The sequence below is a fragment of the Culturomica massiliensis genome (assembly GCF_900091655.1).
GTDB lineage: Bacteria > Bacteroidota > Bacteroidia > Bacteroidales > Marinifilaceae > Culturomica > Culturomica massiliensis.
In genome coordinates this window covers 3,630,639-3,861,324 of the sequence record NZ_LT594621.1, presented here as the reverse complement: position 1 = coordinate 3,861,324, position 230,686 = coordinate 3,630,639, and the positions used below count along the sequence as shown (strand labels likewise).

The following is a 230,686-nucleotide window of genomic DNA, read 5'->3' as shown; positions in this document are numbered from 1 at the left end:
TACCGTTCCCCGCATAGGTCAGGTCTGCAATCGTATTGTAATTACATCCCCAGATCATCCGGATGGCCGAAACAGTCTCGATTGTCATCGCCTTCGTATTGAAATTCACAGTCAGGCGCACGGGAACATCCTGCTTCGTTACTTCTGTCGTCGCATTGCCTTCCGTCAAAACTCCGTCTCCATTGACGTAATATTTTACGTCATCCTCTGTCACTCCTCCGGCAAAATAAATATTCCCGTCGGCTTTCAAGGTCGTATATACAACATAGATACCGTCACTGGCGATACGGAAAGGTTGTCCGGCAGCTCCGTTTTCGGAAGCTGTACCGAAAAGGTATAGTTGTTCGGGCAGCTCAAGTCCTTCCGGACGGGTAAGCGTCACCTCTCCCGTCGCGGCTGCTTCCTTCACGACACCTCCGCGGGAAGCTTTCACCGTCCATTTCAACGTACCGGTCTGACCGGTTTTTATTCCGGACAAACGGGCCAGTTTATTCAACATGACATGAGTCATCGTCAATTGAGGTTCTGCCCCCAGATCACTGGGAGTTTTATAAATCGGAGCCGAAAAATCCCCATCTTCTTTATCGAACAACACCTCATACAATAAAATACCACCGTCTGCTGCACCTCCGCCTTTCCACGAAAATACAACATTCTGAGTCGAAGTTAAATCCAACTGCACCGGTACCGGACTGATCAATGTCTGGGGTACGGTAAATTCAGCCGAATAACTATATTCATCTTCACATCCCGTCAACAGGAAGGAAAATACCGTTAAAAACAAAGCTAAATGTCTCATTTTGTGTTTTTGTTTAATCATTAAGTCCATCGACTTATTTACATTTTCACAATCTTCCTGAATCAAAGACGACCGGAATATTGAAATGTATCATTCATTTATAAAGTACTACTTTTTAGCATCCACCGACACATTCTTACCAACTCGGATTCTGGGTCAGATTCTTATTCAAATCCCTTTCATTCTGGGGGATCGGCCACAAGTAATGCTTAGCCGGATTAAATACCCGGTTTTCGATCCTCACATAACCGTTATCGGCACCGACCACATCACCGGTTTTTAATCCGTGACACCAGCCGTTCAATACATTCTCTGCCGTTTTCCAACGGATGATATCCTTATGGCGCAATCCCTCCAATGCCAATTCACACCGACGTTCCCGCCGAACGATGTTTTTCAAGGCTTCCGCTCCGCCACCGGGGAAATCCAAAGCTGTAGCATCGACAAATCCGGCTCTTTCCCGAATCAAACGAATCGTTTTATTCCAGGCAGAGGCATCCAATTGTCCCAATTCGGCTAAGGCTTCCGCATGCATCAATAAAACATCTGCATACCGCAGAATAATCATATTCAGCCCCGACATATGGGTACTCCGATACGTCTTATCCCAATATTTTTTAATATAATATCCCGTCGGTGAACAGTCGGAAGAGTAACCGAAACCGTCCGGAACACTTTCTCTGTCACAATTTATCACATGTTCGGTACCGTCTGCCAAAGTATAGCTATTACCCGTATAAGCGATGGTTGCAGCCAAACGGGGATCACGGTTTACATAAGGCTGTGATTCACTGTATCCCGAACCGGTTTCATGAATACCTTTACCGTTGAGCATCACATAATCGTCCACCAGTTCCTGAAGCGGAGCCAATTGAGCATATCCCCCCAAAGAAGGCGGTAAAAATTCATACTGTTCGTTTTGTTCCCGGTCTAAAGCAATATATTGCAAGTCCAGAATCACTTCCTGATTATTTTCATTGGCAACTTCGAACAAACCACTGTAACTCGGGAATAAACTGAACGGTCCTTCCTGCATAATCCGGCCGGTTACCTCTTTTAATTCCCCCCAGCGTCCTTCAAACAAAAGAATACGGGCTTTCAGTCCCATAGCCGCCCAACGGGTAATACGTCCTTTATCCGTATCTCCATAGGCTGACGGCAAACATTCCGAATCGATCACCTGACTCAAATCCGTCAACAGTTTTTCAACAATTTCAGCTTTCGGTGTACGGGCAATACTTTGTGACTGGGCAATCGAAATATCATTGGTAAAATAAGGAACATCCCCGAATTTGGATAACAGCTCAAAATAATGAAAATCCCGGATCACACGGGCTTCTCCCCGGTAACGCTCCCTCAATTCGTCGGATAACCCCGGTACTTTATCTATATTTCCCAATAATTTATTACATACCCGTATTCCGGCATAGCGGCTATCCCATACCAATTTCACATAGTTATGCGCCGTTGAATAGCTCCCGTTACCGATTGCCTGGTTCAACGTATTATTCACTTTCGTATAGGCATTATCCGACATGGCATCGGCATACAACAACTCTTCCGCACTGATCATTGTCGGATAACAGGCGTTTACTCCATTTATCGCCGATTCCGGTTTGTCCCAGGCCGTAAGATCAGTTTCTCTGTCGTAAGGAGCCGTATCGAGGTCGATGCAAGACACCGCAGCGACAGACATTATAGCCAAGAGACCTGTTTTTATGATATTTTTTTTCATTTTCAATCCCTTTTAAAATTTAACATTCAAACCGCAGGAGATAACTCTGGATACCGGATAAATACGTCCGCCACCGTCCGTTGTCTCGGGGTCCCAACCGCCTTTGATATGACTGTGGGTAAACAGATTCTGTCCGCTGACATACACTTTCAAATCCTTAATACAGGCCTTACGCAACCATTTGGCGGGGAAAGTATACCCCAATTGCAGGTTTTTCAAACGCAAATACGAACCGTCCTGAATCCAGAAATCCGATTTTGCAGCATTATTAGCCGATTCGGAACCGACAGTAAGGCGAGGATAGGTAGCATTCGGATTCGAAGGAGTCCAACGATCCTGGTGGAAATCCAGTACCGGTCCCTCGTTGTTGTTGTGGAACGCCTCTACAGCCTCCCCGCGCAACCATACACTCCGTTTGCCGACGCCTTGCCAGAACATCGAAAAGTCAAAACCTTTCCAAGAGAAACCGTAGCTGAACCCATAAGTATAGTGGGGATAGTTATTGCCGAGAATAAAACGGTCGTCGTCTTCTTTGATCACACCGTCCCTTTTTCCTCCGGGACCGGATTTATCGATATAACGGATATCTCCGGGTTTCGGCGTAATACCGTCCAGATGGGGACCTTTCGCTACCTCTGCCTCATTCTGGAAAAAGCCGTTCCAACGATATGCATAATAAGAATTGATCGGATAACCTTCTTTAATAATGGTATTGACATCATAGCCATTGATCCATTCCACCCCTTTCGTATCTACAACCTCATTGTAGCTATCGGAAATATTACCGGAAATCGTATGCTCTATACCACCGGTCTTAAACCGATAGCTTGCAGCAATCTCCCAACCGTAGTTTTTCACTTTACCGGCATTTTGTATCGGCGCACCGCCACCGTATATTCCCGGCACCGGCAATGCGATCAAAATGTCACGCGTCATATTATGGAAAAAGTCAGCAGATATATTCAGTGCATTGTCCAGGAATCCCAAATCCACACCGGCATTAGCCATACGGGTCGTCTCCCATTTCATATCCGCATTGGCAGAACCGTATCCGGCCGTATTGACAACATTATTTCCGAAATTATATCCGGGAGCAACACTGATCGTCGACAAATACTGGTAATTATCAATACGGTTATTTCCGACTAATCCCCAGGAACCGCGTAATTTCAGGGAAGGGATATAATCCCGGATACCTTCAAAGAACTTTTCTTCCGAAATTCTCCATCCCAAAGAGAAAGAGGGGAAAAGGGCCGAACGGTTCCCTTTGGCAAACTTCGAAGACATATCGTCTCTTAAATTGGCTTCAAACAAATAGCGTCCTTCGTAATTGTAATTCAAACGGGCAAAAACAGAATAAATCGCCCAGTCACTGGCCCATCCTTCATTACCGGTACCGGTCGTCTGAGCTCCGGCCATAATATCGTAATTCGGAGCATCGCTCAAACGATAGGTCTGAAAACTGTTGTCACGACTTCCTTCATAAGAATATCCGACCATAGCACCTACGGTATGTTTACCGAAAGTCTTATCGTACGTCAGCATCAGATTGGTCGTAATATTCTGCGTACGTCCGAAATTTTCCGTCATCCGGTTTTCCGTATCTCCGGACCCCGGGATATCGATTGCCTTCCGGTTTTCATGCATCCGGTTATTATACAACTGACCTCCGACCATACCTTTCAACTTCAACCCGTCCCATATATGCAATTCAGCTGATAAAGTGGCAGAAAGGTCGTCGTTCATACTCTTCCGGTATCCACCCCGTTCCAAACGGGCCAAAGCATTGGAATTACTTCCGCTCGGGAACGTATAGTTACCGTCTTTATCCTTGATCTCGTAAATAGAAGGCATACGGTTGGCCTGTTCGATCAACCATTCCGTCCAATAAGCATGATCCTTGATTTCATTGCGGGCATAAGCAATCGTCGCATCAATTGTCAGATTTTCATACATTTTATGATGCAAATTCAAACGGGCATTGTAACGTTTCAAACCGTAATTCGGCCCTTTAAACATACTGCCCTGATCCATATAACCCATGGATAACAAGTAAGTCGTCCTGTCATTACCCCCGGTCAAAGACAAGCTGTGAGATTGCTGAGGAGTTGCTTTCTTATATAACTCCTCGATCCATTTCACATTCGGTCCTCCATGCCGGTAATAGTTGATCTGTTCCGGGGTAAAAGCGGTCGGCCGTCCAGAATTCACCAATGCCTCATTCCTCAATTCAGCATAAACCCAGGAATCCACAATCTTCGGCAAGCAAGTCGGGTCCTGCCATCCGTACATAAATTGATAATTGATCTCCGTTTTATTCGCACTTCCCTTCTTTGTGGTAATCAAGATCACTCCGTTAGAAGCCCGTGAACCGTAAATAGCCGTAGAAGATGCATCTTTCAATACGGACATACTTTCAATATCAGAAGGATTTACATTCTGAATATCCCCTATAATCCCGTCGATGATCACCATCGGATCGTTATTATTCAAGGTATTCAATCCCCGGATATTAATACTCGGACGCATACCCGGTTGCGAATTGGATTGTTGGATAACCAATCCGGGCGTAGTTCCCTGCAAAGCCTCGACAACGTTTGCAACCGGCTTGCCGGCAAGTTCTTTAGAAGAAATTGAAGCCACAGCTCCGGTCAAATTCACTTTCTTTTGCGTCCCGTAACCGATAACCACCACATCTTCCAGACTAATCGTCTCCGGTTGCATAACAATATCCAAAGCCGTCCTGCCCTTTACCGCTATCTCCTGCTGCTGAAAACCGATACAAGTAATCACCAGTACAGCATCAGGTGCTGCATCCAAAGTGAATTCCCCGTTAATATCGGCAGCCGTCCCGACTCCGGAACCTTTTATTAATACTGTCGCACCTATCAATGCTTCCCTGTCGGCAGCAGATGTGATTTTTCCTTTGATCGCAATCGTTCCCTGTTGAGCAAACAACGAACCGGCCACAAGCATGTTCAAACAAACAAGCCAGACCATTGCAAACAATCGTTTTGCCACTCGTGATCCCTCCGAGGGCATAATCATGTACTTCTGTACATTCGAATCAGATGATTGTTTCATAATTGATTGAGTTTTGCAAAAATTTTTAACACACAAAATACTAATTGTCAATAAATTATTACCGTCTTAATTAATATATTCCAATTTTTCGTTCTTTAAATAATTTTCTTTTCTGATTTGGATTTTCCGTTTTTTTCCTGGTTTTAAAACGTATGCACTTTTCAGCACGCATAAAAAGGCAAACTTTTTTTTATTTTCTTTTTCTATTGTTTGGTATTAATTTTATTTTCTATATTTGCACATGTCTAATATGTTCAAACATGATGCAAATGTAAGTATATTTTTGAAAAAAAAAATTTTTAAGCATATTTTTTATGCGAAGAATATAAAAAAACAAAATCAGAAGACATGACCCAATACACTGTAGGTATTGATATCGGTGGTAGTCACATAGGTTCGTGCGTGGTAGACCTCTCCTCCGGTTCTATTTTAGACAATACCATAATTAAAAAGGAAGCCGATAATACAGCTTATCCATCTGTCTTGTTAAATGTATGGACAAAATGTATCCAAGCCAGTATTTCAGCTTCCGGCGTGAATCCGCAAGGCCTGGGTTTTGCATTTCCGGGCCCTTTCGATTACAGGAACGGCATTTGTAAGATCGAAGGAGTAGATAAATTCGAACATTTGTTCGGCCTGGACGTAACCCATTCCCTGTTATCGGCATTGCAATCCGCAACAGGCCTGGAAGTTCGGTACATTAACGATGCAGGGGCATTTGCTTTGGGGGAAGCCATCGGCGGTTGTGCCCGGGACGCCAACCGGATCATTGCTCTTACACTGGGAACCGGTATCGGCTCCGGTTTTATCGCCGGCAAGCAATTGATCGAAACCGGTCCTTCCGTACCTGCAAACGGCTGGGTGTACAATCTGCCTTTTGATGGCGGTATTGCCGACAATGCCTTTTCAACCCGTTGGTTCTGCCATCGCTTCTTCGAATTAAGCGGAAAAACGGTCGCTGGAGCCAAAGAAATTGCAGACCAGGTGCCCGCTAATCCGGTTGCAGGACAAATATTCAAAGAATACGGACAACGGCTGGCAGACTTTATTCTGCCGCTAGTCCGTCAATTCCAGGCTGATATTGTTGTTCTGGGAGGCAATATTTCCAGGGCCTATTCCCTATTCGGCCCCAGTTTGGAAAGCCGTCTCAGCCAACAAGGTGAAAACATCGCCATCCGCCTGTCTTCATTACGGGATAACGCCGCAATGCTGGGGGCAGCCTCCTTATTTATTCATCACAAGCATTAAACGATTCGATATGGAAAAATTCAGAAAAACGTCACAATACTTATTACCTTTGGAAAAACCGGACAATACGCCGGGACAATACGATGTGTACCCAACTTTTAACCTGGGTAACGGAAAAATCAAAGCCGGTTTTCACTCTTTAGCCGATGAAATCGCCAGGGAAAAAACGGTCGTTATCGACGGCTATATCGGGGTACTTTTTGATTTGTTCAAACAAGAACTGAACCTTTGCTTACAAGCCAAAGGTATCCAAGCCGTTTGGTGGGACATCCGTGCCGCCCTGAAATCAGAAGAAGAAATCAATACGTTAGCAGCACCCTTCCTCGGCGGCGACGATCCTATTTTCGGGAAAAGAGCCGATTTTAATTTATCGGACTACTTCGACGCCGGGCAACTGAAAAAGATACAACCGGATCCTCAGGCTCCGATGAACATTCTCGTCGGATGCGGAGCTTCGCTGGCAGGCTGGAAAGGCAAGCTTATATATATCGACCTCCCCAAAAACGAAATACAATTCAGAGCCCGTGCCGGTGTTATCCACAACCTCGGGACCTCTCAAACCGCAGCCCCGAAAGTGATGTACAAACGTTTCTATTTTGTAGACTGGGTACTTCTCAACCGGCATAAAAAAGCGATACTTCCCAGTATTGACATCATGGTGGACGGACAACGACCGCAAGATATCAGTTGGATGAAAGGCGAGGAGTTACGTCAGGGGCTTAAAACATTAGCAACAAACGGATTCCGGGTACGTCCCTGGTTTGAACCGGGTGCCTGGGGAGGTCAATGGATCAAAGAACACATCGAAGGACTTCCCAAAGATGTTCCCAACTATGCCTGGTCATTCGAACTGATCGTACCGGAAAACGGTATTTTATTCGAAAGCGACAAAAATATGCTGGAAGTTTCTTTCGACAGCCTGATGTACGAAGCCGGAACAGCCGTTGTCGGCGAAGCCTGTTACAATGAATACGGGGATGAATTTCCCATCCGCATGGATTATCTGGACAATTTCGACGGAGGCAACCTGTCTATCCAATGCCACCCCAGAAGAGAATATGCCCGCCGGAATTTCGGTGAAGTACTTACACAGGAAGAAACGTATTATGTGCTGGACTGCAAAGACGACGCCGTCGTTTACCTGGGCTTCCAGGAAAGTATCCAACCCGCCGAATTCGAAGCGGCTTTAACCGAAAGCTTCCAAAAAAATACGCCCCTGGATGTGAACCGGTACATACTGTCCCACCCTGCCCATAAACACGGCCTGTACCTCATTCCTCCCGGTACGTTACACAGTTCGGGACGCAATAACCTGGTTCTGGAAATCAGCACAACGCCATACATTTTTACATTCAAAATGTACGACTGGCTGGCTCTGGACTTAGACGGGACCCCCAGACCCCTGAATATCAAACGGGCAATGGAAAACCTTTATTTCGACCGGAAAGGGGAAAAGGTAAAACAAGAGCTGATCTCTCACCCGGCCCTTCTGGAAAAAGGGGAAGACTGGGAGCTCTGGCACTTACCTACCCATCGGGACCATTCCTACGATGTACACCGCTACACATTCCATACGGATGTAGAGGTAAAAACCGAAGGAAAATGCCATGTACTGAACCTGGTTGAAGGTGAAAAAATCCTGATCGAAACGGCCGGAGGTGTGCGTCAGCAACTTCATTATGCAGAAACCTATGTCATTTCGGCTGCTGCAGGAAGTTACCGTCTCATCAATCAGTCGGGACGGGAAGTACAGGTTGTCAAAGCGTTTATGAAATAATAAAACCCCAAGTCCGAAAATGCCACAAACATTTTCGGACCTTTTCAACTTCGATTATTCATTCCGGCCAAACAGCCCGATAAATCATAAATTAAAAATCTACACATGAACCGTCATCAAATACAACTGCTGCTTCCCATATTGTTCGGTTTTTTCATTATGGGATTTTGTGACGTAGTCGGAATCTCTTCCAGCTATGTCAAGCAAGACTTCGGATTAACAGAAACCGAAGCCAACTTCCTGCCTTCTATGGTTTTTATCTGGTTTTTCGCATTCTCCGTACCGACAGGTTTATTGATGAATAAAATCGGCAGAAAAAATACCGTGTTGGTCAGTATGTTATTCACATTCCTGGCCATGCTGCTACCGCTTATTCAATACAATTACACCATCTGCCTGACGGCTTTCGCTTTACTCGGAATCGGAAACACCATCTTACAGGTATCCCTGAATCCGCTTTTATCGAATGTCGTCAGTGAAGAAAAGCTAACCAGCAGCCTGACGGCCGGACAATTCGTAAAGGCCATCTCCTCTTTTTGCGGCCCTATTATAGCGGCCTGCGCTACAGCCTGGTTCGGCAATTGGCAATATATGTTCCCCTTATTCGCTGCCATTACCCTGATTTCTACGGTTTGGCTCCTGTTGACAGCCGTTCCTCGCGAACAAGCCGGACAAAATGTCTCGTCCTTTAAAGACTGTTTCGGATTACTCGGTAACAAGACCGTTCTCTGGCTTTTCCTGGGTATCGTATTCGTTGTCGGAGTCGACGTAGGCATGAATACCGTAACCCCTAAAATCCTCATGGAAAGATGTGGCATGGCACTTAGTGAAGCAGGCTACGGCACCAGTCTCTATTTCGCATTCCGGACAGCCGGAGCTTTTATCGGAGCCATTATACTGGCCCGTTACGCATCCGGAAAATTCTTTCTCTACAGTATCTTTACCGCCCTGGCAGCTTTGATCGTACTATTATTTGCACAAGAAAAATGGCTTATTTGGGGGGGAGTCAGTGTTATCGGTTTTGCTTGCGCCAATGTATTTTCAATCCTGTTCTCTTTCGCACTACAAACCGTACCGGAAAAAGCCAACGGTGTTTCCGGATTAATGATTATGGGAGTTGCCGGAGGCGCCATTATCCCTGTTTTTATGGGACTGGCAACCGAAGCCGTCGGTTCACAAACCGGAGCCACCCTGATCATCGGATTGTGTATGGTCTATTTATTATTTTGTGCCCTTGCATTCCGGAAAAAACATTAAAAAACAGCCCTGACAACTTTAACGGCTTTTTGATTTTGTCTTTTTTATTTTCCATATTTTCCTCCTAATTTTGTCAGAAGGGGGAAAATATGGAATACCGTAAAATTATACATATCGATATGGATGCTTTCTATGCTTCCATCGAACAACGGGACAATCCGGAACTCCGGGGAAAGCCGGTTGCTGTCGGTAATCCGTCTAAAAGAGGCATTGTCGCCACGGCCAGCTACGAAGCCCGGAAATTCGGCATCCACTCCGCCATGTCATCCCAAAAAGCGATGCAATTGTGTCCCCAACTGATCTTTATTCCTTCCCGCATGGAAGTATACAAATCCGTTTCCCGGGAAATCCGGGAAATATTCCACCGGTACACCGACCTTATCGAACCCTTGTCCCTGGACGAAGCTTTCCTGGACGTCACTGAAAACAAAATGGGGATGGAGTTGGCGACGGATATTGCCAAAGCCATAAAGAAAAACATCCGCGAAGAATTGGGACTCATTGCTTCTGCCGGGGTTTCCTACAACAAATTTCTGGCCAAAATCGCTTCCGACTATCGTAAACCCGACGGTCTTTACGTCATTCACCCCGACAAAGCCCCTGAATTTATTGCCGGACTTCCGATAGAAGCTTTCTGGGGCATCGGCAAAGTAACCGCCCATAAAATGCACAGCCTCGGCATTCATACCGGAGAAGACCTCCGTAAATGCTCCGAAGAATTCCTGCACCGGAATTTCGGGAAAAACGGGATTGTATACCACGACTTTGCCCATGGCAACGATCCCCGGGATGTCGAAGCCGTCCGGGTCCGGAAATCCGTCGGATGCGAAACGACCTTCGACAAGGATATCGAGACTCCGATGGCGCTTATCATCGAACTATACCACATTACAACGGAACTGACGGGACGTCTGCAAAAAGCTGATTTCAAAGGCCGTACCCTTACTTTAAAAATAAAGTTTGCCGACTTCACCATTAGAAATCACAGTCTTACCGTCGAATACAACCTGACGACATTGCCCCGGATTCTTCCCTTAGCCAAGCAACTGCTCCGGGAAACCGACCTTCAGGGAAAAAGTGTAAGGCTGATGGGACTCAGTGTATCGACACCTTCAAGTCCTCCGCCGGACAAAAAACCGACACAGTTGAGCTTTGATTTTTAAAAGTTTATTCCGGCATAAAAAAACTGTGCCGGATTTGAGTTCCGGCACAGTTTCACGCACTAAAAATCAGTTTTTCTCTTATTCTTTCTTCTTAAAATACTTCAGTTCTGTCAGAAAAGCCACCAACAAACCGATTCCGCCAAATACAAACAGACAAGCTCCGTAAATAATACTGATGACGTCTCCGGCCCTGTAATTCGTATCCCCCATTACATATCCGGGAATGCAATTCGAACAGATGACAAACCCGATCAAGAAGCCCAATCCGATACCGATCATCAAACAGGCTATCTTTAACGCGCTGAATGAAAAACGTCTCCCGCCAAACATGCCGAAATTCAACTTACCTTCTATCATCGAGGGCTCAAACTTATCGCCCAATTTCTCAATAATAGCCATGCGCTCTCTCCTTCTTACAAATAATTCAAACAATCCGTAAATACTTGCAAAAACGATAAATGTAATCAAAGGTGCAGTTATAAAGTCCATAATCTTAAAATTTTATTATATTCAACATTTATATTCCAAATCGCAGCGACTTTTTGTTCTTTGCCTCTTTGACGCCCGAAATCTTCCCCGGTTACAACATTTCCGTAAAAAAAATTTTTATTTTTAATCCCTGAAATATGTAACCGACAGGCAGGAGGTGCGTCAAAAGGACGACATGAACGAATTGGACGATACATACTACATCCGGAAAATACTGGACGGGGACATGGAATTCTTTTCCCGGCTGGTAGATCGGTATAGTCACCGTGTCTATTTACTCATTCTTAAAATCGTCCGTTATAAAGAAGAAGCAGAAGAACTAACACAAGACGTATTCGTAAAAGTATTTCAGGTGTTGCATTCTTTTAAGGGAGATTGCCGGTTTTCCACCTGGCTTTACCGGATAGCTTACAATACGGCTATCTCAGCAACCCGCAAAAAGAAACGTGAATTTTTATACATTGAAGAAAATACCATCGATAATGTCCTGGACGAAAAAGTACAGGAAACTTTAGATGATGAGCAGAACGAAGAGCAATTACAAAAACTGGAAAAAGCAGTAAGCCTGTTACCCCCGGATGAGCGCGGACTGATCAGCCTCTTTTACAACGAAGCTCATTCCATCGAAGAAATTGCTGAAATAACAGGCTTATCGGTCAGCAACATTAAAGTAAAACTGCACCGGGTACGTAAAAAACTATATGTTATCCTGAAGGAGGAAATATCATGAACAGGGAAGAATTAAACGACAAAGCGCTGCAGGAAATATTCAAAAGAATATCGGCAAGCCCGCTACCGGAAAAACTGAACAGGCAGATCATGCAAAAAGTTCAGAAAGCACGGAAAAGACGAGAACTACGAAACATTGCTATCGTTGTATTCACTTCTATTGCAATGCTGGTATCCGCCTGCTATGTATTGATTCATTACCTGGATTTCAATCCGGTTGAAGTTTTCAGCCCGGTACTGAAAAAGCCGGCAAACATTACCCTGTTCCCCGGCTTTACCCTTCTTTTGTGTGTTATGCTGCCGTCAACCTTACTCCTATGGATAGATTACCGGTTTCGAAAACATTTTAAAAATTTACTTTAAAAATTTTATTTTAAACGGGCTGCCAATATCCGGGCTGCCACCTCATGTTCCTTTACAGTCGGATGATCTTTCGTCGGCAAATAAGGAAAAAAACAAGAAGAGATATGCCTTCCCGGATTTTCCTTCCGGAGTATTTTCACACTCTTCTCTACATATCCCGGCCAGGGCGATCCTTTATCCACAATATTCATCGGCCCTAAAGCACATATAATCTGCGCTTTCGGATAAACCGACAGCAGATTCCGGACAAAACCGCAATAGCGTTCCACGATGGTTTTCTCGCCGGGAACAGGATCCAGTTTCGACAAAAGCCAGGAATCGTTCTGCATCACATTGATAACGACTATATCCGGCTGCCAGGATGCAAAATCATGCTTCCGGCTGTAATCATGCGGATTATCCAAATCATAGATATCTCCCAACACCTGATCGTACCAACTCACCATCAAACCGATTCCGCTTTTGGAAATTATGGCATAATCGGCATCTGCCAATTGAGCCGAATAACCGGTAAAAGCCTTCATCGGATTCCAGTAAAAACGATCTACCGGATTCTCCCCTCCTTCCACATCGGCTTCGTCTCCATGCCCTGAGGACACCGAATCGCCGTAATATTCGACTTTCAGGGATTTTGCCGGTGTCACCCGCAGACAAGCCTGTCCGTCCACCCACAAGGTATGGAGAAAACAACCCATTGTCGTCGGATCGGTCCGTCGTCTCAAGGTAAATTTATGCCATGTATCCGGCAAATGTTCAGCTATCCGGTAAAGCTTACGCCCGGGCGTACACCGGATGATCACAGGGGTATCGTATCGATCGTCGATCACCACCTGTACGTAATTATCCGGAGCGTCACTATCCATCTCTACTAGCAAAGTCGTCGTTTTACAGGTTAATTCCACCCCGCAAGCCGCCCAATACAACCCCAGACGATCGCCTTCCTTTACAACCCGGCCCAACTGCCGGAGCGTATCGTTATCGGCCGAAACAGCCTTCATCCCCACCTGCACGGGTAATCTTTCCGCCTTCAACTCTCCGAGCAATGCTATCAATCCGATCAAAATGAGTCCAATAACCTTCATCGCCTGACAAATAAATTTATTTCAGTTTTTCCAAAACCTGCCAACACTGGTATAAACCGCGGGGAACATGAAAACATCCTTTCCATTTACCTCCCTTCAAAGACAACAGAACTTCTCCCCGGCGATTCAAATAACCGAACCATTCCGGACATTCCGGATCCTTAAAATGTGTCCACACATAATCATGCACCCGCTTAAACCACTCCAAACACTCTTCCGAACCTGTCAGTTGATACCCCTTCAACATACTGATCATAGTCTCGATATGCACCCACCACAACTTCTGGTCCCATTCCAACTGCTGCTGAGGATGTCCCAAACGATCCATAAAATAGAAAATCCCGTCGTACTTTTCATCCCAACCGTATTTCACCATTTTCAAAGCAATATCTTTCGCTTTTTCCACCAGTTCCGGACGTTTCAGACGTACCCCCAAATCCATAATAAACCACATCGCTTCGATCGCATGCCCCGGATTGACCGACCGGCCTTCAAAAGTATCCGATAATTCCCCCTCCACCGTTACATTTTCCACCACAATTCCCAACTCCGGCCGGTAAAAAACATCCATTACCTCATGGATACAAACCTCCATGCATTTTTTCAGGTAATCCTCCCCTAATAAATGTTCGATCTCAAGAGCCAGATTACACAAAATCATCGGCAATGCAAAATTTTTCAGATTACGGGTTCCCGGATAAGCCTTGTTCCATTTCCCTTTGGGATTATCCAGCTTTGTCTGGATTTTATCGAACGTCTTCCTGGCAATTTCAGCATACCCGGCATCGCCGGTGGCCAGGCTCAATTGCCCGAAAGCCATCGTTGCAAAAGTATAAGAAAAGATATTATAAGGCTCGACCAACGGACGCCCCTGACGATCCAACGCAAAATACCAATTGTAATCCCCGTCATGACCGTACTTTTTCAGGAACTCTCCACCCTGCACAGCGCAATCAAGCCATTCCTTCCGTTTCTCCACTTTATTATAAAGCATGGCAAACATCCACACCTCACGGCCTTGCAACCAGATAAATTTATCGGTATCAAAGACCCGTCCGTCTCTCTCCAAACAAGTAAAATACCCTCCGTATTCCTTATCCTGTGAAAAATCGAGCCAAAAAGGCAACACATTGTCCAACAACTCACCTTTATATTGTTTGGCCAGTTGTTCAAAATCCATATCCATATCTTCCTATTTATATTGTAATAAAATCACTAATCGTCTGATATAAAACCGTAAATCAGATTAATTATTAAGAGTAATGATATAATAACAAACAAAAATAATCATTATTTAAAATATACCGGCATAATTATTAAATTATTTTAGAATATATCCTGTATATAGGAAATACTTTGATCTAATATCTGTTTTTTCCCTTTATCAGCGTTTGTAATAAAACCGGCTCATTGGTCGTGATATAATCGACACCTTTCTCCATCATCTCTTTCATGACTTCCGGCCGGTCCACCGTCCAGACATTAACCGTCATACCCAGACGATGACATTCTTCCACCCAGGAAGGATGCTGCTGGATAACGGCGTAATTATAGTCTACCCCCGTACATCCCAACTCCTTAATCTGTGCCGGAGTTAAATCACTTGATAAATAAGCGGATCGTACCCGGGGAGAGCACCTTACAATCTCTTTCAAAACATGTTTACTGAATGAAATATATTCGGTTTTCTTTTCCAGCCCGGCCTTTTTTACCATTTGCAACACCAGTTCAACCACGCGCGTCTCTTTCTCCGGTGTCGAATGAGGCTTTATTTCCAATATCAACCGGGTTTTACCGATTTTTTTCCCGGCTTTCAGATATTCTTCCAGCGTAGGAATACCTTCGCCGTTTGCCAGCCGGATATTTTTCACATCTTCGTAAGTACTTTTCTCGATCACGATTCCTTCCACCACCGCATCGTGAACAACGACCGGCACACCATCAGAGGTCAGCTGGACATCAAACTCACTACCGTAACATTTAATTCCACCGGCTTCCTGTAACGCTACAATCGAATTCTGGGCCGAATTTTCTTTGTTCCAATACCCGCGATGGGCAATCACTTTCGGCCCGTTTTCAGCCTGAAGCTGTATACAAAAACCCAGCATAACCAACCAGGCTAACAGAATATTTTTCATAAACAAATCGTTTTAAATTCAATCATATCAACCGGTCAACGAACGGCGACTGCCGTAACAACAGCCCGTTGAACCCCATTACTACTCGGCTTTATCGTTTCTTTCCCATTAATCAACATACAGGATGACCCACCTCCGTCCAAGTTCAGAGCATCCACACAACCCAAATCTTTCAAAATACAGGCCACATCTTCCAAAGTCAAACCAGATACACCCGGGGTAACATTCCGTCCCTCACAAACAAAAAAGATCAGTTTTTGATCCCTGGTTATGCCGATAGCTGAACGGGGATGATTCGCCAATGCACCGATTCCACTGGCATCCCCGAACAACTCCTGGCTGTATGTATTCTGATAAACATCAGCCTTTACCAGTACAGGTCCCCCGCCGATAGCGTGTCTGACGTTCCATACCCGTCCACCTTGAGGAAAATCGGCAGAAGGCTCCTGAAGAGGGGTTTCTTCTTCATTATTTTGCGCCGGAGCGGGATAAGCATACATCTGATCTCCGACAGTATATACCCAATTTACATCATAAACGCCGTCATTTCCGACACCGAAAGCTCCCCGCGTCGGATAGAACGTAAGATCAGACTGCCACACAGGCTGCGCCGGGGCCAATATTCTCCCCTCCTTACACAACATACTTACCGTATTCCCATCCCAGAAATAACCTGCATTCATTATGACTGCCGGCTTCACCGTTTCTGTTTCGTAAAACTGTGCCGGAGTCTTACTGCCGGAAACATCTCCCAAAATCAAAAATTCGGCCTCTTTTTCCGTATCTACAACAGCAATGTATGCCACAGCATTCTTGCCTCTCAACACAGCAGGCGACTTATAAACTTTCAAATAAACAGGTAACTCTCCAAATGCATTTGTCACTTGCCACCCTTGTGCTTCCGGACCGGAATCCCCTTCCCCCGGTTCAGGATTTCCCGAAGGGAACTCATAATCCGGCTTACCTCCACCCTCGCTCCCGCAACTTATCAATACTCCCCAAAATACCCATACGATCAACCCTAAAAAAAGTCCTTTCTTCGTCATAACCCTGTTTTTACAAAAAATCATTCTTTTTTCATCCTTTTTTTAATAACCGGATACAAATATTCAGCATATCTCATAAACCCCAAATCCGTAAAATGTATACCGTCAACAGTTGCCTCAGCATCATCACCTATTATCTTTTCAGAAGGCAACAGCCAAATCGATTTTTCACCCGCTTTCTTCAATCTGTCGAATACGATATGTAAAGCTTTATTTTTCCGCTCGATCTCCTGCTGCATGACCCGATCGTATTTACTATGCGTAAAAGGCGGATCTTCAACAAAAATGACAGGTACATCCGGAGCCTTATCCCGGATAATCCGGAAAAAACGTTCGGCTTTCTCTTCTATCTGCTGCACACTGGCATTGGGTACAAAATCTAAAATATACAGAGCGGCATCCCGGTTTGTCATTATTCCGGCGATCTCATAATCCAACTGCCCGTTTCCGCTAAAACCCAAATTCACAAACTCCCGGTTCAACCGGCGGGAGAGGATATTGGTATGAGCCATTCCCGGACGCGAAGCACAGCCTCCCTGCAAAATACTCGTACCATAACACACCACGGGTTTGTCCCGAACGGGTAAATCCACTTTAGGCTGTCCGATCGAAGCTGTCGAATCTACCCCTATTTCCAGAGAAACAACTCCGTCATACAATGGCAGATAAAGCATATATTCCCGCTCTACAGGCTCCATATTGGAAATGATCACAGCCGTATTCTCTTTACCCTCCGGACGGGCAACATTGACAAAACGCCATTTCTTACCTTCTAACGTATACAAATCCAACCCCTGAATCCCCGTCAATGCCATGTGGCTCATAGTTACCTGAGCCCGTAATGTCCAGCGTACGGCAATAGCTTTGGAATCGGAAACAAAACGTATCGCTAATCCAGCCGTATTTTTTCCCAGTTCCCAAACAGGAGGACGGGTATTTCCGTTCAGCAAAGCCGGTAAACGCTCGTATCTGGTTTCCGTCTTTTCCGATATTTTCCCCAAAAGCGGAAAATCGGAAGCGGGATAATAAACAAACTGGGCCTGTAATGTCATTCCACACAAACACCAAAGCAATATAAAAACGAAAAACTTCATTGAATTCACATTTATTTTACCAAGTCCATGGACTCATTTATTGTATTTGCAATTTATTTAAATATAAGTTTTACAACAGCATATACCGACGTTTTAATTGCAGATTTCAGATTTACAATTTTAGATTATACCCACAGTCCTTCCCTGCAAAAAGAAGAGTCGTAAACCATAAATCAAAAATCGTAAATCGTAAATCGTAAATCAAAAATCGTAAATCAAAAATAAACCGGTCAAAAACAACATCCGGTAACTTTTCTATCCTTCGGCAATACAAAAGACAAAAACTATTTATGGACAGTCACCAGATAATTATCGATACCTTGTTTGACATATTGCCATTGATTTTTTTGTTTCAAATGGATCATATCAAACAGAAAATAACCGTCACAGGCATGAATAGCAGCATCCACCGACTTCGTTATCGCCTGATTGACGACAGCATCTCCGGCCGTTGCCCACTGACCGTTGCCGACATCCGGCCCTCCGATAACGGGCGCAGCTCCTTTAATAAGGTCCATCGCGTTCCGGCAAAAACCCTGAATCGTCCATTCCGTATTCCCGTAAACAGCGGTAGGTGCAGCATAAGCTCCTATCAATATCTGATCCATATGATCTGCGTAACCGTAATTTTTATAATCTGCCGTCGCCCATGAATATTTCAAAGACGTATTGTAATCGGGACTCGCCCAATTTACACCGTTGGCGTAATAAGTTGAATACCATCCACCTACATACACGCCGAATTTAACTTCCGGATTACGGGCCTTTATCCGGGTGCGGGCCTTTACCATAAAATCATGAACAACCTTTACCCTGAATTCGAGCCATTTTTTAAAATAAACCGGCACCTCAGACGGAATATTTCCTTCCGTTATATCTGTCCGCATAACATCTCCCGGAAAATCAGCAATTTCATGTCCTAAAAAAGCTTCAAACTTTTTCCGGGTATAATCCGAAAAATCACTGGCTAATCCCTCAAAACGTCCCCGGTCCAGAATAATACCGTCCAAACCTTCATAAGCAGCCAGATCTTCCAGCAAATCGCAAATATAATTTTGCACATCTTCGTTTACCGGATTAAAAAAACGTTCTCCGCCGGTTTGCTCATCCAAAGCACTGTGTATACCGCTATCGGACAATTTATAGGTTACCCAGGCCGCTTTTTCATCATCCCTGAAGACAACCCCTGCATTTCCCAAAGCCGTCACATTTCCTCCGACAAAAGTATTGAAACCGGCATGCACCCGCAGGCCCAAACGATGTCCTTCGTCGATAAAGGCCTGTAAATAATCCCAGGTTGCCGTACGGTTGACTTTCGTGTACACACCAGACACCCAGGCTCCCAACCATTCGACTTGACTGCCGGCAGTTGTTTTAAACAATACATCTCCGTTTGTAGGCCGGACATCCACAACAATATCGGTAAATCCGGACTCCTTTGCCAACCCGAGATCTCTGGCTATGTTTTCTTTACTATTTGCAAAATCCGGGAAATTGGCTGCCGCATCTATCCAGATATAGCGGGTTTTTTCTGCCTTCGGATCGGTCTCCTCCTCATCGTCGTCCCCGAATTCCCAGGAATGTTTATTCCCGTCATCTCCACACCCCACTCCCAGAAAACCGGACAAAACAACCGCAAAAAACGCATAAAAAACTGACTTCCAAACATTATTCATACAAAATACACGTATATAGAAACTGTGTCAAAACTTTCCCCCTTTATAAAGGAGGCAGAAAGTTCCGACACAGTTTTCAATTTATTACAAATCTATACAATCAAACTGATACCCGGCAATACAACCATTGGTAAACATGAAATAGAGATACAGATAATATCCGTTATCCGAAACCCGGAATGCCACGTCCGCCGTACCGTTTCCATTAGCAGGCTGTCCGATGTATTTCGGACCGAAACCGGTAACTCCGCCGTCATACGGAGAAGCCCATTCCACAACCGGATTACCGGAATCCCATCCCCATTCTGTTGCCACAGCTCCGGTATAATTGGCCAAAGAAGAAACATTGAGCATAAATACCCGGTCGGCATCTCCCCAGGTCCACGGATTTACCCAGGCATAACTCATATATTTGCCTTTGTTGAACTCAACATAGTCAACCGTATTGCAATAGAAATTCGGATTCAACGGATCGAGTTTCTGACGGGTTACGTTCGTTGCACCGTTCACCCAGGCAGCCGTATTGTCGGCATAGGATACCACGAAATAATCACTGTTAACATCCGTAGCCGAAGTATAGATCACATCACAATGCAATCCCCATACGGTCGGACCCGTTACGGTTACGATTTCCGGAGTCTGGGATGTCACCTGCCCCCCTACGATCGTCCAGCGGGCAAATGCCGTTGTATTTACAATCGGAGCCGTAATAATGGCATCTCCGTCCACACTACCTCTGACAGAAAACTTACGTCCAAGTTCATATTGAGGCGTATTCTCATAAGAGATCAACTCCTGAGGCGTACCGGTAACTCCGGCTATCTTCCATATCTTAAAATATTTATTATTGGCACCGTCGTTAGGCGACAAATTACAGATCAAAATATTCCCCGCTTCATCTCCCGTCGTATTGAAGTTGATCAGATTTCCGGTGATAGCCCCCAAATCGATCTCACCGACTTTCTCTCCGGTTTTTGCATCGATATAAATACTCTTTTCAGCACGGGTATTCAGAACAATATACTTACCGATCGCAGCCATACCACCGGTGAGATTAGCCGTCGTTATACCTAAATCCGCATTCAGTTTCTTGATAAACAATTCTTTCACACTACCTTTCCGGATACCGACATTCAGTTTTTCCGGCAACCGTTTCTGCACGGTATAAACACTCTTGGTAACACCGTCATGGGCCGTTACCGTCAATTGCACGTCCTCGTCATAATTCAGGGCCACAGTCCTCGGGTCCGGAGAAATTGTCGCATGATACGAAAGGGTAACATCCGCCAACACTTCGCCGATATTATCGGTAGACACCAGAGACACCGTTTTTTTATCCTGATCGATCACTCCGGAAATGCCCAGGCCCGGCAAATTGAATTCCTCCAGCAAACAAGCCGTACTTTTACGAATCTCTCCTTTTACGATATAGCGGTTGCTTTCTTTCCGCTGATTCTTAACGGTTACGACGTTCTCCTTCGTCAAATCCATGTACAACAAAGCAGGACTAATCGTCACATTATCCGCCAACGATGCACTCATACGCATATTGGTAAACTTATCCATCGTCATCACATTGTCCGTGTTTTCCGGATAGTAATAAGGAATAACAATGATAATCTCATTTTTTCCTTCTTCCACAATACCCTTAAAATTACCGGAACCATCCTCGAAAGTAGCCGTTATACTACTTATACCGACAGCAGCAACATCCGGCACTACTGTTTCCACATCCTGGCATCCGCCTAGTAAAAGACACAACGCCGCGATCAATTGTAAAATCGTATATTTTTTCATAGTCGCAATCATTTTATTTCCATTCGTCATATTGTTCGATACCCGAATTGTTCGACAACTCTGAAGAAGGAATCGGTAACACATAGGTTTTTTCTAAGAACTTTCTGTCCTGGAAATCACAATCCACATATTCATACCGGTTGTCAGCACCTTCAGAAGTGATTTTCATACCGTGGCAACGGTAATTGTTATACTCCTTATGAGCTAATTTCCAACGACGCATATCCCAATACAAATGTCCTTCATAAGCCAATTCAATTTTCCTTTCCTGACGGATAGCAGCCATCAACTCTTCTCCGGTAAGTCCGGATTTAGCAGGTAAGCCAACCCCCGGACGGGTTCTTACAGCATTCATATCAGCCAGTGCCGCGCCCGTATTCCCCAGTCTGAAATTAGCTTCCGCACGATTCAGATATACTTCTGCCAAACGGATTTCCACCCAACTCTGATCGCTATTATAGGTATAATCCGTATGCGTTTCATCCATCAACTTCCGCAGATAATACCCCGTTGTCGTTTTTCCCTGACAATAAGGGTCGTTACCGTACTCCAGGAATCTTCCCTTCGTTCCGCCGACGCTATTTTCCATCGTATTGCCTTTCCATTCGCATCCGTTATAGATAACCGTAGCCTGAAAACGAGGCTCCAGTTCTTCATACGGCGGCCGAACAGTCGTACCGTCTGCAACATGCCAAGGACTCCAGTCTACCTGAGTACCATCCGCTTTCTCATACGACTCCACCATTTCCTGTGTCGGAGTTCCGCTGCCTCCGCCATTTTCAATTTCTCCAAAAGGTGCATATGATTTGTCGAATCCATGAGACGGTCCCGTCCTCAAATATTCGTATTCCAGAATAGCTTCCGAATTGCCGCCTTTCCAGGCATCCCCATAAGCATCGGTCAAACTGTACATCTGCAAATTAAATACCGAGTCGGCACTGGCTTTCACCTTATCCCAGCGTTCTGCATAAAGCATTGCCCTGGATTTAAAAGCGAATGCAGCCCCCTTGGTGATCCGGCCTCTATTTTCTGCCCCCCATTCTTTCGGTAACACAGAGGCAGCATAATCCAGATCTTTCTCAATCAGATCATAGGTTTCCTCTTTCGTACTGCGATTCTTGTTTTTCGACATATTCAAATCCGTATACAAAATCACACCTCCATGCCGTTTTGCCAGTTGGAAATAAAGATATGCCCTGAAAAAACGAGCCTGAGCCTCTAATTTCGCATTTACGTCCGTAGAAAACGTAGAGTATTTCTGCATTGTAGCCAAAAATTCGTTAATCCTCCGGATTCTTTCATAGGTTGCCCCCCAGGTGCCCAACAGATTCTGATCCGGCGATATAAGCGCGGGATTGAATACATAATAGTTGGCATCCCCGGCCAAAGCCCCCATCGATACCGACCCGTACTTAAAGGTATTGGTCAGTCCTTCCGTCAAATTACTGTTAAACTGGGCATTCCCGAACACCCCGTAACGATCGATATATGCATAAAATGTATTCAGGTAAAGATTCGCACTCGCCTCATCCTGCCAAATCATTTTATCGGATACCCGGTCGGTCGGTGTCGTATCCATAAAATCCGTACACCCTGAAAATCCGATCATCCCGACCAGTACAGCTAATTTTAATATTGTATATTTCATAATATTCGACTATTTTAATTAGAACGACAAATTAACGCCTACAGAGAATATCCGTTGTTGCGGATAATATCCGTTGGATACATTCGGTTGTTCCGGATCGATATTGTATTTCTGCAGTTCACTGATTGTAAACAGATTTTCCCCTTCCACATACACTCTTAAATTGGAAATACCCACGGCATTCATCCATTTTTGCGGGAAAGTATAACCGATCTGCATATTTTTCAAACGCAGATAATCCCCGTTTTTATACCAGAATGTAGAAGAATATGCATTATGCGTTGTCGGGGAATCGATTGTCAAGCGAGGTAATTTAGCACCCCGGTTATCTTCCGTCCAGGCATTTTCGACCAAATAGCGGGGAGAATTTGCATCGTGGTAAAAAGACAACGTCATTGAGGAATTATCCATACCGACACCTTCATAAACTCCGGTCAACGCCACATCCCGTCCCAATGCTCCCTGGAACATAAACGACAGGTCGATACCTCTCCAGGATCCGTTAAAGGTAAAGCCACCGACAAACTTCGGATAAGCATTCTTACCGACATAACCACGGTCCTGGTCATAAGTGATCTTACCGTCCCCGTTTCTATCCATGTAAATAATATCTCCCGGACGCAATTTTCCTTCATCACCGGGCAACATAGCCGAATTATCAATTTGCTCCTGGTTTTGATACAAGCCCAAAGCAATAAATCCGATCTGACTACCCACTTCTTTACCCGTTAATTTCAAGTAATCAGGGGTATTGATGTCGTCCGTATACCTCAACCAAATCCGCTTCGTATACGTTCCGTTCAAAGCTACCTTATAAGCGAAATCTCCGATCCGGTTACTATGGCTCAACACAAATTCAAAACCTTTATGTTCCTGTTTGTTCTTGTTTTCATAAGTCTGGTGGTAACCACCCCATGAATCGGGGAACCCACCCGTAACCTTACTCAACATATCGTAAAGGTATTTATAGAATACATCCACTTCCAGACCCAGTTTACCACCCCACATCGATAATTCGATACCACCGTTATATTGTAAACCCTTGGCCCAGGTCAAATTGAAATTAGGAACGACATTGGTCATCAATCCGCTGACAGCCTGTCCTCCGATCACAGCAGCCGGAGCATCCAGCGGCTTCAGGGTTGACAAGTCCATATAAGCATTTATACCTTCCGTCATACCCGTCAATCCCACACTTCCTCTCAACTTCAGGTTATCTACATAAGGCAATGCTTTTTTAAACCATTGTTCTTCCGACATTCTCCAACCCAAAGAAGCAGAAGGGAACGGAGCCCAACGGTTGCCTTTCTTCATACCGCCGAATTTATAGCTGCCGTCATAACGGAAAGCCAGCTCTGCCAGATAACGATTGTCATAATCGTAATTCAAACGGGCTGCAAATCCGACATTCCGCTGATCGTAACTGCTACCGGCTACCGAAGATTTATCGGTGCCTTTATTGACAGATTGCGAAAGTTCATCCATACCGGCAAAATTAAAACCGGTCACATAGCCGCTCATATCGTTTCCTTTTTTCTGAACAGTTTCCATCAATGCCATAAACGCCACTTTGTGCTTACCGAATTGATTATCGTAATTCAAACTGGTATTGGTCGTAATATGCTCATAATGAGTCGTTCCTTCAGACAAGGCATATCCTTCCGACTTCTCTTTTATCGCGTAGTTTCTGGGATCCCAGGCTTCCGTATATTGAATATTGTCATTTACAGAACCCGGACGCGTAGCAATCATCGTTCTGTAAGGCGTAGAAAAAGCTTTTGACAGATTATAAGCCGCATCATAAGCCACCATAAATTTAGCTTTCAATCCTTTTACCCAGGGCACATTGTAATTCAAGGCCAAATTCGTTTCCACAACCATTTTACGGTTTTTATTATAACCGGAGAGCTCTGTTGCAGCCTCGGGACTTACCCACGTACTGGCCGTTCTGGTAGACACCGGCAGACCGTGATACATTTTGGGTGCATAAGGATGAGCACGCATAGCCTGTTGCGGAATGTTATTCCAATCTCCCGGATTGGCCGAAAAACCGGGTTGTCTCCGCTTTTCAATACGACCGGCAATACCTACCGTCAAATCCAGATTATTGGCAATAGTCGCATCGATATTGGAACGCAGATTGATACGGTTGTATTTGAATCCTTTCACATTACCTTCCTGATTGTAGCTTCCGATAGAAGCAAAATACCGTAATTTTTCAGAACCGCCGCTGGCATTCACATTATAAGTATAATTGCGTCCCAGGTCAAATGTTTCCTTATACCAGTTGGTGTTTCCCCAACCGTCGGAATCATCTCCATTCAGCATCATCTTCACATGCTCATCGGAGAAAACCGGAGCATTCCCGTCCATTTGACGAGCTTTATTGTACCAGTAAGCATACTCCGGTCCGTCCAGCATTTCCAACATTACCGCATTCTGGCTGACGCCATAAGAACCTGTAAACGTTATTTTGGAAGGAGCAACCTTTCCTTTCTTTGTCGTTACAATAATCACAGAGCTGGCATCCAAACCGTAAATAGCGGCAGAAGATGCATCTTTCAAAACTGAAATATTCGCGATTTCATTCGGATCTATTTCAGTAAAGTCACGCTGTACACCGTCCACAATATATTTTGCTCCGGCACCGCGAACGATAATACTGGCTCCGTCACTACCCGGCTGCCCGGAAGTCTGGTAGGAAATAACACCCGTAACCAAACCTCCCAAATGGTTAGCAATATTACCTACCGGAGCCCGCAATAATTCTTCCCCTCCGACCTGTGCCACCGATCCCGTCACGCTGGCCCGGCGCTGAGTGCCGTAACCGACAACGACAACCTCGTCCAAATTAGCTACATCATCCTGCAAAACAATGTCTATAACGGTTTGATCCTTCAAGGTTACTTCCTGGGTTTTATACCCCAAAAAGGAATAAGACAATATTTTCGGACCTTTTACATTAGCAGGAATTGTCAAAGAATAAAGACCGTTCACATCGGTTGCCGTTCCGATGGTCGTCCCTTTCACCATTACCGTAGCACCGATAACAATATCTCCTTTACTATCCGTAATTTTACCTTTGACGACAGACTGCGCGAACGCCATCCCCGCCGAAGTAAACACCATTAACAATGACAATATTGCTATTCTCATTATCAGGCAATTTCGAAAAAACAGAATGCCTCTTTTCATAGGAATGTTTTTTAATTAATAATTGAATTTAGGATTTTATTTAGTTGACTCTTGAATTGCTTCTTCCAGCGTATCCCACCAATCCCTGTTGATGATATGAACGATATCGAACAGCATAAGTCCGTCTCCTTTTTGCAAAGCCATTTTTACCGCCCGCTTAAATTGTTCCCGGTTGCCGTTGTACTGATCGACATAAATACTGCCCGTAACAGGCACATCGCCGCATACGATCTCTTTGGCCAATTGAGTACCGCCTTCTACAGAATACCAATAATCACGGCCTTCTCCCATCGCTGCCTCTGTGCGGTTTTTCATATTCGCCTCGTTCAATTGCTTCACCTCCTCAATCGTTACTTCGTTATAATACAGACCGGTCATGTATACATCCAGCAAATGGGCATATCCGGTTTTTTTATAGGAAGGCGTCGCCCAATCGTAATGCCTGGAAGGATCGTATTTCCGGCTTGCCCAATTTACGCCCAACTCATAATACACCGGATACCAGGCTCCCGTATAATCCCCCAGTAAAAGGTGACTATTGATCTTTTTTACTTCTTTCCGTACCTCTTCCATAAAAGAAGTAATCACCCAAGACCGCCATTCTACCCATTTTTTAAAATGTTTTCCCGGCTTCCACACATCCTTACCGTTTTCTTTGGTCCAATAAATCAAATCTTCCGGAAATTTCTCCACTTTTACCCGGGCGTATTTTTCGAATGCTTTTTTGGACAACTCACTGAAATCCGAGGTAATACCGTCATAACGTACCCGATCCAGCACGATTCCGTCCAGGTCCTTGTACTTTTTCACAACCTCTTTGATAATATCCAGCTCGTATTTCCGAACTTCCGGATTCGCGGGATTGAGCATCCCGTTATAATTCCAGGTCATTTCAGAAATAGGCATAATCCGGTCGATCCAATACACCTGCGACTGCCATTCCGGATGCTCTTTATAAATAATGCCTCGCTGATGGAAATTATGACCACCGCTAAAAACATTCATCGACGCATGTACCCTCAGACCGATCTTACGGGCCTCTTTTATAAAAATGCCCAACATATCATAATTTCCGGCACGCGTAATGCCTTTCCATTCACCCATGTAGGGGGCATAATCACTTTTGTAAAGCACTTCACCCATAATGGATTTGATATCCACCACCACATCCGTAAAACCGGTTTTCTTTACCTTATTTAAATAATAAGCAATCGAATCCGGATAACTCAAACGTTTGTAGTTAGCCTCACAATCAAACCACATGTACTTCGGTTTAACCTCTGCTTTTGCCCCAAGAACCAACATAATCAGAAGGGGCAGTAGTAATTTTTTAATCATCAATCCCAATTTTATTACATTAACCAATAATAAGTCTCAAAAAACGTTTATATAAATTGTAAATTTTAGATTGTAAATTTTAGATTATCTGGCAAGCTGATTCGGCATCAAATTCTTTCAGTCCAAAATCGTCAATTTAAAATCTGTAATTAAAACGTTCGTTTTTTTTAGTCGAAAACCGACCGGTCTATAAAATTCATCTTTCTTCTTGTCATTATTCCTTAATTTCCTGGCAAATAAAAGATTACTTGCCATTAGCGCCACACACTATTTATTAAATCACCTTAAAGAAAATCGACCATTATTATGGAACATTTACAATGTGCACCGTTTTATTTCTACAAACAACATAGAATAGCGAACAATTAGTAGACACATTTTAAAAACACGACAAATATAATTAAAAATATTTATTATAAAATGTTTTCAAGAAAATGTTTTTAAAAATATTTAAAAATAAATTTTAACACACTCACATCAACTGAGAATATGGCACAAAATCTTAAAATATAAGTATGGATTATTGAAAAAGAATAATAGATAGATCTATTATCTATCAGATATTTAAAATATCCGATTTTATCATACAATTCAGCGTGGCTTTACCGTTTTAGGATAAAGCCACACTGAAAATTTACACGGGCATCCCGTTTATATCCACACGGATCATATCGAAAGGGGTCAAAAAATGATCGAACAAAACGGCAAACTCCTCCCGGGAAACCGGGCGATTCGGCTTGTAATCCCGGAGTCCCAGATCTCCCCAGGCCTTCCGGATATGTTCAGCCGTAATTCCCTCTTTTTCCAAAAATACCCCCAGAGCCACCAACAAATTCTCCGTCTCTTCTACGGAAAGATATTCCCCGGAAGCTTCCATTTTAAACGTCGGATACAAATCGGCCAATCCCTGGCTCAACTCACTCACCCCGACAGGTTCATCCTTTCTAAACCAAGTTTCATTCGCCCAATTAATACTTCTGCCTTCTCCCTTCAGAATCCCGCAAACTCCGATTCGCTGCAACGCTTTGAAATGCGGATGATCCTTCGGCAAATCGATGTAGGGCATCAGATAACCACCGTTTTCCAACAGCACCTTCTGCACTTCGCGCACAGTCACCTCCCTTAGTTCTCTGTTTTCTTTAACAGCCAAAGCAGCCAATATTCCGGCAGCCTGCCCCAATTGGGTTACCACCGGTTGCAAGCGCGTACATCCGTTTACGATATTGGAAACGGACACCGATTTTTCTGCCACAATCAAATCCGTTACTTCTTTGGGAAGCAATACGCCCATCGGAACATTGTAAGAAGGTACCGGCCCGAATGTCAGGGATTTCAGCTCTTCCTGATTCGGATACGCCTGATGGTGGTGGTCCACCGGGTAATCGCCGACGGCAATCCCCGTACGATACAAGGTATAATCGTAAGGACGAAGTATCTGATTCACATTAAAACGCACCACGCCCTGTATACGACGGGATTCCCGGTGATACGGGATAAAAGGCAGCAAGTCTTCCGTCGGATACTCATCATCCGCCAAGCCCAGATTTTTACTTCCGAGTTCATGTTGCATATAATACAAATAGCACAAAGAACGGTGTTTGGCTTTCTTCAGTTCAGCTTCCCGTCCTTTCTCATCCATTTCGATAATATTCGTATAATAGTCATTGCCCTGCATCGGCCAATTGATCATATACTTGTTATTCGGCAATTTTCCATATCGCATCACCATATCGAAATCCCAGGGTTTCAACACGGAATCGGTACAATTCTGGGATTTACAGGAGCAGTAAAACAGAGAAGGATCATAATTTTCCGGACGTTCGATCGTCATATCCGCTTCCGGTCCATAATCTTTCAAAATCATGGCGTATGTCAGGTCCTGTATGATATCACAGTTTTTATCTCCGGCCCAGGCCTCTCCGCTGATATTCCGGTCCTCAATCCCGATATCGTACTTTACCCCGCAGGCTTTTGCCACATCCCCCAATTCTGTAGCATCGATCAGGATATCAGCTTCAAATACCTCCTGTTTTCCATTATGATCGGCCACGACTTTCCAGCCCGTTGCCGTTTTTTCTGCGGAAATAAACTTTGTCTCATATTGTACCGTCAGATTAGGCTCACGGGCTGCCATATTTTTGTATATCCGGGCACCGACAGAGGGTTCGAACAACACATTGCTCACCCAACCGGTAGCCAGAGCCCCCAGACTCCCGTAGTGAGCCACCAAGCTATCCCTGAATTCACCGAATATCCCGGCCGGCATTCTGTAATTACCGTCTACGGCACTGACGCCTGCCGATGTCAACATACCTCCCAGCCACAAATGTTCTTCCAATATGATCGTCTTTGCTCCCAGACGTGCCGACTGAATACCCGCAGCCACACCGCTGGCACTTCCTCCGATCACCAAAACCTCGGTTTTAGGCCCGGAGCAAGCGCTGCAAAAAAACAAAGCGGCAAATACAACCGATAAAATTATTCTATTTTTCATTAGCCGATACCATTAAAGTTTTATACCGAAATGTTCACAATACCGCTCATACAAACAGGGCGCCTGCAGATAGGCCGAATTAGGACTCATAAAATGAGAAAATTCAAATGTTATGGCATTTTCCATACCGGCCTTCCGGGCTGCTTCCAATTTCAATAACAATTTCTCCCATTTGATCGGGAAAAACCGAATCGGCATATCCCGGTCAAAAGACTCGATGTTGGTCCAGCAATGCATACCGTATTTATCGGCCAGCTTCTTATTGATCTCCAGGTAGCCGGGCAACTCATGATAATCGACCTGACCGTCCTGAAATGCTAAAATATCCACAGCCCCCTTCACATTATCCAAAATCTCATTCCACTCCGCTTCATGCTGCTGCACAGAAATTGCCTGATCTCCGGACATCACCTGATCGGTTTTTACGCCATGAATATAAGGCGAAACCAATGTCGTCAGATTCCCGGATACAGCTTTGGCATGTTTGCCGACTTCAGCGTAAATTTTCGACATATTTTTGGTGCGGCGGCTGATTTCCTGTGACAAATACCATCCCTGGAAAGAGCGATGATGCCCGTATTTTTTCCATACTTCATCAATCAACCGCATATTCAAATCGATCTCCTTCTGAAAAGAACCCTCTATCCAATATTTCCCGGAATCATACATACCGAAAAAATATTTCATATCGTATTTATCAGCCAAAGTCAAAAACAATTCGACCAGATCTACAGGAGGATAATACACATCTTCCGTAGCCAACAGCGAATCGAAAGGAGAAGCGATCCATTTTCCCAGGCCCGAACGAATCATAACGACAGTGTCGATCCCCATTCTCTTCATCGCCCTGAAATCGGCATCCCATTCCTTTATCCCCCAATTCTGATGGGGAATATCCCAACTGACCTCATCCAAAAAAGTCGCTTTAATCGGCATCCCCTTAAATATTCCCGGTGTTTCGAAACGCTTGTTGTCCAATTTTTCCGAAGCCCGGCTTCCACTTTCCATCGCCCCTAATTTTTCCAAATCCACATGCCCCTCTGAGGCTGAAAGCATCGACGGCAGCATAAAAGCAGAAGCTCCACAAGCCATTTTTTTCAAAAAATCCCTTCGGTTATTCGATCCTTTTTCCATAGTAAATTAGTTTTACACAATTATTATATAGCATTCATTCATTTCACCATTCATACGTCATCGGTCAGGTTCTCCAAAACCACCGGATACGCGTAAACAAAACAGCCACCCCAGCAGATAGCATCGTCAAAACGATTCCCTTCAAAAACCCCAGCCATGCGTTATTGTCCAACAGCTCCAGATAAGGAGTCATCCCCAGTAATCCCAGCAAAGGCATAACGACCAGACTCGTCGCAACATAAGCAATCATCGGATTTTGTCCGGCCATAATCAAAAATTTCAAAGCCTTCCGGTACGGATAGTAATCACACATTATATTGAAAAAAAGCAAGGCCATAAAAGCCAGACCGGAAGTCACAAAATAATAACTGTACGTAGAATGATCCTTACGAATTCCCCCTTCGAAAGCTTCGAAAAAAAGTCCCAGCAACAACAGATAACCTCCCGTATAAAATAACTTTTTCCAAAGCCGCTCATAATCACCCGCCCCTTTCCGTAACAATAACAATCCGAAAATCAGCAATAAAACGGTCACACAAAGATTTACCAATAGCCAACGGGCATACAAACCGCATAAGTTACCCACAATCAACCCAAGCGTCAATATGATCAAACAAACGGGCACACATTTTCTTCTGTTATCCTTTGAAGAGCTTGCCTGCCGCATCCACTCCTGTAAATACTCTCCGGCTACAATTCCCGGAATAACAATAAACAGATACTTCAGATAATTAAAATGATACATCCAGGGAACCGGCGTATAATCAAACAAAACCTTCACCCAGGAACCCTCTGTCGTACTTCCGAGAAACACAGCCATCACGAAAGGCAATACGCCAACACATACCCAAGGCTTCCCAAACGTCAGAATATAAATGCATGATCCGAAAACAGCCATGTTCGCCAATACCAGTACAATAATATTGCTGTATCCGAAAGAAAATTCCCTTCCTCCGGCATAAGACAGATTCACCAAAATCAAAGCTCCGACCAAAAAAGCCCCGGCCTTTACCGCACGGTGTCCCCACTCCGGCAACTTAAACGGGAGCCGCATAAACATCGGAAACAGCAAAACAAATCCACCCAGCGATATAAGCCAGGCCCGGCTGTCCTGGGGCGAACTCAACGTCCAGGGGTATAAATGCTGTATGTAAATGGCAAAAAAAGTAAGTTGCCCCCCTCTCAGCAAAGCAGCTTTCAATAAACAAACCCGGGAAACACCTCCAGCAAGTTTTTTACCGATAGAAAAAGGGAAAGCCGCTCCCATAGCAAACAGAAAAAAAGGAAAAACCAAATCCACCCATGTGATTCCATATACCGTCGGATCAAAATGATGATCAGGAGGAGGAACCTGTGCATGATACATCCAACCGGGTAAAATGCCGAAGGCAATCGTTGCCGAAAGTATCATCGTCAAAATAGCATAGCCTCTTAAAGCATCCAAAGAATAAGCTCTCTTATCAGCACACATCAGTAATAAACTATTTTTTAATTGTAGATTTTCAGATTGACGATTTTAGATTGAATCCACAATTCCCCCTGTAACTCCAAAAAACCGTAAATCTAAATGAAAATATCCCAAGCAATTTCAAAATTTCGCTCAAATATACACCACTTTTTTAAATTTACAAGCATTATTATTAAATTATTTTAAAATATAGTTTTTAATACTGCGAATTGAAACTTACCAATTAACCTTCAACGTTTGTCGAACGTTTTAATTACAGATTTTATATTGACGATTTTAGACTGAAAGAATTGATCACGAATCTGGTTGCCGGATAATTTAAAATTTACAATCTAAAATTTACAATTTATATGAACTTTGAAAAACAAAAAACGGAGTCTGAAAATGAATTCAGACTCCGTTTTTCACACGTACTACAATTACAAATTCTTTACCGATAGGTCAGAATTTATACGATACCCCCAAAGAAGCTGTAATAGCACTGGATGTATAATGTCCGCTAAAAGTATCGATCTGGGTCGGTATTACGATATTATTATAGGTATAGGAACCGTCCCGCCCGATACCCTGAATATACAGGAATGCAAAATCGAATTGCAGATTTTTATACGGTTCGAAAGACAATCCGGCAGACATACCGATTTTATTCATACCCGGTGTTTCCGGATTATAATTATTCTTACGAATCGGACTTTGGTCGAAATATACACCGGCACGAACATCCAGGCGGTCCGTTGCCTTATACTCGGCACCGATACGCGCTATAATGGTATTTTTATAATCCTTCTTAGCCTTAATCGGTGAAATTCCCAATTCCGGTTCATTAAAATAAACATTCAGCGAATCGTAAGCATTCCATCCGACATATTGTAAATCCAATGCCAACTCCCAACGGTTTGTCGGCCGGTAACTAACGCCGATAGTCGTATTGGAAGGGAGGGGCAATTCTGCCCGGAACGATCCCTGATCGTATTTAGGCACGGCAAACATCGGCGCCAATTTTCCTAAAGTTCCCATCAAATCCTCCACAGCGCGATTGGCATAGTCCAAAGAAGCATCTCCTTCTTTTACCCGCATTTTTATTTTAGAACGATAGGATATCCCTACTGATACTTTATCGGAAATGTCATACAACACGCCGATATTAAATCCGGCACGCACACCGGCTTTCCCATCCAGTGTTGCCGCTGCAGGCGGGAACTTATTATCCCGGATCGTCTCGACAAAATATTTCTTTTGCTCTTCGGGCAACGGCAACTGCTCGATAATATTACCGATCATCTGAAAATCGGCCGTACTCATAAGAGCCCGGGATAAATTGACATTTCCGATCGCCAACATCAAACCCACACCCACACTCAATTTATCCGTAATCTTATAAGAAAGAGTCGGTTGTAACACATAAGATCTCAACGAAATATCCTGTATTAAATTGACTCCCGCCCAATTTTTCGGCCATTTCAAGCCATTCCCGTAAGGTGTCGTCAAACTGATTCCGGCTGCCAGATTATCGTATATCCGGTAACCGGCATAGGCATATAAAGGCGTACTTAACGGATTATCCGTCTTTGCCGAATAACCGTCATGGGTATACTTAGCCTTAGCTGCGACAGCCGACACGCCGACTGAAATGTCCATATGGTTGTTCAGCCAAACAAGCCCGGCCGGATTAAAATGCATACTCTCAGCCCCCAGTTTCATTCCCGTTCCGACATGTCCCATGCCCGTCTGTTTAGCGCTCAAAACATTTACCTGATATCCTTCTGCAAACACTGAATTTCCCAATATACAGGCCAAAGCCCAAATCATTAATTTTCTCATTCAATTATTATTTCATTTATACCTCAGAAAAACGGAAACCGGACAAAAAAGTTTTCCTTTACCGTCATTCAATTTCACTTAAAGGCGGCAAAATTAACATATAATTCCGGGCTTGTTTCTACTTTACGGTATGTTATCGGGAAGAGCCGAATAAACGCCAGCGCTATATTTATTCCAACACCAAGGACAGGCGTGTCCTTTGATTGGCTTTTACCGGTAAATCGGACAGAAGGATACGACGGTTGCGGACCCGTCCGTTTTGCCTGTAACTGATGATAAGCGTACAATCGAAATTATCCGGGAGAGTCGGGAAATAAACACCTTCGTAATATCCTGTTTCCGGATTATGCCGCAAGGTATGAAAGATGGCATAAGGAGAGGTACTCTCTGTAAATTGGCCGGAACAGCTATAACGACCGTCCGTATGAAAATTATTATACATCCGGTTGACGGAAAAACCGATTGAAATCGTATGTAAGACAATATCCGGGGCCACCTTTTTCATATCAACCTGTACCAACCCCGTAATTCTTCTAAGGACAACAGATTTTACCCCCGGACTACCGGCTGTGAAAGACAGACCGGCAAAAAAATAATCGTGGTATACTGCAGCGCGGGACCTCTGTTCGGCAGCGACCCATATATCTCCCAATGCCGGTTCTGCCTGTACCTCAACAGGCGGATACCCGACAGGCGTATAATTTACAACCCGCCCTTCCCCAAGCACACACATCCGGTATTCACCGGCGGGCAAAGTAACCCGGAAACCGGATTCTATTTCAGTTTCGGTCAGGACCTCCTCCTGTACACGGTCACCGGATTCGTTATAAATGATATACCTTATCTGGCTCACAACATCAGAAACGGCAGCGGTCGTCCTCATCCGGAACGGGTCTTCATATACGTCCATAAATGCAATGACAGAAGTAGGGAGAAAAAACGTCTCGGTTATTGTACTTTCCGGTATAATACACTCCTCAGGCATATCTTCCGAACAAGAAAAACAGAAAAACAGAAAAATAAAAAGATAATATATCGGTATCCGTTTCATGGCTAAAAATTTGGTAATGGATAATCTTCCGGGCATTCCGGTGCCGGCAACACCATATTAATCAGATGATCCCTGGACATGGTAGCATCCGATTTCAGAAAATAATTATAACCCACAAAATCCGAACCGGAAATCCCGTCATTCCAGGTAGCATCTATAGCATAGTATTTCCCATCTACCCGGACAATATTCCAGGCATGGGGCACAGTGGATCCATTCGAAAACAACGCATCACCGCCTACAAAAATAGCTTGAATACCCGTACGCTGCAATAGATATTGTAACGTCCGGGCATACCCCTCGCATACCACTTTCCCAGTCACTAACCCGCCGATAATGTTTCCACCGAAGGAAGAGGTCATTCCTCCGTAACTGACACTTCTCAGAAACAGATCGTGAACCGTTTTTACCTTTTCAAACTCAGACAGGCCCGAAGGAACACGATCCAAAAGTTTACCGGCAGCGGAGATGACCAGCTCCGTTCTCATATCGAAAGTGGGCCGCATGGCAATCAGGTCCATACGATAACTGATGACTTGTCCGGCAGGGTCCAGCCGGTACGATGTGATAATCCCGGTATTGAACATGATAGCCATATCGTTCAGCAAAGAACGGGACACCCTCAGAAATTCCTCCTTAGTGAATCTTCCTCTTAAATCGCCTGTCAGTTCAACGATAAGCCGTTCTCCGGGCCTAAGTGTTTCGGTAAAATTGTTGGCTTTATCAAACATAGACCGGTACAACTTTTTTTCCAACGTATCCCGAAGTTGGTTGTAATAATAAAAAACATCGGCTGCGTTCAATAAGTCAATCCCTTCATCTGGAAGCGGTGAAGGCAATACCCCCTGTCCGGCATCGGGAAGCAGTATATCCGCTTCCCAATCCGAAACCTGAATTGCATATCCGCCGTCTTCCCCCGGAATTTCCGCTATTGTCAATTTATATGCCGTATTCTTCCGGGAACAGAGTAAAACACGTTTTGCCACAACCCGTCCATCGGGATCATTTCGAAGCTTTACAATCAGATGGGTTCCGTCCGGACCTCCGTCGTCCGGATAGAGATAACAAACGGGCTTATGGATATTCATCTGATCGATCGTTTCATTTACAGGAAGAAGCAGGGAAACCGAACGCTCCGGGAAGATTCCTTCCCGGAAAAGATATCCACCGGTCCTTCCGTTTACGATTTCAACCGATACGACGCTTAATTCACGCTGCCGTTCCGGGCTCATCCCATCCGCTGCCGCAATATATACTTTGGCAAAAGTACGGTCGAATTTTATATCTCCACCGGGCATATCCGTTCCCCCGGCCCGAAAAGATACTTTTGCCGACATGACAAAATGCGTACTATCCCCATTCAGAGAATCCCTGGTGAATAATCCGTCAAACCTTGATACGTCGAAAACGGACTCAGGCTCCATATCCAATGGATCGGAAAGGGCCGAAGCATTAACCACGAAATAAGCGCATACGGTTTGCCCGGCATACGCGGCGGGAATGACGGTGTGTACGCGCACTCCTGATCCACCCGGCAAAACAACAGCATCGACTTTTTTAATAAACCGACCGGAAGAAGGCGCAACAAAAAAGACAGTCGCATTCCGGATTACGTCCGCACCGGACACATCCGTTCCTGCCGGAACGTTGGTTACAACAGAAAAACGAGTCTCACCGTCAACGGGCAAAAGCTCATCCTCACCCCGCGTGCAAGCAGCCAGCAACGACAGTGCGACAAGCCCGACCATATGTATTTTTATTCGTAACCTATTCATACGACAATATCTTTAATTACCCCCTCAAACAAGCCATTATCTATAAATTCCGACAACATTTTTGATCCTTCCAAAAGGAAAAATCATCCTTTATTCACCCGACAAGGTCTTCTGTAACCGTATCTCCCGGAATCCAATCGTTTATAATTCCGGACAACTCCACCTCCAGATCATCTGCATGTATCGTAATATCATATGTATACACCGTCCCTTTCTGAAAATGCCGGTCTGCTTTCAACACATAATGATAAATTTTACCGTCATTCGTTACGGTAAACAATCGGTTTGACATTCCCACTGTCTGAGGAATAACAATAGCCTGATATACGTTTTCTCCAACAGAACGCAAAGGAGTAACCGGAGTAATCGTTCCTGTTGCTTCTCCGAGCTCTCCGTCGGCCAGGTTCAATTGAACGGAGGGTTTTGTACCCTCGATTAAGACAATGGGAGAATGGAGCGTAACACCGATTCCGGCTTTCAAGCTGATTCTGATTTTTGACAGTTGATGCTCGAATATCACTTGTGGAGGCCTACGTTGTAACGTTTCAACCTCCAATAATCGTCCCCACAACAAATCCGACTGTTTCAATGCTTCCGGTGTCGATTGCTCCCGTCTTACAGAAAAAGACAACACATTTCCCTCAGCTAAACCTTCAGACACATAAGGTCCATAAGCATAAAGATCGACCCGGTGGATTCCGGCCGGATAAAAAGCAGGATTCAAAGGCTTCATCGTCTCTCCGTCCAGACGAAGCCTCAGGTTATCGAACAGGTTGCCGGCAGGTTTCAATGTTCCGGGAACAGAAGCTTCCGGACGATTTACGACATACAAACCGAGAATATCTTCCGGAGAAAAAGAAGCGTATTCGGATTCAAATGTTCGTGTCATCCCGTTAAAAGCCACTTCTTCAACCTTACTTTTCGTTTCATGTATAAAACAGGATTGAAAAAACAGAATCAGAACGATCAGGAATAGCCCCCTTGTATTTGTATTGACAATCATATGTAAAAAATAATTTTACCGGCAATCGGATACGGCCAGTTGTTTATATTGATAATAACATTTCAAATATAAGCCAAATAATATTAACATGAATTAACATTTCGTTCGAAAGTATTATCATTTCGTCCCGGTTCTCCGAAAATCACCATAAAATAAATATCAAAGCAATTACTTTATCAACAAAACGCCATCGGGACATTTTTATCACCGGATGACAAATTTGGAAGTTTAATTGTATCTTTGTAAAACAATGCGAAAAGATATGATTGAATTTATCCTTACAGAAGAATATATCGAACTCATCCGGCTTTTAAAACTTGTCCGGATTGCAGATTCCGGCGGAATGGCTAAAATGCTGGTCGAAAACGGGGAGGTAAAGCGCAACGGAGAAACGGAATACCGGAAACGGGCAAAAATAAAGGCAGGAGAAACAATCGAAGTCGCAGGAGAAACAATCCGGGTAAAAGCCTGAATCAGTGACTTTGTAATCTTTTCTTTTCAATCTCGAAAGCAATCCGGTGGCTTTCCAACGAAGTTTCTATATTGGTCAGCAAAGCATCCGGATTTTTTTCCCGTATGGAACGGATGAAATCACCAACGATATAGAGATCGGCTCCTCCATGGTAATTACACTCGCCGGAACTATCCGTAAAATCATATACCTCATCAGTCAGTCCGGGCTGAAAATACTTTATTGTCAACGATTTTTCATTTCCCGACAATTCACCACCGCTAAACATGATGTGTGTTTTCCTTGCTCCTTCTCTGGTAAAGGCATCCATAGAAAAATTGACCGTCACATCATTTTCCATCCGCATGGAAACGACCTGATGATCGACAACATCATTGTCGCAACGATATACACAACGCCCGTAAGGCCCTTCCCGCAATTCTTTTAATATAACTTCGTCTGCATCCCCTTCCTCCGGCAAATCGAAATGGCGCAACCAACGTTTCTGGCGGTAATACAAATGAATCGCAGAATAAGGACATGTTTTTTCAACAAGGCAACCATCGGTACAACGGGCTGTACTTCCGGCAGGAGCATTGCTTTCCTTAAACCATTTCAAAGACCCGAAAGAACTGACTTCCCGGCATTTTTTTCCCGTCAGCCAGACCAACAAATCCAAATCGTGACAGGCCTTAGACAAAATCATCGGATTCGTCTCTTCCTCCCGCCTCCAGAGCCCCCGCACAAAAGCATGGGTCATTCGTTCGATTCCGACCTCCTCCTGATGATTTAAAGTAATCATCTCTCCTAATTTGCCGCTATCGATAACTTCCCGGATTTTACGGAAATAAGGATGATAGCGCAACACATGACAAACCCCGACAATACAGTTATTTTCCCGGGCCTTCCGAACGATATCCAAACATTGCTGCCAACTTTGGGCAATCGGTTTTTCCAACAAAATATGATATCCTTTTTCCAGAGCCATCATTGCCGGCCGGTAATGCAAATGATCCGGCGTACATAAAAAAACAGCATCGGCAACTTTAGGACCGGACAAAAAATCCTCCCAGGAAGCAAAACAACGGGCAGGCAATAATTTAAAAGAAGTCGCATAATGCTGACGGCGAGCCTCATTGGGATCGACCACAGCAACCAATTCAACCTCTTCGGGATGCATGCGTATGTATTCAGCATAGGCATTCATCCGGTTACCGGCTCCGATCGCTACAATTGTTACCTTTTGCACGTTTTCAAATTCTGATTTTATCTCAATACATTTCCAACATATCTTTCAGCGAACCGAGGTAATATTTTTTCCATCCTTCCACAATCTCGTCATACACCTCTTCCGGAATATTCGAGTGTTCCAAAACAACCTGCGTATTCCCGCTGCCCTCTTTACGCAATTCAATCCTTACGACAGAAGGATGTTCCGTCTCTCCGAAAAACCACTCCTGTACCAACCGTTTATTCGGGACAATTTCCAGATTCACCCCCGCAATATCTCCTTCCCACAAAGAAAACTCATAACCGGCTTCGGGTTTCATATCAGCCGGATAACCGCTCCACAATTCAATCTGAAACGGATTTGTCAAAGCCGAGAATACCTCTTCGGGCTCGGCAGCAATCTTCAATTTATAGTTAAAATCCATATTATTCATTTCAATGGGATATTGCAAATATAGTACCGTCCGGACAAATTTCAAACATCTTTCTCCCGAAAGGCATCCAATAAAGAAAAAATATCCGCAGGCCGGTTCTCTTCCGGATAAAGTTCTTTCAGCAAACAGGATGCGGCCACTGTAATTTCCTGCTTCTCCCAGTAAACCGGATGAACGTAATTCAAATATTTCAATACCCGGAAAGCATTGAAGTTATCGAAAAAACGCTTCCGGAATTGCTTGTCAGACGCACTGTTCGCCTTTACTTCAGCAATCCGGTTCTCAAAATCATGTTCCGACAAAAACGCTCTTAAACTTTCCGGCTGCTTTCCAATCCAAAGCGTTAATTCCGCCTCCGTCATGCAATACATCGAAGCCACCGAATCGAAAAAAACCTTCAACACCTGAAAAGCCTCCAAATGATAAGTATTAAAATGCCCCCCGGTTTCCATAATCTGGCGGACAGCTTGCCCCGTTCCAAACGGAGTACGTTCCGACAAACGGGCAGCCGGAAACACACAGGTTGCCGGCAAACGGGCAAAACGCCCTGTCGCTATCAATTTCTGAATAAAATAAAAGTCTTCTCCGGCCTGTCGTTTGCTCATTCCGCCTTCAGCCGCATAATCCAAAGCACGGACGGCAAAAGCCGATCCCAGACAGGTATATGCATACGGATGTCCGATATATTCCAGGCACATCCGGTAATAACGCAAATACAGCTCATACCTGCACATAGCCGCCAATTGCTCCTGCTTTATATTTTCCGGCCAGATGTGTTTATAGGCAAGGGCAACGCCGGCACGGTTATTATTCCGGAAAGCTTCTGATACTGCCGTACAATAATTTTTCTCAACCAACGTATCGGCATCCAACGAAGCAATGACCCCATCAGGCAGCCCCCGGTCATAAAAATAACGGGCAGCCGCATCCATCGCTATTTTTCGGGCAACACCGACACCGGATTGCTTCGCCGGCAAATCGAACGCCCGGCAGATCCGGAATTGCATCCCGGTATCCGGTTGAGCGGACACATATTCCAGCAACTTCACATACAGGGCTTCGTTCCTCTTTTTAACATCCGCTCCGCAATCTTCGGCGTAATTTACCAGAACGATCACACCTACCGGCCCGGAGGTCAAAGAACAGGCTGCCAGAGAATCGATCGTAAAAAAAATATCCGGGTCATCATAAACCGGAATGGTAACGATAAGAGAAAGCGTATCCGGGAAGTCCGGAACGATAACGGGAGGATTTTTTGAAAAATAGCGATCAAAAACTTTCATGCACAACCGCTATAAAAAAAGGCTGATTACTCAGCCTTCTTTTGATTATTATACTGTTCGTTCAATCGCTTAACGACATCCTTTGTGATATCAAATCCATCCTGTGCATAAAGGACATTTCCGGCTATAACCGTACTCAAAACGACATTATAGCCTCTCTCTTTATTGTAATCGGTCAGGCAGGCTGTAATCGCTTCAAACAAACGCTTGTTCAATTCACTTTGCTCCTTCATTGACTTTTCAGTCATTTCCTGCTGGAGCATCTGTAATCTCTGGTTTTTATCCAGCAATTCCTGACGGGCCGCTTCAGCTCTTTCCCGGGATATAAAACCGCCATTTTCCAGTTTACGCTGAAAATCATTCGCTTCTTTATCCAATTGCTTTGCCTTCATATTCAACTCCGTTCTTCTCTCTTCCTGCTTTTTCAGAAAAGCCTCATTCAACTCGACGGAAAGCAAATAATTACTCAATAATGTATCGGTATTTATATATACTATTTTAGTTCCTGCACCCGTACCGGCTTCAGTGCTAACCTGACATTCACCAACCTTTTTATCCCCGGTGAAATGCAACACATAAAGTACAGCTACAGCAATTAATAATACAACATTCAATACAATAGAATAATTCTTCATGACATTATGACTTTGTTAATACTATACGCACTGTTCATTTACAGATTTAACGCAACAAAGATAAACTTATCTTCTCTTAATCTCTATGTTTTTCTCTTTTTTCTGTATAAAAAATTTTATTTAACAGGCTTTAAGCTTTTCAAAAGCATCAATTTTCAGGCCTGCTTTTTTCCTTACGGTCCACAGAAAAAATCATTTTTAACAAATCCACTTCTTCCTGTCTCAAAGGTTCCGGCTCGTTCTGAAACTTACGGGCACGACGCAACTGTTGATACACCCTTAAACTTTCCAACCCGACACCCAATTTGACATCGACATGTCCTTTATTGGTACTGGCAGCAAAATCATCCAACACCCTTTTCTGATTCTGTTCAGGAGTCCATTCCAATTGAGGCGAAAAAGCATCCCGCTCCAAACCGGCCATATTATTCTTTGCATTCATCCGGTATTGCCGGGTTTGTTCCCCGTATCTTCTCCTTACAACCACTTCCGGTAAATGAACGGTATCGGAGGTCACGAAAACGGCCAATATATACTCATCCCCCGGTAAAGAATCCGGCACAACGACCTCGTACGGCCTATAACCGATATGTGTAAAGTAAATCGTATCTCCGGCCGCAGTATTCATAGCAAAACGTCCCGTCAGATCCGTCGTCGTCAGCATTCCTCCCCGCCTGCAATTGACATTTGCCAACGGACGGGTCGTTCCACTGTCAAAGACAATTCCGGAAAAACGGACTTCTTCCGCCTGCGGTTGCATTTGTGCATACGAAGCATTCAGAATAAATACAAAAAACAAAAGGGAACTAATTTTTTTCATTCTCTTTAGCAATTTCCGTATGTTGTAAAATATTCAACAACAACTCCCTGGCTCGAAACAATTGAGCTTTTACTGTCCCCAGCGGAATAGCCAGTTCATCAGCAATTTCCTCATAAGAGAATTCATCGAAATAACGTAATTCGATCAAACGACGGTAACGTCCTTTCAGCATCGACACCTTCTCCCGCATAAAATCCGCACGCTGCGAGCGAATAGCCTCTTCATCCGGGGTACGGATATCCGCCGGAATACTATTGATATAACCACGGTCCTCCGGATTTATGTCATCCTTGTCCAAGGACACAGTCAACGTCTTTCGTTTACGAATAAAATCAATCGTATTATTGGAAGCGATTTTAAACAGCCAAGTACTAAAAGCAAACTGAGGCGAATAGTAATTTAAGCTGGAAAATGCTTTCTCAAAAGCTTCAAACATCAGATCTTCGGCATCCGTACGGTTATTTACCATTTTCAAAATCATAAAGTACACGGAATCCTTATATCTTTTGAAAAGTTCTGCGTAAGCTTTCTCATCACCGGCAATCGCATTTTTAACTATTTTATAATCGTAAAGCGCCTTTTCCGATAAATTATTGGTTATCTCCATTTCTTGCTTGTAAAAATTGAGTATATATTATAATACCATCTGTATAAAAAACCTACAGAACTGACAAATAACGAAATTAAGAATAATTTCTTTTGTTTCAGATGCTTCAAATAGATATTTATCGTTATAAAATCTATTAAAAATGTTAACAATATACACGCAATTATATATTCTCTAAATATTTGTTTAAAAAGTAAAAAAAACAGAAAAATATATAATAAAGTACGAATAATTGTATCTATTTCAGCTCTTAACCAAGCCTTTACAGGCCATCTTCTTTTATTAATATAATAATACGAAGAATCCTCCTTCCAGGTTTTCTTTTTATCATCATTTATAATTATAAATGTATTTTCCTTTTTGGCCACTTTCACCTTTCCCAAGCCGGACAAAACATTCACCATCTCATTATCGTATCCGATATAGCTCTGTGAATTCCTCGAGAATCCTCTTTTGGAAATATAGAACTTTTTCCGGTATCCCATATTTCTGCCGTCTCCCGATACGTAACATTTTGCCTTAATCAACAAAAACATCTTCAGGAAGCGCATAAAGCGAATTCCACGACGAATGCCCATCCCTTTCCTTTGATCCGGATAATTGGCATATCCTAATACAACGACGGTATCCGGCGTAAAGTAGGACTGCATGTTTTTAATCCATTCATTGGAAGCCGGCCGGCAATCAATTTCAGAAAAAAGCAGGATATCATGCCGGGCAGCCAGAATACCTATATTAATAGCAATCTTTTTCGTACTTCGAAACTTCGTCTCCGGAAAGATCCGGGTCGTTCGGAGATGGGGATATTTTTGCTGCATCTCTGCCAAGACCTCCTGTGTATTGTCTTCTGAACATTCATCGACGACAATCACTTCAAAATCGGGATAATCCTGTTCCAGAAAAAAACAAAGATTCTCTTTCAATTCCTCAGCCCGGTTATTAGAAGTAATAATGACCGATATTCCTTCCCCTTCTTTTGCCGTACTTCCCTTCTCCCGGGAAGTGATCAATACACTTTTATAAATAACGACAATCAAATGGTATAGAAAGAAGATTCCGCATAAAATAAGGATATATACATTTCCCCCCAAAAGACTCCACAATTCCGTAAAATAACTACTCATGATTCATTCCATAATATTAAACCGCTAATAAATGCATCTCATTCCCGTTAAAACCTTGTTTTAGGATGATCCATAAATGAAAATCCGGATATATGCGATTCAATTTTACAATTCAATTACAATCCATTTGGTTTACATTTTACCCGATTTTAAAAAATCAGACAAATATACTCACTTCTCAAAGATTTTTTTTGCAATTCAGAATATATTTTATCAAATTTAGGTGTTTTTACTAACATATAAATTTTAACGCATATGAGCCAAAAACCTAAAGGAATTATCGGTATATTAACCGGAGGTGGAGATGTACCAGGATTAAATCCGGCTATCCGTGCCGTCACGATCAGAGCTTTAAGAGAAGGATATAAAGTGATTGGTATTCGCCGGGGCTGGCGGGGGTTAATAGATATTGTCCGGGACAAGAAAGTGGATAATTCAAATAACTTTTTTGAGTTAACGGAAGATATCGTCAACAGAGCAGGCCGCACCGGCGGAACTTTTCTACATACTTCCCGCACAAGGGCATCGCATGTTCCCCAGGAATCCGTTCCGGCACATTTAAAAGATAAATATTCGGAAAAAGTAAACGACCTGACTCCGGAAGTCCTCCAGAACCTCGATTTTATGGGCATCGACTACCTCGTTCCCATCGGAGGTGACGACACCTTGAGTTATGGGGTGAGATTAAGCAAAGAAGGAGTAAAAGTGATTGCAATCCCCAAAACCATGGACAATGACGTTCCGGGTACGGACTATTGCATCGGTTTCAGCACCTGTATCACCCGTACAATCGAATTGACCCACAGCTTGCGTACCTGTGCCGGTTCTCATGAACGCCTGTTGGTATTGGAGGTTTTCGGACGCTACGCGGGCTTTTCAGCCATGCTCCCCACCCTGGCCGGAGCCGCTAACCGCTGTGTCATTCCGGAATACCAGTTCAATATCGACCACCTATGTGAACTTTTATGCCAGGATCGTTACACGAACCCCAGTAAATATTCCGTCGTACTGATTTCGGAAGGGGCAACCTATAGCGGTGGCGACATGATGTTCCAAAGCCAGGAAGCCGATATGTTCGGTCACAAAAAGCTGGGAGGTATCGGAGATCACATCGCCAATCAACTGAAAGAGCTGTCTCCGAAATTCAACAACGGGGAAACCATCAATGTCATCAACCAGAAATTAGGTTATCTTGTACGCTGCGGTAATCCGGACGCGATGGATTCCATCGTTCCGATGGCATACGGGAACCTTGCCCTGGATCTGATCTCGAAAGGCATGCACGGACGGTTGGTAATTTTACGTAACGGACGCTACGACAATGCACCGATCGAAATCGTCACCAGCACGAAAAAATTAGTGGATGTGGATAAATTTTATAACACCGAAAGATTACGTCCCAAATACAACAGTTTTGAATTCATGCCGCAAATGATTCTTTAAATATCAAAAAAGTCCCCGGAATCCGGGGACTTTTTCTGGTTACTTCTTCAACGTATCCGGTGCAATACTGTCAATTACAACGATACTTTCCTCCTCTATAATTACAGCCGAATCCTGCGGTTGAGTCTTTTGTTCAACCTTCTTTTTGTTGGAATTTCCACAAGATGCCAGCATCAGAACGATACAGGCGATAATGATATACCCCAATTTTGATTTGATATTCATTCTCATCTCTTCCTTTTTTTAGTTATACAACAACTATATACGCTTATCCCAAAAGGAAGTTTACAAAAATTGAAATTTTAATCCGAGAGACAAACTGAAAATATCGGTTATACTCAAATACTTATTCGTAAAATAACTGATAATATACAAATCATTGGTACCGACTTCGTAGAAAAAAGTAATGTGGTCGGACAAGCCTCTGGGATCCCAATTAAAACGGATACGCTGTCCGAAAGCGATGTTAAAACGTAAATTCGTCGCTACATTATAATACTTTTCGGGATATTTATCAGGCTCTTTCGTCCAAAATTCATTGCCGAAAATCTTATTGATGTAAAGACTGGCTGTAAAAGGCTCAAGAACCCACTTTTTCCTTTCATTCAGATTCACACGCCAAGGGATATAATTCTCCTTCAATGTAAACGTGATATGCCATTCCTTACCCTCAAACTTCGGCAGATAACCGAACAATATATCCGTCTCCCATTGTCTCTTTTTACCGTAATCCCAACCGCATCCCAAAGAAAATAGTCCCATTTCACCGGCAAACTGCACCTTATTGTATCTGGGAACCAATTTAGCCCAATTCGACTGATATTTTTCCTGCAGCCTTTCATGACGGGTCTGAGCATCAGCAAAAACCGTCATAAAAACCAAACAACCACACCCGATACATTTAAAAATGAACCACTTCATAACGATAAGAATCAGAAGTCACAGTGAACAATAAATAACTACGCCCTTTCATAGAACCGCAACCGTAATACAATACCCCGTCATCGAAAAAGTCGTTCACCATAACGGAATGAGCATGAGCATGTAAACAAAACTGCAGATTTTTCAACCGCTTGATATACTCCTGAAAAGGAGAAGCAACATTGTTATTAAAAACAACATCCCCGGGTTGCGCATGCATCGCTACAATGGTTTTATCGTACCCTCCTTCCTGCGCATCGGCGATTTCCCGTTCTAAAAACTTAAAATCGGGTACCGGGACGGCATAGTCGAATTCCAGGGCATTGGTATTCAAACACACGAATTTCACATTGCCATAACGGAAAGAAAAATTCAGATCTCCATACATCACCTTGTATACCTCCCTTCCCGACCCCAAATTATCGTGATTCCCGATAATCAGAACATAGGGAACCTTCAGCTTGCTCAAAATATCATGCATCCAGCAATATTCCTTTTTCATCCCGAAATCCGAGATATCTCCACCGTGTATCACCAGATCGATCTTTTCCAGCTTATTTACATGATTGACAAAATCCTTCGTTTCATCATACCAACGTTGAGAATCTCCCATAAAGACAAACCGGACCGTATCGCTGCCGGTATCCTTCTCCTTTAAGCGGGCGATATTTTTTACATTGATATTCTTATACTTACTTTCCAAACGTAAATCGTAAGGATGATATTCAAATACCCGGTCACATGCACACAATAAAAATACCGGGCATAGGTACAAAAACTTCCGGAACATCTCATTCAAATTTATCTGACTTATGCAAAATATATGCCTATCCGCCATTTAGCGGGAATAAATTTTATTTTTCGTTTCGTTTTTAACTTACTTCTCCCCATCTTTGTATAAAGAAACGGACAGAAAGTCTCCGGTAACATTGCAAATTTCAAGTTATATTCATGAAAATACATTTCATAGCCATAGGAGGCAGTGCTATGCATAACCTGGCACTGGCCCTGCACCAGAAAGGATATACCGTAAGCGGATCCGACGACGAAATATTCGAACCTTCTAAAAGCAGATTGGCGGCAGCCGGTATATTGCCCCAAGCCTGGGGATGGTTCCCGGAAAAGATCACGGCGGACCTGGATGCCGTCATATTGGGTATGCACGCCCGGGAAGACAACCCGGAACTGCAAAAAGCCAAAGAGCTCGGCCTGAAGATTTACAGCTATCCCGAATATCTATACGAACAGACAAAAGACAAAAAAAGAGTAATTGTAGGCGGAAGCCACGGGAAAACAACGACAACCTCCATGATTATGCATGTACTCCGGAATTGCGGAATACAATTCGACTATATGGTAGGCGCTCTACTCGAAGGATTTGAAACAATGGTTCATCTCAGCAAGGAGAGTAAAATAGCTGTATTTGAAGGCGACGAATACCTTTCCTCCCCCATCGATATGCGTCCGAAATTCCATCATTATTATCCGGATATAGCTATATTGACAGGGATTGCCTGGGATCACATGAATGTATTTCCGACATTTGAAAACTACGTCGAACAATTCGCTCTCTTCGTTGAAAAAATCTCTGACTCCGGAAAACTGATTTACTACGAAGGAGATGAAAACATACGTAAAATACTCCCGCGATGCCGGCCGACAGTGCGGACCATCCCTTACAACACTTTTCCGCACAAAACGAAAAATGGAAAAACCTATCTCGAAGGCCCGGAAGAAACCGGACTTCAGATATTCGGAGACCACAACCTCCAGAACATTTCCGCGGCATACCTTGCATGCAAAGAACTGGGTATCGACGATCACTCCTTCTTAAAAGCAATTGCATCCTATAAAGGGGCTGCCAAACGCCTCCAAAAAATCACGGAAAATCCAGGATCTGTAGCCTACCTCGATTTTGCCCATTCTCCGTCCAAATTAAAAGCGACGATCGAAGCCGTCCGCCAACAATATCCGGATAAAAAACTGCTGGCTTGTATGGAACTCCATACCTTCAGTAGCCTGAACGCCGATTTCTTACCCCAGTACAAAGGATGTATGGCAAGTGCTGATCAGGCTGTCGTTTTTTTCAATCCGGAAGTTGTACGTCACAAAAAATTACCGGAAATCACAACAAGCGATGTAAAAAAAGGATTCGCCGGAGAAAAACTGGAAGTGTTCACAGATAACTCAGCCTTACTGAAATATCTTTCCGAACAGGATTATACAAATACGGTCTTATTGATCATGACATCCGGAAATTTCTCCGGTATCGACATAAAAACAACTGCAGAAAAATTACTTCATCCATAAACCCGAAAAGGGCTGCTGACGGAAGATAGCAGCCCTTTTCAAAGACACTTTAACACACAACTATCTATTTTCAAAAATTAAGTTTCGTAATCATAAAAAAAAATTCGCTTTCTGTATTGGTTTTAACCTATTTTTCCTATATTCTATGCAGGAATCAAAAGGAAAGTAAACTATTGTTTTGATTTTTGTAGGTAATTTATTTACATGTATATAAACTTAAAACACACCGCATATGGACATGACTCTAAATCAAAGACTTGACAAATTCCTTTACGAAAAGAATTTCACACAGGAACAGTTAAGAATCAAACTAGGTCTGAAAAACAGACAACAAGTCAGCAATTGGATCAATTGTCACGACCATATTCCGGATAAGCATCTGATTGCAATTATCAAGTTGTTTCCAGAACTAAATGCAAATTGGCTGCTACGAGGTGTAGGCTCAATGATTATCGATCAACAGCAACTCCGTCAAATCAACCGGAATGAATTCGGCTTTTGTGAAAATTGTGTCGATAAAGACAAAGAAATTTCCATGCTCAAAGAATTGCTGGAAAAGAAAGAGAATGAATTACGCCAACTCTACCGGGAATCCGGCAAACTGGAAGAAAGACTTTACCAATACGAAAAAAGAAAAAGTTAAGCTTGAAAATATATCTGCAAAAAAAACGGTAGACCTGATCGTGCGGTCTACCGTTTTTATATCATCCGGTTTATTCTTCTTCCCTGCAGTAGCGCTTGATAATATTATAGGCATCGGTAATTCCCAACTCGCCGGCCTTACTCAAATCTGCATTTGCCTCGGCCTTCCGCCCCACATAAATATAGAGCAATCCCCGGTTAAAATAAGCCTCGGCTAAATCCTTATCCATAGCAATCACCTGGGTATATGCTTCCATAGCCTGATCGATCTTCTCACTCTTTACATAAACATTCGCCATATTGAAAAGAGCGAATACAAAAGAAGGGTCGATCTCCAGACATTTCCGGTAATCTTCCAATACTTCCGAATAATCGACCGATCGCTTAACCTCCGGTGTGCTCCCGACAATCCGATTCGTATTGTCATCGATCGATTCGATATAATCGTACATCAGCATACGTGCATTGCCCCGGTTAAAAATAGCCAGAATATCTTTGGGATCAGCATCTACGACCTTATTAAAATCTTCTATGGCTTTGGGGTATTCCTGATTATTCATATAGAATATGCCCCGCAACAGATAAGCATCTGCATTTCCCTGTTGTATTTCATCCGAATAGCGTTCTATATTCATCCGGATCATCTCTTCCGGATAATTACATTTCCGGTTGGTAACGGAAAGGGAGGACGTATAATTATGCTGTTGGTTATAAGCCATAACATGCTGGTTATAATACTGTACTTTCCCACTCCGCAAAGAATCTATACTCAAATGCCGGATACAAAATATATCCTGTAATGCCACAATCACATTCCGATCCTGTACACGGCCGTTTATCACATCCCTCATCCGGTCATTCCGGGCACTGAAATCGATCAGACGGCGAAAATTCTCAGTCGTATCCACCAGTGCATTGCGATCACCGGCCTTCATCTTCCGGTAACGTTCCATAATCGCCGATGCCTGCGCATAATCCCGGTCTGCCGCAGCATAGTCTTTCATGGCATTCCCCACCGCCGCCCTGGCCATATAAGCCTTCACAAAATCCGGATACAAACGGATACTCTCGGAAAAATCGTTATAAGCACCGGGCAGGTCTTTGATCTCCATTTTTATCAATCCCCGGTTAAAATAAATCAAGATATTATCGGGATTCATTTCTACCACCTTATCCAAATCGGCAATGGCATTGTTGTAATCGCCGACTTCCCCGCGCAACATCGCCCGGTTATAATAAGCGTATATGTAATTACTGTCGATACGTACCACTTCCGAATAATCGTCGAGGGCTTCCTGATATTTCTTCATCTCATACCACACCATAGCCCGGCTCATCAGTATCCGTTTATTCTTCGGATTCGCTTTCAGAGCCCGGTTAAAATCTTCAATCGCATTGTGATAATCTTTCTGTCTGTACCACAAATAACCCCGCAATCCGAAGGCATCATCCGAAAACATATTCAACTTAATAGCGGCATTACAATCCGCCAAAGCCCCGTCTACATCATCCAGTTTTTCCCGCATGATAGCCCGGTTTAAATAAGCGGCCAGCAATTTATTATCAATCAGCAAAGACTTCGAATAATCCTTTTCCGCCCCTTTATAATCCCCCATCTGTGCTTTGGTCATGCCCCGGTTGGCATACACATAAGCATCACTCGGATCCAGAGATATGGCATAATTATAATCTTTCATGGCCTCCTCATATTTCCGGAGGTTATGATAAGCGATTCCCCGGTACATATAAGCATGAAAATAATTCGGACTCAAATCGATTGCCCGGCTATAGTCCTGAATCGCCCCCTCGTAATCGTCCAGGTTCATCTTTGCGACCCCCCGGAAGAAATAGGGCTCCGACAGATAAGGCTTCAACCGTATAATATTATTGAAGTTATCAATAGCACTCACATAATCGTCGAAATAAATGGCATTCTTCCCCATCTGCAACATATTGTAAGTATTCCATTGCCCGTTGACATGTCCCCCGACACCCGTCAATACTCCCAATACCACCCATTTCAAAAAGATACGCTTCATTCGTTTAAAAATTAATCCGACGTAAATATAGAAAAAAGAAATGTGCTATAAAAATAGCCGGGAAAAATCCCGGCTATCCAAAAATTCATATCACTGATTAATCATCATCCTGATCGTCGTCTTTTACTCCGGGCTGGAATAAATAAGTCGTAACGTCTGTCGTTGTATAACCGGACTGAGCTACGGAGAAATTAGAACCTCCGGTTGCTACATATCCTCTATTATCCAATACGAAAGCGACAGCAGCCTGACGATAGTGTCCGCTCGGGAAACTGGTTACTTCGTCCCATCTGCCGGTCTCGCCCCGGTAAGGATTGAATTCCCAGCAATCGCTTAACACACTTCCTCTCGCTCCGGTTGCCAAATAGATACGGGCGGTTTTATCCTCTTCCTTACCTACCACAAAAGCTGTTGCATAGCCTCTTGGAATCTTACCGTAATCTCCGTCGTAATTGTGATAATCGGTATCTTTCAATACGTCCAGTTTAGCAAACTTCACACTCTGATACGGAGTAAACTTGATGACATCGTTCGGATAAGAACTTCCGTCAGCACCGGTAAAAATATAAGCGGTTTCTCCGATAACTGCCACACAGGCTCCGGCTCTCTTATCTCCGAACACTTCATTCATTTCCGTCCAGGTATCGGTGTCCAGATCATATTCCCACCAATCCTTCATCGCACCTACCTTGTCATTTCCGTCACTGTAATATCCGTAAGCAACATAAGCTTTTCCTCTGCCACCGGCTTTCGGTACATAAAAACCCAATGCATACTGACGGGGAGTTCCCGGGAAATCCGTCAATTTTGTCCAGCCTTGTCCCGGTGTATATTTCCAAAAATCTTTGAAATATTCAGATTTACCGCTACCGCCGGCTGCTGCATTCTGCGCATAACCTAATCCGACAAAAGCACTTGTTCCATCCGAAAAAGCAGTAGCACCGTAACGCGGTTTAAAATCATCCGGCAAAGTTTCCGCACGTTGCCATATTAAATCTTGTCCTGTTAGGGTACAAGTCCAGAAATCTTTTAATTCATTTGCATATTGATCGATTCCCAATCCGACATAAGCCACATCACCGATTGTAAAGGTTACCGCTCCCACACGACCGGTTCCTCCGAAACTTTCTACTTTTTTCCAGTTCCCGACCTTATCGTCATCGGAGCTACATGCCGCAAAGAACGATACCAGAACAGCTAAAAATAATAAATTCTTTACCGTTTTCATAAAATACTAGTATTTCAATTTTTATTTGTTTATTCTACCAAAACTCGGGCAAAACTACATAAATTATACACAAATACAATAAAAAATCTATTAAATTACGTTTCCAAACTTTATAATTCCTGTAATAACAAATTAAAATAGCTTTCACTTGTAATATTTTTAGAAAATAATTTTACCTTCGCCCTCTGATTATTGCAATGGATAAAATATGAGAAACATACTTTTCTTTTTCTTAATTTGTTTGTGCGGGGCGTGTAATAACGATGTCACTTCAATCGGGGAAGATTTAATCAACAACGAAAGTTATGTTGAAATCAAAACTTATAAAATCCCCACATCGACTGTAAAGCTGGACTCTTTTCCGACCTCGACCGGATATTCCAGCAGTACTTTAAAAGGTTTATTGGCCGGACGGGCAAACGATCCGATCACGGGAGTAACCATCACGACACCCTATTTTGAAATCGTACCTTCCGGAGGCTCGAGAGTCGAAAACACCTATATCTACGATTCGATCACCTTCAATGCCGTATTCAATAAAACGATTTGGGGAGATACAACCACCTTGCAACAATTCCACCTTTATCAATTAAAGGCAACACCGACTTTAAACCCGGACGACGATCTGATTTACAATAATGCCACGGTTCCTCACGAAGCAGAACCGCTCGGATCATATACGACATGGCCGACCCAGGAAAGGTTGAAAAAGTTTCAGTTCCGCCTGAACGATGAAGTAGGACGGGATTTATTCGATAAATTAAGGCAAAACGATTATGTCGTACAAAACGACCTCGATTTTATTCGTTATTTCAAAGGCCTGACCTTAATGGCCGATCCGTCCAACACCTGTATTTTTGGGCTTAGTCCGGCTGCCGACAGCATCGGTATAAAAATCCACTTTCACAGTTCGACGGGCGACCTGACCTATTCTTTCAATAAAAGTAAGAATTACAACCAATATACGTTTATGAATATCGTCAATAATGCCGCCGGGACACCCTATGCCGCACTGACGAAACAATCCGAAAACCTGCCATTTGCAGCAGCCAAACGCCCCAATGCCGTGGACGGCCAAACGGTTACCCAAGGTTTGAGCGGATATATGATTAAAATGAAATTACCGATTGCTCCGGCAGGTAATAAATACCAGACAATTGTCAAAGCGGAAATCGAATTGCATCCGCAACAATTTGTAACCACCTATTATCCGTTACCTAAAACCATATATTTTTACAAATCGGACGTAAGCAACAAGGCATTGTCCACGGTGACCAATATTGCCGGGAATGCCGTAACGGGTAGCCTTGTCTATAAACCGAACAAACCGGGATACGAAACCTATATCATCAATATTACGGATTTCTATAACTCGCTTTGTCAACGTACGGATGCAGAACAAAACAACGAGGTTCTGGTCAGCATCCCGTTAACTGAAATGCATAGTAGTTTCACCCGGTTGACAGTAGACGAAGTACCGGTATTAAAAGTTTATTATGCCCAATATGAGTAATTCCATATTATCTATGAAAAAAATTATTCTGCTTTTTATATTATCCGGATTTTCGGTGTGCACATTCGCTCAGAACAATACCGGGACTCCTTATTCCATGTATGGTATCGGACTATTACAGGATAATTACGGCCCTTATACCGCAATGGGAGGTGTTTCGGCTGCTATGCGCGATGCCAACAACATCAACTTTCTCAACCCGGCTTCCTATACGGCACTCGACAGTAACCGCTTTTACATTCAATTCGGAATTACCGGTGAATATGTAGGCATAGCCACAAACAAAGAAAGCAGCACCTACCGGGTAGCCCAGAATGCAGCCTTGAATATGGCGCTTCGTCTCTATCCGAACCTATTTGCTTCTTTCGGTTTCAACCAGAGATCGGACATCGGTTATGACCTGCATTACAAAGAAAGAATCAACGGAAGCGTCGACGAATACTACAACCAGCAAATATCGGGCAACGGCGGTTTGAACGATTTCTATTTAGGATTGGCCTATAAAGTTAAAAACCTGTCGGTCGGCTTAAATACCTCGTTGGTTTTCGGTAATATCGAAAAGCGGGTCACGTTGATTCCTGCCGTCACCGACAGCTATTACATCAATGCCCGGAATAAAATATCCGTACACGATGTTATTTTTAACCTCGGCCTTCAATACCTGTTTACCTTATCTCCGAAATCCAAACTGACACTGGGAACATCGTTCAATTTAGGGACTGATCTGGCTGCCAAAAAAGACTTCACATCCTACAAGATCAATTCGAGCACTTCCGACCAGCAAACACTGGAAGATGAAGTATTGAGACGGGGCGGCATAAAATATCCGTTCCGGATCATCAGCGGTTTTGCATACGACTACAAAGACAAATGGATGCTGGCAGGAGATTATACCTTCCAGAAAATGTCTGCCTACGAAGAATTCAAAGTCAATCAGGATTACCACGATTATCACAAAGTCTCTCTGGGCGCGTCTTTAATGCCGGCACGTTACGGACGCTACTGGTGGCAACGCAACAAATACATTTTAGGAACTTATATGGTCCGCTCTCAAATTAAATTGAACAATACCTTTATCAATACCTATGCCATTACTTTCGGTACCCAAATGCCGATATACATTCCGAACCGGGAATTATTGCTCGGTATTGCTTTCGATTTAGGGATAAGAGGAACCAAGGAAAACGGATTGATTCAGGAAAAATTTGCAAAAATCCGACTTAACATCGCCTTTAAAGAAGGTTGGTTTATGAAACGAAAAATCGATTAATAAAATATCTAAAATATTATCTGCAAAGAAGTGCGGCAAGTTTAACGAAAAAATCTTAAATTTGCCGCATTAGTTTTATAATAAAACAAATATCGTCCAAAAGACATTGAAACACATCACTTATTGTATAAATCAAAAAAGAAAACTATGAAAAAAATTCTTATCCCTGCTCTCTGTGTTCTGGCTCTGAGCGCTTGTACATCAACACAGAAATATACCATCAACGGTACTGTGGAAGGAGAAACAGAAGGAACAGTTCATCTGGTAAAATTCCAGAACAGACAAGCTGATACATTAGCCAGTGCCCCCATTCAAGACGGAAAATTCAAACTGGAAGGAAGTGTCCAGGAAGTTTCTGACGCTTATTTGACAGTAGATGGTAAAAGAGGCCGTACACCCCTTATCATTGAAAATACAACCTTTACGGCTACTTTGAATCCGGCAGACAACAGCCAGTCCAAAGTTGAAGGAACGGCAAATCAGAAAGTCATCAATGATTATCTGGTTATTTCAAATGACCTGATGAAAAAACAATCTGAGCTGTATAAAGAATATACGGTTGCTATGCAAAATCAGGATCAGGAAAAAGCCAACGAAATCCGGAATCAATTTGAAGCTTATGAAAAAGAGGCCGAAGCACAGGAAGCTGATCTGATCAAAAACAATGCCGACAGTTTTGTATCCGCCTTTATCATTGCTTCCAAAATGGGTGGCATGGAATTCGACCAATTGAAAGAAATGTACGGAAATTTGGGTGAAAATGCCAAAAACAGCCTGTACGGGAAAAAAATTGCCGAAAGAATCGCCAAATTGGAAGCTGTAGCTATCGGTCAAACAGCTCCGAATTTCACCCTGAATACACCGGAAGGCAATCCGCTTTCTTTGGCTGATATCAAAGGTAAAGTGAAAATTATCGATTTCTGGGCATCCTGGTGTAATCCTTGCCGTCAGGCAAATCCTGAAGTAGTGGAAATCTACAAAGAATACCACCCGAAAGGACTTGAAATTCTCGGCGTTTCTCTAGACAACAATCAGGAAGCATGGGTGAAAGCCATCGAAGACGACGGTCTGACCTGGAACCACGTTTCAGACCTGAAAGGCTGGGAAAATGCAGCCGCTCAATTGTACGGCGTAAACAGTATTCCTCATCTGCTCGTTCTGGATGAAAACAACCAAATCGTTGCCCGTAACCTGCACGGTCAGGAATTGAAAGATAAAATTGCTGAAATGCTGAAATAAACAGCCTTACTCTTCAATTAAATGCCATACCAATCCCCCTGAAATTGAAATTTCAGGGGGATTTTATTTGGATTCTCTTCCAGTATACCAAACGCCGGTATCAACGTATTTCACGAACCTCTTCTCAACAAACTTTTCTTTTTCATCGGAAATAAGACGATTCTTTACTATTTTTGTATACGTAAAAACAAAACGGGAAAAGGGGAAAATGTACAGGATATCGTTGCTATTCTTATTGTTGTGTTATGGCCTTCAGCTTTCTGCCAGCCATCCGGAAAAAGCGAATCATTGGACAGACGAAACCTTGCAATCCATGACACTGAATGAAAAGATCGGCCAGTTGTTTATGATTGCCGCTTACAGCAATAGGGATCAGGAATATGAAGACCGGCTTGAAAAAATCATCCGGGAATACAACATCGGAGGATTGATTTTTTTCCAGGGGGAACCGGTACGTCAGGCCCAATTAACCAACCGTTATCAGAAAGCAGCCAAATATCCTTTACTGATCGGTCTTGATGCCGAACATGGGGTAGGTTGGCGCTTAAGAACCGGGATGGAATTTCCTTTGATGGGAATAGCCGGAGCCATCCGCAACGATTCCCTGATATTCAGGCTTGGAGCCACAATTGCCCGGCATTGTAAGGAATTGGGAGTACACATCAATTTCGCTCCCGTTGCAGATATCAATAACAACGCTCAAAATCCGGTTATCGGTATGCGGTCTTTCGGAGAAAACCGGAATAACGTATGGCATAAAACCGAAATGTATATCCGGGGCTCTCTCTCTGAAAATGTTCTCCCGGTAGCCAAACATTTCCCGGGGCATGGAGATACCGATACCGATTCGCATTATGCCTTACCGCTCATTAGCCAGGACCGCACACGCCTGGATTCGCTGGAACTCTATCCGTTTAAAAAATTAATTGAGGCAGGCCTGTCGGCAATCATGGTAGCCCATCTGAATGTCAAAGCTCTCGATTCATCCGGCATGCCGGCTTCCTTATCCGCAGCCGTCATCGACCGGTATTTAAAAGACAGCCTGAAATTCAACGGCCTGTGCTTCACCGATGCCATGAACATGAAAGGCGTAACCCGGGGACGGGAACGAGGAGAAGCAGAGGTTGCAGCTTTACTGGCAGGTAACGATATTCTGCTCTTTCCCGAAGACATCGGTCAGGCGATTGCCAAAATCAAAAAAGCCATCACTGACAGTGTGCTGACCGAAAGCATGATCGACGAAAAATGCAAAAAAATCCTGATCGCCAAATACACATATGTCCTGCCGCAATTTCACCCGATCAAGACAGAAAAATTGTGGTCCCGTTTGAACACCCCTGAAGATTTTGCTCTCAAGCAGGAATTGTATAAAAGTGCTGTTACATTAATAAAAAACGAACAAAACATACTACCGCTTCAGCGCCTAGACACCTTACGGATTGCAGCCGTAAATTTCGGGGCCGCCAATATCAATCATTTCCAGACCACCTTAAACCGGTATGCAGAAATATACAACCTGACAGCTCCGGACAAAATGAACGCCACGGAATTGAATAATTTCATCCGGCAACTAAGCGGCTACAACTGCATCATCATATACAACAGCAAAGCTTCCAATCGCAGTTCCCGCCATTTTGGCTATACTCCCGGACTTACAGACCTGATCCGCGCTCTGAAAGGAAAAAAGGTCATCCTTTGCCACCCGGGAACGCCTTACGGACTTAAAAACTATATCGATTTACCGTTAGATGCCATTCTGATCAACTTTGAAGATCACTTGTACGCCCGGCAATATGCTGCACAAGCAATCTTCGGCGGCATCCCGGTTGACGGTAAACTTCCGGTAAGCATTTCTCCGGCTTACTCAGCCGGAGACGGGCTATCAACCCCCAAAACCCGCCTGGGGTATGCGCTGCCTGAAATGTGCCGTATGACATCGGAGCGGCTGTCACGTATCGACTCCATGTGTAATGTAGCCATTCAGACAAAAGCCACCCCCGGATGCCAGGTATTGGTAGCCAAAGACGGTTATGTCGTTTACGATAAAGCTTTTGGTTACAACACCTACAAAAATACGGTTCCCAACCACACGGAAAACATATACGACATCGCTTCCATAACGAAAATCGCAGCGACTCTTCCCTGTGTTATGAAGCTTTATGAAGAAGGAAAAATCAAATTGGAGGCTCCTCTTGCCGACTATTACCCGGCCTTGCGCAACACCAATAAAAAAGACATCACGGTAAAAGAAGTTCTCATGCACATGGCCGGTCTGAAATCCTACGTCCCGGCTTTTACCGAGGCTGTCGATAAAGAAGCCCTTCACGGTTCGCTTTTCACTCCCGTCCCGACAAAATATAACACCCTGAAACTCAAAGACCGGTTGTACGCCAATCCGAATTACCGGTTTAAAGACAGTACCTTCTCACGAGAAGCCCTTCCGGGCTACAAAGCCTTTACTCCCGGATTATACATTTTTGACGGTTACCGGGACAGCATTATGCATGCCCTGTTAAACTCCGAACTGCTTCCTAAAAAAGAGTACGTATACAGTGACCTCAGTTTTATTTTTCTGCAACAAGCCATCGAAACCATTACCCGGCAACCCCTGGATCAATATTGCCGGAATACATTTTTCAAAAAGTTAGGGACTTACAACACCGATTTCAATGCCGCCAAACACCTCAATACGAAATACATTATTCCTTCATGTATAGATAACCTTTATCGTAAAAGAGAAGTCAGAGGCTACGTACACGATCCGACAGCAGCCATCCTGGGCGGTGTTGCCGGACATGCAGGACTGTTTTCGACGGCCAACGATCTGGCCAAAATCATGGAAATGTATTTGAATAAAGGATACTACGGCGGAGAGCAATTTTTTACGGAAAGTACAATTTCGACATTTACCCATCGGGCCGATACGCTTTCCCCAAACCGCCGGGGGCTTGGTTTTGACAAACCGGAAACCGATACGACAAAAATCGGACCGACATGCAAAATCATTCCTCCCGATAGTTTCGGGCACACCGGTTTTACAGGCACTATGGCCTGGGCCGATCCGGACAACCACCTGATATACATATTCCTGTCCAACAGGACTTATCCGAGTGAATTCAACACCAAACTTTCGGAAGAAGATATCCGGACAAAAATTCAGGAATTTATATACCAGGCTTTGCAAAATTAAATTTTCAGCTCCCTGATTTCCGTAATATCTGACTGAATGAGAAGGAAATAATTATAGAAACTTTTCCCTAATTATTACTAGTAAAATCAGGAAAAATAGATACTTTTGCATGTGAAGAAAGAATTTAACCAGTTATTAATAAATAATCTTAATTATGAGTAATTTCTTATCATCCTCTATCGGGAAAAAAGTCATTATGAGTTTATCCGGACTTTTCCTGATTGCTTTTTTATGTGTCCATCTGACACTAAATTTATTTTTGATTCTCGATAACAGCGGGGAGTTATTCAATCATGGAGCAAATTTCATGGCTACCAATCCTGTTATCAAGATCGTTGAACCGATTCTGGCTCTCGGATTCATCATCCACATCATTTGGGCCAGTGTACTTACTTTACAAAACCAGAAGGCACGTCCGGTAAAGTATGCACAAAGGAATCAAGGTCAGAATGCAACCTGGGCTTCACGTAACATGTACATCCTGGGAGCTTTGGTACTTGTATTCCTTATCATCCACCTTTACAATTTCTGGTGGAACATCAAAATCACGGGCAATTTAGCTCATGTTGTCATTGACGGAGTGGAAATGGAAGACACCTATTTGTTGGTATCCAGCCTGTTCAAATCCAGTATCGCCTACTGTGCCCTATACATCATTGGTGCTATCTTACTGGGCCTTCACCTGACACACGGATTCTGGTCGGCTTTTCAGTCTATCGGTTTCAGCAATCAGATCTGGAGAAAACGCCTGGAATGCCTGGCCCGGATTCTGGCTGTAATCATAGCTGTCGGCTTCAGCATCATTCCGTTATACTTCCTGGCAGGGCTGGGAAACTAATTCAATTGTAAGTTGTGGATTGTAAATTCATCACACTGCAATTCAAGATCTAAATTCAAAATTTAAAACTATTTATCATGTCAATAATAGATGCTAAAATACCTGCCGGACCGTTAAAAGACAAGTGGTCAAACCATAAAGCCCATATCGGTGTTGTCAGCCCGGCCAACAAAAAGAAACTGGATATTATCGTCGTAGGTACCGGATTGGCAGGAGGTTCTGCTGCTGCCAGCCTCGCAGAATTAGGCTATAATGTAGCTGCTTTTTGCTATCAGGATTCCCCCCGCCGTGCTCACTCCATTGCTGCACAGGGAGGTATCAATGCTGCTAAAAACTATCCGAACGATAACGACTCTGTATTCCGTTTGTTCTATGAAACCATCAAAGGTGGTGACTACCGTGCACGGGAAGCTAATGTTTACCGTTTGGCAGAAGTAAGTAACGCCATCATTGACCAGTGTGTTGCCCAGGGAGTTCCTTTCGCCCGCGATTACGGCGGTTTATTAGCCAACCGTTCTTTCGGAGGTGCATTGGTAAGCCGTACATTCTATGCCCGCGGTCAAACGGGACAGCAATTATTGCTGGGTTGTTACAGTGCCATGAACCGGCAGATTGAAAAAGGCAAAATCAAGGTATACGATCGCCACGAGATACTCGATATCGTAGTTGTTGACGGCAAAGCCCGCGGAGTGATTGCCCGTGATTTAGTAACGGGTAAGATCGAGCGTTTCGGAGCACATGCCGTTGTTTTGGCAACCGGCGGATACGGTAACGTATTCTTCCTTTCAACCAATGCTATGGGATGTAACGGAAGTGCTGCATGGCAAGCTTATAAAAGAGGTGCCATGTTCGGTAATCCCTGTTTCGTACAGATTCACCCGACCTGTATTCCCGTTCACGGAGAACAGCAGAGTAAACTGACACTGATGTCGGAATCTTTACGTAACGACGGCCGCGTATGGGTACCGAAAAAAATAGAAGATGCCCAAAAATTACAAGCCGGGACTTTAAATCCGAACGATATTCCGGATGAAGACCGTGATTTCTACCTGGAACGCCGTTATCCGGCATTCGGAAACCTGGTTCCCCGCGACGTGGCTTCACGTGCAGCCAAAGAAAGATGTGATGCCGGCTTCGGTGTCAACAACACGGGAAAAGCCGTATTCCTGGACTTCAAATACGCCATCGAGCAATTAGGCCGTGACACCATCGAAAAACGGTACGGAAACTTATTCCAGATGTATGAAAAAATTACGGCTGTCGATCCGTACAATAACCCGATGATGATTTATCCGGCTATACACTATTCAATGGGCGGATTATGGGTGGATTACAACCTGATGACGACCATTCCGGGATTATATGCCATCGGAGAATGTAACTTCTCCGACCACGGAGCCAACCGTCTGGGTGCTTCGGCATTGATGCAGGGATTGGCTGACGGATATTTCATTTTGCCGTATACTATCGGTGATTATCTCGCCAAAGAAATCCAAACTCCGAAAATTAAAACCAATACCCCGGAGTTCGACGAAGCCGAGAAACACGTCACAGAACGTTTACGTAAATTATTCGACATTAAAGGGACCAAATCTCCGGATCATTTCCATAAGCTATTGGGACATATCATGTGGGATTATATCGGCATGGCACGTGAAGCCAAAGGTTTGGAAAAAGCAATTCAGCTGATCGCCGAACTGAAAGAAGAATTCTACAAAGATTTACGCGTTGTAGGAGAATTCACAGCCATGAACAACGAATTGGAAAAAGCAGCACGTGTAGCCGATTTTATCGAATTGGCAAATTTGATGGCACACGACGCTCTCGACCGGAACGAATCCTGTGGTGGCCACTGCCGTTTGGAATCAGTAACCGAAGAAGGAGAAGCCAAACGTGACGACGCACACTATACCTACGTTTCTGTATGGGAATACAAAGGAGAAGACAAAGCTCCCGAATTACACAAAGAAAATTTGGTATTCGAGAATGTCGAACTTACACAACGCTCTTATAAATAATGACCATTGCAAATTGTAAACTTTAAATTGTAAACGACACAATTTGAAATCTACAATTTAAAATTTAAAACGAAGTTTAGTTATGGCAGATACTATATTAAAAGAATTGACACTTAAGGTATGGCGGCAGAAAGACGCCAAATCCAAAGGCGGATTTGAAACCTATAAAGTCCATGATATTTCGACCGGTACTTCATTCCTCGAAATGTTGGATATCCTGAATGAACAACTGGTCAGTGAAAACAAAGAACCGGTTGCTTTCGACCACGATTGCCGTGAAGGTATTTGCGGTATGTGCAGCTTGTTTATCGACGGACGTGCTCATGGCCCGGACGACGATGTGACCACCTGCCAATTGCACATGCGTCGCTTTAAAGATGGCGCAACCATCACCATCGAACCCTGGCGGAGCGGAGCATTCCCCGTTATCAAAGACCTGATCGTCGATCGTAATGCTTTCGAAAAGATACAGCAAGCCGGAGGATATGTGTCTGTAAATACCGGTGGTGTACCCGACGCAAATGCAATTCCGATTGCAAATGAAAAAGCCGAGGAAGCGATGGATGCAGCCGCATGTATCGGTTGCGGGGCTTGTGTAGCCACATGTAAAAACTCGTCAGCCATGTTATTCGTAGCTGCAAAAGTTTCACAATTTGCCCTCTTACCGCAGGGTAAAATAGAAGCCGCCCGCCGCGCTAAAGCAATGGTTGCCAAAATGGATGAACTCGGATTCGGAAACTGTACCAATACAGGTGCATGTGAAGCCGAATGCCCGAAAAGCATTTCTATCGAGCATATCGCCCGACTCAACAGAGAATATCTGAAGGCCAAGCTGAAAGATTAATTCACTGAAAGCCGCCTTCGGGCGGCTTTTTTTAACATCTATACCCATGAGACTATATTACCGGGAAGAAGGAGAAGGACAGCCCCTGATTATCTTACACGGACTGTGGGGGGCTTCCGACAACTGGCTACCCATCATGCATCGTTTAAAAGACCGTTTCAGGGTTATCATTCCCGATATGCGCAATCACGGTCAATCCCCGCATCACCCGCAACACAATTATCCGGCCTTATGCGGAGACTTACTGGAATTGATTCAGAAACTCGGATTGACAAAACCTCACCTTATCGGCCACTCCATGGGAGGGAAAACCGCTATGTTTTTTCTATTGCAATACCCTGAATACATTTCTAAAGCCATTATCATAGACATCGCACCGATAGCCTATATGCCCTCGCTCGAACATCTGAATATCCTGACGTATATCACATCCGTCAATCCGGGAACATTTGCCAATCGCAACGCACTACAGGCGGATATACGAAAACATTTCGGCGATACCGCTACCCAACAGATATTGTTCAAAAATATTCGTAAAACAATAAAAGGACTGAAATGGAAAATCAACCCGGAAGCCCTGCAACAGAATATAAATGAAGTATGCCATTGGCCGGCAGACATAACCGACAAAATCTATCCCGGCCCGATATTGTTTATCAAAGGTGAAAAGTCTGCATATATTCCCAACGAAGGAGAATGCCTGAAAAAACAATTTCCGGCAGCCCGTGTAGAAATCATTCCCCAAGCGGGGCATGCCATCCACAACGAACAGCCGGAAATACTGCTAAAAACGATCCATGCATTTTTAGCCTGACTATTCTTCCGTCCATACTAAAGTTCTCTGGACATAAGAAATAGCCTGAATATTTACATTGCTGTATTTATGATTGTAATCGATTCCCGGTTCCAATAAAATAGCCGACAACCGGACGATGTATTTATCACCGTTTTTCAAATCTCCCATCCGGTTTTCCACATCGGTTTCCGTCTTCGTATTCGAATCGACTGACAGTGATTCGATCCCGGCATACAATTGACTGACAAAATAAGGATTAGCGGCATCCGCATTCTCTTTCAGAACTTCCACCCGGTAATAAACAGAGGCCTGATCGTAAGGATTCCATTCCACCCGCAGACTTTTACCTTCATTATAAGCATTCAGTCCGAAATCCCGGAATGAACGCTGCGGTAAATTTTCAGCATATATACGATCCTTAAATTTTAAAGGATGCCCGGAAACTTTAATATAAAAGACAATATCCCGGGTATTTTCCGGTAACTCAAATTCACTGGCTACAATATCGCCCTTATCCGTCCAGCTTTTTACCCGGCTCCGATAAGCCAACTTAAATACCTTATCCGGAGCTGCGATAACAGAAGCCTCACTCATATTTACCGTATTCTTACCCTTTACGGAAACACCGACCCGCGTCGGTTCGACACCCGAACTCTTTATCTCATTTATCAGATAAGCATCCCCTGTCAAATCCTGCAAATAAACCGGTTCTGTCACATACTTACGCTCCCCTTTATTCACCATCACCGTCAGGTAATTACTTCCACTATGCAATACTCCCCATTTCTCGGTAGTACCGTTATCGTATCGCAAGGTTATTTCATTCTCTCCACTGAACCATGTCCCGACTTCCCGGTCGATACGTCCGCTAAAATCCATCGTCCACAGCTTACCGCTGCTTTCCAGCTTCACAGCTTCAACCAAATCTTCCGTCGTATAACTGTTCGGTGTATTTGCCCAATTTATGCAATACCAATACTTCCCGGTCACTTTATCAATATTCAATATTGTATCGTCGCGCTTACCATCATCACTACAAGACATAAATATTCCCGCAAACAAGAAAATCAATAAGCATTTACCACCTTTCATAACCATTCCCATAAATAATTTTCAATTAATATATATCTTTGCATAGAAGAAGCTGTGCCTTTGCATCATTCAAAAAATTTGCTTCTGCTTTCGGCTTGCATTATTTTTGTGCAAGATACAATTTTTATGCCAAAAAAAGAGAAACACAAATAATAATATGCTATATCCTTTAAAATTTAAGCCTATCATCAAACAAACGCTTTGGGGTGGCAAAAAGCTCGCTTATAAAAGCGAAGACAATCAAGTAAAAGATTCCATCGGAGAAAGCTGGGAGCTTTCCGGCGTTCAGGACAACATATCCGTCGTCTCGGAAGGAGCCTTGGCAGATAACAGCCTGGAAGAGTTGATCGAAGTCTATATGGGAGACCTCGTAGGTGATCATATCTATGAAAAATTCGGAGTGGAATTTCCGCTTCTGATCAAATACATCGACGCCTGTGACAAACTTTCCATACAGGTACACCCGGACGACGCCACAGCCAAAGAGCGCCACAATGCCTATGGAAAAACCGAAATGTGGTACCTGGTAGATGCTGATCCGGAAGCCCGTCTGCTGCTCGGCTTTAATAAAGATACAGACAAATCGGAATATCTGACTAAATTACACAACAACACTCTTCCCGAAATCCTGAACGTTGAAAAGGTAAAAAAAGGAGATTGTTTTTTCATTCCGGCAGGTACGGTACATGCCATCGAAAAAGGATGTTTCATTGCAGAAATACAACAAACCTCCGACATTACTTATCGGATATACGATTACGACCGCCGGGACAAAAACGGAAACGCCCGGGAATTACATACGGAATTAGCTACCGATGTCATTCATTTTAATTCCCAGAAAGAACACAGCATTCCCTATCACAGGCACGAAAACCATACGGAAGAACTTGTCGACTGTAATTATTTCACAACCAGTTACCTGAAGTTTGACAAAGAAATCGAAAAAGACTATATCGATATCGACTCATTCGTTATTTATATGTGCCTGGACGGTAATTTTACAATCGTATACGACACCGACCAATCCATCCAAGTAAAAAAAGGAGAAACAATTCTTGTTCCGGCCTGTCTGAAAAATATATTTCTCATCCCGCAACAAGAAGCCGAACTACTGGAAATATTCATCCGATAACGACCTCTATTATAAAAAGAGAGTCCGTTATACAAAATTACACCTAAAAAGACTGATTGGAGACAGGATTGCCAGTCAGTCTTTCATTTATAGTGTCAATAGTTATCAAGTGATCGATATTTAACTAAAACAATTATTGAGAAAAATAAAAAACCTTTTGACACAACAAGCAAAAAACGAGAGAATTAAATTGATACTATTCAAAAAATTATATAAACACAAATTTGAGTCTTTTTGATTCAAGTTATTTTTCATAAATTTGTATTGAATAACTAAATCTATATGCCTATGAATAAATAACAGCATTATTTTTTGAACATTTACAAGTACCGCCCCACTCTAAAAGTGCCGGTACACACACATAAAAGCGTTAACTTTTATTCTTGCTACTGAAACTTCGACAATTTCAAAGCAATCAAGAATAAGGTCAATGTCCATGTTTATCGTGGGCTTACTTATTTATTTGATTGCAAGGTAGTCGAAGACCTCAGTAGAAAATAAGAGTATTGCCCACGTTTTTTTGTGCTATAAACTCAAATTTTTTACGCCAAAAGGGCAAAGGCAGAATAAAATCTCATTAAAATGAAAATTCACTATTTATTATGCATTATGTTTTCTGTTTTTGTATTAACAAGTTGTGGTTCAAGAAAAAAAGCCATGATAAAAGCACAAGATAAAATGATAAATGCTCTTATGCAACAACAGTCGGTAACAACAGCGGCCGTAGCTGCAGTAGCAAAGGATCCTACCATCCGTAAAGGTGAAGCAACAAAAATGGTAAATCGCGATAATCCCGGAGAAACAGCTTTGGAACGTACAATCATCCGTTGGAACTTTGACTCAGAACCAAGAGGCGCTCGGATTTCCTGGCGGGTTATTTCAAGCATACCGGATATTGTAAAAAATACAAATGAAACATACTTAACAACAACACCTTACGAAGAAACCCGTTCATTTAACATTCTCGGTCTAACTTATGAAAATTCCCGGGATGTGACTATCGAAATCAAACTGTCTAAAACCGGATATTATGATCAGGTAAAACGTTATAATGTCCGCCAAGCCATCGACCAACAAGAAATCAGTGGCTTTTTTGATTTGGTTAAAAGAGACGAATAATCCAAACAAGTACTAACTTATATTGATCTATGTTGAAATAACTCCGTTTTTGTCATTCTTACTCAAAAACGGGGTTATCTTATAAAAAATTACCATTAAAAAAGTAAGTCTTTGAATTAGTAAAAACTTACATATAAATACTTAAAATAATAAAGAACCTGCCTTATCGGCAAGTTCTTTATTGTTTAACAAATAACGGATCTTAAATTTCAAACATAGAACTTAATTTTGAATCTCTGATTTTAGATTAAATAGACCTAATAACGATTCAATCAATTTATACCTTACTGATTCATCGTCATGTGTTCCTGATCCGTCAATTTTTCACAATAATGACACTTCAACACAATAGGCGAGTCGTTCACCACCGTAAATTTCGTACGCACATATTCGTGATTTGTAATACATTTGGGATTCATACATTTTACAATACCTTCCACGGTTTCCGGTACATTAACCGTCTTTTTCTCCGCCACATCGTAATCCCGGATAATATTGATCTTGGCAGAAGGAGCTACCAAAGCCAATTTATTCACTTCATCATCTTCCAGAAACTTATCCCAGATTTTAATGATGGCTTTCTTTCCCAATTTACTGCTCCGCAAATTCGTTCCGAAAGTCATTGCATTATCCAAAGCCGTAATACCTAACACATTGATTACATCAAACAACTTCTCGGCCGGTATATGATCGATCACAGTACCATTCTCAATAGCACTAACCTGTAATTCTTTTTTTGCCATAACAATTAAATTTTTGATTTTTGATTGAAGATTTTTGATTCCGTTGCCTAATACAATCGTAAATCATAAATCGTAAATCGTAAATTATTTTAGTCCCAACGCTTTACAAATAATAGCCTGACGGGCAAATACTCCGTTGCGGGCCTGTTCGAAATAATAAGCTTTCGGACTTTCATCCACATCCACATCTATTTCGTTCACCCGGGGCAGCGGATGCAAAATACGCATACTCTCCTTGGCATCCGTCAACATCGAGTTTCTCAAAATATATACATTCTTCACCTTTTCATATTCCAACGGATCGGCAAAACGCTCCCGCTGTACACGGGTCATATATAAAATGTCAGCCTTATTGATCACCTCATCCAATTCAGTATGTTCATAATAAGGTATATGCAAAGCTTTCAAATGAAGCTTATAAGCTTCCGGCATTTGCAATGACTCGGGAGCCACAAAATGGAAAGTAGGATGGAAATGACTCATAGCCTGCAACAAAGAATGTACAGTACGGCCATACTTCAAATCTCCGACCATACAAATCTCCAGATTTTCCAAAGTACCCTGGGTTTTATAAATAGAATATAAGTCCAGCATCGTCTGGGAAGGATGTTGATTGGCTCCGTCTCCTGCATTTACAACCGGATGTACGGCAACTTCACTGGCATAACGGGCCGCTCCCTCTACCGGGTGCCGCATAACGATCAGATCCGCATAATTATCCACCATCTTGATCGTATCTTTTAACGTTTCTCCTTTAGTTACGCTGGAAGAAGACGCATCAGAAAAACCGATGATACGTCCGCCCAAACGATTGATTGCCGTTTCAAAGCTAAGACGGGTACGGGTCGATGGTTCGAAAAATAAAGAAGCGACTACCTTACCTTCCAACAAACGTTGGTTTGGATTCTTTTCAAATTCCGAAGCAGACTCCAGAACCTCCAGAATTTCCTCTTTGGTGTAATCCTCAATAGATACTAAGCTGTGTGTGTTCATATCGTTATATTTAAGTTCTCAAAAATTCTACACTCATAATTCCTCCGGTCCGATTCAGATATAAAAAAAAACCAACACTTGTCAGTTGACAATGTCGGTTTTTTATAAATTCGTCAGTAAATAACATCCGTAACTCAGGCTATACCTGAATTTCCACTGTTTTATATATTTGAATTCTGATACCATATCAGAATTCAAATGTAAACAATATTTTAAAATGTCACAATTTTATTTCGTTTTGTTTTCAAGAAAGTAAATTCTTCACCCGACCGACAATATCACAAGCAACCTCTCTCTTACTCTTCAAGGCATATTCCTGAATATGTTCCCGGCGGTCGATCATCGTTACTTTATTGGTATCTCCGCCAAAACCGGCACCTTCATCCTTCAAGCTGTTCAAGACGATCAAATCCAGATTTTTCTTTTTCAGCTTCTGAAACGCATTGCATTGTTCATCATCCGTTTCCAAAGCAAATCCGACCAATAACTGTCCCTCTTTTTTCCTCTTGCCCAATTCAGCCGCAATATCCTGTGTCGGCTGCAATTTCAAACATAAATTTTTCCCCTCCCTCTTAATCTTGGAAACAGCCTTTTCTTCCGGCGTAAAATCCGCAACGGCAGCACAGGAAACAATGATGTCACAATCTGCCGCTGCCGGAATAACTTCAGCATACATTTCCGCTGCCGATTCGACATCCACCCGCCGGATAGAAGGATGACCGGTTGTAAGAGTTACCGGGCCGGCAACCAAAACCACCTCTGCCCCCCTTCGGGCAAACTCTTCAGCTAAAGCAAACCCCATCTTTCCGGTAGAATAATTTCCGATAAAACGCACCGGGTCGATCTTTTCATAGGTAGGTCCGGCCGTTATCAGTACTTTTTTCCCTGCGAACTCAGCTTGCGCAGTAAAATAACGCTCCAACAGACGAACGATATTTTCAGGTTCTTCCATACGTCCTTTACCGGTCAGACCACTTGCCAATTCGCCATCCTCCGGTTCTATAATGACATTTCCAAAAGAACGCAAAACAGCCAGATTCCGCTGGGTCGCAGAATGCCGGTACATATCCAGATCCATTGCCGGAGCAACCACAACCGGACACTTAGCAGATAAATATGTCGTCAACAACAAATTATCGGCAATACCGGAAGCCATTTTCCCGATCGTATTCGCCGTTGCCGGAGCGATCAGCATCAGATCCGCCCACAAGCCAAGATCAACATGCGAATTCCAGTCTCCGTTTTCCGGATTGTAAAAATCGACTAAAATCGGTTTCTTCGTCAATGTCGCCATAGTCAGGGGGGTAATAAACTCCTTGGCCAATGCCGTCATCACCACCTGCACTTCTGCCCCTTCTTTGACCAGTAAACGAGCCAGTAGCGCCGCTTTATAAGCCGCAATACTCCCTGTTATTCCTAATATAATATGTTTTCCTTTCAACATAGGGCCCTAAACAAAACGTCACATTCCTAAATTAAAAAAGCCACCCGAAAGTGGCTTCAGTTATCAGTCTTCCTTAACGACTTTTTCTCTATCCTTTTCAGTAGAAGGATTCCGGAAATACACTTCATCATCCAAAAATTCCTGGGTAGCGATCAATACCGGTTTCGGAATTCGTTCATAATACTTTGAAATCTCGATCTGCTCGCGGTTTTCGAAGATTTCCTCCAAATTGTCCGTATAAGAAGCAAACTCTTGCAACTTACGGCTCAATTCGTCTTTCATCTCCACAGAGATCTGGTTGGCTCTTTTCGCAATAATAGCAACAGCCTCATAGACATTACCTGCTTTAGCCGAAAATACAGCCGGATTACGAGTAATCGTGTTATTAGGTGCTTTTACTTTTTTAAAATCTACCATAACTGATTTTATATTAATTTATCTATTCGTCGAATTTATAATTATCCAAAAAAGCATTTATCTCATCATATCTTTTCTTGATATCATTTACATACTTGCTATTGGGATATTCATCTGCAAAATAATAATACTCTTCTTTAGCCGCATTATAACGCTCCAGCTTCTTATCGTCTATACTATTCACCGCCATTTCATACTTCGATAAAAACAGCAGATACATAATTTCCTCCCGGTATTTGGAACCGGGGTAATCTTTCAGACAATTCTGCAAACTGATCACAGCAGCTTTATAGTGCTCCCGGAGAAAATAATTCTTCGCACTCAAATAATCCTTGTATGCCAATTTATCCAGCAACTCATCGATATATCCGTTGATCTTATCTTTACGCATACTGTTCGGATAACGATTCAGATACAACTGAAAATCATTGATTGCTTTCAAACTGGCCGTCTGGTCCAGACGAGGCTTAGGCGAAGCCATATAATTACAATATCCGACCATATACAAACACTCCTCTGCAAAAGAACTTTCCGGATAAATCGTGATAAACTGCTTAAACAGCTCGGAAGCATACTGGTACTCCTTTTGATTATAGGTACAAAAAGCACGGTAATAAGCAATACTCTGCGCCTTACTCGTTCCGGTAAAGACCGTCCGGATACCGTCGAACAAATTCATGGCCTTCTGATATTCTCCTTTGTTGTAATACTCGATAGCTTTAGAGTATATCAATTGATAATCATTACTTTTCAACAATTTCTGATACTCTCCGCACGAGTAAAATAACAATACGGCCAGAATAAATCCAATAATTTTCTTCATAAAACGAGTGCTTTTTTTGCAACATGCAAAGATACAGCATAAATCCCAACAAACAACAAAAAGAGGTTAAAAGTTAAAAGGCAAACGTTAAAATCAGCCCTTCTTTCTCCTACTTGCTGTTTTATACATCACCTTTTAGCATTTACTTTTCGCTTTTTACTTTTTTATTGTACCTTTGCTCCGATTATTAAAGATATATCTACAAAATTCCAAAATAGTAAAGACGTGGACATTTTTGAAAGAGTAAAAAAGCAAAGAGGAAACATCGGCCAATATGCCAAACAGGCTCACGGCTATTTTGCTTTCCCGAAATTAGAGGGTGAAATCGGCCCCCGGATGATATTTCGAGGAAGAGAAGTATTAAACTGGAGTTTGAACAACTATATTGGCCTAGCCAATGATCCTGAAGTAAGAAAAATAGATGCAGCTGCTGCTGCAGAATGGGGACTCGCCTACCCGATGGGGGCCCGAATGATGAGTGGACAAACCTCCCGTCACGAATACCTGGAATCACAATTAGCTGATTTCGTAGGCAAACCCGATGCATTCTTACTGAATTTCGGTTATCAGGGAATGGTATCCATTATCGATGCCATGACCAGTCGTTTCGATTGTATCGTTTATGATGCAGAATCACATGCCTGCATTATGGACGGACTGCGTTTATCGCCGGCCAAACGCTACGTTTACTTACACAACGATATCGACAGCCTGCGCAAACAACTCGAAAGAGCAACCAAATGGGTTGCAGAAACCGGCGGAGGCATCCTGGTGATCACCGAAGGTGTTTTCGGTATGGCCGGAGATTTAGGTAAACTGGACGAAATCGCAGCCCTGAAAGAAGAATTCGATTTCCGCTTTTTAGTGGATGATGCCCATGGTTTCGGAACGATGGGACCGACAGGAGCCGGAACCGGAGAACATTTCGGCGTACAGGATAAAATCGACCTGTATTTTGCAACTTTTGCAAAAGCTATGGCCGGATTCGGAGCTTTCATCGCCACAGACGAAGAAATATGTATGTATTTGAGATACAACATGCGCTCACAAACCTTCGCCAAATCCTTAACCATGCCGATGGTAGAAGGAGCTATCAAGCGTTTGGAAATGCTGAAAACCCAACCGGAACGCCGCGAAAAATTGTGGCAGATAGCAAATGCCTTACAATCCGGACTGAAAGAGGACGGACTGAATATCGGTAAAACCAATTCCATGGTAACGCCGGTGTACCTTTCCGGAAGCGTAGCCGAAGGCATGCAGGTGGCAACGGACCTGAGAGAAAATTACAATCTGTTCTGCTCCATTGTCGTGTATCCGGTGATTCCGAAAGGACAATTGCTGTTGCGTCTGATCCCGACAGCCACACACACGCTCGAAGATGTCAAATACACCATTAAGGCATTTAAAAACGTAGCTGAAAAATTAGCCAACGGAGAATACAACAAAGAGACATTGGTAGATGCCAATAATCTTTAATACATATGCAGTATTGAAAAAGGGGAAACCAGTTGACGGTTTCCCCTTTTTATTATAGCTTGTCTAAGGCTTTCCGTGCCTTGGCAACCATATCGGCCGCAGGAATCTCTTTTAACTTATCAACCTCAAAGTCCTGCAATATAGCCTCCAGCTTTTTCAGCTTATAAACGTTTTTCTCCTTGGTAAACTTTTCTTTCAACACCCGTACCTTTTCATAATCCTGAATGCCTTCTACCAGCTTTTCCAAACGAATTGAAGAACGGCCGCCCGGATAGGCTAAATAACAATCACCCCCTCCGAAAGCCCGGAAACGGGAATCTGTCAACGGATCTTTGGTCCAGCTATTGTAAGCCCACCGCAAATATCCGTCGAATCCTTTGGCCGCAGCATACCAACCTAACCAAACAGCCTCTGCCGGCGGCGAAAAAGTAAACGTATTGGGATAAGATTCCGAGCAACAGGTATAATACGTACTGAGTTTACCGGCAGCCTGCCGTTCCTTCAAAATGTTTTCCGGAAAAAACTGCCCCAGCGCAATACAATAATCATCAATATCAGCTTCGATCTCCGGATGGAAATTTCCAGCCAATGCAACTTTATAGGCCGGATCTGCTTCCCGGATCAGACGGATTGCTTTCTGCATCGCTGCCATAGGACGCTCGTCCATTGCAATCGTCGTTATATCGAACCACCCTTTTGTTTTCAGATGACGGGCAAAATCCTGCAAAAAAGGCAGCCAATATTCATTATAAGCCGGCGTTCCGACGTCTGCTTTTACAAACTTCAATTGATTCGATGCCTGGTCAAAAAACTGAAAAGACAAATCCCAGGGAATCATCGTATAGCAGTTGATCTGCCTGTCAATTCCCAACCCCATCATAAACTCAACCCACTTGTCGAAAACAGCATAATCATATTGCCAACTGCCGTCCAAACGCTTGATGCGCATCACCATGGATTCAAAATAATCTTCAGTCTGCCCTCCCCAGGGTTTATGCATAATACTGGCGGTTATCGTCTTTTGTCCGGCATCAGCCAATAGTTTCATCACCGGATACATTGCCTCAAAATGTTCCTTACTCCATAAATCCACCCCATGAAAACGGGCAACAGCAAAAGGGTTCTGCCACAAATCCAAACGAAAAACCCGATTTTCAAGTGACGGTAAAGACTGATTTACGACTCCGATTTCAATCACCAGCGGTTGTATGTCCGGATGTCCAAAACTCAATTTACCGCGATACACTCCGGCCGGAAGGTTTTCCGGCACCCGTATCTTTACCCATACCGGACGCACCGTACGGGCTTCCATATAATCGGCCACCTTCATGTCGAGTACATCCGCCACCAAAGAAGAATCGAACAAAGTCCGGTCAGGCCGGTAACCGCATGTCCCCCGTTTATCTTTATTCAATTCATCCGTCATCACATAACGAACGAGGTGAAGGGAAATATCTTCTTTTCCGATCTTCTGACCACTGGAGACAACCAAATCGGTTATCTCGGGTTTTATCTCTGCCGGCTGCTTTGCCCATACAACAGCCTGTAAATTTACAACCTCCCCTTTCCACACTTTACCTCTCCATAATTTACGTCCTTTATCCAGTCCGGCAACTTTTGTTTTCCCATAACGGATATCCGTCGATCCCCAGCAAGCCCCGACAGCCTGTCCGCATTGCTTCCATTCCTGCTCATCGGCAGTCGTCCCGTCCGAAAGCTCTTTATAATCCCGTACATATAATTTTTCCTGTGCCTTACACCACACCGCAAAACAAAGGCACATCATAACACTTAACACCACATTTCTCATATATTCAATATTTAGTTAACAATACGTTCTATTTCACATAATACTTCATAGCTTCCGGCAACTCTTTTTCCAAATCGGCAATACGATGCTCGTCAGAAGGATGTGTCGACATAAACTCTGCCGGTTTCTGACCGGAAGCCGATGCCATCCGTTTCCAGAAATCGACAGCCTCCTGCGGATTATATCCGGCTATCGCCATAAAAATCAAACCCAAACGATCCGCTTCACTCTCATGTTTACGGGAAAAAGGCAATATCACCCCGTAATTTCCTCCGATACCGATGGCAGTTCCCAACAACACCTGCGTCGTTTCAGACTTATTCTTCATCGCATAAGCAGCAGCCATACTCCCGGCCTGCAGCAGTGCCTGCTGACTCATCCGCTCATTACCGTGACGCGCCACAGCATGAGCAATTTCATGTCCCATAACAACGGCAATACCGGCATCTGTCTTGCATACGGGCAAAATCCCTTCATAAAATACGACCTTCCCCCCGGGCATACACCAGGCATTCATTTCAGGGCTCTGCACTAAATTAAACTCCCATTTAAAATCAGCGATCCGGTCTTCCAGTCCTTTCGACTTCATATATGATTCAACCGCAGCAGCAATCCGTTTTCCCACCTCTTTCACCCGCTGGGTATTCTTTACATCCGTCGACAATTTATTTTCTTTCAAGAAAGCCTGATACGAAGTTAAACTCATCTGCATCACTTCCCCTTCCGGATAGATCAACAACTGCTTTCTCCCGGTAATGGGAACCGTCGCACACTGCATCGTGATAAACAATATCCCGATCACAGTAAAAACTCTGATTATTTTCATTTTGTATTCATTTAATTAATCCAAATACGCAAATTCAGGTAAAACAGATATGACAAATCTACAAAATAATACGAAAAAAGAGAGCCTAAGCTCTCTTTTACATTATTTTCGTTAAAAATCAATACGCGGTCAAATAATCAACATCGCATCTCCATACGTACCGAATTTATATTTTTCCTTTACAGCCACCTCATAGGCATTCATCACATGCTCGTATCCGCCGAAAGCAGCTACCATCATCAACAAAGTCGAATAAGGCAAATGAAAATTAGAAATAAAAGCATCGGGTACACTGAAATCATAAGGCGGAAAAATAAATTTATTCGTCCAGCCTTCAAACTCAGTCAAACGTCCTTTGGTCGTCACACAACTTTCCAGCGTCCGGACAACAGTCGTACCGACGGCACAAATTTTATGTTTCTCATCCTTTGCCTCATTTACGATAGACACGGTTTCCGGATTCACAATAATTTGCTCCGAATCCATCTTATGCTTCGTCAAATCTTCAACATCTACCTCACGGAAATTCCCCAGCCCCACATGCAAAGTAATATAAGCAAAATTAATTCCCTTTATCTCCATCCTTTTCATCAACTCACGGCTAAAGTGCAGGCCGGCAGTCGGCGCAGCGACAGCTCCTTCATGAGAGGCAAAAATAGTCTGGTAATTTTCAGCATCTTCCGGCTCTACTTTACGATCGATAAATTTAGGCAGCGGTGTTTCGCCTAAGCCGTAAAGCAATTTCTTAAACTCCTCATATTCTCCGTCGAAAAGAAAACGCAACGTCCGGCCACGGGAAGTCGTATTATCGATCACTTCGGCCACCAAACTATCGTCTTCCCCGAAATACAATTTATTTCCAATCCGGATTTTACGGGCCGGATCGACCAAAACATCCCAAATACGTAAATCCCGGTTTAGTTCTCTCAACAAAAAGACTTCAATTTCGGCTCCGGTTTTTTCCTTATTTCCATACAATCTGGCCGGAAAAACTTTCGTATCATTGAATACAAATACGTCTTTCTCATCGAAATAATCGATAAGATCTTTAAAGACTTTGTGTTCTATCTCTCCCGTTTTTTTGTTTAAAACCATTAACCTGCATTCATCCCGATTCTGAGCCGGATGCAAAGCAATAAGCTCCTGAGGTAATCTGTATTTAAACTTGGATAATTTCATATTTTATTTTTATTTAATCTGACAAAAATATTCGTTCATATAAATTGTAAATTTTAAATTACCTGGCAACCTGATTCGTTATCAAATTCTTTTAGTCCAAAATCATCAATTTAAAATCTACAATTTAAACGCTTATTCATTTTTTGATCTACACTTTATGATTACCATTCCCTTTTTTGAAGGGGAGGATTGTGGGTATGATCTGAAATCGTAAATCGTAAATCTAAAATTAAAACGTTCATTTCCTATTCCTGAAAATAAAATAATACCGCTTTGCTATCCACACAGCAATATCCGGAACATTTCTTCCCAGTTTTTCAAAGAAACGCCCCAAATTAAAATAAGTTGCGCAAGTTATGATTTTTCTTGTAGAAAAACAATCAATTCATCCATATTATTTGCATCCTTCACCTTAAAGTCTCCTATGGCAGTCCGCCGTAAATCAGCCAAATAAGCCCCGCTTCCACAGGCAGCCCCGATATCATTCGCCAAAGACCGGATATACGTCCCTTTACTACATACGATCCGTAACTCAACCTGCGGCGGCTCGAAACGTAAAATTTCAATCTCTTTCACATATACATCTCTGGGGGGCATAGCCACACCCTTCCCCTTCCTCGCCTTCTCATAAGCCCTCACACCATCAACCCTGACGGCAGAATAGGTCGGAGGTATTTGTTTTATTTCACCGACAAATTGCTGTATCGCCTCTTCAAAAAAAGGACGGTCTATGTGTTGCCAGGGATACTCCCGGTTTACCTGCGTTTCCAGATCGAAAGAAGGTGTCGTCGCTCCCAGCTGAAGTGTTGCGACATATTCTTTTTGCTGCCCCATATATTTGTCGATTTCCTTTGTCCAGCGCCCGATACACACAATCACCAGACCGGTCGCCAAAGGATCCAACGTACCGGCATGCCCCACTTTCAACTTACCGAACTTTTTACGCAAACACCAACGGATTTTATTAACGACATCGAAAGAGGTCCATTTCAGCGGCTTATCCACCAATATCAATGCTCCTTCCTGAAAAACACCTTCTTCTTTAAATACAACCATATCTTAAAAACCAGATTGATAAGATAAATTAACCCACGTTTTAATTGCAAATTGACGATTTTAGATTATACCCGCAATCTTCCCCCGGACATTTGTAATTTCAGATTAACAGCCTTTTCAGTCTGATTCATGCATAGTCCTCTATCCTCGCGGATTAACGAACCTGAGGTTCTGATTCGTTGTTCAATCTAAAGCCTTAATTAAAATAAATCCACGGATAATACAGTCACCCCTACGATAAAACAGTATACGGCAAACCATATCAATTTTCCTTTTTTCACCAGATTGAGCATCCAACTACAAGCAATAAAACCGGAAATAAAAGCCGCCAAAAATCCGACCGCCAAAGATAAGGTGGAAATACCGCTCTCTGCCTGTCCGAAATTACCCTTCATTAAATCCAGAAAAGCTTCTCCTAAAATCGGGACCAAAACCATTAAAAAAGAAAATTTAGCTACATTTTCCTTATTATTACCCAAGAGTATCCCCGTTGCAATCGTAGACCCCGAACGCGAAAGTCCGGGAATAACGGCACATGCCTGTGCCAAGCCGATAATAAAAGCATCCCTGAAAGAAATCACCGAACGCACACGAGGTTTTGCATAATAAGCAAAAGCAAGCAATACGGACGTCAACAGCAATGCACCTCCGACAACCATCAATCCGGAACCGAACAAGGATTCTACATAATCCTTAAAGAAAAAACCCACAATTCCCACAGGTATCATCGACACGACAATTTTGGCAATGTACATCGTTTCTTCATTCCACCGAAACCGGAAAAGGCCGGCTAACAAAACAGCGATTTCTTTTCGTAACACAACAATCGTACTACAGACCGTCGCCGCATGAACCGCAACTGCAAAAGTGAGATTTTCCTCTCCTTCAACCCCCAAAATAGCATTAAAAATCTGCAGATGTCCGGAACTACTTACCGGCAAAAACTCTGTCAGCCCCTGGATAACACCCAGAACCAATGCCTCTAACCAATCCATATTACAAATGAAATTTTAAAATCTGAAAAACCTTTCCCGCAACATGCTCCGCCGATGTACAGCCAAACTTCCCGTAAAATATCTCTCCCGAAAACTGTAATTCCCCGGTAATCACATCCCCAACACCTCAATATACTGTATCACCGTCAATCTTCCTTCTCTTTCTTTTCCTTCGGCTTCCGCATAATAGCCCAAAATACAAAACCGAAACCGAGAAGAACGACAATCGGAGCCAAAGTAATTCTCCTGAAACTGAATATGGCATAATTAAACTCATTCGGATCGTCACTGCCCCCACCCATCATCAGGATGAATCCCAAAACAATAATCCCAAAACCGATCAATATCATTTTATAATTACCCGCCGGGATCGGAAAACCGGCTTTCTTTTCCGGTGTCGTTTTCAAATTACTTTTCACTGCCATATATTTATCACTTAATTTTCAATTATACAGGTCGTTCAAATCTTTATTCAGATATTTTAAAACAGACATCCAGGAAGACACAAACGACAACAAAATACCGGACACAAATACAAATGCAACCATTACAATCAGCAAATCCCGGTTCATGATATTGATAACTCCGCCGACTTCCTTTTGAAGAAAATAAACAGCCAACAGCAAAATCATATTGGCAATCATACTACCGAAAAAACCGAACCAAACACTATTGCGGATAAAAGGCCGGCAAATAAAGAAAGGTTTTGCCCCCACCAATTGCATGGTCTTGATCAGAAAACGCTGGGAATAAACCGATAGATGTATCGTATTCCGGATCAGTGTAAAAGAAATCAACACCAAAGCTGCACCGGCAATCAACAGAATAATACTGATTTTACGAACATTCTCGTTCACATACTGCACCAGTGATTTTTGATAAGAGACCTCCTGTATGATATCGTAAGCCACCAATTTTTTCTCTATAATCTCCAGGGAATCGTTATTGGCATACTGAGGCACCAGCTTAACCTCAATTGAAGGTAAAAGCGGATTATACCCCAATACCTGCTCAAAATCCTCTCCCAGTTCTTCTTTAAAATTACGGGCAGCTTCGGCTTTGCTGACAAAAACAGATGACGCGACAAAAGGTTTCGTATCCAGAAGCTTTTGCATCTTCTTCATTTCAGCCTCGTTGACATTGTCCTTCACAATAATGGAAAAACCGATGTTTTGCTTTACATGATCAGATATCGCCCTTGCATTCAAAAGAATAAATACCAAAATACCTACAACCACCAACACCAAAGCAATACTTAATGTTGAAACAAAATAGGAACCGGCTACTCTTCTTTTTCTACGAGACATATTATTCGTCGTTAAAATCTGACAAATATAATAATAATCTGATCGTCACCCAAAAATTTATTCCAAGGATTATGCAATACATACTCCTCAAAGGCATAAAAAAAAGGAAGCCGAACTATGTTTGACTTCCTGATTTTAGGAGTACTCGAAGCGGGACTTGAACCCGCACAGCCGCAATGGCCACAGGATTTTAAGTCCTGCGTGTCTACCAGTTCCACCATTCGAGCATCTCTGTAGAGAGAGCGAAAAACGGGACTCGAACCCGCGACCCCGACCTTGGCAAGGTCGTGCTCTACCAACTGAGCTATTTTCGCATTTTACAATTTACTCTTTTGAAAAGCCGTCTTGCCAAGGTCGGATTTTATTATTCCGGGGGGGGGCAAGGTCGTGCTCTACCAACTGAGCTATTTTCGCATTTTACGATTCACTCTTTTGAAAAGCCGTCTTGCCAAGGTCGGATTTTATTATTCCGGGGGCAAGGTCGTGCTCTACCAACTGAGCTATTTTCGCATTTTATGATTCACTCTTTTGAAAAGCCGTCTTGCCAAGGTCGGATTTTATTATTCCGGGGGCAAGGTCGTGCTCTACCAACTGAGCTATTTTCACGTTGTGTAAAAGAACATTTTTCTTTAGCGAGTGCAAATATAAAGCGTTTTTTAGTTTATACAAACAAAAACGCAAAAAAATACCACAACCGGCATAAAACTTTCCGCAAAATAATTTATCCGATATGAAACTTTTCAGAATCATTTTCGTTCTATCCGATATAAACTAAAACTAAACTAACCTGACTAATAACACAATTTCACAAAGAATCTTGTGTCCCTCCTTGCCTCCGGCAAGGAGTTTTTTATTATTTTTGGACGAATTATTCAATACACACGGCTTCACATTTTCGGACACTAATTATGGACACCAGAAAAAACGCATCTTTTTCATTTGAGCAAGAAAGAAAAAAAATCCGACGCAGTTTTACAATTATGGTTAAAACCGGAGGTCCGATATGTAATCTGGATTGCGATTATTGTTACTACCTGGAAAAAGAAGCCCTTTATCCCGGAAAACATCCCACGCTCCCTTTTTTCAAAATGCCCGACAATGTTCTGGAAAAACTGATCCGGGAATATATTCTCTCCCAGCCACAGGAACAAATCGAATTCGTATGGCACGGAGGTGAACCGGCATTACTGGGGGTGGAATATTTCCGTAAAATTCTCGACATCCAAAAAAAACAGGCCGATGGGAAGAAAATATTGAATGCATTTCAAACAAACGGAACCCTTATCGACGAAGAATGGGCGAATTTTCTGGCCGAAAATCATTTCCTATGCGGCCTTTCCATCGACGGACCTAAAAAATACCATGACAATCACCGGCGTTACCCCAATGGTAAAGGCTCCTGGGACAAAGCCATGGAATGCGTGAAGCTATTTCAGAAATACGGTGTCGAATTCAACACCATGTCCGTCGTCAACGCCTCCAACAGCAAGCAACCGGCCCTTGTATACAACTTTCTGAAAAGCATCGGTTCCCGCTTTATGCAATTTACCCCGATCGTAGAACGAATAGCCCTGGACGAAACAGAACCTCTTTCTATAGTAGACAACAGGTATTCGAAAGCAACCGCTGTCATGAACGAAAACGTAAACGCAACCGACTGGGGAAATTTTTTATGCCGGATCTTCGATATTTGGGTAAAAAAGGATGTCGGGACGCATTTCATCAATTACTTTGACAATACTTTAGCGGCCTATGCGGGGCAACAGCCTTCTCTTTGCTCTATGGCAGAATACTGCGGTTGTTCCCTGGCAATCGAGCACAATGGAGATACCTATTGTTGTGACCATTTTGTTTTTCCTGAATACAACGTAGGTAACATCATGACGACCCCCATTTCAGAAATGGCTAAAAGCGACAAACAACTTTTCTTTGAACAACATAAAAAAGATACACTCGCCCGCCAATGTCAGGCATGTGAATACTTAGCTGCCTGCGGAGGAGACTGTCCCAAAAACCGCTTTGTCAAAAACGAAGACGGTGAATATATATCCTACTTATGCGAAGGATTCAAAATGTTTTTCCGGCATACCCGGAAACATTTCGAATTCATGGCCGACGAATTACGACATCACAGAGCGCCTGCAAATATTATGAATCAAAAAGGATAAAAACAATGGATACCTACAAAGCCAGCGAAAACCGCTATACACACATGCCCTATCGCCGCTGCGGGAAAAGCGGTTTATTATTACCTGCCATTTCATTGGGTTTGTGGCATAACTTCGGCCATGTCGATACATTCAGCAATTTTACCGAAATCATACACACGGCTTTCGACCGGGGAATTACCCACTTCGATTTGGCCAACAATTACGGTCCGCCTCCCGGAGCCGCCGAAGAAAACTTCGGACATATTCTGAAAAAAAGCTTAAGCCGCTACCGGGACGAACTGATCATTTCGACCAAAGCCGGACACGATATGTGGCCGGGGCCATACGGTAGCTGGGGCAGCCGTAAGCATTTAATGGCGAGCATCGACCAAAGCCTGCGACGGATGGACATTGAATACGTAGATATTTTTTACTCCCACCGACCGGACCCCGCTACCCCTATTGAAGAAACCGCCGAAGCCTTGTCCGATATTGTCAGACGCGGCAAGGCATTATATATCGGCATCTCCAAATACAATAGCGAACAAACAGATAAAATCGTTAAACAGTTAAAACAAGCGGGAACCCCATGCCTGATTCATCAAGACCGCTATTCGCTATTCGACCGCCACATCGAACATGACCTGTCAGACATCATCAGAAAACATGAATTGGGATTGATTGCGTTTTCTCCTCTCGCCCAAGGCCTGCTCACCAATCGCTACTTACACGGTATCCCCGCCGATTCCCGTGCCGCCAAAGCAAGCGGATTTCTGCAAAAAGAACAGGTCACGGAAGAGAAAATTGCACAAGCCCGGCAATTGGATCAAATTGCCCGGCAACGCGGACAAACATTAGCAGAAATGGCCCTATCCTGGCTATTAAAAGACGAAAGAGTAACGAGTGTCATTATCGGAGCGAGTTCTGTCAACCAACTGCTCGACAATTTAAAAGCCACCGGTAATCTCCGATTTTCCGAAGAAGAATTAAAAGCTATCGATACCATCCTAAAATAGAAAACATCCGTAAAGATAGAATGAAAGGTGGAAAGCGAAACGATAAAAAAACAATGCGGTGTTCCGGCACCGCATTTATTTTTTACTTTGATTTCCGTATGATAAACTGATTGGCCAGAATACCGGTAATAATCAATACCAGGCCGAAAACGGTCGAGGTATAAATTTCCTCTCCCAACAAATAGTGAATAAAAATAAGAGATAAAAAAGGAAAAAGATAAATCAACGAACCTATCGTTGCCGTATTACGGGCCAGATTTAAAGCTTTCAGCCAAAAAACAAAAGTAATGCCCATTTCGAAAAGCCCGACATACACTCCGGCCAGCCAACCCTTCAATACCGGCACCTGAAATCCTGTAAAACAAATCAACAAGGTAATGTAAACAGAAGCAAAGAGAAAATTCAGTAAAAGAGAGACTTCTTCCTCCAATTTACTTTTCATATTGAGAATGAAATACAATGCCCACATGACAGAAGTCAGAGCTGCCAAGAACACTCCGAACGGTTCCTTGACAGACAATCCGGAAAAATCTCCCTGAAAAGCAACGACAACTGCACCGGCAAAGCTGATCAACAACGCCAATACACTCATAAAGGGAATCCGCTGTCCCAATATCGGAATCGACAACAATACAAGCAATACCGGCCAGATACAATTCAACGCCTGGGCAATTTGTGCCGGCAATAAAGCATAGGCTTTAAAAAGAATCAGGTAATACAAAAACGGATTCAAAAAACCCATAAAAGCAGCACGCCCCCACTGGCGGGCAGTTACATGTCTCAACCGCCCTATGCCCTTTCCAAAAGAAACGATACCCAAAAGTACAATCAATGCCGAAAAAGTAGAAATAAACAACAAATCTATATTCGACATAGTAGAAAGAGCTATTTTAAAAGCCGTTGCAACCGTTGCCCAGCACAAAATTGCAACACCCGCATAAAGATAGGCCTTACGTTGATTCATAAAATTTTATAACTGAAATTTAAAATGTTCAAAGATAGGATTATTTTAGTACTTAACAGACAAAAAATAAAAAAGCCCTGCATTTTATTGCAGAGCTTTTCTAACTGTCCCGTATATATTACTTATTACTGAAAACGATCTGATTATCTTTTACGTCTACCAAAATATGATTATCCTTAGAAACTTGTTCAGCCAAGATCTGTTTTGACAAATCATTCAACAAAGTACGCTGTATAATCCGCTTTACCGGACGGGCTCCGAACTGCGGATCGTATCCCTCTTCTGCAATCCATTCCACAGCCTTATCCGTAATCTCCAACAGGATACCATTATTCGCCAGCATTTTATTGACACCCTGAATCTGCAAGCGAACAATATCGACGATTTCATTTTTCTGCAAAGGCGTAAACATAATCACCTCATCGATACGATTCAGGAATTCCGGGCGAATGGTCTGTTTCAACAACTCATATACTTCCGCATTTGTTTTTTCCAGTACCTCATCCCGGTTTTTATCATTCAGATCTTTCAATTTTTCCTGAATAATATGAGCTCCGATATTTGAAGTCATAATGATAATCGTGTTTTTAAAATCCACGACCCGCCCTTTATTATCCGTCAGACGACCGTCATCCAATACCTGTAACAAAATATTGAACACATCTGGATGTGCTTTTTCGATCTCATCCAATAAGATAACCGAATAAGGTTTACGTCTGACAGCCTCTGTTAACTGACCGCCTTCATCATAACCGACATATCCGGGAGGCGCTCCTATCAAACGGGAAACGGAATGACGTTCCTGGTACTCCGACATATCGATACGCGTCATCTGAGTTTCATCATCGAACAGAAACTCAGCCAATGCTTTCGCTAACTCCGTTTTACCGACTCCGGTCGTACCTAAAAAGATAAATGAACCGATCGGCCGCTTCGCATCCTGTAAGCCGGCCCGGTTACGCCGCACAGCATCGGCCAGCGCAGCAATCGCCACATCCTGTCCGACAACCCGCTTATGCAGTTCATGTTCCAAAGAAAGCAACTTCTGTCTTTCACTTTGCATCATCCGATTGACAGGAATACCGGTCCATCTGGACACGACAGCAGCAATATCATCAGCCGTCACTTCTTCCCGGATCAAAGATTCTCCGTTCTTCATACCGGCCAACCTGGCTTTCACATCTTCGATATGCTGCTCCGCTTCCTTGATCTTGCCATAACGCAACTCGGCCACTTTCCCATAATCACCATCCCGTTCGGCCCGGTTAGCCTCAAACTTATATTGTTCTATCGCATCCTTGTTTTTTTGAATCTCATCGATCAAAGAACGTTCGGATTCCCACTGTGCCCGCAACTTGGTGCGCTCTTCGTTCAGATCGGCCAATTCCTTTTTAATATCATCCAGCTTCTTGCTTGTACCTTCCCGTTTCAATGCCTCTTTCTCGATCTGCAATTGCTGAATCTTCCGGTCCAGTTCATCGATCTCTTCCGGAACGGAATTCATTTCCAGACGCAAACGGGCAGCCGCCTCATCCACCAGATCGATAGCCTTATCCGGCAAAAAACGATCGGAAATATACCGGTGAGATAATTCAACGGAAGCAATAATAGCATCGTCCGTAATCCTCACTTTATGATGATTTTCATACCTCTCCTTCAATCCCCGCATGATACTGATTGCACTCATCACATCCGGCTCATCTATCATCACCTTCTGAAAACGACGCTCCAAAGCTTTATCCTGCTCGAAATATTTCTGATATTCATTCAAGGTTGTCGCCCCGATAGCCCGCAAATCACCTCTTGCCAAAGCCGGTTTCAGAATATTGGCAGCATCCATGGCCCCATCGGATTTTCCGGCACCGACCAAGGTATGTATTTCATCGATAAACAAAATGATTTCTCCTTCAGATGAGATAACTTCATTGACAACAGCCTTCAACCTTTCTTCAAATTCACCCTTGTATTTGGCTCCTGCAATCAAAGCTCCCATATCCAACGAGTAAATCTGTTTGGACGTCAGATTGGAAGGTACATCCCCGTTCACAATACGCTGTGCCAACCCCTCGGCAATAGCCGTTTTACCAACCCCGGGTTCTCCTATCAATATCGGATTGTTTTTCGTACGGCGCGACAAAATCTGAAGCACCCGGCGGATTTCATCGTCACGTCCGATTACCGGGTCCAACTTCCCATTGCGGGCACGCTCGTTCAGATTTATAGCAAAACGTCCTAAAGAATCATAAGTCGACTCTGCCGATTGCGAGTTTACCTTAGATCCCTTCCGCAATTCGGCAATTGCTGCCTTTGTCTCCTTCTCGTTCATCCCACTGTCTTTCATCAACTGGGCTACCTGATCCTTTCCATTCAACAAAGCCAACAAAATATGCTCCAGGGAAATATACTGATCCCCCATTTCATTAGCATAGCGGGTAGCTTTCTCCAATACTTTATTTGTATCGGAAGAAAGATACACGTTACCGCCGGATACCCGCGGATAAGTATCTATAATACGCTCCAGGGCAGCGAGTAATGAATTACTGTTCACCCCCAATTTATTAAAAATAAAATGAGTGACATTCTCTCCGACATCTATAACCGCTTGCAGCAAATGCCCGGTTTCGATGGCTTGTTGTCCTTTACTCTGTGTAAGCTGCACTGCTTTCTGCAATGCTTCCTGCGATTTAATCGTATAATTGTCTGTATTCATAATCAAATGCTCCTTTCGGTTATGAGAAGATACAAAACTTATACCGATTCTTTCCCTGAAAGGTTGCAGTGAAAATTTTGCAGCACACCTGCCAATTTGACATAATAAACACAAAATTTATGCAAAAATGACACAATTAAATATAGACTTCAAATTGTAGATTTTAGATTAACGCTTTTAGATTAAAAGAATTTGATAACGGAGCAGGTTGCCAGGCAGTTTAAAATCTAAAATTTAGAATCTCTATTTCAAATTATACCCCAATCTTTCCCTGCAAAAAAGAGGAATCGTAAACCAAAAATTACACAAATGAGTCCGTCCCAGTGTGTAATTTTCCCTTCGATGTATCTACCGGTTTAAAATCAGAGAAATCGATGCTTTTTAGCAATATCGTTCTACGCCTATTGGTTTAAAAAAACATACGAAATAATATTCGCTCCCATCTGCAAGGCCTGCAAACGCTTGTCCTCCGGATCTTTATGCACTTCCTGATCCTCCCATCCGTCTCCGAGATCCGTTTCATAAGTATACAAAACAAGTAGTCTTCCGTCTTTTACGATACCGAAAGCCTGAGGACGTTTATTATCGTGTTCATGAACTTTAGGCAAGCCTTCCGGAAATTTATACTTCTGGCTGAAAATCGGATGATCCCACGGCAATTCAATAAAATCATCTTCAGGAAAAACTTTCTTCATTTCCCGCCGGAAAGCCTTATCGAGCCCGTAATTATCATCCGCATGCAAAAAACCTCCGGCCAACAGGTATTCCCGCATATTCTGCACCTCCACAGGCGTAAATACGATATTCCCATGCCCGGTCATATGCACAAAAGGATAATTGAAAATATCACGGCTACCGGGCTCTACCGTCGCCGGTTCTTTGGCCAGATCCGTACCCAGATTCTCATTGCAGAACTTTATCAGATTAGGTAAGGCGGTCGGATTGGCATACCAGTCACCCCCTCCCTTATATTTCAACAAAGCGATCTTTACTTTGGTTTCCTGTCCCCAAATCCAGCGTGGAATCAAAATAAACAAAGCGACAATCAACACTATTTTCACAAGATGTTCCATGATATTATTTTTATTCAAAGACCCGGAAATTTTAAAATATATCCGGTCAATCTCTATATTTTCAAACCTTATTCATAAATCCGATACTATGACACGCAACAATTCCGGCAGTCTCTGTCCGTAAACGGCTATTTCCCAATGTTATGGGAACAAATCCCGCAGAGACCGCCCAACCGACCTCTTCGTCCGAAAAATCACCTTCCGGGCCGATCAGAATAACAGCATCTTCTCCCGGGATATATACCTCATCCAGCCTTCTCTTCTCCCCTTCATTGCAATGAGCGATAAAGCGCTGTCCCTCCTTACAGGAAGCGATAAAATGCTTAAAATCGGTCATCGGATTCAAACCCGGCACATAGGCTTTCAACGATTGTTTCACGGCTGAGACAATCACCTTCTCCAAACGCTCTGCCTTCACCTCTTTACGTTCGGAACGAGCCGTCCGTAGCATCGTAAACTCTTCCGTTCCGATTTCCGTGCATTTCTCAAGCATCCACTCAATCCGATCGATATTTTTCGTCGGGGCAATTGCTATATGCAAACGAAAAGAACGTTTCCCATACGCCTCAATCTTATGAACAATTTCGATCTTACACCCTTTTATAGCAGCAGCAGTAATAATGCCGCTATAATATCCTCCCCGGCCATCGACCAAAGCTACTTCATCTCCTTTCTCCAACCGCAGCACACGTACACAATGCTTCGATTCTTCCGGGTTTAACGTATAAACATCCCCTTCTATATCCGGGGTATAAAACAAATGCATTCCGGCCTCCTCCAATTAATGAATATTCTTCCTTTTAGCACGACAATCACCGAAAACAGCAACTCCTGTAATAATAATCACAGGTAACAAAGCCTTTGTACTATTCCACACCCCAGCCAAAGCATCTCCGAAAGAATTGGTTTTTCCCAATTGATAACAAAAAACCGTCACCAACATAAAATACACCAATCCTAAAAATACAACCAGGAAAATAGATGTCTGTTTCATACAATCAAGATTAAATTCCGGGACAAATATAGCAAAAGAAGACCGAACCGATAAAAAATCAGACAGATAATAAAACAGGCAACTGGAATTGTTGTTGTATAACCCATCTCTTCTAATCCATTCCCGATATCAAGCTTTATAACTTATTTAGATTAAATGGATCTGATAACGAATCAGTTCGTCAAATAACTCGTTCAGACTGTTTTACAGGCAACTAAATTTCCGGAAAATCGTAAATAATAAGTTGGAAAATAATCTGGCATAAATAAGTACCAACTCCATCAAAAACACCTATATTTGAACTCAAATACAAGCATATGAAAAAGGTTATATTTATAGCAATGGCTATTTTAGTCGCCATTGCCTGTACTCACGACAAAAACATTTATACGGAACCTCAGGAACGCATTGCGTATTGTGAGGCATTCGAAAATTATGAGGTACCGGTTAAAGCCGGCTACACGACGATTGTAACCGAAGGAGACGATACGCTGGCCGTAGTCAATGAACCGACAACAATCAAAATCCCCAAAGGCAGTATTCTACCTTCCAGGGGAGAATCCGGTATTAAAGTCGATTTTGCCATTCTGAACAACGTAGATACCTATAGTCAGTATTGGCAAGCCGTTATGTTCGAGGATACGGAATACGGTGATTACGACTACAACGATTTAGTCATACATGTAAAGAATGTCCTCGGCAACGGCGGTAAGGAATGGGATTTACACAATATATATATACAGCCGATTGCCCTCGGCGGCGGAAAAACCATCAAACTGGGCTGTATATTACCGGACAATTCCGAACACATTATTACGGAAGATGTCAGAACCGATTTGTTCCATGGGGCCAAAGGATTTATCAATACGGTAAATGATAACACACCGATACGTTATAAACTGATGCCTCAAATCACAAACTATAAATTAGCTAAAGGAACAAAAAAAAGTATCGCCTGGTTTATCGAGGTGGATGGGAAAAGATATTATGCCGTAACATCCGACTACGACTATCAGAGATATGATATGCTTAATCATGAAGGGATGCCTTACGGCCTGGTTGTAGGTAAAGACAATGGAACATTTAAATATCCACAGGAAAAAATCTCCATTTTTAAGGCATATCCGGATTTTAGTGACTGGGTCAACGGCAGGGCTAGCTGGATCGGCACCCCCCAAACAAATATGACGAGCAAATTTTGTAACAACACCATTCCCGGCAAAGACGGACGTCTTTATAAAATCTGGGACTATCAGGATTTGGAATAAAATACGCTCTTATTTAATAACCTTTTCAGAAAAACCGGACGATAGTTCGTCCGGTTTTTTTATACCTCTTTTTCTTTCCGTTTCATTCACGGCAAGCAGCTGCTCATCCCGGTGACAAAAAACGGCAAAATCTCAAAAAAAAGAGCTGTGTCTGTGACACAGCTCCCAAGTTTATAAGATTTATCATTCATCATCTTCAGCCTCGTCATAAGACTTCAACAATTCCTCCTGAATTTCACCCGGCACTTTTTCGTATCCGGCAAATTTCATACTGAATGTCGCACGGCCTCCGGTAATCGAACTCAAGGCAGTTGAATAGCGTTGCATCTCCTTCAAAGGTACCTTTGCGATAATCTTCTGGAAACCGCTGTCTGAATCCATTCCCATAATAACGGCCCTGCGGGTCTGCAAATCACTCATCACGTCTCCCATGTCTTCTTCAGGCACCAGTACTTCTACGTCATAGATCGGTTCCAACACCTTCGGCATGGCATTTTTAAACGCTTCGCTGAAAGCGTGACGTCCGGCCAAACGGAATGAAATTTCATTTGAGTCTACCGGGTGCATCTTACCGTCGTAAATACACACACGTATGTCACGGGCATAAGACCCCGTCAACGGTCCCTCTTCCATCTTCTCCATAATACCTTTCAGGATCGCCGGCATAAAACGGGCTTCGATCACACCCCCGACAATACAGTTGTAAAATACCAGTTTTCCTCCCCACGGCAGGTTATATTCCTCTTTCCCTTTCACAGACATTTTGCTGTCGATGCCTCCGATTTTATAAGAAGTCGGTTCCGGCATACCTTCCACATAAGGTTCGATAACCATATGTACTTCACCGAACTGTCCCGCACCGCCGGATTGCTTTTTATGCCGGTAGTCTGCCTGGGCGAACTTGGTTATCGTTTCCCGGTAGGGAATTTTAGGTACGATAAATTCAATCGGCAGTTTATCATTGTGCTCAATACGCCATTTCATCGTATTCAGATGGAACTCACCCTGACCGGAAAGAATCAATTGTTTCAGTTCCTTAGAATACTCTACTAATAACGACGGATCCTCCTCATGCATACGGTTAAGTACTTCAGCTACCTTTTCGTCGTCGTTCTTGTTTACAGCCTTCACGGCTGTACGGAAACGGGGTTCCGGATACTTAAAGCCCGGGAAGCGATATTCACAATCCTTTTCATTCAGGGTGTCCCCGTTCTTCGTTCCTTTCAGCTTTACGGTTGCCCCGATATCTCCGGCCTTCAGCTCCGTTACTTTCGTACGGTTTTTCCCGGCCGCAGCAAACAACTGAGAAAAACGTTCTTTCGTACTATTCGTCATATTGGTAAGGTCATCCCCTTCTTTCAAACTCCCCGACATGACTTTAAAATAGTTGATCTCACCCAAATGCGGTTCGATAGAAGTCGCAAAAACAAATACAGAGGTCGGCCCCTCGGCATTGTACGGCACAAGTTCTCCGTCGACAGTCTTTGTACCCGGCATAGCTGCTGCACTCGGTGCTACATTCACCAAAAACTCCATAAACCGACGTACGCACATGTCTTTTTCTGCCGATACGCAGAATACGGGAAACATATCCCGCTTGATCAATCCTGCCCGTATTCCGGCACGCATCTCATCTTCTGTCAGGCTACCTTTTTCAAAATAAAGCTCCATCAGCTTCTCGTCATTCTCGGCTGCAGCTTCCACCAATATATTATGCAATTCTTCCGCTTTTTCCTTCTCCTCGTCAGGGATCGGCAAAACCTCCGGCTTACCGCCTTCCGGCCCCCACTTATACATCTCCATCTTCAACACATCTACGACCCTATTAAAGCCGTTACCCGGATTTACCGGATATTGCACCAATACAATTTTCTTACCGAAAGAAGCCTTTGCATGCTCAATCGTCTGTTCGAAATTAGCCTTCTCGTGATCCAATTGGTTGACAACAAAAATCACCGGTCTATTCATCCGTTTAGCATGACGGCTGATAATTTCAGTACCGACTTCCACACCTTTTACTGCATTCACAACCATGACTGCAGCATCCGCCACTTCCAGCGCAGAGATAACGCCTCCGACAAAATCATCGGCTCCCGGAGTATCGATAAAATTAAGCTTTTGGTTTTTCCACTCAGCATACAATACTGCCGGAAATACAGAAGAACCGTATTCCTGTTCAACGGGCCGGTAATCAGAGGAGGTATTTTTAGCACTTACGCTACCTCTGCGCGGGATGACCCCGCCCTCGTACATCATCGCTTCAGCCAGTGTGGTCTTACCAGAACCTGCACTGCCCACGAGTGCGATATTTTTAATCTCGTTAGGACTATAGGTTTTCATGGTTAATAAGTTTTAGGTTATTATTGTTGTCTGAAAAGAAAAAGACGCAGAAAAAGAAGAAAATTTTCCATTCCGACCGCCCTCTGCGATTTCAAACGTTTTAAATCGGTTCACAAATTATATACAATTTTTGAAAAAAACAAGTGATTTTCCGTCTGCCTTTCAATTTAAATCGCTAATTACTGTATCTCAACCCTAAAATTATGTTGTAACAGAAATGTAACTTTTCCGTCATTTTTACGAAACTATTCTGACCTAATTTTGTAACACAATTCTGGATAATCACTAAACCATTCTTATGAAAAGACTTAGCTTTTTTGTACTCTTTACATTATCGATTTTAATTCTTCGTGCGCAGGAACAGAAAATTACCATCACAGGTAAACCCATTGTAACCTTGTTTGCCAACTATCACACAGGACTCGGACATGCCAACTCAAACTCCGGATTTGAACTGGACAGAGCCTATCTGGGCTACCAATTCAAACTGACGGAGAATTTCGGTGGCAAGGTGATATTCGACATTGGGGAAACCAAGCTAAAAGGTGCCGATCTGGAACGGGTCGCTTACGTAAAAAATGCTATGCTCAGTTGGACTCCGGGCAATCTCACGTTGGATTTCGGACTCGTAAAAACAGAACAGTTCAGTTTACAGGAATCTTTCTGGGGCTACCGGTATATCCTCAAATCCTTTGATGACGACTACAAATTCGGGCCCAGTGCCGACATGGGAATTATCGGCAAATACCGTTTTAACGATTACATAAGTGCTGATCTCTCTTTTACAAACGGAGAAGGCTACAAAAAGATCAATAAAGACAACAATTACCGCTATGGAGCCGGAGTAACCCTTACCCCCGTCACCGATCTCACATTCCGGATATACGGAGATATTTATACAGGAAACAGCGATTCCACGGAAAACCAGTCGAACCTTTCCCTCTTTGCCGGTTACCGGCACAAACTGTTCCGTATCGGAGCAGAATACAACAAATTATGGAATGCCACTTTTACAGAAGGAAACAATAAAGACGGCTATTCGGTCTACACTTCCGTCAACGCAGGAAAAAAATTCACGGTTTTCGGCCGTTACGACTACCTACATTCCCAGGAAGAACAATTCCGGGAAACAGACGGACAACGCATACTTGCCGGAGTACAGTATACACCGATCCGTTTTTTGAAACTCTCTCCCAATTTCAGAAACTGGAATCCTCAAAACGGCAAAGCCGAATCTTTTATATACCTCAATCTCGAATTCAAGCTTTAAAAACAAAGAAACCGGGTTTTATCCTGTTCTGACAGGGCAGGATAAAACTTCTCAACGCCCTATTTCAAAAGGAGCCCTCACCGAAACCCCGTGACGCATTAAATTCATTAAATTCGGATACAAACGTTCCCGGAAAGAATCCCATTTCCGGAACTCCATCCGGGTCCAACCTGCTTCCGCCAATGCCAATGCCCGGGGATAAGTCATATAAGTCACCCGGTTGATATCCTTGATAGCCTCTCCCCACAAGGTCCCCATTATTCCCAATATATGATTTTGCTCCGTTGCCGGGCGGCCATATCCGGGGTCAAAGCGATAACACGTCTCTAAAGAAGTAACCGGCATTCCCCAATTATTAAATTCAGGCAGATCTCCCGGCCATTGGGGATAATCCAAATAAGCATACTCTCCGGGCGCCATAATCAATTGATGCCCGTGTTGCAGAGTCAAATCCATACAAAAAGGGGTCAGGCCATAACGCCAGGTCACTAACGTCACATCCTGCGGATAAGGGAAAAGATACCCGGAGACAGGCATCCGGATATTATCCAGTTCACACCACAAAATCGCTTCTTTTCCGTTATCCCGGACATAAGGCAGTATTCTTCCGAAAAAATATCCCATTAACTCGCTGACTTTCGCATAGCCCTTTTCCTTCATCAAGGCACGGCATCGCTCACACCGCATCCAGTTTTCTTCAATAATCGCTTCATCGCCTCCCAAATGTATTCGCTTCGAAGGGAAAATTGCCGCCACCTCTTGAATAATATCCTCATAAAGTTTATAAACTTTATCGTTCCCCGCACATAACATCAAATTCACCGTCTCTCCCATCACTTTCTGAACCGATTCCGTATGGGGACACCCCAGTTCCGGAAAAGCAGCCAATACGGCAACGGTATGACCGGGGATATCCAGCTCCGGCACAATTTCTACATTTCTCTCCGCAGCATAACGCACCAACTCTTTCAATTCCTCCTGGGTATAAAATCCGTTGTCCGGCCCTTCATTCCCTCCTTGCGGATTCCGGTTTGCCCCGACAGCCGTCAGAGCAGGATATTTCCGGATCTCTACACGCCAACCCTGATCATCAGTCAGATGCAATTGCAATACATTGTATTTGTAGCGGACCATCTGATCGATAAAAAATTTCACATCCTTTACCGGTAAAAAATGACGGGCAGGATCGAGCATCAATGCCCGGTAAGCAAAACGGGGCGCATCGTCAATATATACAGGAGCAATTCTGGCTCCGGCAGAACGGCACACATCCCCCAATAACAATTGATCCAATGTCATGATTCCCCAATATACGGCTCCCGGTGTAGCTCCTTTAATCACCATCCGGTCACGCTCAACCGACAATATATAATGCTCTTTCCCTTCCATTGCCGGATCTACTTGCAGACTTATCACCGATCCTTCACCGGCCGTTCCGGTTACTGAAAGCCCGGTACGCTCCTGTAAAATACGCCGTAACTCTGAAGCAGCAAAAGCCAGAGAATCCGAATCAACGGTTACCACGGTTTTCGGTGTCACTATAAAATCCTCACCCCAACCCGGTTCTACCCGGTTAGGCATGGGCAACAAAGCAGACAAATAATCCTGCGCCGACAATGTCATACTCACCAACAAAAAGAAAAATAAACATCTTATCTTCATATATCCTATATTTGATTTTTTTATTCTAAAATTTTATTTCCCACCCCACCTTACAATTTGTCTTTACGGACATTTTGCATTTTAAACGAATGTTTCACAACTGACAAACCGATTCTGACAATCGCTTGCGATCACGGCTCCACATCAAAGAGTCGCCGTCCCACAACATCCCAAGACCGATAAATATTGCAAACTTTAATTTACAACTTTAGATTATACCCGCACCTCTCCCCCGTAAATAGAGGAATTATTAATCGTAACCCAAAATCCACAACCAGACACGGTAACCTGACAAAGATAATAAGAAAGCTGAATTTTGTCAGCATTTGTTAAATATATCCAAAACAAACTGCAATAACGGCATTCCTCGTATCTTTGAATAAAATGGTATATTTTTTGTACCTTTTCCAAGTATAATATTAATTTAAACAGCAATGGAACACACAGCATTATTTGCAGGTAATTTATGGATTTGGGTTATTTTTATCGGATTTACCCTGATCAGCTGGCTCATCAGCAACCAATTGAAAAGTCGTTTTACAAAATATTCCAAAATACCGACAGCCAATGGCATGACAGGACGGGACGTCGCCGAAAAGATGTTGCGGGACAATGGAATTACAGGTGTTAAAATCGGAAGTGTGGAAGGACAACTCACCGACCATTACAATCCGGTCAATAAAACAATCAACTTGAGCAAGGAAGTCTACTTCGGCAACAGTATCGCAGCGGCAGCGGTTGCCGCCCACGAATGCGGACATGCCGTACAACATGCTAAAGCGTACAGTATGCTGAAAATGCGCTCCGCACTCGTTCCGGTTGTGAGCTTTGCCTCTCATTGGGTACAATGGATATTGTTGGCGGGAATCTTAATGGTGAACACCTTTCCTCAACTTTTACTCGCCGGTATTATCCTGTTTGCGATAATGACGTTATTCAGCTTCATTACACTGCCCGTTGAAATCAACGCCAGTCACCGGGCTCTGGTATGGTTGCGAAATTCCGGCATAACCGACTATCAAACCCAGAGCTATGCCTTCGATGCATTAAAGTGGGCAGCTTATACGTATGTCATTGCAGCACTTTCATCCCTGGCGACCTTGTTATACTATGTCATGATCTATCTGGGAAGAAGGAATTAAAATTCCCAAAAAACTTATACAAAACTATAAGTGATCGGAGGATTGTATCCTCCGATCGTTTTTTGTTACTTATTTTCAGTTATACAACATCCGAAAGGGGAAATGCCATTTGAACAGGACAGCCAAAGCACAAATAATCCCTAAACAGCCTTCATTCATAAAACATAAAAAATCCGACGATCGGCCCTGGGCGTTTTCGTCGGATTTTTTCATTTTTATTTTAAACCGGATTATTTGAATGCCTTTTTAATTTCATCCACATAATCGAGTTTCTCCCAGGTAAAAAGTTCGACCTCTTTTTCCAATGCCGGCCAATAATTAGAAGTAAAGACTTTCTTCACCACCTGCGGAGTGCGTCCCATGTGTCCATAAGCCGCCGTTTCCCGGTAAATCGGATTACGCAACTTCAATCGCTCCTCAATGGCTTTCGGACGCAAATCGAAGATTTCACTTACCTTCCCGGCAATTTCAATATCCGACAACCCGACTTTAGCCGTACCGTAGGTGTTGACATATACACCCACCGGACGAGCTATTCCGATTGCATAAGAGATTTGAATCAGTATCTCGTCTGCAATACCGGCTGCTACCATATTCTTAGCGATGTGCCGGGCGGCATAAGCAGCCGAACGGTCTACTTTTGAAGGATCTTTACCGGAAAAAGCCCCGCCACCGTGAGCACCCTTACCTCCGTATGTGTCTACAATAATTTTCCGGCCGGTCAACCCGGTATCTCCATGAGGACCGCCGATTACAAATTTACCGGTCGGATTGACAAACAAAATCAAATCCTTATCGAAGAAAGACTGCACCCTTTTCGGTAATTTCGCCTTTACCCGGGGTAGCAAAATATCCATAATGTCTTTCCGTATCCATTCAACCATTGCCTCATCGGCCTTTAACTGCGCTTCCGGAGTTTCGTTGGCCGGCTTGATAAAATCATCATGCTGCGTGGAAATAACAATGGTATGAATGCGTTTCGGTTTTCCGTTATCTCCGTATTCGATCGTTACCTGAGACTTGGAATCGGGACGTAAATAATTCATCAATTGTCCTTCTTTTCTTACCAGAGCCAGTTCACTCAATAATAAATGAGCCAGTTCCAATGACAAAGGCATATAATTATCCGTCTCATTACAAGCATAACCAAACATCATTCCCTGATCTCCGGCCCCTTGCTCCATCGGATCTTCCCGCACAACTCCCCGGTTGATATCCGGCGATTGTTCATGGATAGCACTGAATACACCACAACTGTTTCCATCGAACATATACTCACTCTTCGTATATCCGATCTCATTAATCACCTCACGGGCAATCTGCTGTACATCTACATAGGTTTGAGTTTTAATCTCTCCTGCAATCACGGTCTGCCCTGTCGTGACCAAAGTTTCACAAGCCACCTTGGCATCCGGATCAAAAGCAATAATCTTATCGAGAACGGCATCGGAAATCTGATCCGCCACCTTATCCGGGTGTCCTTCTGACACCGATTCTGAAGTAAATAAATATCCCATAATCTAATTTTAATTTTTGAATGCAGACTTTAGATCACCGTGCAAAAGCAATCCGAACCCGGCATCGGGAATAAATAAATATATGGAAAAGGCTATGGATGGTTGAAGACACAATCTCATGCATTTTAGCAGTTTTTTACCGTGGTTGCAATCAGCCAAATCCTTCCACAAATGACGATACAAAGATACGACAATAAAAACAAAAACAATATATTAAATCGAAAAAAACAATAAACAAAAAAAGATATTCCCATTCTCCCATTTTCGGGCAAGAAAAGATTGTTGTTCCCGTCTAATATATAAATTTTAGATTGACGATTTTAGATTTAAAAAGTCTGATAAAAATCAGGTTGCCAAACAATTTAAAATTTACAATTCGTATGAACTTCTTAATTGCAGATTTTAGATTAAATCTGCGGGATCAGCGAAATCTGGGGGGGCAATAAAATCTAAAATCGTCATCCATAGTCACATTTCACACCGCCTACAGCTGTAATTTACACTGTTCATCCCGGAATACTAAACTCTTTATCGGCAAACAAAGCAGCTAATCCAGATATTTGCTTGAGCCGCAACAACTCATCCTGATCCATTCCGATGTGATCCATGATCCATTTATCAGACATCCCCGCCCGCTTAAGCTCGGCAACAATATTGGTCATCAATTCTATGCTATGTGTCCCCCGTGCCCGGTTATGACGTATGGTTGAAGCCATACGGTTAGACAAATCCTTTTCGATAACCACAACGGGCAATCTTCCTTTTTCCCGCTCATAAATGCGTTTAGAGGTCTGCATAACCTTGTAACGGTGATACCCGTCCACCAGTTCGTAACGGTCTTCCTGAGGCAGATAATAACAAACACAAGGCATTGTGTAACCGTCTTCCCAGATCGACAGTTCCAGCAGCTCCATTTCAGGCGGTGCCACAATATTGGGATTATAAGCATTGGCTTGTATCTTTTCCAACGGCACCGATATTACGCGATATACGGGACTTGTGTAATCTTTCATATTTATTTATATATTCTACGGTAAAAATCCATAATACGCTGTTTATTCTCATGCTCCTTCTTTGTCAGGGCAAACCCCATGTATTTACATTGGTGATCGTTTTTAAGAATACAGATACACATCCGTTTAAATGTCGGCAAATTCCTGAATTCCGGCGCATCGAGATCGTCCTGATACTCCATCCTCACCGGCCGCTTAGCCGTGCGGTAATTACTATGTTCCTGGACATCGATCTTAATCCCGCAAGCCTGGAGTTGCTTAATCGTTTCTTCATTCAGACATCCCCCTTTCTCACGCCAGAAATTAATGCTTACCGAAAGTTTCCGCAAATAATTCAAACGTACCTTTTCAGGCAGCGTAGACAATAAAAAGTGCATATAACTCTCCCACGTATGTCCCGGAGGCAACTTAACCTTATGTCTCGCCACAACACTCGTATGACCGTATATAGCCGTAAAATTGACTCCGTTGACCCGGCAAATCATTTTACCCCACATATCGGGATCGATAGCCCGGTAAAGTTGCAGACTTTCTTGGGCAGCCGATATAAAGGGGCTGGCTACCCGTTGTTTTTCAAGCGGAACGCCTGCCTGATAATAGAGATCATACAGCCGGTTGTAATCCCACCCGAAACGACCGTTAGCCGTCCAGACATCCGTCGTTTGCCAGTCGTAAATCACATAGGCATTGAAAACATCTTTAGTTATACGTTGCGTCCATTTCAGGTGATAAAACATATAACTTCTCTTATTACCGTAAATCGTCTGCCAGCGATGATAACTCTCCTGGGTACGTATTCCCACCAAGCAGCAAGTCCTGGCAGCTTCTTTCATCCGATGATACCACTGCGCAAAAAGCACCTGGAAATCATAATCCCACATCGTACTATCATAAAACGGGAAGTCCTCTTCCGTATAACTTCCCTGCGGAATTTTCCGGACCCAAAGCTCTTTACAGGCTTTGTCCCAGGGGCGCCAATACGACTGATACATAGAGGTACAGGTACAGACTTTGAAGGGCACACACACCCGGTATACCTCGATAATATCGGGGTTAGACCGGAACACCCGGTCAATGTATCGGGTTGTTTCATCATATTGTACTTCATAATCCATATGAAAAACCCCGATCTTTCTTTTCAGGCCCGATGCCCGTAAATAACGTATACATAAATTGAGCATCACCCCACTATCCTTACCGCCTGAAAAAGATATATAGACGTTATCGAATTCCGAAAACACAGTTTCAATCCGACGCATCGCCAACTCATATACATTCTTCTTCATCTTTACTTACCTTCATTTTCACATATCTTTTCCAATAATGAACAACAGAAAACCCGTTTTGCTCGAAAAAACGGATATGCCGCATCTGCGAAACCGATTCGACCTCGAAATTACAGTCAAACGTCCGGATAACCGTCTGAAGCAAAGTTGAGAAAACAGTCTTATCGTCATCCGCGATATAATAATTGTTTATTAAGGCTTTTCTACTCGTCACTTTTACCGGGATAAACCCAAGGGTCGTATCCTTTTCCATAGCAACAAACCAACGGTATTCCGGCGATGTACGAAATGGGTAATTCAGATTATAGGTCAATACCTCACTGTTCATCACCAGATGCCCTACTATATGATAAAGGCGCTGATCCTCTCCGCTTAATTCGATGATATCCATTATGATCCGTTTTATAATTTAAAATTAGGATCTACAAAAGATTGATACAATTTATGTTGAAAGATTGAAAATGATTGGTGAATAACCGAAATACAAATGACATTATTCAATCCTGGAATAGCCATAAACCACACCTATTTGTAGGCTACAACAAAACAATTCAAAATACGGGCGTCTTTTACCGGGTCACACACAACCGAAGATGCCACATCATTAAAAACTTATACCTCCCCGAAGGAACTGCCGCTGTCGGGTGGAAATACCCCGAAGCACAACACACGCTAAAAATATATAGCCGGGAAACCGGCCGTCTTTAGACGGTTACTACATATATTTTCTAAGAAACCTGTCTTATCGATAATGCAATATACCGCTATGAAGAATACCGGAATCAGGTAAGGACATTCCGGCTAGTCCAGAGCCGATCATTGGACAACTCATAGCGGGAATTGTCATTATCGACATAAAAAATATCGTTTGAAGTTATTGTCAAAACCTGTCCCGCCTTTTAAGACGAGACAGGTAATTGCCAATATAAGTGCCGAGTCAGCAATTCAAAGTTATCAAACTTTATCCATACCTGATTCAAGCACGTATTTTATTTCGCAACAAAAATCGATCAGACCTGAGCATTCTTTACGCCGGCCCAACCGATCAAAATCATAATGAAAGCAACCAAATTCAAGATCGGAGCAACAACAGCTAAAATCACGGTTAACATCAAACCATAACCGATCAGGTTCAACAAATAAGCGACATACAATTTAGATACGCCACTCAATGCTGTTGCCGGAAATGTCGTTGATTTCTTCAACTGGGCAAATGCCATCACGCAAAGGATACATCCCACAATGTTCAAGATACCGCTGATAATGCTGCCGACAATGGTTCCGAGCAAAGGAACGATCGAGAAAAGAACGGAAACACAAGCTCCGATAATCAAAAGAATAGCAGCTAATTTTACCTTACCAATAGCAGATGCGTCTTCTCCCTGTAATATTCCCTGCAATTCACCCAATCCCATAAGATAAAGCACATATCCTAAAATTGTAGCTATACCGGTCAGCACACCGATCCATAAAGCAGCTCCAAGACTTCCGGATAAAGCAAGAATGACAGCAAACAAGCCTCCGACAATTCCTGACAACGAAAACAATAACACACCGCTGAAAATTTTTGAAGTGGATGTTTTCCACACAGCACCATTTAATTCCATAGTAATAAATTTTTGTTAAACATTAGTAATTATCTCATTTCTAAAACATAAATAAGCTGCACCTCGCTATAAAAACGGACACAATATTCCATATGCCTACAAATATAAAAATATTTCACTTATTAAGCAATTTATTACTCTTTTTTACACTTTTCTTTTAATATTAGCACAGACAAAGCGGAATGCCATATTTATTCGTTACCTTTGTTCCAACAAAACAACAACTATGGCTTTTTTTTACAATATAGGCATCAGAGCTTATAGCACAGCAATCCGGCTGGCAGCTCCATTCAATGAAAAAGCAGCATTATGGCTAAAAGGTAGAAAAAACATACGCAAACAGATTGCGGCAATCCCCCGGGGTTCCAAACGCCTGATATGGTTTCATGCTGCTTCTCTCGGAGAATTCGAACAAGGACGTCCGGTGATGGAAGCCCTGAAAAAAGAGCAACCGGATACACAAATACTACTTACCTTTTTCTCCCCCTCCGGTTATGAAATCCGTAAAAATTATAACGGAGCCGATCATATTCTTTACCTTCCGGCAGATACTCCGGGCAATGCCCGCTTTTTTATCAACCGGTTAAAGCCTGATGCAGCCGTATTTATCAAATATGAATTCTGGTACAATTATTTGCATGAGTTGTCGGAACATAATATTCCCGTATACCTGATATCGGCTATTTTCCGTAAAGAACAGCCATTTTTCAAAAATTGGGGCGGATTACATCGGAAAATGCTGCATTTTTTTACCCGGCTTTTCGTTCAGGACAACGAATCCGTACAATTATTAGCCTCCATCGGTATAAAAAATACAGAACTTACCGGAGATACCCGATTCGACCGGGTAAAACAAATCGCTGCGCAAGCTAAAAACATCGGAAAAGTTGAACTATTCCTGAACAGAACACCTGCGGTCGTCTGTGGCAGCACATGGCCTCCCGACGAAGAGATACTGATCGATTACATAAACCAATACCAAGGCGCTTATAAATGGATTTTAACCCCTCACGAAATCGGTGAAAATCATATCAAGTCGATCATGGAAAAATGCCAAAAGAGCATCGTGCGCTATACCGACGAATCAGCCGATTACAGTTCGGCCGAGGTGCTGATTATCGATTGTATCGGCTTGCTGTCAGCCATTTACCGCTACGGCAAAATAGCTTATATCGGCGGAGGTTTCGGAGTCGGCATCCACAATACTTTAGAGGCTGCCGTCTATGGTATTCCGGTCATATTCGGCCCCAAATACCGGAAGTTCAAAGAAGCTGTAAGCCTGATCCAGGAAGGAGGTGCATTTACAATCCAAAACGGGAACGAATTGAACGCTATACTGGACAGTCTGATGGAAAATCCGGAAATAGCCGGAACAGCGGGTAAAAAAGCCGTGGCCTACGTCAACAGCCAATTGGGAGCCACCGAATGTATCATGAAATATTTGAAACCGTAAATCTGCAATTAAAACCTCATTTCTAAATTGACGATTTCAGATTCCGGTTCCTTTCTACAAACAAAGGTTCGTCCCACAATGCCCGATCATTACAACCGGGAACAGACCGGAAAATCAGAAATACAATAAGCGACACCCGGTAAAAGGGAAGCAAAATCAAGAACCGCATGCAATTAAAGTGTTCAATGTCTCTCTAAAAGGCGGCCGGGCAATCCCTTTTTCCGTAATTATTGCCGTAATTAAGCTGTGATCCGTTACATCAAAAGCCGGATTATATACTTGTACTCCCTCCGGGGCCATTCGCTGCACATACCATTTTTCAGTCACCTCTTCCGGAGCTCTCTCCTCAACCGTAATCGCGTCTCCGGTCGGACTTTGAAAATCAATTGTAGAGGTCGGACCGAGCACATAAAAAGGAATACCGTAATATTTAGCCATCACAGCGACACCGGAAGTTCCGATTTTATTGGCAACATCTCCGTTGGCAGCGATCCTGTCGCAACCGACCAATACGGCCTGTATTTTCCCCTGCTTCATAACTACAGATGCCATATTGTCACATATCAATGTAACCTCTATACCGGAACGCTGCAATTCAAAGGCGGTAAGTCGCGCCCCCTGTAACAGAGGACGGGTTTCATCCGCAAAAACATGAAAATGATACCCTTTTTCCTGACCTGCATAAATCGGAGCCAAGGCGGTACCACAACCCGATACAGCAAGCTTTCCGGCATTACAATGCGTTAAAATCCCCATTCCCGGTTTCAGCAACTTCAATCCCCATTCCCCGATACGACGACAAGCTTCCTGATCCTCCGCATGAATCTGCTCTGCCTCCCGTATCAATGCAGCCTTTATTTCTTCCACCTCTTTTGTGCGGTAACGCTTCACACACGCCTCCATCCGGTCAAGAGCCGTAAACAAATTCACGGCTGTCGGCCGGGAAGAACCCAAATATGTCTTTAACCTACAAAATTCATTTTCGAAACCGGCAACGTCATTGCCCTTAATATTCCGGGCACACACCGCGATTCCATAAGCGGCAGCAACACCGATGGCAGGAGCACCCCGAACTTTCAACTGATAAATGGCCTCCCGGATCTCTTCTGCTGTTCCCAAAGAAAGGTAAGACTCTTTCCCGGGCAACTTTGTCTGATCCAGTATCCGCAATACATTATTCTGCCAATCGACTTCCAGTGTTATAATATTTGCAGCAACATTCATGACTCAAACTTTTTACGTAATGTTTTCAATGCTTCCCGCTCCTTTTCCGTAAACGGTTGTATACATTCCCCCCGACATGCCACCAAATGGGTAACCTGGCAATAGGCTTCCAGATTCTCCATTTTCCAATACGCTTCCTCAACTGTTTTACCCCAGGTTATCGCACCGTGTCCCTGCATAATCACAGCGCTGCGTCCGGGAGCTAACCCGCACATACAAGCTTCTATTTCCGGGGAACCGGGTGTTGCATAAGGGGCCAACCCTATCTCACCTAAAAAAATTTCAGCCTCGGCTATTACACCTGCGGGAGGCAACTGTCCGCAAAGGGCATAAGAGGTCGCATAGGGAGGATGAGCATGTACACAAGCCCGCGCCAGCGGATTATTCCGCATGATCGCCAAATGGGTCTTTATCTCACTTGTACTACGCCGCTTCCCCGCCAACAAATCTCCCGCCATATTCACCAGGCAGAGATCTTCGGAACTCATAAATCCCTTGGACATATATGTAGGCGTACACAAAACGGTATCTTCGTCCAGACGGACACTGATATTGCCCCCGTTACCATCTACGTACCCCCGCTGCCACATTCTTCTGCCCAAATCACAAATCAAAAGCTTTAGTTGCTCTGTCGTTTCCGAATAAAAAATATCGGTATATGTTCCCATAATTCATTGCGTCAAAAGTCCGGCCAATCGCCCTATTTCAAAAAAAGCTGCCCGAAAGCAGCCTTTCTATATCTTCATATAAACTGTAAATTTTAAATTGCCTGACAACCTGATCTGTTATCAAATTCTTTTAATCTAAAATCGTAAATCTACAATCTAAAATTAAAACCTTCTATTTCAACCAAGATTTCAATGTCTCGATTATATCCTGCCGGGTGATTTCTTCAAAATGTTTAATCCGACAGCCGTGGTGCATATCTCCCTTTACGTATTTTTTACACTTCGAGTTATTTTTCAAATCAACAGATGTAGCTCCCCACGGATCCAAGCCTCCGTAAATAAAAAGCATCTTCTCCGCATCCGTCTGCAACCAGTGATTGATAGCCTTCATCTGTTTATCATTAAACGGAGGTAATTCCAAACCTTCTGGCATCGTAAAAGTAAACGTAATATCCTCCTTATCGGACAGGTATTTTTTAAACGGTTTCACCTTATAATCGTACATCCCGATTTCTGTCAAAGCAGCATAAAAGAAAGGCTGTTGCTGAACAATATGCTTATCTTCAAAAAAAGAAGGATCGGATACCTCCATCAAATTGTTATAGATAACATCAATGTCGTCATCATCTTCGGGAATATTACTGCAATGGTGTCCCCACTGCCAAAAGGCAAACGGATACTCCAGAATCATCAATTGCACAACCCGTTTCAAACCGCCTGCCATCTCAAAAGTATATCCTTTGTCTTCGGCATATTCGGCAACCTTCGGAACCAATGCATCGATATTTGCAAAACAAAGTTCCTGAAATTTGTGAATACTCCAATTGCAATCGTTACCCTCACTACTTCCGAAAAAGTAACGTCCCAGCCCACCTTTAGGCGAACCGACCCTATCCAGGAATTTTTGTATCCTGGGATCCACATATTCCAGATTCAACGGGGCTACATAAGGCACACTGATATCCACATCCTCCGGATAAAAATAACGATGGAAAATCGTTGTTTGTCCTCCCTTGCTGATACCCGTAGTAATCCATTTTGAGTCCGGGTAAATGGCTTTCTTTATCGCCTGAATCACCTCATGCTGGTCTGTCGCAGCCTGTTTGATCGTCAGATATTTCCAGGGTACACCGCCTGCAGGTACGCTATTATTAAAAAAACGATGCTCGATCGTCAATTGATTTCCATCCAACAAATTAGCCAATTCTCCTGCTTCCGGAGTCCAGATATTGTATCCTTGAATCTCAACAATCACCGGTGCCTGCTGCTTTTTTTTATGCCCCAACAAAACCCGTTGCTTAAAACTGCCTAAAGCAGGATTTTCATGATCAACCGGCTGCTCATACCAAAACTCATAATACTCATCAAAAGAATCAATTTTCATTTCTTTAATGTCGCTGACTCCCTTGATTTGCTGCAACTTTTCACGTATGCCACTTTCTGCCCATACCGCTCCTGTCAAAATAAACAGGAAACACAAAAAGAAAAATAGTCTCTTCATCTGTACACATTTTTATAGGCGCAAGATATAAATTTAAATTTTAAATTTTACTGACTTTATCCAGTTTATATCCGAAGCGTTATCCATCGGCGATTCGCCACCAATTAATCACTTTATTCAGAACAGTTTAAACCATCAAACGACATCTATATAAATTGTAAATTTCAGATTGTAAATTTTAAATTACCTGACAACCTGATCCGTTATCAAATTCTTTTAATCTACAATCGTCAATCTAAAATTCTCTTTAGTGTTGGTTTGTGAGTATAATCTAAAATCGTAAATCTAAAATCTAAAATTCTCTTTAGCGCTGGCTTGTGTGTTTAATCTAAAATCTACAATCGTAAATCTAAAATTCTCTTTAGTGTTGGCTTGTGCGCTCAATCTAAAATCGTCAATCGTAAATCTAAAATCTACAATCAAAACGTTCTATTTTTTACAGCGTATTAATTTCCGAATTTTCAGACTATATTTGTCGACCCGTAAATAACGGGACCTGTTTTTATTGAAACAATATATCCGTGTCTTCAATAAGACACATTTAAATATGAGCTATTTTACCACTTTTAAAGAAGATTATAAAGCCATCCTACGTTTGGGGCTTCCGATTGTCATCGGACAGTTGGGAATCGTCATCGTCGGACTGGCAGACAACATGATGGTAGGCCAATACGCTACACTGGATTTAGCAGCGGCCTCTTTTGTCAATAGTGTTTTCAACATCCCCATACTTTTCGGGCTCGGATTTTCGTACGGTCTGACTCCTTTAGTCGGACAGTTTTTCGGAAAACGTGACAAATTCAAAATCGGACAATTATTACGTAACAGTCTCCTCGTCAACGGGTGTATAGGACTGCTCATGACCGTACTCATGTTTATCATGTACCTGAACATAGACAGGATGGGACAGCCGGAAGAGCTTTTACCCTTAATACGGCCTTACTTTTTATTACATCTGGCCTCTTTGCTTTTCGTCATGCTTTTCAACTCATTCAAACAATTTGCCGACGGGATAACCGATACACGGACCCCCATGTATATTATGCTCTCTGCAAACGTACTGAACATCATAGGCAATTACATATTCATATACGGTAAATTCGGCTGTCCGGCAATGGGAGTCGTAGGCGCGGGAATTTCAACATTGATCGCCCGCATTGTCATGTTTGTGGCTTTTTTCATTCTATTTTACCGCAAAATCTATTATCGCCGTTATCTGGTCGGATACAAACGCAGTCATTACAATAAACCGGACATATTGGCTCTGAACAAAATGGGCTGGATGGTCGGCCTGCAAATGGGCCTTGAAAACGGACTTTTCAGCGTCACCGGCATTATGGTCGGCTGGCTGGACAAAGGGAGCATTGCTTTGGCCGCACACCAGGTCGTCATTGCAATTTCAACCCTGGGATTTATGATTTACTATGGAGTGGGTGCCGCTATATCCGTACGTGTCAGTAACTTTGTCGGCAGCGGCAACATCGCAGCCGTACGTAAAACGACCGTAGCCGGTTATCACCTCATCCTTTGCCTGGCATTGACCGTCTCTTTTATTTTTCTGATTTTCCGGAATCACGTCGGAATTCTCTTTACCGATGCTCCGGAAGTTCTGTCTATCGTCTCCGTACTGATATATTTCTTACTGGCATTCCAGTTCGGCGATTCTTTACAAATAACGTTTGCCAATGCTTTACGGGGGATGGGAGATGTCGTATCGATGGCCATCGTTTCTTTTATCGGATATTTTCTGATCGCGTTGCCTATCTGCTACATTTTCGGGTTTATCCTGAACTGGGGATTATACGGAATATGGCTGGGTTACCCTATCGGCCTCACACTAACCGGTATCATGCTGTGCGCCCGTTTTTATTATATCACCCGAAATTGGCATAAACGAACTTAAAAATGTATATTTACCTATGTTTTAATTTTAGATTTACGATTTACGATTTTAGATTATACCCACAAACCAACGCTAAAGAAAATTGTAGATTTTAGATTGATGATTTTAGATTAAACACACAAACCAACGCTAAAGAGAATTTTAGATTGTAGATTGTAGATTGTAGATTAAAAGAATTTGATAACGGATCAGTTGCCAGGTAATTTATAATTTACAACCTGAAACTTATAATTTAATAAAGAAAATGCTCAATCACAAAAGAATACTCATTACCGGAGGAACCGGCTTTTTCGGAAAAAAATTTACAGAAACGGTCTTACAACTATATCCGGAAATCCGGGAAATCGTCATCCTTTCCAAAGATTCGGAAAAACAGAGCCTGATGAAACAACAATTCTCTAAGGCTCCGGTTTCCTTCGTATGCGGCGACATAGCCGATCCGTCAATAGTAGACCGGGCTTGCCGGGACATCGACCTCATCATCCATACCGCAGCCGTACGTCTCGTTCCCGAAGCAGAAGCCGAGCCATGGCAAGCCATCACGACAAATATACAAGGGGCAAAAAACCTGATTAATTCAGCCATCCGGCATAAAACAGCCCGGTTGTTGGCTTTATCCACTGATATGGCTTCCCTGGCAAATAATGTGTACGGAGCGACAAAAATGTTATCCGACCGGCTTTTTATAGCCGCTCACAAACAACATCCCGATTTTAAACCGACAATCGTCCGGCTGGGAAATATTTTAGGATCAACAGGTACCGTTATACCTTTTTTCCTGCGGAAAGCCCGGGAAGAAAAGCGTTTTCCCGTTACCGACCCTCAAATGACCCGTTTTATGGCTACGGGAGAAGAATGCATAAAAACAGTCCTTCGAATACTGTCTGAAAGTAAAGGCGGGGAGATCATCTCTCCAAAATTCAAATCCTATAATATACTGACGATCACTCAGGCTATCGACCCGGAAGCCCGGGTAGATATTATCGGTCTCCGTCCGGGAGAAAAACTATATGAAGAAATGGTCACCCGTTATGAATCCTTCTACACCATCGAAAACAAAGACAGCTATATCATTGTTCCTCCCTATGCCGATAAAGAGGAATATTGTATGCACTATTCGGCCGTACCTGTTCCCGTGGGTTTTGAGTTCAACTCCCAGAACAACCCCGATAAAATCAATGTAGAAGAAATGAAAAGCTTAATCAAGATTTATTAAATACAGATTTCAGACTGACGATTATAAATTATATCCACCATCCTGTCAAGAGAGAAACCCTAAATCATATAAACCTTATTTACCCGTCCGGATAAATTCCCGGATTCCGGCATACCCTTTTTCCCGATCGGCAAAATGTACGACATGAAATCCCATGGATTGCGCCACATCAACATTTTTCTCCAGATCATCGACGAATAATGTCTCCGAAGGATGAAGTCCGAATCGGGTCGTCAGCAACCGGTAAATCGCCATATCCGGTTTTACCAGCTTTTCAATACCCGAAATAATCTGTCCTTTAAAATAATGAAAAAACTCCCGGGGTTTTAAATATTCATAAAACTCGACAGACATATTTGAAAGACAATACAAACTATATCCTTCTTCTGCCAATTGACGGATCAAACGAACCGTCTCCGGAATATCCGTCAAGGAGAATTTGACAAATTCCACCAACTCCCGGCATTCTTCTACCGGGAATCCGGACAAAGAAGACATCAGATCGATAATTTCCTTTTCCGTATACGTTCCCCGATCAAATTCAGTCCAGTATTGCTGAAAAAAATCATGATCGAGCAAATACCGGAGCAAAGCGCGGTTGCCTTGAAAATTCGCCTCTACTTTCCGGGGATTCCAGTCCAATACAACCCCTCCCAAATCAAATACAATATTCTTCATATATAAACTTATAAAATCAAAAATCAATAATAATACCTACCGACGGCAGAACCGTTCCTCCCAGTTCATTTTTAATTGTACGCATCAGATAATATCCCTCTCTGTCAGGATCTTTCTGATAACTGCCGTCCGGATTCTCCACCGGTACCGGAATAGCGGGTCCCAAAGCTTTATAATTATAAATATTCTGTATATCGGCATACAAAATCAAAGCCCATTTCCGAAAATAAAAACTACGGTCTACCCGAATATCCAATTGATGAAAAGCCGGCAAACGTCCCGTATTGAAACGGGAATAATCGTAATAAGGTTGATGTTTGGCATCCCAGGCTTCTATCCGCGAAGAAGTTTCCCTGTCGTAAGAAGTATAGGGACCTCCCGCAACATATCTCCATTTCAGACCAAAATCCCAATTCTTACCGACCTTACGGGTAGCCGTCAAAGAGAAAATATGACGGTTATCCCAGCTACTCGGAATATAATGTCCGGTCGGATGCAACTGATGATCCAAGGCCTTGAACTCCGAATAATACCACGTATAGGCCAAAGAAGCCACTATTCCGTAAAATTCCTGGGTCCTCAGCATCAATTCCAGACCATAAGCACGTCCTTCCCCTACCGGCCTAACCGGCTCATCGCCGACGGCAACATAATCGGTTCCTTTATTGGCCAACGCTACCGAATCGATCAGGGATACCGGATAACGGTCGTAAGTCTTATAAAAACCTTCCAACGTAATCTTTGTCAGGGCTCCCGGGCGGTACTCCAAGCCCGCCACATAATGACCGGAACCGATATAACCGGTTTTAGTAGCCTTATTCAACAATACCCCCCTGGAGTCAGCATATCCTAAAGTCGTATAAGCCGGCAATTGATAATACCGGCCGATATTTCCGTTCAACGACCACTGTTCACTCAAGGCATAAGAGAAGGAAAAACGGGGAGAAAATTGACGGAACAAATCACCGGTTTCACTTGTATAACTACAACCGTCAAACCGGGCTCCGAACGACAACAACAACCGTTCCTGAAAAAAAGCCTTGGATACCTGTCCGAATACAGCCCATTTCCACATGTTCAACTCCCGCGAATAATCCTGAACAGCCGCTTCTCCGCCGACAAACATTCTCCGGAATGTGGTATTGTTGTACTGCGCATATTCCAGGGCAGCTCCTACATTCAGTTTATATCCTGCAGAAGTCAGCCGGCGATGCTCAAACCGGAATTTATTTTCGGTTTCCCCCGAGCGGAAATCCACGGTTTTAGGTTTATGTTCATCGTTATCCGTATACTTTTCAATCTTATTATGCAATCCGCTCCGGCTCAATACAAACAAATGATGCCAATTGTTTCCGTAATGTTTGAATGTCGCCCCGACAGTATAGCTCCACTGCCGGCTTTCCGGCAACCAATTCAACAAATATTTCTGACCGTCGTCCGGATCTTTCATATCGGTATTCAGATGATTCACATCATAAGCACCGATCCCCAGTATGGTCAGCTCGTTTTTCGGATTAAAACGAGTGACGGTCTTAAACTGGAAATCATTATACACCGGCAAAAAAGGAAGTCCGATAATTCCAAACAACATTTTCAGATAACTCCGCCGGGCAGATACCAAAAAAGTCGTTTTAGGCAGTAAAGGTCCGTCTAAAGACAACCCATAGTCTGTCGCCCCCACGGTAGCCCTTACCTTGATCCGGTCGGGATTGCCTTCTATCTGATGAAAATCGAGCATAGAGCTAAGCATATTTCCACAGGCAGCAGGAAAAGCTCCGGAATAAAAATTTACTTCACGCACAAAATCGATATTCACAATACTAACTACCCCACCGGAAGCTCCTTGTGTCGCAAAATGATTCAAGTTGGGCAATTCCACCTCGTCCAGATAAAAACGATTTTCCGCAGGTCCTCCGCCCCTTACCACAAAATCATTCCGAAAGGCAGGAGAGGAGAGCACCCCGGGCATAGACTGCACAACTTTTGAAATATCACGGTTTCCTCCCGGATTTTTTTCTATTTCAGCAATTCCGATTCGTTGCAAGGAAACAGGACTGTCGGCCGTCTTACGGTAAGGGCTGGCTTTCACAGTAACCTGTTCCAATGCCGTCGCCTCTATTTCCAAACCCACATTTTCAGTCCGCTCTGCTGCCGTATTGACCATAAATTCACCAGTCACATGGGTTTTATACCCAATGCTACTGACTTCCAGGCGAACAAAACCAGGTGTGACATTTTCAAGCCGGAACTGTCCGTTTTCATCTGCGGCAACACCTATAGTCGTTCCATAAAGGAGGACATTGGCAAAAGGGATACCTTCCTGACTGACGGCATCAAAAACACGTCCTTTAACGACACAGCGATTTTGAGCCTTCAATGTCTGACCGAAAATCAGCAAACCTATCAACCCCAAAAGAATACGATACTTCATTCATGTATTTTTTAGTATATGACAATTTCATCTGCAAACATAAACCCTTTTTGCTTTAGAGCAAACAACCGGATATAACGGGCATGTTCCTTAAAATGTAACGTAAAATCCTTGAAACAAAGTTCCGGCCGGTCATCCGGAATATCATTTACGACTTTCCCGACTTCCCGGAAATGATTTCCATCCTCCGAAACACTGACTTTCACATAACGGGGCATATATACTCCCGGACCGGTGAGTTGCATAAATTTCACCGATACATACCCTAAATCCATATTTTCTCCCATATCTATCGTCACATCTATATGCTTCAAAAAACCTTGCCAGCAGCCGTCATGATAAGTCAGACCTCCCCGGTAACCGTCCGTCAGTGTCCCTGCTCCGGCTGCAGGATAAGCCCCGCTGTAATTCGTATGGTATACGACCGGCTTCCCGATTGCCCGGTGATAGTCGAACCGGGCCGAAGAAATATAACCGGAACGTTTACCCCCTTCAAACAAAGCGGCCTTTATCCGTCCGGAATCCCGGATAACAACAGGTGTCGTATAAAGGGCCGAATTTTGATCCGGTAACGTTCCGTCCACGGTATACCGAATCTCCGGTCTGTATTTTTCATTGCCGAAAGTCACGTTGATCTGTTTGCGGACAGTGTCTACCTCCGCCTGCATATCAATCCGGTCGCTCAACTCAAAAACACAAACACCCCTCTTCTTCAACCATTGAATGTGTGTAGCCACACGCCTTTTAAAATCCGCCGAATCTTTTTTCCCGCGCGGCGTCCACAAAACCTCCGACAGAGCAAGCATACGCGGGAACACCATATATTCCACATGTTCGGGTGTCGCTATATACTCCGTCCACACATTCGCCTGGGCCCCTAAAATATGACGGGCTTCCTGCACGTTCAATTCCGGAGGCACCGGATTATATGAATATACTTTCAGGTACGGAGTAAAACCACCGATGGCATAAGGTTGTGTAACAGGGTCCGCCTGATAGGCATCGAAATAACAATATTCACCGGGCGTCATGATCACGTCATGACCGGACTTCGCCGCTGTAATTCCACCTTTCTCCCCCCGCCATGACATAACAATTGCATCTTCTGCCAAACCGCCTTCCAATATCTCGTCCCAACCAATTAGTTTACGTCCTTTGGAATGGATAAACTTCCCGACACGTTGTATAAAATAACTTTGTAATTCCGCCTCGTCCTTCAGATGTTCCTTTTTTATCCGTTCCTGACAATACCGACACTTCCGCCAATGTTTTTTAGAGGCTTCATCGCCTCCGATATGAATATATTCCGAAGGAAACAATTCCATAACAGTCGTCAATACCTTTTCGATAAAAGCAAACGTCTCTTCCTTACCGGCACAAAACTCACCGCTATCGCCGATATCACCGCTGCACCCCAATTCCGGGTAAGCATGCAATACTTCTTCCGAATGTCCCGGCATTTCAATCTCCGGAATAACGGTAATATGTCTTTCTGCCGCATAAGCGACAATATTGCGTATCTCCTTCTCCGTATAGTAACCGCCATAGGCCCCCGGATCATCTTTCAAAGCGTATTTGCGATCTCCGCCTACCCACCATTTGCGCCAATCTTCCTGTGTACGCCAGGCACCCTTTTCCACCAATCCGGGATATTGCCGGATTTCCAGCCGCCAGCCGCCGGCATCTGTCAAATGCCAATGAAAAGTATTGAACTTATAGTAACTCATCAAATCCAGATATTTATATATAAATTCAACCGGATAAAAATGCCGGGACACATCCAAATGCATTCCCCGGTAAGCAAAAGCCGGTTCGTCTTCTATTCGCAAAACCGGCAAACGCCAAAGCTGTTCCTTCGTATCGTAAAGAGAGGTGTCCGCCAGCAATTGCAGAAAGGTCTGCAATCCGTAAAACAATCCGGCAGAAGTTTTGGCCTTAAACTCAACCTTTTCCGGAGTAATCGCCAAGCGATAGCCCTCCGCAGGAATATCACTTAATGAATCCAATGCGAAACAAATTACATTCTGCCGGGCTGCGTCAGCGGAACGGATGGTCCACAATGTCTTTTCCTCAATCGCTTTCGTCAAATTATCTGCAATTCTGATTTCCTCCGAAAAAGAATTATACCGGAGGCAGGTCTTTTCATTCAGTTCAAAATATCCTTTTCCCAAAGCAATCTGTTTCGGCCGGGGTACGATTTGCAAATCGGTTATTTGCCAATCCGTCTTCTGAACCTCTTGTTTACAACCCACGAAAAAAAGAATCACGATACCGAACCACCACCGAATTTTCATATTCAAATCTTTTGTTGTTTCTCTATTTGACAAATATACAAAGGATTATGGAGACCCGAAAATAATATTTAACTTATTGATTTTTCACTAAAAATCCCCACAAGCCATGACCTGTGGGGAAAACTTTGAACATGAGTATTGAACATTAAGAACAGTTGATTTTACGCATAACTTCTGAAAAAAGATACAATAAATAAAAAAAATCCCCGAAGTGTTTGCAGATTTTCAAAAAATATCTACTTTTGCACCCGAGTTCTTTGCTCAGGTGGCGGAATTGGTAGACGCGCTGGACTCAAAATCCAGTATCCTCAACAGATGTGCGGGTTCGATTCCCGCTCTGAGTACTAAAACGGAGAAAATTAAAAATTTTCTCCGTTTTTTATTTTTTCCGAATTCATATTTTCCTTAAAATTGGAACTCAGCATTTACCTCATATAAATTGCAGATTTTAAATTGCCCGGCAATCTGGTCCGTTGTCTGATTCATTTAATCCGACATTGTAATTACAATTAAACAACAACCGGCACTAACGTACGAGCAATAAGGGACCTTTTTTGGTGTATTTTTTAGTCTTGATTTCCCGGCCCCGGGCAGTGATGATATAATAATAAGTTCCCGGACTGGCATATTTCCCGTGTATTTTTCCGTTCCAGCCTTCCTGCGGATCATCCCATTCATATACCTTGCGTCCCCACCGATTGATAATCACACCGTGAAAATATTCCAGAGATTGGGCCTTCACCTTGAATATGTCGTTTATACCGTCTCCGTTCGGCGTAAATACATTCGGCACTTCCACCAAAGAAGAGTCTACGACAATATAACGATCGATATAGGCCGTATCGGAACATTGATTGATTCCCCGGGTATTAACAACCACCAATTTTACATTATAGCTACCGGGATGCTCATAAATATAGGGCGGTAAATTCTGCTCGGTATAGATTCTTCCATCCAGCAAGCTATCTTCAACACTCATAGCTCCCGGTTGTATCTCCGTTGTATCTTTATACAAATACCATTCGAAAGACTGGGCATTCTCGCTGCGGTTATCAAAAGTTACCTCCAACGGAGCTTCCCCCTGCATCGGATCGGCACTGAACTCAGCCAAAGGGATATAAGAATGATAAGTAGCTTCATTGCTCTCCCAGTTCAAGCCGAAACGATCCCTGATTTTTACCCGGCATTGCACATCCCGGTATTCCCCTTCCACAAACTGTGAAATTTCCCGGTAATAATCCGGACTCGGAGCCAAAGTACGCTCCTTCCCTCCCCATACGACAGTATAAAGCGGATTTTCAGCCCCGGGATACCCGTTATATACGGGCGGATTCTCCACTCCTTCCAGCTTCAATGTGATATAATGGCAATCCATTTCATTCTCTATACCCAACCGGACCGGCATATGAACATAGAAAACCGTAAAACCGACTTCGATCGGATGTACCCCCTCTTTTTCCGCCCGGAAAAAATAAACACCGTTTCCCAACAAATCCACCGTTAAAGAAGTAGAATCTCCCTCATACATTACCGGCTGTGTACGTCCCTCGTATTCCCAGGCAAACTCCCAACCGGAAGAGCCGTCGGGCATAAACTGCACACGTCCGAAAGGAAGCGGATCATTTTGCGTATTCTTCACTGCATAAAAAGGAATTCCATTGTACTCCGTCCGCGCCACTTCATCACATCCTAAAAACAGGATTTGTCCCATCCCCCATTGAGTGCCCAACAAACACACCATCAATATCAAAACTCTTGTCATCTTCATACTTCTACCATTTTGACCGTACGCCAATCCTTAATTTATGCAATATTAATTAAAAAAACGATATTCTTTTTATCTTCCGGCAAAATTAAACAATCCCGGGACTTAATTGCCTGATTGAGGATTAATTTTTAATTTTACAGCCCTAAACATGAATTTATAAAGCTTCATATATACTGTGGATTTTTTAAACGAATTAAACGCCAATCAACGGGAAGCCGTCGCGAATACGGAAGGCCCCGCCTTAGTGATTGCGGGAGCAGGCTCCGGCAAAACCCGTGTATTGACTTACCGTATTGCCAATCTGCTCAGCAAAGGGATTCCGGCCTATAAAATTCTGGCACTGACTTTCACCAACAAGGCAGCCCGGGAAATGCAAAAACGCATCTCCCAGCTTGTCGGTTCTGAGAATGCAGCAAACTTATGGATGGGTACATTCCATTCCATCTTCTCGAAAATCCTCCGTTTTGAAGCTGAAAAACTGGGCTATACCTCTAATTTTACAATTTACGACACCCAGGATTCCAAAAACCTGATCAAGGCAATTATCAAAGACCTGAAACTGGACGACAAGACCTATAAGCCCAACGATGTATTGGGCCGGATTTCAATGGCCAAAAACAACCTCATCACAGCACAGGCTTATGCCCAATCTTCCCGCATCACGACAGCAGATGCAGCCGCCCGGAAACCCATGATCGCAGAGATATACAAACATTATCAAATGCGTTGCAGACAAAGCGACACCATGGATTTCGACGATTTATTGCTGCAAACCAATATTTTATTCCGGGACTTTCCGGAAATACTGGATAAATACCAGCAAAAATTCAACTATATCCTGGTCGACGAGTACCAGGATACCAATTATTCCCAGTATCTGATCATCAAAAAACTGTCAGAAAGGCATCACAACTTATGTGTTGTCGGAGACGATGCACAAAGCATATACTCCTTCCGGGGAGCCCGCATTGAAAATATTCTGAATTTCCGGAATGATTATCCCGACTACCGCCTCTTCAAACTGGAACAAAACTATCGTTCTACGACAACCATCGTCGAAGCGGCAAACAGTATCATCAATAAAAACAAAGAACAAATCCCAAAACGGGTTTTCTCTGAAAATGAGGAAGGAGAAAAAATAAAAATATTGCGAGCCTTATCGGATAAAGAAGAAGGGTTTCAGGTAACCAACGAAATTTTCAAACTGGCCAACTACGAACAGCAGGAATATTGTGATTTCGCTATACTTTACCGGACAAATGCCCAATCCCGTATCCTGGAAGAAGCTTTACGCAAACGGAACATCCCGTATAAAATATACGGCGGACAATCCTTCTACCAACGGAAAGAGATCAAAGACCTCCTGGCTTATTTCCGGCTGGCCGTCAACCAAAACGACGAAGAAGCTCTGAAACGAATCATCAATTACCCCAAACGGGGAATCGGCGATACCACCGTGGACAGGGTACGGGAAATTGCCCTTCAACACCGGGTCAGTATATGGACCGTGTTGTGTAACCTGGATAAAGTGACAGGTAACTTCAATGCACCGACGATCACAAAACTCAACAACTTCCGGCTACTGATCGAAAAGTTCACGGGACGGGTTTCAGAAGACAACGCATACGACATCGCCGTTTACATCGCACAAACCTCCGGAATCGTGGATGATTTATCTGTCGACAGTACGCCTGAAGGTATCTCACGCAAAGAAAACATCCAGGAGTTACTGAATGCAATCAAAGATTTCAGCGAAACAGCATATAAGGAAGGGGCCAATGAAAAATTGCCCGCTTTTCTGGAAGGCGTTGCCTTACTGACAGACCAGGACAGCGAAAAAGCAGAGGACAATAACAAGGTAACCCTCATGACAATCCACGCAGCCAAAGGTTTGGAATTCCCCAATGTCTTTATGACAGGTATCGAAGAAGAACTGTTTCCGGCCCAACAGAGCACCTCCACACCCTCCGCTCTGGAAGAAGAAAGACGCCTGTTTTACGTTGCCCTCACCCGGGCAGAAAAAAGAGTCGTTATATCTTATGCAAATTCCCGTTACCGGAATGGACAGATCGTTCCGACCCGGCCATCCCGGTTTATCTCAGAAATCGATCCTCATTATGTGGAAGGCTTTATAAGTCCCCGGAACGAATCGTCCGGCTTTAGACTCAAAACTCCCGTTTCTACTCATAAACCGACGATTTCTTTAGCCAAGCCGCCTGTAACCGATATCCCGGAATTAGACCGTTCGCGATTGAAACAAATCGAGCCCGGACAGGTCCTTCCCGGTATGATCATCTTCCATCCGACATTCGGGACGGGTAAGGTCATCGCCCTGGAAGGACTGGGCGTAAATAAAAAAGCAAAAGTTCTCTTTACAAAAGAAGGAAACAAAACGTTATTGTTAAAATTTGCAAAAATATATACACAAGAAGACTAATTATACTGTTTAAATAACCAAAAAAGCTTATCTTTGTCACACAATTCTAAAAAGTTCTCCGGCAAACAACAATTGTACTTTCCCGGAACTTTCCAAAAAAGGAAATAAAAATTTAAAGGCAAAGCAAGCCGTACATATCTTCAAAATTGCTGAAAAGCACTCCAAAATTATCGGAACGCATGGACTATAATACCCAAAAGAAAAAACTGCTTCTTCCCGAATACGGTAGAAATATTCAAAAGATGGTGGATCATATATTAACGATCCAGGATCGGGACGAGCGTACCCGGGCTGCTAAAACGATTATCGACGTCATGGGTAATCTGTACCCTCATTTACGGGATGTTCCGGATTTCCGCCATAAACTATGGGATCATTTGGCGATCATGTCCGGTTTCAAATTAGATATCGAAACGCCCTATCCGCTTCCTTCTCTGGAAAAAATAAATGAGAAACCGGAAAAACTCCCGTACCAGACCAATCACATCAAATACCGGCACTACGGAAAATTAGTTGAAAAACTGATTGAAAAAATCAAGGAAACAGAAGATCCCGAACAAAAAAGAGCCTTAATTGTCCTTACGGCCAACCACATGAAAAAATCCTTCCTGACGTGGAACAAAGACAGTGTCGAGGACGAACAAATTTACAACGACATCAACACTTACTACGGCAGTTCCGTCATTTTACCGGAAGGAATGACCCTCTCAAATTCCAAAGACCTGTTGCAAAAGAAAAGCAAACCCAGTTCCAACAAACCGATGGTTAACAAAAACAACAACAAGAACAACGGGAAAAATAACAACAACGGCAACAACCATAACTATTACAAAAAGCAACATTAAAAGCCGCTCCACCCTTTTTCATGAAAGTCACAGTTATTTTCGGAAGCAACACCGGCAACCGGCAAGAGATCATTGAAAAAGCGATTTCGGCCCTGGCTTTGCATGCCGGAGAAATAATGGAAATGTCTTCTTATTACGAAACGGAGCCTTGGGGATTCGATAGTCCGGAAGTCTTTTTAAACCGCATCGTATTATTCGACACGGCATTGTCGCCCCGGGATTTTTTGGCATCCTGCCTGCAAACAGAACAACAATTGGGGCGGGTTCGCCATACAGGTCCACGCTACCAATCCCGCACAATCGACATTGACATTCTCTTCTACGAATCGATCATTCTCAATACTCCGGAACTGACCATTCCTCATCCCCGGATCACCGAACGGAATTTCGTACTCATTCCGTTGAATGAACTGATGCCGGAATTCCGGCATCCTGTATTCAACGAAACAATCGCCGATTTATTGAAAAAAAGTCCGGATCATCTGCTCGTAAAGAAACTACCGGATTTGAACTTTTAACTGTATCTCACAATCTCCGCACCGATTGCATTCAATTTATCATCGATATGCTCATATCCCCTGTCTATCTGGTCGATATTGTGAATGGAACTGGTACCTTTAGCCGATAATGCCGCAATGAGCAAGGCTATACCCGCCCGGATATCGGGAGAGGTCATTTTCGTCGCCCGCAACTGGGATTCATGATTTTGTCCGATTACGGTTGCCCGGTGGGGGTCACAAAGAATGATCTTCGCTCCCATATCAATCAGCTTATCCACGAAAAAAAGCCGGCTTTCAAACATCTTCTGGTGAATCAACACACTTCCTTTCGCCTGCGTAGCCACAACCAGGAACACACTAAGTAAGTCCGGCGTCAAACCGGGCCAAGGCGCATCTGCCATCGTCAGTATGGAACCGTCGATAAAATCTTCGATCATATAATGCTCCTGCCGGGGAATAAATAAATCATCATTGCGTTCTTCTACCCGCACACCCAATTTCCGGAAAGCATCCGGAATAATTCCGAGCTGACGGATATTCACATCTTTGATCGTAATCTCCGACCGGGTCATCGCTGCCAAACCGATGTAACTGCCTACTTCAATCATATCCGGCAAACAACGGTGGCGGCATCCATGCAACTCACGAACCCCTTCTATGGTCAGTAAATTAGAGGCTATACCTGAAATTTTAGCTCCCATGGAATTCAGCATCAGACACAGCTGTTGTACATAAGGCTCACAAGCTGCATTGTAAATCGTCGTTACTCCTTCAGCCAACACGGCAGCCATGATGATATTCGCCGTACCTGTCACCGATGCTTCGTCCAGTAACATATAATTTCCCTTCAATTTGGCTGCAGAAGCTTTAAAGCAACTATTCAACGCATCGTATTCGAATGTTGCTCCCAATTTTTCAAACCCGAGGAAATGGGTATCCAACCGCCGGCGCCCGATCTTATCGCCTCCGGGCTTCGGAATAATGCCACAGCTGTGAATTGCCAGCAAGGGACCTAAAATCATAATCGATCCCCGCAAACTTACAGCTTTATTATAAAAATCTTCAGTTTCAAAATAACGGTAATCGATCCCCGAAGCACAAAAAGCAAATTCTCCGTGCGATATATGCTCCACCTTCACTCCCATGCCCTGTAACAATTCGATCAATTTTAAAACGTCCAATATCTCCGGGACATTGGAAATAACCACTTCTTCTTTCGTCAGCAAGGTGGCACATATCACTTGCAATGCTTCATTCTTAGCACCTTGGGGACAAAGTTCTCCTTTCAGCCTCCGTCCTCCGGTAATTACAAACCTGCTCATAGTACTCGGTATTTATCTCAAAATAAAATCTGTTCCATCGTTTGTAAAACTATTAAAAAAGAAAGCAAAATCCAACGTTTTAATTGACGATTTTAGATTGACGATTTTAGATTAAATGAATCTGACAAGGAATCAGGTTGTCAGACAATTTAAAATTTACAATCTAAAATCGTCAATCTAAAATTTTCTTTAGTGTTGGCCTGTGAGTATAATCTAAAATCGTAAATCATAAATCTAAAATTCTTTTAGGGTTGCCTTGTGGGTATAATCTAAAATCATAAATCGTAAATCTAAAATTTTCTTTAGGGTTGGCTTGTGCGTTTAATCTAAAATCGTAAATCATAAATCTAAAATTTTCTTTTAGGGTTGCCTTGTGGATATAATCTAAAATCTACAATCGTCAATCTAAAATTCTCTTTAGCGTTGGCTTGTGCATTTAATCTAAAATCGTAAATCGTAAATCTAAAATTTATAAGTACATTATTTTACTGTAAAACAAAAAATATTCGACATTGCCCTTGTGTCAAAAAAATTATATGGCTACTTTTGTAAACAATGTTCCGGTTAACAGCAATTATTTAAATGATTTAATCGACCCGGTTATTTACTACAGACATCTAAAATCAAAACGATTAATATAAATTCTATGAAAAGTTTTTTTAAATACACCCTTGCAACCATCGTCGGAGTGATCATCGTACATATTCTGATGATTTTCATATTCTTCGGTTTTATCGGAATTATCGCGTCTTTCGGCGACAAGCCGGCTGAAGTAAAAAACAACAGTATTTTACATCTTCAGTTTAAAGGAAATATCCCGGACAGAGCTTCCGCAAACCCCATGGACAATTTTAACTTTATGTCCATGAAATCGATAGAATCTACAGGCTTGAACGACATTTTAAAAAACATCGGAAAAGCCCAAAAAGACGACCGGATTAAAGGTATTTATCTGGACCTTACCGAAATTGAAAGTAATTTCGGAGGATTGGCCACAACAGTTGAAATCCGCAATGCATTACAAGAATTCAAAGCAAGCGGCAAATTCATCTACAGTTATTCGAATTTAGGATATTCCCAAAAAAGTTATTATTTGGCAACAATTGCCGACAGCGTCTTTGTAAATCCGGAAAGTCCGCTGATTTTAGCGGGTATGGGAGGCACCAGCTTTTTCTACAAAGACATGCTGGATAAAATCGGCTTGAAAGTAGACATCGTAAAAGTCGGCAAATACAAATCAGCAGTAGAACCGTTTACGCAAACAGAAATGAGTCCGGCCAACCGCGAACAGATCGAAACCTATTTAAAATCACTTTGGGGACATCTGTTACTAGGCATTTCCGAAACCCGTCCGATCAGTGTCGATTCTCTGAATTGGCTGGCAGATCATCTGGAAATCCGCACTCCTGAGGCAGACAAAGCATACGGTCTTTTTGACGGCGTTTTCTATGAAGACACCATGCTCGATATACTAAAAGAGAAATGTGGTATAAAGCCTGAAGATAAATTGAACTTTATCAGTTTAAACGATTATAAAAAGGCTGCTGTTCCCAATATAAAAAGCGAAATTATAAAAGATAAAATTGCCGTCATATATGCTTCGGGAGAAATCGGCATATCCCAAACGGCAACGACAATCGGGCCGGAACTGGCACAAACAGTACGTAAAGCCCGGAAAGATAAAAACATCAAAGCCATCGTCCTGCGTGTCAATTCTCCGGGAGGAAGTGCTTTAACATCCGATATCATCTGGCGGGAAGTTCAGTTGGCCAGCCAAACCAAGCCGTTTATCGTTTCCATGGGTAACGTAGCTGCTTCCGGCGGCTATTATATTTCCTGTGCTGCCGACACAATTGTTGCCGACCCGACTACGTTAACAGGATCGATCGGCATTTTCGGACAATTCTTCTCCGGAGAAAAACTATTCAAAGACAAAATGGGCATCACGGGAAGTACTGTTAAAACAAATGCTCACAGTGATTTCGGTGGAGGCGCACCGCTTCCCTTGCCTATCAGTAACCGTCCGTTAACTACCTATGAAAAAGAAGTCCTTCAAAAATATATTGAACGGGGTTATGAAACATTCTTGTCCCGGGTGGCTCAGGGACGTCACATGACCAGAGACGAAGTGCACGAAATTGCCCAGGGACGTGTATGGACAGGAGCTGATGCTTTACAGGTAGGTCTGGTTGATGTATTGGGCGGTTTGGAACAAGCGATTGAAATTGCTGCATACAAAGCCGGAATTGAAAAATACAGAATTACAGAATACCCTGTAGAAAAAGATTTTCTGGAAGAATTACTCAATAATTTCTCTTCTTCTGCCAAAACACGGATTATGAAAGAAGAATTGGGCAATTTTTATGAAACATTCCGGCAATTACAGGAATTTAAAAATATACCGCAGGGTCTGATGGCACGGATACCTTACAACTTAGCCATCGAATAAGCCTTGCATTAACATATTTAATTACAGATAATGTTTCTTGCAAGAATCGTATTATTACCATTGAGTTTCGTATACGGACTGATTGTCGGTATACGGAATTCATTCTTCAATATGGGAATACTGAAATCCAAGGAATTCAATGTTCCCATTATATGCGTAGGTAATATTACGGTCGGCGGAACCGGCAAGACACCTCATACGGAACTTATCCTGGCGGAATTGCAGAAAGATTTTCAGGTGGCCTGTCTTAGCCGGGGCTACAAAAGGAAAACCACAGGATTCCGGCTTGCCGATGCTCAATCGACAGCCAATGATATCGGGGATGAGCCGTTGCAAATCAAAAAAAAATTCCCCGATATTATTGTCGCGGTAGACGAAAAACGATGCCGAGGTATTGAAAAACTACTGGCATTACCGGCCCCTCCGCAGGTCATCGTGTTGGACGATGCATTCCAACACCGATATGTCAAAGCCGGCAAAAATATCATAATGATGGATTATAACCGGCCGGTATACAAAGACTACCTTTTACCGGCAGGACGCTTGCGGGAGACTCCTTACGCTTTGCGGCGGGCCGATTATATCATAACCAGCAAATGCCCGCCGGAACTTACGCCCATCGAAAAACGGCTGGTTTTTAAGCACCTGAAAATCAAACCTTATCAACAGCTTTTTTTTACACGGCAAGGTTATGGCTCAATCACAAGCTTATGCTCCGGAAAAACGATAGCACAACCGGAAAAAAAAGCATCGGTTCTTTGCATTACGGGAATCGCTCAACCGGAACCTTACATCGAATACCTGAAACAATTTTCCAGCGATATCACAGTAATACGCTATCCCGATCATCACAACTTCAAGCCGAAAGACATCGCCGAGATTGAAAAAGTATTCCGAAGCATCCGGAATATGAACAAATATATTTTTACGACAGAAAAGGACGCCATGCGTTTAAAAGATTGTAATATCCCGGAAGATATCCTGGAAAGAATATATTACATACCGGTAGAACCTATATTTTTTAATAAAAAAGATATATTAATCAACGAATTAAAGACCTATGTTGCAAAAAATAAAAGATAGCGCAGCTTACATTTCCCGCTTTTTAGACAGAGAGGAATATTCTATTGGGATCATATTGGGAACCGGGCTTGGAGAACTCGGCAAAGCCATCGAAATCAAACACACGATTCCGTATGCAGCAATTCCGAATTTCCCGGTATCTACAGTACAAGGACACAAAGGAAATCTCTTGATCGGGCGCTTCGGCAATAAAAACGTTATTGCCATGCAAGGACGTTTTCATTTTTATGAAGGTTATCCGATGCAGGAGGTTACGTTCCCCGTAAGAGTTTTACATCAGCTCGGCGTCAACCGGCTATTTGTTTCAAATGCAGCCGGAGGTGTCAATACAAATTTCCTGGTGGGAGATTTAATGGTCATCACCGATCATATAAACTTATTCCCGGAACACCCTTTAAGAGGCAAAAATATAGATGAATTAGGACCGCGTTTCCCGGGAATGACAGAAGCTTATAGTCCCCGCCTCATAGCCCTGGCAGAACAGACGGCCCAGGAATTAGGCCTGGAATTGCGCAGGGGAGTGTATGCCGGCTTGCAAGGCCCTTCTTTCGAAACGCCCGCAGAATACCATTGGATTCGGGTAATCGGAGGAGATGCCGTCGGCATGTCTACCGTTCCGGAAATCATTGTAGCCCGTCACATGGGTATGGAATGTTTCGGTATGTCTGTCATTACCAACAGTACCGCTTCTCCGGAATTAATCAAAACCAATCATACAGAGGTCCAGGACATCGGCAACACAGCCCAACCTAAAATGACCGCATTATTCCGGGGAATCATCGAAAAACTCTGAATCACATCTATAAGAGACGCCGGGGGCTTTCAATAAAATTGAAAGCCCCTGTTTTTATTTTACCGGAAAACACAGAGATCAAAAATCGTAAATGCTACAGTATCCATTCGATAACAGGCACCAAAACAGCCGTCATAATTCCCATAACTCCGATTGCCAAACCGCTGATTGCTCCCTCTATCGTTCCGATTTCCATAGCCCGGGCCGTCCCCAGGCCATGCGCTGCCGCTCCCAAAGCCAAACCTTTAGCAATACGGCTTTGTATTCCTAATTTTTCCAAAATAAAAGGACCGACAATTCCGCCAAAAATACCGACGACAATAACGACAACCGCTGCAATGGAAGGGATTCCTCCCGATCTTTCCGCAATACTCATCGCAATCGGAGTCGTCACAGACTTCGGCTCCAACGAAGCAATCAACGCCTGGTCCGCACCAAAATAGCGGGCAATGAATATCACGCTGACAATGCCGGTCACACATCCGACAAATACAGAAGTTACAATAGATACAGCATTCGCTCTCAGAGCCGCAACTTGTTCATACAACAAATACCCCAACACAACCACCGTAGGTCCTAACATAAAATTAATCATACGGCTCCCCCGCTCAAAATCAGGATAAGAAATACCTAAAAAATGTATCAGCAAGGCAAGTACCGGTATGGAAACCAGCAAAGGATGCAGCAATGGCAATTTCGTCTTCCGGTACAACGCAAGCGTTGCTAAATAGACCCCGATCACCAGTGTCAGTATAAATATTTCAGAACTTAAAAGCTGTTTCATAACAAAATCACTGTTGTTTTCTTTTTTCAAACCATTGCTGGGTAAAAGCGACCACTATAATCACAACCACCGTACTCACGGCACAAGCTACCAGCACAGCCTGCCAATAGGCCGATAAAATATCCAACGCATTGATAATCCCCACACCTGCCGGAACAAAAAACAATGCCATATTATCACATAGAAATTTAGCCACAGGCTTGATATGTCCGGGTTTTACCAGTTTCAGACACAATGCCGCGAAAAGCAATATCATCCCGATTACGCTACCGGGAATAAATCCGTTGATCAGCCAACCGACCAACTCGCCCAATACATAAAACAACAATACAATAAAAATGCCGGCCATAAAAAATGCCTATAAATACAGTTCAGGACACAAAGGTAGAACTTTTACCCGGGGAATATTTTCACAGTCATCCTTTTTCAATCAATAAATCACGGAAACGTCTTCATTTTTCACACAATACAATACCGGCACCAAAACGTCCGGCCTGTTTCCCTGCATACCGATAGGAAAAAAACTCATCCGGCCGGCACCGGGTACATAACCCGGAAATTTCAATATGGCGGGCAGACACACCGGCATGTGTCAATACATGAAAATTAGCCATCCACAAATCGACAAAAAATTTATCCGGAACTTCCGAAGCCGTAACCAACTCCGGCATATTTCCGAACTTTTTCCGGAAAACATCCGCCACCTCAGGCCCCACTTCAAAGCAACATCTCCCGATAGAAGGCCCGATACCGGCAATAATATCTGCAGGACAGCAACCGTAATTTTCCCGCATCCCGGCCACAGCTTTACCCGCAATACCGGCAACGGTGCCACGCCAACCGGCATGTATGGCTCCGATAACCCGCTTTACCGGATCGTACAACAACACCGGTACACAATCGGCAGACAAGACGAGCAGGCAAACTCCGGGGACATCCGTAATCATCCCGTCCGTATCCGGCAAACGGCTTTCTTTATCCAAAGCTCCCTTCCCCCAGTCTTCAGCTTTCACAACAGTAATGTGGTCAGAATGTATCTGATGAGCACATACCATCCGGCTTACTTCAAAACCGACAGCCTTTCCCAAATCCATTCGATTGTCCCGGATCATTTCATAATCAGTGCCTTCGGTAAAACCGATATTCTTTTCTCCCGAAGCAACAAAATGTACGATTTCTCCGAAAACGGACAGATTTTCAAAACGGTAAAAAGGGAACAGTCCGTTATCTATTTTTTGCATACCTGCTATCCATTAATTTCTCTGCAGCAGCTAATGTTTCGGGTTTTCCGACATCCATCCATTGCAAGCGGGACGGACAATAGGCCCGGATTTCTGTTTGCGCAGCTATTGACAAATAAAAATCGATAATCGAAAATTTCCCCTCCCACTTATTCATCCATTGAAATACCCGGGGCGAAAGCACATGGATTCCTCCGAAAGCATAAGCCGTATAATGTCCGGGCTGAAAATCAGGATAAGGAGATTTCACCTCCCCGGTCTTTCTGTTTTCCCAACCACACAATCGCTGAGTCCCGTCAAACAGCAAATAACGCGAAGTCTTCCTTTCTCCGGCCAATAATGAAGCCAATGCCCCCGAACGGATATGCGCTTCATAAAATAACCTCAAATCCAAATCGGAAACAATATCGACATTATGAACCAGAAAAGGTTCGTTATCATCCAGAAAACAGGCAGCTTTCCGGATTCCTCCTCCCGTATCGAGTAATTCTTCCCGTTCATCCGAGATATCGATTCTCAAACCGAAATTTTCATGCAAACGGAGAAAGTCGATAATCTGTTGTCCGAAATGATGAATATTAATTATAATGTGATCGAAACCGGCAGCTTTCAAACGCAAGATAACATGTTCCAACATCGGTTTCCCGGCAATCGCCACCAATGCCTTCGGGCAATTATCCGTCAAAGGCCGTAAACGGGTTCCCAATCCGGCTGCAAATACCATTGCTTTCATACATTTCCCCAATAAGTTTCAATATTTTGTTCCCGGTGTATCAAATGTACCCGGACAGCATATGTTTTATACAGATGTTCCGCCAGATGCTGTGCTGCATATACAGAACGATGGCGGCCGCCGGTACACCCGAAACAAACCGTCAGACTCGTAAATCCTCTTTCAAGATAACGTTGCACAGAAGTATCCACCAAAGCATAAACATGCTTAAGAAAAACCGTGATCTCCCCATCCTCTTCCAAAAAACGGATTACAGATTCATCCAATCCGGTCGATTGCCTGTATTGCTCGTATCTACCCGGATTGTGGATTGCCCGGCAATCGAATACAAATCCCCCTCCATTTCCGGAACGGTCTTCCGGAATACCTTTTTTATAAGAAAAGCTATAAACATGAACTGTCAAAACATCTTCCTTTTTTCTCTCCGCAAAACATTCCAATTCTGTCATTTTCAACAACAAAACAGAAAGGTAAGGATACTCCGGAAAACCTTCCCGCAACAATTCTTTTAAATTCGCAATTGCCGGAGGCACACTTTCGATAAAATGTGCCTTCTTTTCAAAATACCCCCGAAAGCCATAAGCACCCAATACCTGAAGCATACGAAACAATACAAAGTGTTTCAAACGGGCATAAAACTCCTGCTCACCGACTACGACGTATTTCTGAAGTGCCAACCGATATTCCTCTGCCAGCTTACGCCTCAATTCCTGTGGATACATCGCTTTGGCCTGCCACAAAAAAGAAGCCACATCATAATAAAAAGGACCTTTCCGTCCTCCCTGAAAATCGATAAAATAAGGATTACCGTCACGTATCATGACATTCCGTGACTGAAAATCCCGGTACATAAAAGCTTCCGGAATCTCTGCCAGCACAACATCTGCCAGCAGATTGAAATCATTCTCCAGATCATCTTCCTGAAAATCAATCCCCGTTGGTTTCAGAAAACAATACTTGAAATAATTCAAATCCCAAAACACCGAGCGACGGTTAAATTCCGGCAAAGGATAACAGCGGTTAAAATCCAGCTCTTTCACCCCTTTAAACTGTATATCCGGCAAAAGAGTTATCGTCTTGTGCAACAAGCTGTATTCAGCCGCTCCGAAACAGCCGCTCCGGCGTGCCGCCGCCAACCCATCGAACAGCAGGCAATCCCCCAAATCCTCCTGCAAATAACACATCCCGTCATCACTCAATGCATATACCCGGGGTACGGGCAACCCTTGCCGGATAAAATATTCCGACATATAAACAAAAGCCCGGTTTTCTTCAGCCGAAGTCCCATTTACCCCGATCCGTATGTAATGCATACTTTTCATGCGGAAATATTGCCGGTTCGAACCGGCAGCCGACAATGCAACGATCTCGCCGGGACGCTCGCCCGTATCCGATAAAAACAATTCGGTCAATCCTGATGTATCCATAAATACTCAATTAGCTCCCGAAAATACAATTTAAAAACGAAATTTTCAGAATTTACAGGCCGGGAAATCGGACTTTTAAAAAACCGGTTTCAAATTATTCTCAAATTTCTTTGTAATTTATAATGAATGACATATCTTTGCAAGCCGTTAATGAAGAAAATTATAAATAAATAGATACGAGATGAAAAAAGGCATACATCCTGAAAATTACAGACTGGTAGCGTTTAAAGATATGTCTAATGGAACGACTACTCTTACCAAATCAACCGCTGCAACAAAAGAAACGATTGAAATTGATGGTGTTGAATATCCGTTGGTGAAATTGGAAATTTCCAATTCTTCACATCCGTTTTATACCGGTAAAGTGAAATTGGTCGATACGGCAGGACGTGTTGATAAGTTCATGAACCGTTACAAAACACATATGGAAAACAGAAAAAAATAATTTCTGCATGAAAAATAAATGAGGCCGCCTTAAAAAGCGGCCTTTTTTATTGGTCATATTTTTCGGAGGCTCGTATACCTTTTACACCTTTGGCATGAGAATTGCCCTATAGGGAGATAAACATTATATTTGCACTATATTGACAAAATGTCAGTTAGATCATCTATAAATTCTGTAATAACTAAAATTGAGAAGGAGAAGTAAATGGATAAAATAGATTTCAGAAAAATGCTGCTGGATGAGATTACAGAGGAATCTTCGGATTTTTTACCGATCATTGGTGATGAAAAAGAGCTGTTGAACAACGATATCAACATACCTGACACACTGCCAATATTACCGCTTCGGAATACCGTTCTATTTCCGGGCGTAATTATTCCCGTAAATATCGGCAGAGATAAATCGTTAAAGCTAATTAAATATGCTTACAAAGAAAACGCCTTAATCGGTGTTATCGCACAAAAGGATACAAACACAGAAAATCCGGAGTTCGACGATCTGTTTAAAATCGGAACCGTAGCCTCTATCCTGAAAATTCTGGAAATGCCGGACGGCACAACGACAGCTATCGTTCAGGGGAAAAGGCGCTTTCTGTTGGAAGATATCTTATACGATGATCCGTACCACGTCGGAAAAATCATATTAAAACAAGAAGAACGGATGCCGGAAAACGATCCGGAATACAATGCCATTGCCGAATCTTTAAAAGACATGGCCTCTAAGATCGTGAAATATTCCAGCCACATCCCGAGCGAAGCCGGTTTTGCTTTGAAAAACATCGAAAGTATGTTGTTTCTGATCAATTTCATATCTTCCAATACGGATGTGGAATACAGAAGCAAACAAGAATTACTGGAAATTGACAGCCTTAAACAACGGGCCATCAAATTACTGGAGATATTAAGTAAGCAAGTGAGCTTACTTGAATTGAAAAATGATATCCAGAAAAAGGTTAAAAGCGATATCGACAAGCAACAACGGGAATATTTCCTTCATCAGCAGATGAAAACCATTCAGGATGAATTAGGAGGTAATCCGGCCGATGAAGAAATCAAAGAGCTCGAAGAAAAAGCTTCCCAGAAGGAATGGAGTGATTCGGTCAGGGCTGTTTTTGACAAAGAACTGAGTAAACTCAAAAGATTAAATCCGGCTGCCCCCGACTATTCGGTGCAATCCAACTATCTGCGGGAACTGATCGACCTTCCGTGGAACCATTGTTCCAAAGACAATCTCGATCTCAATCATGCAAAGAAAATATTGGACGGGGACCATTACGGACTGGAAAAAGTAAAAGACCGGATACTGGAATACCTGGCTGTATTAAAACTGAAAGCCGATATGAAATCGCCGATATTGTGCCTTTACGGTCCTCCGGGGGTCGGCAAAACCTCATTGGGAAAATCCGTTGCCAAAGCCATCGGCAGAGAATTTGTACGCATGTCATTGGGTGGTTTGCATGACGAATCTGAAATCCGGGGACACCGGAAAACGTACATCGGTGCTATGCCCGGCCGTATTATCCAAAGCATAAAAAAAGCCGGCACATCCAATCCCGTATTCATTCTGGATGAAATCGACAAAGTCGGTAATGATTTCCGGGGAGACCCGCAATCGGCCTTACTGGAAGTGCTCGATCCGGAGCAAAACACCAATTTCCATGATAACTTTCTGGACGTTGATTATGACTTGTCGAAGGTTATGTTTATTGCAACAGCGAATGATCTTTCGACAATCGCTCCGCCTTTACGCGACCGTATGGAAATTATAGAAGTCAGCGGTTATCTGATCGAAGAGAAAAGAGAAATTGCCAAACGCCATTTGATACCCAAACAAATGGAAAATCACGGGATAAGTGAAAAAAATATAGAGATCCCGGATGATATAATCGATATGATCATCGACAAATACACCCGGGAATCCGGAGTACGAAGTCTGGATAAAATCATCGCCAAGATCATGCGGCAGATTGCCCGCAAGGTAGCGATGAACAAAAAGTTCCACATCGTTCTGGACGCCGATAAGCTAAAAGAATACCTCGGTTCTCCGATTTTTTCCAGGGAAGAATACCAGGGCAACGACCTTCCGGGAGTTGTCACAGGTTTGGCATGGACAGCCGTAGGCGGTGATATCCTGTTCATCGAATCAAGCTACAGCAAAGGGAAAGGACACCTGAGCCTAACGGGAAATCTGGGAGATGTAATGAAGGAATCGGCAACGCTGGCGCTCGAATACATCAAATCACATGCAGCCGAAATCGGACTGGATACAAACCTATTCGACGACCGGGATATCCACATCCACGTTCCTGCCGGAGCTGTCCCCAAAGACGGTCCTTCCGCCGGAGTCACCATGGTCACCTCCCTCGTATCTTCTCTGACAGGACGAAAAGTAAAAAAAGCCCTGGCCATGACGGGCGAAATAACATTGAGAGGCAAGGTGCTACCGGTAGGCGGTATCCGTGAGAAAATACTGGCAGCCAAACGTGCCGGTATCAAGGAAATCATCTTGTGCAGTGAGAACCGGAAAGACATCGAAGACATCAAGAAAGAATATCTGAAAGGTCTGAAGTTCCACTACGTAGATACCATAGAAGAAGTGCTGAAATATGCATTATTGTAATAACAAAAGAAACGTGGCAAAAGCTGAGCTTTTGCCACGTTATTTTTTACTGGAAATCATGATTTAGCCAATAACTTTCCGAAATTCATTTCCCCGTTTCCCAAAGCCACCGAAAGATCACCATCTGAAAATACAGGCAAACCCGAAACTGATATCCAACCAACGGAATTTCCATTTGTCCCGGGTAATCGTTTCGTCGGTCTCCAGGTCTGTCGCTTTCACACGCTTGTATTGCAAACTGCTGAAAGTAGCTTCGGCAGCCCAACGATCCGTAATCCGGATCCAGACACCCGGCTTCAATGTCGATGTCCACAGAAAATGTTTTCCGTCATTTCCTTCTTTCATATAACTGCGTCCCCAGCCCCAACCGGTTTCTGCACGTAAAAAAGGACGTACCTGTCCTCCTCCGAAATCATAACGGATAAAAGGTACAATCTCTCCCGTATGCTGGCGTCCCCGCAAATCTTTCGTATATTCATACCCGACTCCGACACCGACAGCCAGGCCATTCCGGATAAAATAAGCCAAAGAGGGGGCAACTTTTATTGTGTACCCGGCCTTCTTCCGTTCCCCGTCCGGCATCAACACCCGTCCCCCATTCATATAATTAATTCGTCCTCCGATCACCCATTCCTGACTGTATTGGGCTTTAACCGCCGTCCCCGCAAGTAACAGTAAAATAAAAAAAGTCCATCTATTCATCGAGGCTTCGTGTTATTTTTTTGACTAACTTATATTTATTAAAAAACTCCCGCAAAATAACCCTCAATACGGTATAAGCAGGAATTGCCAAAATCATTCCGGGTACTCCCGCGATATTCCCAGCCATCAAGATCACCAGAAATATCTCCAACGGATGAGCATGCACACTATTTCCATAGATAAAAGGCTGGAAAACGACATTGTCTATCAATTGGGTGAAAAGCATTACAATGATCATGTATATCAACAAAGGCAATAAATCCGTATAAAAAGGCATATCGATATTCAAAACAATACCAACCGATACCCCGAAGATAATCCCGATCAACGGCCCGATATAAGGGACAACATTCAATATCCCGGAAATCAAACCGATCAAAATGGCATTGGGGAAACTGAATCCGATAAGCAACAAGCCCAGCGTATTTATCGTCATCACCCCGATCACTTCAACAATAATACCTACAAAGTAGCGGATTAATAAATTCTGTATCGAGTCTAAAGCATTCCGTCCTCCTTCTTCAAACCTAGAAGGCAATACAGCCAAAACCATCCCGCTAAAAAGCCGGCTGTCCTTTAAAAAGAAAAAAGAAATAAACGTAATGGAAAAAAGAGCCACACAAATACCGCTGATAGTGCCTGCCAAGGAATCGAAAATAGAACGGATTTTCGTGACACTGACCAATGAACTCAATCCTTCCGAAATGTACTCGCCCACATCCCTGTCCCGCTCGATAATTCCGTACTCCCGCAATACATTGCCGAAATCATTCACCGGCCCCGACAACTTACTCATCACTCCCTCGACACTGATCGTTCCCAAATTCTCAAATTCATGCGTGACAACAGGTATTACCGTTATGATAAACAAGACAAAAACCGTCCATAAAGCAAGTAATGTCAAACCGGCTTTTATTCCGTCATGCAATTCATGCCCGCGAATCCGAACCTTACCCAATAGGTTTACAATCGGTTTACCCAAAAACGAAATCACTGCCGCAACCAATACATAAGCGATAATCGTCGAAAAATACCAGCAAAATAAACCGACACATATCAACCCGATAAATCCTAAAAAATATTTGCCGAAATTATTCATACTTACAATATTTGTAGAACAGTCAAAAATAAAGAAATATTGACATATAAAAAATTTATTTATTTCAAATTAAAAAAAATGGGAATATTGAAAAACATTCATATCTTTATTTCGTTTTTAACACTTTAGGCTATTACCATGTTAAAACGCATCTGGAACTTATATTATGATGGATTCCGTCATTTGCCGCGCTGGGCAAGAATTGTATGTGTAATCGTCATAGCCAAGCTACTGATCATGTTTATTGTATTCAAATTTAGCCTTATGCCGAACTATTTGAATACACATTATACTACGGATCAGGAAAAAAGTAATCACGTTTTTAAGGAACTAACAACAAAACCCTAAAATTATGCTATACGAAATCTCATCGGATTCTTTATTGGAATGGTCTCGTTGGCAATTTGCCATGACAGCCATTTACCATTACATGTTTGTACCTCTCACCCTCGGATTATCGTTTTTACTCGCCGTCATGGAAACCATGTGGGTACGTACCGGTAAAGAAGAGTGGTTAAATGCAACAAAATTCTGGATGAAGCTATTTGCCATCAACTTTGCCATCGGAATCGCCACGGGTTTGATACTGGAATTTCAGTTCGGCTCCAACTGGTCGAACTATTCCTGGTTTGTCGGAGATATTTTCGGCGCTCCGCTGGCTATAGAAGGATTATTTGCCTTTTTTCTGGAAGCAACCTTCTTTGCCGTCATGTTCTTCGGCTGGAATAAAGTCAGTAAAAAATTCCATCTGGTGTCGACCTGGATGGTATTTCTCGGTTCCAATATTTCCGCCTTATGGATATTGGTAGCCAATGCCTGGATGCAAAATCCGGTAGGCACTGAATTTAATCCTTTAAGCGCCCGCAATGAAATGGCTGATTTCTGGGCCGTACTGTTCTCGCCGACAGCCATGAACAAATTTTTCCATACGGTCACATCAGCCTACACCCTTTCGGCTTGCTTTGTTGTCGGCGTAAGCGCCTGGTTTATTCTGAAAAAAAGGAATCTGGAGTTTGCCCGGAAAAGTATTCTACTCGGCTCGGTATTCGGTATATTCAGTATCCTGGTCACCATCTTCACCGGCGATACGACGGCACAAGACGTTACCCGTACACAGCCGATGAAACTGGCAGCCATGGAAGGTCTTAACGAAGGCGGTAAAGGTGTCGGTCTCACCGTAGTCGGCATTCTCTCGGCAGATCCTTCATTGCCCAGTCCGAGAATGAAAACCGTCGAGTACGGATTTACGCTCCCCAAACTTCTCTCCCTGATGAGTTACAGAGATACGGAAGCCTTTGTGCCCGGTATCCGGAATATTTTGGACGGCTATACTTCCTATGAAGGTATTGCGTATCCCTCTGTTGAACAACGTATGGCCAACGGCCGGAAAGCGATAGAGGCTTTAAAAAGCTATAAAAAAGCCGTACAGGACGACAACCAACAGGTAGCAGACAGTACACTTCGTGTCTTGAAAGAAAATTATTCCGATTTCGGATACGGCTATCTGGAATCACCCTACGATGCAATTCCTCCGGTTCCGCTGGTATTTTACAGCTTCCGTATCATGGTCGGTCTGGGAATGCTCTTTGTCGCTTTATTCATCCTGTCCTGGTGGTATGCCAAAAAACGAAAATTCGACAAATTTAAATTCATTCCGTACCTCGCCATAATTTGTGTTCCGCTGGCTTATATTGCTTCCCAATGCGGTTGGATCGTTGCGGAAGTCGGTCGCCAACCCTGGATCATACAGGATTTGATGCCCGTCAATGTCGCCATCACACGCATTGCCTCCGGTTGGGTCGTAACCACGTTCTGGATGTTTGCCATACTCTTTACCCTTCTGTTGATTGCAGAGATCGGTATTATGTTCTCTCAAATCAGGAAAGGCCCGAAAGAGACATTATAATTTATAAATCGATTTACGAACTAAAACATTCCGATTATGTCATTATATTTCTTACAACACTATTGGTGGATATTAATCTCCATTTTAGGGGGGGTACTGGTATTCCTGCTATTTGTACAAGGCGGACAAAGCTTACTATATACCTTGGGTAAAAACAAAGAAGAACGGGATCTGATCGTCAACAGTCTCGGTCACAAATGGGAACTTACGTTCACAACCCTTGTCGTATTCGGAGGAGCCTTTTTCGCCAGTTTCCCTCTGTTTTACTCAACAAGCTTCGGCGGCGCATACGGTGTATGGATGCTGATCCTTTTTTGCTTCGTACTCCAGGCCGTATCGTTTGAATACCGTAACAAACCGAGAAATTTCTTAGGCACCCGTACCTATGAAGTTTTCTTAATGGTCAATGGTTTTGCGGCCCCACTTCTACTGGGAGCTGCAGTAGCTACATTTTTTACCGGTTCTCCGTTTCGTCTGGGTATGATGCACGATGTAGAATGGACCACTCCCTGGCGGGGATTGGACGCTTTATTCGTCATCACCAACTATTTTCTGGCTTTGGCTGTATTTTTCCTGGCCCGGACACTGGCAGCCCTTTACTTTATCCTCACCGTCGACAACAAAGACATCCGGACCAGAAGCCATAAACAAGTACTTTACAACTCGCTTCCGTTTGTCCTTTTCTTCCTGTTGTTTTTAGGCTCCATCCTCATAGGCAAAGGATATGCCATTACTCCGGACGGAACAATAGCACCCGTAGAATACAAATATTTTCAGAACCTGCTGGAAATGCCGTTAAACACAGTCATTCTTCTTATCGGAGTAATCGGAGTTTTATTCGGTATTATCCGGGCTATTCTGGTTCCACAGTGGAATAAAGGCATCTGGTTTGCCGGAGCCGGCACCGTATTGACTGTCGTCGGACTGTTCATCATTGCCGGATTCAACAACACGGCTTTCTATCCTTCATCCGTCGATCCGGATTCCTCACTGACAATCTATAATTCGTCGTCTTCACTTTACACCCTGAAAGCCATGTCATGGGTATCGCTGATCGTTCCCATTGTTATTGCTTACATCTGGTATGCATGGCGTTCCATGACACGCAAAGCGATGAATATAAAAGACCTGGAAGAATCAGACAATAAATATTAAACTCAGAAACGACACAGAAGCAAAAACTTCTGTGTCGTTTTTTATTCTGTCCGGGAAGCAACCGGAACACTCCCGTAAAATGTTCAAGATTCCGTATATTTACAATATATCCCCGATGATCCGGCGATAACCGGCATCGAGCTCCTGAAACAAATCCTTTTCCAAAATTGAAAACTCATCCCGGCTCCTCGTCAATACAATCTTACGGCCGCGAAGCAAATGTATGTAATCACAGATCCCCGTCAGAGACTGTAATATATGGGAGGTCAGCAGAATCGTCGTCCCTTGTCCTCTCAATCTGTCCAATATCAACATCAAAACTCTCGATGCTTCCATATCCAAACCGTTAAACGGTTCATCCAATATCAAAAGCGGTTTGTTTTGTTTCATTAGCCCCATCAAAGCCAGCTTCTGTTTCATTCCGGTAGAATAATTTTCAATCAATTCCTGCAAAGGCAAATTGAACAAGCGATTCCATTCCTCCTGATTGTAGCGGGGCAGATTCGCCGGAAACAAACTCAGATATTCAGTTCCTGTTATACGTGAATAAAAAAAATTCTCGGTTTCCAAAAAACCGATATCAGTCCGCTTCAACGGCAGCCCTTTCCACAATACAGTTCCGCGATCTTTTTTCTTTATCCCGAATAAAGCATTCAGGAAAGTTGTTTTGCCGGATCCGTTCAATCCGACAATTCCGTGCACACACCCGGCTTTCCAATTGACGGATAAATTTTCCAACACCTTGGTGTTGCCGTATGAAACCGATAATTCTTTAATCGAAAGCATAAAAATAGGTATCTAAATTCTTCAATGCACTATAATACAAAAATAAATTGGCAACAAACACGATACCCGCAAAAGGCAGCAGCAGCGACAATAAGCCCACGGCTGAAATAATTAACGAGCGGACAGTGCTATAAGTATTCGGACGATAATATGTATATTTCATCAATATTCCGAACACAAACAGATTCAAAGCGGCAAAATAAGCCGACAGCGTATATATCCAATAAGAATAATGTATAAATGCAATACAGCAAAAAGGCAACAAAGCCAATGCAAAATAACCGGTGTGCCGGATCAGTTTCCGATTCAAAAAAAGACTTGGAGTAAGAGCTGTAGCCTCCAGTACGTTACGCGGTTCATTTTCCAGATAAAAAGAAAGTACGAGCAACGTAAAAAAAACGAATGCAGCAATCGCTATTCCCCAAAAGAAGATTCCACCCATCATTAAAAAAAGACACAGCCAAAGTGACAACACATTCTGCCGGATACCGCAACGCCATTCAAAACAAGTAACCGGCACAGGACGAAGAAAAACAGTGTATGTACAAACCGCTGTTGACAATGGCGGAACAAAAGCAATACCCAATAAAACCAGTATATAACACAACAAAGGAGTATACTCTTCATGAAAAAGCAAGCAGCCGATGATAAAGCATGAATAGAAACAATATTCCCCGAAATAAAGCCACTGGGGCCGTGAAACCTGTTTATATAAAAACAAAAAATCTTTTCTTTTCCGGTGAAGCAATAAAAACAAAACAGCCGATACGGAAAGTATCCCCCAGTTATAAGGTTGACCGCCCATCTTTTGCCACAGGAACAAAAAGCCAAACGGCACAATAACACACCATACGAAAATGATACGAAACAGACCGATTTCACCCATCCAGCGCCAGATTTGCATAAGCCGGATCCATAGTAAACGGGGAAATACTCGGGTCTTCATCTTATATATGTATTGGAGAAAATAAATCTACAAAAAATCCCGCAGATTCCGGAGAATCCACAGATAAATTGTTTACCTGCAAAATCTGCGCAATCTGCGAGAAAATATACCTGTTCCGCTTATCGTTTTCTGACAGGCGTAATCACTACATTAAACGTATAATCGTCATAAGGCAATAAATAGGGTTCCAGCGGCCACGCGCCCCAGCTATTGATACATCCCAGTCCCATTTGTTTCAGATCAAACGACAAGGTTGTCAAATCCCGCGTTTTCAGATCACCCGAATGACGTTGGTGCTTACGGGTACCCTCATCAAGATCATCCTGCAGATAGGGTAATGCAGAAGCAGAGAACGGCACGTCGGAACGGATTTCCAATCCACGTCCGTCGATATCTGTCAACTTCCACCAGCGAATATCCGTCTTGGTGCCCGATTCCTGCGGACGTATATACGGATAGTACTGATCTTTCACCAACTGCCGGTAACGGCCGATATTCTCACTGAAATTCCGGTCACTGTAATTTTCTACCGGTCCGCGTCCGTAGTAATCAATACGGTCAAAGCCTCCCGGCATAACCACCTGCATACCGAAACGGAAAAGGTGAGGCATTTTTTCTTTACTCTTATCGACCTTCATATCCTGACAGATACGAATCTCTCCCTCGTAATTTATCTCATAAATCATCTTCAAGGCAGCAGACACTCCCGGCATTTCATAATCGACGGTAACAAGAGCATTCGTACCGTTCTGTTCGGCTTTGAAACCTTTGACTTTCATTTCCGGATTTTTCCAGCTCCGGAAACGATTTTGCAAATTCGCACCCATATCGTTATCTGTCGGAGCACGCCAGAAATTAGGCTGCAAACTATAACCGTATTCCAGCATTTCCAATCCGTTCATGGAAAGTCCGCGAATCCAGCCGTTACGTTTATCGAATGTCACCTGAGTTTCGCCAGTCGTCAATACAACATGTACCAGATCTTCATATATCTTCACAGCCTTATCGGATGCGGCAATAGAAGCATTAAAACCGGTATAAGGCTGAACCGACAGTTGGTCTTCAGCAACAACATAACCTGCTTGCAACAGTTGTTTGGCACGTTTCAATTTATACGACACATTCAGCAACAGTTCCTTTTCGGTACGAGGCAATTGATATCCCAAAGCCACCTGTTCCGTAGCTAAGGGCGCAACGTTCAACTGAGCCACAACACCGCTTTCAATTGCTTCTCCGTCTGCCAGCAACGTCCACTCCATGTAATAATCAGAGAGATCAATAAAGAAATTTTCATTGTAAACATTCACCAAGCCCTTTTGCAAATCAACCGGAGTCGTCCAAATAGATTGGTATACCTTTTTAACTTCATTCATATGGGGATTAGGTACACGGTCGGGACTGATCAAACCGTTACAGTTGAAATTGTTATCCGAGCCGTCATAAAGGTTAAAATCTCCACCGTACGTATAAATCATAGAACCGTCGCGGGAATAACCGCGCAATCCCTGATCTACATAATCCCAGATAAAACCACCCTGCAATTTCGGATATTTACGGATCAGGTCCCAATATTCTCTGAATCCCCCTTGTGAATTTCCCATCGCATGAGCATACTCGCATTGAATCAAAGGACGCGGATCATCACTTTTGGCAAATTTTTCCATCCAGTTCAGATCATCGTACATCGGACACATAATATCGGTGTGGGCTTTGCTCCCAGCCTGTTCATACTGTACGGCACGGCTCCCATCTCTTTCTTTGATCCATTTATAGCATGCTTCAAAATTAGGCCCGTCTCCGGCTTCATTTCCCAGCGACCAGAAAATAATGGAAGGATGATTTTTAAAAGCTTCCACCATCCGTTGATTTCTTTCCAGATGAGCTTTGGCATAAGCGGGATTTTTCGCCAGAGTTCTTTCCCCGTATCCCATTCCGTGCGATTCGATATTGGCTTCACAGACCAGATAAATACCGTACTCATCACACAGATTATACCATTCCGGATCATCCGGATAATGACAGGTACGGATTGCATTCAAATTATTCTCTTTCATAACCTGAATATCCTGAATCATCCGTTCACGACTTACATAATACCCTGTCAACGGATCCATTTCATGACGGTCTGCTCCTTTAAACAACACCGGTTTACCGTTCACCCATATTTGTCCCAAATCTTTTTTCAACTCGATTTTCCGGAATCCGACACGTTGAGGGATAACCTCCAGTACCTTACCGGCAGCATTTTTTAAAGTAAACGTCAATGTATAAAGATTCGGTTCTTCGGCACTCCATTTAGCCGGATTACTTACTTCAATAAAAGTCCGGATATTACCTTTACCATCCGGACGTACTTCTTTTTTACCGACCGTCGCCCCATTCATGTCCTTTAATTCCAACTCTACCGATCCGCCACCACGGGTAACATTGGCTACAACATCCAATTTTCCGTCCTTATAAGCAGCATCCAAATCGGGCGTAATAAAAATATCCTCGATATGCACCGGAGTCCTTGCGTACAGGTAAACGTCCCTGCCGATTCCCGATAAACGCCAAAAATCCTGATCTTCCAGATAACTACCGTCACACCAACGATAGACCTGCATAGCAATCAGATTCTTTCCCGGCTGCAAATATTTAGTGATATCAAACTCTGCCGCCATTTTACTATCCTCACTATACCCTACAAATTTACCGTTCACCCATACATACAGATTCGAAGTCGCAGAACCGACATGCAGATACACTTGCCTGCCTTTCCAATCGGCAGGTAAATCAATCGTTTTGCGATACGATCCGACATGATTATTTGCAGACTCCACCAGCGGCGGATTGCTACGAAACTGATTCGACCAGGCATACCCCACATTCTTATATAAAGGATCACCGTATCCGTTCACTTCCCATATACCCGGTACCGGGAAATCGACCCAACACTGATCCTCAAAACCGACCTGATAAAAATTAACCGGCTTCTCCGTTTCATTCTGCACCCAATTAAATTTCCACATGCCATTCAAAGACATAAAATTGGACGCTTTTTCTTTAATGCCTGCTTGCGCCGATTCAACAGAAGGATAGGCAAAATAAGCCGCCCTCATCGCCGCCCGGTTGATCGCATTCACCTCCGGATCCAGCCATTCCTTCTGACGTGCAAACGTTGCCATTGACAGAAGCACACATACAGATAAAAACAATTTTCTCATAGACAATTTATTTTAGTGTAAAATATTTTACAAAGTGTGTTCAAAAATAACAAATAAAATGAATTTAAACGCAGAATTATGCTCTAAAAAAGCAGAAATAAGAACGATTCGCCCGCAAAAAGCCTTAAAAGGGCTAATTTTCAATTTCAAAAAGACAAAAAAATAACATTTAAGAGAATAGGTTAGAATATCAAAAACAAAAGGACCTGCAGTACTGTTAAAAACAAAAACAACTGCAGGTCCTTCAATACATTACGAATAACCGGATTCAATTATTCAGCAAAACACGCATGCAACTGAAAATTTATCTGCATCGTAAATCAAAAATTATTCCATATAGCTGGAATTGTCCCAGCAATGCGTACACAATTGCTCCTTAGGCAAGCCGATAGCCTGGACCAAATCGTCCAATCGCTGGAATTGTAACGAATCAAGCTGCAAATGCTGACACATCACTTTTACCATTTCCTTGTACTTATCTGAATCGGGGTCGGAATACGGTTTCAAAACTTCTTCCGTCAACTCGGAAGTACCTTCCAAATCACGTATCACCCGGCGGGCAAACAAATCGAATGTTGAACGCGATGTCGAAAAATTCAGAAAACAGCACGGATAGATCAACGGAGGACAAGCAATACGGATATGTACCTCTTTCACCCCGCACTCCCGTAACTTCACTACATTGTCTTTCAATTGTGTCCCCCTGACAATCGAATCATCCAGAAAGACAATACGGGCTCCCCGCGTAAAGGCTTCATTCGGCAAAAGCTTCATCTTCGCTACCAAATCACGCATACTCTGATTTTGAGGCATAAAACTACGCGGCCATGTAGGAGTATACTTTACAAAAGGTCTTTTATAAGGAATTCCTTTGGCATTCGAATAACCGATCGCATGTCCGACCCCCGAGTCCGGGATTCCGGCAGCAAAATCCGCTTTCAGCTCATCCCTCATAGCCATTGCAGCCCCACAACGATAACGGGCATCTTCCACATTTATACCCTCATAATAAGCCGACGGATAACCGTAATACACCCAAAGAAAAGAACAAATTTGTTTCCGGCAACCGGCAGTGATGATCGGAGTAACGCCGTCTTTCGAAATCCGGACAGCCTCTCCGGGGCCCAGATCCCGCACAATCGAATACCCCAGGTTGGTAAACGAAGAACTTTCACTGGCTACAACATAGCCGAATTCGTTTTTACCGATAATCACCGGTGTACGTCCGAATTTATCCCGGGCAGCATAAATACAACTGTCCGTTAATATTAAAAAAGAACAAGACCCCTTGACTGCATTATGTACGATCTCAATCCCTTCTTTAAAAGTTTCCCCTTTATTAATCAATATGCTCACCACCTCAGTCGGATTGATCGACGATCCGGATAACTCCGCAAAATGAATCTTTTCAGCCAGCAATTTTTCCGCAATCTCGTCTATATTATCGATCCGCCCCACCGTCACAACCGAAAAACGTCCCAAATGCGAAGTCACGGTTATCGGCTGGGATTCCAAATCACTGATTACCCCTATTCCCAAATAAGAATCCTTGAATCTTTCCAATTCCGGTTCGAACTTATTTCTGAAATAAGCACTTTCTATACTATGGATGGAACGAACAAAATCCTGTCCGTTATAAAAAGCCATACCTGCTTTTTTAGTACCGAGATGAGAATGATAATCCGTACCATAGAAAACATCGGCAACACACTCTTTGCGTGACACGCAGCCAAAAAATCCGCTCATAAATACTTTTTTAATGATCCGCGGCAAAAATACAACAAATCCGATACAATAAAAATAGCATTAATTCAGTCTTTTCATTTTATTTTTTAAAATCTTCCACTATATTTGTGGGTATAAAATAAAAAAATTTATGAATACAGTGTTAATGATCGGTACGACTCAACTCGTCGTTATTGTGCTGGTGGTATTATTACTTTTTGGTGGTAAAAAGATTCCGGAATTGATGAAAGGGCTTGGCAAAGGTGTCAAAAGTTTCAAAGATGGCATGAACGGCCTCGATGAAGAAAACAAAAATGACAACAAAAATAATACCGAGAAAGAGAAATAATCAGCAGTGGAAAACCCGATGGAGGAGGAAAAAGAACAGAACATGACTTTCTGGGATCATCTGGATGAACTCAGAAAAGTCATTTTTCGTATTGCTATTGCCGTTGTATCAGTTGCTGTTATTGCTTTCGTCAACAAACAACTGCTTTTCGATATCATACTGGCTCCCCACCGCTCCGACTTCATTACCTACAGGGCCTTATGCCAATTGGGCCAGCTACTGCATATACCGTCCATCTGTCCGGAAGATTTTCATGTAGAATTAATTAATATACAACTATCTTCCCAGTTCTTGGTTCATTTAAGTGCAGCCTTCTATGCCGGCCTGGTCATCACGTCGCCCTATATTATTTATCAATTATTCAGCTTTGTCAAGCCTGCATTATATGAAAAAGAGAGAAAATATTCAACATTGACGCTCATTGTTGCATTCATCCTGTTTTTCTGCGGCATTCTATTAAATTATTATGCAGTGTTCCCCCTTTCATTCCGGTTTCTGGGGACCTACCAGGTAAGCGAAATCGTCGCCAACAAAATTACACTGTCATCTTACATGTCTACATTTACAACACTGTCGATTGCTATGGGTGCCGTATTCGAAATTCCGGTTTTGGCTTTCTTTTTCGCTAAAATCGGACTTGTCACCCCCAAACATCTGAAAAAATACCGGCGGCATGCTCTCGTCATCATATTGATTGTTGCAGCAATTATTACCCCTCCCGACCTCTTCAGTCTTTTCCTTTTAGGCATACCGATGTATATGCTTTATGAACTAAGCATCTGGGTGGTACAAAAAGTCACCAAAGATAAAACGGCCTGAGTGACAAAGCCGATAACAAATTATAGATTGTAAATTGTAAATTGCCTGACAACTGATCTGTTATCAAATTCTTTTAATCTAAAATCGTAAATCTAAAATTTTCTTTAGCGTTGGTTTGTGAGTATAATCTAAAATCTAAAATCGTAAATCTAAAATTTTTAGAAGTATAATCTAAAATCGTAAATCTAAAATCTAAAATTTTCTTTAGGACTGGCTTGTGCGTTTAATCTAAAATCTAAAATCGTAAATCTAAAATTTTTTAGGGTTGGCTTGTGCGCTCAATCTAAAATCGTAAATCATAAATCGTAAATCATAAATTTATACGTTTCCGAACAATCTGTTTCGTTTTTGAATTTACGGTTTTCAACGGTTTTTCTCGTATCTTTGTCTTCTCATCAGCATCAGTTTGAAGTATGAAAATGTGTATAGCAGAAAAGCCGAGTGTCGCGAAAGAAATTGCCCATGTGATCGGAGCCACCGTTCGCCGGAACGGGTATATGGAAGGGAACGGGTATTGTGTTACCTGGACATTCGGACATTTATGCAGTTTGCAGGAGCCTAACGAATACACAGAAAAATGGAAACAATGGAACCTGAGTGTTCTCCCCATGATCCCCTCTAAATTCCGGATCAAGCTTATCGACGACGAGGGCATCAAAAAGCAATTTGCCATCATAGAAGAACTCGTCTCAAAAGCCGAAATGGTCATCAACTGCGGAGATGCCGGCCAAGAAGGAGAATTGATTCAACGCTGGGTGTTGACAAAAGCCAAATGCAACGTCCCGGTGAAACGCCTGTGGATATCGTCACTGACAGAGGAAGCCATCCGGGAAGGCTTCGATAAGCTGATGGAGTCAAAAGATTTCGATACGTTATATGCAGCAGGGTCGGCACGGGCAATCGGCGATTGGCTACTCGGAATGAATGCAACCCGGGCATATACCTTAAAATACGGTAACGGAAAAAACGTTCTTTCGATCGGGCGGGTACAGACTCCGACCCTCGCGCTTGTCGTCGAAAGACAAAAAAACATTGAAAATTTCAAGCCCGAAACGTATTGGGAAATCCGGACCGACTACCGGGGAGGCTTATTTTCCTATACCCGCGGCCGCTTTAATACAAAAGCCGAAGCCGAAGCTTTACTGGAAAAAATCCAGACACAAGAATTGGAAATTCTCAGCATCGAACGTAAAAAAGCGATGGAAAGTCCTCCGAAACTATTCGACCTGACCTTGCTGCAGGTGGAATGCAACCGGAAATATGCATTTACAGCCGACAATACGCTGAAAATCATCCAATCGCTTTACGAAAAAAAGCTGACCACCTATCCGCGTGTAGATACAAACTTCCTGCCCAATGACCAATATGCAAAAGTCCCGGGTATTTTGAAAGGATTAAAGCCTTACGAAAACTTGGTGCAACCGATTTTAACAGGTGGTAAAATCAAAAAATCGTCTAAAGTATTCAACGATAAAAAAATTACGGACCACCACGCCATCATTCCGACCGGCGTATTCAGTTACGATATGAGTCCGGACGAAAAAAGAGTCTATGACCTCGTCGCCCGGCGTTTTATCGCAGCCTTTTACCCCGATTGTGAGATTGCCAACACAACAGTTATGGCAAAAATCGGTGAAGAGGAATTCAAAGCTACCGGGAAACAAATCATCGATCCGGCCTGGCGTGTTGTTTTCGGCGTAAATACAGATAAACAGAACGACGAGAATGTACTCCCGGTATACGAAAAAGGAGAACACGGCCCGCATACCCCCGAAATTCTGGAAAAAGAAACCCAACCGCCCAAATATTATACGGAAGCGGATTTATTACGTGCAATGGAAACTGCCGGCAAACAAGTCGAAGACGAAGAATTGCGCGATTTGATGAAAGAAAACGGCATCGGACGTCCGTCTACCCGGGCCGGCATTATTGAAACATTACAAAAACGGCACTATATCCGTAAAGATAAAAAACGCCTCCTGGCAACGCCGACAGGTATAGAACTGATCGATACGATACAAAACGATTTATTGAAATCGGCCGAACTGACAGGGCAATGGGAGAAAAAACTCCGGATGATTGAAGACGGTAAATACGAAGTCAATGGCTTTATGGAAGAACTCAAAGTCATGGTAAACGAAATCGTCCACCGGGTGAAATATGCCAGCGCAAAAACCATAACCGTAGTTCCGGAAGAAGAAGAAAAGAAAAAAACGACAGAGAAGAAAAAACGGACAGCTTCTACGGCAACCCCCGCTCCCGTACTGATCTGTCCCAAATGCGGACAAGGCAGCGTAGTAAAAGGGAAAACGGCTTGGGGATGTACCCTCTACCGAAAATCCTGTGATTTTTTAATCCCGCTGTCCATACACGAAAAAAAGCTGACGCAAAAACAAATAGATACCTTGATACAAAAAGGCAAAACGGGAACAATCAACGGTTTTAAAGACGAAGCCGGAAACAGTTTCAACGGCATATTAAAACTGGACTCCAATTATCAGCTATACGTAGAACGCCCTAAAAACTGAATTGCAAACGGCCTTGAATAAAATTAACGGACTCTTTCCCGTTTACAGCGTATTTATCCGTAACCATATAAGTATAATTCAGGCGGACAGCCACATATTTATTGATAAAATAATTAGCGCCTAAAGTAATATCCTGCTCTTTTCCTCCCATTATTTCCGCCTTCCGGTCATTCATACTGGTAACATTATACCTGAACAGCAGTTCGAGATTGGAAGCAGCCGGATTATCTACCCATCCCTGTGCCCGGTTATAGGTATATTTCCGGTCGCCCAACAACAGGTATCCGACCTGTACATATCCTCCTTTACCCGTATAATCAGGGGCACCAGCCCGATTTACATGAGCCACCAGACACTCGCTTTGCAAATACGCTCCTTTATAAAGTAATATCACATCCGTTCCCCAACGCCACTGATTTATCATATCCGTTACCGAGGCCCGAAGAAACTGATTTTCATCTTTCTTCAATACGTTTGTCGGCGCCCCGGCTTTGTATATCAATTCCTGCCTTTCCGCTTTATCATGTTCGCTAAAACGGGCAGACAACCCGATATGTAACAACTTATCTTCATCGAAAACCGGACGTCCGACCCATTTTCCGACAAGCGTATATCCCTCATTCAAACCTTTATTATTATCGACATCACTATCGCTGAAAATTCCCCCGGCTACCGTCCAGCGAAGCTTATCATACATATAGCTGAAACCGATCTTCCGCCTGTCACCGAAAGTACTGTTTGTCACCGACATATTCATCAAACGGTAGGTTGTCGTCGCAACACGGTTCTCTATTCCGAAAAGTTCAAAATAATGTCCAGCTCTCAAGGTATGAGCCCCCTGATGATAAGCAACATAAACATCTTTCAAAGAAACTTTACTTTCTGAAAAACCGATTTCTACCCGTCCCTGCCAATTAGTTAAAAAGCGCATCACGACCCCCAATCGCAAATCATTTATAACCACACCGTTTCCCATTTCCGTCGAATCACTGAAAAATGCCCCACCGTCAAATAAAGCCCGGCCGATCACCCGCCATTCGAAATCTTCTTTCTCCGATTTTACAAATCCCTGGGTTTTCCCCGACAACGGTAATAAAAAACAAATGATAAAAAATAAACAAACTTTTTTACTCATACACTTATCGATTGGTTTCCGATATATTCATAAATTATTCCTGCTTCAGCCCCTGCATTTTAATCGTAAATCCAGAATAAACGACAATTCCGGTTACTTTTCAACCATCGCATTTGCTTTTTCCACAGCTTCCTGGATATTGCTGCAAATATTTTCCTCTCCGATTTTACCCGACAATTCCGATTTCATAAGTACCTTATGTACTTCTTCATTCACACCTGAAAGGACAATCCGTATTTTTTCCTTTTCTGCCAAACGATACAAACTTTCCAAATTATGCAATCCGGTCGTATCCATAAAGGGTACTTTACGCATACGGATAATCCGGACTTTAGGCTTATCTCCCAATATCTTCATACACTCGTCAAACTTATTGGCGATTCCGAAAAAGAACGGTCCGTCTATCTCATAAACTTCCACCCCCTTTTTCAAATTCAGCTTTTCTTCCTCATGCAATATTTCACCTTCCGAAGAAAGGTCAAGACGATCTTTCACGACAGACACTTTCGTCGTTTCACTCATCCGTTTCATAAACAGCAACATCGCCAGCAACAATCCGACCTCGATAGCAATTGTAAGGTCAAAAATGACGGTCAAAAAGAAAGTGGTCAATAAAACGGCTACATCCGATTTTGAATTTTTAAGTAAAGAACGAAATGTCCGCCATTCGCTCATATTATAGGAAACAATAACCAATACCCCTGCCAGACAAGCCATCGGAATATGCTTTGTCAAAGGACCTAAAAACAACAATATCAATAACAAAACGACCGCATGTATAATTCCGGCCACCGGAGTACGCCCTCCGTTGTTAATATTCGTCATCGTCCGCGCAATAGCCCCGGTTGCCGGGATACCGCCGAAAAAGGGCACAATCAGATTGGCAGCCCCCTGGGCTATCAACTCCGTATTCGAATTATGCTTGTCCCCGGTCACACCGTCAGCTACCGTAGCCGATAATAAAGATTCGATAGCCCCTAAAATAGCAATCGTAAAAGCTGCAGGAAAAAGCAAATGGAGCGTTTCCATATTTACAGAAAGCATCGTCGGCTGAGGTAAAGACGCATTGATTTCAAACCGATCCCCAATCGTTTCTATTCCTGTCATCCCCGCATATTTCTTCAACACATAAACGGCAGCCGTCATCACAATAATAGCCACCAGAGAGCCCGGCACTTTTTTCGATAATTTCGGTGTCAGGACAATCAAAAGAATACTGCCGATACCAACCACCATCGACCCGATATTGATCGTAGACACATACTCAAAATAAGCTCCCCACTTGGATAAAAAATCAGCCGGAACAGCCGTCATCTCCAAACCGAATAAATCTTTTATCTGTGTCGTAAAAATCGTCAAAGCAATACCGCTGGTAAATCCGACAATGATCGGATAGGGAATAAATTTGATCACGGTCCCTAACTTCAACGCCCCCATCAGCAACAACATAATACCTGCCAGAACGGTAGCAATAGCCAATCCTTCAAAACCGAATTGCTGGATAATACCGTATACCACGACAATAAAAGCCCCTGTAGGTCCCCCGATCTGCACCGTACTTCCTCCCAAAAAGGAAATGATAAACCCGGCAATAATAGCCGTTATCAATCCCTGCTCGGGACTTACCCCGGAAGCAATACCAAAAGCAATAGCCAACGGTAAAGCCACAATACCTACAATAATACCGGCCATCAAGTCGGTGAAAAATTTTTTCCCTGAATAATTCTTCAATGTCAGAAAGAATACAGGCTGAAAATCAAATTTATTTTTCATATCAGACAATTGATCCTAAGCATCCCATACCGGGATATAAGTAAATGAGTGGCAAAATTATATAAAAAATCATAATCTCATAAATTTATCCGGGCTCTCTTTCCCTTTCCGATGTGTTAGTTACCTTTGTAAAAAATTTATCCTATGGAAAAACAAATCATTGAAAACACCCTGAAAGCTCTACAAACCAATAACTTTGACGTCTATCGTGCAGAAAATACACAAGCCGCCCGGAACATCTTCTTTTCTGAAATTTTCGGCAAATTATGTCCGGCAACGGTTAGCTGGGGAGATTCCGAAACCATGAAAGCCTGTCATATTCTGGAAGAACTTGAAAAAAATACAGAAATTGCCTTAATCCATACATTCGGAAAACACATGAGCAGGACACAAAAAATATATCAGCGCCGTCAGGCTTTGCAAGCCGATTTATTTCTTGCCGGCACCAATGCCCTGACTCAGAAAGGCCAGCTTGTAAATCTCGATATGATCGGAAACCGTGTAGCAGGCATTACCTTCGGGCCGAAAAATGTCGTACTTTTCATCGGGATTAACAAAATCGTTCCCGATCTGGAATCCGCCATGCAAAGAATCCGGACCTGGGCCGCACCACAGAATATACTCCGTCATGAAGGCTTTAATACTCCCTGCCGGAAAACCGGAACGTGTATGGATTGCCGTAGCCCTCACCGGATATGCAATACCTGGACCATCACTGAAAAATCGTGGCCGGCCGGAAGAATAAAAATTATATTGATTGACGAAGAACTGGGCATTTAACCGAAAATCAAATCCCCCCAATTATTGTAAAACCGGAACGGTCAAAAACCATCTCCATCTTACAGATTACATTATAACATGAAAATCAAAGGGAATTGGAAAGAGTTATTACCCGATAACCGCACAGCCTTATCACAAATCTGGGTATCCTTAAAAACCCGGAACTTCAGATTGTACTTTTACGGCATGTGTGTTTCCCTGATCGGTACCTGGATGCAACAAATCGCTATGAGCTGGCTGGTTTACAAACTAACCGGCTCTGTATTCCTGCTTGCTACGATCACGTTCATGGCGCAAATTCCCATATTACTGGCAACACCGTTTATGAGCGTTCTGACCGACCGCTTTAACCGACGGAATATACTTTTATTCACCCAATCCCTATCGGCCCTTCAGGCACTGATATTGGCTGCACTCACCCTCAGCGGACAAACAGAGGTATGGCATCTGATGGTCTTGAGCCTGCTCATCGGTTTGATTAATGCTCTTGATAATCCGACCCGCCAGGCTTTTTATCCCAGTCTGGTTGCTCCGGATCATCTGGGAAATGCCATCGCTCTAAACTCCGCTGTTATTAACGGGTCCCGGCTTATCGGCCCGGCCATCGGAGGAGTACTCATCAATCTCTTGGGAGAAGGTATTTGCTTCCTGGCAAACGGTATCAGCTATCTGGGAGTTATCATAGCCTTACTTTTTATGCACCTGGCCCCACAAGGAAAAAAGAAGCTAAAATCAGCCATTTCCACAGATTTAAAAGAAGGCTTCCATTATGTGACCAGTAATATTCCTATCCGTACCTTACTCCTGATGATGACGGCAATCAGCTTTTTCGGACTCCCCTTGGTCACCTTTATCCCGGCATACGTAAAAGACATTCTTTCAGGAGACAGTCAGATGTTAGGACTATTACTTTCCTGTATCGGAATCGGCTCTTTCAGTGCTGCCATATTTCTGGCTGCCCGGAAAAGCGTCGTAGGGCTGGGCAAGGTCGTCACCCTGGCAGCCATTATACTCGGCATCGCCCTTACCTTCTTATCCTTTATTTCCACACCCTGGCTGGCCACCCTTGTCTGTATACCTGCCGGATTTTCCATCATTCTCACTGTCGCCTCCATCAATACGCTTCTGCAAACCCTTTCCGACGAAGATAAACGAGGCCGTGTCATGGGTTATCTGGCCATGACATTTACCGGAATATCCCCCATCGGAAGTATGGCACTCGGTTACATTGAAAAATACACCGGTTTGGAAAATATTATCCTTATCTCCGGAATTTTTTGCATACTGTCGAGTATGATTTTTGAACATTATCGTCCGCTCGTCCGGAAACATGCCCGCCCCGTATACATAAAAAAAGGTATCATTCAGGAGATTGCCGTCGGAATCAACCGGTCCGAAAAATTTTAAAAAAATCTCCCCAAGAAACCCCAAAAGGGAAAATACCGTATACTCTAAGGGATCAAAAACGACCTCGATTTACAATGTCAGATCAGAATGGAAGGTTTAATCGTTGACATTATAGCTTCTGATACATATGCCAGTCAGCGGCTAAACCTTTAACTACATCAAAATCGATCCTTAAAGCTTCCATGAGCTTTAAGGACTTTAAAGACATCAACCAATAAAACAGTAACAATGAAAACAGTATTACACAAAGCCAATACACGCGGACATTTCGATCACGGTTGGCTACGTACATCACACACATTCAGTTTTGCAGACTATTATAATCCCCAACGCATCAACTTCGGAGCACTACGCGTATTAAACGATGATTCCATCGATCCGGGCACAGGCTTCGACTTCCATCCTCATAAAAACATGGAAATCGTATCCATACCTTTAAGCGGAGCATTAAAGCACGGGGACAATATGGGAAATGAAACCGTACTTCACCAGGGTGAAATACAGGTTATGAGTGCCGGCACGGGTGTCGTACACAGTGAGCACAACGCGAGTGCAGACAAAAAAACCGATTTCTTACAAATCTGGGTTATTCCGGACCGGATGAACGTCACCCCACGTTACGAAACCGCCCGTATCAGTAATCTCATTCGCCGCAACGAAATCACAACCATCGTATCTCCTTACCCCGGCACTGACCGGGGATTATGGATTTACCAACAAGCCTGGTTCTCCATCGGCGAGCTGACGAAAGACAGCGACCACATTTATCATTTCCGGTCGCCCCACAGCTTCGGAGTCTATATCTTCGTCATCGAAGGTACTGTCGTCGTCGAAGGACAAGAACTACAACGTCGTGACGGACAAGGTATTTACGATACGCAAACCTTCGGCATCAAAATCAAAGAAGACGCTAAAGTCCTCTTTATTGAAGTCCCTGCAGTAGAGTAAAAAACACGGAGTTCAGTTTTCTGAACTCCGTACTTATCTCAACCCGCAACATCTAATTTAAAATATAAGGGAGTGTAAACCAGAAACGAGAGCCTTTCCCCTCTTCCGATTCGACCCCGATCTTTCCATGAAGACGCTCGATAATACTCCGGCAAATCGACAAGCCCAAGCCGGTTCCCTGTACGAAGTCATCCAGCTTAACGAAACGTTCGAATATATCGTCAAGCTTTTCCCGGGGGATCCCAATACCGGAATCCTGTACATAAACCAGTAGCTCCTTATCTTCCAGCAACTCATAACCGATTTTAATGAAGCCTTCAGAAGTAAATTTGATGGCATTCGTTACAAAATTACCGATTACCTGACGAATCCGATATGCATCGGAAAATATATGGTATTCCGGTAAATCCGAATCAAAGGTAAATTCTACCTCCTTACCGACCTTCATACTCAAAGATTGCCGGATATCCTGACAAACTTCATATATATTTACATCCGTATAATTAATATCGACACTTCCGGATTCTATTTTCGACAAATCCAGAACATCTGAAATCAACTGCAACAAACACTCGTTATTCTTTTGAACAATACTCACGTATTGCTTACGTTCTTCCACATCTTCCGTTTCCAACAATAAACTGGAAAACCCGACAATAGCATTCAACGGAGTCCGGATTTCATGACTCATATTAGCAAGAAATGCAGACTTCAACCGATCCATCGTTTCAGCCTTATTTTTCGCTTCAATTAACTTTAACTCCGTCTCTTTTTGCTCCGTCACATCGTAATTCACGCCGACAATCTCCACCTCCCCTTCTTTCGGCCGGTATACCGTTACCATCGTATTCACCCGAAGCCAACGCCACCCGTCTGCAGTTCCGGGTTTACGTACACGAATTTCAGCCTTATAGCTTTTCTGTTTTCCGGCAATGGCATTTTCATAAAATTGAAAAATATATTTCCGGTCATCCGGATGAATGTAGGCATAATTAGAAAGAATATCCTTCAACTCTTTGTCAGATTCTTCTCCTATATTCTTATACCACTGTTGAATAGCGTACCCTTTTTTCGTAATCAGATTGACTTTGACATAACCTATTTTGGCATAATCCGAAATCAGAAGAAAATAATTTTCAAAATCATGAATGCGGGTAATAGCATCGTGCTCTTTCGTATTATCGATATTAATCAGAAGATAATGGATAAAATTACCCTGTGCATCATACAAAGGACTAATCTTTGAATACAAATCGATTTTACCTTTGCGGACACTGGAATAATACCTTTCTCCTTCCACATTCTTAAAAGAATAAGAGAGCCGGAAATCGACCGGTTCATTATTACGTACCTGTTTTTTTATACTGACCGGGACATTCGGATTGGCAAAAAAATTCAAACCGAGTGCAGATTCCCGGGAAACACCGAATATTTCCAGATCCTTATGATTCAAATCAATCAGACAGCCATCCTTATCATATATCTCGATTCCTATCGGACAACTGTCGAAAATATTTTTAAACATCCGCTGACTACGCTCGATAACCTTATCTGCCTCGATAGCTGCCGTAATATCCAGCAACAACATAACCACTTCGCCCATTTCCGGAGAATAAAGAATACCATGGCAATACTTTCCGGAAGCCGGATAATACAAATCGATTTCCCTGTGTTTATTTTCCTTACAAAGTTGTACCAACATCTCCGTATTTATTCCATCTCCCAGTTCGAGGGTCGAAACCTGCCGCCCGATATAATCCTGCAACGGTTTACCTGTAAACTTAGCCCCCAATTCGTTAACATCCGTCAAACGACAATCGAACGTGTCATTCTCCTTATCTTTTACAAAACTTATCCGAAGATATCCCATCGGAATATGGGTATACAGATTGTGCAGGAAACGCCGTTCATAGATAGCGTTATCCTTGGCTTTACGAAGCTCGATACAAATAGAAATGATATTGGCCAAAGAAGTAAACCAATGATAATCCTGCCGGCTCCATTGACGGGATCCGGTAACGACATCTATACCGATGTATCCCCAGGTTTGCTCTCCGCTGACCAAAGGGACGACCATCAAAGAATTAATCCCCTGATCGACTAAAATGCGTATTTCCTCCTCTGTTACCTCCGGCGGGAAATCAGCCATCGTATTAAGTACAATAGGCCGCAGTTCTGCCATCTGGCGATTCCACCACGGTGTCATATCCGTACTCAAATTCTGTAGCAAATGCATCTGAGGCGCTACGTTACCATTAACGACCTCATATGTATTCCGCTGGATATGCCTGGCGTTGTCATACTCGAAAATATACGCCCGTCCCCCTTGAAATTGCTTCAATATAGCTGCAAGAGTCGAATTAATGACTTCATCGATCTCCCCGTTTCGTAAAAAATCGAGCAAATAGCGGGAAATCGCATTTTGCTGATACAGCAAATTATTTATACGCTCAGATTCCATACCTGCCGGCCCACCCTTTTCAAGCGATTCGATTCTCTGTATATAGCCGAGTACGCTCTTCTGATTTTCCTGTTTACCGGCACAACTGTCAAGGTATAAATGCAACCATACATTTCCGGAAGGCGTTTTTACAGGAAATTTCACATCCAATACAGCTCCGCATAAAAGAAAACCGAATTCCTGGGAAACCTGTTCCTGATAATCTTCCCTGACCTTTTCAATAAAGCCGGAGGAAGGAAGCCATTCCCCGGACAGTCCCAACAAAGCAACCAGCTCCTTAGAAAACAACCATACATTCTTTTCCAACTCAAATTCACACCAACTAATTCCGGCCAATGAAACGATTTTCCGGAGACGTATTGTTTCATCCATTAATTCTCTCGACATTATTTAGCTATTTCTTTGAACAAAGATAGTTTTTTACAACAACCGAAACAATATAACAAAAAAAACAGTTGCCCGGATAACGGGCAACTGTTCATATTGATAAATCGGCAACCTTATTATTTCTTTGCCAACTCAAGAAGGATATCCATAACCTGAATAGCACTCTTGGATACTTTCGTACCGGGTCCGAAAACGGCAATAGCGCCGGCATCAAACAAGAATTGATAATCCTGGTGAGGGATAACACCTCCGACATATACCAGAATGTCTTCACGTCCCAGTTTTTTCAATTCTGCAATAACAGCGGGTACCAGCGTCTTGTGTCCGGCAGCCAAAGAAGAAACACCGATGACATGCACGTCATTTTCGACAGCTTGTTTGGCAGTTTCTTCCGGAGTCTGGAACAACGGTCCCATATCTACGTCAAATCCCATATCGGCATAACCGGTAGCTACAACTTTAGCACCGCGGTCATGACCGTCCTGACCCATTTTTGCAATCATGATACGCGGACGACGTCCCGTCAATTCTGCAAACTCATCAGTCAATTCTTTCGCCTTTCTGAAGTCATCATCTTCGTTGGCAACACTTGAATATACTCCGCTCACGGTTCTGATTACTGCTTTATAACGTCCGACAACTTTTTCACATGCATAAGAAATTTCACCCAAAGAAGCACGCTTCTTAGCTGCATCTACTGCCAATTCGAGCAAATTACCTTTACCCGTTTCCACACATTTGGTAATAGCCTCCAGAGCAGCTTCTACCTCAGCCTGATTCCGGTTAGCCTTCAATTCTTTCAAACGGGCAATCTGTGCCTCACGTACGGCAGTATTGTCGATCTCCAGAATATCAATCGGGTCCTCTTTATCCAAACGGTATTTATTCGTTCCGACAATCGTCTGCTCACCGCTATCGATGCGGGCTTGCGTACGGGCAGCAGCTTCCTCGATACGTAATTTCGGAATTCCGGATTCGATCGCTTTTGCCATACCTCCCAGTTTTTCAACTTCCTCGATATGTGCCCAGGCTTTCTCTACCAACTCCTGAGTCAGGCTTTCCACATAATAAGAACCGGCCCACGGATCAACAGCCTTACAAATGGTAGATTCTTCCTGAATATAAATCTGGGTATTACGGGCAATACGTGCCGAAAAATCAGTCGGCAAAGCTATCGCCTCATCCAAAGCATTGGTATGCAGGGATTGGGTATGTCCCAAAGCAGCTCCCATAGCCTCGATACAGGTACGTCCTACGTTATTGAACGGATCTTGTTCTGTTAACGACCAGCCTGAAGTTTGTGAGTGGGTACGCAGAGCCAATGATTTCGGGTTCTTCGGATTGAATTGTTTGACAATCTTAGCCCACAATAAACGACCGGCACGCATTTTGGCAATCTCCATAAAATGGTTCATACCGATAGCCCAGAAAAATGACAAACGCGGAGCAAAAGCATCGATGTCCATTCCGGCATTTACTCCGGCACGCAAATATTCCAATCCGTCTGCCAAAGTATAAGCCAATTCAATGTCGGCAGTAGCACCTGCTTCCTGCATATGGTAACCGGAGATTGAAATTGAGTTGAATTTCGGCATATTTTTGGACGTATACTCGAAAATATCGGCAATAATTTTCATCGAAAATTTAGGCGGATAAATATAAGTATTACGCACCATAAATTCTTTCAAAATATCATTCTGGATCGTACCGGACAACTGATCCAGCGTAGCTCCCTGCTCCAGTCCGGCAACAATGTAAAATGCCAATACGGGCAGCACAGCACCGTTCATTGTCATAGATACAGACATTTTATCCAACGGTATCTGGTCGAACAAAATTTTCATATCCATGATCGAATCGACAGCAACCCCGGCCTTACCGACATCCCCGATTACACGCGGGTGATCGGAGTCATAGCCACGGTGTGTAGCTAAGTCGAATGCCACAGACAATCCCTTCTGACCGGCAGCCAGATTACGACGATAGAAAGCATTGGATTCTTCTGCCGTAGAGAATCCGGCATACTGACGAATTGTCCAGGGTTTCAGCGGATACATAGCTGAATACGGTCCACGCAGATAAGGAGGAATACCGGATACATAATCCAGATGCTCCATTCCCTTCAAATCTTCTGCAGTATATACCGGTTTCACCGGTATCAATTCCGGTGTCGTCCAGTTTTTAGCGATATGGTTGGCTTTTTCCCATTCCGCAGCATTGGCGGTAGCCTTTTCGGTCGCTTTAATATTTATATCTTTAAAATTCGGTTTCATCGTTTTTTGATTTATGATTTACGATTTATGATTTACGATTACAAGGCCGTTTCACCTCCATCGAAATCCAAAATCTAAAATCTAAAATTAATTAAATTCCCACTTTCTGCTGATAAGCTTTCAGTTCTTCCAATACATTGTTCTTAACGTGTATGTAGTTCAGAAGACCTTTAGCCTCCAATTCGGGACGGCTTTCCGGATTACCGGCAACTACGACAACAGCCTTATCTTTCAGTTTCTCTAAAACTTCCGGAGCAAATCCTGCATATTCGTCATCGGCACCGCACAATACGACAATAGCGGCCTTATTTTCCAGACAGGCTTTTACACCTTCATCCACAGTTTTAAAACCGTTATTATCCATTACCTGGAATCCGGCACAAGCGAAAAAGTTACATGCAAATTGAGCACGGGCCTTACGCATTGCCAGATTACCCATCGGAAACATATACACAACCGGACGACCGTTTTTAGCGGCATACATATCGGTTTTCAAACGCAAAGCTTCAAAAGCCTGCGCTCCGCGATAGGGCTTCAACGTCTCTACCATAGCTCCTTCTGCTGTATGATCCTCCGGTTCGAGAACGCAGGAACAAATTGCCTTTTCAATCTTCTCATTGAAATTCGGGAACTGATTCGTACCGACAAAATTTTCTTTCCGTTGAGCGATCGCCAAATCCCGGGCCTGTGCCGTTGCTTTTATAGCAGCCTGAACAAAACCTTTTTTGAAAGCTTCTACATATCCGCCTTCTTCCTGCACTTGTAAAAACAATTTCCAGGCAGCCTCGGCAATATTCTCGGTCAACTCTTCAATATAATATGAACCGCCGGGCACATCGGCAATTTTAGCAAAATGAGACTCTTCTTTCAACAACAACTGTTGATTGCGAGCCACACGTTCTCCCAATTCGGAAGGTTCACATTCATATATATAATCATACGGATGTACCAGATAAGAATCTACACCGCCCAAAATAGCCGACATAGCTTCTGTTTGCGTACGCAACATATTTACATTCGGATCATAAACCGTCTTGTTCCACTCTGAAGTCTCGGAATGGATGTTCATCTTGCAGACACAATCACAGGAAGGATTATAAGCCTTTACGATATGAGCCCACAAATAACGGGCAGCACGCAACTTGGCAATCTCCATGAAATATTTGGAACCTGTAGCAAAATGGAAACGGATATGAGGAGCTACATCGTTTATACTCATCCCGGCATCCGTCAGCTTATCCAGATATTCAACTCCGGCAGCCAAACTGAACCCCAACTCCTGTACGATAGAAGCACCTGAGTTATTGAATACATATCCACCGACTTCAATTGTTTTGAAATTTTTGAAATCCAACATTTTCTCCGTATTTTCTTTCGGAGCACCGAAAGGATTCTCACAACAGATTTTTCCTTTCAATGTCAGATTGGTTAACGGATCGATATTGATTCCTCCGTGTATTTTTTCCGGAGCGATACCGCGTTCCGCTACAACAGCCTTGAAAGCATCGACTACCGAACATTTTTTACATTCACAGACAAAATTGATTTCTACACACTCCAGACAAATATCCTTCAGCAAAGCCTCCATATCAGCCTTACTGAATTCGCGACAACCGGTGAATATAAATCCCAAAGAATTTACACCGCGGTTCAGCACATCCAAAGCTTTTTTATTTGCCTCAACAATATTATCAACTTTAATGTCCTGACGAACATACCAGTCGTTATTATCTTTCTTGTTACCTCTGACGAAAGGGAATTCTCCCGGAAAGCAATCAAGATTTTTCAGGTCTTTCATGTTTTCTAACCGATACATCGGCTGTACATCAAAACCTTCATTGGTTCTCCATACAAGCTTTTTATTAAAATCGGCCCCTTTTAGGTCGACAGTAACTTTGTCCACCCACTCCTGCATTGTGTTTGGCGCAAATTCACTGAAAAGCTTCTGATTTTCTTTTTCTGCCATAATTTATATATTTAACTGTAACTGTTTATTGTAAAAAACGAACAAATTTAAGCCTTTTAGGGGATTAAAAAAATTATTTAACGCCTTTTTTCCGTATTTAAAACGTTTGGGGAAACACATCGCCGGTCGTAAATGGCAGAATACAAATGTTCGAATTGACAATAAAATGAACCCGCACCCAAATTCATTCAATTGAAAATCCGGAATTAATCTTTTTCTTATTGCTTTACGAAAAGTATCTTGTTGGTATCATATCCGCGTGTACACGCCTTTGTCAACAGCATCGTCAGTGTATCTGCCGGTATTTTAGGCGTACGGCTCAATATCCATAAATATTTGTCGGAAGAGCTTCCGATCATCGCATAAGTATAATCGATCTCATCCAGTTCCAATACATAGTAATCACTATACAAAGACAGGAAAAAAGCGACTTTCAGCTTACCGGGCTCCTCCGGATCGGGTAATTTGGCTTTCCCTTTTGCCGTATGCCACTTTCCCTTCCGCCATCCCCGGTTCTCTACAGCTATTTTCCCATCCGGCAGAAGTGTATAATCGGCAGTCACCCACTCCATATTCCGCTCAAAACGATGATCGAAACGGGCAATTTCATACCATTTTCCCATGTAACGATTCAAATCCAAATGTCGTACCGTACTTTTATCTATCGCCATTCCCATAATCCATTTTTTATCCTGTTTACGGAAACGGGAAGCAGGAAGTTAAGTCAAATAAAGAAGATACTTATCCCGATTGCCGTATAAATAACGACTTCAGCCCAATTCATCCAATAAGCGACCCCCGGATTTTTCATAAATCCGGCGGATAACCGATCTGCCAGCACGGCGACGGCAGAAAATACGACAAGTGCCTGCACAATAAATACGCCCCCCAACACCAACATCTGTATAATCGGATCGCCTTGCCGAATATCTATAAACTGAGGGAAAAAAGCCAAAAAAAACAGAATTACCTTCGGATTTAAAATATTCATCAAAATACCCCGTTTATATAATTGCAGCGTGTGCTTTCCTTCTTCTGCAAATCTCAATTCAACCCGATTACGATTGAAAAAGGCCTTTACTCCCAACCCAATCAAATAAGCAGCTCCGGCAAATTTAAATACGGTAAAAGCAATATCCGAACCGGCAACCAGAGCAGATACCCCTAAAGTAACCGCAGCAATATGAAAAAGAAGCCCGGTACATAAACCGGCCGCAAATACGACAGCAGCTTTCCGTCCCCGGGTAACCCCCTGCGTAATAACGAATAAAATATCGGGACCCGGCATGAGAGTCAGCAATACGGCAGCACTGATAAATCCACCTAAATTCATCCTGGTAAGCTTAAAATTCCGACGGTAAATTTAAGTTATATAAGTTAAAAAACTATTTTTGTACATCACTAAAAATAATTTCAATCATGTCTGTACTTCTGATTCTGGGTATTATCCTCATCGTTTTTATCGTAATGTACAACTCTCTTGTACGCAAACGCAATGAAACAGCAAACGCATTCGGCTCCATCGATGCCATGTTGAAAAAAAGATTCGATTTAATTCCGAACCTGGTAGCTACAGTACAGCAATACGCCAAATACGAAGAAAGTACTTTTTCCAAAATTACAGCCCTTCGCAACCAAGCATACGATTCACTTTCAGAACAGCAAAAAACTGAATTCGACCGGAATTTCAATGAAGTGAAAAAGAATTTCTTCATGCTGGCAGAAAATTATCCGCAACTACGGGCTTCGGAAAATTTCATGCACCTGCAACGGACATTGAATGAAACAGAAGAGCAACTGTCCGCTTCAAGGCGTACATACAACGCCAGCGTAACCGACTATAATAATGCTGTCATGACTTTCCCGTCCAGTATAATCGCCAATATGTTCGGCTTTAAAACCAAAGAGATTCTGACTCTTCCGGAAGCAGAAAAAGTAAACCCCCAAATAAAAGATCTGTTCCAATCCTGAAAAACAAATACTCCGTGTATAACTAGCCGGTATATTCATAGCATAACAACTTTGTATTTGGGCACATCACATAAAATACAACGCAAAATTTTATAAATAAGCCAATGGACCTAATGTAATGGTACAAGATTTCAATTCTGTATATTCCCGAATCGAACCGTCGATCCTGCAACTGGAAGAAAAAAGAAAAAAATTAAAGGCACAGGGCTGTAAAAAAGGAAGTATCGCCGGAGGGATTCTTTTCCTGATAGGCATCATTATATCGGTATGCGCCGAAGGAGGATGGCTGGGGGCAACGATTGCCTTCATTATCGCCCTTCTCGTTGTATTCAGCTATATCAATGCGCAATCTGCAGAATTATCTGCTTATTATAAGAAAAACATTATCTCAGTCCTCCTCACCTCGCTTTGCAAAGATATCCAGTATCTCCCGGAAAGCGGTATTTCCCGGACGACATTTTCTGCAACCGGATTATTTGCAGCAACACCCGACCGATACCGTTCCGAAGACAGGATCACCGGACAACTCGATAAAACTACCTTCGATTGCGCAGAAGTTATTGCCGAAGAAAAAAGAGTCACCACCGATTCCAAAGGACGTCGCTCGGAACATTGGGTCGATATCTTCCGGGGATTCTTGTTTATGGCTGATTTCCACAAAAATTTCAACGGTCAAACCATTGTTTTCCGGAATTCATGGTTCAAACTACATTCCGGAGGCCGCCGCGTAAAACTGGAAAACCCGGATTTTGAAAAAAACTTCGATGTCTATTCAACGGATCAAGTTGAAGCCCGCTATATTCTGACCCCTGTCATGATGGAAAAATTATTGGCCCTGGACCGGAAGTTTCCGGGTAAAATCACCGTCAGCTTTTTCAATTCCCAGGTTATCATTGCCATTCCGGACTCCTGCAATCATTTTGAAGCCGGCATCTGGCGTACCATGAAAAATCAAACCATCGAAAAAGAATTCCATACACTTGCAGCTTTAATCGGTATTATCGACGACCTGAACCTGAATTTAAGGATATGGAGCAAGGAATAAACAAAAACGGGAAATGTCCGTAAGTACAATCAACAACACGAAAATACTCCGGTTTCTTGATCTTTCTGTCCGGATAAATTTTAACAATTTATTATGCTACTAAACATTCTTTATCTGTTACTGGGTTTTGTCATTCTGATATACGGAGCCAATCTTTTAGTCGACGGAGGGTCCGCATTGGCTTTCCGGCTAAAAATACCCAATATCGTCATCGGCCTGACAATTGTTGCCTTCGGCACATCCGCGCCGGAATTAGTCGTCAATGTCATCTCTTCCCTGGAAGGGAAATCAGAACTGGCACTAGGTAATGTCTTGGGAAGTAACATTTTCAATATTCTATGTATTCTTGGGGTCACGGCAACCATTTATCCCATAGCCATAAAAAAAGCAACCACATGGATTGAGGTACCCCTGGCCGTATTTGCTGCATTTTTACTGCTGATCATGTTCGGCAACAACCATTGGCCTACCCCCACTCCATATGTAATCAGCCGCATAGAAGGAATTATATTGCTCTGTTTTTTCGTTTTCTTTATCACCTACACATTCATCCTGGCCAGGAAAGGAGAAGCTGAAGAAATTAAAATAAAACCGTATTCATTACCGAAATCCATCGTCTTTATCCTGCTTGGCCTTACCGGACTCATCCTCGGCGGACGCCTTTTGGTGAGCGGAGCCGTACACATCGCCGAGGACCTCGGCGTTTCCCAACGTATCATCGCCATTACAATTTTATCGATCGGCACTTCCCTGCCGGAACTGGCAACGTCCCTGATTGCAGCCAAAAAGAAAAACGTCGATCTGGCAATCGGAAATGTCGTCGGATCAAATATTTTCAATACATTTCTGATCCTCGGAATATCCGGCGTAATAACACCCGTATCCATGTCTTTGGACAACCTCACAGACATATTCGTCAATTTGCTGGCAACCTTGCTTTTGTTTACATTCATTTTTACAGGAAAAGGCCGGAAAATAGAAAGGTGGGAGGGTATTATTTTTTTAATCTTCTATATCGGATATATGATCCTGTTGATATACTAATATCGATACTACGAAGAATGACGTCCGATCAACCGGAACAATTACAAATTCACGCTGTCTACAATTAAATATTCCTTTGCAATCAACCTGACAGAAAATAATTACCTTTGCTTGCCGAAAGCAGTTCATTTTATTGTCCGACTTATGAAATGGCAACTCTGTATATAGCTTAAATGCTTCGGGAGGGCCGGGGAATTGATCTTCGGCCGTTATTTCCGTACCCTTCATTCACAGAGTTTTTCAATTACATTTCAATTCCGATTCACAGCATTACAACCGGTAATGCCTGAGAGTCATACCCAATGAAGTCAAATCATGAACTATACATACAAACAAATATGGCTTATCAACCTGCCCATAATGGTAAGCCTGCTTATGGAACAATTGATCAATTTTACCGATTCTGTTTTTCTGGGACATGTCAGTCCGACAGCCTTAGGGGCATCAGCACTCGCAACAATGTACTATACGGCTATTTATATGCTCGGTCTGGGATTCAGCCTGGGCATACAGGTTGTGATTGCCAGAAGGAACGGAGAACGAAAATACACGGAAACCGGCCGGGTATTTTATCAGGGATTACTACTTCTGTCCCTTTTTGCCATTGTTATTTTCGGATTATCCAAACTATTTTCCCCTGCCTTGCTTCGGATCGCCATCACGTCGGACAGCGTTTACCGGGCTACGCTGCAATACATCGAATGGCGGGATTATAACTACCTGGCTGCCTTCCCACTATTGGCCATACGTGCTTTTTTCATCGGAACGACACATACCAAAATCCTTACGCTCAATTCGGTGATTATAATCCTCTGCAATATCCTGTTCAACTATCTGCTAATTTTCGGAAACGGAGGATTTCCCCGCCTGGGAATCAGCGGAGCCGCAATCGGAACATCACTTGCAGAATTCATCGGACTGCTGTTTCTGATTCGGCATATACAACAGGTTGACGGCAAACGATATGGATTAAGTGCAATTTTTGATTTTAAGTTATCACTTCATCTCATCAGTATATCTGTGTGGACGATGGTACGCTCATTCTTTTGTATTGCTCCCTGGTTTCTCTTCTTTGTTGCCATTGAACATCTGGGAGAATCTGAACTTGCAGCAGCAAACATTGTAAGAAGCATTTCCATGTTATTCTTTGTAATCGTCAATTCATTTGCCACGACAACAATTTCTCTGGTCAGTAACCTTATCGGCGGAAAACAGACTTCAGACGTAATACCTGTTTGCCACCGTAGCATCCTGTTGACCTATACAACAGGTATCCCGCTCATTCTGTTAGCATTCGCTTTTTCAGAAGACCTTTTACAGTTGTTTACCGACGACAGAGCAGTTGTTCAAACGGCATTTTATCCCTTTTGTGTAATGCTTTCCACATTTATTATCTCTGTACCAGCATATACCTATTGCAATGCCGTAATCGGTACCGGAAACACGAAAATAGCATTCGTATTTCAAATGATAAACATAATGCTCTATCTAGTCTATCTGTTTATATTAACAAATACCCCGGGTATTCCACTCGCCGTATTCTGGACCTCCGAACAGGTATACGTCACTGTATTATTTGTACTGTCTTTACTGTACCTCCAAAAAGGAAAATGGGAAAATAAACGCATTTTAAAATAAATAGTAGGTTTTAATTGTAAATTTTAGATTGTAAATTGTTTGACTACCTGATTCGTCATCAGATTTATTTAATCGTAAATCTAAAATCGTAAATCTACAATTTTTTAAGCTCGGGCTATGGGCATAATCGTAAATCGTAAATCTAAAATGTATATGTGCTTTAAAGTCCGTAAAACATCGTAAACCCGACAGACGTTCAAATGTTTTAACGTATAGTGGCAAAATATATCTTCCGTCCACATGGGTATTGTCATAAAAAAAACGATATTTGTACTATAAACTAACATTATTCAAGATGAAAAAAGGATATATTGTATTGATTGTAATTATCGTAGCCATATTGGCTATCTTCTTTTGGTTTAAAGGAACATATAACGGCATGGTGAAAATGAGTGAAGCCGTATCTGCTCAATGGTCAAATGTAGAAAACCAATACCAGAGACGCATCGATTTGATACCGAATTTGGTAAATACCGTAAAAGGTTATGCCTCCCATGAAGAACAAACATTGATCGATGTCGTAAATGCCCGGGCACAGGCAACCAAAACACAGATCAATTTCGACCAATTGGATGAAGCAACTTTGCAAAAACTAAACCGTACCCAGGGAGAATTGTCTTCTGCCCTTTCCAGATTAATGGCTATTTCCGAAAGCTATCCTGATTTGAAAGCCAATCAAAACTTTATGGAACTGCAAGCACAACTGGAGGGAACTGAAAACCGGATAGCAGTCGAAAGACGGAAATTCAACGAATCGGTTAGAAATTATAACGCCGATATCCGCCAATTTCCTAAAAATATCATAGCCGGTATGTTCGGATTTACGCCCAAACCATATTTCGAAGCAAATGAAGGTGCCGAACAAGCCCCGAAAGTAGAATTTTAAACCGGACTTATTAAAATTGTAGATTTACGATTTACGATTTTAGATTATACCCATAGCCCGAACCTAAAAAATTGTAGATTTACGATTTTAGATTAAATAAATCTGATGACGAATCAGGTAGTCAAACAATTTACAATCTAAAATCTACAATTAAAACCAGGTGGAAAACAACTTTTAAAAAAGGCCAGGCCTGAAAAACGGATAATCCATGGTTAAAGACTGAATAGTTTTTTACCAGGACCTATTAAATCCCGGGTAAAGCCATAGACAAAAACAGAATTAAACATGTCGCCCGAAAAATATTTTACACAAGCCCAGAAGGATGCAATGGTAGCAGCGATTCAGGAAGCTGAGAAGTGTACCTCCGGAGAAATCCGGATTCACTTTCAGAATCATTGTCAGACAAATCCATTGGATAATGCCGTCGAGGTTTTTGAAAAACTGAAAATGCATGAAACGGCACAACGCAACGGTGTACTCATATTCATCGCTCTGAAAGACAAAAAAATGGCCATCCTCGGAGATGCGGGCATCAATGCCAAAGTAAGTGGAAATTTTTGGGATGACATAAAAAACCGTATGGTCGAAAAATTCAAAAGCGGACAGATTTGTGAAGGTGTCTGTGAAGCCGTAAAAGAAGCCGGGAAACAACTGAAAACCTATTTCCCTTACCAAAAAGACGACATCAATGAACTACCGGACGATTTATCGTTTAAAGAATAGATAACGAATTCTGTATAAAGTGCATTAAAATTTACGATCTAAAACCGGATCATCTGTAATTTATAACCTATGACTAAATATTTTCTATCGTTACTGTTTATCCTTATTCTATCATTTAACGGAAGGGCACAGGATTTTCCGGAACCGATGTATCCGCGGCGGATCGTCAACGATTTTACAGCAATGTTTACTCCGGAACAACAATCTGCTCTGGAGACGAAACTCCGTCATTTCAATGATACTTCCTCTACCCAGATTGCTGTAGTAACCGTACCGGATATACATGGGTATGCACCGGGAGACTATGCGCAACGACTGGCAGAAAAATGGGGCATCGGCCAAAAAGGAAAAGACAACGGCATCCTCGTTTTGGTTAAACCCAAAACCAGGAGAGAAAAAGGAGAAGTAGCCATTGCCGTAGGATACGGTCTGGAAGGGGTTGTTCCGGATGCTGTCGCCTCCCGGATTATACGCAATGATATTATTCCGGAATTTCAAAAAGGCAGGTATTACAACGGTATAAATAAAGCCGTAGACAAACTGATCGGACTGGCAACCGGAGAATACAAAGCAGAGAAAAGCGGCGATGACGAAAATTGGACATGGTTTATCATCCCGTTTATAATTCTTTTCATTATCCTTCCGTTATTGGGACGCAAAGGCGGAAACCACAACCACGGAGACGGGAATTATACCGGTAGCGGAAACAGTGGAGGCCCCTTTATTTTCTGGGGCGGCCTCGGAAGCGGACAGCACAGCAGCGGAGGAAGTTTCGGCGGATTCGGTGGGTTTGGAGGAGGAAGTTTCGGGGGTGGAGGCGCCAGTGGAAGCTGGTAATTTATCCCGAACGATAAAAACACAAAACAAAAGATAGCGTTAAAGCAAGCAAAACTTCTTTAACGCTATTTTCTTTCCCTTCTCCCGACAAAACTTTTCCTTCAAAATAAAGTATAATACAGGGTAAACTTTTAACCGGCAAACAATTAAAAGCAAACACCCCATGGAAAAAGAAAATCCATCTATCGAACCAGGAACTCCGATACTGGGAAAAGACTATTCGATAATTATCGACACCAAAGGTCCCTACTTCGTATACGGCCATCCCCGGCTACAGCAGGAATTTATCGTTCCTAATGCCGATGGTGAAGCCTGGGAATACCACCCGGGAGAAACGTATAATACGGAGGCAGAACCTGTAGCCCTCTGTCGTTGCGGACATTCCCGGACAAAACCCTATTGTGACGGCGCGCATACCCAAGCAGACTGGGATCCCCGTCTGACTGCCGACCGGACACCTTTGCTCGATTCGGCAGAAACCTATGACAGCCAATATCTGGAACTATCCGATAATCCGGATTATTGTGTACACGCCCGTTTCTGTATGGCCAAAGGTACGGTATGGGAACAAATCAACAATTCAGACCAAAAAGAGTCCTATGATCTTTGTGTCCGGGAAACTTTCCATTGTCCCTCCGGCAGATTGAAAATCAAGAATAAAAAAGAAGACCGGTTTCTGGAACCGTCTCTAAAGCCTTCTTTAAGCCTGATAGAAGACCCTCAGGAAGAGTGCAGCGGACCGCTATGGGTGAAAGGAGGCATTCCGATTGAAGACTGTGAATGCAACGCCTATGAAATCCGGAACCGGGTTACCCTTTGCCGCTGCGGGGCCTCCACAAACAAACCCTATTGCGATGGAACTCACGCAACCATACACTTTAAAGACGGATTAAAACCCCTGAAAAACACAAAGAATAAATCCGAGACTCATACAAACCAAGACTTACATCATTGAGTTATAAACCTCAAAAAGAGGCTGCTTTGTAGCAGCCTCTTCCTTTGTCTATTATTTCTGTTTACAAGCTTGAATGGCTTTTTGTATTTTGCTATGTAAAGTTCTATACGAATTATGAATATCTGTCACAGCAGTAGTCTCATCCACAGTACCGACATATATCAGCAGGGTAAATCTTTCTTCATCCCATCCGTCTACCTCATCTCCGTTCGGATCATATCCCACGATCACAACAGTATTCCCTTTCTGATAAACAATAGCATAACAACCTTCCTCCTGCACCTCGTTTACTCTGATAGAAAAGCCGGCATCCGCAAGGCGCGACTTTACCTCAGTATAATCCGATAAGGGCCGGTTAATATACCCCAAAGCCGTCGTCGTTTGCAAAGTTTGTCCGGAAAACCGGACCAATGCATCAACCGGCGTAAACAATTCAGGGAAATCCTCTCCCAATTGTGTATCCTCCCAATTTTCGACATCCCGCAGGACTTCGATACGTAAAGACAAAGACGCGACAATTTTACCAAATATTTGCGCCGTTCCTTCCGTATAAGACGAACCGTTCACCTCCATATATTCTCCCGTACCGCTCACATCGAAAGCATATTTTCCATCTGTTTGTAGCACAACGTCGACTGTGATTCCCTCTGCTTGTAAAACAAAGGTGCCTTTCGCTATTGTTATGTTACCTCTATAACTCCCATTATTCCCATTAAAGCCATTGATCGTAAGCAGGCAAGATTCATCATCACTTTCTGAACACACCACCATCAACACGGTATCCGACCACATCATTTGAATATTCTCGGGAGCAAAGTTTACCCTTACACTCTCCCCTTCTTCCTTTAGGATAAGCATCGTATTTTCTTCACCTCCGCCTTCCTCACAGACTTCGATATCCGGTAAAGTGATATCAGTACCGGTAAGAAGAGTTACATTCCGTATAAAAGTAGTACCGGTACTCAATGTAAAACGTAAAACAACTGAACCGTTGATATTCGGTGCATTCAGTTTGAAGCACCCTCCCCGGTCTGTCTTTACCGGCATCATCGTACAGGTCCTCCCCTCATGATCGTATTCACAATTAATAAAAGCAACAGGTATTTCTCCACAGGAATTGACGATCTTCCCCGTGACAGACCTCGGACATTGCAATTCCAGATTACGGGTTACCGTCGTTCCCCCGGCCTGTCCCGGTAACTCGTGAGCGACACCCGGCAGCAATCCGTAATCTTCGGAAAGTATCCGGACCGTTACCGACGTGTTGGCCGGAATATATACTTCATATTCCCCCCGGCTATTTGTGTAGGCATAGGTTTGATCTACCGTTACTTTTATATTCTGGACCGGCCCATTGCAATTGGTAACCGTTCCCTTCACTGTCACCCGGTCCTCCGGCCAATCCAGGTTGTGCCACGAAAAATGATTTACTTCGCCGACGTATACATTTCCTTCCAGACGGGCTACCCCTTCTTCCACCCACATTCCGGTCTCTTCATTGAAATACCACAACGGAATCGTTTCAGGCGGATTGCTTTCCATTCCTTCAGGGATAGGGAAAGTCATCACCGAAGTCCCGTCCTCTTTCAATTGTAAAGCATTGCCGCTTCCATCGGTAAGAGAAACTTCCACCATTCCCCACGACACCAGTTGTACTTCACTATTATCCGTACGGACTGCCGCCAAATCACCCCCGGGCATCATTTCATTAAATGTCTCGTTATTCGGGTCCAGGTAAAGCATATCCGCATTTACAGTCCCCGTATAAGCCGTACCGTCACTCTTCACGACTTTAGCAGCAGGAATATCCACTTTCATATCCCCGACAGTAAGCAGCCGCCCCGAATTTGCTTCAAATGTCGCACTCGTGCTGATATCACTGTTTCCTTTCTCATGCATCACGACCTCCAACGTGATTTCTTCACTACTCGTCCCCGAACGGGTCACCGTAAAATACCCGGCTTTCTCAAAACGAAATAGGGTACGGTTGTTAACGGTTCCCATGCTTTCAAAACGGAAAGCACCATTTGCATCCGTAATAGCCGAGAGAGTTCCTGTCGTTACCTTCACCCCCGACAAAAGCACTCCGTCGATATCCTTAACGAGTCCATAAACCGTCGCATTTTTCATAACGACATCAGGAACCTCCGGATCCGGGCCGGGAGGAACCTCTCCCTTCTTCCCATCGTCCGAACAAGCCCACACGACAGCCAGTATCATTGTCGACAAGGCAAATAACCAAAAAGAAACATTTTTTTTCATGATCGTATGTTTTAGAATTATAAGTTTCAGATCAAAATACAGGTCACTTCTTTATAAACTCCACCCTCCGGTTTTTCGCCCGTCCCTCATCCGTCGAATTATCAGCAATAGGATTGTTTTGTCCTTAAAATAAAAACCGTCGGTAAAGCCTTCCTCCCGGAGTCAATACATGTAAGGACGCACGCCCATGATCGCCGTCAAAACGACACTCAGGACAACTGCAACGACAACCATTGTAATTAAAGCAGCTACAAAATAATTTGTCGTTTTCTCTTCAGGCACCTTCATCATTGGCTTTAATCCGCAATAGAGAATATACAATGCATACAAACCAGCTATTCCTGCCAGGAAACTAAGACTCCAGTAAATGTAAAAAATACCGCCGACACAAACAGCCGCATAGCAATAGGTCGCCAACTGAAAAGCTTTGTTAAAACTTTTCTCTGCCCCGAAATACGAAGCCAACATGTCAAAAACAAAAGCCGTCAGAAAGACACCCCCTATAACCGAAACATACTGCAAAAGCGCCATCCGTATGCCCCACTCCAAAGAGGCGATATGCCCCACCAAAGGAATCCGGAAACCGATCAATCCGTAACCGATAAAAGCAGCCGCAGCCGGTAAGATAGCAAGCCACAACAGATAAGTCGTAAGCAATTTCACCGGAGTATCGTTCTCCTGCCCGATTTTACTCCATTCCTCTTTTGGAGAAATCAGAATGCTCTTCGTTCTTTCTATAAGATTCATCATATTTTTTTTTAAGAATTCATCAATTACGAACAGCCTCCATCTTCTTCTTCGCCGAAGCAGACAAAGGAGGGCGTACTGCCGTCCGGGTAATCACAGCACGAGATCCGCCACTTACAGTAAACTCCATGACTTTGAGCGCACCCGTCAACTCCCCGCCGATCGGATTACTCTCTGTTCCGGCAGGGAAGACTCCTGCGGCCGGATTTTGACCGTAAGTTACCCTGATCAGATCATTTTTATAAATTGTTGTAATCACCCAATTGGTCGCAATCTCGGGTCTGCAATTGGAATACATATTCACCCATACTTCATACTTACCAGACTGTACATACTCGGCAGGATAAAACACATTTTCATTATTAATCCCATCGATAACGCAACCGGCATTCGAATCGATATCCAGCCCCCAAAGCAGGGAATCCAATTCATAATCATAACCTCCTTCGTTATAGTAATAGATAACCTCTCCGTCAGGTTGTACGACATACAGATCCACATCTTTCTCATTATCAAAGGAAAGACTGATTTGCAAAGCTCCCGTTCCGGCACGTATGTATCCGATTTCCGAAGTAAATATTTCTGTGATTTCTCCGTCTGCCATACGCGCAGCAATCCGGATCGTAAAAGAATGACCCAGACTCTGACTGATCAACAACACGAGCGGATATATCGTGGCTTCATCGGCCCGGACCGTTCCGGGCACATAACGATAATAGCCTGCGGTTCCTACCACACCGACATAAACCTCCGTAATCTGCCTTTCAGATACTAAAGTTACAACCGAAGACCCTCCGGCCAGCACATTTCTGTTCATATTTACCCGATCCAAAGCAATACTTCCTGTTGCCTGAGGGAAATCATTTCCGACATACTCCGCCTCTTTGATACTGAAATACTCTTTCTCGATAGGATTCCGGTCCGGACCATCATCCTTATCACTGCAACTAAGAACAACAAGAAGAACATATGTCAATAGAACAAATACGTTCAAAATAAAAAATCTATTAGCCTTCATAACTTATCTGTATTAATTTCCGGACAATCGAAAAATCCCGTATCCGGCAAAAAAACAATGATAATCAGCATAATGTAATGCCCGCCTTATAAAAGACAGGCACCCATCAAGGAATATGCCCTTAGAAATGATAAGCAGCACCGACACCAATCACAGCCCGTGACCAGTTGCTTACCACATTGTATTTTGCCCGGAAATCAAGAGAAATGGCTTCTGAAAGCCGATATTCGACACCGGCTCCGAAATTGATACCGAATTTAGTTTCACTCGACTTTGCAGCACCTCCTCCATACTCCTCCCATTCGTCTGCACCATCCCATTTGACTGACGCACCCTGTATCGTAAGACCGAATTGAGGATATAACACAACATCCCCAAGTTTGAAAAGATATTGCCCGTTGATACTGAAATCCCAGGTATTCCATTTCAACTCTGCACCCAATGCCTCTGCTACTTTTTTGGGAAAAAAGAAATTGAATTCCGGAGATAAACGGATGGCATCCGTAATACTCCAATTGAAATCCAATCCCACCCCGAACTGCGAACTCAAGCCGGCAGCAGGACTGGTCCCCAAATTCAGACGTAATCCGGCAGACACATCTCCCTTTTCCTGAGCCTGTACATACATTCCGGACAATGCAATAGCCAACGTCAAAACGAAACTTTTCATAATTGTTGTTTTCATGGTGATTGATTTTAGTAATAATGCCTACTCTATTTGCTTTTCGGCGATCGCAATTCTGTCGTTAGTTAAATTTTGTTTTATCATATTAATGAACTACAACAAAAATAAAACAAACGAATACACCAAAATACCCCCAAAATGGGGTATTCTACTGATAATTAACAAATACCCCCCAAAATGGGGGTGTCATGTTTTTCTTAAAAATTATATATTTGTATTAATAAAAAAGCATATCCCTATGAAAATACAAAACAGAATCCTTTGGGTTGTTGCACTTATGTATATGGGAAGTTTTACCCTGCCGGCAGAAGTAACTCCGGCTTCACTGGAACAATGTCTTTACAAGCCGTCAATCGGAACGGCAGAAAAAGCCATTCTCTGTGAACGATGGGGACGAAAATATCTATACAAAATGCACAAAAAGCCTATGATTTTACCCGTCGGAGGAGTGAATGGGCACAGGAATGTGGAAAGCAGGAAACAAAGGGACAATTGCAATGCCTGTTGAGCGCCATATACACATGACATGGGACAATACGATTCATCCGTTTATTGCTGCCAGAATAGGATCAAAATAGCACGGGATGTAAACAATCCCCCCAGGCCAACACACCCCTGGCTTATATCGGAAATACTTACTGGCCCCAGTCCCGTTTCGACAGTGCACTTTAAAAACCGAATTAAAAACAAAAAACAATTATGATAAAAGTAATCGTAGTCGACGACCATCCTATTGTAACCGACGGTATCAAAAAATTAATCGATAGCTGTCCGGATATCCGTACCATAGGGACGGCCCTCTGTGGTAAAGACTGCAAAGAATTATTGCAAAAAACGACACCGGACATCATATTACTAGACATCAATCTGCCGGATATCAACGGTATGGACTTATGTCGATATATACGGGGATTTTATCCCTTTGTCCGGATAATTGCTCTTACCGGCTTTAAAGAATATTTCTATATGCAAAAAATGCTCCAAAACGGAGCAAACGGGTATTTATTAAAAAATGCCTTACCGGAAGAAATTATTGAAGGCATACGGGAAGTATATAACGGAAACTCTTATTTCAGCGAAGAAGCCGACAATGTTTTACAAGCACATAACAACAACAAACTTTTTCTGACATTGCGGGAGACCGAGTTGCTAAAACTCGTCGTAGAAGGCTACACAAATAAAGAGATCGCTTCAAAGTTATTTTTAGGTGTTGAAACGATTAACAGCTACCGTAAAAATCTACTATTAAAACTAGGAGTTAAAAACACCGCGGCCATGGTCAAACTGGCTATTACGGAAAAGCTGATTTAAATAAAAAAAGTCCCCGGACCATCACGGTGGGAACTTAACCTGTCTAACCAAAACTTATGAAAAAAACGAACGTCAAAAACTGAAAATCAATGTCTCTTTAAATCAAACCGGAAATCAAAATCAGAAATTTCACTTCACCGATCGATAAAATTCAGATTTACACCCGAAAAAGACATCATTTCTTTTCAGTTTCAAAAATATACATTCGTTGTCACGTCATTGTGACAAAATCATGAAGTAAAAGTGACATTTTATTGCTATAAAAAATCCGGATCTCACAATGAAATCCGGATTCCTGTATTTCTAAAAACAAATTATCTGGCAGCCATAACTTCCTGCTCGATTAAATTTGCTGTTGTCTGATCGAACACCAGGGTTTTGTCGTTCGGCAAATAAGTGAAAACACTCTTATCACGCATTTCCACTACTTTTGTTTTATTCTCACCGTCCATCAGATACCACGCTTTTTCTTTCGGGAAATAACGAAAATCCACAGCTTCCTGTCCGTCCGTCGAAGCAATCGTCAACTGATTTTGTTTCTTAATCATCTTATACATCTGTCCTTCGTGCAACACATCCATTTCTTCTACTTCATCAGCTCCCATTGCTACCGGATTGTTACCACCCCAAAATTCGATAGAGTTAAAAATCAATGCATCTCCCAAACAGCACAATTCATAGGCCGGCAGAATACACAAACCGAAAAATACCAATTCATTTACAAACTTGCTGTTAGAAACCTGACCGTTCCAACGATGCAACTTTGAAGTAAGTGAAAACGATCCGTAACATCCTGACATCAAAATTGCAGTACAAGCAATTAATACAACAACAGTAAATTTGGTTAATAATTTTTTCATGATAGATAAATTTAAAAGATTTATAGTATTGTTCCTAAGAAATTTTAATCCCTATTATACTTCTGTTATGCAAAGTTAAAAAAAATAGAAAAAAAAGAGAATACATCAAGGCCTATATCTCCTTTTACTTATTTTTCTTCTATCACTTTTATACGTTTTGTTTTCAAACGGGTTTCCAACCAGGTTTTAAAACGCTCTTCATCATCCTCTGAAGGAGGCTTTTGATAAGACAAAAAAGCTACATTCAAAGTATCGTTTGTCTGTAATTCGACATTTATACGTACCATACGGGACAAAGCGATCGATTTTACATAAGGAAACAAAATCTTCAATTCCGGTCCAAGCTCCACGGTCGCTGAATCATAAACCGTATAATTGGTCAGGCGGGCTTTCAACAAGCTGATCTCCGCTTCCTGACTAACCATTTTCTCCCGGTTTAAACGATAAAAATCCTGTAGGACAAGGCTATTCAATCCGTCTTCTTTTTCATCTTCCCCAAGTCCCTGAGAAATCGACAGCGCAACGTTTTTCAATCCATATTGCTCCATTTTCTGACGCAACATCACAATTGATTCTTCCGATACTTTTTTTCCGATCAACGAAACGGATATGCTACGTTCCGGAGCTTCCGCCTGTATATGCTTGTTGACGACGAATGTATTCGGGAAATTGATCTCGTTGGTGATAAACCGGTTCGCATTGGTTTCAAAAATATTGGTACGCACCATATTATATGTAATATAAACACTCGGCACCACGGTCAGGAAAAGAATCGTATAAACCAGTTGCTGCACCTTTTTTTCCCGCACTTTATCGACAAACGACTTTTTGGAAAAATGCATCAGTTTTACACCCAATGTCGTAGCAAAAGCAATGAAAACCGAATTGATCACATACAGATAAAACGCACCGAAAAAATAAGAGAAATTCCCGCTGGCAAGACCGAATCCGGCCGTACACAAGGGAGGCATTAAAGCCGTAGCAATAGCTACACCGGGAATCACATTCCCTTTTAAACGCGTACTCGAAGCGACAATACCAGCCATCCCGCCGAAAAAAGCGATCAAAACGTCATAAATCGTCGGAGTCGTTCGCGCCAGTAACTCGGAACGGGCCTCGTTTAAAGGAGAAATCAAAAAATAGAACGTAGATGTCAGAATTCCGAACACCGTAGCAATGGCTAAATTACGGAATGCCTTTTTTATCAACTCGAAATCATTAATTCCAAGCCCTAAACCGATGCCCATGATCGGCCCCATCAAAGGAGATATCAACATCGCACCGATAATAACGGCCGTTGAATTCACATTCAACCCCAAAGAAGCGATAAAGATAGCAAAGATCAATACCCAAAGATTACTGCCTTTGAAGTTAATTCCACTGCAAATATTTTCCACCGTTTGAGCCTCACCTTCGCGATCCCCGGAAGGATCAAGGATTCCTTTCAAATAATCTTTAAATTGGGTAAATAACTCCGAGAATTTCATACGAACTTTCAATTTAAATATCGAAACGCAAATTTACTGATTTTTCCGGCTATAAAACAAGAAAACAAAAACATAGGTGAAGGTCCACAACCTAATATTCGTCATTTTTATTTTACACCAACATTATTCGATTGAATAACAGATCATTATATCTATCACCCGGAAACCCCGAAAAAATAAAACTCACCCCGGAAAATAACCCGGATATTCTTCCGGATATATTATCGGAAAAACGGATATATTGATTTTTTGTCTTTAAGTTTTTTCTTTACACGTTGATCAAGCCGGCTTAAAATATCTGCTCCCAATCGTAATAATTTCATTATAAACCGATCACACGTCAATACGTCTAACAAAAACCATGACAACATACTGATTTTCAATAAAATATTAAACAAAATCTATATAAACAAGATAAGAATGATATACCTTTTTAGATAACTTACTCACTTCTAAGCTTCCAATTTTTAGTTAAATTATATCAAAAAAGTGACATCATTTTTGCTTTTGGAAGATTACTTTTTTAGATTTGTAATAAACAGAATGGACTATATCATAAGTCAAAAACATTATACTTACATAAACGATCAGGATATACCCGTTTTTTAGAGAAAATAGCGTCTGATAATAGTTTAACCAAAGAACAAAAAACTTTTCTTGCGAAAAGTATATCGTATGGCTATTATATCAAAACAAGAATTAAGGAAATAACAGTAAATACAAGAGCGACAAAACAAGAGTGTCTCGATGCATTTAATAAAGCTGCCTTAAGAATAGTTAGAAATCTTGCAATCAGTGGACCTGGGTATTCTTACAGGTGGATTAGGAACAGTCGCAGCAGGCGTTGTAGCCTACATTTCGATTGATGAGGCAGAAAAGGATTATAACAATTGCATGAAAACAGCAAAATAGGATTGACAATCACTACTTATAAAACTAAGTTATGAAAATAAATTATTTAAATAAATGGGGAGGCTTCTTCTGGGGGCCTTCTCCTATAGCACAAACAATGCGTTATCGTATTTTCAGAGATTTGATAGTTTTTACATCGGCCATTGTTATTTGTTGCATAGCTCCCTGGGAATCGGCAGGAATAAAGGAAGATTATTATCTATTTTTAAAAAAGATGGCATTTGTTCTATTGGTTTTGTCCGTCATCCCAATCCTTACCGATATGATAATCGATATCAAAAAAAATATATTAAACATAGCGTCATTAAGCATAGCGATAAGTATAACAGGATTGGCATTTTTTGTCTTGTTTTTCAATTTTTAATTCTATAGGTAAGGACCGCAAGGACAATCCCTCTCTCCCTTTTAAAACTAAAGGTAAAACAGGCCACAGAAACACCGGAGTTAAAAGGCATTACAAAGGAGGATATCCATACCGATCTGTTTATCGCCGAACCGATAAAAATATAAAGCAGCAATTTATATTCATTTATTACTTTTTTCCTTATTTTTTAATCCCTGTAATTCGATTCTCCGGATATTAGCAGGCAAATTCGGTGTCGTAACCTAATCCGGCTAAAAACAAAAAAGAATATTCTCTCCAAAACCAAATATCGCTTTTTGTTCTATCAAATAAATATATATATATTTGTAAAATACGTCAGATTTTTACCTCAACATCATTTAGATGATCAAAAGAATATTTTTTCTTTTTTTTATTTTATATATCGGATGTACACCTTCGATAAATCCTCTTTCTTCCTTCGACACCATTGAACAAATCATGTCGTCAAAGCCCGACAGTGCTCTCAAACTGTTACAACTCATGACTAGAATCCCCGAAAACCGGGCCATAAAAGCTCGATACGCCCTTTTGTATACAGAAGCCCTGCATAAAAATCTGGTAAAAGTTACCTCTGACTCACTGATTGATATCGCCTTGGATTATTATCCTAAAACAAACGACTGGCAAAGAACAGCCAAAACCTATTTTTACAAAGGAAAAATCTATTCTACAAATAATGAATGGAAAAAAGCTTGTGAAAATTTACTACAAGCCGAGCAATTGGCTTTAAAAACAAATGACCAAAAATTATTAGGACTTATTTACAATGAGTTAGGTGAGATATACTGGTACCAGGATTATATAGAAGACGCATTTAAATATTACCAATTATCCTACAAATATTTTTTAAATGAAGCAGACTCTTTAAATGCCAATTACATCTTGGGATCTATTGCCGGATGTTATTTAGGAAAAAATAAATTAGACAGTGCGTATATTCATTACGACAAAGCTTTAAAATTTTTTAAAGAGGAGAGAGATACAAAAGAAATATCTTATCTTGAAAGTGCCTTATTATATGTATGCTTTCTAACTGAAAATACAAAACGTATTCACGAAATTTTCGCTAAAAATAAAAAAGATACTACAAATTCTTTCAATAGATATGTAATCTTAAGTGAATGCCATTATTATTTAAGACAATATGATTCTGCCCAATATTACTTAAAATTGGCTTTAGCAGATTCAACGGTGAAATTAAACAATATACAGAAACAAAGCATCTACTTACATCTATACCAAATCGAAGAAAAACGTTCAAATTACAAAGAAGCATTTCAATATGTCTTGGAATATTGTAATATAACGGACTGTCTATTTCAACAGGAACGCAGAGAAGCTGTTCTGAATACGGAAAAACAATTCAGAAACAAACTATTATCGAATCAAAACGAACAACTAAAGACAGAAGCACAGATACATTATCTACTATTGATAATACTGATTTTATTTCTGGCCTTATTGATCTGCTTAACTATTTATTGGATCAACCGCCATAAAAAGGCATTGAGGAAGAAAGAAAATGAGATAGAAGAATATCTGCAATTGGTGGAAAATCTGAAAGAACAACACAAATTTACGGAAAACCAATTTATATACCGATTAAATGAGAAAAACCGGGAACAACTGCAATTAAAAGAAGCGTTGGAAAAACGGCTGGCCATCATTAAGCAACTCACAGCTCTGTCCATTCAGTACAGAGGGAAAGCAAACCGGGATATCTTTTACACAAAGGTAAACGAATTGATGAAACTCCATACACTCACACAGGAAGTACTTCACAATCTATGTGATATCGTCAATATCAATTATCACGGTATTATCGACTTTCTTAAAAAACAATTTCCTCAACTTTCACAAGAGGATTTAGAGTGGTGCGCCTTTATCTGTTCCGATTTCTCGCCTCAGGAAATAAGTGTAATTTATAACGTAAGTGTCAATTATTTCTACGTAAAAAACAATCGGCTGAGCAGTAAAATGGATATCAACCAATCCCTTCCCTTGTATCTTAAAGAAATGGCAAAACAACTTTATCAGGAAAAGTTCGCTTGATAAACCGAAGTTCTTTTGATTGTCAGATAGCAACAAACAGTCCTCTGTTACAACTTGATAAGAAAATATTTTCACAACATACTGATCGTCAATATTTTGATTTTTAAATGATAAGAGTCTGAAAGTAGAAAAAGTACTTTGTACAGATTATATTTATTTACAACACTAAATCAAAATAAAATGAAAAAGATCATCGTATTTACAATTTTACTATGTATTGCTCTTTTTTCTAATGGCTGGGGGCAAGAACAAAAACAACCGATTACTGTTAATACTAAAACCATTAAAATACTCCCCAAAGGCAAACCTCGTTCCATTACTTTTAGTAAAGCATCAGCTACGCTAAATTTAAATACCCATAAAATCGAATTGGTATTCCAAAACTGTCACGGGCAGGCAACAGTAATTATCGAAAACAATACGCATCAGAATACAATCGTCCAAACGATCGATATTTCCATTTCACCAAATCAAATCGACATCTCTTCTTTGGCGGAAGAAGAGCGGTATCTATTAAAAATTCTAAACGGCCTCTATTACTGGGAAGGAGAATTCCAACGATAGTCAATTTTCAAACAGCTTCAAGTATGCAAACAAAAAGTTTAACTCTTTTAGGCAAAAATAATTTGAGTCACTTGCCATTCAGGATTTAAGGGAATAATAACCCATCCTCATCCGAAAATGGCAAAGATCTTATATATTCAGGAAAAAAGTCAAAAATACTATAACTCTAAAATATTATTTGTCATGAAAAGTAAGATTGTCGTATTAGTTGCATTCGTTTTTGGTGTTTTTGTAACCGCCAATTTAATATCTTGTCAAAAAGAGAAGACAACAACACCTGATATATCTTTTGATTATGAACAAATTGGAATAGAACATAACAAAGGATTAGATTATATTTTTGAATATCTTAAGGAAAAGAAAATCAATAAAAAATCTGCTTTGAGAAGTACTACCAATATTTTCGATTTAATTGAACAAGCAACATTATCTTTTGCTAAAACGTCGAAAATTCTCAGAAACGTAAATCATAAGGAACTTCCATTAACTTTCCAAAATTTTAATCGTGAAGTTTTAAAAAGTGCAGGAAATAATAACTTAACATATTTGATTAATTCTAAAATTAATTTAAATCCTTCACAAATCACTTTTTTAAATGAATTAGACAACGTAATATCCAATTTAGAAATAGGACTTGAATTAACAATAGAAAAAATAAAAAAGATAGAATTAGATATTATAAGTCAATGTTCCGTTGATGAAGCAAAAATTCTTCTTTCAGCAACTTCAGTAGCAAGATATTCATTAGAATATTGGACAGAAAATTATGAAAAATGGATAATTGAATTAGGTGGAATGGAAATAGGTGCAATGAATGAGTTAAAATCAATAAGTTCACGAGGGGGATGGGACTGGTTTTGTGATACTTTGAAAAGTATGGGAAAATCAGATGTTGTAGGAGGAGCAATTGGAGCTGGGGTTGGCGCTCTGGCAGGAGGTGTCGGTGCAGCGCCTGGAGCTGTTGCAGGTGCTTGTTATTCATCAGCAGGACGTGGAATTGTAGCGTTACTTGATCATTGGGAAGTTTGGTAATTTAATTGTTATGAAAAAGAAAATAAAAATATTTTTTATTCTTTGGGCTATATTCAGCGTCGGCCTTTTTTGGGGAGAATGGTTGTTAGATATCGTTTTTCATAGCAAGAGAGACATTCTGAAAATTGAGATTATGGAATCTGTCATCATTGGCTTTCTTGTCGCTTCATTTTGGATTATTGGAAGTAAATCCTTGCATAAATAATATGAAACCGGAATGAATCCTTAGGGATTATGATTTTGGAGGGAAACTCATATCTTTGCATTTTTTATAGCCATTTCATTATTATTTTTTGCGTGTAACACGGATGAAAAACTTTCATCTCAAACAGAAGATGTACTTCCTGAAAGCGGCATCCTTGAATTAACCAGACCGATTCAGGTCGGTCCGGAAGCCCGTTCCGTTTCCTATTCGTTAATAGCGAAATTTGATATGGAATCCGAGAAATTGATCAGCTATTCGGTTTCCCCGGAACTTCTGAAATCAATTAATATGAGTGCAGAAGAACTCGATAATTATCTGAAAGAAAAAATGGGAACAATCTACTATCTGGGAGACAATCCAGTAACCAGAGGCGAACATGCAAATTGTATCGAAATGTGTAAAGATAAATACACTGATAGCGACGGTAATAAAATAAAGGGACGTGGAGCATGTAAAGCTAATTGTTGGGTTGATACTATAGTGGAAGTACTTAAATCAATCGCACAAGTTGCATAATAAATTATCAGGAAGAAAGATGTGAAATATGTCTTTTTTCCTGATCATAAAATAAAAATTATGAAAAATATTGTTTTTTTTATTCTTTTTCTTTCCTCCGGTTTGTTCATGTCTTGCAGATCCGTCATATATGCTGTGTTCTTAAGAGGCAGAGCAGTTGAAGGCAAAGCAACTTTGATGGTTAATCATACGGAAGAAAGGGAGGTGATTCTGATTCCGATGATGCATACAGGCCGGCCGGCTTACTATCAGAAAGTAAAAAATTACCTGGATACGCTTAGGCACAGAGGATATGTCGTATATTACGAAGGACTAGGAACTGTGGACCCCAAGATGCTTCCGGACAGTTTACGACCGAAATACGACACCATACAACGTAAATTCAGAAGAGTAACCGGTATGCATCTGACAGGTTATGACCGCAAGGACAATCCCTCTCTCCCTTTTAAAACCAAGGGTAAACAGGTTACAGAAACACCGGAGTTAAAAGGCATTACAAAGGAGGATATCCACGCCGATCTGTTTATCGCCGAACTGATAAAAAGATATGAAGCGGCAAAGGGGAAAATCGTATTAACAGAGTATGATTTTCAGACCGGCCTACTGGAAAAATACAAACTCAGCCGACAGGAAAAGGAACAATACAACTCATTTTTTATGTTACAAGAACTTCGAAACGAATATGTGAGTGAGTTATACCGTACTTACCGACATCCCAAAGTCGCTATTGTTTATGGAGCAGGTCATTTTTGGTTTCTGTATGCAAAAATCAGAGATATGGGATTTGAAGAAGTAAAGAAAAAGAAATGAAAACCGGGAAGTAAAAACACGATAAAAATACCCTTATTGTATGCGAAGTACATATAAATTAAAAATAAAAAGTCAGCCTCGTTCCATTAAATTATTACTGAATCATGTAAAAGATAACTCTACATGAGAAAATCATTTTGGCATTCCGGAAAGCCTATTATCGTTTATGATATGGTGCATTAGCCAGGAATATGAGGGGTTACGAAGAAGTCAAAAACAGTAAAAATGAAACGAATATCGATTTACATATTATTAATTGGAAGTTTTTTCCTATTGCAGAGATGTAACAATACCCCGAACAGCACATCTTCCTATCTAAACAAATATTACGGTACTCAACTGAAATTACCGTCTAAAGCTTCCTGGCGCTTTCTCGATAAGGATACCATAATAGAACTGAAAAATAAGCCTAAACTTATCACTTATTACAATGCGGAAGGTTGTTTTTCATGTAGAATGAAAGAATTACAATCCTGGAAAATTTTAATTGAAGAAATTCGGGACAAATCGTTAGAAGTCGATTTTATTGCTATTTTTAAAGTAGATAAAGGGAACGAAGATTTTATTGCGAATTTACTTCGTAATGAATTTATTTATCCGCTATTATGTGACAACATCGGGGAATTTGAAAATGAAAACTCTATTCCGGAAAATAGCTTATACCACACCTTTTTGGTCGACACCAGCAATACGATCAAAATAATAGGGACACCGATATATAATCCTAAACTTTGGAATATTTATAAAAAGGAAATAACGAAAATGACCCCTAAAAACAAAGATATATCAAGGTCCCCAAAAATCACTGATTCTCCTTTCCTGAAAAGAATAAAAAAATCGCACAGAGAAGCGTCTCAATACCCCTCTGTGCGATAAACAGGATTCGAACATTACGCCGAATATGGGTAACAAATCCCCATACGGCGTTTTCCGTATTACTTTTTCCGTCCTTTAGAAGTCGCTTTTTTTGTAACTTCCTTGGTCCCGACGGTAAATTGTAACGAAGACAAATACTGTACGACAGCATATTTGGCTGCAGCTATCGTCTCGCGGTTCACCTTCTGGATCACACTGCCGCGGGCAACGTCTTCCGTCGTAATATATCCCTCCATCAATAGCAACTGCACAATCATATTGTTGATATTGGTCTCCTCACTATATCCTTCCGCTATATATAACTGATCCACTTTTTCGGCAAATTCACAGGCAAAATCACCGTAATTCGGCAAACTCATCAATTCTTCGAACGTTTCGCTGAAGCTGCTCAATTCGATATTCAGATTCGGATTTACCAGCAACGGACTGAACTCTTTCTTCGGATCGACAGGAACAAAATTCACCAAATTACTCATATCTACTTTTCGGGTAATATCGTCCATCCGCCGGTAATCGGCTTTCCGCATATTTTCCAACTGATAGATAAAGAAATTATAACGCCATAGTTCGGAACTGTTCATTTCCCCATGGAAAATAGGACGGTATTTTTCATTCAACAAGCGTTTTACCTTAATTTTGCCCTCATTGATTTCAGGACGTGTCACCCGTACCTCCTGAATCATCCGTTTCAGTTCCATAGCTGCTTTTTGCGGTCCGGTAATTTCCCGGCCTTTTTTACCGATTTCGGTAGAAAGTACCCCGCATTGAATATTCCGGGCCTTACCTTCCCCGTCTGCGCCCCCACGCATCACCCGTATCAGATTCATAACCGTTTCCAATTGTCCTTCCTCGGCAATAAACGGTTGTCCTCCCGGTGTACTGGCCAAAGAGTCAAAAATGGCACTGAACATTTTCCGGTCAACCGGCATTTCCCGGATCTCTCCGTCTCCATACGAAACCTCTGCCGGAAAACGGTTCTGGATCATATCGAACGCTACCGAACGTATGGTATAACATACCCCGTTCCGTTCAAACTGCTTACCGGTAAAAATCAGATTCACAACTTCCGTAATATCTATCTTATCCAGTAATTTATAAGAAGAAGCCAGATAATACTGCTTATTGCTATCGTCAAAAGCCCAATCCAGAATATCATCCAGATAATTACCGTGGCGGGCCATGACAGTGACAATATTCTTATCCGCCGTATAGCGTTTCAGCGTACGCTGGAAATTCGGTCCGTCCTGGCTGGTCGCTTTCTCTTTCCGTTCCCCGTGGGCATCGATATACAGTACAAAAGTCTCCGGATTATCTACCCGTGTAATACCGGCTTCATCCTTAGAATAATTACTGGCACTCAGCATGATATCGATTTTATAGGGCATCGTGATATCGCACATCCCGCTCACCGTGCTCCGGGAATTCAGGTCTTCGACATTACTGTCGGCACTGCTCTCGAACAGGTATTTGTAATATTTGATATAATCCGGGTCAAAATCCGTTGTCCGTGAGAAATCCCCGACTTCGGTTCCTATCCCGTACAAATTTCCTTCTGCATCCTGAAATTCATGGAACATATCACCGGCAATCAATTTCACCGAGCGTACTCCCTGTAAATTGTTCCGCAACCATTTCAATATAAAGGCGGCTATCATTTCCGATTTACCGACACCGCTGTCACCGTTGATTTCCACGACAAAAATACTACCGTCGTTCTCTTCAACAGCAAACAACGACCCGTGGCGCGGATTGCCGCCGATCTCTTTCATTTTCTCATTGATCACTGTCAGTCGCGGCTTCTTCACATCCCCGAAATAATCCACTTTTTGTTTCAATGGGGTAACGATCGTTTTGATGTTCCCGTTCGGTCCCTTGATATCAAAATAACCGATTTGCGGGAAAGAAATCAGTTTTTCCGGGGCACCCAGAAAACTGATCACATCCGGCACAAAATGACGTATATCTTTCAGACTGATATCCTCCGTATAATTCAACCGGTAATTATCTGTCAGGTATTTCATATACCCTTTCTGAAAAATCACCAGCTCTTTCACCATACCGTGTTTTACCACCTTACACCGGTAATCGTCCGAATCCATATTAGCGATAAAACGGGCCAAACGATCAGTAAAAAACGAAGAATCAGGACGTAAATCAAGCAACTTCAAATAATCGTTCGGTCCGGCTTCCTCCGTAAAATCCTTTTCCCTGGTCTCTGCCCGGTCTATCTTATGGAAAGGATACTCCCTTTTCTTGGCATCCGTGACGATACGGGTGTGTTCCTGTACCGGCTGTTCCGAAGAAATAACCCCGCATTTCTGCATCAATTCATTGATCCAACGAATTCGTCCGTCGTCATAGCTTTCCAGCACTTTATTTTCCATTTCGAACCCTTTGTAAATAGAGATACCGTGTTGTACCATCTCGTTCACGCTGGAGTTCTGTTTTCTGAAAGCCGTTTCTACCAAACGTACCATGATATGCGTATAGCGTTTGTAATAATCCGTTCCTTTGGTGCGCTTGATCATGCTGATATAAAACAACACCACCCGACGGCTGACCCGGTGAATCTCACTTTCAGCCACCTTGATGTCTTTCTTCCGCATAATATAATCGTTGATCTCATTCAATTGCGAAGGCATGATCTCGTTGATAAATTCCTCCCGGAACATCCGAAGCTCATTGTCATCACAGTTTTCGATCTTTTCACTGAAATATTTCAATTTCCCGATCACCAGATCGTAAAACGAATCGTCATTACGTAACAAATAAAGATACAATATCTTATCGGTCACTCCCAAGCTGGTATCATTGATCCCGGAAGAAATGGCATCCATGATATAACCGATCGTTTTCTGGGATAACAATGTCTCTTTAAACTCCGGCAATTCCCGTAATTTCCCGATAAACTCATCCACCCAGATATTCAGGTTCAGGTCTTTCAGCTTAATTCCGATCACCTCCTCAAAAGTTTCTCCGGCAACCTTGATAATTTCACTCCGGCTCGGTTCGAGACTTTCTTTCTCAAACGGCAAATTGAAATGAAGCAATATTTCCCGGATGTATTTTTTCAGAATCACATTGATACCTTCCAGTTTTGACTTATCGAGCTCCGGATTTCCGGTAGCATCGATAGCCAGAATCTTCACTTTACTGTCGGAAAAAAGAATATGCTCCATCTCGATCAAAATCTCCCGCATGATATTCTTTTCCATCGGATCGTCGAGTACATTGTGATTCGGCTGAAAAGTCCGTTTATTTGTAATGTATTTCAAAATAACGGCCTTGCTGTATTTCGAACTGACCGTATTAAAATCCAGATCGGCGATATCCGGTACTTTCTTATAAATCTGTGCCAACAAATTCTCGTATACTTTCGAAAAAGCAGCACTCCGGATAAATTCGAGCACATCCCGGCAGGAACCGATCTTATCACCATGCAATTCGATAACCGAATTCACCGAGCGGTCAATCGTCGTAATCGTAACCCCGCTTTTTTCCGGCGAAGCGTGATACAATGTCCGGATATCCCGGATCTGTAAAGAAGGCGCCTTGTCTTTCTCCGACTTACCGGACAACGGATAATCGGCAATGATCGCCTCTATTAATTCCTTATCTTTTTTATAACTAAAAATTTCGCCTAAAATTGTGTGACTTTCTATCTCTTTATAGACCGGATTTTCCCGTTTGGCTGCAAACATCAGCCAATATTTCAGGAAAATGGTAAAACCGTCCTCCAGCTCATTTTTAAATACCTTGATATTTTTTTCATTATCCGACAAAAATCCCCCCAAGGCAAAACGCACCACTCCCGTTGAATAGGGTACTGCTGCAATTCCTCTGTTCTGAGCCAGGTATTGACAAAAACAAAGCAAATCGGCATACGAAAAATGTCCGTCTACCCGGAAATTAAACAGATACGAACCGTCGGACGGCAAATAAGTTATTCCGCATTCCGGATATTTGGCCAAAGCCCGTTCTGCAGCCTCTTTCGCCCACTTCATCCGTTCCAGCGACTCTGTCCGGAAATTTTTATTCACCCGGAACCGGTTCAGATTTTTTACCAGCTTATTCTGGTAATATACAAAGAAAGGTTCGTTCTTATATTTAAAGTCATCCGGCAAAGACAAAATATCCAGCTTATCCAGAGATACCAATTCGTCCAATAAAAACAAATACAACGGGCTCCCCTCGAAACCGGCCGTCTTATGCAATTGCCGGTTAGCCCGGCTATTGGCATTCGCCTGTTCGGTACGCCCGATCTGGTCGTTAATGAATTTCACCAGGCTTTCCTTGATCTTATAACGGGAAGCGTTTTTCGGCAGCTCACTTTCCATCGTATCCTTGATTTTCTTCGCCACTTGAGCCACTTCCAGCAAATTGTTCAACATCAGCAACGAATTATTATTTCCATGCGAACTGGAATTGTGCTGACGCACAAAAGCCGCCACAGCATGTGCCTGCGGAGTAACCGCCAGTGCCCCCAAACGATCCCCTGTTGCCGATAAATTTTTGGTAGTCGACAAAGAAGAAACAGCCCGGATATTCCCCTGGGCATTGATATTATTAATAATATAACGGGAAATCGTCCGCCATTTCGGCATGTTGCTGTCCGTCACCTTCACACTATCCGCATAAGCTTCATCCAGAAACAAAGTGATCTTAGACGTATTCATCAAACGCAGAAATCCATTTAAAGCTTCCGTATTAAAATCCGTATAACCAGTCGGATTATTCGGATCGTTGATCAGAATCGTCGTATTCTCACAGAACAAATCCCACAAACTGCCGCTATCGTCGAACAAAGCCAACGTTGATTTAATGCGGAGCAACTTATCTGTCAAGCGCTCATACGCCAAACGGCCGTCTTCCAGGTTTTCAATCTCAATATCAAACGGATTGATATCGAAGGTATCTTCCGGCAATAAGTCCTTATATTCCCAGGCCTGAATAGCATTGTAAATGATATAAGGTTTCGGACGTCCGTTCGGATTGAATAACAGATCCCGGATAATCATCTGCACGGAATCAGATACCGATGTTTGTTCCAGATTCCCTAAAGCCGATAAGAAATTCTTTACAATATCCTGCTGACCGGAAGTCAATGCCCGGTACTTGTCCCGGATACCCAGATCGATTAAAAAATTATCGAAACGCCCCTTATTATTCGATTCATTATCTACTTTCGTAATATAAGCCTGGTATTTTTCAAGAAACAGATTGATCCCGAAATTTTTATGAAAATGATTTTTCAGAGTACGTTCATAATTGCTGGGAATAATATCCAAAATCAAACGACAGGCTTCCACCACCTTTTCGTTCAGCGTATGGAAAGGTTTTTGCAACAGATACTGTCCGTAGGTACGAATCTGATTTCGTCCTCCTCCTTCCAGTACACTCAAAACTTCGATATTGGCATTATCGGAATAGAAATACTGACGAATCCGGTTTTCGAATTCTTCGATCAATTCTTTCGTCTGAATCTGACGTTTTTCTTCCCGGTGACAATTCTCCAGAAAATAAATAAAATCCCGCAGTTTTTCCAAAGAATACTTATCCTGAACAATCTTACGGGAAAACATATCCAGTTTAAATACATTCAGACGTTTCAACGGATCCCCGCCCCTACCGACCTGCTCCGTCAATATCCGATCGATCTCCTTCTCATATTCTTTGATCTGCACCTCGATTTTTTCCCGGAACTCCGTCAAGTACAACGGATTTACATTTTCCAGAATCAAACGCAGATTCAATTGTGTATTTGCCGGAGAACCCAATTTCTTCGTATGTACCTTATTTAAAGTATTGATTATACCGTTATGAAAGCAAAATACCAACGAAGTATTAGAACTGCGCGATTCCCTGGAGTCGTCTACAATCACCAAACGGGTCAGCAAAGGAAACCATTTCTCTCCCGAATACAAATTTACACGCATGTGTTTCACTTTTACCACAAAAATAGAAGTCGTATCCACACACATCTGTTCGTATAAATCTTCTGCCGACGGATTTTCCAACACCTGTACACTGGCCTTGTTGAATACGTCTCCCCGGATCAGACTGACAGCCTTATCCGCATTTCCGGAAACGACGGTCCGGATCATTCCGTTCAATCCCTTAAAATTCACCGTCCACCGGGTACGATTCAGAAAATCGGCTACTTCGGCTTTTGTCGTATAATGAGTACTCTGGCTGATCATCTGCTCCAAAGTATCCATCAGATAATTCCAGTGCCCTTCATTCAAATCCCCCGTAACCCCGATCACATCCCGGTATTTCCGCAACTCACTGACCTGACCGCCCAACTGCATCTGCGAAATAAAATCGATATGACTGCTCTTTACCGGAGGCGTACCTACAGAAAAATCATGCGTATCTTTTATGTTCCGAAGCCACACCTTATATTCCGGAGAAACCGCTTCCGTATCCAGGAAACCGCTCAACTTCTTCGTAAACTCGGCACGACGCCCACTCAGTTCAAAAGCCTTCGAACTGGCATGCGGACAAAGCATCAAAGAAACATCCGTATATCCCGGTATATCCTCCCGGAATTTTAATAGATAGCGATTGATCTCCGCTTGCTGTGCTGCCGGATCATCCGGCTCCTCAAAACAAAGCTTGACAAAACTGGTCAGATTGTCATAAATATGACGCGGCAGAAAAATTTCCGCCCGTTCTCCGAGCGATTCATAAAGATTCAATAGCTGTTGAGCTTCACTGCTCAAAAATGCCCTGGGTTCTCCTTTGATGTACATACTCTATTGTTACAGGTTTCAAGTCACTATATAAAAAAAGCTCGCCTTTCAGCGAGCTTCCTGATTCAAATGTATCTTTCCGGTGATGTAAAAGAAGCCCGCAACGTAGTTCTACGTTTCATAAATCGATCTGCCAGCTTCATATTTCTGATCACCATAAATCCGAAATTTCATAATTACAGAATTCATCTTACGGTATTACAATGAATTCCAGGGACAATATTAAATATTAATTATCGGAAAAGAAAGCAATTAAGACATAAACGGGAAATCAATCCACGAAAACGTTTGTATTTTGTGTTTTTTATATACCGAAAATGAAATTCCCCAATTATACATGAACAATCATTCAATATTTATCCGAATCATATTAGTTAATCGACTTAAAAACCAAAAGAAAATACCGGAGACAAGTAGACTCAAATCACTGTATTTAAATATATTAAAAAACAATATTACCGGGATTCAGATTAAAAATATGATTTTTAACCATCAGAGCGGTTTAAACTTTATATAGAACAACCGTTCAAATATTTATAGAAAAATAGCATTCCATTCAATGGAATAATTCCTACAATTTACACCACAAAATAAGCCTGTCAAAAATGCTTTTGACAGGCTCTGCAACCAATTTTCAGATTCATTTGATTTACGATTTACGATTACGATTCCTCTTTTTGCAGGGAAAAGTCGTGTGTATCATCTAAAATCGTAAATCTAAAAATTAAAACTCCTTTTAAAAAGTATATCCGACAGAAACGGCAAAATTCCGATTTTTAATTTTCGTATCGTCCCACGAATCTTTATCGGCAATATTCGTCAATCCGAGATCATATTTTACACCGACATAAATGGCATTGAAACTGACACCGGTACCGAAACTCAATCCGAAGTCAAAACGTTTTAACCCAGCTTCATCCTCTCCGGTGCCGAAAGCATCTTCTCTTTCATCACCCTCTTCTCCTTCATATTTAAATTTTCCTCCGATTCCGTAAGCCAGATACGGTCCGGCATTTACATGCCATTTGATATTATCGGACAAAGAAAAGCGATAAGAAGCCAGGATCGGCAACTCCAGATAGCTCAGATTTACTTTCGTTTTGTAGCTATCGTCTTCTTTATTTTCAAATTTCACACCTTTATTAGCGTAATACAAACCGGGCTGAATATAAAAGTTTTCAGTCAGACCCCAATCCAAAAAAGCTCCGATGTGAAAACCGACTTTGGTTTTCTGATCGAAATCTCCATCCTTCATAACATCTTTCAAATCTTTACCGGCTGTCGTTAAATTTAATCCGGCTTTTACACCCCATTTGATTTCCTGAGCTTTCACGCCCACAACAAGTGCAGCAATTAAAACTGCCGATACAATCATTCTTTTCATATTCATTCTTTTTGTGCCCCAAAAGAGCTGATTAATACTAAAAACAAACCGGGAAGAGCAACCAAATCAAATAACACGTAAAAACGATCATTTTTATAGGGGACACCTTTTTCCAAAAAAAGAAAGAATAAAAAAAGTTAACAAATTGAATAAAAACTAATTGCATTTTTCTATCTTTGTCACAAAATCGGTGTGTGTTTATCTTAATTAAATGATCGTTTTTATCAATACACAATCATCTTATTATCAAATAAATATCCAAAAATACATGTAAAACAACCGATTTTATATCATAACAAAAAATTCCGTTTTTGAAATTAACAGCCCAATCTATGGGAGAAATTTATGTGTACGACACAAGGTACGTCCGGATAAAAAGATTTGTGTAGACCCGGATTATAAACTCAATCTGAAATTAAAATTCTTCCGCCGGCACTATGGTTGTAACCCTGCTCAATCGCAACCTCCACTAAGCCATAAGTTTTAATGTAGATTTACAATTCTTTTAGGGTTGGCTTGCGGGCTCAACCTAAAATCGTAAATCATAAATCGTAAATCTTTTAGGGTCGGCCTGTGCGTTTAATCGTAAATCTAAAATCGTAAATCTAAAATTCTTTTAGGTCGGCCTGTGGATTTAATCGTAAATCGTAAATCATAAATCGTAAATCTATATTTTATACCTATCCTTTTATCCTGTCCTTTTTTTTATTATTATTGCATAAGATAGACTGAACCTCGATATATCCCCGTAAACCGGGACCTGTATTCAGATGAAACTATCCAAGTTAAAAACCAGTCATATCCTTTCAAAATGGAAAAAATAATTGTTACGATCGGCCGGCAATTCGGGAGCGGAGGTCGGGAAATCGGGAAAAAATTAGCAGAAAAACTGAATATCTCATATTACGACAAAGAGTTATTACAATTGGCAGCCAAAGAAAGCGGTTTGTGTTCCGAACTTTTCGAAAAAGCCGACGAAAAAACATCAGGCGGCTTTTTGCAAGCCCTTGCGATGGGTTTTTCCATGAACGGAGCCATATATCAACCCAACGACTATTTCACGGATGCGACTTTATTTCAGGTACAATCGGACGTTATCCGTAAATTAGCCACAGAAAAATCCTGTATCATTGTCGGGCGGTGTGCCGATTATATTTTACAGGATGAAAAAAACTGTACGAACGTTTTTATACATTCCAACATGCAGGACAGAGCCGAACGGGTAAAAAAATCTTTAAACCTTCCGGAAAAAGAAGCTTTGGAACTCATTCGTAAAACAGATAAAAACCGCTCCAGCTATTACAATTATTATACAGACAAAACCTGGGGAGCAGCCTCATCCTATCATCTAAGCATCGATTCGTCGATATTGGGGACGGATAAAACAACAGAGCTTATCGAGTTCTTTATCCGCCAGAGAATAAAATAACCAGTCGGACAATACATGCATAACGGGAAAAAATGTTCAGCGCTTCTGCTTATTGCTTTTATAATAGCAATAGGAATGGTCCGTTTCTTCCCCGCCGCAGGAGAGTTTTATGCCCGTCATATCTATCCGGGTATTACTACTGTCCTATCGGCCTTTTCTTCTGTTTTTCCATTTTCAGTCGGAGACTTATTCATCCTGTCAGCTTCTCTGTTCTTACTCATTTATTTTCTCCGTATTCTTATCCGGAAAAAGAGCCGGAAGGAAAGAATTTTCAATTTATTGCTGATACTGGGTTGGATTTACGTATGGTTCTATCTGGCCTGGGGTTTGAACTATTTCCGGGAAAATTTTTATGCACGCACGGGTATAACTCCGGTTTCTTATACCGAAGAAGAATTCCGCCACTTTTTAACCGATTACGTAGAAAAATTAAACAACAGCTACACCGTAACCCATTCTCCCGATTCCCTCCCGGTAGCTGAAGAAATACAAAAAGGATATGCCCGTCTTGAAAAAGAATTCGGTCTGATTCACCCACCGGCCCATTTAAAAGCCAAAACCATGCTAATCAGCCCGCTATTATCTAAAGTTGGTGTTACCGGTTATATGGGACCTTTCTTCTGTGAATTCAATTTAAACCGGGAATTACGGCTGGAAGAATACCCCGGTGTATTTGCTCATGAAACAGCCCACCGATTAGGTATCTCGAGTGAAGCCGAAGCAAATTTCTACGCCTGGTTGATATGCAACCGGTCTGAATCAGCGGCCATACGTTATAGCGGTAACTTTATACTTTTGGGGTATGTGCTTCAAAATGCCAACCGTTTGCTTTCCGAAGACGAATTCAAACAATTCACCACCTCCATCCGTCCTGAAATTATCGGGCAATACAAAGCCTATTTAAAATACTGGCGCAATAAATACAGTCCGGGCATCGGAAAAATTCAAAACTATATTTACAACCTGTTTCTGAAAAGCAATCAGATAGCTTCCGGGACAAAAAATTATTCAGAAGTAATCGGGATCATTATTTCCTGGGAGAAAGCATCCGGACACGCTGCAAATTAAAGTACGCCTTCATTTTTAGATTACAGTTAAAACTTCAAATTGCAAAAGTGTTCCGCCAGACTCTGCATATCCGGAAAAAGTAAATTCGCGCCGGCCCTCCGCAACTGCTCGTCAGGAATCGGTCCCGTATTGACGGCAACCGTAAAAATTCTCGCAACCACACCGGCTCTTACCCCCAAAGGTGCATTCTCAACGACCATTGCCTCGAAAGGCTTTACTCCGGCTTTTTCCAAACCTTTCAAATAAGGCTCCGGATCAGGCTTACCGCGTTGCACATCAAAAGCCGTCACCATACGTTCCGGCGCAAATACACCGGGATACACCCGGTTTAACCGATCCAATAAGGAACGCTGACCGGAACCTGTCACCAATACCGGAATCAATCCTCTCCTTACAACTTCCGTTAACATCTCTTTTGCTCCGGGCATCGGTTCGGCTTCTCCCAGCTCGTTAAAGCGGCGGCTTTTCTCGCCATAAATATACTCAACCTCGTGATCGGTTGCATCTCTTCCATAAGTCCGTTGATAGATATGATCGATTGTCCCCTTACCCGTCGCTCCTTCATACTGATAAAACTCCTCCCGCACACAGGGAATTCCCATCCCGGAAATCGTCTCATACCATGCCAGCGTATGATTCTTCATCGAATCGAAAAGTACGCCGTCCATATCAAAAAGTACCGCTTTCAACGCCGCATGCTCAATGTGGCAGCGACCTAAAAAACGCATATATGCTGATTCTATATCATACATTATTTTATCCGATTATATTCGACATATAAATTGTAAATCGCTTGACAAAGGAATTCGTCATCGGATTTATTTAATCTAAAATCATAAATCGTAAATTCTATTTTAAGCTAATTTGTGTATCCAATCTAAAATCGTAAATCATAAATCGTAAATCTTTTAAGGCCGCGCTGTGGGCCCAATCTAAAATCTAAAATCGTAAATCTAAAATTTATATGTATTGTTTCATTCCGGCAAAAGGATTAAAATCATCCGAATAATTAAAACGTGTAACATTGGTCAGATCCTGACCAGACAGCCACTCCAACACCCCGACCTGCAATCCCGAACAATCAACTATCGAGGGTACCAAATGATCTTCGTAGCAACGAACAACCATATCCGTCTGTATCTCATAATTCCGGAAAGAAGAAGAAACCGCTATAGAGTAACTCTCTTCCCCGGTCTGTATCTTCAACATACGCTCGTCAAAATCCATAAAAACAACTCCATTTTCAAACCTCACCTCACAATAGCGTTTCCGGAAAAGATCATTTATAAATTTTCCGACCAGTAATGTAAAACAATAGCCGTTCGTCTTCCCCTTACAACCTATAAATGTTTCGGTTTTTATATCTTCATATACGCCTAAACTCCATTTCACATCCGTCCATACAGCCTCTTCTCCCGATATAATCCGATTAATCAATGCAGGGTGGATAAATGTCTCGAATAATTGCCCACCCGTTGCCGAATCGTTCGCCCAGTCCCGGGCATCCTTACCTTCCACCAAAAATATCCCGACGTCCTTGATCTTCCCCAGTCGCTCCCTGATTTCAGCCAACATCTTTTTATTCAATAATTCCGGAAAGGTCAGGTATTTCTCATAAAAAGACAACGGATTGAAAAAATAAGTCAAAGGCAGTGCTTTCTCCTGCACATAATAACTCAATGAAAAGATTTTATTCCAAATAGAAGGAATAGCCATTAACTTTTTCAACAAGGGAATCTCATATTTTACAGAAGTCAAAGGCTTCTCCAACACGATAAACATATTATCGTTCATAAAACTTTCCAAATACGGAAGATGCTTATACGAAGGTGTTGCTATCCACAAAATTTCAGAATCCCGGGCCGTCGCAGCAATCTCAAAATCATCCTCAAACAATCTCAAGCCCGATTTTACGGTCGTAAAGAAATCAGGATTTACCGGAGTATTTTTTTTGTGAAAAATAACGATATCCCGATAAGGACAAAGCCTCTGAAGTGCCGGATAAAGCCGTTTACAGACAACATCTCCGGCGCCGATAATCGTCATAAAATGGCTTCTCTTTTCGGTCTTGACTGATTCCGACGGTAAGGTCGATATCACCACACTGATAATAATCGCAATATAAAGCACACTCAGAATCGTTACATAAAAAGGGAAATCTGCAGACGGGAAATTACCGGCCAAAGCCTGAAGAGTTATATTGAGATCGGCATTTTCTATTAAGGATATGGCTTTGGCTTGTGAAAAAAATACAACCGGAATCAGTACAAAATACTCCATCTGATGGCATATCGAATATTTTTCTTCATAAAATCTCCGGAATACATTATAATACAACAACCAAACCGACGATTCGATCAAATAATAAAACAAAATATACTTATTCCGGAAAACAAAAAAAATCCCTAAAGCAAAAAAGATAAAATAAAGTTCAACCAGCAACACCGGGATATTTATTCTTTTACTCCCTTTATCCAAAGAAAACTGCTTGATACAAAAAGCAATTTTCCGATAAATATATTTGATGATCTGCAATAAAGAAAACAAACGTATGATCCATAAAAGATGGAAAAGAGTAAATGACAATACCGACACCGAATCTTTCCAAACCCAGGCGTTTTTACTGGGAAAAGTCGATATCCCGCTGATTATTTTTTTTAAAGACATAATTATTTCCTTTGAGACAACAGACAATTAGGGGCTTCCAATAACTTTAACATAATGGCAGCACATGCTTCGGCATCGGCCAAAGCATGGTGATGCCTTGTCAGATCATAGCCGCAATAAGCCGAAACCGTGTGTAATTGATAGTTTTCCAATCCTTTAAACGACTTACGTGCCAAACGGTAAGTACAATAAAAAGGATAACCGGGATAAACCATTTCATATAAAGCATGAACCGCCTTTAAACACCCTTCATCGAACACACTGTTGTGAGCCACCAGGGGAAGTCCCTTAATCATAGGCAGAATTTCCCGCCACACGGTCGGAAATGCCGGAGCTTCCTCCGTATCTTCCCGTGTCAGGCCGTGAACTGCCGTATTTCGCCGCGAATAAAAATTAGGAGCCGGATGTATTAAACTATAATACTTGTCTTCGATGTTTCCCTCCTTTATAACGACCACCCCTACAGAGCATACACTCGTAGATTGCCAGTTGGCCGTCTCAAAATCAATTGCAGCAAATTCATTCATAACCCGAAATTAAAATCCCGGCAATTCGAACCAAATTGTCGGCAACAACAATACAAAACCCAACACAATAAAAAATATCAATATTTTCACAAACCATTTCACCCACACCTCATAAGGTATACGAGCGATACCCAATGCTCCGATCAGAACGGCCGAGGTCGGAGTAATCATATTCGTAAAACCGTCTCCAAATTGATAAGCCATTACAGTCGCCTGACGTGAAATACCGATCACATCGGAAAAAGGCGCCATAATGGGCATTGTCAAAGCAGCTTTGGCCGACCCGGAAGGAATAACGATATTGATCAACGTCTGAATCAGATACATCACACCCAACGAAACACTCTTGCCGACATCATTCATCAAAGCTGCCAAACCGTGAAGAATAGGGTCTATAATACGACCATCCTGTAATATTTCGATTATTCCACCTGCCAAACCGACAACAATCGCAGCCGAAAGAATATCCTTCGCTCCTTCCAAAAATAATTTTATGACTTCATCCGACGACCTCCCGAATGCAAATCCCGACAAAACGCCCATAGCTAAAAAAAGTGCAGAGATCTCCGTCAAATACCAACCATGCCCCATTACCCCTATGACTAAAAAGACAATCGTGAATCCCAATACCGTCAGAATAAAAAAATGAGACGACTTCCGGAGTCCTAAAGCACCCAATAAAGCATACAAACCAGTCATCACAGGTAAGGCATAAAAAGAAATAACAGCATCTCCCAGGCGGAATTCCGTCAACGGATAATAAACCGAAAAACCGATTAAGGCCACCAATATCAGAAAATATACGACACAGGAAGCCCGGGAAGTATTGTATTCGACTGCCGCCACATTCTCACTCCCCCGGTTCCGCCAATATTCATCAGCCTCATACATGGGGGAAAGGGCCGGATTGCGCTTTATCCGGGCCGCATACCACAAAACGACAGCAATCAGAACAGCCGTCAGTATCCCCCAACAAACCAAGCGATATTCGAACCCGGAAAACAAAGGCAAATCGGACAATCCCTGAGCGATACCAATCGTAAAAGGATTTAAAACCGCACCGGAAAACCCGACATGAGCCGCGACATAAACCATACAAAGTCCTGTAATCGAATCATACCCCATTTTAATAGCCAAAGGAACGATAATAATTACAAAAGCCAGTGTTTCTTCACTCATTCCGAAAACAGAACCAAAAAGGCTGAACAGAATGATAACTAAAGAAATGACGACATTATTGACTCCGATACGCTTCATCCACTTATAACGCTCCAATCCCCGGGTAAAATGTAAAAAAGAAAAAATCCCCACATCTACAGCTTTGCTGCTATTCATAATCTGAAATGCTCCGCCGATAATCAATAAAAAAGCAATGATTCCCGCCTGCTTTTCGAATCCCTCCAATAAAACCCCAAAAACCTGCCAGGTTTGAGGAGATTGTTCCACCCGGTGAAAAGAATCATCAACAATAATCGTGCGCTTCACCCCATCTAATTCGACGGTCTGTCTGTCGAATTCTCCTGCGGGAATAATCCAGGAAAGCACGGCACAAATAAGAATTATAGCAGCGATAATCGTATAGGTATGAGGAACTTTTTTAAACAACGCCATAACATCTGTTTTAGATCAGGCGAAGATAGCAGAAATAGTTGAAAATCGTAAATCAAAAAATTAGACATCCGTTCACGAATCAGTTGAAGGTTAAACAATCTATACAGCGCATTTTGATGTATAACGAATTATTCGCAAATTTGTAATTCAAAAAATAAAGTCTATGAAAAAAATAAGAGCCGCCATTGTAGGATATGGCAACATTGGGAAATACGTATTAGAAGCGCTTCAAACCGCACCGGACTTTGAAATTGCCGGAATCGTCCGGAGAAACCCCGAAAATAATCCGGTAGAGCTGAAAGCTTACCCGGTAGTTGCCAATGTAAGTGAACTGAAAGAAGTAGATGTAGCAATATTGTGCACGCCAACCCGTAGTGTCAAGGCATATGCAACGGAAATGCTCTCTAAAGGTATTCATACCGTTGACAGTTTTGACATTCACACCCAAATTACCGACTTGCATTCACAACTGAATGAGATTGCCCAAAAGCACAACCGGGTTTCCATTATTTCTGCCGGCTGGGATCCGGGAAGTGATTCGATCGTCCGGGCCTTGCTGGAAGCCTGTGCGCCTAAAGGCATTACTTATACAAACTTCGGACCGGGCATGAGCATGGGACATACCGTAGCAGTAAAAGCCATTGAAGGTGTAAAAGCGGCCCTTTCGATGACCATACCGACAGGAACCGGTATTCATCGCCGGATGGTTTACATCGAATTACAAAATGGCTATGATTTTCACGAAGTTGCTGCCCAGATAAAAGCCGATCCTTATTTTGCAAGCGATGAAACTCATGTACTTCAGGTAGACAGTGTAGATGCCTTATTAGACATGGGACACGGTGTCAACCTGACCCGGAAAGGCGTTTCAGGCAAGACGCAAAACCAGTTATTCGAATTCGATATGAAAATCAATAATCCGGCCCTGACCGGTCAGATTCTGGTATCCGCTGCCCGCGCCGCTATGCGTCAGAAACCGGGATGTTACACCCTGATTGAGATTCCGGTGATCGACATGCTTTACGGAAACCGGCAAGAACTGATCAGGCATCTTGTTTAGTAATCTCCCGACACACTAAAAACAGGATGTTTTAGGGTTAAACCGACATTAATTTTAGACTTACGGTTTTTGATTTACGACGTTTTCTACAAAAATCAGAAGGCAGATGCAAATAATCTAAAACCGTAAATCTAAAATTTAATAAAAAATGTCTTCGATAAAAACAAGCAAACGGAAGTCTTCGAATATACATCCAAACATTTTTATTATCCTGTAAACTTTAGTACTTTCGCAAGGCAGAATTTTCAATTTTGCCTCAAAAATCATGACAGATAAGTTAAAAGAAGAAGTATTCAAAGCAACGGAAATTCTTAAACAAGGAGGAGTTATTCTCTATCCTACAGATACGATTTGGGGACTCGGTTGTGATGCAACCAACGAAAAAGCCGTAAAACGCATTTACGAAATCAAACAACGCGAAGACAACAAATCAATGCTCGTTTTACTCGACGATGCAGGAAAAATAGCTTCTTATGCAGATGTCCCGGACATTGCGCTACAACTGATAGAAGTCAGTGACAAACCGATGACGATCATTTATCCCAATGCCCGCAATCTGGCATCCAATTTAATCAATGCCGCAGATCAAACGATAGGCATCCGTATCACGGAAGAGGAATTCAGCAAATCCCTGATATTCCGGTTTCGCAAACCCATTGTTTCTACGTCGGCCAATATCAGCGGACAGCCCTCGCCCGGTTGTTATGCGGAAATCAGTGACGAAGTTAAAAATGCAGTCGACTACATCGTCGACTTCCGTCGGGGCGACAAACAAAAACATACTCCTTCGAGCATTGTCAAACTTGACACAGACGGTACAATCCAGGTAATCCGAAAATAATAAACATACATTCATGGCACTTATTCTCAATATCGATACAGCGACTTCCGTATGCTCTGTTGCTTTGGCCAAAGAGGGACAAATACTCGGAATAAAAGAAAATACGGAAGGGTTAAATCATTCTGTACTACTGGGCACTTTCATCGACGAACTGCTGAAAGAATTCAATATGGAAGTCAAGCAACTGGACGCTATAGCAGTAAGCATGGGTCCCGGTTCATACACAGGCTTACGCATCGGTGTATCTATGGCCAAAGGCCTTTGCTATGGAGGTCAGAAACCCCTGATTGCAGTGAATACACTCCAGGCTTTAGCCCGGTCTGTATCGGATAAACTGAAAGAAGAAGCCTGGTATTGTCCAATGATCGACGCCCGAAGGATGGAAGTATATACAGCCTTTTTCGACCGGGCCAACCGGCCCATGGCCGATACGAAGGCTGAAATCATCACACGGGATTCTTTCGCAGCCATTCTTTCCGCCCGCAAAGTATATTTTTTCGGGAACGGTAGCCACAAAACCCAAACACTCATAACTTCCCCTAATGCTCATTTTTTGGAAAACATAGAAAGTTCGGCTGCTTATATGACAGAAATTGCCGAAGAAAAATTCCGGGAAGGTCATTTTGAAGACGTCGCTTATTTTGAACCTTTCTATCTGAAAGACTTCGTCGCAACCGTTCCAAAGCACAAAGTCATTTGATTAGAAGAGGATATAAAAAGTTTTTATTATTTTTGTGACCAGAAAGAATAATAAAAATAAATCTAATCAATGGCAACAACAGCTGATTTTAAAAACGGATTGTGTATCGTTTTCAAAGACGACCTGTACACAATCGTACAATTTCAACATGTAAAACCGGGGAAAGGTCCGGCATTCGTAAGAACAAAGCTCAGAAACGTCAAAACAGGCAAAGTACTTGAAAATACATTTTCATCGGGTACGAAAGTAGATACGGCACGTATCGAACGTCGTCCGTATCAGTTTCTTTACAAAGAAGGAGAAGACTATGTTATGATGCACACCGAAACTTACGAGCAAATAAATATTCCCGAAGAATTGATCAACGCCCCGCAATTCCTGAAAGAAGGCGATAACGTTGAAATGGTTGTACATGCTGACATGGAAACTCCGCTGTATGTCGAATTACTGCCGACAGTTGTTTTGGAAATTACGTATACAGAACCCGGACTGAAAGGTGATACGGCTTCTTCTACAGCTTTAAAACCGGCTGAAGTAGAAACCGGAGCCAAAGTGATGGTTCCGCTTTTCCTTGAAACGGGCGAAAAAATCCGCATCAATACAGCGGAAGGCAGTTACGTTGAAAGGGTAAGAGAATAACAATACCTCATAAATTTAGATTGTAGATTTTAGATTAAATAAATCCGGCAACAAATTCTTTTGTCAGGCAATTTAAAATTTACAATCTAAATTTCAATATTTCCGTCCGCTACTTTGGTGAGTCCGTCGATGACAATTTTTGCAGCATTCTGTTCTGCCTCCTTTTTAGACGCTCCCGTTCCACTTCCCATCACCTCGCCCCCAACGCTGATAATGCAATTGAAGTGATCTCTGCGGTTTCTTGAATTTTCCGTAATATTGAAAGCCAACTCCTGCTTATTTTTCTGTCCCCACTCAATCAACCGGCTTTTATAATTACGATCTACGGTCACCAACTCCCGGATATTAAAGAAATTGGGAAAAATAAATTTTTCGATGAACTTCTTCGTGTTGACAAAACCCTGATCCAGAAACATGGCTCCGATAAACGCTTCGAACACATCTCCATAGACATGTTTATTCTTAGAGATATCGGATTTAGCGACCACCGCCTTATCCAAGCCGATATTGATCGCCAACTCGTTTAATGATTCCCGGCTTACAACTTTGGAACGGACACGGGTAAGAAATCCCTCGTCTTTACTAGGGAAAAATTTATACAACAATTCAGCAATAATAGCCCCTAAAACAGCGTCTCCCAAAAACTCAAGACGCTCATAATTCAGTACCGTACCGTTCTTTGTATATTTAGAAGCTGATTTATGAAGAAGAGCCAATTTATAGAGGCTTCGATTGCCCGGTACAAAGCCCATCTGAGAAACAGACAATCCATAAAACTTATCTTTCCGATGAAGATAAAGTCTTATGGATTGAATCAATTTACTAACCACTGCCTAAAAATTTAGAAGTGATTATTTTTTAATTACAACACAGGCATTGTGCCCTCCAAAGCCAAAAGTATTACTGATGGCAACATTCACTGTCCGTTTCTGGGGCGCGTTAAATGTAAAATTCAACTTCGGATCGAGTTCCGGCGCCAAAGTGTGGAAATTAATCGTAGGAGGAACAACATCATTTTTTACAGCCAACGTACAAGCAATAGCTTCTACGGCACCGGCAGCTCCTAAGAGGTGACCGGTCATTGATTTGGTTGAACTGATATTCAACTTGTAAGCATGCTCGCCAAACGCTTTCCGGATAGCTGTCGGTTCGGAAATATCGCCCAAACCTGTAGAAGTTCCATGAACATTGATATAATCAATGCTTTCCGGCTTGATTCCTGCATCTTCAAGAGCCAACAACATAACTTCATAAGCACCTTCGGGATCCGGAGCTGTCATATGATAAGCGTCGCAATTACCGGCACCACCTGCTAATTCAGCATAGATACGGGCACCTCTTTTTACGGCATGTTCATACTCTTCAAGAATCAGGCTTGCCCCACCTTCTCCGATCACGAAACCGTCGCGATCCGCATCAAACGGGCGGGATGCAGTTTTAGGATCATCATTGCGGGTTGAAAGGGCTTTCATAGAATTAAAACCACCCACACCAGGAACGGTGACAGCAGCTTCAGAACCCCCGGCAACAATGACATCAGCTTTTCCTAAGCGAATTAAATTCAATGCATCGACAATAGCGTGAGCCGATGATGCGCAAGCAGAAACCGTCGTATAGTTCGGACCCTTAAATCCGTTTTCTATAGCGATCATAGCTCCTGCCATATTAGCAATCATCTTTGGAATAAAGAAAGGGTTGAAGCGTGGTGTTCCGTCTCCCTTTGAAAAAGTATCACACTCTTCAAAGAACGTTTCCAAACCACCGATTCCAGCCCCCCATATTACGCCAATTCGTCTCTTGTTCATCTGTTCCAGATCCAAACCTGCATCTTTAATAGCCTCTCTTGCAGCAATAATACCGAATTGAGTATAAAGATCCATTTTACGAACCTCTTTTTTATCGAAATATTCAGTCGGTTCGTAATTTTTCACCTCACAGGCAAACTGTGTACGAAAATTTGATGCATCAAAACGAGTAATAGGACCGGCGCCACTAACACCTTTAATCAAATTGTCCCAAAACTCCGGTACATTTTTACCAAGTGGATTTATTGTTCCAAGACCTGTAATTACTACTCGTTTCAAATTCATAAAATAGATATTGGTTTTTTACTTTGCGTTAGCTTCTACGTAAGAGATAGCATCACCTACAGTAGTGATCTTTTCTGCCTGATCGTCCGGAATAGTGATGTTGAACTCTTTCTCCAATTCCATGATCAATTCTACTGTGTCCAAAGAGTCAGCTCCCAAATCATTCGTAAATGTAGCCTCCGGAGTAACTTCAGTTTCATCTACTCCTAATTTGTCAACAATGATAGCTTTAACTCTACTTGTAATGTCAGACATAACTTTAAATTTTAATTAGACATTTAATTTAATTCATGCACATTTTTCAAACGCGCATATTTTTCAAACTCGGTGGCAAAGTTAGAGTTTATTTTTTTTCTAAAAAATTTTTTGGGAGGAATATAACTTTTACTACCTTTATGCAATTGATTTATAACGATTTACAAAATGAAAAAAATAGCAATATTTGCCTCTGGATCAGGTTCTAACGCTGAAAACATCATCCGGCATTTTGCTTCTAACAATCAAATTTCCGTCGATTCGGTCTTTTGTAATGTAGCCGATGCCTATGTTTTGACAAGAGCTCAAAAATACCATATACCGACCTTTGTATTTGATAAAAAAGAACTCATTGATCCGGACCGGCTTTTAAAACAACTTCAGGAAAGACAAATCGATTTTATTGTCCTGGCAGGCTTTCTGTGGCTTATGCCCCCTCATATCACAAACGCCTATACACGACGTATCATCAATATCCATCCGGCCTTATTACCCAATTATGGAGGAAAAGGCATGTACGGCATGAAAGTACACGAAGCTGTCATTGCCGCAGGAGAAAAAGAAAGCGGTATCACAATACATTACATTGACGAACATTACGACAAAGGGACCGTCATTTTCCAGGCCAGATGCGATATCAGCCAAGCCGACGATCCGGAAAGCCTGGCACAGAAAATACATGCTTTGGAATATGAATATTTTCCTAAAGTCATTGAAGAAACCATTAATAAATTTTAGATTGCAGACGAAACATGACTTTTCATGTAATCGTAAATCAAAAATCGCAAATATACAGAATGAAATTTACTCATTTTCACGTACATTCTCAATATTCGATTCTGGACGGAGCAGCCAGCATTCCCGGTTTGGTAGACAAGGCGGCAGCGGACGGTATGACGGCATTGTCACTTACCGACCACGGCAATATGTTCGGCATTAAACTTTTTTATGACACCTGTAAGCAAAAAGGCATTAAGCCCATATTAGGCTGCGAAGCTTATGTTGCCCGGGTATCCTTATTCAACAAAGAAAAACCGATCGACCGTTCGGGAGAACACCTTATTATATTAGCAAAAAATCGTACCGGTTATCTGAACCTGGTGAAATTATGCTCTACCGCCTTTGTAGACGGCTTTTATTACCGCCCCCGTATAGACAAACGGGAACTCGAAAAACACCATGAAGGATTGATTATCTCCTCTGCCTGTCTCGGAGGTGAAATCGACCAAAAAATCATGGCCGGAGACATTGCAGGAGCCGAGGCCGCTGCACAATGGTATAAAGACCTGCTCGGAGAAGATTATTATCTGGAGGTAATGCGTCATCCGGCAGCAGACCCCAGACAAAGAGCCGAAATCTATGACAATCAGCAACTCTGTATTCAGGAAAAAATAAAAATAGCCCAAAAATTAGGTATCAAACTCATCGCCACCAACGATGTACATTTTTTGAATGCAGAAGATGCAGAAGCGCACGACCTGTTGATTTGCCTGAACACCCGGAAAGACATCGATGACCCGAACCGGATGCGCTATACCCGCCAGGAATGGTTTAAAACAACACAGGAAATGATAGACCTTTTTCCTGATTTACCGGAAGCCATCGAAAACACACAGGAAATCGTTGACAAAGTCGAAGATTATCAATTGGACTCCGACCCCCTGATGCCTGTATTCCCCATTCCGCCAGAACTCGGAACAGAAGAGGAATACCGCCGGAAATATACCCAGGAAGACCTTTTCAATGAATTTACCCAAGATGAAAAAGGGAACGTGGTCATGTCCGAAGAAGAGGCCCATAAAAAGATCAAAAAATTAGGAGGTTACGAACGGATTTATCGTATCAAACTGGAAGCCGACTACCTGAAGGAATTGACCATGAAGGGGGTGATAAAACGCTATGGCGAAAACCCGTCCCCTGAAGTCATGGAACGAATCAACTTCGAATTACACATCATGAAAACCATGGGATTTCCCGGTTATTTCCTGATTGTGCAAGATTTTATTCAGGCAGCCCGGGATATGGGCGTAATCGTAGGTCCGGGACGCGGTTCTGCAGCGGGCAGCGCTGTCGCTTATTGCTTAGGTATTACCAATATCGACCCCATCAAATACGATCTGCTGTTCGAACGTTTCCTGAATCCGGATCGTATATCGCTTCCCGATATAGATGTCGACTTTGACGACGACGGCCGCCAACGGGTGCTCGAATGGGTAACGCAGAAATACGGTGCAGACAAAGTTGCCCACATCGTAACTTTCGGCAGTATGGCTGCTAAAATGGCCATCAAAGACGTTGCCCGGGTACTGAAGCTCGATTTGTCAGAAGCCAACCGTCTGGCTAAAATGGTCCCGGAAGCTCCCAAAATGACATTGAAAAAAGCCTACAAAGAAAATCCGGACCTCGCCAAAGAAAAAGATTCTCCGAACCCACTGATATCAAAAACAATACATTTGGCAGAAACCCTGGAAGGCTCCGTCAGACAAACCGGAGTGCACGCCTGTGGAATTCTGATCAGCCGGGATCCGCTCACAGACCATATTCCAATCATGCCGACAGAGGGCGAAAGCCTCATGACAACACAATATGACGGCCACTTTGTTGAACCGATCGGACTGATTAAAATGGATTTTCTGGGATTACGAACCCTTTCCATCATCAAAACCTGTCTGGAAAACATCAAAAAATCCAAACACCTCGTCCTCGATGAAAACGAAATACCCCTGGATGACGAAGAAACATTTAAACTATTTTCCCGCGGTGAAACTACCGGACTGTTCCAGTTCGAGTCGCCCGGTATGAAAAAGCACCTTCGCGCATTGCAACCGAACCGCTTTGAAGACCTGGTAGCCATGAATGCTTTATACCGTCCGGGGCCGATGGAATATATCCCGCAATTTATCAAGCGTAAACACGGAGAAGAACCCATTGAGTACGACCACCCGATGATGGAGCCCTATTTGAACGACACCTATGGAATCACCGTATACCAGGAACAGGTAATGCTTCAATCCAGGGCACTGGGGCTCTTTACCCGAGGTCAATCGGACACCTTGCGGAAAGCTATGGGTAAAAAGAAATTCGAGCTATTGGCCGAATTGAAAGGCAAATTTGTCGAAGGCTGCAAAAAAAATCCGGACTTCGTCAAAGGAGCGCAGGAGAAAGGAAAAAACATTGAAGAACTGGTCAACAAAATCTGGGGAGACTGGGAAGCATTTGCTTCTTATGCATTCAATAAATCACATTCCGTTTGTTATGCCTATATCGCCTATCAAACCGGCTTCCTGAAAGCCCACTACCCTGCCGAATTCATGGCAGCCAACTTGAGTAATAACCTTTCGGATATTACCAAAGTGACCGTTTTCATGGACGAATGCAAACGGATGGGCCTAAAAGTTCTTGCCCCGGACGTCAATGAATCATACAATGATTTCATGGTAAATACCCATGGCGACATCCGTTTCGGAATGGCCGCCATAAAAGGAGTCGGAGAAGGAGCCGTCGAAAAAATCATCGAAGAACGGGAAAAAAACGGTCCTTATAAAGATGTCTTCGACTTTTTCGAACGCATCGACTATAAATCCGTCAATAAAAAAACATTGGAAAACCTGATTACTGCCGGAGGTCTGGACAGCTTCGGTTATCACAGAGCCCAATACCTTCAACCTGTGGATGCAACAATGACCATACTCGACACATTGGTAAACTTCGGGCAAAAAAATCAGAAAGACAGTATGAATTTACAGGTATCCCTTTTCGGAGGCATGGAAGGCTATGAGGTAACCCGTCCCAACATCCCGCATTGTGAGCCCTGGACTGATCTGGAAAAATCCAAAAAAGAAAAAGAATTAATAGGCATTTACCTTACTTCTCACCCCCTGGATCAGTTCAAATTGGAAATCAAAGCCCTTTGTACTCCCTTGGATGAACTGAACAGCAATATGCCTGCATTCCGGGACAAAGACATCACAATTGCAGGCATTATCATTAATAAACGTGAAGGTAAAACCAAAAAAGGAAATGATTTCGGCATCCTGACCATAGAAGATTTCAGCGGTAGTTTTGAATTACCGTTATTCGGAGAAGACTATATCAAATACCGGAACTATTTTATCCTGGAAACGGCTATATACATTAAAGGAAGAGTTCAGGCCAAAAGATGGTCAAGTGATCCGGACGACCTCTCTTTCAATATCCTGAGCATCGATTTACTAAACGTAATAGGCGAAAACCTCGTAAAATCCGTTACCCTGCTTGTCGATATCGAACAATTAAACCTGGAAACTTTAAACGAAATCAATAACCAATTCATCCGGCAACATCAGGCAGAAAAAGAAACAAATAATATTCCTCTGAATTTTATCCTGTTCGATAAAAGCGGATACAATGTTAAAATGTTCTCACGAACCTGTCAAATAGAACGTTCCAGAGAATTGTATGAATATTTTGAAAATAATGATGCCATTAAAATGAAAATTAATTAATTTCGCAAAGTGAACAGAGAGTATCTATAGAATTTCCCGGAGAAAAAAAAATTTCCGGAAAATATGGATTGTAATACATGCATGTGATTCATTTATAAACAGAATAAACTTATAACTAAAAACAATATCATGGCTATAGTAGTTAACGATTCTAATTTTGAGGAAGTAGTGTTAAAATCCGAACTTCCTGTTATGGTAGACTTTTGGGCAGAATGGTGCGGTCCCTGCAAAATGATGTTACCGATTGTCGAAGAAGCAGCTACAGAATATGCCGGGAAATTAGTCGTTGCCAAAGTTGATGTTGACAGCAGCCCGGGTACAGCAGCTCGTTTCGGTATTCGTAATATCCCGACAATACTTTTCTTCAAAAACGGAGAAGTAGTAGACAAGCAAGTCGGCGCAGCCCCAAAAACATCATTGGCTGAAAAAATCAAAGCCGTACTCTGATACTAAAATGGAGAATTGAAAGTCATTTAATTTATCACTTTCATTCTCCATTCTTATTTTCAACCTTTCATTTCCCATTCATTTGTGTCTGTATCCTTAGAAGAAATTGTCCAATACGAACAATTTGACAATCTCGAATTTATTGCCTCCCAGATTGTCGAAGGGTTTATTACAGGGCTTCACCGGAGTCCGTATCATGGCTTTTCTGTAGAATTTGCAGAACATCGTGTTTACAACAACGGAGAATCCACTAAACACGTCGATTGGAAACTTTTTGCCCGGACAGAAAAACTGTTCATAAAACAATATGAAGAAGAAACCAACCTACGCTCTTATATTGTATTGGATACTTCTTCATCTATGTTATTCCCATACAAATCGGGAAAAATCTCTAAATTATCATTTTCCGTATACTGTGCGGCAGCATTGATTTATATGCTGCGAAAACAACGGGATGCTGCCGGATTATGTTTGTTTTCGGATAAAATCGAAACATTGACCGATACCAAACTGAATACGACACATACACAAATGATCTATTCCCTGCTGCAAAATCTGATCAAAGAAAACGCCATTCCGTTAAACCGCCCGACCACGACAGCCAATATCCTGCATCAACTGGCAGACAGTATTGGCAAACGTTCCTTAATCGTTCTTTTCTCAGATATGTTCACCAACGGCGACACCGAAGAACTGTTTGCAGCATTACAACACCTCCGCTATAACAAACACGAGGTCATACTCTTCCATGTCAAAGACAAAAAAATGGAAGAACAATTTCAGTTTTCCAATCGTCCGCACATTTTTATCGATCTGGAAAGCGGCAAAGAAATCAAGTTCTCGCCCAACGAAATCCGGGAAACCTACAAGCAAAAAATCGCCGAATTCTACAAAGAATTAAAACTTCGCTGCAATCAATTCCGCATCGACTTTGTAGAAGCCGATATAAATGAAGGATTTCGTGAAATTCTTCTTCCTTATCTGATCAAAAGAAGCAAACTTTATTAACGGACTTCATCCGGCCACGGACAAGGCTTCCCCGTCTTCTTAAAAGAAGGACGTTGGGCGTTCACCGACCGAAGATATTTCCCCAACTCTCCGGATAATTTATGGACTAATTTCGGATTGCGGCTGGCACAATCATCCTTTTCGCCGATATCTGCCCGGATATTAAACAACTCCTTTTTCCCGGTCTCATAATAATATACCAACTTCCAATCACCGTTTCTCACTACCGATGTTGCACCGATTCCGGGCCCCGTATTTCCCCAAAGATTCGGGTAATGCCAAAATAATTTACGCCCTTTAAAGGTATCGCCGGCTTCTTTTAACATAGGAACAAAGCTAACTCCGTCGATATGCTGTACTGTCTTATAATCAGTAATTCCGGCCATTTCCAGTATCGTAGGATAAAAATCTTCGATAATCAACGGCTTATCACAAACAACACCGGGTTTCACAACGCCGGGCCATTTCACCAGCATAGGCTCGCGTATGCCCCCTTCATAAGCAGAACCTTTCCCACTGTTTAACGGTGCATTTTGAGTATGTGGCACTCCATCCCTCCATCCCGGTTCGGAAGCCAGGCCTCCGTTATCGGACATAAACAGGATCACCGTCTGATCCGCCAAATCGTATTTCTCCAAATAATCCATCAAATCTCCCAGACTTTTATCCATTCCTTCCACCAATGAAGCATATGCAGCATCCTTCGGTTGAAGCCCCTTATCCAGATATTTTTGATAAAAACGCATATCGGCATCGATAGGTACATGTACGGCATAATGAGCCATATACAAAAAGAAAGGCTGACCGTATTCCCGGGATTTGTCCAAAGCTTTCATTGCTTCGAGAGTCAAAGCTTCAGACAAAAAAGTACCGCTGCCCCAATAGTGTTCCAATCCCGGCACGGCAAACCAGGGATTCGGTTTTCCATCCGTACGGTTACCGTAGTTTTTTTCACTTAAATAACTGGTCGGTGCCCCTCCGGCATGTCCGGCAATATTGACTTCAAATCCAAAATGATAAGGACTTTCTCCCGGTGTATTTAAAGCCCCGAAATGCGCCTTTCCACAATGAATCGTATGATAACCGTTATCTTTCAACACCTGCGCCAAACCAGTTACCTGAGTCGTATGCTCTATACCCGGAACCTGACAAATCCCGTTTACGTTCCACTCCGGCAATTGCAAAACATCACTCTTCCGGTCAGTAGACTGATTTTTAGGATAAGTCCAGTTTGTCACCCGGTGTCTGGCGGCATTCATACCTGAAAATAAACTGCAACGGCTGGGCGAACTGATACTACATGCATACGCTTGGGTAAACTTCATTCCCTGCGCAGCCAGACGCTCCATATTCGGAGTTTCAAACATTTTATTATAAGGCGTCTCCTTTTCCCAAAAAGGCACTGAAGTATCTTGCCATCCCATATCATCCACCAAAAATAAAATGATATTGGGACGTTTTTCTAACTGGGCAGACTGTCCGTAACCGGTCAGCCCAGCCAAAGGAAGAGCCAAAGTCAATAAAAACTCTTTATTCATAACATTTTGTATTTCATGATTTTACAAATCAATCACTATTCGCTGCGGTTTATCAACCGTAATGCTTCGCAATCCGGGGTTTTCTCCCGAATCACACCACACTTTCAATATCCCGCAATCGGCAACATCCACAACTAAACGATGCGGATGACAGGATACAATATTTACCGTTGCCGGAGAAAGATACTTCTCCTGCAAGCCGATAACAGCCCACCCGTCTGTCACAGGACAAAAGTAAAGTAAACGATCGCAGAATCCTTTCAAATCCACCTGCAAACTATCTTCCAAAATTTCTGCCTTCCGGCTTTCCCAGTCATAAACCACGATTCGCTCCGGCATACTCACCCGCTTACCTGTCATACACTCCCGCCGCAAATAATCTTCCCGTCGCAAAACAGCCGTAATATTGCGGTATTCCGGAGCTTTATTCAAATTATAACATATCATAGCCATAGCCTTCTCACCTACCGGAGCAATAACCCGAAAAGCCTTTCCGCTATACACCGGATTGGTAAACACAGACTCAGGCGCCGGCACGGCCGGAGCTTCAGGACGGTACAAAAGGCCTTCTTCATTGACCAGCGGCCAAATCAATTCTCCGGCAAAATCTTCCGGAGCATCCGACAAATAAACAGGTCCGCCGGAAACAGCCTTGGAACGGGCCATCATCCCGCCGCAAACCGTATCACACGAATGAAACATATCGTGGTCAGGCCACACGGTTTGCCCTAACCACAAGGTATTCATGTACGACTGAAACAAATGAGAGCGGGCCATATCCTCATCAAATTTCTTATAATCGATACTTACCCGGGTCACAGCACTGTAACGCGTATGATCCGTATTCAAAACATTCTGTGCCATACAATTGATAAGCCCTAATCCCAAGCGATGCGTTTCCTTTTCCAACGCTTTATTACATTCCCGGGCCTGATATATAACCCGTCTTCCTCCCATATACAAAGGCAGAACAAAAGACTGTACATCGATTTTCAGAAAATCGAAACCGTAAGATCTCAAACTTTCCAGATAATAACGGTAATAAGCCTCAATATCCTCGCTACGTTTACCCGGCAACAGCGAATGCTGAAATACATACAAATGCTTACGGACATATTCCGGAAAATCATTCTCCAAAGCGATACCCTGCCAAAAACCGGGAAATCCATACCACAATCCCATCCAGCGGATTTTATCCGGATCACGCATATTGAGCAACGGAGCCCACCCGGAAGGAAACTTCAGACTATCCGGCTTAAAACTGGTCAGTTGCTCCGCTTTATTGCGGACATGTCCGTCATCGATCAACACATAGCGTACCGGCAATCCGGACTCTTCTATCCGGCAAATATCTTTCTCCAACTGCCCCTCATTGATATTCCGGTAATAATGCTCCCAGGTACACCATCCCAAATAAGAAAAAGGTTCATACCATTTTTTATCTTTTCTGGCAGATAAATCAGCAATCCTCCGGTCTGCCGTCAGCTTTTTATATGCCTTATCCAAAGTCCCGTAAACGGAAGTATCCGATGACGATAACAAAAAGGGCACCTTCCCGTTCAATGTGTCCAATCCCAACGTAGAAACCAGAACATTCACCGTCCCATCGGTATTTACACGAAACCAGCTCAAACTATTTTCCCCAGCCACCGCTTTCAAAAAAAGACACTTTCCATCCTTCAAATGCAATAACAAAGCATCACCCGCCACACATACTTTCCCATTCGACGGAATACCCGGATAATCATCTGCCCTCAAATCCGCAATTTTCTTAAAATACCAAGGCAAAAGCCGATTCGTATTATTCGGCCAACTATGATCTCCCGCCCGGAAATCCCGGCTAAAAAATACACCTTCTACATACTCCGGCAATATCAACTTATAAATCAGTGTCGTCTGAGCTTCCGGCAACTGTTTTTCCTCCCAGATTTTCTCGGCTGCATGCTGACGCAAATCCACGGGAACTCTCATTGCATAAGCCGGTACAGTATCAAAACTCTTTCCCCGTTCATATAAAAAACAATTCTCCTCTTGAGCATATCCTTCCGCGATCTGAAATACGATGAAAAAGATCAAATAAAACTTCCGCATCCCGGATTTTCCCTTGTTCCTTTTCATTTTTCACCTCCATATACGCTGAAATTCAGGACATCCGGAACATCTACCGCTTCCACAACCGTCAATCGCACAACTTTCGTTTTCAAAGACGGAAATTGCTGTATACGTTTATGCCCCACAGACTCCCCCTCACACACAGTTTGCCACATTCCGTCCACTTTAGCCTCTACCTTATACCGCCGGATTCGTTCACCTTTGCTGATATCTTCCTGTATAATGCAACTATGTATTTCGGTCTCTTTACCCAATTTTAATTCCAGGCGATTCCCACTCCCTTTAACGGATTTCAAAGGAGTAGCGAACCGCTCCCGTACCGCATCCCCGAATTCTTTCAGCCGAAGCGAATCACCGGCAGGAAGCAGACCGGAAGGATCGGGAGTCAGGCCAAGTATCAAGGTCGCATTCCGTCCGACAGATTTACGATACATATTCATCAAATCAGTCAAAGGATAAACGGCATCTTCATCTCCGGGCTCCCAAAACCATTCGTGCCTCCCCTCTGCCCCGCGCAAAGGAGTATCGGCCATAGCCGGAACCCAATATTTTCCGTTCGGATCACCGTGCTTCAACAAAAGCAAATGTTCCTCATCCGAATCCGACTGCTTATGATGAGAATAAGGTTGCGGAAAAGAGGACCAGCAAGGGTAAGCTACCGTACCGGTTTCCGAACCACCCCAACGGAAATCAGCTCGTTGCACATTGTGATAAAATAAACAATCAGGCTGATATTTTGTAACCACAGGCAATACATCCGGTCCGTCTCCTTCCGGATCGTCCGCACCTCCGTCAAACCAGATCAGAAACAAATCACCGTAACGGGTACACAACTCTTCCACCATCTTTTCACACATCTGTTTATACCATTGTTGACGATTACGGGCAAATACCCCCTCTCCCTGCGCTTTGAAATTATGAATCCCCAGCAGAGAATTCCAACGAATACCGACATAAATGCCCGGCATAATCCCATATTTACGGCAAGAATTCACAAAATCACGTACAATATCCCCTTTTCCATCCCTCCATTTTACAGCCTTCAGGCAATAGGGATTCACATCACTCTGATACAAAGCAAAACCTGTTTCATGCGTGGCCGTCAATACGGCAAATTTTGCTCCGGCATTCTTTGCAGCAACAACCCATTGATCGGTATCCAAATGTTCCGGATTAAAAATATTATAATCTGCGACCGGCGTAATCCGGTTATTCCCCTGCCCGTATTTTTTCCCGTCAAACACATGCAGATCATAATGGAAAACAACTCCCAATTCAGCCTCGTGCCATTTCAATTGAGACCGCGACGGCACAGGATGCCCCGCCGTTTGAGCCATTGTACCGGATAATAGAAAACAAAAAGTAAAAAATAAAAAACACTTCCTCATTTTATAAAAATATCATTATTTACAAAAATATAAAAATTATTATAAACGGAAACAACCGAAAGAATCACTACATCAGGAATTGCAATCCATAATACGGCAATGTATTACAGATTGCAATCCGATCTTCCGGATATAAACCGGCTTCATTCAGAATATCAATACTCGGCTTTCGAACCGACTTCTATCTTCCAGCCCGGATTCTGATAAATCACCGAAGTCGTAACGTCACCTCCCTCTTTCGGCGTACTCTTCGTAAAATGGTAATAGGCAATCGGATCCAGGTAATGAGCCTGCGGGAAATTATAACCACCGAAAGCCAGATTATTCCGATTGATAGACAACGGACGCAAATACTTATACGAACGGGTGGAAACATTGGGAGCATCTGATTCTCCTTCCGGTTTCAGATTGTCATATAACTTATACATTTCATCCCACAAATTGATACCTTCGATATAATATCGCTGCATTTGATCCAAAGCCCTCCAGCGGTACAAATCGTCTTTACGCATTCCTTCTGCAATAAATTCACAGCGGCGTTCCCGGCGAATATTATATAAAGTGGCGTCTACCGGATTACTTCCGGAATATTTTGCCAAATCACGCTCCCGAGACAAATCAGTATGAGCTATCGTATTATTAAAATCCGTATCCACACCGGCACGTCTTCGCAACGCCTGCCAATACTCCCGGCTTTTCCCATCCAAACTACCGTTTTTTACATAGTCAGCCTCAATATAGTTCAAATAAGCCTCCGCCACCCTGAAAATAATACAAGGGGATACATACTGTACATTGATCAGATATTCTGTATTTACCAATCCTTTCTTTATAGAATACCCTGTCGTCGTCCTTACTTCAGCATCCCCACCCGTCAAATCCGGCTTTTCAAAATAAAAATCAGGACGTAACTGATCACCGGCAACCAACACAGAAGATGTTAAACGTATATCTCTATCGTGTAAAACATCTTCCAATGTCTCGTCTCCTTTATAAACAGCATCGGCATAAATCGGTAAACCGCTCGTCATTAAAAAACTTTCCACCAAAGAGCGGGAAAACCCCGTATTTCCTCCACCGTTACTCTGCAAATAAGATTGTACATAATGAGACACCTTTTCTTCCAGACTGTATGCCCGGAATAAAAGTACTTCAGGCACTGTATTGAGATTTGCCATTCTGAACATACCGGCATAATCGTCGTACAAAGCGATCGAAGAAGCCACCTCGTCAGCAGCCGTCATCGCCTGTGTCAGGAAAAAGTCAATTTCCCGGTTTAAATCGATCGTAAAATCTGCCAGATAATCCGCATTCGCCCCCGGCCAGTCAGGACCACCGGGAACACGGGCAGTGCCGGCATGGTATTTTAACCAGGTACCTTCATATAAAGCAACCCTGGATTTAAACAAAAGAGCCGCATTCCGGGTCAACCGGTTTGAAGCCGGAGCAGCCGGTTGCATATACAAAATTGCAGAATCCAGATCCGACAAGATAAAACGGGCAACCTCATTTCGGGGCCTGCGTTTATTGGCTTCTACCAATTCGCTGTAATTGTCGTCCAACACCTTGGTGATAATCGGGAAATCTCCGACAGCCGTCAATTTGGAAAAATAAATATACGCCCGAAAAAAATACATCTCACCAATATAATGGCGGATATTGTTTGTAACACCTGAAATTTTCCCTTCTCTGTATTTTGGCAATACATCTTCAAAGAAATAATTGCAATCCCGTATAGATTCAAAATTCCAGGCTCCACCGGATTGTCCTACCGTCTTCTGACCCAGAATAAAATTTCCGTTTGAACTTTGAGACGTCTGATTATCACTATTATTATCGTAACCGTATTGCCCGATTCCGGAATATCCGGCAGGAGTACGGAACAAGGAGTATTTTGCTGCTCCGTAAGCCGCCAGTTGATCTTCCGTATTCAGGTATACATTCGGAGTCACGGCCGCCTTCGGTTCGAGATCCAGGAATGCGTCACAAGAGACGGCTCCGGTCCCCAGAAAAATAGATAATACAATGTATATTATTCGTTTCATAACCTTTCATTTTTAAAATGTAACATTTAATCCGCACGACAAAACACGGGAAAGCGGATACACCTTACCGTCTGAATACTTCCCGTCATACGCTTCTGGGTCGAATATTTTCGACATTTTTGTAAGCGTAAACAAATTATCCCCGGAAAAATAAACCCTCACCCGTGAAAGACCTATTTTCGCGACAAGATGCGTCGGTAACGAATAACCGATCTGCAAATTTTTCAACCGGAGATAAGCAGCACTCTGTACATAACGGGTCTGATTCTGGTTGTTTTTCTGGGTACCGAATATAGGACGGGGATAATACGAGTTTACATTAGCTCCCAACGGATCACCTTCCGGCCGGAAAAAATCATAATGCTCTTTCAGTCCCATAGCCTGCCACATATTACCCGTTGCTCCCCAAAAGTAATTTCCACCCAACAGGGCATCCCGTTTACCGACTCCCTGGAAAAAAGCCCTGAAATCAATACCTTTCCAATCAGCACCCAATGTCAATCCAAAAGAATAACGAGGGGTCGTATTACCGATCACTTTCAAATCACCCGGATTCTTAGCCGTATAATCTCCCGTCGTAATCTCGCCGTCATCATCCAGATTCCGGAACATCACATCGCCCGCAGCCCATGCCGTACCGAGACGCTCCTGATTCGTATGGGCCAAATGAGCCTGCATTTCCGCATCCGTCTTTGCAATACCCACGGTTTCATAACCCCAGATTTGCCCCAATATCTGCCCTTCATAATAAGTTCCCAAAGATTTACTTTCATTCGGATATTTGGTTACCTCTCGTTTGAAATCAGAAACATTAAAAGATATCGTATACCCGAAATCGCGGATCCGGTCGTTCCAGGTCACCTGAAATTCCCATCCTTTCGTCACCATCGTCGCATTGTTCCGTTTCGGCAAATTACCGGTAGCGATACCGATAACGGTAGAAACTTCTGCCGGCGGACCGACCATATCCTCTGTGGTACGTTTATACCATTCTCCGGATATATTCAGGCGATTGTTCAGCAGGCCCAGGTCCAAACCGATATTCAGACTCTTTACTTTCTCCCAGGTCATATTCCGACTGTTCATATAAGGAGCCCACGCTGTATTCGGTTTTTTTCCATCGATCAGCCAACTGCCGTTCGCAGTACCTACCGGTTGTGTCAAATAAAAAGGATAATACGTAGCCGTCGGATTTCCCTCTACATACGTATTCTGGTTACCCAGCATACCCCAGGATACCCGAGGTTTCAACATATTGACATAAACGACATAATCTTCCCAGAATTTTTCCCGGGCTATATTCCAGCCAACCGAAAATGAAGGGAAAAAATTCCAACGTTCACTCTTCATAAAACGGGAAGAACCATCGTAGCGACCGTTAATTTCCAACAGGTAACGACCGTCGTAATCATAATTGATTCGCCCGAAGAAACCCGCCGTAGACCATTGACCGAGATACCCACTCGTCACATCTTTACCTGCCGCTGTATTGATGGAAGGAACTTCGTCCGTAATCACATCGTCCCGCCTCACACCGACATCCTCGGTCTGAAACAACTCGGCATTGAATCCGATCATTACTTTAAAATTGTGCATTTCATTCAATGTCAGCGAATAATCGGAATAGGTACTCACCGTTGTCAGGTTCGTTTGCTGACTGGCATAATAAGCCCAGGTACTTCCTTCAGGAGAATTATCGTTGAATTTCATCAGCTTTGGAGTACCGTCTGATGTATATTCGTATACCTTAGCCAGATTCTGTCGCCAGATCGTATTTACCAGCCGATGACCGAAATCGGCCGTAATATTCCAGTTCTCTAAAGGAGTGATTACCACATTTCCTTGAGTATATATCTGATCCTTACGCCGGAAATAACGTCCTCCGTTCTCAATCTGCTCCAACTTCGAATTACGCATATAATGACCGTTCGGATCCTTGAAAGGCATCGTTGGCCATGTACGGGAAATGTCGTGATAATACAAGCCATTATCATCGGCAAACAAAGGTTTATCCAGATCTTCCCGGATCAAGCGGGTCCGTAACCCTACCCGTAACCAATCCGTTACCTGGGCAGAAATATTCCCGGCCACATTAATACGTTCAAACAAATCGTCTCCGTATTTCAAAAGCCCTTCCTGGTTCATATATGCGGCAGACATAAAATAACTCAGACTTTCGGATCCTCCGTTCACATTGAACGAATGCTCCTGAGTAAAAGCCGTCTTGTCAAAATGTTTCTTCGTCCAGTTTTCATTGGCATTTGCCCTTGTATGAAACTGAAACATACCGTTATCCGGATTAGGAATCGTCGTCGTTTTCAATTCTCCTTTCTGATAAGCAAGAATACGTCCGATCGTCTCGTCGTCAAAAACAACACCTCCACCTCCGTTGAGAGAAGCCCGGTTAAAATACATCGCAAACTTATACGAATCAAGCATGTCCGGTAAATTGATCGGACGGGCAAAACGAAAACTGTTACTGTATGTCACTGTAGCCCTGCCGGACTTACCCGACTTTGTCGTAATCAATATCACCCCGAACGGAGCCCGCGATCCGTAAATCGCTGCTGCTGCCGCATCTTTCAACACGGATATCTTTTCAATATCATCCGGATTCAAAGCATTCATATCCCCTTCGATTCCATCGATCAATATCAATGGCGCTCCGCTCGATCCCGTTCCGATCGTCCCCCCTCCGCGGATGTTCACATTCAACGTATTTCCCAAAGCACCACCGACATTATTTACAGAAAAATTCAACCCGGGGACAACACCCTGCAAAGCCTGACCGACCGAAGCTACAGGACGCGAATCGAGAGCTTTTACATCAACAGTTGTAACAGCTCCGGTAAGATTCTCTTTCCTCTGGCTACCGAATCCCACCACGACAACTTCTTCCAATTGCTCTGTGTCTTCCAGCAGAACGATATTTAATTCTCCCCCCTTATTCACCTTTACATCCTGTGTCACATAACCCACACATGAAAACCGAAGCACCGCACCCGGCAATACCTCCAACTCGAATTTACCGCCGATATCCGTCGCTACTCCTTTACCCGTACCTTTGATTAAAATACTTACCCCGGGAATTGTTCCGTTCTGATCCGATACTACACCGTAAACTTTCAATTTTTCAGGTTCCGGAAGTTGAGGTTCCAGCGGCTTAACCACCACCATGTCCCCTATAAACTCAAAAGAAAACCCCGGCCCAAAAACCCGTCCTAAAACAAGATCAAGAAATTCATTCTCTGCTTTCACACTCACTCGGCTCTCCACATCAACCTCCCGGTCACTGTAAAAAAAGTCCAAACGGGTCTGGCTCTCCAATGCATCAATCACACGCTTCAACTTTACATCTTGCAAAGAGAGAGAAACACGTTGCATCTGCGCCTCTACCGTGGCACTCAGATTCTGTCCGTAACAAAGAAGGAGGATGAAAAACAATTTCAACACCCAAAAACGCCGGAAAAACAATTTCACGCCTCCACTTTCATCTACATTCGATTTTTTTTTCATAGTTTTGTTGAATTAGATTTAACAATCGTCCCTGTTAAGGGACATCCAGCCGGTATTTGTTGCTGCAAATACCGGCTTTTTATCATCGTACAACAACCCGCCTGCCGTCTATCTCAAACTCCACACCACGTGTCGTCTTCGTTATCAAATCAGCAATCTCTTCAATAGAAAAATATCTATAAATGACTCCGGTAAAAAGATAAGACCGGGCACGTTCATTCTCAAAATAAAATACCACATCATACCATCTCTCCAGCCAGCAAGAAAGGTCTTCCAGACTCATGCGGTCAAAATAAAACTTACCCTTCAACCAGGAAATGCAAGCACTGACATCCACTTCTTTGACACGCACAACACCGTCACCCACTTCAGCCTGCTGACCCGGTAATAATACGGTATAATTTTTCTGTAAGGAATCCCTCACCCAAACCAATCCTTCCACAAGCGTAGCCTTAACATTCCCTTCAGTTGCATAAGCACAGACATTGAATTCCGTCCCCAAAACCTTTAAACGCATCCGGCCCGATTCTACAATAAAAGGCTTCGTCGTATCTGCCGTAACCTGAAAATAAGCCTCTCCATCCAAATAAACACGCCTTTCACAACCGATAAAAGAAACCGGAAACCTTAAACGGGAATCCGAGTTCAGCCGAACCCGGCTACCGTCCGACAGCTCCAACTCATAATCCGATACACGGGGAACCACCAGTGTATGAAAAACCTCCCGTTCAACAGGTACATTCACCCGACCATAGGAAACTGATCTAAAAGAATCGATCCGCATACGGATATTCCGATCGTCAAACACCGTATCCCGCTCGATGGCAGATAAGTCAACCTCTTTACCATCATCCAATACTAATACCGCACCACAAAACGGTTTTAAACCGACCGGTTCCGACACCGGACTGTAAATCTCATATTTCTGCTTACTCTCTCTCACCACACGAAAAGCAACCACCATAAACAGGGAAAAAATAAAAACGGCAGCATACTGCATCGAAACACGAATGACGCGAAAACGCCGCTCACGAGCACGGATCCGGGAAAGAATATTCCGCCAGATCTTTTCCCGGTCCGGGCTAAAAGCCTCCTCACAAACCTCCAGCTCTCCGGAAATCAATCGTTTCAAATCCGGAATCGTTTCACTCATATCACGCAATAACCTCCACCCCTCCTTTTCCTTCTTCTCCCAACATGAAAAAAACAGCCTTGAAATAATATCCTTATCTTCCATATTTTCAATGACATTCGTAAAAATTAAACGACCGTTAAAACTGGATTGACAGAATCGTTTTTACAGAATAATCAATGATGGATATTTTCCGCCCTGTGTGATGACAATAATTTACTCCTGAACTTTGTTTGTGGTTGGTTTAGTATTTGGATGTCAGCAGTATGAGAATTAGCAAGAAGGGCTGCAATAACCAAAAGAAACGAAGTACATCCACTTGGTTCATAGATACAATGAAACCTATAAACCTCAAGGTTTTTCAGCCAATTCAAACGGTCGTTTTCTTGAGACAAAACCCGTTTGTCTTAAATAAGGCAAGTTTAAAGCAAAAAAGGGTGAAAAAAATAAAAAAATTCTATTCGAAAATTTCGGAAAAACCGAACAATAAAACCCATAAAAGGAAATCCGGCTCTAAATCGCAGGCATCCGTCCTTAACTTTTTATAAGCATATTTGATTTGGGTCTTCACAGTATTTACCGATATACCTAACTGCTCGGCAATTTCTTTATATTTCAGACCTTCTACACACCCCAATACAAATATTTCCTTACATTTGGGAGGTAATTGCTCCAATAATTCGATCAGCCTCGAACGCAACAATTCAAGACGTTCTTCCGAGTAAACTTCTTCCTCATCACTTTTCGTCTGCAAAAATTTCCGTTGATATTCCCTCTCCACTTCGAGACGCAGCTTATAATTGATACAGGCATTCTTGACGGCCTTCAACAAATACCTTACTAATAAACCGTTCAGATCGATTTTCCGGGCATTATGCCACAAATACAAAAAAACATCCTGTACAATATCTTCAGCTACTTCTTTTTCCTTAACAACTCCCAATGCATAAAAATACAACCGATCCATGTATTTGTCAAAAACACATTTGAATGCCTCCCGGTCCCCTCCCTGAATTTGAGAAAAAAGTACAGAATCATTGCTCATCAAGTGCTTATTTTAGAAATTCAAAAGTAATATAGTATAACGCCGTCAATCCAAAAACATGGCAAAAGAATCATTTGTCCGATCCAACCATTTTCGCAGCAATTTCTTAAATTTAAGTTCCAAATCGGGATTTTCCGTAACAATATTCTTCAATTCATACGGATCATCACTCCGGTCGAAAAGCACCGTTTCTGTTATTGTTCCGTTTTCAACCTTTATTGCAAAAGTATACCGTTTACCCCGCAATCCTCGCCAACCGTTCGTACTCCGCGCAGGCTCGATTCGATAGTAAGGCTGAAAATCCGGCTGGAACCCATTACCGGAAATAATTCGTTCCGATAAATCGAATGTTTCTACCTGCAAAGGAATAACCGATTTATATCCCATCAACGACAACAAAGTAGGATACAGATCGGCCAAAGCAATACGGGAATCAGCATCCCGACGTGGTTTAATCCTTGCAGGCCATGTCACAATCATCGGTATACGCATCGCCTCTTCATAATAGATATCCTTGCCGATGACACCGTGCATGCCCATACAGTCACCGTGATCGGAAGTAAATACAACAATTGTATTTTCCCACAGGCCTTCCTGCTTCAATGTCTCTACAATCCGGCCGATTTGTTCATCTACTCCGGTCATACAGGCATAGTAATCCTTCACGGAATTCCGATAAAAATCACCGTTGGAATTGCCTTTTTTCGGAATGTCCGGACGCTGACACCATTTTTCAATATCCAGATCTTTATATAATGTTTTGTATTTTTCCGGTACCAACTCATACCCTGTATGCGGCGGATTTATAGACACCACTAAGGCAAAAGGCCGCCCTTCTTCCCTACATCCGTCTTTATTCCTCAAATATTCGATAGCTCTGTCCGTTTCATATTCCGGTCCCCACTGGTTCACATAATAAAAATCATCCCGGCCGGCATCCCGGTTCCAATACATCGGTTTTAAATGATTATCGTAAGTGCCATAAGCAATCCAATAATCAAATCCATGCCGGCGTTCTTTCGGACACCATTCGTTCCAGGCAACCTTTCCTCTGTTATTATAGGTATCCACATAAGGGAAATAAGGCGCATCCAAATGCCATTTTCCAATATATCCCAATGAATATCCCTGATCTTTCAATACATCCGACCAACACCTGGCCTCTACCGGCAATTCTACCCCATAAGGCGCATTCTCTGAATTACAATTACCGGTAACTTTACTGGAAACAGGGTATTGTCCGGTCATCAACATTCCCCGGGCCGGCGAAGAAACCGGATAACTACTGACTGCATTCTCAAAAGCAACTCCCTCAGCCGCCAAACGATCCAAATTCGGAGTGATTACCGGCTCCACATCCAAATATCCCAAAGCAGTTCCCCGCCATTGATCAGCCATAATAAAAACAAGGTTCGGATGTTCTTGAGACTTCTTTGCACAAGATTGAAAAGGCCAGAAAAAAGAAGCTATCCAAGAAAAAATGAAATAATATTTTGTACTTCTCATGTTTGCAAATTTAAACAAAAACAGATACAGACAAAACATAATGAAACGAACAAACATAAAAAAGAAAGGCTCTAACAACTGAATCACAGCGTTAAAGCCTTTTTAACAAAGAGATTTAAGAAATATATTATTCAGAGACTACATTCCATTATTTAGAATCATTCTCAATATACGCATACGTTTAAAAATTCCATCCGGCAGAGAGACAGAACGTCCCCTTCACCGGTGAATCACTGCCTGCCAGCCAGTAAGCAAAGTTCACTTCTGCTCCGCGGTACATCAGACCGCAACCCAGAGTGGCGTAACTCGGACCTGTCTTCTTATCGTCCCCGATGTGATAACCCCCGCGCACCGCTATCAGATCATTGTAAAGGTATTCGGCCCCAAGACCAACATTCACACCGCTGTAATCGGAAGGCATCAGACGGTAAGCCAGCTCCGCATGACCCGTCAGACGGTGCCGGTCAGAAAAGGTATGCCAGTAAGCCCCGCCCGCTTTCAGGCTGGCAGGAAGATCATAGCTGTCGTAACCGTAATCGATCTTTGAACCCAGGTTCGTTACGGAAAGACCCGCATTCCACGACGGCGCATGATACATCGCACCCAGATCCGCTGCAAAGGCCGAACCCTTCTTCGCTCCGGAGAAGTCCCCCAGATCCGAACTGATGTAATGAAGCACGGCCGAAACAGACCAGCGGTCACAAAGCCGGTAAGCATAACCCAGGTCTATCGAAAATTCTTTCGGGGTAA

182 protein-coding genes, 3 tRNA genes and 1 pseudogene (1 of these 186 running past the window's edge) are annotated in these 230,686 nt (G+C 42.6%); 76 read left to right on the top strand and 110 right to left on the bottom strand.

Translation table 11 applies throughout. From position 1 onward, the window contains the following. The 3 genes from BN8908_RS17050 to BN8908_RS17040 all read right to left on the bottom strand — a co-directional run. Nucleotides 1–799, bottom strand: the 5' portion of a protein-coding gene (locus BN8908_RS17050; RefSeq protein WP_148453398.1) for a SusE domain-containing protein. It extends 338 nt beyond the left edge of the window; only the first 799 of its 1,137 coding nucleotides appear in the window; it begins with the start codon at nt 797–799; its stop codon lies beyond the left edge, outside the window. Nucleotides 800–935: 136 nt separating this feature from the next. After that, nucleotides 936–2,534, bottom strand: a complete 1,599-nt coding sequence (locus BN8908_RS17045; protein WP_068691819.1) for a RagB/SusD family nutrient uptake outer membrane protein — start codon at nt 2,532–2,534, stop codon at nt 936–938. Nucleotides 2,535–2,546: 12 nt separating this feature from the next. Further along, on the bottom strand, nt 2,547–5,618 hold the full coding sequence (locus tag BN8908_RS17040; RefSeq protein WP_068691817.1) for a SusC/RagA family TonB-linked outer membrane protein: 3,072 nt from the start codon (nt 5,616–5,618) through the stop codon (nt 2,547–2,549). A 348-nt stretch (nt 5,619–5,966) separates the two neighbouring features. On the opposite strand from BN8908_RS17040, the gene BN8908_RS18365 reads away from it, so the two are divergent. From BN8908_RS18365 to dinB, 4 genes are all read left to right on the top strand, one after another. Continuing rightward, nucleotides 5,967–6,866, top strand: coding sequence for an ROK family protein (locus BN8908_RS18365; protein ID WP_021986815.1), 900 nt, complete (start codon nt 5,967–5,969; stop codon nt 6,864–6,866). A 10-nt stretch (nt 6,867–6,876) separates the two neighbouring features. Further along, nucleotides 6,877–8,643 (top strand): class I mannose-6-phosphate isomerase, encoded by a 1,767-nt coding sequence (locus tag BN8908_RS17030; protein ID WP_068691815.1) that lies wholly within the window; start codon nt 6,877–6,879, stop codon nt 8,641–8,643. A 105-nt stretch (nt 8,644–8,748) separates the two neighbouring features. Beyond that, nucleotides 8,749–9,900 (top strand): MFS transporter, encoded by a 1,152-nt coding sequence (locus BN8908_RS17025; RefSeq protein WP_021986817.1) that lies wholly within the window; start codon nt 8,749–8,751, stop codon nt 9,898–9,900. A gap of 89 nt (nt 9,901–9,989) precedes the next feature. Further along, nucleotides 9,990–11,063, top strand: coding sequence for a DNA polymerase IV (gene dinB / locus BN8908_RS17020; protein WP_021986818.1), 1,074 nt, complete (start codon nt 9,990–9,992; stop codon nt 11,061–11,063). A gap of 78 nt (nt 11,064–11,141) precedes the next feature. Here dinB and BN8908_RS17015 read toward each other — a convergent pair whose 3' ends face one another. Next, nucleotides 11,142–11,555, bottom strand: a complete 414-nt coding sequence (locus tag BN8908_RS17015; RefSeq protein WP_068691813.1) for a DUF6249 domain-containing protein — start codon at nt 11,553–11,555, stop codon at nt 11,142–11,144. A 172-nt stretch (nt 11,556–11,727) separates the two neighbouring features. Between BN8908_RS17015 and BN8908_RS17010 the strand changes: the two genes are divergently transcribed. Continuing rightward, nucleotides 11,728–12,282 carry an RNA polymerase sigma factor gene (locus BN8908_RS17010; protein WP_068691811.1) on the top strand — a complete coding sequence of 185 codons (555 nt, stop codon included), beginning with the start codon at nt 11,728–11,730 and terminating at the stop codon, nt 12,280–12,282. Continuing rightward, nucleotides 12,279–12,644, top strand: a complete 366-nt coding sequence (locus tag BN8908_RS17005) for a hypothetical protein (RefSeq protein ID WP_021986821.1) — start codon at nt 12,279–12,281, stop codon at nt 12,642–12,644. The genes BN8908_RS17010 and BN8908_RS17005 overlap by 4 nt, the downstream gene beginning before the upstream one ends. A gap of 5 nt (nt 12,645–12,649) precedes the next feature. Here the strand turns inward: BN8908_RS17005 and BN8908_RS17000 are convergent, their stop codons facing one another. From BN8908_RS17000 to BN8908_RS16920, 17 genes are all read right to left on the bottom strand, one after another. Next, complete coding sequence (locus BN8908_RS17000; protein ID WP_021986822.1) at nt 12,650–13,726, bottom strand: SGNH/GDSL hydrolase family protein; 1,077 nt, start codon at nt 13,724–13,726, stop codon at nt 12,650–12,652. 16 nt (nt 13,727–13,742) lie between these two features. Further along, nucleotides 13,743–14,906 (bottom strand): n-acyl-d-glucosamine 2-epimerase, encoded by a 1,164-nt coding sequence (locus BN8908_RS16995; RefSeq protein ID WP_068692415.1) that lies wholly within the window; start codon nt 14,904–14,906, stop codon nt 13,743–13,745. 181 nt (nt 14,907–15,087) lie between these two features. Then, nucleotides 15,088–15,864, bottom strand: a complete 777-nt coding sequence (locus BN8908_RS16990) for a glycerophosphodiester phosphodiesterase family protein (protein ID WP_118774515.1) — start codon at nt 15,862–15,864, stop codon at nt 15,088–15,090. A gap of 35 nt (nt 15,865–15,899) precedes the next feature. Further along, a complete protein-coding gene (locus BN8908_RS16985) occupies nt 15,900–16,910 on the bottom strand; it encodes a phosphodiester glycosidase family protein (protein ID WP_235837456.1) in 1,011 nt (336 codons plus the stop codon). Between the two features lie 20 nt (nt 16,911–16,930). After that, nucleotides 16,931–18,004, bottom strand: coding sequence for an SGNH/GDSL hydrolase family protein (locus BN8908_RS16980; RefSeq protein WP_021986826.1), 1,074 nt, complete (start codon nt 18,002–18,004; stop codon nt 16,931–16,933). 284 nt (nt 18,005–18,288) lie between these two features. After that, on the bottom strand, nt 18,289–19,680 hold the full coding sequence (locus BN8908_RS16975; RefSeq protein ID WP_068691804.1) for an alpha amylase family protein: 1,392 nt from the start codon (nt 19,678–19,680) through the stop codon (nt 18,289–18,291). 84 nt (nt 19,681–19,764) lie between these two features. Continuing rightward, a complete protein-coding gene (locus BN8908_RS16970; protein ID WP_202668896.1) occupies nt 19,765–21,477 on the bottom strand; it encodes a DUF5018 domain-containing protein in 1,713 nt (570 codons plus the stop codon). 13 nt (nt 21,478–21,490) lie between these two features. After that, complete coding sequence (locus BN8908_RS16965; protein ID WP_021986829.1) at nt 21,491–23,125, bottom strand: RagB/SusD family nutrient uptake outer membrane protein; 1,635 nt, start codon at nt 23,123–23,125, stop codon at nt 21,491–21,493. Nucleotides 23,126–23,143: 18 nt separating this feature from the next. Then, on the bottom strand, nt 23,144–26,281 hold the full coding sequence (locus tag BN8908_RS16960; protein ID WP_082989301.1) for a SusC/RagA family TonB-linked outer membrane protein: 3,138 nt from the start codon (nt 26,279–26,281) through the stop codon (nt 23,144–23,146). 75 nt (nt 26,282–26,356) lie between these two features. Beyond that, nucleotides 26,357–27,658 (bottom strand): alpha amylase family protein, encoded by a 1,302-nt coding sequence (locus BN8908_RS16955; RefSeq protein ID WP_021986831.1) that lies wholly within the window; start codon nt 27,656–27,658, stop codon nt 26,357–26,359. 634 nt (nt 27,659–28,292) lie between these two features. After that, on the bottom strand, nt 28,293–30,152 hold the full coding sequence (locus BN8908_RS16950) for an FAD-dependent oxidoreductase (RefSeq protein WP_068691798.1): 1,860 nt from the start codon (nt 30,150–30,152) through the stop codon (nt 28,293–28,295). 12 nt (nt 30,153–30,164) lie between these two features. Beyond that, complete coding sequence (locus tag BN8908_RS16945; RefSeq protein ID WP_068691796.1) at nt 30,165–31,286, bottom strand: DUF4434 domain-containing protein; 1,122 nt, start codon at nt 31,284–31,286, stop codon at nt 30,165–30,167. 64 nt (nt 31,287–31,350) lie between these two features. After that, complete coding sequence (locus tag BN8908_RS16940) at nt 31,351–32,757, bottom strand: DUF5009 domain-containing protein (RefSeq protein ID WP_068691795.1); 1,407 nt, start codon at nt 32,755–32,757, stop codon at nt 31,351–31,353. Between the two features lie 438 nt (nt 32,758–33,195). Then, nucleotides 33,196–34,575: an OmpP1/FadL family transporter gene (locus tag BN8908_RS16935; RefSeq protein ID WP_068691794.1), complete on the bottom strand. Its 1,380-nt coding sequence runs from the start codon at nt 34,573–34,575 to the stop codon at nt 33,196–33,198. Between the two features lie 169 nt (nt 34,576–34,744). Beyond that, nucleotides 34,745–35,626 (bottom strand): FimB/Mfa2 family fimbrial subunit, encoded by an 882-nt coding sequence (locus BN8908_RS16930; RefSeq protein ID WP_161945892.1) that lies wholly within the window; start codon nt 35,624–35,626, stop codon nt 34,745–34,747. Between the two features lie 2 nt (nt 35,627–35,628). Continuing rightward, a complete protein-coding gene (locus tag BN8908_RS16925; protein ID WP_148453393.1) occupies nt 35,629–37,401 on the bottom strand; it encodes a transglutaminase domain-containing protein in 1,773 nt (590 codons plus the stop codon). 94 nt (nt 37,402–37,495) lie between these two features. Further along, nucleotides 37,496–38,404 (bottom strand): fimbrillin family protein, encoded by a 909-nt coding sequence (locus BN8908_RS16920; protein ID WP_068691788.1) that lies wholly within the window; start codon nt 38,402–38,404, stop codon nt 37,496–37,498. 262 nt (nt 38,405–38,666) lie between these two features. Between BN8908_RS16920 and BN8908_RS16915 the strand changes: the two genes are divergently transcribed. Beyond that, nucleotides 38,667–38,876 (top strand): RNA-binding S4 domain-containing protein, encoded by a 210-nt coding sequence (locus BN8908_RS16915; RefSeq protein WP_021986839.1) that lies wholly within the window; start codon nt 38,667–38,669, stop codon nt 38,874–38,876. Between the two features lies 1 nt (nt 38,877). Here the strand turns inward: BN8908_RS16915 and BN8908_RS16910 are convergent, their stop codons facing one another. The 7 genes from BN8908_RS16910 to BN8908_RS16880 all read right to left on the bottom strand — a co-directional run bounded on the left by BN8908_RS16910 (nt 38,878) and on the right by BN8908_RS16880 (nt 44,988). Next, the gene (locus BN8908_RS16910; protein WP_021986840.1) at nt 38,878–40,104 is read right to left on the bottom strand and encodes a Gfo/Idh/MocA family protein; all 1,227 of its coding nucleotides are present in this window, start codon (nt 40,102–40,104) and stop codon (nt 38,878–38,880) included. A 22-nt stretch (nt 40,105–40,126) separates the two neighbouring features. Beyond that, entirely contained in the window at nt 40,127–40,510 is a 384-nt protein-coding gene (locus BN8908_RS16905) for an SRPBCC domain-containing protein (RefSeq protein WP_068692413.1), read from the bottom strand. Between the two features lie 50 nt (nt 40,511–40,560). Continuing rightward, a complete protein-coding gene (locus BN8908_RS16900) occupies nt 40,561–41,802 on the bottom strand; it encodes a glycosyltransferase family A protein (protein ID WP_068691785.1) in 1,242 nt (413 codons plus the stop codon). A gap of 26 nt (nt 41,803–41,828) precedes the next feature. Continuing rightward, complete coding sequence (locus BN8908_RS16895) at nt 41,829–42,437, bottom strand: OmpH/Skp family outer membrane protein (protein WP_021986843.1); 609 nt, start codon at nt 42,435–42,437, stop codon at nt 41,829–41,831. A gap of 148 nt (nt 42,438–42,585) precedes the next feature. Further along, nucleotides 42,586–43,257 carry a peptidase associated/transthyretin-like domain-containing protein gene (locus tag BN8908_RS16890; protein ID WP_021986844.1) on the bottom strand — a complete coding sequence of 224 codons (672 nt, stop codon included), beginning with the start codon at nt 43,255–43,257 and terminating at the stop codon, nt 42,586–42,588. Next, nucleotides 43,244–43,864 (bottom strand): RNA polymerase sigma factor, encoded by a 621-nt coding sequence (locus BN8908_RS16885; RefSeq protein WP_021986845.1) that lies wholly within the window; start codon nt 43,862–43,864, stop codon nt 43,244–43,246. The genes BN8908_RS16890 and BN8908_RS16885 overlap by 14 nt, the downstream gene beginning before the upstream one ends. Continuing rightward, a complete protein-coding gene (locus BN8908_RS16880; protein WP_068691783.1) occupies nt 43,855–44,988 on the bottom strand; it encodes a glycosyltransferase in 1,134 nt (377 codons plus the stop codon). Before BN8908_RS16880 ends, BN8908_RS16885 begins: the two co-directional genes overlap by 10 nt. Nucleotides 44,989–45,243: 255 nt before the next feature. On the opposite strand from BN8908_RS16880, the gene BN8908_RS16875 reads away from it, so the two are divergent. Further along, entirely contained in the window at nt 45,244–46,431 is a 1,188-nt protein-coding gene (locus BN8908_RS16875; protein WP_021986848.1) for a 6-phosphofructokinase, read from the top strand. A 39-nt stretch (nt 46,432–46,470) separates the two neighbouring features. Here the strand turns inward: BN8908_RS16875 and BN8908_RS16870 are convergent, their stop codons facing one another. Genes BN8908_RS16870 through BN8908_RS16860 form a run of 3 tightly spaced genes read right to left on the bottom strand, consistent with a single transcriptional unit; the run spans nt 46,471 to nt 48,142 of the window. Next, nucleotides 46,471–46,662, bottom strand: coding sequence for a hypothetical protein (locus BN8908_RS16870; protein ID WP_021986849.1), 192 nt, complete (start codon nt 46,660–46,662; stop codon nt 46,471–46,473). A 54-nt stretch (nt 46,663–46,716) separates the two neighbouring features. Continuing rightward, a complete protein-coding gene (locus tag BN8908_RS16865; protein WP_021986850.1) occupies nt 46,717–47,352 on the bottom strand; it encodes an SPFH domain-containing protein in 636 nt (211 codons plus the stop codon). Then, nucleotides 47,333–48,142, bottom strand: coding sequence for a metallophosphoesterase family protein (locus BN8908_RS16860; RefSeq protein WP_068691779.1), 810 nt, complete (start codon nt 48,140–48,142; stop codon nt 47,333–47,335). The genes BN8908_RS16865 and BN8908_RS16860 overlap by 20 nt, the downstream gene beginning before the upstream one ends. Nucleotides 48,143–48,303: 161 nt before the next feature. On the opposite strand from BN8908_RS16860, the gene BN8908_RS16855 reads away from it, so the two are divergent. Continuing rightward, nucleotides 48,304–49,662, top strand: coding sequence for a UDP-N-acetylmuramate--L-alanine ligase (locus tag BN8908_RS16855; RefSeq protein WP_021986852.1), 1,359 nt, complete (start codon nt 48,304–48,306; stop codon nt 49,660–49,662). A gap of 232 nt (nt 49,663–49,894) precedes the next feature. Beyond that, nucleotides 49,895–50,305 carry a hypothetical protein gene (locus BN8908_RS16850; protein ID WP_021986853.1) on the top strand — a complete coding sequence of 137 codons (411 nt, stop codon included), beginning with the start codon at nt 49,895–49,897 and terminating at the stop codon, nt 50,303–50,305. A gap of 70 nt (nt 50,306–50,375) precedes the next feature. On the opposite strand, the gene BN8908_RS16845 is transcribed toward BN8908_RS16850, so the two are convergent. Together BN8908_RS16845 and BN8908_RS16840 are read right to left on the bottom strand one after the other, a co-directional pair. After that, nucleotides 50,376–52,343 (bottom strand): tetratricopeptide repeat protein, encoded by a 1,968-nt coding sequence (locus BN8908_RS16845; RefSeq protein WP_068691777.1) that lies wholly within the window; start codon nt 52,341–52,343, stop codon nt 50,376–50,378. A gap of 97 nt (nt 52,344–52,440) precedes the next feature. After that, a complete protein-coding gene (locus BN8908_RS16840; RefSeq protein ID WP_021986855.1) occupies nt 52,441–53,571 on the bottom strand; it encodes a Kelch repeat-containing protein in 1,131 nt (376 codons plus the stop codon). Between the two features lie 208 nt (nt 53,572–53,779). Here BN8908_RS16840 and BN8908_RS16835 point away from each other — a divergent pair, with 208 nt between their 5' ends. From BN8908_RS16835 to BN8908_RS16800, 8 genes are all read left to right on the top strand, one after another. Further along, nucleotides 53,780–55,084: a DUF4270 family protein gene (locus BN8908_RS16835; RefSeq protein WP_068691775.1), complete on the top strand. Its 1,305-nt coding sequence runs from the start codon at nt 53,780–53,782 to the stop codon at nt 55,082–55,084. Between the two features lie 13 nt (nt 55,085–55,097). After that, a complete protein-coding gene (gene bamG / locus BN8908_RS16830) occupies nt 55,098–56,354 on the top strand; it encodes a BamG family beta-barrel-assembly machinery protein (protein WP_021986857.1) in 1,257 nt (418 codons plus the stop codon). A gap of 147 nt (nt 56,355–56,501) precedes the next feature. Then, a complete protein-coding gene (locus tag BN8908_RS16825; RefSeq protein WP_021986858.1) occupies nt 56,502–57,593 on the top strand; it encodes a TlpA disulfide reductase family protein in 1,092 nt (363 codons plus the stop codon). Nucleotides 57,594–57,801: 208 nt separating this feature from the next. Further along, nucleotides 57,802–60,783, top strand: a complete 2,982-nt coding sequence (locus tag BN8908_RS16820) for a serine hydrolase domain-containing protein (RefSeq protein ID WP_068691773.1) — start codon at nt 57,802–57,804, stop codon at nt 60,781–60,783. 154 nt (nt 60,784–60,937) lie between these two features. After that, nucleotides 60,938–61,621: a succinate dehydrogenase cytochrome b subunit gene (locus BN8908_RS16815; RefSeq protein ID WP_021986860.1), complete on the top strand. Its 684-nt coding sequence runs from the start codon at nt 60,938–60,940 to the stop codon at nt 61,619–61,621. 77 nt (nt 61,622–61,698) lie between these two features. Further along, the gene (locus BN8908_RS16810) at nt 61,699–63,639 is read left to right on the top strand and encodes a fumarate reductase/succinate dehydrogenase flavoprotein subunit (protein WP_021986861.1); all 1,941 of its coding nucleotides are present in this window, start codon (nt 61,699–61,701) and stop codon (nt 63,637–63,639) included. Nucleotides 63,640–63,721: 82 nt separating this feature from the next. After that, a complete protein-coding gene (locus BN8908_RS16805) occupies nt 63,722–64,483 on the top strand; it encodes a succinate dehydrogenase/fumarate reductase iron-sulfur subunit (RefSeq protein WP_021986862.1) in 762 nt (253 codons plus the stop codon). A 46-nt stretch (nt 64,484–64,529) separates the two neighbouring features. Then, complete coding sequence (locus tag BN8908_RS16800) at nt 64,530–65,297, top strand: alpha/beta fold hydrolase (protein WP_021986863.1); 768 nt, start codon at nt 64,530–64,532, stop codon at nt 65,295–65,297. Here the strand turns inward: BN8908_RS16800 and BN8908_RS16795 are convergent, their stop codons facing one another. Then, nucleotides 65,298–66,383, bottom strand: coding sequence for a hypothetical protein (locus BN8908_RS16795; RefSeq protein WP_068691771.1), 1,086 nt, complete (start codon nt 66,381–66,383; stop codon nt 65,298–65,300). A 145-nt stretch (nt 66,384–66,528) separates the two neighbouring features. Here BN8908_RS16795 and BN8908_RS16790 point away from each other — a divergent pair, with 145 nt between their 5' ends. Together BN8908_RS16790 and BN8908_RS16785 are read left to right on the top strand one after the other, a co-directional pair. After that, the gene (locus BN8908_RS16790; protein ID WP_021986865.1) at nt 66,529–67,503 is read left to right on the top strand and encodes a type I phosphomannose isomerase catalytic subunit; all 975 of its coding nucleotides are present in this window, start codon (nt 66,529–66,531) and stop codon (nt 67,501–67,503) included. Between the two features lie 582 nt (nt 67,504–68,085). Then, on the top strand, nt 68,086–68,622 hold the full coding sequence (locus tag BN8908_RS16785; RefSeq protein ID WP_021986866.1) for a hypothetical protein: 537 nt from the start codon (nt 68,086–68,088) through the stop codon (nt 68,620–68,622). 284 nt (nt 68,623–68,906) lie between these two features. Here the strand turns inward: BN8908_RS16785 and pyrI are convergent, their stop codons facing one another. From pyrI to BN8908_RS16760, 5 genes are all read right to left on the bottom strand, one after another. Further along, entirely contained in the window at nt 68,907–69,365 is a 459-nt protein-coding gene (pyrI, locus tag BN8908_RS16780; protein WP_021986867.1) for an aspartate carbamoyltransferase regulatory subunit, read from the bottom strand. Between the two features lie 84 nt (nt 69,366–69,449). Further along, nucleotides 69,450–70,358, bottom strand: a complete 909-nt coding sequence (gene pyrB, locus BN8908_RS16775) for an aspartate carbamoyltransferase (RefSeq protein WP_021986868.1) — start codon at nt 70,356–70,358, stop codon at nt 69,450–69,452. 244 nt (nt 70,359–70,602) lie between these two features. Next, the gene (gene coaBC / locus BN8908_RS16770) at nt 70,603–71,802 is read right to left on the bottom strand and encodes a bifunctional phosphopantothenoylcysteine decarboxylase/phosphopantothenate--cysteine ligase CoaBC (RefSeq protein WP_068691768.1); all 1,200 of its coding nucleotides are present in this window, start codon (nt 71,800–71,802) and stop codon (nt 70,603–70,605) included. Nucleotides 71,803–71,865: 63 nt separating this feature from the next. Further along, the gene (locus BN8908_RS16765; RefSeq protein ID WP_021986870.1) at nt 71,866–72,219 is read right to left on the bottom strand and encodes a DNA-directed RNA polymerase subunit omega; all 354 of its coding nucleotides are present in this window, start codon (nt 72,217–72,219) and stop codon (nt 71,866–71,868) included. A gap of 22 nt (nt 72,220–72,241) precedes the next feature. Next, complete coding sequence (locus tag BN8908_RS16760) at nt 72,242–73,042, bottom strand: outer membrane protein assembly factor BamD (RefSeq protein ID WP_021986871.1); 801 nt, start codon at nt 73,040–73,042, stop codon at nt 72,242–72,244. Between the two features lie 225 nt (nt 73,043–73,267). Between BN8908_RS16760 and BN8908_RS16755 the strand changes: the two genes are divergently transcribed. Beyond that, on the top strand, nt 73,268–74,518 hold the full coding sequence (locus BN8908_RS16755) for an aminotransferase class I/II-fold pyridoxal phosphate-dependent enzyme (protein WP_021986872.1): 1,251 nt from the start codon (nt 73,268–73,270) through the stop codon (nt 74,516–74,518). Nucleotides 74,519–74,570: 52 nt separating this feature from the next. Here BN8908_RS16755 and BN8908_RS16750 read toward each other — a convergent pair whose 3' ends face one another. The 9 genes from BN8908_RS16750 to BN8908_RS16710 all read right to left on the bottom strand — a co-directional run bounded on the left by BN8908_RS16750 (nt 74,571) and on the right by BN8908_RS16710 (nt 82,005). Then, on the bottom strand, nt 74,571–76,328 hold the full coding sequence (locus tag BN8908_RS16750) for a DUF4091 domain-containing protein (RefSeq protein WP_068691766.1): 1,758 nt from the start codon (nt 76,326–76,328) through the stop codon (nt 74,571–74,573). A gap of 28 nt (nt 76,329–76,356) precedes the next feature. Beyond that, nucleotides 76,357–77,154, bottom strand: coding sequence for a M48 family metallopeptidase (locus BN8908_RS16745; RefSeq protein WP_068691764.1), 798 nt, complete (start codon nt 77,152–77,154; stop codon nt 76,357–76,359). A gap of 129 nt (nt 77,155–77,283) precedes the next feature. Next, a complete protein-coding gene (gene queA, locus BN8908_RS16740; protein WP_021986875.1) occupies nt 77,284–78,333 on the bottom strand; it encodes a tRNA preQ1(34) S-adenosylmethionine ribosyltransferase-isomerase QueA in 1,050 nt (349 codons plus the stop codon). Nucleotides 78,334–78,687: 354 nt separating this feature from the next. Then, nucleotides 78,688–79,389: a tRNA pseudouridine(55) synthase TruB gene (gene truB / locus BN8908_RS16735; RefSeq protein WP_068691762.1), complete on the bottom strand. Its 702-nt coding sequence runs from the start codon at nt 79,387–79,389 to the stop codon at nt 78,688–78,690. 200 nt (nt 79,390–79,589) lie between these two features. Then, nucleotides 79,590–80,384: an undecaprenyl-diphosphate phosphatase gene (locus tag BN8908_RS16730; protein WP_021986877.1), complete on the bottom strand. Its 795-nt coding sequence runs from the start codon at nt 80,382–80,384 to the stop codon at nt 79,590–79,592. Nucleotides 80,385–80,530: 146 nt separating this feature from the next. Continuing rightward, on the bottom strand, nt 80,531–80,809 hold the full coding sequence (locus tag BN8908_RS16725) for a DUF3098 domain-containing protein (protein ID WP_021986878.1): 279 nt from the start codon (nt 80,807–80,809) through the stop codon (nt 80,531–80,533). Between the two features lie 18 nt (nt 80,810–80,827). Next, nucleotides 80,828–81,691 (bottom strand): cell division protein FtsX, encoded by an 864-nt coding sequence (locus BN8908_RS16720; RefSeq protein WP_021986879.1) that lies wholly within the window; start codon nt 81,689–81,691, stop codon nt 80,828–80,830. A 142-nt stretch (nt 81,692–81,833) separates the two neighbouring features. Next, a tRNA-Leu gene (locus BN8908_RS16715) sits at nt 81,834–81,918 on the bottom strand. Between the two features lie 14 nt (nt 81,919–81,932). Further along, nucleotides 81,933–82,005 (bottom strand) — tRNA-Gly (locus BN8908_RS16710). Between the two features lie 18 nt (nt 82,006–82,023). On the opposite strand from BN8908_RS16710, the gene BN8908_RS18650 reads away from it, so the two are divergent. The 3 genes from BN8908_RS18650 to mgrA all read left to right on the top strand — a co-directional run bounded on the left by BN8908_RS18650 (nt 82,024) and on the right by mgrA (nt 84,857). After that, entirely contained in the window at nt 82,024–82,425 is a 402-nt protein-coding gene (locus BN8908_RS18650) for a hypothetical protein (protein WP_148453387.1), read from the top strand. Between the two features lie 174 nt (nt 82,426–82,599). Beyond that, on the top strand, nt 82,600–83,859 hold the full coding sequence (locus BN8908_RS16700) for an anaerobic sulfatase maturase (protein ID WP_021989050.1): 1,260 nt from the start codon (nt 82,600–82,602) through the stop codon (nt 83,857–83,859). 5 nt (nt 83,860–83,864) lie between these two features. After that, nucleotides 83,865–84,857: an L-glyceraldehyde 3-phosphate reductase gene (gene mgrA / locus BN8908_RS16695; protein ID WP_068691758.1), complete on the top strand. Its 993-nt coding sequence runs from the start codon at nt 83,865–83,867 to the stop codon at nt 84,855–84,857. Between the two features lie 82 nt (nt 84,858–84,939). Here mgrA and BN8908_RS16690 read toward each other — a convergent pair whose 3' ends face one another. From BN8908_RS16690 to BN8908_RS16670, 5 genes are all read right to left on the bottom strand, one after another. Continuing rightward, a complete protein-coding gene (locus BN8908_RS16690) occupies nt 84,940–85,821 on the bottom strand; it encodes a DMT family transporter (protein WP_068691756.1) in 882 nt (293 codons plus the stop codon). Nucleotides 85,822–85,939: 118 nt separating this feature from the next. Further along, nucleotides 85,940–88,531, bottom strand: coding sequence for an ATP-dependent chaperone ClpB (gene clpB / locus BN8908_RS16685; protein WP_068691754.1), 2,592 nt, complete (start codon nt 88,529–88,531; stop codon nt 85,940–85,942). A gap of 401 nt (nt 88,532–88,932) precedes the next feature. Next, the gene (locus BN8908_RS16680) at nt 88,933–89,604 is read right to left on the bottom strand and encodes a DUF4159 domain-containing protein (protein ID WP_068691752.1); all 672 of its coding nucleotides are present in this window, start codon (nt 89,602–89,604) and stop codon (nt 88,933–88,935) included. A 61-nt stretch (nt 89,605–89,665) separates the two neighbouring features. After that, the gene (locus tag BN8908_RS16675) at nt 89,666–90,370 is read right to left on the bottom strand and encodes a 16S rRNA (uracil(1498)-N(3))-methyltransferase (protein ID WP_068692407.1); all 705 of its coding nucleotides are present in this window, start codon (nt 90,368–90,370) and stop codon (nt 89,666–89,668) included. Nucleotides 90,371–90,385: 15 nt separating this feature from the next. After that, on the bottom strand, nt 90,386–90,598 hold the full coding sequence (locus tag BN8908_RS16670; protein WP_021989056.1) for a hypothetical protein: 213 nt from the start codon (nt 90,596–90,598) through the stop codon (nt 90,386–90,388). Nucleotides 90,599–90,915: 317 nt separating this feature from the next. Between BN8908_RS16670 and BN8908_RS16665 the strand changes: the two genes are divergently transcribed. Further along, complete coding sequence (locus tag BN8908_RS16665; RefSeq protein ID WP_068691750.1) at nt 90,916–91,866, top strand: DUF4842 domain-containing protein; 951 nt, start codon at nt 90,916–90,918, stop codon at nt 91,864–91,866. 183 nt (nt 91,867–92,049) lie between these two features. Here BN8908_RS16665 and BN8908_RS16660 read toward each other — a convergent pair whose 3' ends face one another. After that, complete coding sequence (locus BN8908_RS16660; protein ID WP_021989058.1) at nt 92,050–94,206, bottom strand: elongation factor G; 2,157 nt, start codon at nt 94,204–94,206, stop codon at nt 92,050–92,052. 298 nt (nt 94,207–94,504) lie between these two features. On the opposite strand from BN8908_RS16660, the gene BN8908_RS16655 reads away from it, so the two are divergent. Then, nucleotides 94,505–95,476 carry a hypothetical protein gene (locus tag BN8908_RS16655; protein ID WP_082989298.1) on the top strand — a complete coding sequence of 324 codons (972 nt, stop codon included), beginning with the start codon at nt 94,505–94,507 and terminating at the stop codon, nt 95,474–95,476. A gap of 51 nt (nt 95,477–95,527) precedes the next feature. Here the strand turns inward: BN8908_RS16655 and BN8908_RS16650 are convergent, their stop codons facing one another. Further along, complete coding sequence (locus tag BN8908_RS16650) at nt 95,528–97,138, bottom strand: beta-N-acetylhexosaminidase (protein WP_068691748.1); 1,611 nt, start codon at nt 97,136–97,138, stop codon at nt 95,528–95,530. A gap of 434 nt (nt 97,139–97,572) precedes the next feature. Between BN8908_RS16650 and BN8908_RS16640 the strand changes: the two genes are divergently transcribed. Then, a complete protein-coding gene (locus BN8908_RS16640; protein WP_068691744.1) occupies nt 97,573–98,280 on the top strand; it encodes a zinc metallopeptidase in 708 nt (235 codons plus the stop codon). Between the two features lie 230 nt (nt 98,281–98,510). Here BN8908_RS16640 and metK read toward each other — a convergent pair whose 3' ends face one another. The 5 genes from metK to BN8908_RS16615 form a co-directional block, all read right to left on the bottom strand. Further along, nucleotides 98,511–99,797: a methionine adenosyltransferase gene (gene metK, locus BN8908_RS16635; RefSeq protein WP_021989065.1), complete on the bottom strand. Its 1,287-nt coding sequence runs from the start codon at nt 99,795–99,797 to the stop codon at nt 98,511–98,513. 506 nt (nt 99,798–100,303) lie between these two features. Further along, nucleotides 100,304–100,810 carry an IbrB-like domain-containing protein gene (locus BN8908_RS16630; RefSeq protein WP_021989066.1) on the bottom strand — a complete coding sequence of 169 codons (507 nt, stop codon included), beginning with the start codon at nt 100,808–100,810 and terminating at the stop codon, nt 100,304–100,306. Nucleotides 100,811–100,812: 2 nt separating this feature from the next. Beyond that, nucleotides 100,813–102,096 carry a DUF3440 domain-containing protein gene (locus tag BN8908_RS16625; protein WP_021989067.1) on the bottom strand — a complete coding sequence of 428 codons (1,284 nt, stop codon included), beginning with the start codon at nt 102,094–102,096 and terminating at the stop codon, nt 100,813–100,815. Further along, entirely contained in the window at nt 102,077–102,487 is a 411-nt protein-coding gene (locus BN8908_RS16620; protein ID WP_082989297.1) for a hypothetical protein, read from the bottom strand. Before BN8908_RS16620 ends, BN8908_RS16625 begins: the two co-directional genes overlap by 20 nt. 619 nt (nt 102,488–103,106) lie before the next feature. Then, on the bottom strand, nt 103,107–103,703 hold the full coding sequence (locus BN8908_RS16615; protein WP_021989069.1) for a hypothetical protein: 597 nt from the start codon (nt 103,701–103,703) through the stop codon (nt 103,107–103,109). Nucleotides 103,704–103,929: 226 nt separating this feature from the next. On the opposite strand from BN8908_RS16615, the gene BN8908_RS16610 reads away from it, so the two are divergent. Further along, nucleotides 103,930–105,156 carry a 3-deoxy-D-manno-octulosonic acid transferase gene (locus tag BN8908_RS16610; RefSeq protein WP_068691740.1) on the top strand — a complete coding sequence of 409 codons (1,227 nt, stop codon included), beginning with the start codon at nt 103,930–103,932 and terminating at the stop codon, nt 105,154–105,156. Nucleotides 105,157–105,312: 156 nt separating this feature from the next. Here BN8908_RS16610 and mtnA read toward each other — a convergent pair whose 3' ends face one another. The 3 genes from mtnA to BN8908_RS16595 form a co-directional block, all read right to left on the bottom strand. After that, nucleotides 105,313–106,380: an S-methyl-5-thioribose-1-phosphate isomerase gene (gene mtnA, locus BN8908_RS16605; RefSeq protein ID WP_068691738.1), complete on the bottom strand. Its 1,068-nt coding sequence runs from the start codon at nt 106,378–106,380 to the stop codon at nt 105,313–105,315. After that, nucleotides 106,377–107,048 (bottom strand): class II aldolase/adducin family protein, encoded by a 672-nt coding sequence (locus tag BN8908_RS16600; RefSeq protein ID WP_021989072.1) that lies wholly within the window; start codon nt 107,046–107,048, stop codon nt 106,377–106,379. The genes mtnA and BN8908_RS16600 overlap by 4 nt, the downstream gene beginning before the upstream one ends. Before the next feature lie 172 nt (nt 107,049–107,220). Further along, nucleotides 107,221–108,549, bottom strand: coding sequence for a S28 family serine protease (locus BN8908_RS16595; RefSeq protein WP_021989073.1), 1,329 nt, complete (start codon nt 108,547–108,549; stop codon nt 107,221–107,223). 547 nt (nt 108,550–109,096) lie between these two features. On the opposite strand from BN8908_RS16595, the gene BN8908_RS16590 reads away from it, so the two are divergent. Continuing rightward, nucleotides 109,097–110,452, top strand: a complete 1,356-nt coding sequence (locus BN8908_RS16590) for an MATE family efflux transporter (RefSeq protein ID WP_068691736.1) — start codon at nt 109,097–109,099, stop codon at nt 110,450–110,452. A gap of 244 nt (nt 110,453–110,696) precedes the next feature. Beyond that, nucleotides 110,697–111,668 carry a polysaccharide biosynthesis protein gene (locus tag BN8908_RS16585; protein ID WP_068691734.1) on the top strand — a complete coding sequence of 324 codons (972 nt, stop codon included), beginning with the start codon at nt 110,697–110,699 and terminating at the stop codon, nt 111,666–111,668. Between the two features lie 75 nt (nt 111,669–111,743). Here BN8908_RS16585 and BN8908_RS16580 read toward each other — a convergent pair whose 3' ends face one another. The 3 genes from BN8908_RS16580 to BN8908_RS16570 are packed head-to-tail and all read right to left on the bottom strand — an operon-like array spanning nt 111,744 to nt 117,071. Beyond that, nucleotides 111,744–112,346 (bottom strand): HAD family hydrolase, encoded by a 603-nt coding sequence (locus tag BN8908_RS16580; protein WP_021989076.1) that lies wholly within the window; start codon nt 112,344–112,346, stop codon nt 111,744–111,746. A gap of 16 nt (nt 112,347–112,362) precedes the next feature. Continuing rightward, complete coding sequence (locus BN8908_RS16575) at nt 112,363–114,777, bottom strand: TonB-dependent receptor (RefSeq protein ID WP_068691732.1); 2,415 nt, start codon at nt 114,775–114,777, stop codon at nt 112,363–112,365. A gap of 11 nt (nt 114,778–114,788) precedes the next feature. After that, entirely contained in the window at nt 114,789–117,071 is a 2,283-nt protein-coding gene (locus BN8908_RS16570) for a glycoside hydrolase family 20 protein (RefSeq protein WP_068691729.1), read from the bottom strand. Nucleotides 117,072–117,330: 259 nt separating this feature from the next. Here BN8908_RS16570 and BN8908_RS16565 point away from each other — a divergent pair. Further along, nucleotides 117,331–117,415: transfer RNA gene (locus BN8908_RS16565), tRNA-Leu, on the top strand. Nucleotides 117,416–117,597: 182 nt separating this feature from the next. Here BN8908_RS16565 and BN8908_RS16560 read toward each other — a convergent pair. Next, a complete protein-coding gene (locus BN8908_RS16560) occupies nt 117,598–118,839 on the bottom strand; it encodes a T9SS type B sorting domain-containing protein (RefSeq protein WP_068691727.1) in 1,242 nt (413 codons plus the stop codon). A 175-nt stretch (nt 118,840–119,014) separates the two neighbouring features. On the opposite strand from BN8908_RS16560, the gene BN8908_RS16555 reads away from it, so the two are divergent. From BN8908_RS16555 to folK, 3 genes are all read left to right on the top strand, one after another. Further along, nucleotides 119,015–121,276, top strand: coding sequence for an ATP-dependent helicase (locus BN8908_RS16555; RefSeq protein ID WP_068691725.1), 2,262 nt, complete (start codon nt 119,015–119,017; stop codon nt 121,274–121,276). Nucleotides 121,277–121,455: 179 nt separating this feature from the next. Then, entirely contained in the window at nt 121,456–122,121 is a 666-nt protein-coding gene (locus BN8908_RS16550; RefSeq protein ID WP_021989081.1) for a DUF4290 domain-containing protein, read from the top strand. 20 nt (nt 122,122–122,141) lie between these two features. Then, nucleotides 122,142–122,639, top strand: a complete 498-nt coding sequence (gene folK, locus BN8908_RS16545) for a 2-amino-4-hydroxy-6-hydroxymethyldihydropteridine diphosphokinase (RefSeq protein WP_021989082.1) — start codon at nt 122,142–122,144, stop codon at nt 122,637–122,639. On the opposite strand, the gene murA is transcribed toward folK, so the two are convergent. Further along, nucleotides 122,636–123,943, bottom strand: coding sequence for a UDP-N-acetylglucosamine 1-carboxyvinyltransferase (murA, locus tag BN8908_RS16540; RefSeq protein ID WP_068691723.1), 1,308 nt, complete (start codon nt 123,941–123,943; stop codon nt 122,636–122,638). The two genes, folK and murA, sit on opposite strands and share 4 nt — an antisense overlap. A gap of 646 nt (nt 123,944–124,589) precedes the next feature. Here murA and sppA point away from each other — a divergent pair. From sppA to BN8908_RS16525, 3 genes are read left to right on the top strand one after another with little or no spacing between them, the layout of a single operon-like run. Next, a complete protein-coding gene (gene sppA, locus BN8908_RS16535; RefSeq protein ID WP_068691721.1) occupies nt 124,590–126,392 on the top strand; it encodes a signal peptide peptidase SppA in 1,803 nt (600 codons plus the stop codon). Between the two features lie 30 nt (nt 126,393–126,422). Further along, nucleotides 126,423–127,475 (top strand): tetraacyldisaccharide 4'-kinase, encoded by a 1,053-nt coding sequence (lpxK, locus tag BN8908_RS16530; RefSeq protein WP_021989085.1) that lies wholly within the window; start codon nt 126,423–126,425, stop codon nt 127,473–127,475. Beyond that, nucleotides 127,453–128,268 (top strand): purine-nucleoside phosphorylase, encoded by an 816-nt coding sequence (locus BN8908_RS16525; protein WP_021989086.1) that lies wholly within the window; start codon nt 127,453–127,455, stop codon nt 128,266–128,268. The genes lpxK and BN8908_RS16525 overlap by 23 nt, the downstream gene beginning before the upstream one ends. A 94-nt stretch (nt 128,269–128,362) precedes the next feature. On the opposite strand, the gene BN8908_RS16520 is transcribed toward BN8908_RS16525, so the two are convergent. The 5 genes from BN8908_RS16520 to BN8908_RS16500 form a co-directional block, all read right to left on the bottom strand. Next, the gene (locus BN8908_RS16520; RefSeq protein ID WP_021989087.1) at nt 128,363–129,052 is read right to left on the bottom strand and encodes an LrgB family protein; all 690 of its coding nucleotides are present in this window, start codon (nt 129,050–129,052) and stop codon (nt 128,363–128,365) included. 7 nt (nt 129,053–129,059) lie between these two features. Further along, entirely contained in the window at nt 129,060–129,401 is a 342-nt protein-coding gene (locus BN8908_RS16515; protein WP_021989088.1) for a CidA/LrgA family protein, read from the bottom strand. 103 nt (nt 129,402–129,504) lie between these two features. Further along, complete coding sequence (gene pgeF, locus BN8908_RS16510) at nt 129,505–130,293, bottom strand: peptidoglycan editing factor PgeF (RefSeq protein WP_021989089.1); 789 nt, start codon at nt 130,291–130,293, stop codon at nt 129,505–129,507. Continuing rightward, nucleotides 130,277–131,026, bottom strand: a complete 750-nt coding sequence (locus tag BN8908_RS16505) for a nucleotidyltransferase family protein (protein ID WP_021989090.1) — start codon at nt 131,024–131,026, stop codon at nt 130,277–130,279. The genes pgeF and BN8908_RS16505 overlap by 17 nt, the downstream gene beginning before the upstream one ends. Further along, nucleotides 131,023–132,453 (bottom strand): RapZ C-terminal domain-containing protein, encoded by a 1,431-nt coding sequence (locus BN8908_RS16500; RefSeq protein ID WP_021989091.1) that lies wholly within the window; start codon nt 132,451–132,453, stop codon nt 131,023–131,025. Before BN8908_RS16500 ends, BN8908_RS16505 begins: the two co-directional genes overlap by 4 nt. Before the next feature lie 181 nt (nt 132,454–132,634). On the opposite strand from BN8908_RS16500, the gene BN8908_RS16495 reads away from it, so the two are divergent. After that, nucleotides 132,635–132,898, top strand: coding sequence for a type B 50S ribosomal protein L31 (locus BN8908_RS16495; RefSeq protein ID WP_021989092.1), 264 nt, complete (start codon nt 132,635–132,637; stop codon nt 132,896–132,898). Nucleotides 132,899–133,102: 204 nt separating this feature from the next. Then, nucleotides 133,103–135,517: an endopeptidase La gene (lon, locus tag BN8908_RS16490; RefSeq protein WP_068691719.1), complete on the top strand. Its 2,415-nt coding sequence runs from the start codon at nt 133,103–133,105 to the stop codon at nt 135,515–135,517. A gap of 117 nt (nt 135,518–135,634) precedes the next feature. Here the strand turns inward: lon and BN8908_RS16485 are convergent, their stop codons facing one another. Beyond that, nucleotides 135,635–136,219, bottom strand: a complete 585-nt coding sequence (locus BN8908_RS16485; RefSeq protein WP_021989094.1) for an outer membrane beta-barrel protein — start codon at nt 136,217–136,219, stop codon at nt 135,635–135,637. Continuing rightward, nucleotides 136,212–137,318 carry an AI-2E family transporter gene (locus BN8908_RS16480; protein WP_021989095.1) on the bottom strand — a complete coding sequence of 369 codons (1,107 nt, stop codon included), beginning with the start codon at nt 137,316–137,318 and terminating at the stop codon, nt 136,212–136,214. The genes BN8908_RS16485 and BN8908_RS16480 overlap by 8 nt, the downstream gene beginning before the upstream one ends. 138 nt (nt 137,319–137,456) lie before the next feature. Between BN8908_RS16480 and BN8908_RS18285 the strand changes: the two genes are divergently transcribed. Genes BN8908_RS18285 through cydB form a run of 3 tightly spaced genes read left to right on the top strand, consistent with a single transcriptional unit; the run spans nt 137,457 to nt 140,379 of the window. Continuing rightward, nucleotides 137,457–137,666: a DUF4492 domain-containing protein gene (locus BN8908_RS18285; RefSeq protein ID WP_021989096.1), complete on the top strand. Its 210-nt coding sequence runs from the start codon at nt 137,457–137,459 to the stop codon at nt 137,664–137,666. Between the two features lie 4 nt (nt 137,667–137,670). After that, entirely contained in the window at nt 137,671–139,224 is a 1,554-nt protein-coding gene (locus BN8908_RS16475; RefSeq protein ID WP_021989097.1) for a cytochrome ubiquinol oxidase subunit I, read from the top strand. Between the two features lie 36 nt (nt 139,225–139,260). After that, the gene (cydB, locus tag BN8908_RS16470; protein ID WP_118773329.1) at nt 139,261–140,379 is read left to right on the top strand and encodes a cytochrome d ubiquinol oxidase subunit II; all 1,119 of its coding nucleotides are present in this window, start codon (nt 139,261–139,263) and stop codon (nt 140,377–140,379) included. A gap of 99 nt (nt 140,380–140,478) precedes the next feature. Here cydB and BN8908_RS16465 read toward each other — a convergent pair whose 3' ends face one another. The 4 genes from BN8908_RS16465 to BN8908_RS16450 form a co-directional block, all read right to left on the bottom strand. Next, nucleotides 140,479–141,165 (bottom strand): ATP-binding cassette domain-containing protein, encoded by a 687-nt coding sequence (locus BN8908_RS16465; RefSeq protein ID WP_021989099.1) that lies wholly within the window; start codon nt 141,163–141,165, stop codon nt 140,479–140,481. Beyond that, on the bottom strand, nt 141,152–142,111 hold the full coding sequence (locus BN8908_RS16460; RefSeq protein ID WP_021989100.1) for a hypothetical protein: 960 nt from the start codon (nt 142,109–142,111) through the stop codon (nt 141,152–141,154). Before BN8908_RS16460 ends, BN8908_RS16465 begins: the two co-directional genes overlap by 14 nt. Before the next feature lie 119 nt (nt 142,112–142,230). Next, the gene (gene lacZ / locus BN8908_RS16455) at nt 142,231–145,317 is read right to left on the bottom strand and encodes a beta-galactosidase, LacZ type (RefSeq protein ID WP_021989101.1); all 3,087 of its coding nucleotides are present in this window, start codon (nt 145,315–145,317) and stop codon (nt 142,231–142,233) included. Nucleotides 145,318–145,644: 327 nt separating this feature from the next. After that, entirely contained in the window at nt 145,645–147,063 is a 1,419-nt protein-coding gene (locus tag BN8908_RS16450) for an amidophosphoribosyltransferase (RefSeq protein ID WP_021989102.1), read from the bottom strand. 145 nt (nt 147,064–147,208) lie between these two features. On the opposite strand from BN8908_RS16450, the gene tatA reads away from it, so the two are divergent. The 3 genes from tatA to BN8908_RS16435 all read left to right on the top strand — a co-directional run bounded on the left by tatA (nt 147,209) and on the right by BN8908_RS16435 (nt 150,738). Next, the gene (tatA, locus tag BN8908_RS16445) at nt 147,209–147,391 is read left to right on the top strand and encodes a twin-arginine translocase TatA/TatE family subunit (RefSeq protein WP_068692403.1); all 183 of its coding nucleotides are present in this window, start codon (nt 147,209–147,211) and stop codon (nt 147,389–147,391) included. Between the two features lie 18 nt (nt 147,392–147,409). Then, nucleotides 147,410–148,210 carry a twin-arginine translocase subunit TatC gene (gene tatC, locus BN8908_RS16440; protein WP_068691715.1) on the top strand — a complete coding sequence of 267 codons (801 nt, stop codon included), beginning with the start codon at nt 147,410–147,412 and terminating at the stop codon, nt 148,208–148,210. Between the two features lie 413 nt (nt 148,211–148,623). Continuing rightward, nucleotides 148,624–150,738 (top strand): type IA DNA topoisomerase, encoded by a 2,115-nt coding sequence (locus BN8908_RS16435; protein WP_068691713.1) that lies wholly within the window; start codon nt 148,624–148,626, stop codon nt 150,736–150,738. Here the strand turns inward: BN8908_RS16435 and BN8908_RS16430 are convergent. Next, nucleotides 150,728–151,873, bottom strand: a complete 1,146-nt coding sequence (locus BN8908_RS16430; protein ID WP_021989106.1) for an OprO/OprP family phosphate-selective porin — start codon at nt 151,871–151,873, stop codon at nt 150,728–150,730. The genes BN8908_RS16435 and BN8908_RS16430 overlap by 11 nt on opposite strands. A gap of 93 nt (nt 151,874–151,966) precedes the next feature. Beyond that, nucleotides 151,967–153,646, bottom strand: coding sequence for a SulP family inorganic anion transporter (locus BN8908_RS16425; protein WP_021989107.1), 1,680 nt, complete (start codon nt 153,644–153,646; stop codon nt 151,967–151,969). Nucleotides 153,647–153,790: 144 nt separating this feature from the next. Between BN8908_RS16425 and BN8908_RS16420 the strand changes: the two genes are divergently transcribed. The 3 genes from BN8908_RS16420 to BN8908_RS16410 all read left to right on the top strand — a co-directional run bounded on the left by BN8908_RS16420 (nt 153,791) and on the right by BN8908_RS16410 (nt 156,781). Further along, nucleotides 153,791–154,426, top strand: a complete 636-nt coding sequence (locus tag BN8908_RS16420) for a lactate utilization protein (protein ID WP_068691711.1) — start codon at nt 153,791–153,793, stop codon at nt 154,424–154,426. A 78-nt stretch (nt 154,427–154,504) separates the two neighbouring features. Further along, complete coding sequence (locus tag BN8908_RS16415) at nt 154,505–155,833, top strand: MFS transporter (protein WP_021989109.1); 1,329 nt, start codon at nt 154,505–154,507, stop codon at nt 155,831–155,833. Between the two features lie 228 nt (nt 155,834–156,061). Then, nucleotides 156,062–156,781 carry a pirin family protein gene (locus tag BN8908_RS16410; protein ID WP_068691709.1) on the top strand — a complete coding sequence of 240 codons (720 nt, stop codon included), beginning with the start codon at nt 156,062–156,064 and terminating at the stop codon, nt 156,779–156,781. Between the two features lie 52 nt (nt 156,782–156,833). Here the strand turns inward: BN8908_RS16410 and BN8908_RS16405 are convergent, their stop codons facing one another. From BN8908_RS16405 to BN8908_RS16385, 5 genes and pseudogenes are all read right to left on the bottom strand, one after another. Continuing rightward, on the bottom strand, nt 156,834–159,629 hold the full coding sequence (locus tag BN8908_RS16405; RefSeq protein ID WP_235837455.1) for a sensor histidine kinase: 2,796 nt from the start codon (nt 159,627–159,629) through the stop codon (nt 156,834–156,836). 116 nt (nt 159,630–159,745) lie between these two features. Continuing rightward, nucleotides 159,746–161,902, bottom strand: a complete 2,157-nt coding sequence (scpA, locus tag BN8908_RS16400) for a methylmalonyl-CoA mutase (protein WP_021989112.1) — start codon at nt 161,900–161,902, stop codon at nt 159,746–159,748. A 91-nt stretch (nt 161,903–161,993) separates the two neighbouring features. Next, nucleotides 161,994–163,868 (bottom strand): methylmalonyl-CoA mutase family protein, encoded by a 1,875-nt coding sequence (locus tag BN8908_RS16395; RefSeq protein ID WP_021989113.1) that lies wholly within the window; start codon nt 163,866–163,868, stop codon nt 161,994–161,996. 218 nt (nt 163,869–164,086) lie between these two features. Then, nucleotides 164,087–164,530: pseudogene (locus BN8908_RS16390) on the bottom strand (lipocalin family protein); the annotation flags it as partial. Nucleotides 164,531–164,592: 62 nt separating this feature from the next. Continuing rightward, nucleotides 164,593–165,201: a LysE family translocator gene (locus BN8908_RS16385; RefSeq protein WP_068691705.1), complete on the bottom strand. Its 609-nt coding sequence runs from the start codon at nt 165,199–165,201 to the stop codon at nt 164,593–164,595. An 86-nt stretch (nt 165,202–165,287) separates the two neighbouring features. Between BN8908_RS16385 and BN8908_RS16380 the strand changes: the two genes are divergently transcribed. From BN8908_RS16380 to BN8908_RS16340, 8 genes are all read left to right on the top strand, one after another. After that, nucleotides 165,288–165,839, top strand: coding sequence for a LemA family protein (locus BN8908_RS16380; RefSeq protein ID WP_068691703.1), 552 nt, complete (start codon nt 165,288–165,290; stop codon nt 165,837–165,839). Nucleotides 165,840–165,957: 118 nt separating this feature from the next. Continuing rightward, the gene (locus tag BN8908_RS16375; protein ID WP_068691701.1) at nt 165,958–166,884 is read left to right on the top strand and encodes a DUF3137 domain-containing protein; all 927 of its coding nucleotides are present in this window, start codon (nt 165,958–165,960) and stop codon (nt 166,882–166,884) included. A gap of 93 nt (nt 166,885–166,977) precedes the next feature. Further along, nucleotides 166,978–167,928, top strand: a complete 951-nt coding sequence (locus BN8908_RS16370; RefSeq protein WP_068691699.1) for a calcium/sodium antiporter — start codon at nt 166,978–166,980, stop codon at nt 167,926–167,928. Nucleotides 167,929–168,243: 315 nt separating this feature from the next. Further along, complete coding sequence (locus tag BN8908_RS16360) at nt 168,244–169,566, top strand: MATE family efflux transporter (protein WP_068691695.1); 1,323 nt, start codon at nt 168,244–168,246, stop codon at nt 169,564–169,566. A 295-nt stretch (nt 169,567–169,861) separates the two neighbouring features. Then, nucleotides 169,862–170,452: a LemA family protein gene (locus BN8908_RS16355; protein WP_021989120.1), complete on the top strand. Its 591-nt coding sequence runs from the start codon at nt 169,862–169,864 to the stop codon at nt 170,450–170,452. 285 nt (nt 170,453–170,737) lie between these two features. After that, a complete protein-coding gene (locus tag BN8908_RS16350) occupies nt 170,738–171,175 on the top strand; it encodes a TPM domain-containing protein (RefSeq protein ID WP_021989121.1) in 438 nt (145 codons plus the stop codon). A 69-nt stretch (nt 171,176–171,244) separates the two neighbouring features. Beyond that, nucleotides 171,245–172,012 carry a TPM domain-containing protein gene (locus tag BN8908_RS16345; protein ID WP_068691693.1) on the top strand — a complete coding sequence of 256 codons (768 nt, stop codon included), beginning with the start codon at nt 171,245–171,247 and terminating at the stop codon, nt 172,010–172,012. Between the two features lie 163 nt (nt 172,013–172,175). Continuing rightward, entirely contained in the window at nt 172,176–172,967 is a 792-nt protein-coding gene (locus BN8908_RS16340; protein ID WP_068691691.1) for a CDGSH iron-sulfur domain-containing protein, read from the top strand. A gap of 51 nt (nt 172,968–173,018) precedes the next feature. On the opposite strand, the gene BN8908_RS16335 is transcribed toward BN8908_RS16340, so the two are convergent. From BN8908_RS16335 to BN8908_RS16320, 4 genes are all read right to left on the bottom strand, one after another. Beyond that, nucleotides 173,019–175,229, bottom strand: a complete 2,211-nt coding sequence (locus tag BN8908_RS16335; protein ID WP_068691689.1) for a carboxypeptidase-like regulatory domain-containing protein — start codon at nt 175,227–175,229, stop codon at nt 173,019–173,021. Between the two features lie 162 nt (nt 175,230–175,391). Next, nucleotides 175,392–175,976 carry a Yip1 family protein gene (locus BN8908_RS16330; RefSeq protein WP_021989125.1) on the bottom strand — a complete coding sequence of 195 codons (585 nt, stop codon included), beginning with the start codon at nt 175,974–175,976 and terminating at the stop codon, nt 175,392–175,394. Between the two features lie 22 nt (nt 175,977–175,998). Next, complete coding sequence (locus tag BN8908_RS16325; RefSeq protein WP_068691687.1) at nt 175,999–176,994, bottom strand: hypothetical protein; 996 nt, start codon at nt 176,992–176,994, stop codon at nt 175,999–176,001. A gap of 121 nt (nt 176,995–177,115) precedes the next feature. Then, the gene (locus tag BN8908_RS16320) at nt 177,116–177,679 is read right to left on the bottom strand and encodes an outer membrane beta-barrel protein (protein ID WP_068691685.1); all 564 of its coding nucleotides are present in this window, start codon (nt 177,677–177,679) and stop codon (nt 177,116–177,118) included. Nucleotides 177,680–177,917: 238 nt separating this feature from the next. Here BN8908_RS16320 and BN8908_RS18640 point away from each other — a divergent pair, with 238 nt between their 5' ends. Further along, nucleotides 177,918–178,187 (top strand): hypothetical protein, encoded by a 270-nt coding sequence (locus tag BN8908_RS18640; protein ID WP_021989128.1) that lies wholly within the window; start codon nt 177,918–177,920, stop codon nt 178,185–178,187. A gap of 191 nt (nt 178,188–178,378) precedes the next feature. After that, entirely contained in the window at nt 178,379–178,990 is a 612-nt protein-coding gene (locus tag BN8908_RS16310) for a response regulator (protein ID WP_021989129.1), read from the top strand. Between the two features lie 314 nt (nt 178,991–179,304). On the opposite strand, the gene BN8908_RS16305 is transcribed toward BN8908_RS16310, so the two are convergent. After that, nucleotides 179,305–179,850, bottom strand: coding sequence for a DUF3332 domain-containing protein (locus BN8908_RS16305; protein WP_068691679.1), 546 nt, complete (start codon nt 179,848–179,850; stop codon nt 179,305–179,307). Nucleotides 179,851–179,978: 128 nt separating this feature from the next. Next, the gene (locus BN8908_RS16300) at nt 179,979–181,337 is read right to left on the bottom strand and encodes a DUF389 domain-containing protein (protein ID WP_068691677.1); all 1,359 of its coding nucleotides are present in this window, start codon (nt 181,335–181,337) and stop codon (nt 179,979–179,981) included. A gap of 943 nt (nt 181,338–182,280) precedes the next feature. Between BN8908_RS16300 and BN8908_RS16295 the strand changes: the two genes are divergently transcribed. From BN8908_RS16295 to BN8908_RS16260, 8 genes are all read left to right on the top strand, one after another. Then, nucleotides 182,281–182,613 carry a hypothetical protein gene (locus BN8908_RS16295; protein ID WP_021989132.1) on the top strand — a complete coding sequence of 111 codons (333 nt, stop codon included), beginning with the start codon at nt 182,281–182,283 and terminating at the stop codon, nt 182,611–182,613. A gap of 501 nt (nt 182,614–183,114) precedes the next feature. Continuing rightward, a complete protein-coding gene (locus tag BN8908_RS16290) occupies nt 183,115–184,686 on the top strand; it encodes a tetratricopeptide repeat protein (RefSeq protein WP_222860031.1) in 1,572 nt (523 codons plus the stop codon). A gap of 180 nt (nt 184,687–184,866) precedes the next feature. Next, nucleotides 184,867–185,250, top strand: coding sequence for a DUF3244 domain-containing protein (locus BN8908_RS16285; protein WP_021989134.1), 384 nt, complete (start codon nt 184,867–184,869; stop codon nt 185,248–185,250). A gap of 183 nt (nt 185,251–185,433) precedes the next feature. Next, on the top strand, nt 185,434–186,282 hold the full coding sequence (locus BN8908_RS16280; RefSeq protein ID WP_021989135.1) for a DUF6861 domain-containing protein: 849 nt from the start codon (nt 185,434–185,436) through the stop codon (nt 186,280–186,282). 10 nt (nt 186,283–186,292) lie between these two features. Then, complete coding sequence (locus BN8908_RS16275; protein WP_021989136.1) at nt 186,293–186,487, top strand: hypothetical protein; 195 nt, start codon at nt 186,293–186,295, stop codon at nt 186,485–186,487. A gap of 288 nt (nt 186,488–186,775) precedes the next feature. Beyond that, entirely contained in the window at nt 186,776–187,003 is a 228-nt protein-coding gene (locus BN8908_RS16270; RefSeq protein ID WP_068691671.1) for a hypothetical protein, read from the top strand. A gap of 60 nt (nt 187,004–187,063) precedes the next feature. Beyond that, a complete protein-coding gene (locus tag BN8908_RS16265; RefSeq protein WP_021989138.1) occupies nt 187,064–187,813 on the top strand; it encodes a hypothetical protein in 750 nt (249 codons plus the stop codon). A gap of 225 nt (nt 187,814–188,038) precedes the next feature. Continuing rightward, nucleotides 188,039–188,689, top strand: coding sequence for a hypothetical protein (locus BN8908_RS16260; protein ID WP_021989139.1), 651 nt, complete (start codon nt 188,039–188,041; stop codon nt 188,687–188,689). A gap of 59 nt (nt 188,690–188,748) precedes the next feature. On the opposite strand, the gene BN8908_RS16255 is transcribed toward BN8908_RS16260, so the two are convergent. Continuing rightward, nucleotides 188,749–195,444 carry an aminotransferase class I/II-fold pyridoxal phosphate-dependent enzyme gene (locus BN8908_RS16255; protein ID WP_068691669.1) on the bottom strand — a complete coding sequence of 2,232 codons (6,696 nt, stop codon included), beginning with the start codon at nt 195,442–195,444 and terminating at the stop codon, nt 188,749–188,751. 736 nt (nt 195,445–196,180) lie between these two features. After that, nucleotides 196,181–196,828: a porin family protein gene (locus BN8908_RS16245; RefSeq protein ID WP_161945891.1), complete on the bottom strand. Its 648-nt coding sequence runs from the start codon at nt 196,826–196,828 to the stop codon at nt 196,181–196,183. An 811-nt stretch (nt 196,829–197,639) separates the two neighbouring features. On the opposite strand from BN8908_RS16245, the gene BN8908_RS16240 reads away from it, so the two are divergent. Further along, nucleotides 197,640–198,257 (top strand): cytidylate kinase-like family protein, encoded by a 618-nt coding sequence (locus BN8908_RS16240; protein ID WP_068691663.1) that lies wholly within the window; start codon nt 197,640–197,642, stop codon nt 198,255–198,257. A 75-nt stretch (nt 198,258–198,332) separates the two neighbouring features. Then, a complete protein-coding gene (locus tag BN8908_RS16235) occupies nt 198,333–199,325 on the top strand; it encodes a DUF3810 domain-containing protein (protein WP_235837454.1) in 993 nt (330 codons plus the stop codon). Nucleotides 199,326–199,351: 26 nt separating this feature from the next. Here BN8908_RS16235 and BN8908_RS16230 read toward each other — a convergent pair whose 3' ends face one another. The 4 genes from BN8908_RS16230 to BN8908_RS16215 all read right to left on the bottom strand — a co-directional run bounded on the left by BN8908_RS16230 (nt 199,352) and on the right by BN8908_RS16215 (nt 204,124). Then, complete coding sequence (locus BN8908_RS16230) at nt 199,352–200,077, bottom strand: inorganic diphosphatase (protein ID WP_068691659.1); 726 nt, start codon at nt 200,075–200,077, stop codon at nt 199,352–199,354. A gap of 208 nt (nt 200,078–200,285) precedes the next feature. Beyond that, nucleotides 200,286–201,992: a hypothetical protein gene (locus tag BN8908_RS16225; RefSeq protein WP_021989145.1), complete on the bottom strand. Its 1,707-nt coding sequence runs from the start codon at nt 201,990–201,992 to the stop codon at nt 200,286–200,288. A 2-nt stretch (nt 201,993–201,994) separates the two neighbouring features. Continuing rightward, on the bottom strand, nt 201,995–202,519 hold the full coding sequence (locus BN8908_RS16220; protein ID WP_068691657.1) for a 3'-5' exonuclease: 525 nt from the start codon (nt 202,517–202,519) through the stop codon (nt 201,995–201,997). A gap of 9 nt (nt 202,520–202,528) precedes the next feature. Further along, nucleotides 202,529–204,124, bottom strand: a complete 1,596-nt coding sequence (locus BN8908_RS16215) for a YfcC family protein (RefSeq protein WP_068692397.1) — start codon at nt 204,122–204,124, stop codon at nt 202,529–202,531. Between the two features lie 169 nt (nt 204,125–204,293). Here BN8908_RS16215 and BN8908_RS16210 point away from each other — a divergent pair, with 169 nt between their 5' ends. The 4 genes from BN8908_RS16210 to efp all read left to right on the top strand — a co-directional run bounded on the left by BN8908_RS16210 (nt 204,294) and on the right by efp (nt 207,370). After that, on the top strand, nt 204,294–205,190 hold the full coding sequence (locus BN8908_RS16210; RefSeq protein WP_068691655.1) for a diaminopimelate dehydrogenase: 897 nt from the start codon (nt 204,294–204,296) through the stop codon (nt 205,188–205,190). Nucleotides 205,191–205,455: 265 nt separating this feature from the next. Then, the gene (locus BN8908_RS16205) at nt 205,456–206,031 is read left to right on the top strand and encodes an L-threonylcarbamoyladenylate synthase (RefSeq protein WP_021989149.1); all 576 of its coding nucleotides are present in this window, start codon (nt 205,456–205,458) and stop codon (nt 206,029–206,031) included. 13 nt (nt 206,032–206,044) lie between these two features. Next, the gene (gene tsaB / locus BN8908_RS16200) at nt 206,045–206,731 is read left to right on the top strand and encodes a tRNA (adenosine(37)-N6)-threonylcarbamoyltransferase complex dimerization subunit type 1 TsaB (RefSeq protein ID WP_068691653.1); all 687 of its coding nucleotides are present in this window, start codon (nt 206,045–206,047) and stop codon (nt 206,729–206,731) included. Between the two features lie 69 nt (nt 206,732–206,800). Next, nucleotides 206,801–207,370, top strand: coding sequence for an elongation factor P (efp, locus tag BN8908_RS16195; protein WP_068691651.1), 570 nt, complete (start codon nt 206,801–206,803; stop codon nt 207,368–207,370). An 86-nt stretch (nt 207,371–207,456) separates the two neighbouring features. On the opposite strand, the gene rnc is transcribed toward efp, so the two are convergent. From rnc to BN8908_RS16180, 3 genes are read right to left on the bottom strand one after another with little or no spacing between them, the layout of a single operon-like run. Next, nucleotides 207,457–208,200 (bottom strand): ribonuclease III, encoded by a 744-nt coding sequence (gene rnc / locus BN8908_RS16190; RefSeq protein ID WP_021989152.1) that lies wholly within the window; start codon nt 208,198–208,200, stop codon nt 207,457–207,459. A 21-nt stretch (nt 208,201–208,221) separates the two neighbouring features. Then, nucleotides 208,222–209,460 carry a beta-ketoacyl-ACP synthase II gene (gene fabF / locus BN8908_RS16185; protein ID WP_068691649.1) on the bottom strand — a complete coding sequence of 413 codons (1,239 nt, stop codon included), beginning with the start codon at nt 209,458–209,460 and terminating at the stop codon, nt 208,222–208,224. Nucleotides 209,461–209,478: 18 nt separating this feature from the next. Beyond that, on the bottom strand, nt 209,479–209,715 hold the full coding sequence (locus tag BN8908_RS16180; RefSeq protein WP_009137766.1) for an acyl carrier protein: 237 nt from the start codon (nt 209,713–209,715) through the stop codon (nt 209,479–209,481). Nucleotides 209,716–209,883: 168 nt separating this feature from the next. Between BN8908_RS16180 and purN the strand changes: the two genes are divergently transcribed. The 4 genes from purN to BN8908_RS16160 all read left to right on the top strand — a co-directional run bounded on the left by purN (nt 209,884) and on the right by BN8908_RS16160 (nt 215,654). Further along, entirely contained in the window at nt 209,884–210,453 is a 570-nt protein-coding gene (gene purN, locus BN8908_RS16175) for a phosphoribosylglycinamide formyltransferase (RefSeq protein WP_068691647.1), read from the top strand. A gap of 59 nt (nt 210,454–210,512) precedes the next feature. Beyond that, complete coding sequence (gene dnaE / locus BN8908_RS16170) at nt 210,513–214,199, top strand: DNA polymerase III subunit alpha (RefSeq protein WP_068692395.1); 3,687 nt, start codon at nt 210,513–210,515, stop codon at nt 214,197–214,199. Nucleotides 214,200–214,328: 129 nt separating this feature from the next. Beyond that, a complete protein-coding gene (gene trxA, locus BN8908_RS16165) occupies nt 214,329–214,646 on the top strand; it encodes a thioredoxin (RefSeq protein WP_021989156.1) in 318 nt (105 codons plus the stop codon). Between the two features lie 84 nt (nt 214,647–214,730). Beyond that, nucleotides 214,731–215,654, top strand: a complete 924-nt coding sequence (locus tag BN8908_RS16160; protein ID WP_021989157.1) for a DUF58 domain-containing protein — start codon at nt 214,731–214,733, stop codon at nt 215,652–215,654. On the opposite strand, the gene BN8908_RS16155 is transcribed toward BN8908_RS16160, so the two are convergent. The 9 genes from BN8908_RS16155 to BN8908_RS16115 all read right to left on the bottom strand — a co-directional run. Further along, nucleotides 215,651–217,192, bottom strand: a complete 1,542-nt coding sequence (locus tag BN8908_RS16155; protein ID WP_068691645.1) for a sulfatase — start codon at nt 217,190–217,192, stop codon at nt 215,651–215,653. The two genes, BN8908_RS16160 and BN8908_RS16155, sit on opposite strands and share 4 nt — an antisense overlap. Before the next feature lie 21 nt (nt 217,193–217,213). Next, nucleotides 217,214–219,283, bottom strand: a complete 2,070-nt coding sequence (locus tag BN8908_RS16150; RefSeq protein WP_068692393.1) for a Sip1-related alpha-galactosidase — start codon at nt 219,281–219,283, stop codon at nt 217,214–217,216. 23 nt (nt 219,284–219,306) lie between these two features. Next, nucleotides 219,307–220,641, bottom strand: coding sequence for an alpha-L-fucosidase (locus BN8908_RS16145; RefSeq protein WP_235837452.1), 1,335 nt, complete (start codon nt 220,639–220,641; stop codon nt 219,307–219,309). 206 nt (nt 220,642–220,847) lie between these two features. Beyond that, nucleotides 220,848–222,737: a RagB/SusD family nutrient uptake outer membrane protein gene (locus BN8908_RS16140; RefSeq protein WP_068691641.1), complete on the bottom strand. Its 1,890-nt coding sequence runs from the start codon at nt 222,735–222,737 to the stop codon at nt 220,848–220,850. Between the two features lie 12 nt (nt 222,738–222,749). Beyond that, nucleotides 222,750–226,253 carry a SusC/RagA family TonB-linked outer membrane protein gene (locus BN8908_RS16135; RefSeq protein WP_235837451.1) on the bottom strand — a complete coding sequence of 1,168 codons (3,504 nt, stop codon included), beginning with the start codon at nt 226,251–226,253 and terminating at the stop codon, nt 222,750–222,752. Nucleotides 226,254–226,335: 82 nt separating this feature from the next. Further along, nucleotides 226,336–227,490, bottom strand: coding sequence for a FecR family protein (locus BN8908_RS16130; protein WP_068691638.1), 1,155 nt, complete (start codon nt 227,488–227,490; stop codon nt 226,336–226,338). A 352-nt stretch (nt 227,491–227,842) separates the two neighbouring features. Next, complete coding sequence (locus BN8908_RS16125) at nt 227,843–228,430, bottom strand: RNA polymerase sigma factor (protein ID WP_021989164.1); 588 nt, start codon at nt 228,428–228,430, stop codon at nt 227,843–227,845. A gap of 45 nt (nt 228,431–228,475) precedes the next feature. Continuing rightward, nucleotides 228,476–229,936 carry a sulfatase family protein gene (locus tag BN8908_RS16120; RefSeq protein WP_082989294.1) on the bottom strand — a complete coding sequence of 487 codons (1,461 nt, stop codon included), beginning with the start codon at nt 229,934–229,936 and terminating at the stop codon, nt 228,476–228,478. 181 nt (nt 229,937–230,117) lie between these two features. Further along, the coding region (locus tag BN8908_RS16115) for a PorV/PorQ family protein (RefSeq protein ID WP_148453468.1) at nt 230,118–230,686 on the bottom strand (569 nt) is incomplete at its 5' end.

Coding starts and splice junctions, on each gene's coding strand:
- BN8908_RS17045 (WP_068691819.1), bottom strand. CDS start 2,534: ATGAAAAAAAATATCATAAAAACAGGTCTCTTGGCTATAATGTCTGTC.
- BN8908_RS17040 (WP_068691817.1), bottom strand. CDS start 5,618: ATGAAACAATCATCTGATTCGAATGTACAGAAGTACATGATTATGCCC.
- BN8908_RS18365 (WP_021986815.1), top strand. CDS start 5,967: ATGACCCAATACACTGTAGGTATTGATATCGGTGGTAGTCACATAGGT.
- BN8908_RS17030 (WP_068691815.1), top strand. CDS start 6,877: ATGGAAAAATTCAGAAAAACGTCACAATACTTATTACCTTTGGAAAAA.
- BN8908_RS17025 (WP_021986817.1), top strand. CDS start 8,749: ATGAACCGTCATCAAATACAACTGCTGCTTCCCATATTGTTCGGTTTT.
- dinB (WP_021986818.1), top strand. CDS start 9,990: ATGGAATACCGTAAAATTATACATATCGATATGGATGCTTTCTATGCT.
- BN8908_RS17010 (WP_068691811.1), top strand. CDS start 11,728: ATGAACGAATTGGACGATACATACTACATCCGGAAAATACTGGACGGG.
- BN8908_RS17005 (WP_021986821.1), top strand. CDS start 12,279: ATGAACAGGGAAGAATTAAACGACAAAGCGCTGCAGGAAATATTCAAA.
- BN8908_RS17000 (WP_021986822.1), bottom strand. CDS start 13,726: ATGAAGGTTATTGGACTCATTTTGATCGGATTGATAGCATTGCTCGGA.
- BN8908_RS16995 (WP_068692415.1), bottom strand. CDS start 14,906: ATGGATTTTGAACAACTGGCCAAACAATATAAAGGTGAGTTGTTGGAC.
- BN8908_RS16990 (WP_118774515.1), bottom strand. CDS start 15,864: ATGAAAAATATTCTGTTAGCCTGGTTGGTTATGCTGGGTTTTTGTATA.
- BN8908_RS16985 (WP_235837456.1), bottom strand. CDS start 16,910: ATGACGAAGAAAGGACTTTTTTTAGGGTTGATCGTATGGGTATTTTGG.
- BN8908_RS16980 (WP_021986826.1), bottom strand. CDS start 18,004: ATGAAGTTTTTCGTTTTTATATTGCTTTGGTGTTTGTGTGGAATGACA.
- BN8908_RS16975 (WP_068691804.1), bottom strand. CDS start 19,680: ATGAATAATGTTTGGAAGTCAGTTTTTTATGCGTTTTTTGCGGTTGTT.
- BN8908_RS16970 (WP_202668896.1), bottom strand. CDS start 21,477: ATGAAAAAATATACGATTTTACAATTGATCGCGGCGTTGTGTCTTTTA.
- BN8908_RS16965 (WP_021986829.1), bottom strand. CDS start 23,125: ATGAAATATACAATATTAAAATTAGCTGTACTGGTCGGGATGATCGGA.
- BN8908_RS16960 (WP_082989301.1), bottom strand. CDS start 26,281: ATGAGAATAGCAATATTGTCATTGTTAATGGTGTTTACTTCGGCGGGG.
- BN8908_RS16955 (WP_021986831.1), bottom strand. CDS start 27,658: ATGATTAAAAAATTACTACTGCCCCTTCTGATTATGTTGGTTCTTGGG.
- BN8908_RS16950 (WP_068691798.1), bottom strand. CDS start 30,152: ATGAAAAATAGAATAATTTTATCGGTTGTATTTGCCGCTTTGTTTTTT.
- BN8908_RS16945 (WP_068691796.1), bottom strand. CDS start 31,286: ATGGAAAAAGGATCGAATAACCGAAGGGATTTTTTGAAAAAAATGGCT.
- BN8908_RS16940 (WP_068691795.1), bottom strand. CDS start 32,757: ATGTGTGCTGATAAGAGAGCTTATTCTTTGGATGCTTTAAGAGGCTAT.
- BN8908_RS16935 (WP_068691794.1), bottom strand. CDS start 34,575: ATGAGAAAATTAATGATTTGGGCTTTGGCCTGTATATTGGGAAATTCA.
- BN8908_RS16930 (WP_161945892.1), bottom strand. CDS start 35,626: ATGAAACGGATACCGATATATTATCTTTTTATTTTTCTGTTTTTCTGT.
- BN8908_RS16925 (WP_148453393.1), bottom strand. CDS start 37,401: ATGAATAGGTTACGAATAAAAATACATATGGTCGGGCTTGTCGCACTG.
- BN8908_RS16920 (WP_068691788.1), bottom strand. CDS start 38,404: ATGATTGTCAATACAAATACAAGGGGGCTATTCCTGATCGTTCTGATT.
- BN8908_RS16915 (WP_021986839.1), top strand. CDS start 38,667: ATGATTGAATTTATCCTTACAGAAGAATATATCGAACTCATCCGGCTT.
- BN8908_RS16905 (WP_068692413.1), bottom strand. CDS start 40,510: ATGGATTTTAACTATAAATTGAAGATTGCTGCCGAGCCCGAAGAGGTA.
- BN8908_RS16900 (WP_068691785.1), bottom strand. CDS start 41,802: ATGAAAGTTTTTGATCGCTATTTTTCAAAAAATCCTCCCGTTATCGTT.
- BN8908_RS16895 (WP_021986843.1), bottom strand. CDS start 42,437: ATGAAGAATTATTCTATTGTATTGAATGTTGTATTATTAATTGCTGTA.
- BN8908_RS16890 (WP_021986844.1), bottom strand. CDS start 43,257: ATGAAAAAAATTAGTTCCCTTTTGTTTTTTGTATTTATTCTGAATGCT.
- BN8908_RS16885 (WP_021986845.1), bottom strand. CDS start 43,864: ATGGAGATAACCAATAATTTATCGGAAAAGGCGCTTTACGATTATAAA.
- BN8908_RS16880 (WP_068691783.1), bottom strand. CDS start 44,988: ATGAGTAGTTATTTTACGGAATTGTGGAGTCTTTTGGGGGGAAATGTA.
- BN8908_RS16875 (WP_021986848.1), top strand. CDS start 45,244: ATGAGCCAAAAACCTAAAGGAATTATCGGTATATTAACCGGAGGTGGA.
- BN8908_RS16870 (WP_021986849.1), bottom strand. CDS start 46,662: ATGAGAATGAATATCAAATCAAAATTGGGGTATATCATTATCGCCTGT.
- BN8908_RS16865 (WP_021986850.1), bottom strand. CDS start 47,352: ATGAAGTGGTTCATTTTTAAATGTATCGGGTGTGGTTGTTTGGTTTTT.
- BN8908_RS16860 (WP_068691779.1), bottom strand. CDS start 48,142: ATGTTCCGGAAGTTTTTGTACCTATGCCCGGTATTTTTATTGTGTGCA.
- BN8908_RS16855 (WP_021986852.1), top strand. CDS start 48,304: ATGAAAATACATTTCATAGCCATAGGAGGCAGTGCTATGCATAACCTG.
- BN8908_RS16850 (WP_021986853.1), top strand. CDS start 49,895: ATGGACATGACTCTAAATCAAAGACTTGACAAATTCCTTTACGAAAAG.
- BN8908_RS16845 (WP_068691777.1), bottom strand. CDS start 52,343: ATGAAGCGTATCTTTTTGAAATGGGTGGTATTGGGAGTATTGACGGGT.
- BN8908_RS16840 (WP_021986855.1), bottom strand. CDS start 53,571: ATGAAAACGGTAAAGAATTTATTATTTTTAGCTGTTCTGGTATCGTTC.
- BN8908_RS16835 (WP_068691775.1), top strand. CDS start 53,780: ATGAGAAACATACTTTTCTTTTTCTTAATTTGTTTGTGCGGGGCGTGT.
- bamG (WP_021986857.1), top strand. CDS start 55,098: ATGAAAAAAATTATTCTGCTTTTTATATTATCCGGATTTTCGGTGTGC.
- BN8908_RS16825 (WP_021986858.1), top strand. CDS start 56,502: ATGAAAAAAATTCTTATCCCTGCTCTCTGTGTTCTGGCTCTGAGCGCT.
- BN8908_RS16820 (WP_068691773.1), top strand. CDS start 57,802: ATGTACAGGATATCGTTGCTATTCTTATTGTTGTGTTATGGCCTTCAG.
- BN8908_RS16815 (WP_021986860.1), top strand. CDS start 60,938: ATGAGTAATTTCTTATCATCCTCTATCGGGAAAAAAGTCATTATGAGT.
- BN8908_RS16810 (WP_021986861.1), top strand. CDS start 61,699: ATGTCAATAATAGATGCTAAAATACCTGCCGGACCGTTAAAAGACAAG.
- BN8908_RS16805 (WP_021986862.1), top strand. CDS start 63,722: ATGGCAGATACTATATTAAAAGAATTGACACTTAAGGTATGGCGGCAG.
- BN8908_RS16800 (WP_021986863.1), top strand. CDS start 64,530: ATGAGACTATATTACCGGGAAGAAGGAGAAGGACAGCCCCTGATTATC.
- BN8908_RS16795 (WP_068691771.1), bottom strand. CDS start 66,383: ATGGGAATGGTTATGAAAGGTGGTAAATGCTTATTGATTTTCTTGTTT.
- BN8908_RS16790 (WP_021986865.1), top strand. CDS start 66,529: ATGCTATATCCTTTAAAATTTAAGCCTATCATCAAACAAACGCTTTGG.
- BN8908_RS16785 (WP_021986866.1), top strand. CDS start 68,086: ATGAAAATTCACTATTTATTATGCATTATGTTTTCTGTTTTTGTATTA.
- pyrI (WP_021986867.1), bottom strand. CDS start 69,365: ATGGCAAAAAAAGAATTACAGGTTAGTGCTATTGAGAATGGTACTGTG.
- pyrB (WP_021986868.1), bottom strand. CDS start 70,358: ATGAACACACACAGCTTAGTATCTATTGAGGATTACACCAAAGAGGAA.
- coaBC (WP_068691768.1), bottom strand. CDS start 71,802: ATGTTGAAAGGAAAACATATTATATTAGGAATAACAGGGAGTATTGCG.
- BN8908_RS16765 (WP_021986870.1), bottom strand. CDS start 72,219: ATGGTAGATTTTAAAAAAGTAAAAGCACCTAATAACACGATTACTCGT.
- BN8908_RS16760 (WP_021986871.1), bottom strand. CDS start 73,042: ATGAAGAAAATTATTGGATTTATTCTGGCCGTATTGTTATTTTACTCG.
- BN8908_RS16750 (WP_068691766.1), bottom strand. CDS start 76,328: ATGAGAAATGTGGTGTTAAGTGTTATGATGTGCCTTTGTTTTGCGGTG.
- BN8908_RS16745 (WP_068691764.1), bottom strand. CDS start 77,154: ATGAAAATAATCAGAGTTTTTACTGTGATCGGGATATTGTTTATCACG.
- queA (WP_021986875.1), bottom strand. CDS start 78,333: ATGAAATTATCCAAGTTTAAATACAGATTACCTCAGGAGCTTATTGCT.
- truB (WP_068691762.1), bottom strand. CDS start 79,389: ATGGTTGTATTTAAAGAAGAAGGTGTTTTTCAGGAAGGAGCATTGATA.
- BN8908_RS16730 (WP_021986877.1), bottom strand. CDS start 80,384: ATGGATTGGTTAGAGGCATTGGTTCTGGGTGTTATCCAGGGGCTGACA.
- BN8908_RS16725 (WP_021986878.1), bottom strand. CDS start 80,809: ATGGCAGTGAAAAGTAATTTGAAAACGACACCGGAAAAGAAAGCCGGT.
- BN8908_RS16720 (WP_021986879.1), bottom strand. CDS start 81,691: ATGTCTCGTAGAAAAAGAAGAGTAGCCGGTTCCTATTTTGTTTCAACA.
- BN8908_RS16700 (WP_021989050.1), top strand. CDS start 82,600: ATGGACACCAGAAAAAACGCATCTTTTTCATTTGAGCAAGAAAGAAAA.
- mgrA (WP_068691758.1), top strand. CDS start 83,865: ATGGATACCTACAAAGCCAGCGAAAACCGCTATACACACATGCCCTAT.
- BN8908_RS16690 (WP_068691756.1), bottom strand. CDS start 85,821: ATGAATCAACGTAAGGCCTATCTTTATGCGGGTGTTGCAATTTTGTGC.
- clpB (WP_068691754.1), bottom strand. CDS start 88,531: ATGAATACAGACAATTATACGATTAAATCGCAGGAAGCATTGCAGAAA.
- BN8908_RS16680 (WP_068691752.1), bottom strand. CDS start 89,604: ATGGAACATCTTGTGAAAATAGTGTTGATTGTCGCTTTGTTTATTTTG.
- BN8908_RS16675 (WP_068692407.1), bottom strand. CDS start 90,370: ATGCATTTGTTTTATACCCCGGATATAGAAGGGGATGTTTATACGTTA.
- BN8908_RS16670 (WP_021989056.1), bottom strand. CDS start 90,598: ATGAAACAGACATCTATTTTCCTGGTTGTATTTTTAGGATTGGTGTAT.
- BN8908_RS16665 (WP_068691750.1), top strand. CDS start 90,916: ATGAAAAAGGTTATATTTATAGCAATGGCTATTTTAGTCGCCATTGCC.
- BN8908_RS16660 (WP_021989058.1), bottom strand. CDS start 94,206: ATGAAAACCTATAGTCCTAACGAGATTAAAAATATCGCACTCGTGGGC.
- BN8908_RS16655 (WP_082989298.1), top strand. CDS start 94,505: ATGAAAAGACTTAGCTTTTTTGTACTCTTTACATTATCGATTTTAATT.
- BN8908_RS16650 (WP_068691748.1), bottom strand. CDS start 97,138: ATGAAGATAAGATGTTTATTTTTCTTTTTGTTGGTGAGTATGACATTG.
- BN8908_RS16640 (WP_068691744.1), top strand. CDS start 97,573: ATGGAACACACAGCATTATTTGCAGGTAATTTATGGATTTGGGTTATT.
- metK (WP_021989065.1), bottom strand. CDS start 99,797: ATGGGATATTTATTTACTTCAGAATCGGTGTCAGAAGGACACCCGGAT.
- BN8908_RS16630 (WP_021989066.1), bottom strand. CDS start 100,810: ATGAAAGATTACACAAGTCCCGTATATCGCGTAATATCGGTGCCGTTG.
- BN8908_RS16625 (WP_021989067.1), bottom strand. CDS start 102,096: ATGAAGAAGAATGTATATGAGTTGGCGATGCGTCGGATTGAAACTGTG.
- BN8908_RS16620 (WP_082989297.1), bottom strand. CDS start 102,487: ATGGATATCATCGAATTAAGCGGAGAGGATCAGCGCCTTTATCATATA.
- BN8908_RS16615 (WP_021989069.1), bottom strand. CDS start 103,703: ATGGAATTAAATGGTGCTGTGTGGAAAACATCCACTTCAAAAATTTTC.
- BN8908_RS16610 (WP_068691740.1), top strand. CDS start 103,930: ATGGCTTTTTTTTACAATATAGGCATCAGAGCTTATAGCACAGCAATC.
- mtnA (WP_068691738.1), bottom strand. CDS start 106,380: ATGAATGTTGCTGCAAATATTATAACACTGGAAGTCGATTGGCAGAAT.
- BN8908_RS16600 (WP_021989072.1), bottom strand. CDS start 107,048: ATGGGAACATATACCGATATTTTTTATTCGGAAACGACAGAGCAACTA.
- BN8908_RS16595 (WP_021989073.1), bottom strand. CDS start 108,549: ATGAAGAGACTATTTTTCTTTTTGTGTTTCCTGTTTATTTTGACAGGA.
- BN8908_RS16590 (WP_068691736.1), top strand. CDS start 109,097: ATGAGCTATTTTACCACTTTTAAAGAAGATTATAAAGCCATCCTACGT.
- BN8908_RS16585 (WP_068691734.1), top strand. CDS start 110,697: ATGCTCAATCACAAAAGAATACTCATTACCGGAGGAACCGGCTTTTTC.
- BN8908_RS16580 (WP_021989076.1), bottom strand. CDS start 112,346: ATGAAGAATATTGTATTTGATTTGGGAGGGGTTGTATTGGACTGGAAT.
- BN8908_RS16575 (WP_068691732.1), bottom strand. CDS start 114,777: ATGAAGTATCGTATTCTTTTGGGGTTGATAGGTTTGCTGATTTTCGGT.
- BN8908_RS16570 (WP_068691729.1), bottom strand. CDS start 117,071: ATGAAAATTCGGTGGTGGTTCGGTATCGTGATTCTTTTTTTCGTGGGT.
- BN8908_RS16560 (WP_068691727.1), bottom strand. CDS start 118,839: ATGAAGATGACAAGAGTTTTGATATTGATGGTGTGTTTGTTGGGCACT.
- BN8908_RS16550 (WP_021989081.1), top strand. CDS start 121,456: ATGGACTATAATACCCAAAAGAAAAAACTGCTTCTTCCCGAATACGGT.
- folK (WP_021989082.1), top strand. CDS start 122,142: ATGAAAGTCACAGTTATTTTCGGAAGCAACACCGGCAACCGGCAAGAG.
- murA (WP_068691723.1), bottom strand. CDS start 123,943: ATGAGCAGGTTTGTAATTACCGGAGGACGGAGGCTGAAAGGAGAACTT.
- sppA (WP_068691721.1), top strand. CDS start 124,590: ATGAAAAGTTTTTTTAAATACACCCTTGCAACCATCGTCGGAGTGATC.
- lpxK (WP_021989085.1), top strand. CDS start 126,423: ATGTTTCTTGCAAGAATCGTATTATTACCATTGAGTTTCGTATACGGA.
- BN8908_RS16525 (WP_021989086.1), top strand. CDS start 127,453: ATGTTGCAAAAAATAAAAGATAGCGCAGCTTACATTTCCCGCTTTTTA.
- BN8908_RS16520 (WP_021989087.1), bottom strand. CDS start 129,052: ATGAAACAGCTTTTAAGTTCTGAAATATTTATACTGACACTGGTGATC.
- BN8908_RS16515 (WP_021989088.1), bottom strand. CDS start 129,401: ATGGCCGGCATTTTTATTGTATTGTTGTTTTATGTATTGGGCGAGTTG.
- pgeF (WP_021989089.1), bottom strand. CDS start 130,293: ATGCAAAAAATAGATAACGGACTGTTCCCTTTTTACCGTTTTGAAAAT.
- BN8908_RS16505 (WP_021989090.1), bottom strand. CDS start 131,026: ATGAAAGCAATGGTATTTGCAGCCGGATTGGGAACCCGTTTACGGCCT.
- BN8908_RS16500 (WP_021989091.1), bottom strand. CDS start 132,453: ATGGATACATCAGGATTGACCGAATTGTTTTTATCGGATACGGGCGAG.
- BN8908_RS16495 (WP_021989092.1), top strand. CDS start 132,635: ATGAAAAAAGGCATACATCCTGAAAATTACAGACTGGTAGCGTTTAAA.
- lon (WP_068691719.1), top strand. CDS start 133,103: ATGGATAAAATAGATTTCAGAAAAATGCTGCTGGATGAGATTACAGAG.
- BN8908_RS16485 (WP_021989094.1), bottom strand. CDS start 136,219: ATGAATAGATGGACTTTTTTTATTTTACTGTTACTTGCGGGGACGGCG.
- BN8908_RS16480 (WP_021989095.1), bottom strand. CDS start 137,318: ATGAATAATTTCGGCAAATATTTTTTAGGATTTATCGGGTTGATATGT.
- BN8908_RS18285 (WP_021989096.1), top strand. CDS start 137,457: ATGTTAAAACGCATCTGGAACTTATATTATGATGGATTCCGTCATTTG.
- BN8908_RS16475 (WP_021989097.1), top strand. CDS start 137,671: ATGCTATACGAAATCTCATCGGATTCTTTATTGGAATGGTCTCGTTGG.
- cydB (WP_118773329.1), top strand. CDS start 139,261: ATGTCATTATATTTCTTACAACACTATTGGTGGATATTAATCTCCATT.
- BN8908_RS16465 (WP_021989099.1), bottom strand. CDS start 141,165: ATGCTTTCGATTAAAGAATTATCGGTTTCATACGGCAACACCAAGGTG.
- BN8908_RS16460 (WP_021989100.1), bottom strand. CDS start 142,111: ATGAAGACCCGAGTATTTCCCCGTTTACTATGGATCCGGCTTATGCAA.
- lacZ (WP_021989101.1), bottom strand. CDS start 145,317: ATGAGAAAATTGTTTTTATCTGTATGTGTGCTTCTGTCAATGGCAACG.
- BN8908_RS16450 (WP_021989102.1), bottom strand. CDS start 147,063: ATGAGCGGATTTTTTGGCTGCGTGTCACGCAAAGAGTGTGTTGCCGAT.
- tatA (WP_068692403.1), top strand. CDS start 147,209: ATGATCGGTACGACTCAACTCGTCGTTATTGTGCTGGTGGTATTATTA.
- tatC (WP_068691715.1), top strand. CDS start 147,410: ATGGAGGAGGAAAAAGAACAGAACATGACTTTCTGGGATCATCTGGAT.
- BN8908_RS16435 (WP_068691713.1), top strand. CDS start 148,624: ATGAAAATGTGTATAGCAGAAAAGCCGAGTGTCGCGAAAGAAATTGCC.
- BN8908_RS16430 (WP_021989106.1), bottom strand. CDS start 151,873: ATGAGTAAAAAAGTTTGTTTATTTTTTATCATTTGTTTTTTATTACCG.
- BN8908_RS16425 (WP_021989107.1), bottom strand. CDS start 153,646: ATGAAAAATAAATTTGATTTTCAGCCTGTATTCTTTCTGACATTGAAG.
- BN8908_RS16420 (WP_068691711.1), top strand. CDS start 153,791: ATGGAAAAACAAATCATTGAAAACACCCTGAAAGCTCTACAAACCAAT.
- BN8908_RS16415 (WP_021989109.1), top strand. CDS start 154,505: ATGAAAATCAAAGGGAATTGGAAAGAGTTATTACCCGATAACCGCACA.
- BN8908_RS16410 (WP_068691709.1), top strand. CDS start 156,062: ATGAAAACAGTATTACACAAAGCCAATACACGCGGACATTTCGATCAC.
- BN8908_RS16405 (WP_235837455.1), bottom strand. CDS start 159,629: ATGTCGAGAGAATTAATGGATGAAACAATACGTCTCCGGAAAATCGTT.
- scpA (WP_021989112.1), bottom strand. CDS start 161,902: ATGAAACCGAATTTTAAAGATATAAATATTAAAGCGACCGAAAAGGCT.
- BN8908_RS16395 (WP_021989113.1), bottom strand. CDS start 163,868: ATGGCAGAAAAAGAAAATCAGAAGCTTTTCAGTGAATTTGCGCCAAAC.
- BN8908_RS16385 (WP_068691705.1), bottom strand. CDS start 165,201: ATGAATTTAGGTGGATTTATCAGTGCTGCCGTATTGCTGACTCTCATG.
- BN8908_RS16380 (WP_068691703.1), top strand. CDS start 165,288: ATGTCTGTACTTCTGATTCTGGGTATTATCCTCATCGTTTTTATCGTA.
- BN8908_RS16375 (WP_068691701.1), top strand. CDS start 165,958: ATGGTACAAGATTTCAATTCTGTATATTCCCGAATCGAACCGTCGATC.
- BN8908_RS16370 (WP_068691699.1), top strand. CDS start 166,978: ATGCTACTAAACATTCTTTATCTGTTACTGGGTTTTGTCATTCTGATA.
- BN8908_RS16360 (WP_068691695.1), top strand. CDS start 168,244: ATGAACTATACATACAAACAAATATGGCTTATCAACCTGCCCATAATG.
- BN8908_RS16355 (WP_021989120.1), top strand. CDS start 169,862: ATGAAAAAAGGATATATTGTATTGATTGTAATTATCGTAGCCATATTG.
- BN8908_RS16350 (WP_021989121.1), top strand. CDS start 170,738: ATGTCGCCCGAAAAATATTTTACACAAGCCCAGAAGGATGCAATGGTA.
- BN8908_RS16345 (WP_068691693.1), top strand. CDS start 171,245: ATGACTAAATATTTTCTATCGTTACTGTTTATCCTTATTCTATCATTT.
- BN8908_RS16340 (WP_068691691.1), top strand. CDS start 172,176: ATGGAAAAAGAAAATCCATCTATCGAACCAGGAACTCCGATACTGGGA.
- BN8908_RS16335 (WP_068691689.1), bottom strand. CDS start 175,229: ATGAAAAAAAATGTTTCTTTTTGGTTATTTGCCTTGTCGACAATGATA.
- BN8908_RS16330 (WP_021989125.1), bottom strand. CDS start 175,976: ATGAATCTTATAGAAAGAACGAAGAGCATTCTGATTTCTCCAAAAGAG.
- BN8908_RS16325 (WP_068691687.1), bottom strand. CDS start 176,994: ATGAAGGCTAATAGATTTTTTATTTTGAACGTATTTGTTCTATTGACA.
- BN8908_RS16320 (WP_068691685.1), bottom strand. CDS start 177,679: ATGAAAACAACAATTATGAAAAGTTTCGTTTTGACGTTGGCTATTGCA.
- BN8908_RS18640 (WP_021989128.1), top strand. CDS start 177,918: ATGAAAATACAAAACAGAATCCTTTGGGTTGTTGCACTTATGTATATG.
- BN8908_RS16310 (WP_021989129.1), top strand. CDS start 178,379: ATGATAAAAGTAATCGTAGTCGACGACCATCCTATTGTAACCGACGGT.
- BN8908_RS16305 (WP_068691679.1), bottom strand. CDS start 179,850: ATGAAAAAATTATTAACCAAATTTACTGTTGTTGTATTAATTGCTTGT.
- BN8908_RS16300 (WP_068691677.1), bottom strand. CDS start 181,337: ATGAAATTCTCGGAGTTATTTACCCAATTTAAAGATTATTTGAAAGGA.
- BN8908_RS16295 (WP_021989132.1), top strand. CDS start 182,281: ATGAAAATAAATTATTTAAATAAATGGGGAGGCTTCTTCTGGGGGCCT.
- BN8908_RS16290 (WP_222860031.1), top strand. CDS start 183,115: ATGACTAGAATCCCCGAAAACCGGGCCATAAAAGCTCGATACGCCCTT.
- BN8908_RS16285 (WP_021989134.1), top strand. CDS start 184,867: ATGAAAAAGATCATCGTATTTACAATTTTACTATGTATTGCTCTTTTT.
- BN8908_RS16280 (WP_021989135.1), top strand. CDS start 185,434: ATGAAAAGTAAGATTGTCGTATTAGTTGCATTCGTTTTTGGTGTTTTT.
- BN8908_RS16275 (WP_021989136.1), top strand. CDS start 186,293: ATGAAAAAGAAAATAAAAATATTTTTTATTCTTTGGGCTATATTCAGC.
- BN8908_RS16270 (WP_068691671.1), top strand. CDS start 186,776: ATGAGTGCAGAAGAACTCGATAATTATCTGAAAGAAAAAATGGGAACA.
- BN8908_RS16265 (WP_021989138.1), top strand. CDS start 187,064: ATGAAAAATATTGTTTTTTTTATTCTTTTTCTTTCCTCCGGTTTGTTC.
- BN8908_RS16260 (WP_021989139.1), top strand. CDS start 188,039: ATGAAACGAATATCGATTTACATATTATTAATTGGAAGTTTTTTCCTA.
- BN8908_RS16255 (WP_068691669.1), bottom strand. CDS start 195,444: ATGTACATCAAAGGAGAACCCAGGGCATTTTTGAGCAGTGAAGCTCAA.
- BN8908_RS16245 (WP_161945891.1), bottom strand. CDS start 196,828: ATGAAAAGAATGATTGTATCGGCAGTTTTAATTGCTGCACTTGTTGTG.
- BN8908_RS16240 (WP_068691663.1), top strand. CDS start 197,640: ATGGAAAAAATAATTGTTACGATCGGCCGGCAATTCGGGAGCGGAGGT.
- BN8908_RS16235 (WP_235837454.1), top strand. CDS start 198,333: ATGGTCCGTTTCTTCCCCGCCGCAGGAGAGTTTTATGCCCGTCATATC.
- BN8908_RS16230 (WP_068691659.1), bottom strand. CDS start 200,077: ATGTATGATATAGAATCAGCATATATGCGTTTTTTAGGTCGCTGCCAC.
- BN8908_RS16225 (WP_021989145.1), bottom strand. CDS start 201,992: ATGTCTTTAAAAAAAATAATCAGCGGGATATCGACTTTTCCCAGTAAA.
- BN8908_RS16220 (WP_068691657.1), bottom strand. CDS start 202,519: ATGAATGAATTTGCTGCAATTGATTTTGAGACGGCCAACTGGCAATCT.
- BN8908_RS16210 (WP_068691655.1), top strand. CDS start 204,294: ATGAAAAAAATAAGAGCCGCCATTGTAGGATATGGCAACATTGGGAAA.
- BN8908_RS16205 (WP_021989149.1), top strand. CDS start 205,456: ATGACAGATAAGTTAAAAGAAGAAGTATTCAAAGCAACGGAAATTCTT.
- tsaB (WP_068691653.1), top strand. CDS start 206,045: ATGGCACTTATTCTCAATATCGATACAGCGACTTCCGTATGCTCTGTT.
- efp (WP_068691651.1), top strand. CDS start 206,801: ATGGCAACAACAGCTGATTTTAAAAACGGATTGTGTATCGTTTTCAAA.
- fabF (WP_068691649.1), bottom strand. CDS start 209,460: ATGAATTTGAAACGAGTAGTAATTACAGGTCTTGGAACAATAAATCCA.
- BN8908_RS16180 (WP_009137766.1), bottom strand. CDS start 209,715: ATGTCTGACATTACAAGTAGAGTTAAAGCTATCATTGTTGACAAATTA.
- purN (WP_068691647.1), top strand. CDS start 209,884: ATGAAAAAAATAGCAATATTTGCCTCTGGATCAGGTTCTAACGCTGAA.
- dnaE (WP_068692395.1), top strand. CDS start 210,513: ATGAAATTTACTCATTTTCACGTACATTCTCAATATTCGATTCTGGAC.
- trxA (WP_021989156.1), top strand. CDS start 214,329: ATGGCTATAGTAGTTAACGATTCTAATTTTGAGGAAGTAGTGTTAAAA.
- BN8908_RS16155 (WP_068691645.1), bottom strand. CDS start 217,192: ATGAATAAAGAGTTTTTATTGACTTTGGCTCTTCCTTTGGCTGGGCTG.
- BN8908_RS16150 (WP_068692393.1), bottom strand. CDS start 219,283: ATGCGGAAGTTTTATTTGATCTTTTTCATCGTATTTCAGATCGCGGAA.
- BN8908_RS16145 (WP_235837452.1), bottom strand. CDS start 220,641: ATGGCTCAAACGGCGGGGCATCCTGTGCCGTCGCGGTCTCAATTGAAA.
- BN8908_RS16140 (WP_068691641.1), bottom strand. CDS start 222,737: ATGAAACGAATAATATACATTGTATTATCTATTTTTCTGGGGACCGGA.
- BN8908_RS16135 (WP_235837451.1), bottom strand. CDS start 226,253: ATGAAAAAAAAATCGAATGTAGATGAAAGTGGAGGCGTGAAATTGTTT.
- BN8908_RS16130 (WP_068691638.1), bottom strand. CDS start 227,490: ATGGAAGATAAGGATATTATTTCAAGGCTGTTTTTTTCATGTTGGGAG.
- BN8908_RS16125 (WP_021989164.1), bottom strand. CDS start 228,430: ATGAGCAATGATTCTGTACTTTTTTCTCAAATTCAGGGAGGGGACCGG.
- BN8908_RS16120 (WP_082989294.1), bottom strand. CDS start 229,936: ATGAGAAGTACAAAATATTATTTCATTTTTTCTTGGATAGCTTCTTTT.